Source organism: Bowmanella yangjiangensis (assembly GCF_018531185.1).
Lineage (GTDB): Bacteria > Pseudomonadota > Gammaproteobacteria > Enterobacterales > Alteromonadaceae > Bowmanella > Bowmanella yangjiangensis.
Genome location: NZ_JAHDJU010000002.1, coordinates 57672 through 288357 on the forward strand (window position 1 = coordinate 57672; position 230686 = coordinate 288357).

The window sequence follows — 230686 nt, forward strand, 5'->3', positions numbered from 1 at the left end:
ATGCAGGCCCTGCAATTACAGCAGCAAAAAATTGAAGTTCAGCAACAGGAGCAACGTGTTGCCCTGTTACAGCGTCAATTACAAGACTTGCAGATTACCGCCGGTATTGAAGGCACGCTGCAAAGCCTGGATGTAGAGCTAGGGCAGAACGTTCCGCAAGGTGCGTCTTTGGGGAAAGTCGGCAGTGACAGCAAGCTGTTGGCCAGATTACGTGTACCACAACACCAGGCCGACCAGATTCAGATAGGTGCAGAAGTGCTGGTACAAACCCGCAAAGGTGAAGTTCGTGGCTCAGTTAACCGGGTTGAGTCCATCGTTACCAACGGTACGGTATTGGCAGAGGTGGGGCTAGAGGGGGAGTTGCCTGCCGATGCCCGCCCTGCCATGTCGGTAACCGGCCAGATTTTTCTGCAATCCTTGGATCAGGCACTTTATGTCGCTCAGGTACCAGGACTTAGACCTAGAAGTCAGATGCAACGCTTTGTTATGACAGACGGTGGAATGGCTGAACAGCGCACTATTGAACTGGGCGATATAAGCCAAGGAAACCTGCAAGTACTGTCCGGCCTGAAGGCCAATGAACAAATTATTGCCCAGATGCCAGAACAATGGGCCAACCATCAAAAAATCCAAATCGAACAAAAAGGATAACCAGATGAAAACTATCGTCTCAATGCGTGATATTCATAAATCATACTTAGGCCAACAAATTGAAACGCATGCTTTGCGTGGCATCAGTCTGGAAGTTAAACAGGGAGAGTTTGTCGCTATCACTGGTCCATCGGGCTGCGGTAAATCCACCTTACTCACCATTATGGGCTTGCTGGACAGTGCCACAGAAGGGAGTTACGAGATTGCCGGTATTGATACACGAGGTTTAAAGGTCGATCAGCGTACGACAGTGCGCAACCAACATATTGGCTATGTTTTCCAGTCTTTTAACCTGATTGACAGCCTGACTGTGTTTGAAAATGTGGCGTTACCTTTGGAGCACCGAGGAGAGCGAAAAGACGTTGTCAAAGCGACAGTAATTGAGGCGCTTGAGAAGGTTGGTATGGGCCACAGAATGCAATACCAGCCCAACCAAATATCTGGTGGTCAACAGCAGCGGGTAGCTATCGCCAGGGCGCTGGTGGGTAAGCCGGATTTGATTCTGGTAGATGAACCAACGGGCAACCTTGATACCAAAAATGGTGATGCCGTTATGCAGCTTTTACTCGAGCTGAACAAACAAGGGGCGACTATTGTGATGGTGACTCATGATAGTCGCTATAGCGGCTTAGCTCATCGTCAAATCCAGCTTCTGGATGGCAAGGTGGTGGCTGAGCAGCAAGTGAAATCCCAGACGGATAAGGAGGTTGCATGAGCCTTTACCTTAGCGCTGCAAAGCAGGGTGTGATTCGGCTATTCACGCTGCCCAGGTTAAGCTTGCCATTGATTGTTACCTTAGGGTTAACATTGGCGGCAGTACTTACCGTTGTGGCTATTGCCAACACACTGCTACTTAAACCCTTACCGGATATAAAAGACGAGAAGAATATCTACAGTGTAGATGTGACCTTACACATTTCTGACGGCATCCGGGTACCATTTTTAAGTGAGCTAAATCGTGTAGCTCATATGCAACAATACTACAGTCAGGAGTTGGGCTGGGGGCATATTCAGGTTGGCGACAGCAATGTTGAGATCAATACCCGTCAGTACAATGCCACAAGATTGGTGTCTGCATCTGGCACGCCTGAAATGCTCGGGCTTGACTTAGTACTGGGGCAATCAACTTCTTCTGAAGAAGCAAAGCATGGTGTATGGATATCTGAATCCCTTTGGCATGTTGCCTTTGGGCAGCGCAGCAATGCCCTGAACAGCACCATAGAATTTGCCGGGGAAACCAGGCCCGTGCTTGGCGTGCTGGCTGATTTAAAGAGCGTGGATTTAGGCAACGATGCCAATGATGGCTACTATCAGGTTTGGTTGTTTAATGATCCCTTAGAAGCGCTGACTCAACCCGAAGGACTGAGTTTAGGTGCTCGTGGCCTGACTTTTGTGAAAGGGACGGCAGAGCTTTTGCCCACAGAGGAAAGCCTGAATGATTGGTACAAAGATTATGTTGAAGCCTCTGTTACTGATGAAAGACCAAAAGCATTTTTGTTAGGTAAGCCTTTAACTACGCAAATACAACCAGTCCGTGATGCATTTATGGGCGAAAGCAGAATGCTGGTCATTGCCTTGCTAATTGCAATGATAAGCCTGCTGGTTATGGCCTGTCTGAATTTGTTCAATATGTTTATTGCACATTACCAGGGGCGTAATAAGGAATTCTCCATTCAGCTTTGTATGGGATCTCCTGTACAGAGACTAAGACGAATGATCTTCGTCGAAAATTTGCCGATGTTTACTTTTGCTACCTTGCTTGGGCTGCTAGCGGCGCACTGGTTAATTCGGTTGTTACCTGTATTGGCCGGAGACAATCTGCCTTTACTTGAGCACATCAATATCGACATCAGCAGTATCCTTATCGGCGGATTGATCGTTGTCATCATTAATGCCTTGTTCTCCTATATCGCGCTGATGCATGTTGATAAGCATGCGCTGACGGAAAGTTTGAATAGCAGTGGGAAAGGTACTCCATCACAGCAGAACCAAAGCCTGGGGCGAGTCCTGATGGTCTTCCAGCTAGTACTTGCATGCTTGCTGTTAACCGTGTCGTTGATCAGTGCTAAGCAGAGCTTTGACAAGGTGTATAGAGATCTTGGCTTTGATTTGCCCAATGCCTTCGAGATTGCGATGGATTATAAAGATGAGCAGTGGCAGCAAAGTTTGGACACATACGAAGAGTATGTTGGTAGTGAGCTTTATCTATTAAGGGAATCTCTGGCTGAGCGCTTGGATGCTTTGGGCGGGAAGGTGATCAACGTGGCGAATTTGCCGTTGAGAGTTAATGTAGAGATCAGTGCTTTTGAGGATCCTGATACACAAGAAACCCGCACTATGATAGTAGCCCCCTGGGCTGAGGGTTTCTTTCCAGAATTTAGCATTGAACTGCTGGCCGGTAGAGACTTACTGCCCGAAGACAAAGATACCAATAATGTTGTTGTTGATAGGCGTTTTGCCGAAGAACGTCTTGGTTCAAAAGATTGGCAGGACATTGTTGGCAAGCCGTTAAGAATGGGGAGAGACGCTGAGAATGTCGTGAATGTGGTCGGTGTGGTAGAAAATGTCGAACCGGCCATTGGGGCACCAATAGATTTGAGTTTACCAACGCTTTACCGGTTTAGAGCGCGCACGGGCTCAAGACTGTCAATGGTTGTGATTATGCCGGATGGGAAAACCCTCTCTGAGCAGGAAGTCAGCGAGGTTATTGGCGACTTAGATGCGCGTTTAGGTAATGTTAGTGTTACTTCCATTGAGCAACGATGGGAGAGTATGACACAGACTACTCGCCTGAACATGTACGTAGTGCTGACGGTTGCTGCCCTTACTTTAATCCTGGCGGTAATTGGAGTATCCGGACTTAGCCAGATGACCGCTGCACAGAAACGCTATGAAATGGCAGTGCGTATGGCCACCGGTGCCAAACAGTTGTCCCTGTTGAAGCTATTGTTAAAAGATGCCGGTCTGATGCTAGTTCTGGGTCTGGTGCTTGGTTTTGTTGTTTCGGTATTCGGCTACCAGTACATGGCCAGCTTAGTCGAGCAACTTCCCGACTTCACCTGGACAGTGAGTATGATGGTTGCACTGGTATTGGCCTTGGCCATGCTGATCTCGGTTGCGGTGCCTAGTTGGCGCACTATTCAATCAGATCCTATGCGTGTGCTTCGGGAACTCTAAGCACCTCACTGAGGCCGCCTAGCTAAAAAGCTCAGGGGCCCGAATTTACCTTCCCTGGGGTATTCTTTAGAATGCCCCATTCACTTATCTGCCTTTTGTTGCAATGCGAGCAAACAGCATAATCAGGAACAATCAATATGCGTAGGGACCAAGGCCTTGTCTTAGTAGCTGATGATGATGAGGATATCCGCCTGGCGCTAGAATTGCTGCTTTGCAGCGAAGGTTACCGTGTTGTGGAGGCTGCAGATGGGCGAGAAATTGCCGTGCAGGTTAGCCGGCACAGACCGGATATTGTGTTGCTTGATATGAATTTTCATCGCGACACTACCAGTGGTGAAGAAGGTCTGGAATACCTGCAGTCGCTTGTTCAACAAGGGCTGAAAGTCATTTTAATGACCGCCTGGGGTAGTGTTGATCTGGCCGTTAGGGGCATGAAAAGCGGTGCCGTGGATTTTATTGAGAAGCCCTGGGACAAGTCTCGTTTGCTGCAGATTATGCAGCAGCAGTTACAGGGGGAGCGCATCGCTGATGCGGTGGTGTCGTCACCTGTCAAAACAACAAACCAAGGTTGGATAGCCGTTTCTCCTTCTATGCAGGAACTGGAGCTTATGCTGGAGCAATTAGCGCCAACCGATGCCAATATCCTGATTTTGGGGGAAAATGGTACGGGTAAATCGCAACTGGCTAAACGTATTTACCAAATGTCTTATCGAAGTGAAGCGCCATTTGTCACCATGAATATGGGGGCTGTGCCGGCTACCCTGTTTGAAAGTGAGTTGTTTGGTCATGCCAAAGGTGCCTTTACTGACGCTAGAGAGGCGCGTACCGGGCGTTTTGAACTGGCGAATGGTGGTACGCTGTTTATGGACGAGGTCGGTACCCTGCCGCTTGATGTTCAGCCTAAGTTACTGCGGGTTTTAGAGACAGGAGAATATGAGATTCTTGGTACCAGCCAGACCCGCTCTACCAATGTCAGAGTCATCAGTGCCACTAACGCTGATTTGAACACCAGTGTTGCAGAGGGCAGGTTCCGACAGGATCTGTTGTTCAGACTCAACACCTTCGTGATAGAACTGCCGCCACTGCGTGACAGACAGGAAGATATCCCGCCCTTGGCAGAGCATTTCTTGCAGGCCTTCTCGGCCAAATATAACAAAGGCCAGGTTCAGCTATCCAATGACGCTATGCAACGTTTGGTGGAACATAGCTGGCCAGGCAACATTCGCGAGCTGAGTCATGTGATTGAGCGTTCAGTGTTGATTTGCCGCGATGGCATTATTCAGTCGTCGCAGCTTATGCTGGCGGGTTCTTCAACCAAGCAGCAGGTTGGCTTGCGTCCGCTGGAAGAAGTGGAAGCCGAGCTGGTGGAAGCCGCCCTGCTCCATTACAAAGGCCATATCAGCAAAGCCGCCCAGGCATTGGGGATTTCCCGTATGGCCTTATACAGACGTATGGAGAAATTTGCATTAGACAAACAGGATTTTGGTCCGGATGAAGACTAGAGAGTCCCGTCTTATGTGGCTATTTTGTGCCATGCAGTTCTTGGTGCTGGCACTGCTGGTTACATTAACCTGGCAAATGGACTGGAGTGTGCTGGCCATACTCACTCTGCTATTTGCCCTGCTTTATCCATTGGCTTGGGTCACCTTTAAATTTTGGCAGCAAGTTAACCTGCCCCTGATGCAACTCAGCAATTACGTACAACGTCTGCAAAACGGCGAAGAAGCGGAAAATCCAAAACAGCACCGACACTATGGTTTAGTTGACCAGCTAAGGGCAGATGTTGAAAAACTGGCTGCCAACTCGTTGAAAGCAGATCATCAACAACAAAGCCTGGCGCTGTTAATTGAGATGATGTTCGGTAACTGGAGTCAGCCCGTTTGTGTTTTCAGTGGCCAGGGATGTTTGCTATACGCAAATCCCGCCAGTAACAGTTTGCCTGGAATCGCCCGCTTGGTAGGCAGCAACTATAGGGACTTGGGATTTGAAATGACCTCGAGAGGGTTGCAACACCAGTTATTACACAAAGGCTGGCAAACGCAGTCCATACGATACCAGTGGTTAGGCGAGCAGTATTGGTTGTTTACTGCTTTTGATATCAGCCAATCACTCCAGCAGGCAGAACTGGCTATTCAAACCAATATGGTCAGGGTGCTTAGTCATGAACTGCGCAACTCCCTGACGCCTATGTCTTCCATGGCCGATACCCTGCTTTGCAGTCAGGATTGGCATGAGGAGCAGGTACGTAAAGTCTTGAGCCGTATTCAACAACGTGCGGATACCTTACTGGATTTTGTGCATCGGTTTGCCGCAGTCTCACAAATGCCGTTGCCCAACCCAGTGTGGTTCTCGTTGGCGGAGGTGTTAGAGCAATGCCGAAGTCTTCTTCAGGAGGGGGATAAGCTCGAAATTTCAGGTGATGATCGCTGTTACGGCGATCCTCAGTTGATAGCCCAGGTACTTATCAATTTAGTTAAAAATGCACTGGAAGCTTCAAATACAGGTGATAGACGTGTGTCGGTTCGGCTGTTCAGCCAGAATAAGCTGCAACACTTGCTGGTGGAAGATAATGGCCAGGGTTTTGCTAACTTAGAAAATGCCTTAACACCTTTATATACCACTAAGGCGGCGGGTTCAGGAATTGGATTGGCGCTGGTGAATGTGATTATCAGCAAACATGGTGGGCGTTTGAGTTTAGCCAATAGCGAATCTGGTGGTGCGCGGGTCGAGTTAGTCTGGCCTTTGCCCTGAAAGCTTTTGCTGGCGATTATCCAACAATGTTAGCAGCGGCGTAGGATCAAATTCTTCTACTAGCTGTAAGCCATAACTCACCGCTTCCAATGTGGAAAGGCTATCTGAGCGCTTGGCGCTGCGCTGGTATCTGCTGCTAGGAGCAGAGTCAAAATGCCAAGCAGGAAGGTGATTAAGCCAGGGATTACAATGCAATATTTTACTGGCTTTGCGCCATGTACCATCTATGACCACCAATGTATCTATTGGTTGATTCGTCAATTCAGTATGCTGTTCCAAAGCCCGGCTTTGTGCTGAAGGATATAGCAAACCTACTTGCCTATCCTTTTGCTGGCACCGCGTGCGAGCTTCTAAAAAATGCTCCGGTTGCTCTCCCACATAGACTCGAATATGACTCAAAACCAGTTCCAGTAATCTGACCGTGCCTTTTGCTGCCTTTACTTCCGAGGGATGCTGCAAAACCAGGATCTCGGTGCGATTTTTCAGCCTCTTCACGTGTTTGCAAAGACAAACTGAGAGCGGAAATAAACAATCTGGGCAATAGGGGCGAGAAGCCATAGATCAAAAGCGTCGGTCATTTAGAACAATAGTTTATCTTATGTATGGTTACAAGTGGGCTTTTAGACAAAACCGACTATGCTATATTCTTTGTTCAGGACGATGAACACAGCAGGGTATGCGGAGATAGGCTGTAACGCATTGCACAAGAAGTCTTCTACAGGCGGGTGTAGCACATGCTTAAAGTAAGGGAAGTGAGTTTAAGGCCGTTACTGGTCGCTGTATTGTTTATGACGTTAATGGGCTGCAAGGCCACGGATAAGTTTTTTTCTGATAAGTCTGAGCAACCTCAGAGCAATCAACCTCAGGTAGTTGTAAAGGCTCAGCCGGGTCTTTCACCAAGAGAGCGTTTCAGCAAGGCATTGGAACATCTCGAACAAGGGGAGTCAGCACAGGCGCGGGCAGAGCTAGACGCTTACTTGCTCAATATTCCAAATAGCGCAAGTGCCAAGGAATTACTCAGGCAGATTGACTCACCAGCTCAGCGTTATTTTCCACCTGAATATTTTGAGGTTATCTTGTCCTCCGGTGAGAGTTTATCGACCCTCGCGGGTAAATATTTGAATTCGCCATTGAAGTTCTACGCGCTTGCCAAGTACAACCAGATTAGCAGCCCAAGCAAAGTCAATATTGGTCAAACCATAAAAATTCCTCTGACACCAGAAGCCAAATTTGCGCGTAGCCAACTCAGTAAACCTGCGCCTAAACCGGAGATCCTGGCGACCGAAACAGAGGTTGTAGTGAAGACACCAGATGTGGAAGAAGACTTCATAGAAGACAAGGTTGACGAGCCGATTGTGATGCCTGAGACCCGGCCGGAGCATGTTGAACAGGTTGCTCCCCCCAGCGCTGCCTCGCTGATGCAGACTATGCTCAGCTACACGCAGCAGCAAGACTATGCTTCTGCGGTTGAGCAGTATCATTCACTCAAGTCTCTTGGCCGCTTAACTGACGAAGCCAGAGACATTGCTTTGATTGCATTGGAAGGGTATGGAAAACAGCTGGTCGAAAGTGACAAGCTGTTGGCGTCGAACAACTATGCCGAAGCTGCCAGCCTTAATCTGCAAAGTGGCAATAAGATGCAGGCATTTAGGGATTTTAAACAAGCTTCTGAACTGCACCCGGAAAATAGCCAGGCCATGGAAGAAATGCTGATTTTGCAGAAAGAAATTGCCGACCAATATCATCGGGAGGCGTCCTCAGCGTTTCGGCGTCAAGAACTGGACAAGGCAATCAGTAAGTGGGAACAGGTATTGGAGGTCGATCCAAACCACAACAGTGCCAAGCTCTATCTGGCACAAGCTCTGGAGTTAAAAGAAAGGTTAGAGAAGATCAAAAATTAGCATTACTTAGGATTGCGGATCTCTTCTAAGTTCTGCTTCATTTTACTGGCCCGGGATAACTGTATGCGGGCCTTTATATTGTCAGGGTCAAACCAAAGGCTAGTTTGTAAGTCATCTATGGCTTGTTCCAGGTTAGATGTGAATACTCGCATACCTAGCGCATAATACTGTTGGGAAAGCTGTTTTTTCATCGTGATCAATCGCCCGGATGCATCTGACTGGCTCAGATCTGATGCTTGTAGAAGCAACTCACCGGCATGTTCCCAGCGTTGGTCGCGCAAGCTTTGTTCGGCGGAATCCAGTAGTCGATTGAATTGAGCCAAGTTTGTGGACGATGAGGTTTGTGATGGTTTGGGTGAAGGTGCAACTTGCGGTGTATTCCGAGGAACTGATATAGCTGGCTTTCGCTGCCAATTAGCCATACTGGCACTTTTGTCACTGGCGGCCTGATCAGCCGTTGTCCATTCCAACTTCTTTAGTGCTGCTATTGCTTCCTGATTACCGGGCTGCAGAGCCAGTGTTTTCAGGTGCAAAACCCGTAGTTGTTCGGGGGGGCTTGGTTTCTTAACCTGTTCTCGTATGCTATCTAATCTGGCTCTGATGGCAGACTCCAATCTGGCTATGGCTTGCCGGGCGTCTTGATCCTCTGGACTGGCAGCACTAACAATTTGCCATTGCAGCAAGGCGTCAGCCAGGTGCTTCTTTTTCTCTAGTTCTATGGCCTGCTGCTTGCGGTTTTCCATCGGAAATGTCCGGTCAGGTCGTGTTGCACAGCTGCAAAGAGATACCATCAATGCGCAGGCTAATAATTGCTGCAAAGGTTTCTTCATAAGCCGTTACTGCAGGTTGATCTGGCGGAACACGTCGAGCTTACTACTGAAACTTTTCAGACTGTCTTGTCCGTATATCATTGTACGTCTCAGCAGGTAGGGCGAAGAATAGCTGGGATTACTGCCCTTTCGAACCGTCAATGCCATTTGGTAGTCCCTCTCTTCCAGTATTTTTATCAATTCGGGGCTGCTGTTCCCGTAGGGATAGGCGAAATATTCTATTGGGTGCTGGGTTTTCTTACGCAATATTTGCGCAGGTTTATCGACTTCTTCCTCGAGCCTGTCGAGATAGTCCTTCTCACTTTCTGAATCAGCAGCTCTAGCTAGGTTCGCATGGCTTTTTGAATGAGATTGAATGGCCACCAAAGGATCGTTGTTCAATTCTTCTATCTGCTGCCAGCTAAGGGCGCGCCCAATACCGACAAAGTCTGTGTATACAAATAAAGTAGACGGGTAACCATATTGCTTGAGAATGGGGTAAGCGACTTGGTAAAAACTTGCGTATCCATCATCCACCGTAATGACCACCGACTTTTCTGGGAGCGGCTTCTTACCTTGCAGGAAAGGCCCTACGTCACTTAATGGAATTACCTGGTAACCGTTATCTTTTAGGTAGGCCATTTGCTGCGCAAAGTTGTTGCGTGTCACCATCATGCTGTTCAGGCTTCGTTTTTTGTTGGTGAATTGGTGATAGCAAAGAATAGGGATCACCTGCATGCCGTTAGCATAAACCGCAGCCGGATTCAGATTGCCTTTAGGGACGGCTATCACCTCCCCTGGCTTAACCTTTATACCCGGATTGTATCTGACCAAGGTTGATGCTAGCGCCGGGTCACCTAAATAGTCCTGAGCAATCAGGGCAAAGTTGTCATCTGAACCTGCCTCCACCAGCCAGAAGTCAGCATTTTGTGCCACCAGCGTTCTGTTGCTGATGGAGCAGCTAGTCAAAGCCAAACTAAAAACCAGACCGAGCAGCGTTGTTATCTTCATGAGTTCTTTAGCATGCGGGTTGTGATGACGGTTTTATCGCTTTCTGTTTCCGGTTCAGAAGATTGAGTGGATGAAACGACAAGGGTTTCATCCAAATTGCCTGGCTCCAGGTTTTTCTTGCGTGCCGAAGGCTTTCTGGCGGTTTTTCTTGCTTTAGGCTGTGATGCTTCAACACTTTTTGTCGATTCCACCGATTCCACCGATTCCACCGATTCCACCGATTCCACCGATTCCACCGATTCCACCGATTCCACCGATTCCACCGATTCCACCGATTCCACCGATTCCACCGATTCCACCGATTCCACCGATTCCACGGGGGTAGCCGCTTCTTCAGTTATTGGCTTATCTTGCGGTAACTGGATTGGGTCAGAAGTACGCTCCTCCGTCAGGCTGGCAGCCTGGAGTGAGGCGTTCATTTTGTTGAAGTTCTCAAATAGCTCACCAATTTCATCGTTTCGGGTCAGTGAAATTCGATGATCAAAGTCGCCTTTGCCAACGCTTTGTAAGGCTTCGTTCAATACTCTGAAGGGGCGGGCAACCAAGGCGCCGAAGATAAATAACATCAGCACGACGGATGAAATGGTCACAAGAGCTAATGCAAACATTAATCCGCCAGTAATGCTCTTTACTTCTTCCAGGCTGCGTTGTGATAAGCCGAGTACAATCTGGCCGACTTCTGTGTCCTGAAATAGCACGGGTGTTGATATGTTAAAGACGTTTTCACCGTTATCCAGAGCTTCACTGGCCACGCGAACACCACTTCGCTCAGCGATGAATTCCGCCTGCTCATTGTCTACGTATTGCTGCCCCACCAGGCTGGTATCGCTGGCACCTCTGATCACACCGAACCTGTCCATGACAATCAGGTAGGTAAAGGTTTCCCGGTTGCTGGCGTCATTGATAAAGGTTTCCAGGGTGATCCAGTCTTCACTGAGCAAAGGCACGACGGTTTCGATAGCGATAAATTTCGCAAAAGACGAACCGGAATCTATGGCTTGATTGGTGAGTGCCTTGGATTGAATGTTAAAGACAATATTGATGCTAATAAGCAATACCAAGCCGACTATGGCCCCCATGGAAAGCGCCCAGCGAACCTTCAGGGGTAAATATTTATGCTTCTTTTGCTCTTTTTCCTGCTCATGCAGTGCCGCTAATTCTTTCTTCAGGGCATCTGCCAGCATGGCACCGTTTTGATAGCGTTTGGACGGGGATTTATTCAGCAGCTTATTTACGATTTGCTGCACGCCGGCGGGAATGTCCGGGCAATGTTTCTTTAGTGGAGCGGGTTGCATCTGGGTGATTTGGGTCATTAATGTACCGATGTTGGATGCATCAAAGGCTTTAACGCCACTGAGCATCTCGTACAGAATGACACCCACAGAGAATAGATCGGAGCGGCCATCTACATCCTGAGCCAATGCCTGCTCGGGCGACATATAGCGAGGTGTGCCAAGTACCGAGCCGACCTGGGTTTTCATGGCTTCTTCATTTTCACCCATTCTGGCGATACCAAAATCAGCGACTTTGATAGATACGCCGTCCGGCATGACAACGATATTGTCGGGTTTAATATCCCTATGTACCACACCAATCTGGTGTGCATAGTTCAAGGCGTTTGCTAGTTGAATACCTATTTTTAGCGTATCCGCCAGCGGCATTTTGCCTTTCTCTTTTAGTACTTCTCCCAGATCCTTACCGCTCAGCAGCTCCATCATAATGTAGGGAGAGTCATCAACCTTGCCAACGTCATACACAGTAACGATATTCGGGTGAGAGAGCGCCCCGGCAGCCTTTGCCTCGCGCATAAAGCGGGCCAGGTACTCCTTATCAACACAGAAATCCTGCTTTAGTACCTTGAATGCCACGGAGCGGTTTATCTCCGGGTCGAAAGCACGGTACACCATAGCCATGGCTCCTTCACCAATGGCTTCCTTGATTTCGTAACGATCAATGGTTCTACCTAAGATATCTGTCACCGCCAACATTCCTTTTGCTTACTGCCATGAGTCTAAAATGTTTAGTCGTGATATCCGGTAAATTCAACTCAATCTGGTTTATCTGCGTGTTTTCCTTGGTGAAATCAGAGGCAAAGAGCGGACTTGTGTACTTAAATATATGCAAACCAATAAAAACATGTCCGGTTGTCAGGGAAGGTGGCTTCGCGGATTTTCGACAAGTTGGATCTAATGAATAGAAATGCCTGGACTTCTGTTGCGAAAACCCATGTTGGTAATGTAAGAAAAATCAACGAAGACAGCTATCTGAATGCCCCTGAGGTTGGCCTCTGGTGTGTGGCTGATGGCATGGGAGGTCATCAGAAAGGCGATACGGCCAGCACTATGATTATTGATTACCTGCAATCTCTCTTGTCTGTGCAGGGATATCCAATCAGCACAGGGCAAGTTGAAGAGAGACTGACATTGGTTAATCACAATCTGATAAACCTGGCGCAAAGCCTGCCTCAATCCAATGTCATTGGCAGCACAGTGGCTGTGATGTTGTTTGCTGATAATTTGGTACATTGTTTGTGGGCAGGAGACAGTAGAATTTATCGATTACGCAAGGGGCAGCTCAGCCAATTAACCCGGGATCACAGTCAGGTGGAAGAAATGGTGCAGGCAGGGCTGCTGACCAGCGAAGAAGCCGCTGTGCATCCTGCGGCGAACATTATTACCCGTGCCATAGGTGCCAGCCCGGAACTCGAATTGGATTTGCAGAGCTTTGAACGTTTTCCCGGTGATCGCTATTTGCTCTGTACCGATGGACTAAATAAGGTGATGACAGACCCTGAAATAGCCGAGCAAATGCGACAAGGGGAACTGGCTAGCCTGGCAGATCAGATGATGCAAACCGCGTTGCAACGACATGCCAGGGATAATATTACTTTGGTGATGGTGGACGTTACTGAGGGCATGCCAGAGCTGGAGCAAACTGGCCGCTTGAAAGACACGCTGCCTTTGGATGATACCTTACCCTTGCATCGTTAGGGCAGTTTTATCAGCCATAGCATTGCGGCGGCGAGCAGAAATGCGACGGCCAGCTTAAAGCGGTTTTTGGCTTTAATGCGGTGTTGTGCGGTGCGATACCCCAATGCGGAAAGTGACAGTAATAACACCGCCAGCAGGATGAAAAACCAGGGTAGATAGCTTGCAAGCATTAGGCTATCGCCTTTAATTTGGTGAGTTGCTGGGCACCGGGGGCGCAAACATTAAAGTACGGTTCTCCCATCAGGGCTAACTCTATGGCCGCAGCGTGGCGCTGTTTTTGGTAGCCATTTTTCAGTACCTCATAGCATTGTGCTTTGCTGATAGGTTTGCCGCACAGGTATCGCTGCCCAGGTGTAAATTTATCGGCATTGGTTTGCCACCAACCATTTATCTTTGCTGCATCAGGCCAGGGTAAATAGAGATCGGCATCCAGTTCCACATTGTCGTCTGTGGGATCTTCGTTTGGGCCGCTTTCAAACCCATCCGGCCAGTCTTTGTCCATATCCAGATAAGCCAAATCCAGGCCGGTAATCAGCGCAAAGGCTTCCCCGGCAACACGGGCCAACTCAAGTTCGTCCATATAGGTGAGGAGCATGGGCAGCCAAAACGGATCGCCGCTGTAACCCATTCCCTGCAGGGCCAGCCGCATTGTCTCGGGATTTTCAGACAAAGTTCCAAGTAGATTTCGTTGTTCGGGTACACTCAGCTTTCGTACCGAAATGGTAAGTGCGTTAAGCGAAAGGGAATGTTGTTGGAGTACATAACTTACTAATCTGGCCACCGATTGCCAATTGCCTAACAGTGCTGCTGACCAGTTTGCCCAAAAGCCCAGGTCAGCATCAGTGTGGTCGATATAAGTGTCTAAATCCGCTAATAATTCCTGTAGACCGAGCTCACCGACCATACGTAGTTTGTTGACGCTTATGCAGGCTGGTTCCAGCACATTAAGAGCAGGTCGAATCCGAAACAAGGCGTGAAGCCGATAGCCAAGCTGCTGGTACGCTTCCGCATTGGCTTTGAGCAAAATCTTAGCGAAATCTATGCTAGCGGGATGCCAGGCTATACCTGATAGCAGTGCTCGGTAGTTTTCATTGGCTTCAGTGCAATAGGACAGCAAGGTGTCAAGCAATTCACCGTCGGCTTGCTCCATCATGTACCAGGCTGAAACAAATACTTCCCCGGGCTCTGCAAACTCGAGGTTTTTTAAAATGGGGGCGCGCGCTAACTCTGCTGCCACTGACAATCCATCAAGGTGACTATTCAGTCTGTCATCCAGCTCCACCAGATCGGTGAGTGTGTAATGCGGCTCCTTTACCGCTGTGTCTCGCTGCAGCCATAGAAATGCGGCATCTTCGGCGTGCCTGTCAATTATCTGAGGTATAACGGAAGTGGTAGCTTTGGACATAACGAGACTCTTACGCTTGTTTGACGAGATGCGAATTCAAACCTTAACTGATTGGCTTATAAGTGCCGGGTCCAAGTCTTACCGTCAAATGACAAAAGATTCTCACTGCCGATAGACCACAGCACCCCCTCTTTTGAACTCAATCGATAGAATGTGCCGTTTTGTACATCATCAAATATCACTTCCTCCAGTTTAGCGCCATCCAAGGTGTACAAGCCTGTCATGGTCGTCAGGTAAAGTTTCCCAGCAAACCAATGTACGTCCCACAGATCGTCAGTAAAGTCATCCTCAAGCTCTATCAATTGCCATTGATCTTTTCTGCCGCAAATTAAGGTGCCGTGTTGACCGACAATATAAACATTTTGGTCTTCGGCACAGCAACAAGAGGTAAGAATCAGGCTGGTTAAACCAGAATTGTCTAACCAATCGACGCCGTTGAAATACCAAATTTCACCATTCCAACCGGCACAGTACACTTCGTTTTCATCAAAGCCATCAATGCACTCAAATCCGGTCACTTCACCCTTTTGCGGTGTTGGTGCATGCAATGCAAGCCAATTATCAAGGTCAATCCGTTTGAATACCTTTCTGTGCATACCGCATGCGTACGCGTAGCCGTCGATGTTATTTGCCCGTCGAATCATGACTTTTTCTTTGGCGATAGTGCCGTTGTGGGGCGTTGGCTTCATATAGGTAAATGTTTGACCGTCTTCGCCAACCACCACTAACCTTCTTTTCTCGTCAGGGCGGTCTGCAACTGTAATGGCTGTTGCGTCCCAAGGAAGGTTAGCTGAGCTGGCCCATCGTCCTTGGTCAAGCGCTAATATGCCGGTGTGAGCAACGTCTTGTTCCAGCAAATTACGATCTTTGCTGAGTATATCGATCAGGTCACTATATCTTGCTGAACCGGCCAATAGCACTCGGGTTTTAATTGCTTGGTTATTGTTACTCATTATTTATTAATCCCTGGTTGATTCAGTAAACACATCCATTGAGTCCAGTTGAGAGTCAGTTGCTTCGCTTCCTGTTGGGCTGTGGCGAATCTTCTTACGTTTATCGCCCATGCCTGAATGTCCATTTGAGAGTTGTTTTTCCAAACACTCTGAAGAACAGTGTGGCGCTGCGTAACGTGCACTCTCGGCACAAAACTTAAGTTCTTTGTTAAAGCCTACCAACTCGTTTGTTTCAACACTGGACATGGACTTATGGAAAGTGTGGCGGATTCCGTGACTACCACTTGTACCGCCGCCCTCCAGGCACATCACCGGTGCTCTACCTTGGTTATAGTCTTGCCATCCAGGCATGGGAGAGCCACCATATTTGTCGGAGAAAAACGATGACTTGGGAATAATGTGGTCACCGGTTTGGCTAGGGCAGCATTTGGATTCATTGGCCCGAGGAGAATAAGGAACAAGCCTGCAGCGCCTGGCCTGAATGCACTTGGCCGCTTTATTTTTCGCATTCGCTTTCTTGGCTTTTTGATTACCAAAATCTGTTTTTGACTGATACCCCATCCCTATAGCGGCGGCATCAGAATTGGGAATTTGTTCATTGAGGCCAGCGTCTTTGCAGGCATCCTTTTTCCCTTTGGGCTTGTACTTTTCGCAGGCTTGCTCTTCCTTTTTCTTGTCCTCTTTGCACTCTTTAGCGCTATCAAACGCCCCTGTATCCAAATAAGGGCAAGGCACTGCCGCATTTGCATTGGGAGAAGAATGATTGCTGGTGGTGGTATCCAAGTGCCGGACCACATTCTTACCTTCGACCTTTACATCCATTGACCAACTTGTGAAGTATACTTTTCCAGTTAATTTGCTGTTTATAATGCCCTTTTTGGCAGTTTTGGCAGCTTCGTCACCCATGCATTTTTTGAAATCTGATGAATCGCGCTTCATGACTTCTTTGCCACTAATCGTGACCTTCTTGCTGCCTTTTTCTGTATCTGCAGCCTTACTAAATAGGGGGTAAGGAATAGGGACGCCTGGAGGTGTCGGTGGCACTTTGTCCGGTGGCGTAAAGCAAACATCTGGGAACGCTGCAATGACCTTGCCCGAACCTGATTTACAGGCAATTTCACGGCCATTGGCAAATACGTTGTTGCTCATTGTTCACTCCAGGCGCCAAAGCGCAAAATAGCAACGGAACGTTGTCCATCATCGTTTGAAGCGTGATGAACAATATTACTTCCAGCGGCAAACCCTTTTTCAAAGGCTACTTTCAGGTACGCAAGGCATACGGGCACGATGGCCGCGCCGACTTCACCGATACAGTCAGCCGGATGCCAGATGGGGAAACCTTGTTTATGCACTCGTAACAAACGGCTAAGTGCAAGGGCTGCTTCTTTGAACCAATATTGTTCACCAGCGACATCTACGATACGAAAATCCATGTCGTTCATAGAGCTACCCGCTTCTTCAAAAGCCATGTTCAATGCCTGAGTGAGGCCATCAGCCCTAACGGGCAATCCGGCACTAATGGTTGCTTGTTCAACAGCAAAGCCTAATCCCATGCATAGCAGTTGGTTTTGTTGTGAACATTGAGGTGGGCTCAGTAAAATGGCAGCTGCAGCCTCGCCAGGAATAAAGCCGTCAGAGTGGTGGCTGGTCAAGAGCCTGTCCTGGGTTTCAAAATACCGGATGCTATGGGCGTTCAGCAGACTATCAACGCCGCAGACCAAGACATGGTTTAACTTATTCTGATAGAGAATGTCTCTGGCAAGTTTCAGCGCATAGATGCCTCCGGCTCTCCCCTGTTTAATGACTGCGGAATCCCTATGCAGCGGCATGCCTAAAAACTCTTGGACGAGAAAAAACACTTTATTGCCGAGATTTTCCGGAATGCCTGGGCGCTCTGGTTCAGACAGGCAGATAATGACGGGAATCTCCTCTAAGTGCACTTGTGCTTGAGCTGCGCATTCTTCGAGGGCTTTGCATAGCATCATCGCCAACTTTCTCGCGCCCTGAAGCTGTTCTTCCAAAGGTACTGCACAACCTTGTATCCATTCTCCCTGCTCATCCATAAATCGGGTTTCCTGGAAGTTATCAATGGCGGCTCTAATGGCAGCACAACTGCTGTAGGTATCCAGGCCAACCCCTGTTACCATGCCGGTGGCGGTTATTGCCAGAGGTCTATCACTCATATTCAGCCTCCAGTCCATGGATTTTATTTAGGCCGGGGTAATAAGTTTTACCCAAAGTTTTGGCTCGCCACCATGCCTTAGACATCTTTCCAACCAGCACTTGGGGAATTTCGAACATATTGCGCTTAAGGGGTTCACTGACTCGCCATACCAGGCTAAAACGACCCATATCTGGTTCAATCAGCAGGGTATCTATGACGGCATGAGTGTGATGAGTCTCCTCCCGTTTTTTGAAAAACACCACGGGAAGGTCAATAGTGGGTAGCTGAAAACGTGTCAGGCCGGTGGGCGTGAGATTGTGCAGCTCTACCCACTCTCCTCCTTGCAGATAACTGCATTGTTGATCTATTGGTGCGGCCTGAAAGTATTGCTCATCAAAATCGTCAGGCAGGAAAGGAAAAACTTTATCTATCCATTGCTGGTCGTAGGTGCCGGCGAATCTGGCTCTTTGGGGCCAGCCTCTTCCTACCACACCATAGGCCATGGGGCGATATTGCCCATCGGGTTTTTTAATTGGGTTACCAGGTTCTTCGGTATTGGGTAGTGGCGTGTGATGTATCAGTTTGTCTTGAATAAATCGATGAAAGCCCCGGCCAACCGGGTTTTCCATATAAGCGTCACGCTTAGTTTCATCCTGAGTAAAGTTATCCAACCCACCGAAGGCGCGGCCGTAGTGAATAGGCATAACGGTAAAGGGCTCGGCAAAGGTTTTGCCAATACTCCCGGCATCTGCATACCAGAGACGATTGCCTACTGCGCGTACGGTTTTATCTATACCTGCCACCTTTATGCGAGTATCTAGCTCTTTAACCGGTTGTCCGTGCGGAGCATAGGCTGAGCCATTTAACAGCACATCGCAACGCGGTTTGTAAGGAGCGAAGTCCGATTCATACAGGCAGGACGAAAAGCCTGGTTCGTCATAATAAACATCAGCTTCAACCAGCGGTATCTGCTGTTCTTGTAGCACGGGGGGGCTACCATCTAGCGGCAGGCCAAAGGTGCCTTTAACCACCACCACCAAGCTTTCCCGCCCGGATTTATCCATTCCCTGGGTGTACGCTGCCTGCATGGCTGTTGCGTTAATCAGTTCCATGATTTCCCTGCTTAGTTAAGCTGAATTGCGCCACCTTTAATCCGGTTGGCGCCGCTTGAGCGACTGAGAATGTAAGCCCCTCGGATCAATACCTTGCCAGCCTTGGTCAGGGTAATGCTGGCCTTGCCACATTTCAGTTCAATCTGCTGCTCCGCGCGCAGACAGAGGGTATCGCCGTCCATTTTTACATTCAGGGTCTGACTGGCTGTTTTTTCCTTGCGAGTGGGCAGTGGGGAGACGATTCGGCCAATGATCAGCGGTTTATTCGCATCACCGTTTTCAAATAAGAGGGCCAGATGGCAGCCGATATCGTTCGTTTCCAGTTGCACTGTACTTTTGGCCTCCAAGCCTTGTTGACTTGGATTACCGGCAAATACTACCAGCGGATGGCCTTGTGCACTGAAGCCTACGAGTGCGCCCACGGTAACATCCGTGGCCCGTTTGTTTTTTACCTTGCTTGTCTGTTCCAACATCGTCGACTCCTACATCTCATTGTTTCATCCTGGCCCTGAGACTGCTTGCGGCCGCTTAGTTTTGCAGAATTTTCTTACCCTTCAGCACCATGTCTTTGCTGGCTTTAACATCGATGGCACCGCTGCCTTTTATGCTGATGTCTTTACCGGAAATGCTGATGGTGCCGTCTTTTTTCATGGAGATACTGGCCTTACCGCATTTGATGGTGATGGCATCACCTACATCGATAACCAGGTTCTTGCCTACGTTGAGGCTGTCATTGTCACCCACATCGACAGAGCGGTTGTTGCCGACACTCACCAGTTGGTTCAGTCCTATATCAAGGTTTTGCGCCGCGCCAATTTCCACCGCCTGCGCGCCACCGATGACAATTTCCTGCGCAGCACCTATGGCAATGGCCTCGTTAATGGCCACGGTATGGGTTCTGGACTGGCCAATGCTGACGGATTCGTTGGCTGCCACATCCCGGTTGCGGTTGGCGCCAATGCTGATGGTTTCATTGCTGGCGACGGTTTCGGTACGGTTGTTGCCAATACTGATGGTTTCATCGTTGCCGACACTCTCGGTGCGGTTATTTCCTACCGAGATAGTCTCATCATTGCCAATGGTGTCTTTGCGGTCGTTACCTATATCAATGGTTTCATCTACGCCCACCGTCTCGGTCTTATTGTTTTTGACCAAGATGTTTTCGTCTTTTTCCGCCTGGATATACAGCTCTTCGCTGCCCTTTTTGTCTTCCATGCGGATTTCGTTGAAGTTGCTGGCACTGCCACCGGGGGAACTGCGGGTTTTAATGCCCGATTGAGTTTTGTTCGCTGGCAGGCTGTAAGGCGGCATGTTATCGGCGTTGTATACGCTACCCACCACCAGAGGTCGGTCTGGGTCACCTTCAAGAAAATCGACTATCACTTCGTGGCCGATGCGGGGAATAATTTGTGCTCCCCAGGCTTTACCGGACCAAGTCTGCGCCACCCGAATCCAACAGGAGCTGTTCTCGTTTGAGGTACCGTATCTGTCCCAGAAAAACTGCACTTTGATACGCCCATATTTATCTGGGTAGATCTCTTCGCCGGGGGGGCCTACTACTACCGCGGTTTGCGGTCCTTGCACTAAGGGTTTTGGTGCGTTGCGGGCTGGTCGGAACGGGGTCTTGCTGTCAACTACCACAAAGTTGCACTGAAAAGGCTGCTCGCCACCACCACCTGAACCGTAGTGATTGGCATTAAGTTCATAGTCACAACTAAGCACCAGGTACTCCTGGTTGCGATCGGCCCTTGGGTGCTCGCTTAGGGTAAATAATCCACCGCAGGTCATATTCCGGGCGTCGGTCTCGCCACTATGTTGTTCAAATTTGACCTGTTGCTCCTCAATGCGGGTGAGGGTGTAGTTATCACCATCGGCCGACTCGGTATATTCGCCGGGGTAATCAAAATACTCAGCATCAGCCAGGGCATGTGAGCGGGGTATGGCGCGGCTGGTGGACAGGTCACTTTTGGGCTTTTTGAAATCGTAATCGGTGCTGGCATAGCGACCGGTTTGCACTTCACAACTGCTGCTCCAATTGGCAATGCTGCTGTCTTCTTTGCGCTGAAACAGTCCAACTAAATGATAAGCAATAGCCGACTGACCAGGGAGAGGCTTATGGGCGTTGGCAGCATCGGCCAGTATCAGCTTGTGCTTGTCTTTTTCATGGCTGAAGTAGAAGTAGATACCTTCGTTTTCCATCAGGCGCATCACAAACAACATATCCGATTCGCGATACTGTACGCAGTATTCCCAGGTACGGTAGCTACGTGAAAGCTTCAACTCATAGTCGGTAAAGCCGTTGTCGGCGAATACCTGCTTGAGAATATCCGGTACTGTCATCTCCTGAAAAATACGGCAATCGGCAGTGCGGTTTAAAAACCATAGCCAAGGGTGTATTTCGGCACTGTATTGGGCATAGCCTTCGGTGGCTCTGCCTTGTTGGGAAAAGCGGGTAATAAAACCATTGAAATAGCGGTACTGCTGGTTCTCCAACTCCAACTGAATGGTGGCCTTCTGGCCAACCAGATCGGTGGCTTTAATGTCCTCTTTTTTTGCATAGAGGGTAACCTCATACCTGAAGAGTTGACCTAAGGCTTCATGGCCACTCATAGATACCAGCAACAGTTCATCACCCAAGGGGGTGGTTATGGATACCTGTCTTTTCCCTGCCACAAGGTTTCTCCTGTTCGCGGCTCGCTAGAACCTGTCAAACCCGCTCAAATTCATTAAGTGTAGTTAGGGCCTGAACAACTTTCCTGTTTGTCTTGTTTACAATGCCAGCGGCCCTCTTGTGCCGCCCAGGCGCGTATTGGGGCCTGGAATACGGTAGGCGTTTTGCCTTGGCCTTAGCCCATTTGGCGTTGGGTGACCATCCGGTGCCTGCCATAGAGTTCTGGGCAAGGCTATCTGCATTTGTTGCTGACTGGCTTCCAGTGCTTGCCTGGCCATTCTGGATACAAAAGAAGAGAGCAAACCCAGCACCCAGCGGATAAATGCCACTGTAAGGCTTTGTTCTGGGAATGGCTGCCATCCCACTACGGAGAGGATTTTATTCAGCAAGCGTTGTACCCAAACAGAGATCTCTTTTAAGGCCATGGCGCCCTGATATAACAGCCAGGCAACGGCATCCAGTGTGGTGGCATAGGAAGGCAGTTGCCGGCCTATCCCCAGTTTGTGCGTGCGCTTTAAAATATACTGCAGGGCAAAGGCGATCATGGTGAGTACCGGGGCCGAGTACATAGCTACTCCTAATGCACCTGCCAGTACGCCTGAGCTTATTCCTCCCTCTAGAAATTTCACAGTATCTAAATCGGAAATACTGCCCTTTAAATTTCCCCACTCCATACCCCTAACAGTGGATATGTAGTTATTCATAAAATGAGCCATTACCGATATGCGCCCGGTAATCCAATTCAGATGATAACCATCGGAAAAGTCTGATGAGTACACATGTAAAAAGGGAAGCATAGGTACCATACTGACCAGATCGGCATCGTGGTAAACCCGGTAAATATTTTGCTTGCCAATCAGCTTATCCACTTCCTGGTTAAAAGAAGTGAAGCCCACTCTGGGGGCACCAAAGGTATAAAGCTTAATCTGGCATGTTTTGGTGCTGTCCCGCTTGGCGATATGATAAGCGGTAAGGGTGGCCAGGGCGCCGCCCAGGCTATGGCCAACCAGATGAATCTTACTGGGTGAATGCCAATCCAGATAGCGGTCAATATGATGTTCAAAGGAGCGGAACGTTTGCACAAAGCCGCGATGGGTCATATGACCGTTAAAGTTTGTTGGTAGGGTTTTTAGGTCAGTTTTAGTGTCAGCCCATGAGTTAGTCCCTTTTATTGTTATCAATGACTCTCCTTTTCTATTTTCACCTTGACCGTTGTTTATTCCTTCTGCAATGAAACCAAAAGTAGAGTCGGTGCTGGAAAAATAGCCTGTACTTGCGCGAAAAAAGTCTACCAATGAAAAACCATTGGACTCGTACTTACTAATAACCCCCGCTTTAATACCTTGAGGTAGTTCCTTTAATGCGGAGTGAAGTGTAATGCTTTTTTTACTCTTCATAGCTCTGCTAGAAAAGTATGCATGTTCCGATAATTCTGCGGAATTAAAAGGGGTGAGTGTATTCATTATTTTTTACCATTTTTTAATATGCAAATTCCATGATATTCCCCTCTTTTAGACTTCAGCATGTGTTTAGTAAATTCAGAGGATAAATCACAATGCATCTCTATTGGCGAAGCTCCAGTTTCTCCGCCAGACTCATAATTTCCTTTGAAAAAACTCCATGCTGTATATTCTCTTCCTTCGTGCTCTATAGTTATGTTCTGTACTATGGTTGGTTGACTTATGATATTTATAGATGCAGACAAAGAGGATATATTCACCTCGCTAAATGAAAAATTTCCTTCATCATTTGACTCCGTAACTATGGTGTTTTCTTTTTCTATATTTCCCCAGTCGTAATAACGTTTTACTTTTGCGCCTGATACGGGGTTTCCATCTAATGTTATTTTTCCCTTTACAGCCGAGAAAATGCACTTTGAAAATAAACCCATGGAGTTGGCTCCTGTAGATAAAACTGACAATAAGATAACGAGAGAAATAAGTGATTTTCCGTTCATCCGGCAATGTTTCCATTTATGCTTTCCTGGTTTCGCGTGGTGAAACCGTCCAGACTATAGTAGACCAGATGAATCTTACTGGGTGAATGCCAATCCAGATAGCGGTCAATATGATGTTCAAAGGAGCGAAAGGTCTGCACAAAGCCGCGATGGGTCATATGACCGTTAAAGTTTGTTGGTAGGGTTTTTAGGTCAGTTGCAATATCTGCTCGTGAGCTGGTTCCTTTTATTGCAATTAATGATTCTCCGCTTCTATTTTCCTGTCCTGTTACATTAGTTCCATTTGCGATGAATCCAAATGTAGATGTTTGAAGAGCGGCAAAACCAGATGATGCATGGAATGAGTCTACAGGGATAAAAGAATGGATAAGAAAACTATCTAACAATTCAACCCTTTTGTCTTTTTCAATTCTGTTCATTGCACTTTTAAAGGACAAATTTATATTTCCTTTAGCTATGCCTATGAATTTTGAAAAATCGTATACATCTCTTGCCAATTCGCTTGAGCTGCTAGGGTTTAGTGCTTTCATTTAACCTGCTCCTCTTGAAGCTTGCATATACCATAGTACTTATCAGATACCCCTTCTAGAGGATGGCGTTTAAATTCCATTGCTAGGTCGCATACTAGTTTTATAGGAGATTTTCCCGTTTCATCACCTCTACCATAGCTATGCTTATTAAATGCCCATGCAGTATAGCGCTCACCTTTATATTCAATGATTATTTCTTGTCTAATCACTGGTTCCATTGGAAGAATAGAAGATAAAAATTGTTTGCTAGACCATTCGGGGAATGAAAATTTCCCATATGAATCTGTTAATAGCTTTTTGCTTTTTCTTTCATCTTTATTTGACCAATCATAACTACTTATTACCTCCGCCCCTTCTACGGGTTCGCCATTTAGTAATACAACACCTTCAACTTCAGTAAACATACATTTTGAAAATAAACCCATGGCACAAACTCCTATAGAGAAAGCTGACAATAAGATAACGAGCGAAATGAGCGATTTTCTGTTCATTTAACAATATCTCTCATCCTCTTGGATTTTGCATATTCCTATATAGTCCTTATGATTTTCTTGTATTTCATGCTCCTCTTCTTCCCAAGATAAATCGCATTCTAGCTTTATTGGTGAAAAACCGGTTTCTCCAGATTCAATGTAATCTCCTTTGTAGTGTCTCCATCCTAAATACTCTTTGTCCTTGTAATTAAATACTAAGTATTGAATTAAAACAGGTTCGTGAGGGAAAATAGAGAAGGTGAATGAATTGCTGAAAGATGCATCAAATCTGAATCTTCCATCTGAATCTGTAACAGATTGATACTCTTTTGTCTCTTTTGTGTTTCCCCATCTATAGCTTTTTACCACCTTGACCCCTTCCATCGGTGTCCCATTAAATAATACAACTCCCTCAACCTCGGAGAACATACATTTTGAAAATAGACCCATATCTAGTGCTCCCTGGTAAAGTAAAAATGTCGCTATAGAAAAAATATATTACCTGTTTTATTCATTAGTCCAAGTGGCATATTCCATAATGCCCATTTTTATGTTTTTCACTAAATCTCGATTCAAGATTACATGTTATTTTGATAGGAGACACTCCCACTTCATCACCATTACCATAAGAGTTTTTAATGTTCCTCCAAGCTGTATATTCATTTCCATTATGTATGATTATTATTTTCTGTGAGATTACCGGTTGCATGGGGAAAAACAAAGAAAGTAGGCATTGACTTTTCCATTCAGGGAAATGAAATTTTCCATTTTCATCGGTTTTTACTGTCTTGCTCTTCTTTTCATTTTTAGCCGACCAATCATAACTACTTATTACCTCTGCTCCTTGCACTGGCTGTCCGTTAAGCAGTACTACTCCTTCCACTTGAGTAAACATTGATTTTGAAAATAACCCCATATCAATACCATCCATTGCAAATAATAAGATCAGAAAGCATCTACCCATGACTAGCCATCATCCTACTAACTTAAGGACAGCCTATATCTCATATTTAAAATCTCCATCTTCCACTTTCAAATGGACTTTCTGTGCCGCCTTACCTGCCAGCATATTATTTAGAAAGACCTCTGAGATGGTGGGTAAAATACTGTTGGTCAGTATGGCGTCTACCATACGGCCGCCGCTTTCGAGCTCGGTACAACGCTTGCCAATCAAGGCAATGACCTCATCGTCGTAGGTAAAGGGAATGTCGTAATTTTGCCGGATACGTTTCTCTATTCGGCCCAGCTGTAGACGGATAATGGCGGCGATCATGTCATCGTTCAGTGGGTAATAGGGAATCACCACCAGCCTGCCGAGTAAGGCCGGGGGAAACACTTTAAGTAATGGCTCCCGCAGCGCACTGGCTATGCCATCTGGCTCAGGCATCAGTTCCGGGTCAGCACACAGGCTGCTGATTAGCTCAGTACCGGCATTGGTGGTAAGTAATATCAGGGTGTTCTTAAAATCGATAACTCTGCCCTCACCATCTTCCATCCAGCCTTTATCAAATACCTGAAAGAAGATCTCATGTACATCGGGATGGGCTTTTTCGACTTCGTCGAGCAATACCACGCTGTAGGGTTTACGTCTGACAGCTTCGGTTAGCACACCACCCTCACCATAGCCCACATAACCCGGAGGGGCGCCTTTGAGGCTGGATACCGTATGGGCTTCCTGGTACTCGCTCATATTGATGGTGATAACATTATGCTCGCCGCCGTATAGCGCCTCCGCCAGTGCTAAAGCGGTTTCGGTTTTACCTACGCCCGAGGTACCCGCCAGCATAAATACGCCGATAGGCTTGTTCGGGTTATCCAGTCTGGCTCTAGAGGTTTGGATACGTTTGGCGATCATCTCCAGTGCATGACGCTGACCAATAATGCGTTGCTCCAAAGTATCGGCGAGCTTCAGAATCGTGGTGATTTCATCTTTGACCATCCGACCGACCGGAATGCCGGTCCAGTCCTGTACCACTGCCGCTACAGCTTGTTCGTCGACGGTGGGGAGAATTAAGGGCGATTCGCCCTGCATCTGGGAGAGTTCCTGCTGTAAGGCTTTAAGCTCATTCAGTAGAGTAGCTACGTCTTCCGGCTGTTCTGGCGCATTAATTTCACTATCTACTTCGCCTCGGGCTGCACGGATCCTGGCTCTGAGCGACAGGATTTGATCCACAAGTTGCTTTTCGTCCTGCCATTTTTGCTCCAGTTCACTTAATAAGCCTTGTTCACTCTGTAGCGCGTCGTTGAGCTTGTCGCAGCGAAGCTGATGTTCGCTGCCCATGGCTGACTCGCGTTCCAGGATCGCCAGTTCCACCTGTAGCGCATCAATGCGACGGCGGGTGTCTTCCACCTGGGCTGGCACGGCAGTTTGGCTGATAGCTACCCTGGCACAGGCGGTATCCAGCAAGCTTACTGACTTATCGGGTAGTTGCCTGGCCGGAATATAGCGATGTGACAGCTTGACCGCCGCCTCGATGGCTTCATCCAATAATTGTACTTTGTGATGTTGTTCGAGTTTGCTGGCCACGCCGCGCATCATCAGAATAGCTTTGTCTTCGTCTGGCTCGGGAACTTGAACTACCTGGAAACGGCGGGTTAAGGCGGGATCTTTTTCAATATGCTTTTTGTATTCGGCCCAGGTGGTGGCTGCAATAGTGCGCAAGGTGCCGCGTGCCAGGGCCGGTTTAAGCAGGTTGGCAGCATCTCCGGTACCCGCTGCACCGCCTGCGCCCACTAAGGTGTGGGCCTCGTCGATAAATAAAATAATCGGCTTTTCCGATGACTGTACTTCTTCGATAACTTGCTTCAGGCGTTCTTCAAATTCCCCTTTCATACTGGCACCTGCCTGTAAAAGGCCCACATCCAGTACTCTGAGTTCCACATCTTTTAGCGGCGGAGGTACATCACCTGCCGCAATCCGCTGGGCAAAGCCCTCCACCACGGCGGTTTTACCTACTCCGGCTTCGCCTGTCAGGATGGGATTGTTTTGCCGACGACGCATCAGAATATCCACAATCTGACGGATCTCTTCATCGCGGCCAACAATGGGATCCATGTCTCCGCTTGCCGCCTGGGCGGTTAGATTAACGGTAAAACGTTGCAGGGCCTCATTCTTGCCCATTTGAGCTGGTGCCATAGCGCCGCTGGCTTCACCTGGGGCTGCAGCCGAGAAGCCATCAGTAGCGGTTTGGCCGGTTTCGGGGGAGCCTTGCACTATACCGGCGAAACGGTTGGTCAGATTTTCTGCATCGATCTTGGCAAACTCGCCGCTGATGGCTTTTAGGTTATTCATCAGTGAACGGGTTTTTACCGCCCCCACCATCAGGTAGCCGGTGCGAATTTGGGCCTCGTTAAACATCAGGCTTCCGTAAACCCAGGCTCGTTCCACCGCTTCTTCCAGATGCGCAGACAAATCGGTTATGGAGGTGGAGCCGCGGGGTAAGGCATCCAGCGCCTCGGTGATATCGCGGGCGAGGGTGGCTGGATTGAGTTCAAAGTACTTAATAATACGATGCAGATCAGAGTCTGGTAGTTGCAGAATTTGTTGAATCCAGTGCACCAGCTCCACATAGGGATTGCCGCGCATTTTGCAAAATACGGTTGCGCCTTCAATGGCCTTATAAGAAAGCTTGTTTAGTTTGCCAAACAGGGTGGCGCGGCTTATCTCGGACATGATTGTTCTCCCATTATTTATCTACGCTTGCCCTGCCAGAACAAGGTCTTGTAGGTCTTCTTTGGGCATATTGGCAAGTACCCAAGTTGTCCAGCCCAGTGAGCCAGACTGTCCCAACCTGACTCCCTGTGCTTCCTCTTGCGCCAGAATAAGCCTGATATCCCAGTCCAGTTCATCGTTCAAATAATGTCTAACCAGGTCTTTCAGCCTGCATAAATTCTTGCCGCCAGGTAGAAACGTCTGGTATTTCGACAATGACATGGGCCCCAGGATTAATCTGAATTTGCCCTGGCATTGCCATACCCTGCTGCCCAAATTACTGGTAATGCCTAACTGGCCTGACTCGGCATTGCGGCCCAAGCAAAGCTGTTCGCTGGTGTCTATGCTGAGCCATTGACCGACAAAGGATTCGAGGGTTACTGCAAGGCCGAAATAATGGTTGATCATGGCGCACAAGCCTTCGGCGTTCTTATTACGCTGGGCCATTCTGGCTGCCATATGCAGTTTGGCGAAGTCAGGTAAGCTGTCTCTGGCACGACATTCTGGAATGCCAATACCCATCAAGCTCCCAACCCGCATCACAAACCTGTCGGTTTGGGGTCTGTCCAGATTGACTGTGGGTTGGGCGTCGGCCCAGCTACGATAGAAAAACGATAAAAACCGGTGATGAAAAATATCGCAGAAGCGAGCCATGCTGTGGTCGGCGTGATTGCGCAAGCGATCCCGGACATATTCCGTCAGATGCAGTGGCAGTGGTCCATTGGGTCCGTACAAACCAAAAAACAACACATCTAGCTTAGGTTTGTGCCGCCCTGAGCTGATAAATTCCGATAGCGTGGAGGGGGCGAACAGCATAGAGGGTGTTTGGCCTAAGCGGATGGGATCGTCTTTGGGCCGGGCGGTTTTACCAAGCTGCAGATCGCCATCCGCCAGCCTTTCTATTTTGCGCAGGGCGGAATAGAACCCGAACTTAAAGGGTTCTTGTTGTAATTGTCGGTAGAGCGTCAGATAACCTGACGTTGTCCCGCTCTTATGGGCCATCTGGCAATCTCTCCACGTTCCTGAGTTGTGACCAGGGTTTGGGTAAAGGAATTAATCGATACATAAAGTGCAAAAAAACGTTCTAAAACCGCCCCAAGCAGGAAGCAGCTGGCCCCTGAGAAGGCGCTTTCGTCAAAGGTCAGGGTGATCTCCAGGCCATTGATAAAGGCAATAGGCCCGCCGCCTGGTTTACGCCTGGTGACTTGCCGGGTCTGAATCGAACGTAAGCCGTCTATTTGTTTGCTGATTACCGGATCTTGCTGGTCACCATAGAGTTTCAGAATGCTGCGCAGTGCCGCCGCGCCTTGCTTGTTATCCTGGTCGGTTAGCGACAGATAATTCAGTGATAACTGATTGATCAGTCGCCAGGCCGACTCACCCTGCTCATGGGCCAGAGAGGGTCTAGGTTTAGTGGGGCCTTTTATGCAGCGAATGCTGGCTACAGGGGCACTGACATCCAGGGTAAAGTCGGTGCTGCCCTTACCTACCGGCATATGAATGGGGAGGTCACGGTTAGTGCACAATGTGTGGACTTCCAACTGTTTAAATCCGCCGTGTTCCGGGGCTTCTCTGCCATTTACTAAGGAAACAAAAGTCTCGCTGCCTATATAATTAGAGCGTGGTCCATGTCTGCGTTGGTGGGTGGATAAACGCCGTCTTTCCTGGCGGAAAGTATAAAAGGCGGAATGCTCGGGAAAATCGGTCAGGTCATAACAGGCATAAAACGGCAGAAATTCCTTTTGGTCGTCTGCCTGATCGCCATACCCTTTCACCTTGTTGATCTGAAACACTTCGAAATCCAGGGGGCGGGTGCGATCTACTACCAGGTGATACTCTTCGTCTCGGGTACTTAGGTGAATACGGTCGGAACGTTTAGGAAAGAGATTAATTACGGGTGTGCAAAATAAGGCAAAGTCCTCCGCTGATAGGCGCTGTTCTAATTCCGGATCTGGGCGGTCAAACAGCACAATCAATTGTAAGGTTTTGCTTTGATAACCTTTGAGTTTCTTACCTAGCGTCGTGAAATCGGCAAATAGCAAATGGTCGGCAAAGGCAAAATACTCACGCAGCAATCGATAGCCGGAAAAGCTACGAGGATCATCAGGAAACATACCCTGCGGATTATCGAGGCTGCCTTGCTGCAAATGCTGTGGCGTGAAGTTCTCCAACCAGTTCTCATCAGGGGACGGTGAGCACGCCAAAATTGTGCACGTATTGGCGAACAGTTGTTCATACAGCCGCGCTGCCAGGTGCGAATGGCCTGCCAGATAAAGTTTTATGTGGTTGAGGAAGCCTTCTGGCAAAGGCTGCTCATCTGTACTTTGAAAGGTTAATTTAAGTCCGGCCTTGGGCTTGTGGCCAGGGGTTGGCATGTCTTTTATCAGCGCCATATTGGTAAAGTAACTGGCCTCACTAATGGCTACCGGCCATAACGTTACATCATGACAACTGCGGTATTCGCAGGCGCTTTGATCTCCTTCTCTACGGTTACCCTTGAGTGCGGTATCCCGGGGTATTTTGCAGCCTTTTTCGAGACTGGCCTGGGGCTCCGGGGTAATTTGTACGACAGCCATGGACGGGGTTGGTGCCAGATACTGTGGGTAGAGAATATTCATCAAGTTTTGTGTAAATCTGGGATACTCTGCATCAATACGCATATGTATACGGGCAGCAAGAAAGGCAAAACCTTCATACAACCTTTCTACATAGGGGTCTGAGGTTTCTACCCCTTCAATTCCTAAGCGCCCAGCAATGCGCGGGAATTCAGCGGCGTATTCTGCTCCCATTTCCCGAATGAATTGCAATTCCCGCTCGTAATGTCTTAGAAAAAGAGGATCCATATCAGCCTGCTTTTTGCTTATGTAACGTGATGGCGCCGGTGTCTAAATCCAGCTCAGATTGGACGCTGAGATGCTCTGGAACAGGTTGGCCCCAGATATCGCACTCAATTTCAAAACGTAGGGCATTTCTGGACATCTGCCCGGTCTTTTTTACTCGAACATTTAGCGTGGATGGCAGAATTCTCGGCTCGTAGCACAAGATGATTCGATGCAACTGCTTTTGTAAGTTAGACGCATCTAATTGCGAGACAATGCTGCCGGTTAATTCTGGTACGCCGTAATTCACCACAGACTTAGCAACCAGAGGATAGGCCGACAAATCTTCTACGCTCTCAAGATTGACGGTATTAAGTAGCCAGGATAAGTCACGAATAACAACCTCGCGCAGCTTTCGGGTGCTGATATAGAACTTCTCGATGTTGTCGGATGCTTTGTGCGACTCCCCTTGGGGTGTTTGCTGCATTAAGACGTCATCGGTTAGCCTATCCAGTAAAGAAGGTTGTAATTTATGTTGTTGAAAAAGCTCAGCCATCATCCTTGTCCTGCTTTTTCGCCACTACGCGTTATTGAGTATTATCTGGCGAATGGACAACAGAGGATATTCGTCAGTATCCGTTGCCAGCAGGCGTAGCCCTTCACCCTGATATTCATTACCACAGGCTTGCCACTGGGTCTTCCGAGCCATTTGGATTTGGCTATCTTCACTCTTCTCCGACCCTGCATAACGGCTTGGCAGCAGTGCCACATCTTGCCCGCCATTTGTCCAGGTCAGATGCACTGGTAACCAGACCAAATCTCGCAAATCTTCCGGTGCTTGCAGGTCGATACGTTGAATGCGGCTAAAGGGGATCCAGTAATAGGTGCCTTGAACTATGGCTTCTAAAAAAGGCCCGATACGGCTGTCGGCATCGGCTATCCAGGCAAAACTCTGTCCGTCTACCTGACCCGAGGAAGCCGGAGCTAGCTCGAATGCCTCGCTTCTGAGCGCTTCGGCTTGCGCATATTGTTGCTGCGCGGAGGCATTCAGTGCCTGAATGCAAAGCGCCATCCAAGGTTCGGGTTGGCCAAATAACAAAGGAGAGCGCCGACCGGTGAACACGTCACTACGCATCACTTCGGCAAACAGTGCCGGCTTATAGGTGTGGTATATGGCCAGATTGGCGTCGTCCAGATTCTTAAGCACGTCAAGTTGTGACAGGGCGCGATTCCATTCGCCCATCAATGCCAAAAGCTGGAACAAAAATACGCGTAGCTCAAGGTTGGCGGGTTGCTGTTTAATGGCGGCTTGCAATTCGCTGAGTGCCGCAGGCAGATCGCCTTGCTTGAGGCATTGTTCGGCATTAGACATCGGGAAAAATCCATTGTTGTAGGAGTAAACCGGGCCCGTTGAGATAACCTAAGCCCGGTATCCACGCTTGTTAGGCGGCTACGTTTTCTTCGATGTTCCAGCCGAACTCTGGACCCGCAACACCAGAACCGTCTTTGGACTGCTCCTTGTATTCCACCTTCACTTTGGCAAAGTTCAGACTGACATTTTCAGTTAATCTGTCTTCACCACCACTTCCACCTGTGCTTACTGAGGTGACAAGCACATCCGTCATGGTGATCTTGATGTACTCAAGGGGATTTTCACCTGCCTTTCTGACCACTAAAGTTGCGGTGGGAATATGCTTACCGTTGGCACAGTAGAGCATGAGGTTGTTAGATGATTTGTCAAACCAATGAGTAAATGACAAGTCCTGCACACTGACTTTACCGGCGCCACCGCCACCGCCAATATGCATACTACCTGACTGTGACATTCCCCAACTCCAGGCAAGTACGTCTATTTCCTTACTATGGGCCTTGTCCTTTGATTCACCTTCGATACCTTCAATTTTAATGAACATATCAACTGCCATGACGACTCTCCTCTAGTTTCATTTCCATGGTGAGCAGGATTGCTCTGGTTTCTTACGTCACAATAATCCGATATCAAGCACTCTTTGCAGACGGCAGGCGTGATACCAACCTAAGCGAGACCGTTAACCCTTCCAACTGGTAGTGCGGTCTCAAGAAAAATTTAGAAGTGTAGTAGCCAGGGTTTCCTTCCACCTCTTCCACTACCACTTCTGCAGCAGCCAGCGGCTTTCTGGCCTTGGTTTCCTCGGTGGAGTTGGCGGGGTCGCCATCCACATAATTCATAATCCAGTTCTGCAGCCATTTCTGCATGCTTTCACGTTCTTTAAAGGAACCGATCTTATCTCTGACGATACATTTGAGGTAATGAGCAAACCGGCAGCTGGCGAACAGATAAGGCAATCGCGAAGCGAGGTTCGCATTGGCGGTAGCGTCCGGATCGTCATACTCAAATGGCTTCTGCAGAGATTGCGCGCCGATAAAAGCGGCGAAGTCAGAGTTTTTCTTGTGTATCAGCGGCATAAAGCCATTTTTGGCCAACTCTGCTTCACGACGGTCGCTGATGGCTATTTCGGTTGGACACTTCATATCCACGCCACCATCGTCTGTTGGGAAGGTGTGGGTGGGAAGCGCTTCAACTGCGCCACCTGACTCAATGCCTCGGATACGAGAACACCAGCCATACATTTTGAATGAGCGGTTGATATTGACCGCCATCGCATAAGCTGAATTTGCCCAAGTGTATTTATAGTGGTCGGCCCCTTCGGTATCTTCCTCAAAATCAAACTCCTCCACAGGATCGGTTTTGGCACCATAAGGAAGGCGGGCCAGGAAACGGGGCATGGTTAGGCCTAAATACCGCGCGTCTTCTGACTCTCGCAGTGAACGCCAGGCGGCATATTCCGGGGTTTGAAAGATCTTGGTTAAATCCCTTGGGTTACTTAACTCTTGCCAGGAATCCATTTGCATCAGATAGGGATCAGCAGCAGTGATGAAAGGGGCATGGCACGCCGCTGACACCTGGGCCATTTCTCCGAGTAGTTCTACATCTTGTGGACTGTGGCTAAAATAATAATCACCCACCAGACAACCGTATGGTTCGCCGCCAAATTGCCCATATTCTTCTTCGTAGACTTTCTTGAAGATAGGGCTTTGGTCCCAAGCCGTGCCTTTGAATTTTTTCAGGGTTTTGCCCAACTCATTCTTGGTAATATTCATTACCCGAATCTTGAGCATTTCATCGGTTTCGGTGTTGTTCACCAGATAATGCAAACCCCGCCAGGTGCCTTCCAACTTCTGAAAATCCTCGTGATGAAGGATAAGATTGACCTGGTCTGACAGTTTTTGATCTATCTCGGCAATCAATGCCTGAATGGTACCAATGACGTCAGAGGATATAACGGCGGTATCTTTCAGAAGTTGTTCTGCAAGTGTCTGAACAGCCGTTTCTACCGCTTCTTTGGAGCGATCAGACTTTGGTTTGAATTCTTTTTGCAATAACGACTGAAAATCACTGGCTTCAATTTTTTCGGCTACTTCTTGCTGCGCTTCAGTTTTTACTTCGGTCATGATGACAAGTACTCCATTTTTCCGTTGCTACTTCATTCGCCGGCCGGCTTTTTCTCGGCTAGCAAAGACTGCAGCAGCGCCGAATCATTCATGATTTTGCCAATAAGCTCTTCGGCTCCCGTTTTTCCATCCATATAAGTGATGAGGTTCGACAACTGGGTACGAGCTTCGAGTAATTGCTTGAGCCCATCTACTTTGCGGGCAACCGCGGCAGGCGAGAAATCATCCATACTGTCGAAACTGATATCGATACTGAGATTGCCTTCGCCTGTCAGGGTGTTCGGAACCTGAAATGCTACCCGTGGTTTTATCGCCTTCAGGCGGTCGTCGAAGTTATCAACATCTATTTCCAATGCCTTACGATCAGCGACTGGTGGCAACGCCTCACTGGGTTTTCCGGACAGATCGGCCATCACCCCCATTACAAAGGGCAATTGAATTTTCTTTTCCGCGCCATACAGCTCTACGTCGTACTCAATTTGCACTCTGGGTGCACGATTTCTGGCGATAAATTTCTGGCTGCTTGCCTTGGCCATTTTTTGTACTCCTTACGGTTGATGTTTAAACATAGTCAGGAATCTTCATCTAGGCCAGATTTGTCCAATCCCCCGACATTCCTGGCTTGCTGTAACCCTTCCGGGGCCATATCCCGCAGTATTTCCAGAAAATCCAGGGTGGCTAAACGCTTGGCTCTTTGCAGTAACAAAGGAACTGGACTGGATGGCTCGTGTTTGCGGAAATACTCAATAATGCGATCCATCTGCCGGGTAGCATCTTCCCGGCTGTTAATTTCACCATTCATGCTTGGTGCCTGTTGCTCGGGAACTTGTGCTGACTCTTCCGTACTCTGCTCAGTGTCTTGTCCCCGGCGTGCTAAATATTCGTTGACCACAGCGAGAGCCTCGGTCAGTGGGGTTTTCAAGGCGCAGAGATCGGGAGCCTGGCTAGCACCCAAAGTGTCGTTCAAAAAGTTATCTATGCCTGTGAGGGCTTGCTGGCAGCCATTGAGGTCATCCGCTGTTTGGCGCAGATCCTCAATTGGGCAATCCATAAAGGTGGCCGAAATGGCCGCGAGGTCCGGCCCGTCTGCTGAGTCATCACTGATCTGGCCCTTGGCGATCTGGACCTGACGTAATCCTATGGCCCCAAATATTCTTGAACTGGCCAAAGGGGTGCGCAGCAGGCTGGACAAGGTGGCTTCTCTATCGCAAAGGGTTTGCAGGGTATTGATGCGCAGTGCCGGGTCGTTATCGTCTTCAGGATCTAATTGCGGGTGTAGGGTTGGCCAAAATTCCAACAATAAGCCTTGGGTTAACTGCAGGCCTTGCCTTAAGCCCCCCACTCCGTCTAAGTTGAGTAGTGCCCGGCAAAGAAATATCGCCAAGCGCAAGTCGCGACTTCTCTCCAGTAAAGTTAGGGCATTGCTTTTAACACTCCGCCAGTCCGGAGGTTCGGCATCGACTTTGGCGTCACCAAAACTCTGTTCTGGTTTACCCTTGGCCAAGCGTTCCAGCTCGGTAAATGGTTGCTCATATTCCAAATTGTCCCCGGCAGGGGTTTCATCTGAAATAGGGGTCAGAAACTGGCTAATGTTTACGTCTGTCATACGAGCTACTGGTTAAAATTCCATCTTAACTGTTGGACAGACTTCAAGGCATAGGCCACAATCCCAACAATCTAACAGTGATAAAATCTGTTAAATAACAATGACCAAATGACTCCATCCAATCTGATCAGCAGAAGAAATATTGGTTCAGCAAATGCGTTTCAGCAAGAAATTGGCTGAAATTTGTTAAAAAAACGTTTTTATCCGGCGAATAGGTGGGACGTTATATTTGCTTAATGCGCTGTCACTGATGGGAGCCGGGCGTGAAAGCCAAGGGAAAATGCAGGCTTTCTAAAAATTCAACTAATGGGTTAGAGTAACTAACCAAGGACACAAGCTGATGGGAGGTAATATGGGACAACCTTCAATAGTTGAGGTTGACTACCATGTGTTGGTGGGCAAGCTGAAACAGGCTGCAGATACGGGCTGTTTAATTGAGCGCACCGATAAGGACAAATGGAAGGCGTATGTTGAGGAAAACCAGATCCGTGAAACCTCATTAATTGCCTTTGGAAAGGTTAAATTTAGCCGTGGTGCACCTGTTCCCGTGGCCATTGTGATGGCCGGAGAATGGGCTGGATGCTATGTGTATTCCGACAAGGATGAGGCTGCACTTAAATACGTACCCGCCACTTAGCTATTCACCACCGACCCGTAATAAAGGCGCTGAACGCTTCTGGCGGGGGCAGCCCCTGATAAAGCAAAAACACGGGCTCGATGTCTTCAGAGCCCAGGCTCCACCAAATACTGAAACCCGGGTACTGATTTTCCAACACGGATTGCATCTGTGTGACTATGCTCCCTCTTACCAACTCCGCTCCGCTATGGGTGTCTAATGTCCATCCTTGCAGACTATTACCAATTGGAGAAGCTGGCTTGGCAAGCGCCGGCGCCGGAATGGCTTCCAGTTGCTGCTCAAACGCCAGCATGTCAAAGTCACTGGACAAGGCATATAGGGCGGCATCTTCCATGCGCTCAAACCAATTGTCGGCTTGGCTGGCAAAATCGACGATGTTTGTTTCAATGGCTAGGGCCTGGGCGAGGGTTAATGGGAAATGTCTGCCGACGCTATCCACGCTAGGCATCATTACACCGGTAATTGGGTGCGTGCTGAGTAAGCCGGGAGATAGCGCAAAGCGCCAGATTGGACTGACCAGATAATGACGGAGCCAACTATCCTCCAGCACGGCCTGACTATACTCAATGGCAGCTTGTAGCCATTGATCCCAGGACGTGACCATGTCATTGGGCAGGTTACGCCTGATAAAGTCTCCTTTACCCGGCAGCTTGCCATAAAAGCCCGGTCTTTCTATCAGCATCTTGATTCCTTACAGGCTGTCCAGACAACCCAGGCTGCGCATCACTTGTTTGTTAAATGGGTTGATCACACTACCAGCCTTAATTTCATAACTGGCTTGCAGACCATCACTTTGAAAGCTAACCCTGAACCTGTCTCTGGTGGATGTTGCCTGGGTTTCACCCTTATCAATAAGTCTGAACCATGCCCATGGTCCATCGGTGGCGATACCCGTGCTGTTACCACTTAGGGTTCTGATGGAAAATCTGGAGCGTTCTAGCCCCCCCGTGGGTGGCCACACCATTTGGGTTAATCGGGTTGGACCATGCTGATAGACCAGCCGCTGATCGCCCATTTCTATCAGGCTTTGGCTCGCTGAGGCATCCAATTGCAAAGGCGTGATCTGAAAACTGAAGTAGGGTTGATTAGCTCCCCCCATAAAGAACGTTTGGCGAATATCTGCGGCCCGTTCGAAATAACGCACCACTTGGTCAGGAACCTCAAGTTTAGCGCCGGCATTCTCTATTAATGCCCAGGGTTTCACACTGGTGTCGATGAATCCGGCCAGATAGCGGTTAAAGAATTCATCCAGCAGTCCTGAAGGGCCAAAATAACGGCTGAAGTCACTGACATTGATATCATCGGGGCTGTTGGGGGCGATGGGGTAGCGACTGTCTATGGCCTGGCGACAAAATCCTGCTACTGAGGCCTGCCATACCTGATTAAAACGCTGTCTGGCATCACGAACAAACACCATATTACTTTCTCTGACCAGACTATTCAGCCATTGCTTGAGTGGTTCTGGCTGGCGGCTTGCCTCCAACTGAATTCGCCGGATAACCCCCTGCAGGGCCGAGCTGGCATCATTGGTGCTAATTCCCATAGCGGCAGAGTTGATGGTTGCCTCAACTGTGCTCAGCGCAATAAACAGTTCATTGAGGTTTGATAGCGTTGCCTTAATCGGGGCCTGTACCTCGTCCCGTTCCTTTAAAATTTCGTGTAGGCGGGCGAACTGACGGTCTACCAGGGCGGCCGGATCTTTATTGGCGTTGAGTGCTTCGGCTTCGGATGCTTTGGAGAGTAATGACGAGACCCGATTGGTAATGCTATTCAGTCGATCTGTTTTACCTGCCGCATCAATCAAGTCAGCCGATGACGACACCAGTGTAGTCTGCTTTCCAACGTGCGCCAGCAAGCTCCGAATAGGCGACATCTCGGCGGATAAATCCTTTACTTTCTGCGCTCCGTCAGCAAAAGAGTTGAAACGTGCAATATCAATATCCTGCAGGTATAGGTTCCAGGTGCGGACATATTCGGAGAAGTACAATTTGCTCACATCCTGAAACAAGGCATCCACTTGTTCGTCAGATAAATCCTCGCGTTGCTCATCTCGGACCACCCAGGTTTCTTTTGCGGCCAACGCGGTCAACATAGGCCCTTGTTCAAGCAGAACGTCCTTGTAGCCAGTCAGGGTAAAGAAACCCGGCAGACCTTTGTTCATTGGGGCATCACTGCGAAAACGGAAGTAGTGAGCCGCATCGGCACCGATATTGTCTACCATTCTCCAAAGGGGAATGGAGCGTGCCTGGGCGCTGCGTTTTAGTTGCCCATATACTCGTTCAGAAAGGCTTTGCCTGGTCAGAGTTTTACGTACCTGTTCAACCAGCAATCCCTGTAATCTGACCTGCGGAAGGTCAGCTTCAACCAATGCCTGTAAGTGCCCTATGAGCTGATCTCGGGGTTCGCTATTGTTTACCCCTGGAAACTGATTGGCCCAGTCTGTGGTGACCCAGGATTCAACCTCTTGCTGGTCATAGCGGCCTGGATTGCCCATCATCAGGTACACTTTCAGGGCTGCATAGAGTAAATCGCTTTGTTCGATGCGGTTGTTTTCCTCCAACTGTTGTTCCAGACGAGCCATCACCCTGGGCAGCAATACTGCGTTCAGCGCTCGCCGATAAGCATCGACAGCGATAGGACCAATTTTGTCCCCCTGATACAGGCCAAGCCCCATAGATAAAGGTGGGCTGCTATCTTTGTCTGCATATCCCCCGGGAATACTTCTAAGTAGGTTTAGATAAGGCAGGATTGCGTTGATGTCGCCACGACTATCAACCAGATCACCGGCCACAGCCTGATACTGGTTCACCTGCTCTTCCACCTGCTGAATGTAATCCAGATTGTTCTGATAGCTCCAGTACCAGCCGAGCATCATCAGCAAAGTTAGGACAACGGCACCGGCATAACCTATACGCTCTATTGTGCCCCGGTTTCTTGCCCAAAATCCGGTGTTGATTACCAGACCTGCTTCTTTGAAGATCACATCCTTCATCAGCCGGGTGAGGAAATAACTACGCCCTGGTCCACTGTATGCGGGGGTTGCCTGTCGGGTCAGCCCAAAGGCTCTGGAAACGGCACCGATCAATCTGTCGATTGGGCTGCCTTCCTGAGTGCCGCTGGAAAAATACACCCCCCTGAGCATGGGTTTGTCGTCGTAAACATTGGGGGCAAAAATCTCACCGATAAAATCTCGCAGGGATTGTTTAAGCGAGGCCATTTGCTCGGGAAAACCGTGTAATGCAGCGCGTCGTTGTACATCGTGTTCGGCGTCCAGTCTGGATAGCAGCCCATCAGCCAACCTGCCGATCAACTGGTCATAACCTTGTTCAAAAGTATGAATAAATTGTGCAGGATTTTCTGAAACACTCAGGGGAAAGGTCATGCCCCATACCTGCTCTCGTTCTACCTTTCCGAGGTCGTCAAAATATGCGGTGAATCCATCCAGTAAATCAGTTTTGGTAAAGATGACATATACAGGTACTTGTACTTTCAGGCTGTCGCTTAGCTCCTTAAGCCTGCGTCTGACGGCTCTGGCGTGCAGTCGTCGGGTGTCAGGGGTCTGTGAGATAAGATCAATCAAACTGAAAGCGACGATTACGCCATCCAGCGGCCGCCGCCGACGGTGTTTCTTTAACAACCCGAGAAAGCCTTGCCAGGCCGTCTTGTCAACCGATTCATCGCTGTCTTGTGTGGTGTAGCGCCCCGCCGTGTCGAGCAGAACCGCCTCATTAGTAAACCACCAATCGCAATTCCTGGTGCCGCCAATGCCTTTAACAGGATCTGAACCGAATCCTTCCTGCAATGGAAAACGCAAGCCGGAGTTTTTGAGCGCGGTAGTTTTACCTGCACCAGGCGGACCAATAATGACATACCAAGGAAGCTGATAGAGATATTTGTGTCCAGAGCTGCCCCCCAAACGAGACTTTTTCAAGGTTTGCATTGCCTGTTGAAAACGCTCTTGCAGCAAGGCCACTTCGCTATTACTCAGATTATTTTGCTGGCTGCCTGCAGATAAGCCCTGAATGACTTGCTGATTGGCTTTTTTATGGCGGATAACCTTGAGTAGTTGGATGACCACCCATATGGCAACGACCAACAGGATACATAGGGTGCGAGTGGTATCGTCCGCCAATGGCATCCAACTGCCAAAGGCCAGGATCTGCCCGACGTACCAAATCAGTAAACATAAAATCAGTAAACCCAAAATGGACAGTACCCATTTGTTGGTTAACCAGGAAAACAGTTTTTTCAGCATTCCCATTGTCGTTCCCTACGTCATTCAATAGGTGCGTATCAGTATTTCCACACGACGGTTTTGTTCCCGTCCTTGTGGGGTGGCATTGTCTGCGACTGGCTCGGTATCTGCTTTACCTTGCGCGACCAAACGCTCTTTTTGCATACCGTTGTTGACCAGAGCGGTAACTACGGCTCTGGCTCGTTCATCAGACAAATGCCAGTTTGAAGGGTACCTAAGTGTGCGGATTTGCTGGCTATCTGAATGGCCGGAGACCAAAATCGGGCCGGGTAAGTCTCTCAAAGCATTGGCTATCTGTTTGAAAGTGGGCTGGTAAGTGGAGGATACGTCGGCGTTACCAGAGGCAAAAAGCCCTTTATTGTGCACAGTTATCTTTATGCCGCCCGATTCTCTGGATAAGCTGATTTGACGAGCCGCTATTTCGCCAGCCAGACTAGACTGTAAAGTTCGTAATAAGGTGTCTGGGTCGAGGGCGTTATCTAATGGTTCCACCAGCACCGGCGCAGTATCGTCAGCCTGGGCGAGTTGCGGAATTTCCCTGCCTAGTTGGCCGATTCGGGAGAAGGTTTCATCTGAGGCCTCATTGATTGAAAAATAGAAGCCGATATAGGTCAGCATTAAGATTCCCGATAAGATTGCCGCCACTACCCACCAGGGAAACATTTTCGCTATCACTGGGCGCCCATCCTGCACCCCTTGCCATTGCTCTGATAGCTCTGGTGCGGGTAATGGCATGACCTGTCTGAGTGTTTGATAAAGGCCGGTACGGATTTGCTGTAAGGCGGCCTGACCATTCTGCTGAACGGCAAACTTGCCTTGAAAGCCAAGACTCAGGCAGTGATACATGAGCTCAAGAATGGCTTGGTTTGCCCCTGGGTTTTCTGATCTGTTTGCCAGAATTTGAAAAAATCGTTCCCCTCCCCGCGTGTCGTTATGTAAAGAGCTCAACAGGCTATTCTGACTCCAATGACTGGCATGTCCCCATGGCGTATTGAGTACAATTTCATCAATAAAGGCGCACAGAATGTAACGGGCTTCTAAGGCTGTATCTGGGGCTACACCTTGGCTTATGCAGGTGCGTTCATAACTACGCATCAGACCCGTGATGTGGTTCTGTAAACCCAGCGTGTCGCTATGTTGTAAGGTGCTGCGGAGCTGCCTGGCCAGCGAAAAGATCATGGTGGCCGCATTTAGCAATACATGGTTACCTGATGTTCCTAACATAGTCACATCGGGTGAATCCTGATCGGATATTTGTCTGGGCTGTGGCGATATCGGCGGCACAGAGGTTGCTGCGGGCTGTTGTTGAGGAGGCTCCTCTGCGACATTGCGACGTCGGCCTGGCGACGGCATTATCAGGGTGCGGTCAAGATCATCATTAACCATAATTATTGCCTAATTGCCCAGAAACTGATGTCCAGGCCTGGGTATTGCCCCGCCACGTGCAGGGCTAGATTGCCGGTTGATTCAATGTCTTGCCAAGCGCTACTGGTTTTGTCTAACTGAAAATACGTGGTACCGGCTTGATAAGGAATCTGCCGGGGGGCCGCTGGAAGTGGGCTGATATTGACCCCCGGCAGTGATTTATTGATAAGCTGGGCGATTTTCTCCACTGAGCCGACTTTCATTTGTCCAGGTAAGCCCTGGCGCAGCCGGTCATCTGGTACATCGGCCTGAATAGCGAAGATAAACATGGCTTTACGCAGCATATCCTGATTGCCAATTGCACCTGTGCGAATGCCATACTGATTCGGCTGACTCAGTTCAATCTGCGTAGCGGCCGTTTCCAACACAGTGCTCATGGCTAGACGCAAGCTGGTCATGATAGGCAGAAAAGTGTCTTTCAAAGCGTCCTGCCGATATGGTGGATAGTTTTCCGGACGTCGGTTTCGATTGGTAAAAGTGGACAGTTCTCCGGCGGTTTGCAAGAGCTGTTGGTAAAGCTGCAAAGGGTGGAGGCAGGGCTGGTGCAATAAATGATGAATTAAAGGCTCAATGCGGTTGATGGCTTGCAGGAGCAGAAAATCAGCAATCTCTGTGCTGCTGCGGCCTGCGCCTGATACTCGGGTTGCCAGATTTTCCGCTCGCTGGTGGAGCATGGATTCAAGTTCAACAATAAAGCCGTGTAAGTTAGTTTGATTGTTGGCATCCAATGCCGGTGGAATAAAATCTTCATCGAGATGAATGTTTCTGTCTGCGCCTACCTCCAGGACTTTTGCTACCGCCAGTGTTTGAAAGGCATCCTGTTGCTGGTTGGAGAGTGACAAGTTAAAGCGCGGTTTCGCCACTTCTATTTCTGCATCCTGCCCTGAAGCATCCGCGGCATCTCTGATCATCTGCACATATGAATGAAAACGAACATGGTCAGCATCGTTTTCGTTGCTGAATTCCTGACCCGATTGGGTCGTAACAGGTAGGCTCAAGTAAACGGTCAGATCGCGACTACCCTCGGGCAGATCCAGCACTGGCATATTGCCTTCGAGGTCAAAATACAGGCCATCCGGTAATACCCCCCGGCATTTTTTGAAAGACAGCTTTCCTACCTTCAGAAGCTCTCTGTCTAATGTCAGCGCTGTGAACCCCCAGTAAAAGGCATGCATTCCCTGGGCGATATTGTGCAGCTGTTCGAGTAAAAACCTGTCCTGTTGTTGAAAGTGTTGCGGTCTTAAGAACATGCCCTCAGACCAGGAAATTCTATTATTTGATGTCATTCCTTCACCACATCCTCTGAGCCGACAATTACTCGATGTTTAACTGCAGCGCGTTACTGCCAAGCACAACCCGTATTTCGGAATTAGAATCTGGCGGCAATTCCACCACACGCTTCCAAGTTGCGTTATCAATATCCCTATAGGCTGCAATTAAGCCAAGATAGCGGGTATTTTCATCAAATATGATGTCTTTCTGGTATTCCTGCCCAGGCTTCAACTCAAGGTCGTCATGGCGAATATAGTCATTGCCGAGTTCACCTGCGGCTTTGTCGTACAATGAGAAAAAATCGGCACTGTTAAAGGCGCCGGGGGATTTGAGTTCATAGAGCCGGATCAAAATAGGTGAAGGGCGGCCATTGATATCTGGATTTACGTCGGTGGCAGCGACTACGGTTAGTTCGGCTTTGGTTACCACCGAAAATACATCCTGTACCATAGTGCTTGATCCACAGCCCAGCAAAGAGACGGTTAATCCGAGTGGCACAATCCAGCGATAAATTAGCGCAGAACGCTTGTTTCCGACTCCTGACATCCTTCCCTCCTGGTTCGTTGTTGGAGTTCGCTATTTGTTTGTTTTTTAAACGTAATGCCTTTACTTATAGTTTAATTTCCATGAATGTGCGGGGATATTTTCAGCCACTTTGTTTTTGATTTTTGATCTGTTGTTCATAGGCCTTTGCAAAGTCACGACCGAAAAGATTTTGCACATCTTGTTCACCATCCCTACACAGCGTTTTATAGAGCATGATGTAATTATCCCAATAGGCTGATTTTCGCTGCCCCAGTATTTTGGACATGCCTGTGGAGGTCTGATTAGCCTGTTCTATTCTGTCTGGGTTAAAGGTATTCAACAGTGACTGCAACGCTTGCTGCATACCTGCCAGCATGGCTACTTGGTGGGCTTTCAGGTCGTCGAAAGCTTCCTCAAAAGCTTGTTGCGCATTCATATAGCCGCCTCCTCGTTTGAACAGCAAAGACTGCATAGCCTCTTCTACATTCAGCGAGAACTTCAGCGGATTATTGTCGGTTGGCTTTATCATGGTTTGCGCCAACCTAAACTCACCTTTGATATCGCCCCTGGCCGCCAAAACACCTATCATTCCTGTTGTCATGCAACGAAATAGGCTGCCCAATTCGCGCATCAATTGCTCGGGAGAAGCAGAAGCTGCGTGCTCAGCGGTGAGACCTGCGCCCTCAAGAAACGCACTAAACAGAGCACTTTGGTTTCCGCTGACCTGGGATTGCGTTGTTTGCTGAATTTCCGGTGGCAGGGATACGCTTTCTGGAGCCTGAGCCTGAGCCTGAGCCTGAGCCTGAGCCTGGGAGGACGATTGTTGCTGCGAGCTCCAATCTTCTGGGATGCTGATACCAATGCTGGGCGCGTCGTAATGGGTTTGGGTTATGGCTGGCGCGTCAATGCCGTCATCCATCGGCTTCACGGGAGCAACTGGGTCTGGGCTGAGTAAGGTATGCCAATCTGTTTGTTCATCCGCCACTGGTGGTTGCACCAACTGCGGTATTTCGTCCGGATATTCCGCCCCGGCGTTGACTGAGGGACTCTCTTCGATACAGACCCTTATGTCGTAATCGCTAATTCGGAATCTGTCTCCGTCATTCAGAATGACGCTGTTTCCCTTGCCTATGGCCTGAGAAGCCTGATTAAGGTACACACCATTGGTGCTTAGATCCTGCAGCAAGAAGCCTTGCGGTTGTGATTCAATACGGCAATGCGATTTTGACAAAATCCGGTCTGGATCAGCCAGGCACCAATGGTTACTTTTATCTCTGCCAATACTGAGCGTACTGCCTTGCAGCTCGATACTAGAAGGTTGAGCCGCACTCTCTTTCTGGTAACTGATGATTTCCAGTCTTAACGCCAAGATCATTCTCCACTACTTAGTTCCATGAGTGTGTTGTTAAGCATCATGCTTGGTTGATACGTTTTACTGCCATCTATTGGAGAATTTTAATAACACTTGGCAGTACAACGTTCGGCGGGCATGATAATTAGCCTGTTTTCCGTCAGGTTGATTTTTCACCAATAAACAATAGGTGAAGGATTAGCCTTTAACAAATAAAAACAGATAGATAGCGTTGAAGTATTGAGCATGACAACAGACAGTGAAGCCACCTTGAACAGTGGGGTGAACGAGCATTACCGGCGTATTTGGCATACGGTGAAATTGATCCCCGCCGGGCGAGTTGCCAGTTATGGGCAAATCGCCGATCTTGCTGGTTTGCCCGGCCGGGCACGCATGGTGGGCAAAGCCCTGCAGGCTGCTCCCAAAGCGATGCAACTGCCCTGGCATCGGGTGTTACGTTCAAATGGTCAGATTGCTTTTCCTGCAGGTTCCGATACGGCTGAAGACCAAAAAGGGCGATTGCAAGAAGAAGAGGTTGTTGTATTGAAAAACCGGGTCAGACTGGTGGAGTATCAATGGCGACCGGATCTGGCGGAGCTTTTATTCGGCTTGGCATTTTAAGGAGATAATAATAATGAAGGGTCTAGTGAAGTTGGTTGGTGCAGCGTTATTCCTAATGGCTATGGCAGCCAGTGCCAGCACAGAAAGTGAAGCTGATAGTATTAAGACCTTGCTAAACCGTTTTCTGGAAGGTGCAGCGGTCAATGATATAAAAATGCATGACAGGTTTTGGGCTGACGACCTTGTGTATACCAGTTCTAGCGGCAAACGCTTTGGTAAGGCAGCGTTGATGGCCTCGCTTGAGTCTGCTCCTACCGATAGTGAAGAGAAGACAACCTACAGCGCTGAAGACTTGAATATCAGGCTGTTTGAGGATGTTGCTGTTATTACTTTTAAGTTGGTCGGTGAGACGGATAATGAGCGCCATTATTATCTGAATAGCGGTATGCTAGTGAAAAATGACAATGAATGGCGGGTAGTTAACTGGCAGGCGACGCATATGCAACAAGAGTGATGGCCTGCCAGGACGAGAAGACTAAGTGCAATGGCGGTGGCAGTTATCTCGGCGCGTTGTTGAGCGCCAGATGACGACTGTTAATAGCAGTAGCATCGCAAGCATGCTTGCTGAGCCGCCATGAACCTCCTCAACAATCACAACATTTTGTTCGTATTCCCGGCTTTCCAGCGGCAGATACAATAAATCTTCGTCATCATAACTGTCGTAGACAGCCACTAGCTCGTCAGTGTCGCCATCGTACAGCTCAATTAGTATCTCGTAGTCATCAGCACGGAAGCCTTCCAATAAGGTGGTTGTCACGTCAAGAAAATCATCACTGCTCTCCCCATGTACTGAGAACACCGAGGTCGTATGGTACTCACGAAACTTGTCCGCGTTACCCAGATAAAGGCGAGCATAAACGGGAGCTTGGGTATATAGACTGTCTACATCAAATGACAGTGTGAATTCACTGTAATATCCATCTGCATCAGGGTCGCTGAGCAAGGAGATCCAGGCATCATAGATCCAGAAATTACCAGTGTCGTTATGCTGAGGGCGCAGGGAAAGAATTCTGGCTGGCGCATCTTTGTCGCTCTTCAGGCTGGATTTAGCGCTGCTGGGACGTACTTCATTCAGTTGCGATTCTTTGGATGTTGCCTTCCATTCAGTATCAGCAAGACCTGGCAGGCTAAACAACAATAGGGCTAAAAAAGGGACGGCTTTCATTTTGAATTCTCCATCAGTGGTGTACGTACTGTGGTTGAATTCGAGTGAATTGAGGCTGAATTTGCCTTAATGAAAGCTGAAGCAGTGCTGCTCTGCTTAAAAAGTGACCGCTCGCTTTTTGTTCTGGTCACTAATGGCGCATGTTCCTATCTGACTAATGCCTATTATGCTAGTTTTTGAATAATGGCACCAAGCCAGCCTGGAGACCGAAAGGTTGGAATGCGGCATTAAAAACATGGAAAGTCGGGCTACCTAAATCCTGTTCAAGATCAGACAAGGTTCGGCGGCTGATGCCAATCATCTTGGCATAGTCTGTTTGACTCATTTCCATAATATCTTTTCGCAGAATTTTAAGGATCTGTCCTGCACTTAATTCTTGTCTCTGGTATGCCGAAAGCAATTCCAGAATGATCTCTTGCTGACTTGGTTGTGCAATTATTTTCTCTTTCATTTGCGTGGATTATTGCTTTGAGATTGTCGTTTTTTGGTCAAGGTTGCATACGTAGCATAAGATTCTCAACAAAACTAATATGCAAAATATTTCTCATTTTTTGCTTTGTAAGCAGGATGATTTCGCAACATAACTCGCTTAAAAACGACAAGGCAAGGTACAAAAAACGAAATCATCCAATGCATGAGTTGAGAATAAATTTGCGCAAAAAATTATTCTATATTTTGGATCTGCTCGCGCATCTGCTCTATCAAGACTTTAAGTTCAACGGCTGCTTGTGTTATTTCAGCATTGATAGACTTGGATGCTAAGGTATTGGATTCACGGTTAAATTCCTGCATCATAAAGTCAAGACGTCTTCCGCATGCTCCACCTTTGTGCAATATTTTGCGCGTCTCGCTGATGTGTGAATTTAATCTATCGAGCTCTTCGGCAACGTCCAAACGCTGAGCTAACAGAATCATTTCTTGCTCCAGACGAGCAGAATCCAACTCTATTTTTGCTTCTTCAAACTTGTTGCTGATACGTTCGCGTTGCCACTCCAGTACGGCAGGCATTGCAGAGCGAATTGTGCTTACTTCAGATTCAATGGCGGTCAAGCGCTGCTCAATTAATACACGCAAATTGTCACCTTCCGCTGCACGTGAACGAAGCAACTCTTCCAGACTTTTATCAAAGGCGCCGAGCAGCTCTCCTTGTATGGCATCCATGTCCGTTTCTTCGGCGCTAATGACCCCTGGCCAGCGCAGCACATCAAACGGATTGACCCCGGTAGATTGGCCATGAGATTGCACCCAGTCGGCGGCTTCCATTAATTGCCTGGCTAGACTTTCATTCAGCGTGACTTTTCCGGCAGCGGCATCATTGGCCATAAAACGCAGTGAGCATTCAACTTTGCCACGTTGTAAGGCCTTACGGAATCGTTCTCTTAACAAAGGTTCTAAACTGCGGAACTGTTCAGGCAGACGAAAATAGCTTTCCAGGTAACGTTGGTTTACCGAGCGTATTTCCCATACGGCATTACCCCATTGGGCTTTGTGCTCAATCCGGGCGAAAGCCGTCATACTGTAGATCATATGTTTGTCCTGAACGTTTAGTTAGCGCCAGTATAACCCAACTGGATCTGATGCAGAACCGGTGTTGTGGGGGCTTCACCAGATATTCCAATCAGTGCTGGGCAAGATACAGATGAGCTTGGGCGTACATTTTATGCAGATGTCGTTTTTTCATTGGGCTATAATGCCGCCCAATACAGCGCGTCAGAGGAAATCAACATGCGTCCAAGCGGCAGAACCGCCAATCAGATCCGTCCCGTCACTATCACCAGACAGTTCACCTGCCACGCCGAAGGCTCTGTACTGATTGAGTTTGGTAATACCAAGGTTATCTGTACCGCGTCTGTGGAAGAAGGTGTACCCCGCTTTATGAAAGGTCAGGGCAAGGGTTGGATTACGGCTGAGTACAGCATGTTACCCCGCTCTACCCATACCCGTAGCGACCGAGAAGCTGCACGTGGTAAACAAGGTGGCCGTACCCTCGAGATTCAGCGACTGATTGCGCGCGCTTTGCGGGCCGCAGTTGATTTGAGTCTGCTTGGTGAAAACACCATTTTGTTAGATTGTGATGTTATCCAGGCGGACGGCGGTACCAGAACGGCATCTATTACTGGTGCTTGCGTGGCGCTGGCTGATGCGCTGACTTGGATGCGTGCTAAAGGATTGATCAAAGCGAATCCAATGAAGTACATGATTGCGGCTGTTTCAGTTGGTGTATTTAAAGGTACACCGGTTGCCGATTTGGAGTACATCGAAGACTCTGCAGCGGAAACCGATATGAACGTAGTCATGACCGAAACCGGTAAGTTGATTGAGGTACAGGGTACCGCAGAAGAAGCACCGTTCAGCTTTGAAGAAATGCAGGAAATGATGGAGCTAGCCAAACACGGTTTACGTGAAATCTTCGACATCCAGCGCGCAGCACTGAACTGAGGTTAAGTATGCAAGAGTACCAAAAGGCCTTTATCGAGTTTGCCTTGGCCAGGCAAGTGCTAAAGTTTGGCCAGTTTAAGTTAAAGTCCGGGCGCACCAGTCCGTATTTCTTTAACGCCGGATTGTTTAATACCGGTCGTGACCTCGCTAAGTTAGGCCAGTTTTATGCTGCGGCTCTGGTAGATTCGAATGTTGCCTATGACCTGCTGTTTGGCCCCGCTTATAAAGGCATTCCTATTGCTACCACCACTGCGGTTGCGCTAGCCGATAAATACGACATAGATAAACCTTATTGCTTTAATCGTAAGGAAGCTAAAGATCACGGTGAGGGTGGAAACCTTGTGGGTAGTGCTCTGCAAGGAAAGGTCATGCTGGTCGATGATGTTATTACTGCTGGTACGGCGATTCGAGAATCAATGCAAATTATTCAGGCCAATGGCGCAACACTTGCCGGTGTGTTAATTGCGCTGGATCGTCAGGAAAAAGGTCAGGGCGATTTATCCGCTATTCAAGAAGTTGAGCGAGACTTCGCGACTAAAGTGATCTCTATTATCAGTCTGACTGATCTTATTAGCTACTTAGAAGACAAACCGGATATGGCTGAGAACCTGCAGCAGATCCAAGAGTACCGTCAGGCTTATGGCATTTGAATTTGAAAAAGCCGACGAGCAGCTAGATACATTGGGTCTGCGTTGCCCAGAACCGGTAATGATGGTGCGCTTGGCTATCCGTAAAATGCAGGACGGTCAAACTATCCTGGTGACGGCCGATGATCCTGCAACTACCCGGGATATACCGAGTTTCTGTCGTTTTATGGAACATCAGCTTCTGAAAGCCGATACTACACAGGCCCCTTTCCGCTATTTAATCAGGAAAGGTTCGGCGTAGTAACTGCGATGCTCTCTACTGACTGAATGTAACCCATCTTACCCTAGAAATATTGGTTAGTTGGCACTCACATTGTGCAGGGCGCACTCAAGAATGAGGCGCCTTAGCAACGCTGCAGACTGACTATCACTGCAGCGCAAATCCTCGATATGTAGCTGATGGTGGCTGATTAGCTTCGCCAGTGTATCCATACGAATTTTCAAACTTAAAAAGTCTTTTTGATGACTCACCATAGATTGCCTCCTTAACGAATCAGGTATGTCAGGTGTCTGGCTCTATTGTATTGATAGTCAATGAACAACCGGGCTTAACTTAAACATCCATTGGTCAGCAGGTTGCCGTCTCTCAAGGGAAAAGAAATCAGTTAGCTTCTTGTGCAGTAAATTGATACATCCCGATAAGCGCGCAGAGCTAAAAACATCATCACGTTGCTGCACCGCAACTAGCAAGGTAATGGATTGATTCACTACCTCACGGCCTTGATGGAAGCGCGACATTCTGTAGTAGTTATCGGCTAACAGAAGGGCTGACGAGGTCAACTCCGTGGCGGCCAGTTGTAAGTCTATTTCAGCACAGTCCAATAGCAGTGTGGCCGCTTCAAACGCACTACCAAGGTGAGGTAATGCTCTGCCCCACGCCCCTGCTTGCCTTAGTACAGATGCGCTGTGAATGCATTGTTGAAGATGTGCTATGGCAGCCTGAGGGTGAGCCGCCAGCCAGGCGCGATGGTAGTTACAAAGAAAGTGTGAAGACATGAGCTATTCCATGATCAATCAGAAGACCATTCATAAAATAGTTCAAATGAGAATTATTATCAACTCGGTTTGTTTAGCGGCAGGATTTCCTGCCGCCATTTAGTTATTGCATGGCGCGAAGCATCCAAGCGGTTTTCTCATGAATGCGCATGCGATCCGAAACTAGCGCTGCGGTGGATTCATCATTGGCTTCCTGAGCCAATTTCAGGGCTTCTCGGCAAGTTTTTACGACCTGCTCATGGCTCTTGTTTAGTATCTGCACCATATCTGCAGCAGCAGGAACATCTTCTACTTCCTTGATAGAGCTGAGTGCAGCAAAGGCCTTATAAGTACCTGGCGCAATCACGCCCAAAGTACGAATACGTTCGGCAATGTCATCAACGGCAACAGCCAGCTCGGTGTAATGCTCTTCAAACATTAAATGTAACTCACGAAACTGTGGCCCGGTGACGTTCCAGTGAAAGTTATGCGTTTGGAGGTAGAGAGTGTAGGTGTCAGCCAACAAACGTTTAAGTCCAGTGGCGATATCCAGCCTGTCCTGAGTCGCGATCCCTATATCAATATTACTCATCTTAATTCTCCGAGTTACTTTAAGTACTCATATAGGATTGGGGTAAAGTGTTTTTAGATCAAGTACAAGAACTCTATCGATTCAATCGATTTTCCACGGTTTACTCTAGGGGCGTCTTAATTTCGCCATAAAAACTGATTCTGCCGGGACTTGCATCTGAGGTAATGTTTCCTTGACGAAGTTTATGGCCAACTCTGAAGGGAATGTAGTGGTAAAACGTACTATCTTGTCCTGTTCAACGAAAAAGAAGTAGGCTGCATAGAATGGCTCGGTGTCTGCACTCAAAATGCTGGCATCCAAGTAGAAACCTTGATACTGCCGCCCTTGTTGTGTCCACTTTATCGCGGTGTTTGCGGTCATGCTTAACGGCGGTAATTTGTGCTGTTTTGCAAAATCAACCAGGTTGCTACGCAACTTATCTGTTTCTTCGGCAATAGCCGTTGGCATATCAGTAATGTTACTTGAAGGAATGGGGTAAATGCTTACTTCTATTCTATCGTTCTTAAATTCAGGGTTATGGTAGGTAAGAACCGAACCTTGAAATGGGTCGTTGTAGATCAATCTATGGCTAAGATGGAAACTTGCCACTTGGGATGGCACCTGTAAATCAGATGCATAGTCATCAGCTTTCAGGGTTTTGGCCAGATAGCCCGAACTAAACACGTCATCGCGCAGAACATCAAGCTGCAGGTCTTTGCTAAATTCGGCGATAAAAGATGACTGACGTTCTCTCGGCACTCGATATTGATATGTAGTTAGGGGTATGCCCTGCCAGGCTAATAAGACATCAACAATGATCTGCTTGTCATCTTGAACGCCAGCAAGAAGAAACTCATAGTCCGCACCGGGGTTTTGGGTGACGAGTGGGAATAGCCCGGTGTTTTCTAGTTGCCGAGCAATCAGATTCAAGTCTACCGCCATTAGCTGGCACTCGTTGTCTTGCTGCAAGCACCAATTGGCCAACTGGTTTTCTGACTGCTGGTAAAATATGCCAACGGCTGGGAGGTTTACTTCTGTCGTGGCGGGCAATATGGGTTCTTGAGTAGCTACGCTACACCCGCATAGCCAAACTAATAGCCACGCTATTATGTTTGAACGCAAAGACATAACAAACCCATCAAAATAAGCCAAAGCAGATTGTACGGGGCGACCGATCAATTGCCTATGAATATTTTGCTGTGGAGGCAAGACATCCCTGTCTTGCTGGCTATTCATGCTTAACTATCTCACCGTCCTTCATGACAAAGTTAATTTTGGAGAGCAGTGAAATATCTTGCAGGGGATCTCCTTTTACTGCTATTAGGTCTGCCAACTTGCCCTTTTCCACTGTACCCAGTTGGTCAGAAATACCCAGTAACTCTGCACCATGAAAGGTAGCTGAGCGAATGGCTTCGATTGCAGGCATACCTGCCTCCACCATCAATGCAAACTCCCTTCCATTATCTCCATGTGCTGATACTCCTGAATCCGTACCAAATGCAATGTTGACGCCGGCCTTGTATGCCTTTGCAAATGTGTTCTGGATCAGCGGTCCTATAGCTGCGGCTTTAGGTCTGACAAGGGCGGGAAAGAAGCCATCAATCTTGGCTTTTTCAGCTACCCACTCGCCAGCCATCACCGTAGGTACATAATAGGTGCCATGTTTCTTCATAAGCTTCATGATCTCGGCATCCATGTAGGTGCCATGCTCAATGGAATCTACACCAGCCAGAATGGCTCGTTTCATACCTTCTTTACCATGGGCATGTACGGCGACTTTCATGCCGTAGTCTTTAGCTGTAGCGACTATGGCATTCAGCTCATCTTGCATAAATTGTGGATTCTGGCCGCTCTTGGCCACACTCAAAACACCGCCGGTGGCGGTAATTTTGATAAGATCTGCACCATCTTTGTAACGCTGTCGGACGGCTTTTCTTGCATCTGCTTCACCATTCACTACCCCGTCGGCAGGGCCTGGGTCACCCATCAGCTGCTTTCTTCTGCCATTGGTTGGGTCGGCATGGCCGCCTGTGGTCGCGATAGATTTTGCAGAAGTGTAGATGCGCGGGCCCTGAATGCTGCCGCTATTGATTGCATTGCGTAGCGCAACGGTTTCATTGAAACCATCACCTAGGTTACGCACTGTTGTGAAACCAGCCTGCAGTGTTTTTTGGGCAAAGCTTACCCCCTTAAGCGCATAGTCCGCCTCATTTAAGGTGAAGCGTTCCATGTATACCCCCGGGCCCTGCTGCGAGCTTAAATGCGTATGCATATCCATCAAGCCTGGCATCAAGGTTCCGTCGCGCATATCAATAAGTTGGTCAGCATCACCCGGCTGCAGGTAACCGCTTTGTACGTCAACGATTTTATTTCCATCGACCACAACTGTCATATTCTTCAAGACCTTAGTGTCTGCTGCCGATATCAGTTGGCCAGTGTGTATAAATGTGGCTGCTAAGGATTGCCCAGACATGCAGGTTAGGCTGAGCAGGCAGAGATATTTGATTTTCATTATTGTTCCCTTTCGTGCACTTGTTATTGGGACACCTTAGAGCAGTTTATAACGGACGGCAAAGGGTTTGCGATTGTTATAAAGTTGTGGGTTTTGAGTGGTTGACTTAGTAAAAGTGTTAATGGCTCAGCCATTCGGCAATAGACAGCAAGTATATCCATATATACAGAAATGCGATCAAATATCGAAAATGCCAGCTTAGCGACATTTAGCGTATGTTATTTCATCATTTTTACACTAACTAGCTGGTTTATCTATTATTTTTGCTATAATGGGCGGTTCGAACGTTGTTGTTCATACTTTCACTTTCTGTCGGGCAAAAGGATATTTAAATGCGTCGTGAGCAAACACTCATAAATGAAGAGGTCTTGTACCAAGCTGATGAGGAGTTGGTATCGACGACCGACTTACGAGGTGTCATCACTTACGCCAATAGTGCCTTTTGCCGAGTTGCTGGCTACTCGCTGGATGAGCTGCTGGGGAAGAATCACAATTTAGTTAGACACCCGGATATGCCAAAGGAAGCCTTTGCCGATTTATGGGAAAGCCTGAAAAAGGGGCAAGCCTGGCGTGGAATGGTAAAGAATCGCTGTAAAGATGGGCGCTATTACTGGGTTGATGCGTACGTTACACCTATTTTTGAGGGCGCTGATAAGGTTGGTTATCAGTCCGTACGAGTTAAACCTGACCGGAATTTAGTGGCTAAGGCCGAGAAAGCTTATGCCTTGATCCGGACCGGAAAGTTTAGTGGTTGGGAGATGGGGAATGCGCAAAAGCATCTGCTGACCGCTGGCCTGACAACCTTGGCCACCGCGTTGAGCTTTTGGAGTGGTGGCTGGGTTGCCGGTCTTACGGTTATTGGGTTGTTACTAACACTAGCTTGGCTGTATCGCGATGAGCTTATTAGTGTGCCTAAAACAGCCAATCAACTTAAATCACAGTATGACAGTGTCTGTCGGTTTATCTACAGTGGAAAAGGCACACAGAGTTACATGGATTTCCATTTGGGACTAATGCAAGCTCGTTTGCGCACTGTGCTTGGGCGTATGCAGGATTCAGCCAGAGGGTTATCTGGGGTTGCCAGTGAAACCGCGAGTGCAGCACATACAACAGCCAGTGGTTTGGAGCAGCAAAAGTTTGAAGTTCAGCAGATTGCGGCGGCCATTACCGAAATGGCCGCAACCAGCCAGGAGATTGCTCGCAACACTGTGGATACATCGGAAAAAGTTCGCGAGGCTAGTCAGCATTGTGGTGACGCGCGGGAAAGTGTTCAGCAAAGTAAGGATAAAGTGAGTGGCCTTGCTTCTGTGGTCGAACAGGCAGCGGCATCGGCTAATCAATTGGTTGTTGAGGCTGACAAAGTTGCCAACGTGATGGGCGAGATCGAAGCCATCGCGGATCAAACTAATCTGCTTGCCTTGAATGCGGCTATTGAGGCGGCCCGCGCTGGCGAGAGTGGTCGAGGCTTTTCGGTTGTGGCTGATGAGGTTAGGGCTCTGTCCACAAGGACACAATCATCGACAGCGAATATCCACACGAGTTTGAAAACTATGCGTCACACACTGCAGCAGTGGGTTGTTAGTATGGAAAAGAGCCGAGAGCAGGCTATGGAGTGTGTCGATGATGCAAGCAATTCTGCTAAAGCCATCGCAGAGATCTATCAGATGATGTCCGTAATTGCTGACTATTCTACTCAGATTGCCACTGCGTCAGAGCAGCAAGGTAAAGTATGTGAAGAGATCAGTCGCAACATAGGAAAAATTACCGAAGTGGCTGATGATAATGCCCAAGTAGCATTGTCTATGGAACAGAGCTCATCGACTTTGCGCAGTAATATCGATGGGATAGCTGCCATGGTGAGAACCTTCAGCCATCGTTGATTAATAGAGGGGGCTGCTGACTACAGCAGCCCAAGACTGAATTGATAGTTCCCGCTACTTAATAGCAAATGTCTGGTGTTGTTGATTTCGCCAGGCATCCCCAGCTCGGCTAACTGGTAAAATACGTTCTGGTGCAATCTTGCATAGAGATTTCGGCGTACTAATAAGTAGGGCAGCAGATCCCCGCTAACCTTATCAGTTAAAAGCTGCACAGGATGTTCATCACTCACCAGATACTGCTCATTAATATTGGTACTAAACAGCAGATAGTCATCTTGTTGTTGCCAGCCGGTGACCAAAAATGGCGCATCGGCAACCTGAATACCCACCTTCTCAACTGGCGTGACCAGATAATACTTTTCACCTTCGCGCACAAGTACTCTGGCGAAAAGCGTTACCAGCGATTGCCGTCCAATGGGGGAACCCTGATAGTGCCAACTACCGTCATGATGAATCTCAAGGTCTAGTTCCCCGCAATAATCGGGGTGCCAGTCCTCTACAGGCGGTAGTGCTGAATCCTGTTCTACCAGGCGCGCTTGTATGTCTTGCAGTTTCATTGGCTTACTGGGTTAAGGCGTCGCGAATCTCTCTGAGTTTAGCTTTAATCAGACGCATATTTTCTGGCCCGGTTCTCAGTAATTGCTTCTGAGGTGCGGAAAGCGACTCCAAACGCTCGTCTGTGTACTTATACATCACGCTGTCGGTGCTGACTTCAACCGGAATAGGGACTTCTGGTGTATCCAGCAAATGGTTTATCGCATCATCCAGCACTTCGTCAAAATCACTGCTTCCGTCGCCCACTTCTGCAAAAATTTCAGTGATGGTGGGCTTGTACACTTCATACAACGCAATAAGTTGGTTGGTATCCATGCTTTCCAACGCTTCGACATAAGGGGTATAACGCTTATAACTGGCGGTATCTATCCATTCTTTCCCGGCCTGACGGTAGACACGAAATTCTTGTTGGGGAGGTTGCAGAACTCTGTGGCTGGCAGCCAGTTCACTGTTGGATAAATTGGTGCTGAAGACAACAAAACGTCTCAGTAAATCATCATCAACAATAAATCTTGCCAGTGCTTCATAGCCGCCGGTATTCAGAATTGCGGTTTTCACTGCACCATCGCTTATGTCGACGGGTTCAGCGGGTAAAGGTTCAGGTACCGGCTCCTGCTCTGGCAATTGGGCGGGGCTTTGTGGTTCCTCTATTTCCGGTTCGGGCTGAGGTTCAGGTATTGGCTCTGGCTCTTCAACCTGAAGTGGAGCTGGCAAGGGTTGAGGTTGCGTTTCAGGCGCAGGCTCCTCTGAAGGCCAGAAGAACACGGCCAGCAAAATGATCAACAAAACGCCGCCGATCAAGGCATGGGGAAGCAAGGATTTCTTCTCTGTTGATTCTGTCTCAGCCATCTAAGGTCCACCTTCTTTGCTGCATTGCTAGGTATAAGGTACTCAATTGGTCGCGGGATTGCATCCACATACTCCTCAGGAAATATGGATTTCACCCCATATTTATATCGACTGAGCAAACGCCCATTGGTTTCATTTAATTGAACGGCTATCGAGCATTGTGAACCCGAAGAGTAAAGTTTGCATGAATTTAAAACGTTAAGGTCGGAGGCTTTGGCCTGCTGGACAGCATAAACAAGCGGGGATAGACTGGTCTGACAAGATGTTTTTAACCAAGTTTTAACATACTGCCGTGTGCGGAGCGCTAAATGAGTTATGTATTGCTGGCTATTCCGTTCTTTTTTTTACTTATTGCCATTGAGCTTGTCGCTGAACGGGTACGCCACACAGATTATTATCGCGTTAATGATGCCATAAATAGCCTCAGTGCCGGTGTTTTGAGCCGGGTGATCGGGGTTGTTTACAAGCTGATCCCTTTTACGATTTATGCGCTTGTGTTTGAGCATATAGCTTGGCTGACCTTGCCCGATAGTCTTTGGGTTGGTGTGCTAGCCTTTGTTCTTTACGACTTTTTCTATTACTGGAATCATCGGCTTGGCCATGAAATGAATGTGCTGTGGGCCGCACACGTGGTACATCATTCCAGTGAGGAATATAACCTGACTACGGCACTACGTCAGAGCAGTAGCAGTCTGTTCAGTTGGGTATTCTATTTACCTATGGCTGTACTGGGTATAACCCCGGAAATGTTCATTGCTGTTGGCTCCCTGAATCTTATCTATCAATTTTGGGTGCACACCAGACATGTGCCCAAATTGGGCTGGCTGGAATGGATATTAGTTACCCCATCAAATCACAGAGTGCATCACGCGCAGAATCAGCGATACATTGATCGAAACTATGGTGGCGTTTTCATTGTTTGGGATCGCTTATTCGGTTCATTCCAAGAAGAGTTAGAGGATGACCCTCCGCTATTTGGCATACGTAAAGCGCTGCGTAGCTGGAATCCACTTTGGGCCAATGTTCATGTATACAGCCAGTTGGCGCATGATTGCTGGCATGCTGCACGTTGGCAGGATAAGGTGCAGATCTGGTTCAAACGAACTGGCTGGCGGCCGGCCGATGTAGAGGCTAAGTACCCTATCCCCAAGGCAGATTTAAGTCGATTTGAGAAGTATGATCCGCCTATTGGTACTGCCACAAAGCTGTATAGTCTGCTGCAGCACGGATTAACTATTCTTATTGCGCTTATGCTTATGCTGCGCGGTAATGAAATAACTTTGTGGCAACAATGGGGAATCATGCTGTTTGTGTTGTTTTCGACTTTCAGTGTTGGTGCCTTGATGGAGCAGAGACGGTTCGCGCTTTGGTTGGAATTGGTAAAAAACCTATCGGTTTTGGCCACTCTCGCTGTGTTCTCGATACCTCACTGGTTGAGCATCACTTTAGTTACGGGCTCTGTGATTAGTCTTGTCATGTTGATCGCCGTAAAGTCGGCAGCGCCTCAGCCCGCTATTGAGAAAGCTTGAATTTGTCACGGCGTAAAGTTGCCGCTTTACGCTCTCTCTTAGCTTATAACCAAGCGAACTTGTTTATCCTAATGACATCAGTATCCTAGTATAAGGATTTCAATGTTGGAGGATAAATGACTGAATTTAACTGGCAACGGGCTGTCATCAAAGTTGGTAGCGCACTGATATCACCTGACGGGCATCAGTGCAGTGCTAAGTACTTGTTGGCCATCGCCAGATTTATTACCGAAAGCCGCGAGCAGGGCAAACAAGTTGTTATTGTGTCATCAGGCAGCGTGGCTGCAGGACGCAGTGCCATTGCCCACAATGCCCACCCTTCCATTGCTGAAAAGCAGGCTATGGCAGCCATTGGGCAAACGCAAATGATGGCAAACTGGTCACGTTTTTTTGATTTTCCCTGTGCCCAAGTGTTACTCACTTACGATGACTTTCATGATCGGGCCAGGTATCTCAATATCAAAAATACCTTGCGTGAATTGCTGAACAACAATGTGTTACCCATAGTTAATGAAAACGATACTGTTGCGGTGGATGTACTGAAAGTTGGCGACAATGATAATTTGGCTGCCTACACCGCTATGGTTGCCGAAGCCGATACCTTGATTATCTGCTCGGATATCGACGGGCTTTACGACGCCGACCCCAGACTTAATCCTAATGCACGGTTGATTCCCCATGTAGAGCAGATCGATGGCACTATCTATGGGCTTGCTGGTGGTCCAGGAAGCAAAGTCGGTACAGGGGGCATGCGAACCAAGATTGAGGCGGCTGATAAATGCTCTGAGAGTGGAATTCAGACACTTATCGTTAATGGCGGTAAGGGAGAAGTGTTTGATGCCTTATTGGATGGTCGTATTCCCGGAACCAGGTTTGTGCCAACCAAAACGCCAGATTCTGCCAAAGCACAATGGCTCAAGCACACGCTGATTGCGACCGGTCGGATAGATGTCGACCACGGTGCCAGAGAGGCGCTAATTAAATCCGGGGCATCTTTACTGCCTGTTGGTATCGCCAAAGTTGAAGGTGATTTTATGCCGGGTGAGGCGGTAGAAATTTGTCATCAGGGCCGCCCTTTTGCCAAAGGCGTCACGCTATACAGCGCTGCAGACCTAAACGCGATTAAAGGCATGCATAGTGATGATTTTGAGAGTGTTATCGGTTATTCGTCAGGTGAAGCTGTAGTGCACCGCGACGATTTGGCACTGCTTTAAATCCCGGAATTGCAATAGAATCGAACCGCTCGGCTGTCCCGCTGGGCCGGTTAAACAGGAGACATCATGAGTTTTTCCATTCGAGACATGGCGCAGAAAGCCAGAATGGCGTCACGTCAGCTGGCCAAGTTATCGGCGCAGCAAAAGAATGCCGTATTACATAGTATTGCCGATAATCTGGTCAGTATGTCTGAACAAATATTGACGGCTAACCAACAAGATTTAGCTTCAGGTAAAGAGGCTGGTTTGACAGATGCCATGTTGGACAGGTTGGCTTTAAATGAAAAGTCATTGGCAAACATTGCTGAGGCCGTTCGACAAATCGCAGCGCAAGATGATCCTATCGGTAGCATTCGCGATATCCGTCGCATGCCAAGTGGTATTGATGTAGGCAAAATGCGTATCCCACTGGGTGTGATAGCCATGATCTACGAGTCTCGTCCAAATGTGACTATAGACGCCGCTGCGCTTTGTTTTAAAGCTGGTAATGCCGTGGTACTGCGTGGTGGTAAAGAAGCGCTGCATTCTAATTTAGCGTTGGCCGAATGTATTCATCAGGCATTGAGTACACATGGTGTAGATGCGAATGCCGTGGTAGTGATCCCAGATCCCGATCGGGCCATTATGAATGAGCTGCTGACACTGAATCAGTTTATTGACCTTGTGATCCCACGTGGTGGAGAGGGCCTGATTCGATTTGTATCGGAAAACAGCCGCATACCTGTGATCCAGCATTTTAAAGGGGTTTGTCACCTCTATGTGGATAAGGATGCCGACGAAGTTAAGGCCTTAGGATTGCTGACCAATGGTAAAACCCAGCGCACTGGTGTGTGTAATGCACTGGAAACTTTGCTGGTACATAAAGATATTGCGCCAAGCTTTCTGCCTATGGCCGCGGCCATGTTCAATGAGCGCAAGGTGCGTGTGCATGCCTGTGAAAAGAGCATGGGCTATTTCCATGAGGCTGAGCCAGCTACGGATGATGACTGGGATACAGAATACCTGGCACTGGAAATCGCAGTGCGAGTAGTGGAAGACTATGCCCAAGCTATTGAGCATCTGGAAGCGCATAGCTCTGGTCATACCGAAGTGATCGCCACCCAGGATTACTCCACTGCACAGCGATTTATTCGCGATGTAAACTCTGCGGTGGTGATGGCCAACGCCTCGTCGCGTTTCTCCGATGGTGGTGAGTTGGGGCTGGGCGCCGAGATTGGTATTTCAACCAGCAAGCTGCATGCCTATGGCCCTATGGGGGTAGAGTCCCTGACCACCGAAAAATTTGTGGTATTGGGTGACGGACACATTCGCCAGTAATAGCAGGAGGGCTAAGCCCTCCAGTTCTTATCTTTTGAGCTTATATAGCTCTTGATTCAGCTCATAGGCAGGTTCAGTGACAATGCGCTCCAGTATTTGTATACGCTCCTGCAACTGCTGAATTTTTTCGTCTTTTTCCTTGTCTGCGCAACGCTGCTGTTTTGTTCCTTTGGCTGCAAAGGGGGAAGATGCCTCACCGCTTAGCCAAGCCATTAAATTCCAGCCATTACGATGATCCAGCCAGTAACCGAACAGGCTGGCCGCCAGTAAACCAACAAAAAGCAAAATAAACAGAATTGTTGTCATGATCAGGTTCCTTTTGATGAATCCAAGGTCGTCTGATTGCTAGTCATCTCATTGATGATTTTTATAACAAACTATTTCTGCACTTTTCTATTCTGTTTCATTGCGTAATACTGGCGCCCTTCCATTTTTACGCCACCGGAACAGACTCTGGACTTCGAAAAACTCATTCAACTTTACGGTCCGTTGTTAAGCCGGGTAGCGTCTAGTTACGAAGCCAACAGTGAGCTACGCAAAGAATTGCTGCAAGAGATCTACCTGGCGGTTTGGCAGGCGATGGTTGGCTTTCGAGGGCAGAGCAGCGAGAAAACCTATGTGCTCAGAATTGCCCACAACCGCAGTGTTAGTCATGTAGCCAGCCAAATGCGACATAAAGGCCGGGAAGATATCTGTGTGCAAAGTCTGCCTGATGAGCGAACTGCCCCAGAGGACAAAATGGTTCGTCAGAATCAACAACAAGCATTGTTGATTGCTGTGCGTAAGCTGCCCTTGCAAAGCCGGCAAGTGGTGACATTGTTTATGGAAGGCTTGAGCTACCAGGACATAGCAGAGGTCTGTGGTATTAGCGCCGCGAACGCGGGAATGATCTTAAATAGAGCCCGTCAGACTCTGAGTAAGGAGTTGAATCATGAGTGATAATCGCGATCCTTTGCTACAGAACTGGCAAAGTCAGCAGGTTGACTTGCCCGATTTGGCCGAGCTAAAGGCCAAATGGCGAAAAGAGCGATTCAAACAATGGATTTATGTTGTGCTGGACTGGCTGTCGGTTGTCTTTGTGGCAGTAGTTATCCTGTATTTTTTGCCCAAGAAAGAGCTCGTGCAGATTTGGATGGTTGCCATCTTTGTTTTCACTTTTGCAGCGGCAGCCTGGAATACCTGGTTAAGGCGCTTGTCGCTGTTTCGAAGTCGGGACAATCTGCATGAACACCTGCAAACGTTGCGGCAACAGAATCTGAATAACATTCGGTTGGCCAGATTTACTCAATGGGGGCTGGTGATCATGCTGATCAGTGTCGCAGTGTTGCTATTGGCAACCTGGTATCAAGAGCAACCGCCTTGGGAAGCCTTCCAGATGCGTTTGTTGCGCGTTTTTGCTTGGGTGGGTGGTGTTTGTGCGCTTGGGTGGTGGTGGACCATAAGGATACTAAAGAAAGCGCAGCAACAGCTTGAGTGGTTGGACAGTATCGAACAGAGTTCACTTTGATTTAGGGCTGTTGGGCGTAAATAAAAGGAGTCACAGACGTATGGCCAGGTTAACCGACATTTATATCTACCCGATAAAATCTACTCAGGGTATCGCTCTTTCCCATACCTGGGTTGAAGGGCCTGGTCTGAGCTTCGATCGTCGCTTTATGTTAGCGGACAGTAAGGGGCGCATGTTAACCGGGCGTGCCTTGCCAAAGTTAGTGCAAGTTTCTGCTCTGCTGCGTCGAGATGGACTGATGGTTTGCCACCCCGACATGCCTGCACTTTATATCCGCTATGCTGACTGCGCTATGGTGCCCGTGTCCACGCATGTATGGAAAGACCAGTTCGATGGTTTTGCCACTACAGAAGCGGCTAATCGTTGGTTTAGCATCCTGCTGGGGCGTGAATGCCAGTTACTCTACTGTGGAGAACACACCCCTAGATTCAGCGAGAAAGCCGGTGTAGATGTGAGTTTTGCCGATGGTTTTCCGCTGTTATTGATCTCTCAGGCGTCGTTGCAGGAACTTAACCGTCGCTCGCCTATTGTCCATCAGATGGCACAGTTTAGGCCTAATTTGGTGGTTGAGGATACCTTGCCTTTTGCTGAAGACGGTTGGCAAAAAATCCGTATTGGCGAGGTAGAGTTTAAGGTCGACTCACCTTGTAGTCGCTGCGTGTTTATCACCAGAGATCCCCGTACCGGCGAGTTTCTGGCAGATCAAGAACCGTTAAAGACTCTTGGTACCTTTCGCAAAGATGAGTCAGGAAAAATTAACTTCGGTATGAATCTGATTGCATTGAATGAAGGGCGTTTGGACTTGTCTATGCCGGTTGAGGTGCTGGCCGAGCGCTAGTACGCAGATACGCTTAGGCTATTAAGATGGCGAGCAATACGTTTGGGCGACAGGCGGAATGCTCGTCAAGATTGGTTGACACCCCGTTAACTTCTCACAAACCCAGACGTATTTGCTGAGCGCCTTACTCTCAGCTAAGACTACCTGTGCACTCCTGCTCATCATGCTACCGGTATTTAGTTTCAGCCTTGCAAGGGACGAATGGGCACCCTCTATTTGTCAAACAACAAGGCAACTTATTATGAAAACTCTCAACGTCATTGCTGGCATTGGCCTGTTGGCTTTGTCTGCCCAGGCATCGGCCCAAGTCGAAGTCTATAAAGATTACGATATCAGCGAGCAGGTTACGCTGGTGACCACCGTAAAAGTAGACGCCAATATGCTCGACTACTACCTCGAAGGTTTACGGGACACCTGGGTAGCGGCAAACATTGTGGCTAAATCTCTTGGTCACCTTGAAGATTTCCATATCTATAGCAGTGAGTTACCGCAAAGCGGTGATTTTAACCTGATGCTAGTGGTTAGCTTTAAATCTGGAATGGATCTGGAACCATCGAAGAAGCGTTACGAGGAGTTTATGAAAAAATGGGGAGAAGAACGCAATAAAAACAGCCGTAAAATTGCGAAAACCTATCCAGAGGTTCGCCAGATCACAGGTGACTATAGGCTCAGGGAAATCAAGTTGAAGTAATAAGTGAAACAGTGATTGAAATTTATTAAACGTCACCTAGCAAGCGCTGGGTGATGTTTTTAGTTGGCCGTTTGTTGAAGTGTGAATGCAAGATCTCAATGGCAGATTGAGTGGCCTGACTTCTTTCTCATTGCTACGAATGCCTGATTCAATGCGCTTTGCGGCCAAATCCATGGCTAAGCAGAGTTAAGCTCCAGATTAAGGAATAGAGAAATTAGTATTCTTTGGATAACTGCCAGCTCATGGAATAAAAAAGCCCGGCCAAATTGACCGGGCAAAGGGCTTGGTTAGCACCTAACGACAGAAACTGGAGAATTTAGTTTGCTGCTACAATGGCCTTCATATCAGTCATGTAGCCGCGTAGCTCTTCACCTACCAATTCAACATGGTGGTCTCTGATAGCCTGGTTAACGGCAACCAGTGTTTTGTTGTCCACACTGTTAGATTGGTTGGATAAACCTTTACCTAGTAATTCAGCGCTTAAGCTGGGCATCAGCTTGTCAGCCAGCAACGGAATGGCGGCGTTGGCAAACAGGTAGTTACCGTATTCTGCGGTATCTGAGATAACCACATTCATTTCATACAAGCGCTTACGGGCAATGGTATTGGCAATCAACGGCGTTTCATGCAGAGACTCGTAGTAAGCTGACTCAGGCAGCATGCCGGACTCCACCATCACCTCAAATGCCAACTCAACGCCAGATTTGATCATGGCGACCAGGAAAATACCTTTGTCGAAGAATTCCTGCTCGTCGATCTTGCCTTGATAAACAGGCGCTTGCTCAAAACCGCTACGGCCAGTTTCTTCGCGCCATTTCAGCAGGTTGGCATCGCCGTTGGCCCAATCCTGCATCATAGTGCGTGAGAACTCACCGCTGAGGATGTCGTCCTGGTGCTTTTCAAACAGCGGACGCAGCAGGTCTTTCAGTTGTTCGGATAACTCGAAAGCCTCAATCTTGGCAGGGTTGGACAGCCTGTCCATCATGTTAGTCACACCGCCAATCTTCAGTGCTTCGGTGATGGCTTCTAAACCAAATTGGATAAGTGCAGCGGCATAGGCCGGGTCTTCCCCATCGGCAACCATCTTTTCATAGCCCAGGATGGCAGCACTTTGTTGCATACCACACAGGATGGTTTGTTCACCCATCAGGTCAGATTTTACTTCGGCAACAAAAGACGAATGTAATACACCGGCACGATCACCGCCTGTGGCGGACGCCAGGGCTTTTGCAATGTCTAAGCCCAAACCTTGCGGGTCATTCTCAGGGTGCACGGCGATAAGGGTAGGTACACCGAAACCACGCTTGTATTCCTCACGTACTTCAGTACCCGGGCACTTAGGGGCGCACATGACAACAGTGATATCGCTACGAATCTGCTGACCTTCTTCAACAATGTTGAAGCCATGCGAGTAAGACAGTGCAGCGCCTTGCTTCATCAGCGGCATAACCGCTTCGATAACGCTGGCATGCTGCTTGTCTGGAGTCAGGTTATAAACCAGATCTGCACCAGGAATCAGCTGTTGGTAAGTGCCAACCTCAAAACCATTGGAGGTTGCACGCTGATAAGAATCACGTTTTTCATCAATAGCCGACTGGCGCAGGGCATAAGCCACATCCAGACCGGAGTCACGCATATTCAGGCCTTGGTTCAGGCCTTGGGCACCACAGCCCACGATGACAATCTTTTTACCTTTAAGGAAATCGCAGCCATTGGCGAATTCCTGGCGATCCATAAAACGGCATTGACCCAGTTGATCCAACTGCTGTCTTAAATTCAGGGAATTAAAATAATTTGCCATAACTTTCTCCGTGGTCTCCCTATCGGGCGACCAATAAACTTCTTCTTACAAGACAGTGACGTACTTGTGTTGAATAGAGAATAGGTCATAGCCAATGTTGAATAAAATGATATATTTGCAAGAGTGTGTTTCATATTTTGCAATAAACATGGATATTCGTAGCCTGCAACAGTTCCAACACTTAGCCACTAGTCTGCATTTTGGTAAAACAGCGGAAGCCTTGTATGTCAGTCCATCTACGTTAAGCCGGGCCATACAGCGCTTGGAGGAGGAGTGTGGTGCGCCGTTATTTGTCCGAGACAATCGTAAGGTCAAACTTACCGCCGCAGGCAGCCGCCTGCTGGATTTTAGCCAGCAGACATTGACCGCTTGGCAGCAAGTTAAAAGCGAAATACAACAACACCGGCAGGAAATTGCGGGTGAACTGAGTTTGTTTTGCTCGGTGACTGCCAGCTACAGCCATTTGCCGGCATTGCTGGAGCGATTCAGGCATTTGTACCCTCAGGTAGAAATTAAACTGACCACGGGTGATCCTGGCGTCTCTACCGACAAAGTACTGACAGACAAAGCGGATATGGCCATTGCCGTCGATGCACCAGATTTCCCCCCGGAGCTGGCTTTTCATCATCTGGATACTCTGCCCTTGGTGATGATTTGCCCCGCGTCTATGCGCCTTACCCAGGTTGAACAAGTCGACTGGCGCACGGTATCCATGGTGCTACCTGATTCCGGCCCGTCTAAGCGTATTGTGCATCATTGGCTCACAGAACACGGCATTCGCCCCAATGTGTATGCCACCGTAGGCGGGCATGAGGCGATAGTGAGCATGGTGGCGCTGGGATGCGGTATCGGTATAGTGCCCCGTCCTGTTGTTGAGCAGTCTATTCTTGCGGATAAAATCGGCATTATTCCTCTTGGTGATATAGAGCCCTTCAAACTGGGGTTGTGTTGCCTCAAAGAAAGGGCTAGTGAGCCGCTGATTAAGGCATTGCTGGAACAAATTTAAGGCACAATCAGAATTGACTGTTATTATCTGGCCTCTTTTTGGTCAGCGGTAAATTGCAGTGCTTTGGATCCCTTTTACATTACTGGCTGCCTTTATGCAGGCCTGGCGTAACGCATTTCAAAAGCAGCTCAGTCATGACGTGGCTGCCAGCGGCGTAACCTTAGCGCGCTTTCTGTATGCCAGCCCACTGGCCGCCCTCTATCTTTTGGGTCTTTACTGGTGGAGACCGGTGGCACTGCCCGAGCCGAATGTCGCTTTTGCCTGGTACATTCTGGGCGCAGCATTGATGCAAATCCTGGCAACGGCACTGATGGTGCGTTTGTTCCAATTACGCAATTATGCCATCGGCGTTGGGCTGGCCAAAAGCGAAGCTATTCTTGCGGCGGCCCTGGGTGTGGCGTTTTTTGCGGTGTCCCTGGATTGGCTTGGCTGGCTGGGCGTGCTGCTGGGCGCACTGGCCGTGTTCCTGCTAAGCGGTCTGCGTGCATCGCAGGGATGGTCCTGGCAAACCTTAGGGTTAGGGCTGGGGAGTGGCCTTGCTTTTGCGTTAACGTCACTTTGGGTTAGAGAGGCCAGTTTAGCCCTCGGGCTGCCTTTTCCCCATGGTGCTGCCTGGGTGCTGCTGCTGGTGATCTTGCTGCAATCGGTACTAATGGTCGGCTGGTTGCTGGTTAAAGATGCGGCCACCTTGAAAGCCTTATGGCATAGGCCCAGATTGACCCTGCTGATTAGTTTTTGCAGTTGCCTTGGCTCAATTGGCTGGTTCACCGCCATGAGTTTAGAGTCAGTTGCCCTGGTTAAAACCCTGGGGCAAGTTGAAGTGCTGTTTAGTCTGATGATCTCTGCCTGGTTATTTCGAGAGAAGCTCGCAAACGCCGATAAACTTGGGCTGCTGCTAATTGTGGTCGCAGCAGTGTGCGTGGTATGGAGCTGAGTGCCGACTGTGCACTAGCGGCTGGGCAGAGCCTGGCTTGCTGCGCAGACTAGTGACATTTCATTTCCAGCCCATCCATCTCTGGATATCGTCGATGAAGGTTCCATACAACATCGACATACCGTCCATCCCTGGACATAAAAAAACCGGCTTAAGCCGGTTTTTTTAAAGCACAGATACTTAGCGCTCTCTGACTACTCGCATACCGATATAGTTAGCGCGGAAACTTGGGTCCAGCTCCATACGGGTTGATACCCTGGCAAGGCGAGGTGCGAAGTTCCAGGCACCGCCGCGCACTACCGCGCCATTGTTAGATGTGTTGGATACCGTCCATTCCCATACGTTACCTACGGTATCAAACAGGCCATAACTATTGCGATCAAAGGAGGCCACAGGTGCTGCACTGATGTTTGACCACTGGCTGCCACACCAACCGCAGTTGGCATTGCCGGTGCCGACACTATCACCCCACCAGTAGTCATTTTCTTTACCACCGCGGGCGGCGTATTCCCACTCGGTTTCGGTTGGTAGACGGTATCTGTTACCGCTGGCTTCGCTTAACCAGTTTACGTAAGCGGTAGCATCGCGCTGGCTGATACATACAACTGGATGGTTATCGGTATTGGCATAACCTGGGGTGCGCCAGTTCAATTGATCCTGCCAAACCGGTGAACCTTGCTCATAGAAGGCGCAGCCTCGCTCTTTCTCTGCATCGGTTACATAACTGGTTTCTTCCACAAAGCGGCGGAAATCGGCTACCGTGACTTCGAATTCACCAATACCAAAAGAGTTGTTGAGGGTTTTAGTTTCAACCGGACGCTCGTTTTCCAATCCTGTGCCATTGATATCACCCATGCGGAAGGTACCGGCAGGCACCACAACCAACTGCGGGCCAGGAATATCGCCGTTCAGAATGTCCTGAACTTTTTCACCTTTGTTGAAGGCAAATTGGGCACGCTTCATTTCCACCTTAATGGTGGTGCTTTCTTTCAATTGCAGATTCTGGCGGAAAGTCTCATAGCCGCGTTTGACCACTTCCAAATCATGTGGTCCGGCGGGCAGCATAATCTGTAAGCGGGTAGAACCGTAGCTAACGCCATCAATAAAGACTTCATCATCATAGACGTTGGAACGCACGGTCAGCTCATACATCACTGATTCATCAACCGGTGCACTACCGTCAGATACCGCAGGGACAGTAACGACTTTGGCGACTTCAGGTTGCGTCCGCTCGGCAACACAATAGCGCTTGTCTAGCCCAAGCAATTGGCAGCCTTCTGTGCGCTTGAGGTTACCCTTTAACTCCACATTCATCTGTACGGCGTAGTTACCTGCGCCACTGAAGCCGTCTTGGGTCACATCACTGCGCAGCAACAGTACATAAGCTTCTGAGTAAGGGCGATGTTGTTTTGCTGCAGCAGCTTCGGTCAGACCGTCATATAACTGATCCAGGAATCGCTTAGAGGCTTTTTGCTTAGCCAGAAACTTGCCGCGCTCTGAACATTTACCGATTGTCTCGTCACGGTCACAAGTTATCTCATGATTAACTGTCACTTGATCCTGGCGGTTGAATTCACGGAACAAACGGTCAACACGAGCGTTGTTAAGCTTTTCCTTGAGGCTTTCTATTTTGTTCAGCAGGCTGTGTTTGGACAGGCGCAACTGTTCGACATCCAGCAACTTACTTTGCCAGTCCTTGTACTGCGCAGTAATGGCGTCTTTGTTCTCTTTATGTGCGCGAACTGCCGACAAATAGGCTTCCCTGGCTTCGTTGATATCGATGCTGGGATCTTCAATCGTGCGCTCATATTGAACGTTCATTTCATTCAATTTGACTTGACGATTATGTTCCAATTCTTTGCCTTTGGTGCGCATGGACGCCAGATCGCGCTCAAACTGCGCGGCTTTGGCAATCTCACCTTCCAGCGTCCGATGGTAGCTGTCGTATTCGCTTTGGTTGGCTTGAATTTGCTGTTGGATTTCCTCAACGGAGGCGTTTTCCGCTGCGAGCAGGCTGGCTGGATAAACCAGTGCTATCGCTAGAGCAAGGTGTGCTATTCGCTTCATTATTCCATTCCAAACGGGTCGCCAGCTGGCAAACTACTGTTGTTTTTATGGTTATCAAACGGCGTTGTGCTAATGCTAAATCGCTTGTCTTTTGCACATGCGAAAATGCCGCAACAAGGCCCTATGCTATTGACTTGTCAAGTAAAGCGCAAGTGCCATCCGCGCTAATTCACTGTCAGTGCAGACCAAGGTCGGCTCTGACACTTATTGTGTGAGCAATTGTGCCATAAGTCGGTCAAAGGCACGAAATTGCAAAGCTTCAGCCAGATGCTGTCGTTCTATGCGAGGTTCGGCCTGTAAATCAGCAATAGTGCGGGCTACGCGTAACAGTCTGTGGTAACTGCGTACTGACAAGCCCAGTCGTTCGCAGGCATTCTCAAGAAAGTGTTGTTCAGCATTGTTCAACGCGCAATCAATGGTCATGTCCTTACTGCTCAGCTCTGCATTGGTTTTACCTCGCCTGTTTAACTGTCGGGTTCGTGCATTGATTACCCGTTGGCGGATAACCCTACTGCTTTCTCCTCGTTCCTGGTGAGGAGTGCTCAAGCTACCTTTGGGGAGGCGTGGCACGTCGACCTGTAAATCGATGCGGTCCAAGAAGGGGCCAGACAGGCGATTAAGGTAACGCAGGATCTGATCCGGTGTGCTGCGTTTATCTTCGATACTGCCAGTTGGGCTTGGATTCATGGCCGCTACCAACTGAAATTTAGCTGGAAAGGTGGCTTGCTGGGCGGCTCTTGATATACACACATACCCTGACTCCAACGGTTCTCTCAATACATCCAGTACCTTGCGGTCAAATTCCGGTAACTCGTCTAGAAACAGTACACCGTTGTGTGCAAGTGAGATTTCCCCTGGACGGGGGATACTGCCACCTCCAGCCAGGGCAATGGCGGATGCCGTGTGGTGAGGATGGCGAAATGGTCGCTGACGCCAATGCTCAGGTTCTACAGGCTTTCCAGTAATGGAATGAATAGTAGCGGTCTCCAAAGCCTCGTCATCAGTCATGGGCGGAAGTATGTTAACCAGCCGGTTGGCTAACATCGTTTTACCTGTACCTGGTGGGCCGGTAAACAGCAGGTTGTGTGCACCAGCGGCGGCTATCTCCAGCGCTCGCTTGGCCATGGTCTGGCCAATCACATCCTGCATATCTAACTGTATGTCGTCGCCCTGTTGTGGAACCGCAGCGGTATAAGGTAGCAAGCTTTGTTGGCCGCATAAATGATGGAAAACTTGAAGCAATGCCGGTGCAGAAAATAGCGTTATGCCATTAATTAAACTCGCTTCTGCAGCGTTTTGCTGAGGAATAATCAATGCTTGTCTGGCTTTGTGGCTGGCATAGGCGAAAGGTAAAGCGCCACTGATGGGGGCAAGTTCACCAGATAACGCCAGCTCCCCAGCCAGCTCATGATTTTCTAAAGCTTGAAGGGGGATCTGTCCGCAGGCTGCGATGATGCCAATGGCAATGGGCAGGTCAAAACGCCCTCCCTCTTTAGGTAGATCGGCGGGGGCCAGATTAACGGTGATACGTCTGGCTGGGAATTCAAAGCCCGAGTTGATTAATGCACTGCGCACCCGGTCGCGGGACTCTCTGACAGAGGCCTCGGGCAAGCCAACGATATTGAAGGCTGGCAGCCCATTGGCCAGATGTACTTCAACCCTGATCGGGGGAGCTTCTATGCCGACGCTGGCACGCGTGTGAACTATGGCTAGTGACATGTGATCTTCCCTGGCTTCACCTGTCAAAGCCTAGTCCAGCGGCCAGGGAACGCCAGTATGTTCAGTGACTGCCTTGAAAAACCGGTAATTGCCAATGCCAGCGAATTGCGCCAAGTCTGAGCAATAATGTGCCTGCCATGCCCAGAATCATCGCTGGTAAGTCAGGCACACCCAGTGACATAGCCGAAACATATAGCAAGCCACCGACAATACAGGTGGTGGCATACAGTTCGCCTTTTAGTACCAAGGGAATTTCTCGGCATATCACATCCCTGATTAACCCGCCGAATACACCGGTCATAGTACCCATAACAATGGCGATAAAGGGGCCAGTGCCTTGGTCGAGTGCTTTTTGCAGGCCCATGATGTTGAAAAAAGCGATGCCAATTGCATCAGCAATCAGTAAGGTTTGATAGGGAAATTTATGAGTGATGCGCAGCCACAATATTGTGATGATAGCGGCAACCAGGATGGCATAAAGGAAATCCGGCTGCTGTACCCAGAACACCGGCAGATCCAAAATCATATCGCGCAGTGTGCCACCGCCAATAGCAGTAACCGAAGCCAGGACGATGACGCCGAAACCGTCCATATGTTTACGATAGGCCATCAGGGTGCCGGATATGGCAAACACTGCCACGCCCAGTAAATCAATCCAATGTAACCAATGGCTCATGCCCTATGTTCCCCTGTTCGAATTGCTCAATACTCTAATGTGCAAAATGCAAAAATGACAAGAAGGAGAAAGAGTTGTTTTACAAAAATGGATTTTGAGAAAAATTATTGCTTGATCTGGCTTTAAGCACCGTGTTATTTCTAATAGCAGTGACGTAACTTGATATTGATTGGGCAAACAGCCTTTTTATGAACCTTTTCGCAAACCTTCTTCTTACTGTCGTAGTGGTCGTGGTGATTATTATCTCCGCGGGGGAAGCGTTTGGTCTGAAATAAGTCCAGTTACACGAAAACCCCCCGCGCGAAAGCCCGGGGGGTTTTTTGTTTTATGGGCGCTAAAAAAGAGTGAGAGCGAAGATGAAAGGCGCACAAGCCATCCTGGAGTTCCTGGTACAGCAAGGTGTAGACAAGGTTTTTGGTTATCCCGGCGGTGCTATCATGCCACTGTATGATGCCCTGCTTGATTCGCCTGTCCAACACTATCTGTGTCGCCACGAACAAGGCGCTGCATTCGCCGCTATAGGTTATGCCCGGTCGACTAATCAGGTTGGGGTGTGTATCGCCACATCAGGCCCGGGAGCCACGAATTTATTGACCAGTCTGGCTGATGCCAAATTGGACTCAGTGCCGCTGGTCATGATTACCGGTCAGGTGGCGCGAGCGGCCATGGGGTCCGATGCGTTTCAGGAAGTGGATGTATTAGGCTTATCACTCAGTATCTGCAAACACAGTATGCAAGTACTGGAGCCACAAGATCTGGTGCCCTGCCTGCAAAAGGCCTTTCAGATCGCTCGTGAAGGAAGACCTGGCCCGGTGTTGGTGGATATACCCAAAGATATTCTGACCGGTTTAGTTCCCGCCAGCCGGGAAGCTTGTCAGGACTATAGTATCCCTGAGCATTCCGACCAGGATTTGCAGGCGGCTAATCAATTGATATCCAGCAGCGAGCGCCCGGTATTGTACATAGGCGGCGGTGTCGGCATGGCAAATGCGGTAGCCGAGCTGCGCGATCTGATTCAGCGCACCGGCCTGCCACAGGTTTGCACCCTTAAAGGTTTGGGCAGTGCAGAGTCTGAACATCCCTTGTACCTCGGCATGTTGGGGATGCACGGGTTGGCTGCCGCCAATTTGAGTGTACAACAATGTGATCTGCTCATAGCCATTGGTGCCAGACTGGATGACAGGGTCACCGGCAAGCTGGATGAATTCGCCCCGCATGCAAAGTTAATCCATATTGATATCGATCCTGCAGAGATTCACAAGCGTCGTCGTGCCGATGTCAGCCTGCTTGGCGACCTGAAGAGGATTCTGCCGATCTTGCGTAAGGAGCAGGTGAAGCAACCCTGGCAGCAGTGGGTAAGCGATTTAAAAGCCAGTAAGGCGTTTCCTTATGCTGAAGATAACAGTCCTGGGCAGATTGATGCCCCGCAATTGCTCAGACAACTGAGCGATATGTCTGCCGATGATGCCATAGTGAGTTGCGATGTAGGCCAGCACCAGATGTGGGTGGCTCAGCATATGCGTTTTTCTCAGCCAACCTGTCATTTGAGCAGCGGCGGGCTGGGAACTATGGGTTTTGGTCTGCCGGCCGCCATAGGTGCGCAGGTGGCCAACCCCGGCACCCAGGTCATTGCAGTCTGTGGTGACGGTTCTTTTATGATGAATGTGCAAGAGCTGGGTACTCTGCGTCGCTATCAGATGCCGGTCAAAATAATGATTCTTGATAATCAGCGTCTAGGCATGGTGAAACAATGGCAGGAACTCTTTCATGAAGAGCGCTACAGCGAAACCGACCTGTCTGATAATCCGGAATTCAGCCGCCTGGCGGCCGCCTTTGATATTGCGAGTGATGTAATTCATTGCCGCAGTCAGGTCGCGGACGCCCTGGCCAGAATGCTGGCCCATCAGGGACCTTATCTGTTGCATGTGCAATTAGATCACAAAGATAACGTATGGCCTATCGTGCCACCCAATACCGCCAACCATCAAATGTGGGAGCAACCAAAATGAACTATCAATTGGATATGTTGTTATCAGATCAACCTGCGGTATTGGAACGTGTGCTGCAAACCACTCGTTACCGCGGCTTTAAGGTCGACAGTATGCAGATGCAGCCAGCATCGAAGCAGATGCGAGTGTCGATGCAGGTGTCCGGCCAACAGCCCATTAGTCTGCTGACCAGCCAATTGCATAAGTTGTATGATCTGGCTTCACTTGAATGTCAGGCCCAGTTGGCGCATACCGGCGAGCTGCAATCGGCATAGATTCAATATCTAGTGCGTTTTTTCGCAGCAGTAGGCGGGCTGAAGTTAGCCCGCGACATAGTTTTCAGAGATTTAGATAATGGGGCGCCTTGCCCCAGTAATTCAGACAATAAGGGTTTTCTACCATGCCAAAATTACGTTCAGCAACCACCACCCAGGGCCGCAATATGGCCGGTGCCCGCGCCTTGTGGCGTGCCACAGGCATGACGGAGGCGGATTTTGGCAAACCTATTATTGCAGTTGCCAACTCCTTTACCCAGTTCGTGCCAGGCCATGTGCATTTGAAGGATATGGGGCAACTGGTTGCCCGCAGCATTGAAGAGGCCGGCGCGGTGGCCAAAGAATTTAATACCATTGCGGTGGATGATGGTATTGCCATGGGCCATGGCGGCATGCTCTACAGTCTGCCCTCCCGTGAACTGATTGCCGACTCGGTAGAGTATATGGTTAATGCTCACTGCGCCGATGCGCTGGTGTGTATTTCCAACTGCGACAAAATTACCCCAGGAATGTTGATGGCCGCACTGCGCTTGAATATTCCAGTAGTATTTGTATCAGGCGGTCCCATGGAAGCCGGTAAGACTAAGCTATCTGACAAGATCATTCACTTGGATCTGGTGGATGCCATGGTAGCAGCGGCTAATCCTAACGTGTCTGATGCTGACAGCGAAGCCATTGAACGTTCCGCTTGCCCGACCTGCGGTTCCTGCTCAGGTATGTTTACTGCCAATTCCATGAACTGTTTAACCGAGGCACTGGGATTGTCGCTGCCGGGTAATGGTTCACTGTTGGCGACCCATGCTGATCGTGAAGGTTTGTTTAAACAAGCCGGTAAAGTGGTGGTGGAATTGTGCAAACGTTATTACCAGGACGACGATGCCAGTGCACTGCCTCGCGCCATTGCTGGCCGTGCCGCGTTTGAGAATGCTATGGCACTGGATATTGCCATGGGCGGCTCTACCAATACTATTTTGCATTTGCTGGCCGCCGCGCAAGAAGCTGAACTGGACTTTACCATGACGGATATCGACCGTTTATCCCGTAAGGTTCCGCATTTATGTAAAGTGGCACCGGCCACCCAGCAATACCATATGGAAGACGTGCACCGTGCCGGCGGCGTGCTGGGCATTTTGGCCGAGCTGAACCGTGGTGGCTTGCTGAACCCTGATAGCCCACACGTGCTTGGCGGCAGTATTGGCGACGTGATAGGTCAGTGGGATGTGACACAAGCGAATAATGATGCTGCGCACACCTTCTTTAAAGCGGGTCCTGCTGGTATTCGCACCACCAAAGCGTTTAGCCAGGACTGCCGTTATCCGAGCCTGGATACTGACAGACAACAAGGTTGTATCCGCGATATGCAGCATGCCTTCAGTCAGGAAGGTGGATTGGCGGTGCTGTTTGGCAATCTGGCCGAAGACGGATGTATTGTCAAAACCGCTGGCGTGGATGAAGACAATCTGCGTTTCACCGGACCGGCACGTATCTATGAAAGCCAGGATGCAGCGGTCAGCGGCATTTTGAGTGATGAAGTGAAGGCTGGTGAAGTAGTAATCATCCGCTATGAAGGACCAAAAGGCGGCCCGGGTATGCAGGAAATGCTCTACCCCACTTCTTATCTGAAATCTAAAGGCCTGGGTAAAGCCTGCGCCCTGATCACCGATGGGCGTTTTTCTGGCGGTACATCTGGGTTGTCTATTGGCCATGTTTCCCCGGAAGCGGCCGCTGGTGGTGTCATCGGTTTAGTGCAGCCGGGCGATATCATCGCTATTGATATTCCCAACCGCAGTATTCAATTACAGGTAAGTGATGCCGAGTTGTCTGAGCGCAGAGCGAAAATGGAGCAGGCCGACAAACCTTGGCAGCCGCTTGACCGTCAGCGTGAAGTGTCTCTGGCGCTAAAAACCTATGCCATGCTGGCCACCAGTGCCGACAAAGGGGCAGTGCGTGATCGTGCTCTGCTGGAGGGCAAGGGATGACAGTCTCGGAAGGCGAGTATCTGAAAAAAATCCTGCTTTCGCCCGTGTATGATGTGGCGGTAAAAAGTGATTTAGTACATCTGGATAAGTTGTCTTTGGCATTGGGCAACGATATCTGGCTGAAGCGCGAAGATCAGCAGCCGGTAAAATCTTTTAAGCTGCGCGGCGCTTATAATCGCATTTGTCAGCTGACAGAGCCGCAGAAACAGGCGGGCGTGATTGCGGCATCGGCAGGTAATCACGCGCAGGGCGTGGCTTATTCGGCGCGTATTAAGCAGATTCGTGCCATCATTGTGATGCCGGAAACTACCCCGGATATTAAAGTCGAGGCAGTACGTACTTTTGGTGGTGAATATGCCGAAGTGGTACTGCATGGCACCAGCTTTGATGCTGCTAAGGCCGAAGCCAGCCGGTTGACAGAGTTACATGGTTATACCTTTATTCCACCTTTCGATGATGCCGATGTTATCGCCGGACAAGGCACTATTGGTCGCGAGCTGTTAGAGCAAAACCCGCATCTGGATACGCTGTTTATTGCCGTAGGTGGAGGTGGTTTGGCGGCCGGTATCGCCGTTTACCTCAAACAGCTCAAACCCGAGCTGAAGATCATTGCCGTGGAGTCCGACGAGTCTGCGTGCCTCAAAGCTGCATTGGAAGCCGGGCATCCCACTGAACTTGCCAGCGTTGGTATTTTTGCCGATGGGGTGGCGGTTAAGTTGATTGGCAGCGAAACCTTCAGGTTATGTCAGAAATATATCGATGAAGTAATTACCGTCAGCAGTGATGAAATCTGTGCGGCCATCAAAGATATCTTTGATGACACCCGCGTGATTGCCGAGCCCGCTGGTGCTCTATCGGTTGCCGGTATTCGCAAATATGTGCAGCAGCATGGTTTGCAAGGGCAGCAGTTGGGGGGCATTTTGTGTGGCGCCAATATTAACTTCCATACCTTGCGTTATGTTTCCGAACGCTGCGAACTGGGTGAACAGAAAGAAGCGGTATTTGCCGTGAAGATCCCTGAGCGGGCCGGTTCCTTCAGGCATTTTTGCCGACTGCTGGGCGGGCGGGCCATCACTGAATTTAACTACCGCTTTGCCAGCGACAAAGAAGCCCACATTTTTGTTGGACTGAAGTTAAGGGAAGGCCGGGCTGAATTTGAGCGTATCAGCTCATTGCTGCACAAAGAAGGCTACCAGTTGTTCGATTTGTCGGATAATGAACTGGCCAAGTTGCACGTACGCTATATGGTGGGCGGACGGCCGCCGAGCTTACTCAATGAGCATGTGTTCTCCTTTGAGTTTCCCGAGCATCCTGGCGCGCTGATGAAGTTTCTGGATACCCTGGGCGAGCGTTGGAACATCACCTTGTTCCACTACCGTAACCACGGTGCAGCAGAAGGGTTGGTGCTGGTGGGTTTTGATATTCCCGAAGGCTCAAGGGCTGAGTTTGATCAGCACGTGGCGCAGTTGGGCTATAGCTTCCAGGAGCAAACGGACAACCCGGCCTACCGGTTCTTCTTATCGGACTTAAACGGCGTGTTCTAAGCACGCCGTTTCCATTGGCTTGAGCGACAGGTTTAGTTGTCTTCCCCTTCCATCGCCAATCCAGCCAGCAGACCAAGCAATAGCATCAATAATGGAATGCCAATTAAGTTAATGGTGATTGGCAACTCACTACTCCATTGAATCCAGAGCATGACTCCCCAGGCCAAAAGTAATGTTGGCAATACCAGCCAGGACTTGTGTTTCATATTGCAGATCATCCCTAGTTTCCTCCGCTTAACAGACAATGTGTTGCTCGACGACATTGATTTGATGTTGTCAGTGTAGTGGCTTGCCAATAGCGCTGTTAGTGGCAATAATGATAAAAAAGGTGCCAAAAGTGACATTTGGGGGTGGTGGTGAAAAAGATAGCCGTGCTGGCAACCGATAACGCTGTGGGTTCACATTTAATGGGCGTCAGAGACTTCTTTGATTATGCCAATACGCTGTGGCGCTACCTCAACCCAAATGGCAATACGCTGTTATTCGATACCCAATTTTTCTCGACCGGTGGTGGGCAGATTCAATGTTCCAACGGTTTTATACTGCCGGCGACGCCCATTCAGGAGCTGGAAAAGGCCGATGTCGTGATTGCCGGAACGGCTTATACCTACGACAAACAAGGCTTAACGGCGTATTTGCAGCAAGCCGAGCCGATGTTTGAGCTACTAAGTCAGGCATCGGCACAAGGGAGCCTGATAGCCAGCCATTGCAGCGGTACTTTCGCCATGGCGGAGGCCGGTATTCTGGATGGACGTCAGGCTACCACCTGCTGGTGGTTGAAGGAGGTTTTCTCTGGTCGTTATCCTGATGTGCAGTTGCGTATGGATGAGTTAGTGGTGAGTGATGAGCATTTGCTGACTGGTGGAGCTACGACATCTTTCACTAATGTCTGCTTGGTGTTGCTGGAACGCCTTTGTGGCTATCAGTTTGCAACCAATTTATCTAAGGTTTTGCTCCTTGACCGGCATCGTCTATCTCAGCAAACCTTTATTGACCCGCACTTTGTCATTGGCCACAAGGACAGTTTGGTTGAACGGGTTCAGCAATGGATGCAACAGCATTATGCCGAGTCTGTTGGTTTGGATGATATTTGCGCACAGTTTGCCGTAACTAAGCGCACGCTGATTCGCCGGTTCAAGGCGGCCTGCGGTGAAACTCCGCTGTCTTATCTGCAGCAGATTAGAGTGGAAAAAGCCAAACAATTACTGGAAGGCACTGACCTACCGGTGGAGCGTATCATTGAAAAAGTTGGCTATGGTGATCCGGCATCATTTCGTAAGCTATTTAGCAACCTGACTCAGCTTACTCCCAAAGCGTATCGACAACGCTTCAGCTACCAGCCGACTATTATTGCCTAGCCAGCTTGGGGCAGGTCAAAGGCAGGTAAGCCTGCCCCATAGAATTAAGCCTGATCGCGCAGCTGCTTTTCTAGCTCTGCAAGGCGCTCTTCCATAGCGGTCAGTTTTTCGCGAGTGCGCACTAACACCTGAGTCTGCACATCAAATTCTTCACGGCTGACAAAGTCCAGTTTGCTTAATTGAGATTGCAGTACCTGCTTTACCTTTGCCTCGGCACCTTCAGCCATGGATTTTACGCCGGGGGGAATGGCATCTGAGATTTGCTTGGCAATCTCTTCGATTTTCTTGGGATCTAACATGGGCGGGTCCTGACAGTTTTGGTTAGTGGAATTAGAACCCAGCAGACTGCCGGGTTCAAGTTTCTAAACGCTCAGTTTAGGCAAGTTCTTCTGCCATTTCCCAGGGCGCGGACACCAACCCGTCCTCCCCTGGCACCGGGAAAGACACGATCTGAATTTCGTCTTCCTCCAGGCCTGGAAGCCACTTGTGTTGCCAGTCACTTAAGGTGATTTTGTGTGGCTGGCAGTGAGACCAATCGCCATTAATCCAGTCTTTAGCAAATTCAGCATCGGGCCAGATGGGAATACAATCCTCTTCATCTGTGGTCAGGATCATCGCGCCATCATCATCAACCAGCGTCCAGATTTCCTGAGTTTCCTGCAGGCGCTTGAGCAGGTATTTATGACGTTGTTCAGGGGTCTGAGCCAGGATGTCATATTTACTGTCGGGATTGGCTTGTGCAGACATGGTTTACTCCTTAGTCGATGAAGCTGACAATGCAGATGCCAGGATTTGCGCATGTTCGTGCAAGTCGTGGCCAAGATCGGTCAGGTAACCGCCGTCAACCTGATCGATAATGCCTTTCTCAAACAGTCGCTTGGCTGCATCCACAATGGCCGGGTCGGCATCGTGATGGATCTTCAGACCTTGTCTGAGGCTATCGAGAGGAAATTTCAGAAGCAGGTTGATTTCTTCTAGCATAGGGTGGGTAAAAGGCATGGCAATCTCCCAAATGGCCGGTGCAAAGTGAGCGTCGTACTTCAGCTTTTGCTGATCTTATTGCCTGACGCTACCTTTCATATTGGGCGTCGGACCGACAAGGCGCAAGTGTTTTTCAATGTCGAGAGCTGTGTGGCTTGTCTTTATGCAGTTTATTTAATCAATCTCGTTTTTTCATTGGTCCGCCGGATAGGATTATCGGTATTGCATCGCCAGAACCTGTGGATTGGGGGTAATAAGCTTGGGGGTAAAGATGAGCATTGCACTTACTTGAAAGATAACTGGTCATAGCAGGATTCTCTGGCGTATCTCAGGTATAATGGCGGGCAATTCAAATTTAATTCAAGCACATGAAATACAAAGACTTACGTGATTTTATCGAACAGCTTGAAAAAGCCGGTGAACTCAAGCGTATCAGCATGGAGATAGATCCGGTGCTGGAGATGACCGAGATAGCAGACCGCACCTTGCGTGCCGGTGGGCCAGCTATTCTGTTTGAGAATCCGAAAGGCTTTAGCATGCCGGTGCTGGCCAATTTATTTGGTACGCCCAAGCGCGTGGCGATGGGAATGGGGCAGGATTCGGTAGAAAGCCTGCGGGAAGTGGGTAAGTTACTGGCTTACCTAAAAGAGCCCGATCCACCAAAAGGTTTTAAGGAGCTCTGGGATAAACTGCCGGTGTTTAAGCAGGTGTTGAATATGCCTGCCAAGGAATTGAGCAAAGCGCCCTGTCAGGACGTGGTGCTAACTGGCGATCAGGTAGATTTAACCCAAATCCCCATTCAAACCTGCTGGCCGGAAGATGCGGCACCCTTGATAACCTGGGGTTTAACCGTAACCCGTGGGCCCCATAAAAAACGCCAGAATCTAGGCATTTATCGCCAACAACTGCTTGGCCCGAATAAAGTGATTATGCGTTGGTTATCGCATCGCGGCGGCGCCTTGGATTTTCGAGAGTGGTGCCAGGAGCATCCCGGCGAAAACTTTCCTGTTGCCGTTGCCTTGGGTGCAGATCCTGCAACCATACTGGGAGCCGTAACTCCTGTACCTGATACTTTGTCTGAGTATGCCTTTGCGGGTTTGCTGCGTGGCGACAAAACCGAAGTCGTGAAATGTATCAGTAATGATCTACAGGTGCCTGCCAGTGCTGAAATTGTATTAGAAGGCTATATTGCGCCCAACGAAACGGCCCCTGAGGGACCCTATGGTGACCATACGGGATATTACAATGAAGTCGATGACTTCCCTGTCTTTACCGTGACGCACATCACACACCGTAAGAACCCTATCTATCATTCCACCTATACCGGCCGTCCGCCCGATGAACCGGCCATTCTAGGTGTGGCGCTGAATGAAGTGTTTGTGCCAATTCTGCAGAAACAGTTTCCAGAGATTGTTGATTTCTATTTGCCGCCAGAGGGGTGCTCTTACCGCATGGCGGTGGTGACCATGAAGAAGCAATACCCCGGTCATGCCAAGCGTGTGATGCTGGGGGTGTGGTCGTTTTTACGCCAGTTTATGTATACCAAATTCGTGATTGTCTGTGATGACGATGTCAACGCCAGGGATTGGAATGACGTCATTTGGGCTATTACTACCAGGATGGATCCTGCCCGCGACACGACAATAATTGAGAATACACCCATCGACTATCTGGACTTTGCCTCACCGGTATCGGGTTTAGGGTCAAAGATGGGGATGGATGCCACAAACAAGTGGCCCGGAGAAACCGACAGAGAATGGGGACGTCCCATAGTGATGGATCCAGCCATCAAGCAGAGAATTGACAGTATCTGGGATGAGCTGGGACTTAACAATACACCACAAGATAAATGAGAAATGTCTGAATTTGAGTGCAAAATAAAGCAGTTGGAATCCCTCACTCCATTTGTGTGGCGAATCCTCCTTGAGCCAGAGCGACCGGTATCATTTAAAGCGGGTCAATATATTCGGGTTGTTATGGGTGAGACGGACAAGCGTCCGTTTTCCATCGCCAATGGTGCGCATGATTCGCAGTTTATTGAATTGCATGTGGGTGCCTCCGCGCATAATCCCTGGGCGATGCAGGTGATAGAGAAAATGCAGCAAGGTGGCAAGGTGCTGTTGGATGGCCCGCACGGTAAAGCGCAATTGCGTGACTCCGAGCCCAAGCCGACTATTCTCATGGCGGGTGGAACAGGTTTTTCTTACACCTGGAGCATTTTACAAACACTGCTGGCTACGCCCTTACGTGAACCGGTATTTTTGTACTGGGGTACGAAAACATTGGAAGACATGTACGCGCTGGATGTGTTGCAGAAGCTCGCTACCCAACACCCCAAGCTGAAAGTGATTCCCGTGCTGGAAAATCCTTCCGATGATTGGCAAGGGCGCACAGGTCTGGTACATCAGGCTGTGCTAGAAGATTTTATCAGTCTGGAGCCTTATCAGGTCTATGTGGCGGGACGCTTTGAAATGGCCGGTGTCGCCAGGGAAGCTTTCCATCAGCAAGGGCTGTTGCTAGATAACTTGTTTGGCGATGCTTACGAGTTTATTTGAAGCCAATAAGTAAAAAGCCAGGTCATTACCTGGCTTTTTTAATGCTTTAAGGCTGCTTCGCCAGCCATACAATGAGTTCAATAACCTGATCAGGTGTCATATCCCGAGTGAACATGGCGCGATACTTTCCGTTAATCAGAAAGGCTGGTACACCTTTGGTCAAATGGCGGTTGTTTTGTTCCAGCGTTTTGTTGTTTCTGGCCAACAAGCTGTTGACTGCAAAACTCTCAGCCATTTCGTCAAAGCGCTCGGCGCTAACGCCCTGACTGACATAAATCCCTTTTAGATCATCCAGTGACGTTACGGGTTGGCGCTGCTTATGGATATGGGCAAAAATCGCACCGTTGAGTTTCTCTTCTTGTTTCAAGGCTCGGCCGATCATCATAGCGCGGCTGGCAGCATTTTGAGTTTCTTCATCGGCAAAGCGCATAAAGTTCACATGCACTTTTTCAAATTTAACGCCTTCGCTTTCCAGCTTGGCCTTCATTTGTTGCACAACAGGTTCAACGGCGTTACAGGCAGGACACCAAAATGAAAAATATTCCTGCACAACCGGCTTGCTGGTACCTTTGTCGCTAATTACGTCGTAATGCGTACCTTCTTTCCAATCGGCAGCCTGCAATGGCAGCGATAACATAATGGCGATTAAACCGAGGAACTTTTTCATGCCGTTTTCTCCTTGTGTAATGACGGCGAATCTACCACAGGTTGAGCCTGCTGGAAGTTGAGGATCATATTGAATTGTAACCAAAAACAAAAAGGGACCGGCTGGTCCCTCCGATGTGTTATTTCTGTTTGGACAACCACACAATCAGGTCGACCATATCGTCAGGCCCCATGTTGCGGGTGAATTTAGCTTTAAACTTGCCGTTGACGATAAAAGTCGGCACGCCACCCAGATGCTTACGGTAATGCTCTAGGGCCTTATTGTTTTTTGACACCAGGCTGTTTACGCCAAAACTGGATGCCATTTTTTCAAACTCAGCGCTATCTACTCCATTGATAATAAAGATGTTTTCCAGGTCTTTCAGTGAAGTGACTTGTGAACGCTGTACATGAATATAATTAAAAATGGCTTTGTTGAGCGCATCTTCACGTTTCAGGGCGCGGCCAATCATCATGGCTTTCGTGGCTTCGTCTTGAATGTCTTTTGTGGTGAAGGCCATGAAATTAGCATGCACTTTTTCAAAGCTGACGTTTTTATCCAGCTTGCTCTTGATTTGGGCGACCAGCGGCTCGAAAGCATGGCAATGAGGGCACCAGAATGAGAAGAATTCTAATACTTCTGCTTTGTCGGTGGCTTTGTCGCTAATAACCTCGTAATGCTCCCCTTCTTTGTAAACTTCCTGGGCACAGGCTTGAAGAGGCAGCAAGATGGCCAGCATGAGCAGGCTGAACAGCTTTTTCATTGGTACAATCTCTTGTTGGAATAGGAAACGGCAAAAAGGTTACCACAGCTTTAGGCAAATGCCGACAGCCTGCTTATGGCGGTAGATGCTTAGTCAGGTATCGTTCATTTTTACCAGGTATAAAAAAGGGGCGTTGCCGCCCCTGCTAGTTAGAATTGATAACCGGCACTGATGTAAGCCGTGCGCCCCTGGCGCTGGTAACCTATTACCTCTTCATAGTCGTGGTCAAAGAGGTTTTCAGCGCGTAAAGCAAACGTCCAATGTTGGTCCGGTTTAAAGTTTACGGCTGCATTCACTAAGGTTACAGCATTGAGCTTTAGTTGAGCATAAGGATAAGTGCCAAAGAAAGTATCTTCTCTTGTTCCTTGATACTGTAGCTGTATATACGCATTAGCTTTTTGCTCAAAAAAGTCCTGACTTAGTGTTAAATTGGCCTGATGACGAGGACGGCGAACTTCTGTTTGTTCTTCAACCCGAGGAGGATCGGTTTTTTTAACTTTCTCCTTCGCATCAAGGTAACTGTAGTTAAGGTCTACCTTAAGCTCGCCAATTGTTCCTTTAAGTTGCCATTCGGCTCCTCTGCGTTTGCTATTCTCAGACATGTTTATAGCTGTATAGCGTCCATTCGCTAAGTCAAAAAACGAACCGTTAATTTCGTTTTCTAGGTCCGTGAAGTACAAGTTAAGGCCGGTGGACCAATTGGCGTTTATCTGATATTGGCCTCCGAGCTCTGTACTAATGCTCTTCTCTGGTTCAAGTGCAGGGTTACCAAGAAAGTCTGCTGGGAAGTAACCAAAGCGTTCAACCAACGTGGGATTCTTTACAGCTTTACCATGACTGATATAGATCTTATGCCCGCCATCTAACAAATAACTCCCACCTAAGCGGAAGGTTAGTGCATCATCGAACTCATCATTACTATCATAGCGGCTGTTGGCAGTAAGGCTCAGACCTTCTAGAACTTCATGAACTACATCCAACACCACGGACTGGGTGTGGTTTTCCTGTGTCTGGTTGGGGTCGCCCCAAACACTCGCTAAACCAATTTGCGTAAATTCTTCATCTACATGTTCTAACGCCATTGCAATACGACCAGCCTGGCTGTAGTTCAGAGCACTTTGCCAATACCAGCGTTGCTTATTGCTATCGGCCTCACTCGTCAGATTGCTAACTGTTTCGCTGCGGCTGAACTGATATCCGGCTTCATGTTGCCAGCGAGTATCTACCGCTGTGTAATACCAACCCAATTTGCCGCTGGCAAAACGACCATGTGTATAGAGTTCAGCATCAGCTCCACCCGCGTCATACTCGTTGTAGGAATCTACATAGCGTAAATTCGCTGTCACTCTTGCCTGCTCTGACAGTTTGTAACCTAGCTGGGTATTAAATTCGTTGTTGCGGTATCCATCGCGCTCATTGCCTTGAGCAGAGATGTTTTGACCGTCGGTAGAGAAGTGGCTGACAGACAGAGCGTAGTTAAAGGCGTCTGCTGCACCACTTACATTTGCTGCGAGTTTGGCGCTGCTGTCCTCACCTACTTCAATTCGCGCACCGCCACGAGTCTGCTCTGTGCCCTGGCGCGTCGTAATGTTTAGTACGCCTGCTACCGCGCCGCTACCCCATAACGCACTCTGAGGGCCGCGTAAGAGCTCAATTCGTTCAACGTTATCCAGATTGACGTGGGCAAAGTCCACCGCTCCGTCGCTAAGGTTATTAATCTCAACGCCATCAACCAATACCAATATGTGGTTAGATTCACTGCCTCGCAGTCTTACACGGGTTTCCGTGCCCTTTGCGCCGGATTGGGAGATGCTGATACCTGCTTGACTGCGGAGTATATCTGCTAGATTGAGAGCCCCAGAATTTTCAATTTCTGCACGGTCAATAACGGAAACTGACGCGCTTACACGTGACAGTTCAATGGGCTGACGAGCGCCAATTACGCTGATGGTTTCAATCTCTTCCTGAGCTAAAGCTGCAGAAGTGCCGAACAGGCTGGCGAACACCGCCAACCCTAGAGTAGTGTGTTTGAATTGCATAGGTATGTGCCTAGGTTGGCGCTCCACCCGAGCGCGTGAATCCTGGTGACCATAAGGTCGTGTTTGTCTTGAGGCCGGTCTCCGGGCTGGCAAGTGCCAAAGTGGCAGCAGAATCGCCTTCCCATAGTAAAATCCTACAGTGGCATGATGATTCTGATACTTGCGTACCGTTGCGGGGGCAGCGTCACATGACTTCCCGTTTCACCTTTTGTTATTACAGAAGGCACCTCAATCGAGCGGGATTATAAAGTAAAGCTATAAAAAAACCAGTTGGATTCAACTGGTCTTACGGGCGGAAAAGAAGCAACCTTCCTCAGGGAAGCAGCGACAAAGGGGCCTCTTGTAAGGCCGAGTATTGTTCCTTCAGTGCTAATACCTGCTGCTCCCAGTATTTGTCGGTGGCAAACCAGGGGAAAGCCTGAGGGAAGGCCGGGTCCTCCCAGCGACGACTTAACCAGGCCATATAGTGCACCATACGCATGGCGCGCAACGGCTCAATCAACACCAGTTGCTTATGGTCGAAATCGCTGAACTCTTCATAGGCACCCACCAGTGTATCCAGTTGCAGCAGTTGCTGAGCACGATCCCCTGATAGCATCATCCACAGATCCTGAATGGCTGGACCCATTCTACAATCGTCCAGATCCACAAAAGTAGGTCCATCACGCCACAGAATATTGCCTGGGTGGCAATCGCCGTGAAGGCGAATTTGAGTGCTCGGTCGATACAGGTTGGCTGCCTTTTCTATCACCATATCCATAATAGTGAACAACGGGGTTTTCAGTGACTCCGGCACCAGGTTGCTATGTTGTAGTTCTTTGCGGGGTTCAAACAGGAAGGTCTGTGTGTCGATACCGGGGCGTGAAGTGAAGGGGCGCGCTTTCGAAACCCCATGCAAGCGGCCAATGAAGCGCCCCATCCATTCCAGTTGATCGAGATTATCTACTTCAAACTGCCGTCCGCCCACAGAAGGAAACAAGGCAAAGCTGTAACCCTCATATTGGTGCAGAGTCTGGCCGTTTAATTTAAGCGGCGCGGCGACAGGGATTTCCTGTTCCAGCAATTCTTCCGCAAAGTCATGCTCTTCCTGAACTTGCGAAGTTGTCCAACGGTTGGGGCGGTAAAATTTAACGACATAGCGTTTGCGCTGTTCATCCATGAACTGGTAGACCCGGTTCTCGTAGCTGTTCAGGGCCAGCAGGCCTGAATCCACCCGGATGCCAGTGCTTTCAATGGCATCCAGGATCAGATCCGGGGTCAGACTATGGAAGCTGAAATCGGACATTAGGTTCCTATCGGTACAAGAATTTGGTCGGTGCGACCACACTCACTTCTTCATTGTCCAGAGATTGTACCTTAATGCGAATTTCAACAATGCTACTTTCGAGCTTGTATGGGTCGATAGCGACACTGATAGGCTCGACATAAACCTCACCACCATGCACCAGAAACTCCCGGTTACCTGTCAGTCGATGCCCTTCCAAGCCCTCTACCGACAAAATATAGCGAGCATCATGCTGGGATTTGTTCAGGATTTTCAGAGTATATACGTTTTCCACCAGCCCATCATTGGTCTCACGGTAAAGCTGGTTACGGTCACGAATAATATCTACGTCCAAAGGTATCCGGGTAAATAAATCAAGTGCCAGGAAGCCTATCATGACCATTAATACCACGGCGTATCCCACCAATTTGGGACGCACAATATGGGTATGTCCACCTTTCATCTTATGTTCGGTGGTATAACTGATAAGCCCCTTGGGATAACCCATTTTATCCATGACGCCGTTACAGGCGTCAACACAGGCGCCACAGTTAATACATTCGTATTGCAGGCCGTTACGAATGTCTATGCCTGTTGGGCAAACCTGAACACATAGGCTGCAATCGATACAGTCACCTACGCCATCAGCAGCCAAGGCTTCTCGACTAACTTTACGACCCCGCGGTCCACGCTTTTCACCGCGCCCTTCATCATAGGTCACGGTAAAAGTGTCTTTGTCGAACATTACTGACTGGAAGCGGGCATAAGGGCAGATATGGGTACACATGATTTCGCGCATCCAACCAGCGTTACCATAAGTACAGAAAGCGAAAAGCCATACCCACAAACCGATCCAGAAGCTGTTTTGCAGTGTGAAAAAGTCAATGAACAAGCTGTCTATTGGGGTGAAATAACCTACGAAAGTTAGTGAGGTCAGTACGGCGATAATCAGCCAGCACAGATGTTTAAGGCCTTTGCGCCAAAATTTATCAAAGTCCATGGGCCGGGCATCCAACTTCATGCGTTGGTGCCGGCTGCCTTCAATCTTTTCTTCAAACCACACATACATATAAGTCCAAGTGGTTTGAGGGCATAGAAAACCACACCAAACCCGCCCGGCAAAGGTGGTGACAAAAAACAGCGCAAAGGCTCCGATAATAAAAATCCAGGCAAGTATGGTGAGATCTTGTGGCCAGAGTGTCAGGGCGAAAATGGTGAAGCGCTGTTCGCCGATATCCAACAGGATGGCCTGATGTCCGTCATATTGAATCCAAGGCAAAAGCGCAAAAATGGCCAGAAAGAAAAAGCCAAAATAGCGTCGGAAGGTTTCCAGAGGGCCTTGTACGGCTCGCACATAAATGCGTTTGCGCGAAGCATCCACACTTTCCTGCTCTGTTGGCCGATGAATCTGTACGGGAGTTACATCTTTTACTGGGATTCGTTCACTCATGGGTCCTGGTCTCTGGTAATGCACATTGAGGAATCTAGCTGTTCCCTTATTTTATTTACAATAGCGCGACCTGAATGCCTGTAAAGCATATTAGCTCAGCGCTACTCAGCTATTTTTGTTTGTTTTTGAAGTTTCAAAAATTTCTGAAAATTATAAATTTAATTTAGCTTGCTGCAAGGTCGTCTACCTCAGAATAAACCAGATTTCTCCTGACATTTGTTAAAATAACGTTAAATGACAAGGGGTTGGATGGTTACTCCGATGAACCTACCGAATTTTTGACAAATTTTATCGCTTGATTCGTTAAGTTAAATTTAAGCATAGTAATGAATACTTATTGCTAGTTATCCCGGCAGATAAGCAAGTCATATGGGACTTTGCCGGTCTATAAGGTATGATTTTCACCGTACTTGACTATTGATGTAGCACAATGAAACGCACCTTTATTATCATTTTGGAAATTGCCTTACTGGTGGTTGTATTGCGCTCGTCTTTTGTGCAGTACTGGCTAGGGGATATTCAACAAAGTTTGTCGAACTGGATGACAGAAATAGCACAGACTGCAGAACGGCAGGAATTAGCTGCATTGCGTGATCGGGTACGGCCAAATATTGCGGCAATGAATGATTATCAAAAAGACTACATTATGGAAATGCTCTCCAGCCGCGCCAAGATGGAGCATTTCCAACTTTACTATTGCGTTAACAAAGACAAAAATCCCTTTGTATACGGTGCTACCTTGCTCTACTTATGCTCTGAGATCGGGAGGACTAGCTTTGACTAGCCCTTGGATTGAATCGCGGTAAGGAAAAAACGACAGGTTTGTTCCATCAACTTTCTTGCTTCTTGTTCATTTAACAACGGCTTCCAGCATATAGCTTGATCCCAGAAAGCCATTTCTTTAATCGCTCCATAGAACATGGCTGCCGCCAAGCCAGGTTCCAATTGTCCGAGCGCGCCTGCTTTGCTGGCCTGAATAAACCAGTTGTGCATGTCTTGTTCACAATCACTGAACTTCTGATTTAAGCGGATCGCTTCTTTTTCTGAGCGCATCGACTCAATAATGACAATTTTACTCAAACGCAGGTAGTGTTCGTCGCATACCAGCGATAGCACTTTCTGACTGAGTTCTTGAAGTTGCTCGGCGATAGGGCGCTGCGGATCAAAGGTCATTTTCTGCAGAGGCTCGACACGTTCCAGCAACAGACTGACTACGGCATCCAGCAGGTCTTCCTTGCATGGATAGTGTTTATACAACGTACGTTTGGACACACAGGCACGGCTGGCAATAGCCTCCATAGTGGTTGCCATCATGCCCTTCTCACAGAACTCCCGGATAGCAGCACATAAAATATCATTGTGCTTCTCATCACTTCGACCCAAACTTAACTCCTCGGTCAGCAGTTGCCGATACATTTTGAAACGAATAAAGCCGTAGCTAAAGTATACGAGATCGTGTACTTTATCCAAGTTATTATCTCAGTTGTTATTATCACATAGCCTTAAGCAAATTAAGGTTATTCGCTTCAGCCTCTCTACTATCGGTGCTCCTATGGGTAAATACAAAAGGAATTTTTCTCTGCACGCTAAACTGGCGGTAGTCTCTTTGGCTACTTTGCTTGTTGCTTGCGGCCAGCAACCACCAGCCGCAGATGGGATGGGTGGGATGCATCCCGCATCTGTTGAAGTGCTTACGATGAAAGCGCAGACCGTACCTTTTGCTATTGAGTTACCCGCCACGTTATCTGGTTCCAAAGAGGTGGAAATTCGCGCCAGGGTTGCCGGCATTCTGGAGTCACGCAACTTTGAAGAAGGTGACAAAGTAGAACAGGGACAATCATTGTTTACACTTGACCTGAAACCTTTCGAAGTCGAAGTAGCCCGTACTCAGGCGGATTTGCTGGCAGCAAAGGCCCGATTGGAAAGTGCTCGTCGTGACGTAAAACGTCTGACACCGCTACGTAAGCAAAACAGTGTCTCGCAACAGGATTTGGACAACGCTATTTCGGCTGAAGAGATTGCCATGGCTGATGTCAAAGCCGCAGAAGCCAGACTACAGGATGCCCGCTTAAATCTGGAGTACGCCAAAGTGGAGTCGCCGGTGACAGGTATCGCTGGTCGTGAGCAGGTCTCGGAAGGCACTTATGTGCCAGGCCCTGATGTACTACTGACACAAATTACCCAACTTGATCCTATTCGAATTCGTTTCGGCTTGTCCGAACGTGAACAGCTTGGTATGCGCAAGGACGTAGAAAGTGGCAAGTTAACTCTGCCAAAAGAGGGTCATTGGCAGACAAGAATCAAACTGCAAGACGGCTCGTTTTATGAGCATATAGGTGAAGTGAATTTCCGTGATGTGCGCATCAATACCATGACCGGAACGTCTGAGTTACAGGCCATTGTACCTAACCCTGACTTTAAATTGCGGCCCGGACAGTTTGTCCGTGTGGTGTTGGAAGGTGCCAGCCGCGACAACACCTTTGTGGTACCGCAGCGAGCCGTGCTAGACAGCGGCACAGGTAAATATGTGTACCTGTTTGCCAAAGGCGAACAAGGCAATATCGCCCAGCCAGCTCCGGTTGAAGTGGGAGAGTGGGTACGCTTGGAGACGCCTCAGGGCATAGAGAATGGCTGGGTCATTCATAAAGGGTTGAAAAGCGGTGACCAGGTGATCGTTGAGGGTATGGCACATATCTTCTTCCCGGGTATGCCGGTGGTGTTGGCGGGACAGCCATCATCTTCTGCTCAGTAACAGGGAGTTAGCATGTTTTCTCGTTACTTTATCGACAGGCCAATTTTCGCCTTCGTTATTTCTATTTTTGTGGTCTTGGCCGGATTGGCAGCCATGCGCAGTTTGCCGATCGCCCAATACCCGGAAATTTCACCGCCTGTAGTGCAGGTGATGGCAGTTTATCCTGGTGCCTCGGCAGAAGTGCTTGAGCAGACCGTGGCGACCCCTATCGAGAACGCCATTACGGGTGTGGAAGGCATGATGTATATGTCCTCAACGTCCACTAGCTCAGGTGTCACTACTATTATGGTGACCTTTGAGATTGGCACCGACCCGGATCAAGCCGCGGTCAACGTAAACAACCGTATCAAGCAGGTAGAAGCCAGGTTGCCGGAAGAAACCCGCCGTCAGGGTGTAGTGGTAGAGAAAGGCTCGTCCAGTTTCCTGCAGGTACATGCGTTTTACTCACCGGATAGCAGCCGCGATTCTCTGTGGACTTCCAACTATGTGACCCTGAATGTGCTTGACCAAATTAAGCGTATTCCGGGTACCACCAATGTGCAGATATTTGGTGCAAAAGACTACGCCATGCGTATTTGGTTGCGTCCGGATGTAATGAGCCAGTTAGGGGTGACGGTTGAGGAAATCGCTGGGGCTATTCGCGAGCAGAACTCGCAATATGCAGCGGGTCGCATTGGCTCTACGCCAACATCCAGTTCCCCACAAGAATTGGTATACAGTGTCACAGCACAGGGGCGTTTAAGTTCGTCAGAAGAGTTTGAACAGATTTTGATTCGCTCAAACCCTGATGGCAGTGCCTTGCGTCTTAAAGATGTGGCGCGGGTTGAACTGGGTTCGAAAGATTATGATTTTGCCGGTCGTATTAACGGTAAAGACGCGGTGCTGGTGGGGATCTTCCTGCAACCCGGCGCCAATGCCTTGGATGTTGCTAAAGAAGTTAACGAAACTGTTGCTGCACTGAAAAGTCGTTTCCCGGCTGGGTTAGAGCATGCTGTTCCTTACGACACGACCCGTTTTGTCGAAGTGTCGATTCGGGAGGTGCTAAAGACCTTAGTGGAAGCCATGATTCTGGTGTTCCTGGTCGTATTCCTGTTCCTGCAAAACTGGCGGGCAACCTTGATTCCTACGCTGGCGGTGCCGGTGTCGTTATTAGGCACCTTTGCCGGTTTGTATATGCTGGGTTACTCCATCAATACCCTGACCCTGTTCGGTATGGTGTTGTCTATTGGTATAGTGGTGGACGATGCCATCGTGGTATTGGAGAACGTTGAACGTATCATGCACGAAGAGCATCTCAATGCCAGGGATGCGGCTATTAAGGCCATGCATGAAGTAAGCGGGCCGGTGGTGGCCATCGTTTTGGTGCTTTGCAGCGTATTTGTCCCTATTGCTTTCCTTGGCGGTTTGACCGGTGAGTTGTTCCGTCAGTTTGCCATTACTATCTCTATCTCAGTGTCTTTATCTGGTGTGGTGGCACTGACCATGACGCCCGCGCTGTGCGTGTTGATCCTGCGTGCCGAACATAAAAAGACCGCAGGATTCTTCCAGTGGTTTAATAACTGGTTCCATCGGGTAACTAACAATTACGTAGGCGCGGTGAGCTTCTTCCTGCGTCGTGGCTTGCTTGGTCTGACGCTGGTGGTGGGCATGATAGCGATCACCGGCGGCATGTGGAAAGCCACACCAGGCTCACTGATCCCCGATGAAGATCAAGGCTTTTATATCTCAGCTATTTTCCTGCCGGATGGGGCTTCGTTGGAGCGTACTGAAGAGGTAGTTGCTGAGGTGCTTGCCGCTATTCAGTCAAACCCCGCCAACAGTAACGTGGTGGCTTTTACCGGTTTTGACTTTATTGGTGGTGGTTACAAAAACAGTGCGGCGACAATTTTCGTCACCCAGAAGCATTGGGATGAGCGGGACATCACTACCCCGGAATTGGTAAATGAGCTGTTTATGAAAACTGCACATATCAAGGAAGCCTTGGTGTTGGCCTTCAACCCGCCGCCTATCTTTGGTTTGAGTAATACCGGTGGTTTTGAGTTTTATCTGCAAAACCGTGGGGATGGTGGTACAGAGAAACTGGTACAGGCCATGCAAGCCATGCAAGGTGCTGCCCAGCAAAGCCCAATTTTGGCGGGTGTGCAAACTCTATGGCGGCCGAACACGCCACAGCTAAAGATTGATGTGGACCGTGAGCAGGCCCACGCTATGGGTGTGCCTATTGATGGTGCCTTTAATGCCCTAGCGGGTACCCTGGGCACCTATTACGTCAATGACTTTAATAAGTTTGGCCGGGCCTGGCAGGTATTGATGTCTGCTGATGCTGATTTTCGTATGTCACCCGATGACATTGGGCGCATCTATGTACGCAGCAGCAAAGGAGAAATGGTACCCATCTCTGCCTTTGCGAATATCGAGTACAGCACCGGTCCTGACAGTTTAGACCGCTACAACAACCTGCCAGCGGTGAAGCTCATGGGTAACCCTGCTCCTGGTTACAGTTCTGGCCAGGCTATTGCAGAGATTGAGCGTATTGCCGCCCAGGTATTGCCACCGGACATCAGCTACGATTGGACGGGTTCTGCCTTCCAGGAGAAGCGCAGTTCAGGTACCACAGGATTGGCGCTGGGGATGGCGGCTATCATGGTATTCCTGATATTAGCTGCGCTTTATGAGCGTTGGTCACTGCCTTTGTCGGTGATGCTGGCCCTGCCCTTTGGTACCTTTGGTGCGCTGGTAGCGGTATGGGTGGCAGGTTTGACCAATGACGTGTATTTCCAGATTGGTTTGGTCACTTTGCTAGGTTTGGCGGGTAAAAACGCCATATTGATCGTCGAATATGCCTTGATGAAAAATCAGCAGGGCTGGAGTGCTGCGACGGCTGCACTGGAGGCGGCTCGTTTGCGATTCAGACCTATCATCATGACCTCGTTGGCCTTTATTCTCGGCGTAGTGCCGTTGGCATTCAGTTCAGGCGCTGGTGCCGGTGCCCGGCACAGTGTAGGGACCGGGGTAATGGGCGGTATGCTGGCGGCAACCTTCCTGGCGGTGTTCTTCCTGCCACTGTTCTTCTTCTGGTTAACCGAGCGCAAGCTGACCGAAAAACGTAGTCGTCAGGCGTTGTCAGATGAAATCGCCGAACGCCATAAGGCTGAACATGTTGATACAGATGAAGGGTTGGCATAAGCCGACCCTTTGGAGATGCCGTTATGCCTTACGTGAACCTACAGATTACAAAGGGCGCTACCCGCGAGCAAAAAGCCGAGTTGGTTAAGGACTTCACCGAGTCCTTAACCCGGGTGCTAGGTAAAAAGCCGGAACATACCCATATAGTTATTCAGGAAATTGAAGAACAGGATTGGGGCTATGCCGGCCTGCTTACCGATGACTGGAAGCGTCAACAAGCAAAGGACTGATTCAGGTCAAGGATTAGCCCGGCATTTGCCTTTTCGGCCAGTGGCTATGGTATTATTCAGGGCACAAAACAAGAATAATACAGAGACCAGTCGTATGGTAAGGCGAACCAAGGCCGATGCCGAAGCAACCCGTTGCACAATCCTCGATGCAGCGGAGCAGCTATTCTATGAACAGGGTGTATCACGTACCACGCTGGAGAAAATCGCTCGGGCTGCCGGCGTAACCCGCGGTGCTATCTACTGGCATTTTACCGACAAAGCAGATTTGTTTAATGCCATGCTGGAACGTATCCGGCTGCCCTTCAGGCAAATGCTTTCCGAACTGGACCATTCTACTGAGACCGATCCTTTTCTGCGTATTCGCGATGTGATGATTCGCTCTCTGGAAATTGTCGGGCAGAGTGAGCAGCATCGTCGGGTACTCACCATAGTCTTCCATCGCTGTGAATACATCGACGAGCTTAATCCGGCCGTGCGTCAGCAAGAACATCTGAACAACGAAGTGCATGACACTATGCAGCGAGCGTTTAGTCGAGCAGCCCAGGCAGGTTTGTTAAACCCAGCCATAACGCCGGCCTTGGCAGCCAGTGCTTTAAACGCTTATCTGGGGGGGCTAATAGCCAAGTATTTGTTGCACCCGGAGCAGTGTGACTTGGCAAACCATGCCGCAGAACTGATTGACGGATTATTGCTAGGATTAAAAAAGCCGGACTAAGTCCGGCTTTTTAACTAGGTTCGCTGTTTAACGAAGAGTTTCTGCACTACCAGATAGAATACTGGTACCAGGAAGATGGCCAGGAAGGTGGCTGACAGCATGCCTCCCAGTACCCCAATACCTATCGCATTGCGGCTGGCAGAACCCGCGCCACTGCTGATCGCAAGGGGCAGTACACCCAGCGAGAAGGCCAGCGAAGTCATGATGATGGGGCGCAGACGCAAGCGCACTGCTTCCAGCACTGCCTTCATCAACGCCATCCCCTGACCTTGCAGCTCCCGAGCAAACTCCACAATTAAGATAGCGTTTTTGGAAGCCAGTCCCATAGTGGTCAATAGCCCCACCTGGAAGTACACGTCATTTTGCAGGCCCATCAGAAATGCGGCACTCAACGCCCCGATAATGCCCAGTGGCACCACAAGAATGACCGAGAAAGGAATAGCCCAACTTTCATACAGTGCAGCCAGACACAGGAATACCACTAACACGGACAACGCATACAGGGCGGGCGCCTGAGATCCTGACAGTTTTTCCTGATAAGAGGTGGCGGTCCACTCAAAGTCTATGCCTTTTGGCAGTTCACCAATGAGTTGTTCCATCTTGGCCATGGCGTCACCCGAGCTAAAACCAGGCGCTGCTTGTCCCTGAATCTCCATGGCGGATACCCCGTTGTAACGCTCAAGGCGTTGTGGTCCATAAACCCAGCGGCTGGTGGCAAAGGAAGAGAAGGACACCATCTCACCCTGATTGTTACGCACGTACCAATGCTGAAGGTCTTCCGGTGTCATCCTGAACTGAGCATCAGCCTGCACATAGACCTTCTTTACCCGCCCACGGTCGACAAAGTCATTTACGTAGGTAGAACCCCAGCCTATGGACAAGGTCTGGTTTACTTCTGACAAGGAGATGCCTAGCGCCTGTGCTTTCAGTTGGTCGACATCAATCTGTAATTGTGGCGCATCTTCCATACCGTTTGGTCGTACGGCAACCAAATCAGGCTGTTGAGCGGCCATACCCAGCAGTTGGTTTCTGGCTTGTAATAAGGCTTCGTGGCCCAGAGCGCCGCGATCCTGCAAGAACAAGTTAAAGCCACTGGCACTGCCCAGTTCAACAATCGGAGGTAGGTTAAAGGCAAAGATCTGTGCTTCTTTGATTGTCGAGAAATACCCCATCGCCCGGCCGATAGTGGCTTGCACGCTTTGGCTGCTGTCACGCTCATCCCAATCGTTTAAACGCACGAAAGCCAAACCGACATTCTGACCACGACCGGCAAAGCTGAAGCCGGAGACGGTAAATACCGAGCGCACAGAGTCTTCCTGATAGTAGTAATCCGAGACTTTCTTCAGTACGTCCTCTGTACGTTCCTGGCTTGCCCCGGTGGGCAGTTGCACCATAGTCAGGAAAACGCCCTGGTCTTCCTCTGGCAGGAAAGACGACGGCAGACGCATAAACATCACACCCATAATTACTACGATGGCAGCGTATACCAGCATGGAGCGGGTCGGACGATTTAGCATTCCTCCTACCATACGTTGGTAACTTTGGTTGGAGCGATCAAAGCCGCGGTTAAAAGCACCGAAGAAGCCGCCTTTGGCATGATGGTCGCCTTTAATTGGCTTTAACATGGTGGCGCAGAGTGCTGGTGTGAAAATCAGCGCCACCAACACCGATAGCGCCATGGCCGATACGATAGTGATGGAGAACTGCTGATAAATAACCCCGGTCGCGCCGCCCATAAAGGCCATAGGTACAAAGACCGCAGAAAGAACCAGACCGATACCGATCAGGGCGCCGGTGATCTGTCCCATGGACTTACGTGTGGCTTCAATAGGTGACAAGCCTTCTTCACTCATGACCCGCTCGACGTTTTCCACTACGACTATGGCGTCATCTACCAGCAGGCCAATGGCCAACACCATGCCAAACATGGTCAGGGTGTTAATTGAGAATCCCAGTGCCGTCATAATGGCGAAGGTTCCGAGCAATACCACGGGTACTGCCAGGGTCGGGATCAAGGTAGCGCGCAGGTTCTGCAGGAACAAATACATCACCACGAAAACCAGGATGATGGCTTCAAAGAGCGTCTGTACTACTGAGCTGATGGAGATCTCTACGAACGGCGTGGTGTCATAGGGGATCTCGATTTTAAGCCCATTGGGGAAATAGGGCTTAAGCTGATCCAGGGTGGCTCTGACTGCTTCGGCGGTATCCAAAGCATTGGCACCGGTCGCCATTTCGATGGCGATACCCGTCGCTTCCATGCCGTTGTAGCGACCTATTACTGAATAGTTCTCACCGCCCAGTTCAATTTTTGCCACATCCCGCAGTTTCACCTGCGAGCCGTCAGCATTGACGCGCAGTAGAATATTTCCGAATTCCTCAGGGCTACTCAGACGGCTTTGGGCCAGGATAGCCGCATTAAACTGTTGGCCTGGTAGTGAAGGAGCGCCACCCAACTGGCCTGCCGTCACCTGATTGTTCTGCACGCGAATCGCCGCAGTGACATCGGTGGGCGTGAGCTTGTATTGATTGAGCTTATTGGCATCCAGCCAGACGCGCATAGCGTATTGGCTGCCGAAGACGGTGACGTTTCCTACCCCAGGGGTCCGGCTGACCGGGTCTTTAACGTTGGATACCACGAAATCGGCGATATCATCGCGCTTCATGCTGCCGTCTTCGGAGATAAAGCCGATGACCATCAGGAAGCTACCATTGGATTTAGCAACGGATACACCTTGTTGCTGCACTTCCTGAGGAAGTAATGGAATCGCCCGTTGTAGTTTGTTCTGCACCTGAACCTGCGCAATATCCGGATCGGTGCCGGTTTCGAAGGTCAGAGTAACAGTAACGTTGCCCACAGAATCGCTTTGCGCGGACATATACATCAGGTTATCCAGGCCATTCATTGATTGCTCAATAACCTGGGTTACCGCGTCTTCGGCGGTTTTAGCCGATGCGCCAGGATAACTGGCGTTGATAGTTACCGCTGGCGGTGCGATCTTGGGGTATTGTTCCACCGGCAACTGCTTAATGGAGAGAATTCCCATCAGCATGATGACGATGGCAATAACCCAGGCAAAGATCGGCCTATTGATAAAGAAATTTGCCATTAATTACTCTCCTGCGCTAGCCGTTTCGCCCTGCGTTGCTGCATGCTCAAGCACTTTTACCGGAGTGCCGGGGCGAACTTTCTGCAAGCCCGAAACAATAATTTTATCGCCCGCCTGGATACCGGATTCGGCTAACCAATATTGGCCGATGGCCCGGCTCACTTCGATAATGCGGGCTTCAACCTGGTTTTGCCCATTGACCAGCATGACCGAGGCTTGCGCTTTGGGCGTGCGGATGAGTGCTTTTTGTGGGATCAACAAGCCCTGTGGCTCTACACCCAACTGAACCTCAGCACGAACGAACATTCCTGGCAGCAGCTCACCATGCTCGTTAGGGAATACGGCACGAATAGTGACCATGCCTGTACTGGGGTCTACGTTTACTTCAGAGAACTGCAATTTGCCCTGATGCTGATAAACACTGCCGTCATCAAGTTTGAGCGTGACAGCGGTTTCCGGTACTGCCGTTAATGCACCTTGCTGCAACTGGCGCTTGAGTTTAAGCATCTCTGTGCTGGATTGGGTTAAATCCACATAAATAGGGTTTAACTGGCGGATAGTGGCCAACCCCTGTGCTTGGTTGGCCGTTAATAATGCACCTTCGGTTACCGAGGAGCGGCCAATCTGCCCACTGATAGGGGCCTTAATCTGGGTGTAGTCGAGATTAATTTGTGCACTCAGCAAACTCGCCTCTGCACTGGCTAGTTCGGCCTTTGCCTGCAATTCAGCCGCCAGAGCATCATCATAGTCCTGTGTGCTCACTGCTTTAGTGGCAAGCAGCTCTTTAATTCGTTTGGCTTTTAATTGCGCATTACGTAGCACGGCTTTGGCCTTGGCTAACGTGGCTTCGGCACTGCTGAGTGTGGCCTGATAGGGCGCGGGGTCTATCTGATATAGCACCTGCCCCGCTTCAACCATTTGGCCTTCTTCAAACAGACGTTTCTGCAGTATGCCGCTGACCTGTGGACGGATCTCTGCCTGACGGAAATCCACGGTACGTCCAGGTAGTTCTGTGGAAAGGTCTATTGCCTGAGGTGCCAGGGTAACGACTTCCACTTCCGGCACGCCAGGTGCCATACCTGGAGCCTGGGGCTTCTCGCAACCCACCATCGCGACCGCCGCAATGCCAGTCAGCACCCACCTTAGTTTGCTCTGCATATTCGATACCTCTAATTTAGTTAACTGACACTTTTGGCAGCATAGGTGCGCGAATATACATACAAGAATGTATGTAAGCAATGGCACCTACCTTGCTATTTATGCAATCAGACGAGTTTTTGAACTTCCAGTGTACCAACTGTGCGAGCAATGCATTTGCTAAGGTTTTGATATTTAAGTGAATTCCTCTAATAAGAAGATGGCGCTTTTGATTATTGGCAAAGATGTAAGCAAAGATGAATATGTGGCTGATAAGGTGAGTTTGCTCTTGACCTCAGCTTAGGTTGAGGTTTTAGCCTGTTGGGGTATCAACTAAAGGAGTATCCCAATGACTGAACTTGGACTTTCGCGCTACTTACAACGTATCGGCTATCAGGGAGCCCTGACAGCGGACTTACCAACCTTGTCAGGCCTGGTCGCCAGGCATACGCAAAGTATCCCATTTGAAAATCTCAACGCCTTTATGTCGCTGCCAGTCGAGCTATCTGCGGACAGCGTGATGGACAAATTGGTCGTCGAAGGCCGTGGCGGTTATTGTTATGAGCAGAATGCGCTGTTTCGTGATGTTCTTATGTCACTTGGTTTCGAAGTCACGAGTCTGGCCGCCAGGGTTCGGTGGGGAGTGCCACCGGAGGTACAGACCCCGGCCTCGCATATGCTGCTAATTTTGACCTTGTCCGACGTGAAGTACCTGGTGGATGTGGGCTTTGGGGTAACTACGCCTTCCGCACCTTTGCGTTTGGATAGTCGCGACGTGCAGGTTACCGCGCATGGTAATTACAAAATCACCGAAGAGCAGGGGTACTACGAGTTGGCCTTTGAGCAAAGCAGTGGCTGGCAAACCCTCTATCAATTCAACCTGGAGCCTAAGCAGGATGCGGATTACAAGGTATTTAACTGGTATGTGTCCACCCACCCTGACTCGGTGTTTGTGCGCAATCTGGTGGCGGCCAGGATCGCTGGCCAATATCGTTACACCCTGCGCAATCGCGAGTTTAAACGCTATCAGGGAGGTGAGTTGTTAGACGCTACAACCCTGACCACGCCTGAACAGGTTATTGCCTGCCTGCGTAAGCACTTTAACATTAATGCACCAGTGGCCTTGTATGGTGTATTAGCAGCGATGTTTGATGATAGTTTGGCAAAGGCAGGATAACAGCCAATGCAGTGGATGGCTTTAGGGCATGAGTAGCCAATTTTATTGAATAAGCGCAGGGGATCATTCTTGGCTAAGGTGGCAGGAACCATTTTAGTGAGAGAGTGCCCATGAAGTATGCGCTAATACTGCTGGCATTGGTCAGCAATCTGGCTATTGCTGACCAATGCCAGTCTGACAAGCTGAGTATCCATAAGAACTTTGCCATGGGGCGCTACAACCAGTGTCAGCAATTGGCTCCAGATAGCTACCGTTTAACCCTCAAGCCAGAAAATCTGCCGATTAACCCCAGCCCCTGGTATGCCCTGAAGCTGGAAAGCCGCCAGGTACAGCAAATTGAACTGGAGTTGCTGGTAGAGCACGGCAAACCCCGTTATCTGCCTAAGGTCAGTCTGGACAAACAGCATTGGCAACCTGTGGATTATCAGATTGATGGCCAAAGTATGCATATCAAACTGGCTCTCCCTGAGGGCACCTTGTGGTTGGCGGGTCAGGAAATTCTGGATAACGATGATTACCAGCAGTGGCAAAAACAGTGGCAGGCAAAAGGGTTGGCGCTGATACAGTTGGGCCAGTCTGTACAAGGTAAGCCCATAGAGGGGCTGATTTCTCATGCCGACAGCCGCGACTGGCTGGTCTTTATAGGCCGTCAACACCCGCCGGAAATTACCGGTGCCATGGCCATGAACCATTTTGTTGATGAGGTGTTGGGGGCATCCACCGAGGCTGCTCAATTGCGCAAGAGATTTAATCTGCTTTTGGTGCCAAATATGAATCCGGACGGCGTTTATGCCGGAAACTGGCGGCATAATGTCGGTGGGGTGGACTTAAACCGTGATTGGTTCAGCCGTGAACAGCCGGAAATCCAGGCCGTACACCAATATCTGCAAAAGATTGTCGCTAGCGGCGGCAAGATTCGCTTCGCGATGGATTTTCATTCCACCCATCATGATGTGTTCTACACCATGCCAACGGATTATGGCCTGACGCCGCCAGATTTGGTGGATAACTGGCTGGCTAAGTTAGCCGAGGTAATTAAACCTTATCCTGTCAATATCAAGCCCGGTCATAACAAAGACAGAGGGGTGTTTAAGCAGTATATTGCCGATACCTACGGTGTGCATGCGGTCACTTATGAAGTGGGTGACAATACCGACCGTCAGGATATTGCCGATGTGGCCCGCGCCGCTGCCAGGCAGTTGATGGAAGTGCTGCAGACCTTGCCCTGACGCATTCAGGGCGTTTGTCATAGTGGGTCTGCTGTTAGTAACAGAATAAGGACCTAGTTTGCTATACGCCCAGAATGTGCCGGAGCGCGCATTACAGATATATGCCAAAGATTATCCGCATGGTCATAGTGAACCACCTCACCAGCATGCCTGTGCGCAACTGATCCAGGCCGTTCAAGGGGCTATCCGGGTCAGCACGCCACAGGGGTTATGGGTTATCCCGCCTGGGCGTGGTGTCTGGGTACCGGCCTATACTCAGCACAGCCTGAAAATGCATGGGTTGGTCAAACTCCGTACCTTGTTTGTCGACCCCTTAGCCCGCGCCGATCTGGCGGATGATTGCCGGGTGATTTCCATCAGCCCATTATTACGCGAACTGATCTTAAGTGGATTACAGGTGGCGGCGGATTACCCGTCGGGTGGCCGGGAAGAGCGACTGATGGAGCTGATCCTGGATGAACTTAGAGGTCTGCCTGTGGTTCCACTTCACCTGCCCATGCCGAAAAGTGAGTGTTTGCTTACTGTTTGTGATGAAGTACATCGAAGCTTGGCGGCAGCCTGGGATCTCGCTAGTGCTGCCAGTCTGGCCGGTGTCAGCACGCGCACCTTGTCCCGGCAGTTTCAGCGGGAAACGGGCTTAAGTTTTATCGAATGGCTGAGGCGTAAGCGCCTGCTGGAGAGCCTGGAAGCCCTTGCCATGGGCCACAACGTGGTGGATGTGGCACTGGCGGTGGGGTATGACAGCCCCAGCGCCTACAGCAGTATGTTCCGGCGCTGTCTGGGGGTATCACCCAGTGAGTACCTCGGCTTGTAGACTCTGCTGCTCAGGGGCGAGGCAAGACCCGGCGACATTTAACAAGGCTTGCAGGGCAGCGCGGCTGGTATCCTTATCAATACCGACGCCAAAGATCTTGCCTTTGCTGGTCAGACATTCCAGATACGCCACGGCACGGCTGTTGCTCTGATGTCCTAGCGTGTGCTCATGGTAATCACAGATTTCCAACTGCAGCTTAAAGGCTTTATTCAGCGCTTGGGCCATGGCGCTAAGCAAGCCGTTTGCCTGGCCTTCCAACAGCAGGGTTTGATTTTCCGAACCAACCTTGGCTTTTACCCCCTGGCCATTAGGGATGGAAAAACTCTCATAGCTTATTAAGGTAAGCCTGGGCGAAGTGGTCAGTCCGTAGCAGCTTCTGAATAGGTTCCACAGTGCTGACTGCGGCATTTCCGCGCCACTTTGCTCGGTATGGCGTTGTACCTGCTGACTGAAGTGGACTTGTAAATTGCGTGGCAACTGCAGGCCATGGTTTTGTTGCAGTAACCAGGCTGCGCCGCTTTTGCCGGACTGGCTGTTGACTCTGATCACGGCTTCGTAACTGGCGCCCACATCGGCCGGATCCAGCGGCAGATAGGGAATTTGCCAAAGGGGCTGCCCGGCATTTCGGGCAAAGCCTTTTTTAATGGCGTCCTGATGTGAGCCCGAGAAGGCGGTAAAAACCAGCTCACCGGCGTAAGGATGACGAGGATGTACTGGCAACTTAATACATTCTTCCACCAGCTCTACCACCTCCTGCATATTGGAAAAGTCCAGACCGGGGTGAATACCCTGGGTGTAGAAGTTCATGGCCAGAGTCACCAGGTCGACATTACCGGTTCGCTCGCCGTTACCAAATAAGCAGCCTTCAACGCGCTGCGCCCCGGCCAGTACGGCCAGCTCGGCAGCGGCGACGCCGGTGCCTCTGTCATTGTGTGGATGGACGCTGATGGTGGTATAGGGGCAGGTCGGAAAATGGCGGATAAACCATTCAATCTGATCGGCGTAAACATTGGGGCTGTTCACCTCCACTGTCGCCGGTAGATTGAGAATAAGCGGACGTTTGGCGCAGGGCTGCCAGCAGTCATATACCGCCCGGCAAATCTGCAAGGCAAATTCCATCTCGGTAAAGCAGAAGGTTTCCGGTGAATATTCCAATACCCAATCTGTGCCGGGGCTGGCCTGACACAAGGCTTTGATTTGTCTGGCGCCGCCAACGGCCAGCGCTATGGTGGCATCCTGATCCTGGCCAAAAACCCAGTCGCGAAACAAAGGGGCGGTGGCATTGTATAAATGCACTACGGCCTGCTTTGCGCCCTGCAGCGAGGCCAGGGTGCGTTCAATCAAATCCGGTCTGGACTGGGTAATCACCTGGATCCACACATCGTCGGGAATCAACTGCTGCTCAATCAGGCTTCTGACAAAGTCAAAATCGGTTTGCGAAGCGGCGGGAAAGGCCACCTCAATTTCCTTAAAGCCCATGGTTACGAGCTTTTTGAACATTTTACGTTTAGTGTCTGTGTCCATGGGATTAATCAAGGCCTGGTTACCGTCACGCAAGTCGGTGGAGCACCAGCGGGGCGCCTGCTCGAACTGCCTGGAAGGCCACTGGCGGTTATCCAAAACAATAGGTGGATAAGGGCGATACTTTTCAGATGGGTCGCTGAGCATGGTGTTTCTGCATGGATAAAGGATGCCGCTATTGTGGCAAGCCGTTGAAGCGACTTCGCAACAGCAATGGACAGCTATCGTCGCGAAATGGACAAGCTGCATGTTGGGCTATGCCCAAAGAGAAACCTAAACAAATAGCCCAGATAAAGTAGAATGCCGGTAATTGATATTCTGAGGACGGCTTAAGTGGCTTTACATTGGTTTCCCGGGCATATGCATAAGGCCCTGAAAGAGATAAAGGAGTCTTTGCGTCAGGTTGATATCCTGATTGAGGTATTGGATGCGCGTATTCCCTACTCCAGTGAAAACCCTGAAATAGCCAGGATCCGCGGTGATAAACCCTGCCTTAAGATTCTCAATAAGTATGACCTGGCCGACCCCGAGGTTACCGCACAGTGGCAGGCGCATCTGGAAAGTGAGCGTGGCGTCACTACCATCACCACCTCCAGTGACAAGCCCGGCGAAACTAAACAAATTATGCAGCTGATACGCACTATCTGTGCGCAAAAAGACGCCTCGGTAAAAGACATCCACGCCATGATCACCGGCATTCCCAATGTAGGGAAATCCACTCTGATCAATATTCTGGCCGAGCGTACTATTGCCAAAACCGGCAACGAGCCAGCGGTTACTAAGGCGCAGCAGCGGATTAATCTGGGCAGCGGCATCGTATTGTTTGATACCCCAGGGGTGCTGTGGCCCAAGCCCGAAAACCCCAATTCCATTTATCGCTTAGCCGCCTCAGGCGCGGTAAAAAATACCGCGATGGAATATGATGATGTGGGTTTTTATGCGGCAGACTATCTGATCAAAGCTTATCCACAGCTGATGAAAGAGCGCTTTAAGCTTGAAGAACTGCCGGATACCGAGCTGGAATTTCTGGAAGCGGCCGCTAAAAAGCGCGGCGCCATTATGAGCGGTGGCCGGGTTAATTTACATAAGATCTGCGAAGTGCTGCTGAATGAACTGCAATCCGGCAAGCTGGGCCGCATCAGCCTGGAGACCCCAGAGATGCTGGTGCAGGAAAAGGTCGAGATGGAGCAGGCTGCCGCTAAAAAAGCCGCGGATAAGGCTAAGCGTAAGCAACGTTTTAAGGAAGGCTCGTTAACCCCTGAAAAGCAGGATCGTAAAGAAAAGCGCACCGAGAAACGCGAAGAGCAAAGCAAGCGGATGAAAAAAGCCCGCCGCTAAAACCAACGCCGCCGGTTAATGCGGCGGCGTCTACATTTGCGTTATTCTACCAGACTCGCCAAAGCCAATGCTTCAGCCACCCGAATGCCGTCAATACCGGCCGACCAGATACCGCCGGCATAGCCAGCCCCTTCACCGGCAGGATACAGGCCCTGCACGTTGATACTCTGGTAATCTTTACCGCGCTTGATACACACGGGCGACGAGGTGCGGGTTTCTACCCCGGTCAGCATGCCGTCGGCCTTGGCAAAGCCTCTGATTTGGCGGTCAAAGGCCGGAATCGCTTCGCGAATGGCTTCTGTAACAAAATCAGGCACCACTTTGCTTAAATCGGTAAGGGTGATACCCGGCGTGTAAGACGGCTTCACTTCCCCCAACTCGCTGCTGGGCTTACCAGCCAGGAAATCACCGATAAGCTGGGCCGGTGCATGGTAATTCTCGCCGCCGGCTTTAAAGGCTAACTCTTCCAGCTTGCGTTGCAGCGCTATCCCGGCCAGTGGGTGGCCTGGGTAATCTTTTTCTGGCTCGATGCCCACCACAATGGCGCTGTTGGCGTTACGCTCATGGCGGGAATACTGGCTCATACCGTTGGTGACCACTCGGCCCGGCTCTGACGCGGCGGCCACCACAGTACCTCCCGGACACATACAGAAGCTGTACACGCTGCGGCCATTTTTGCAGTGATGCACTAGCTTGTAGTCTGCGGCGCCGAGGATAGGATTACCGGCATTGTCACCAAAGCGGCACTGGTCAATCATGCTCTGCTCGTGCTCAATCCGAAAGCCGACAGAAAAAGGCTTGGCTTCAATGTAAACGCCTTGCTCGTAGAGTGCCTCAAAGGTATCCCGGGCACTGTGACCTACAGCCAGCACCACTTTGGAGGCGCTAAGAAATTCACCGGTCGATAAATGCAGGCCCTTGAGTTTATGGCTGTCATTGTGCGTTTCCAGTTCCAGCCTTTCTACCCTGGTACTAAAGCGAATCTCACCGCCCAAGTCGATAATCTGCTGGCGCATTTTTTCCACCATATTCACCAGTTTAAAGGTGCCGATATGGGGTTTACTAACATACATAATTTCTTCCGGTGCTCCGGCGGCAACAAACTCGTGTAGCACCTTACGACCGTAATGTTTGGGGTCTTTTACCTGGCTGTAGAGTTTACCGTCGGAGAAGGTGCCAGCGCCGCCTTCCCCGAATTGCACGTTGGACTCGGGATTAAGCGGCTGTTTGCGCCAGAACCCGAAGGTGTCTTTGGTGCGCTCCCTTACGGCTTTGCCGCGTTCCAGCACTATGGGTTTAAAGCCCATCTGCGCCAGGATCAGAGCGGCAAACAGCCCACATGGGCCAAGGCCGACCACCACCGGGCGCTCAGCCAGATCCTCAGGCGCCTTGGCCACAAACCTATATTCCATATCCGGGGTAATACGCACAGCCGGATCCTGGTCAAACTGGCTTAACAGCGCATCCTGCCCGGTGACGTCAACGTCCAGGGTGTAGATCAGCTGAATATCTTTCTTGTTGCGTGCGTCATAGCCCCGCCGGAAAACCGTAAAGCTCTGTAACTGCTCCTTACTGATGGCCAGCTTGCGCAAAATCGCCAATTCCAGCGCCTGCTCATCGTGATTAAGGGGAAGTTTGATATCGGTTAAACGTAACATATTAAGGTACTCGTCTACTTGCCGGGCGGTGCCTGGATCAGGGCCAAGCATTTTAAAACAGTTGCTATGCTTTAGGTAGGTAAACAGCCCGGTAAACGGGCTTTTGCTACAAACAAACTTGTGTTTTGGGAAGGCTACTTTACACTTGCCGCCAACACATAACCCCGGAGATAGCTGCCCGCCATGGCCTTTGTAGTGACCGACAATTGCATAAAATGCAAATACACAGATTGTGTAGCCGTTTGCCCGGTAGACGCTTTTTTTGAAGGTCCGAATTTTTTGGTCATCGATCCAGCTATCTGTATTGATTGCGCCTTATGTGTGCCGGAATGTCCTGCAGAGGCGATTTTTCAGGATACCGAGCTGCCAGTGGAACAATCACATTACTTAGAGATTAATGCGCAGCTTTGTCAGGAATGGCCAAATATCAACGAGTTGAAAGCGCCACCGGCCGACGCCGATGAATGGAATGGCGTGGCCGACAAACTGCATCTGCTTGAACGTTAAGGGCCTTTTCAGCCCTTAAAGCCTTTACCGACCAGATACACTTCTCTGGAGCGCGGACGGGATGCCGCTGGTTTACGTACTATTACCTTGTCAAAGGAACTGCGTACGTCTTTTACGTATTCTTCATAGCCCACGCCCTGAAATACCTTAGCGCAGAAACTGCCGCCCGGCTTCAATACATTACGGGCCATATCCAGCGCCAGTTCCACCAGATACATGGAGGCATACTGGTCGGTGGTATTCACCCCGCTCATATTGGGGGCCATATCGGAAACCACGGTATCCACCTGAGCGCCATCGAGGGAATTGAGGATCTGCTCGTAAACCGCTTCGTCGGTAAAATCACCCTGGATAAAGGTGACGCCGACAATGCCGTCCATGGGCAAAATATCTGAGGCGATAACCCGCCCGCTGTCGCCTACGATTGGTGCGACAATCTGTGACCAGCCGCCAGGGGCGGAGCCCAGATCCATTACTACACTGCCAGGCCGGAACAGCTTGTCTTTTTCGTTTATCTCCAACAGCTTATAGCTGGCACGCGAACGGTAACCGTCGATCTGGGCTTTTTTCACATAGGGATCGTTGACGTGTTCGTCCATCCACTTTTTACTGGTTTTTGATCGGGCCATGAGCTGAGTCTGCTGTCGTTAAAACGGCGCATATTGTAAGCTTGCGCCCCTGAATTGCAAAATCCGCGAGTGTTAATGCAGAAACTCGGCTAGCCACAACAAACCCTAAGTACAAAAAGGTATTAAGTTCAGCTTCTCAAACTGAAGGCTTGGTGGTGATAGTGGGAGTATAAGCGTCTGCTGACCACTAAGGACACGAAAAGCACAAAGGGGTTGATAGCCTCAATGTTCATTGGTGCGCTTGCAACTTTGAGCACGTTGGGGCGTAAACTCAAAGGGCGTAGGCTTTCTCCTTGAACTCTGTGACATACCGAATAAAAGGCCTGACAGGCAGATAAATATGAAACTAGACGACGCAAAAAAGCTGCATCAGAAGAAGTACCGAACCCAGTTTGGCCATTATCTGGTTGAAGGCGAGCATTTGATTCTGGAGCTGCAAAAGGCCCTTAAAGCCAGAGCTGAGAAACGCCGGGTCACACTTTATATCACTGAAGCACAGCAGGAATGGGCCAGCCAACTGGATGTTGATTTTCAGCAAGTGGTGCTTAATGACAAACAAATGGCTCAGCTTAGCGATACTAAAACGCCGCAGGGTATGATTGCCTGTGTGCCACTGCCTGATTTGATCGACCAAGCCACCTCACTGCATCAAGGCGAGCGTTGCATTTATCTGCATGAAGTACAGGACCCCGGCAATCTGGGCACCATCATTCGCACTCTGGCCTGGTTCGGTCGGTTTCGTTTATTGCTTAGTCCCAACAGCGTCGACCCCTTTAACTCCAAAGTGGTGCGCGCCAGTATGGGCGCTATTTTCCATCTGCCCATTGAACTGGATGTGGAACTGACGGACCTGTCGCAACGCTTCAGTCGGTTTGCCTACCTGGATTTAGATGGCAGCAAGGTGAATAGCCCGGAATTTGCCGAGTACCATTGCTACCTTTTTGGCAACGAAGCCCGGGGTGTACCATCAGAAGCGCTGAAGGCCTTTAACGCTGATGCCTTTACTATTGCTGGATGCGGCAGTATCGATTCGCTGAATTTAGCCAGCTCGGTAGGGATCTGTGCCTATCAGTTGTCGCTGGTGAAGGGGTAAGCGACTTTAATAGGGGGCAGCAAGTGTCAGACTCTACTGCAAAAGCGGTAAGGTCAGAATAAACCGGGCTCCATTGTTAGTCCCCTGGCATTCACATCGGATGCTGCCAGCCAGGGCGTTCTCTAGCAAGCTGCGGGCAATGCTCAGACCCATACCTGCATGATTAGATTGACCTTCGGCCGAAAAGAGCGGCGAGAAGATCGCATCTACCGAGGCTTTAGGAATGCCTACCCCCGAATCGCAATAGTCCAGAAACAGTATATCGGTGCCATCGGTTTTCTTAGCCTGGGCTGCGCTAACCTGAATGGTGCCGCCGGGTTGCCCGACAAAACCATGTTTGAGTGAGTTGCTAATCAAGATCGTTATCACTTGGGTAAGCAAACCGGGATAGGTCTTGAGGATGAATTCCGGTGGGCAGTCTATGCTGTATTTCACGTTAGCGGCACCCAATTCGTGCTTCATACTGGTGAAGATACTGTGCAGATAGTCGCTCAGGTTCACCTTTTCGAGTACGCCTCTGCCTTGCTCTGCTATGACCTGCTTATAGGAGCCAATCAGATTGGCTGCTTTTTGCAGGTTACGATTCAGCAGCTCAATCCCTTCCTGCAGTTTGTCCTGAACTTCAGAATTGCCAGCTTCCTGCAGGCTGGATTTAAGCAGATGCTCAATAACCGAAGCGGTAGTGATGGCAATGCCCAGAGGCGTGTTAATTTCATGGGCAATGCAGGAGATGAGTTCGGTACTGAGCTTGCTTTTTTCCAGCTCAATAACCTGGTCCTGAGTACGATGTAATACAGACAACGAATTCTGCAGTGCCAGATTTTGCATGATCAGCGCTAGGTCCTTCTCCAGCGCCAGGCACAGTTCATTTAAAAGGTCCTTGTATCTTCGGGTAAATTCCCTTGGCCTGGAGTCCAGCACACAAAGGGTGCCGAAAAATTGACCATCCGGCCATTTAAGCGGGTAACCCAGGTAACTGATCATATTCAGTTCAACATCGGGGTTGTCTTGCCATACCTTGTCACTAAGGCTGTCTATCACTTCTAACACCCGGTCGGTGCCAACCACGGTTTCGCAATATAGCCCTGAGCCTAAGGGGGCCTTTTCGTGCACATGATATGGATTACCTTGTGCCTGGCTTTTGGCAAATACTTCGATTTCTTTCTCGTGCAAACGCATCACTAAGGCTGAAGGTACATCGAAAATTTGAGTGACCAAATCCAGTACCCGTTGCCACTTTTCTAATACTTGTGTGCGGACGGCCTTGTCTTCAAATTCCATGATGGGCACAGTGACGGGACGCTGGGTTTGCCGGGTCCTTACAGTCGATACTGCTGATTTCATTCTATGCATCCTACAAAGCTACATATTCGCTGGCTCAAACTCGCACCGGATGTCTAGTCGAACGACTGTCGGTCTGCGGGAGCAAGCACATTTGCATTGCATCTACATAACTCTATGCACTGTATTGCACAAACGCAAAAGGTTGAGTCAATAGATCTAACTTTTGCTTGGATACCTCAGTATATTGCCGCTATTTATATCCCCAAAGGGTCCTTTTTGTTGGCTTAGCGCCTGATTTTATCAATAGGGCTGCCATCCAGAGCAACAAGGTATAAAACAGCGTTCCACCGTTCCTGCTGTCCGGTTGAGTCGTCGCTCTCACTGTTACATTGGCCTGTTGGGGGGGGCTGGATAGCAAGCCATCGGATGCTGCCACGGAGAAAGACAAATTCAGCTCTGTTCCGGCATTGGGTGCCGTGAAACGCAGTGTTTGTCCTTCTGGCGATAACGACACAGTCGGGCCCTGAGTTTGGGTCCAGGACCAGGTCAGTGGATCTCCATCCACGTCGCTGCCCGATGCGGTAATGGTAACCTGTGCGCCTGATGCTACAACCTGTCTGGCAATGTTGTTGATTACCGGCTCGTCGTTGATTGCGGTGATGTTAAGAGTGACCTGATTGCTGGCAGATAACTCGCCACTGTGGTCGTAAATCTGATACTCAAAGGTATCGTTGCCATTAGCATCACTTTCGGGTTGGTAGGTTATCAGACCGTCAGCCACTGACACGTTGCCTTTTTGCGGCGACGTGATGACAGTCAAAGTGGCTCGATCAAGTGCCGGCCGAGGCAGGGATATCAGACGACGGGCGTTGGTTATCTGTTTAGCTGCGCTAAGGTCTGCACTGATAACAACATCACGAGGCCTATTGTCATTTGCCAGTACATCTATGTTCACCTGGCTATCTTCATCGAGTGTAATCTGGTCTGCCGCCGCGCTTATTCCTGCCGCCTCAAGCTCCAACGCATAGTGAATATCTGCGATTCCGGCCGGTTGGGTGTGCAGAGCCAGGGTAAAGTTGGTGGCTTGGATGGGCGTGGGCAATGATGAGGTCCCTGGCGCCGTGGAATAGGTAACTCCAAGGGTCGCGTCATTGTTTTCAGCGCCAATGGTGGCATTGATCACGTCGATAACATGCAGATAGTTAAACAAAATCTGGTCACTGTTCTCTTTTATGATGACCTGGAAGCTGTAAGGCGCATAGTCTTCTTCCTCATAGCCGAATAAGGCGACTTCGTTCCATTCAACTACAAGGTAACGTTGCCCTTGCCACTCAAGGGTGTCGATATATAGCTCGCCTGCTCCGCTATCCTCAGGATTGTTTGGATTTTTCAAGTCATACTCTGCCCACAAGGGGGCGATAATGTTGTTGAGGTTGTCTTCACTGGGAAATTTCGCGCCTGGATTCGCATCAAAAGGTCCCAATGCCACCTTGCCTGCCACAACAAAACCGTTGCTAGAAACCGTGACTCCCTGGTACGTCTGGCCATGATAATTAAAGGTAAAGTCTGCTTGTTTAACAAAGGCGAAGCAGTCATCCTGACATGCAACAGGCTCTACACCGCTGGCCTTCAGGCTGGGCCCATTCCAGGCATTGGTTGGTTGTAAGGACATGCTTCCAGCCGTGAGTTTGCCCTGCCACAGCAACTTGCCTTGGTCGGTAAGCTGCAACTGAGTGGTTTCACCGTTAGCTATCTCGGCGTACACAGTGTCGACGAGAATAGTCGCAAACGCCGGCGCGCTGATGCTAACAGATGGATCTGTTACAAAATCAATGTTTTTTATCCTTGTGGTGGCCTGAAGTTGTCCATTTGGGTTGAGTGACAGGTTTGAACTCAGTGCTCTTGTATCACTATTGTCATTGGCAAATACGGCGATAGGAAGGCGTTGGGTATTGCCGTTACTTAAGGTCAGAATTACGTTGCCAAACACCCAGGTGCCATTGTCCACCGCTGATGTATCAATGGTGAAGGTCAGATCGGCTGAAGCTTGTGGGGTATTGGCTTTTGATAGCGCAACACGTTGCTGTGCCAAGGTATACATGGCCTGCGCATTTTCCAGTTGAATACTGATCTCAACGGTCTGCGCTTGGTCACTGACATTGGTTAGGGTATTGGTGAACTGACAGGTCGCGACACACGCGCCATGCGCATGTGACGCGGATGAAAACGTGAGTGCAGCGTTCAATGCTGCCGGGATGTTCAGCAAGCCTGCACCTTGCTCAAAGGGCGTGCCTGCTTTCAACTCCTTTTTAATCGAGGGCGTTGCGGTTGAGGTCAGGGCCGTTTTAATTTGAATCGCAGTCCAATTCGGATGTGCCTGTCGCATCAATGCGGCGGCCCCCGTGACTTGCGGTGACGACATACTGGTGCCGCTGATCAGCGCAAACACAGGTTCCTGATTATCTGATGTTGGTGAAGGTGGCAGGTCTGGAGGAAAAATTACGTCGGGTCGTGGAGCCGCTGCGGACAGAATATCCGTACCCGGCGCCGTGATATCGGGTTTCAGCACGTTAGGATTGAGATTGGGGCCCACTGAACTGCCGGGGTTTAACTGATTGCGCATTGCTTGGTTGACCAGCGCCTCTCTGGTACCTGAGATATGTATGCTGTTATGTCCGCTCAGGGCTTTGTCCATCAGTAAACGCCCGTCTGCACGGGTAAGTCCTAATACTGGCAGTGGGAACTCACCAGAAAATTGATTGTACGGGCGAAGGGTTTCAAAATCTGACTGGTTGTCCTGATAAACGAGAATTGCCCGGCCGCCGGCCTGCGCAATATTCAACGCGAGGGTATCAAGCGGGCAACTGTGGGTATAGTCAATGAGTATGGCCATGCCGGATAAGGCATTCTGACTCAGTGCAGAGCAGCCATCGGCGTTAAAATCTCTTATAGCTCTCAGGGGCAGTTGCATATCTTCAAATGCCAGCAGATTGTCGCCTGAGGAGGTGGCAAAGGCGGTCTCACCCAGTCTGACGCTATGCCCGAATACGCGGCCATGGGTGCTGTTGGCTACCGTAATGCCCGATTCAATACAGCCAGGGCAATTAATCGCGTTATTGCCCCAGGCCCCGTTATTGCCAGCAGAATTCACCACCACAATGCCCATTTGCTCTGCTTGTTTAAACACCGGAGCAAATACCGACAACTCAGGATCTTCTTCCTGAATGGAACCCCAAGAGTTATTAATCACGTCAGCGCCATCTTTAACGGCATGTTCCAGTGCTGCCAATAGCATGGCATCTGAACCTCGGACTACGCCCCCATTGTCAAACAGCGCTTTGTAGACCATCAAATACGCGCCGGGCGCCACACCGGAAAGTGTCATATCGACACCTTCAAAATTGACATTAACCGGGTTGCCGGCAGCGATACCGGCTACATGACTACCATGTCGGTTGTTATCCAGCGGTGTTACGTCGAATTCAGATCCAGTTTGTAGTATCTCGTCGTCATCAGGCGGGAATACCCTGGCGATAATCAGTTTGTTGTTGCAGAAGCTGGGGTCGCCCCCGGCCATGCGACAATAGTCAGGATTTTGTGTCAGCCAACTGTGGTTGGATAGTTCCGGTGCCTCAAAACCTTCGTCAGCAAACATAGGGTTATCAGGTTGAATACCTGAGTCGATAATGGCTATTTTAACGCCCTTGCCAGCGTGTTGCTGTCCCCCTAGCTGAGCCCAGGCCTCAATGCTGTTCGTGAGCTGATGGCTACTGTCAAGGTGGGCATAGCGCATCCTGACAGGGTAAACGCGTTTTACCCCAGGTAGCCTAGACAAGCTTGCCAGCTCATTTTCATTAATAGAAACTTCCAGACCGTTAATTAAGGTGTCAAAACGGCGTTTAATCTTCGCGGACGGAATGTGCCCTTTAATTTGTTGGGTAAATACTTTGTGCTGCTGATTGATCATCTGTCGCGTTTGGACCGCGATTGCTGTGTCTGTCGGTATATTTGTTTGCGTCTTCGCAGACGGCATGTCAAAGGCCACAATATAGCGACCAGGGATCTGTACTGACTGCGCATGCGCGGCATTCACCACCGTCATCATCACAAACAATAGCGTCAAAAATTGCACTGGCCGGCATAGCGTACCCTTGGACATATTCCTCTCCATCTGAGGTCCGTGGTAAGTCGTTAGCCAAATGTTAATAACAAGTGCAGTGCAATAATTGTACAGTTAGTGAATAAGTGCTACAGGGTGTAATCAGCGCCAACTTAGTCATGCATCCTGCATGGTTAAGCTAGCTGCTGGTCAGTTCTATTTGTTTTAGGTCAGGATTAGTTGTGGCCCGAGCGTTTCTGATTTATCGAGCTCAGCAGTGCGCTCAGATTTGGGTTCTTAGGGTACTGCCTCAGGCCTTGCTTTAGCACTTGTATGGCTTTATCTGTTTGACCTGCTGAATCTAAGGCTACTGAGTAAACATAGATGTAGTGTGCTGGGGCATCTTGGCTTGTGGCTGCGCTTTCAAGATAAGCCAGGGCCTGATCCATTTGTTTATCGCGAACGAAGGACAGACCCAATGCATATTCGATTATTGAAGCATCCTGCACTTGTCCTAAGGCAGACTGGAGCACAGTGCGTCCTTTGTTTTCATCACCACCGCGTCGATAAACCTCGGAGAGATTTATGTAGGCTGGGGTGTAGTAAGCGGCTTTTGAAATTGCCTTGTGGTAGTAGTCCGCTGCTTTGACGGTTAAGTTCTGCTCAGCAAAGTAGTTGGCTAGATTGGTTAGTGATTCAGGTCTGTCTGCGTTAAAGGTATTGGAATCCAAGAATGCTTTTATACCAAGCTGATATTTTTCATTTACATCAGCAGGCAGATGGCTAAGGGATATGCCCGCCAGCGACTTTGCTGCTAAACCTTGAGTGACCGGGCTGCTTTCGTACAGCAATGGCACCATAAAAATCGGTCTGTGTTGCGCAGGGATTTGCTCTCCTACTGAAGCCAGTGCATAACCAAGCCATGGCTCATCACTTTGTGCAACTTGTTGAAGTAGCATGGCGGATTGTTGTGACGCCATATTATTTGGGAGCAGACTAACGGCAGTTGCTCGTGCAATGGCTGGCTGATCTTGAGCAAAAATCAATTTTGCGAGTTGCGACTCTGCCTGTTGAGCCCCTGACAATCCGGCAGCGAGGGCTTGGGCAAAATGCGGCTTGCCTGGCTTGCCAAAGTGCTTCTCCAGGATTTCTGCAGCCCATTCGCTGGATTCATCGCTATGACATTGATTGCAAGTGTTGGGAACTCCAAGAGTTGACGACAAGTCGGGACGAGGAATGCGGAAACTGTGATCGTTTCTGGCATCCACCACCATGAAATTCTTAACCGGCATGTGACAGTTGATGCATTGTGCACCCTCAGAGCCTTGTTTATGTAAGTGGTGAGTTTGAGTATCAAACTTGGTCGGTAAGTGGCATTGCGCGCAAATCTGATTGCCAGATGCACGTAACTTCAGGCTATGAGGATCGTGGCAGTCGCTGCAGGTAACACCAGCTTGATACATTTTGCTTTGAGCAAAAGAACCATAAACATACACCTCACCATTGACCTGGCCATCAACATGATAAAGCGGAGGGGTTAGCAAACTGGGTTGGAAATGCTCCAGTAATGGGTCTCCGGGTAATGTTCCGGGGTGGCTGGTGGTTCGCCGGGAATGGCATGCGGCACAAGTTTCCACTTCTTTTCTGGATATCTCAGTGGGAAATCGCTGGGCAGCCGTGCTGTCCGGATTGATAAAGCGCCATACAGCTTGCTGATCAAACTGAAAACTGAAGCCTTTACCGCTGCTGTTAACATACTTTTCCGGATTTTCAGCCCAGCGCAGATGCTCTGAAGCCGGTCCATGGCAGGCCTCGCAGTTTACATTAATATCAGTCCAGGAGGTGTGATAACTGTCTGTATCCAGATCGTAGTTTTTGTTCAGATTAGTTGAATGGCAATCAGCACACATGTAGTTCCAGTTCTGATTGAGCCCGGTCCAATGCAACTCATCGTCATGACGAATGTTTTCATCAGGGTAAAGGTGGAACCAACGCTGCCCCCCTTGCTCCTTCTCCCGGCTATCCCAAACTAGGTTAAGTGCCTGAAGGCGTCCTCCTGGAAAGGCAATTAGATATTGCTGAAGTGGGTAAACGCCAAAGGTATAAGCGATGGGATATTCTTGGAGTTCACCATCTGGGCCGTCGGTTTCAACGTAGAAGGTGTCTCCTCTCTTGTAAAAGCGCGATTGCACGCCAAAGTACTCAAACTTAGTGTTATTAAAGTTTCCTAATACAGTAAGTGCTGATGCTGGCTGCATGGCTTTGTCATGATGGGAATTCTGCCAGGCTTGGTATTCTGTGCTATGGCATTGCTTACAACTTGCCCCCCCAACGTAGCTGACTTTCTCTTGTGAAAGTGCGCTCTTTGTTGGCATTGAAGGAGGTGTCGCCACGTCAGCGGCATACGACTGGCCTGTTACGCTGGCAAGCAATATGAATAAAGAAATGACTATGGAGTGATTTAGGGAGTTATTCTTAATGTTATACACAAATTACCGCCACAACAGATGCATAGTGAAGAGGCCTAAGTTGTTAAAACTTAGGCCTGCTTTTTTGGACTTACTGACCTACAGCTTGTGAATTGATCAGTTTGCTAACGCTATCTACTTGCACTGACATGCTTTTCTGACTGGGTGGAAAAGCTTTAAAGGTTTCTACAAATCCAGCAATCTGTTTTCCAGCTGGCCCCAATAACCAGCTCCGGTTTTCTGCCCATTCGTCATACCCTCTGGCATTTACGAAACGCTCAAAAGGGTCAAGCTTCAGGTTAATGATATAGGGGGTGGTCATAGACTGTTGAGTGGCGCGGAACCATTCATCTTGCTCGATAAAGAGTAATTTCCAGTCACCATAGCGCATACCGTGAAAAGTGGTCTCGGTGAAGTAGTAAAAATCTTTGCGCTTGGTTTTACCGTTGTTCAGAAGCAGGTCACTTTGGTCATAGCCGTCCAGGTGTACCTTATATTTCTTCCCGCCAATACGCTTACCTTTGAGTAAGTCTTGCTTGAGGTTATCTTCACCCAGCCAGGACATTAACGTGGGCATCCAATCTTCCATGGTCATGAATTCGCCGGTGCTTTTTCCTGCCGGGATATGTCCTTTCCATTTCACCAACATGGGAACTTTAAACCCACCTTCCCAGCCACCTACACCTTTTTCCCCATGAAATGGCTGATTACCGCCATCTGGCCATGAGTTAGATGCGGCGCCATTGTCAGTAGAAAACATGACTATGGTGTTGTCAGCCACGCCTAGGTCATCTAAAAGACCAAGGAGTTCGCCAATGTCGTCGTCCAATTCTTTCATTCCATCAGCATAAATGCCGTACCCCGTTGAACCTTGATACTCGTCCGTCAGATGCGTCTTGTAGTGCATGCGAGTTGTATTGTGCCAGACGAAAAAGGGCTTTTGGGCCTTTACGGCGTCAGTAATAAAGCGTTTCGACTGTTGTAGTACTTCGGAATCCAGGGTTTTCTGGCGTTCAGCTCCAAATGCACCGAGATCCTCAATTTTTTGCTTGCCATCAGGTTGGGCAAATGAGTGGATGACCCCCCGCATTTTCAACCCCAGTTTCTCCTGAGTTTGTTCATTTTTGGGGTAATCGTATTGCTCTGGGTACTCTCCTGCATTCAGGTGATACAGAATGCCATAAAACTCATCAAAGCCATGGTTGGTTGGCAAGTGCTCGTCTAGATCGCCTAAATGGTTCTTGCCGAATTGTCCGGTGACATAGCCTTTACTTTTTAACATGGTCGCAAGTGTAGGATCGGAAGCCTGGATACCCTCTTTTGCCCCAGGCAAACCAACAGTACTTAGCCCCGTTCGCATCGGGTATTGCCCTAGTAAGAATGCGGCTCTGCCAGCCGTGCAGGATGCCTGAGCATAATGGTCCATAAAAATCATGCCTTCATCCGCAATTCGATCAATATTGGGGGTGGAGCCCCCCATCATGCCACGGTGGTAGGCACTGATATTCCACATGCCCACATCATCTCCCCAAATCACTAAAATATTCGGTTTTTCAGTGCTTACTTCTGCGTACGACGCTACCGTAAAAAGTAAAAGCGATGATGCTATCAGCCTTGAAAGCTGTTTCATTATCACATTGTATTTCATGGCTATCTCCATAATGTCGCTAAGTCAGTAATTATCTGCCTTCTCTCTTGTTATTAATTGACAACAAGTTCCTTAATATCTTTATTTGCGCACACGCCTAGGCGCATGCATTGATAAATTCCATCACTTAGGAAAAAGTAGAATCAGGTTGAGTCTGAATCCAAAGTCTTCTGGTGCACTATCTGTATTTTCAACCCAATAACGAACGCCGAAACCATATTGAATCGTCTGCTCTCCCCATTGAGTTACTTTGTTCCAAGCTAGGTTGATAGGCGCAGACCATTGGTTACCTTCCCAATCGTAAGTGGCTTCAAAGTTTGCAGATAATGTCTGGCCTTGGCCCAGCCCATAACTCACAAAAGGTTGGATAAAACTGGCATTTAGGTCGCCTCTGCGGTCACTACCAGCTACGTCTGTAAGATGGTTAATCAGTGCGCCATAGGTCCATTTCCCATTCTGTATAAGCGCAACGCCTGTTATACCTGCCCCCCATTTTTCTGTACCGGTAAAATCGCTGGTGGCGGTGGGGACAAGAAAAACCGGCCCGATCCCCCAGGTCATTCCCCCTGATGTAGGAGCTTTAGGAGAAAAAAATAAACTTTGAACGACGTCTCCGATGCCGGTTTGGCTCCAGCTATTTTGATCGAGATAGTAGTTATCCTGATGAGTTACAGGGATGATGGTGCGGCTAATAAGATTCCAGTCTTCATTTAAAGAAATGGGGATGACAGGCTGTATATTCAGGGTATAACGAAAACCATTGCCGTTTTTCCCACCGCCATAATCCAAGTTGTTTTGAAATGGCACACTGATAAGACTCGATACCGGGTTGGCGAGTTTTTTGGCTAATTCATCGTTATCAGCTAATGCGGAAAAAGGTGTCGTCAACGCGATAAATAGGAATAGTTGCTTCATTCAATCCCATCCTTGAGGAATAAGTGCATAATTTAAGATAGCTCATTTTCCCCGACTGACAAGGAACTCACTTTTTTCTATTTTTCCATTGAATTAAAAAGCCTTTTTTGTTTAATTTCTTAGTTCTCTCTTCCATCATTTTCCCCACTGGGAGTGGCCTTTTTTACTAAAAAAAAGGGGCCCGAAGGCCCTGTGGGAGAGTAATAAAGTTCCATACTGCTGCATCTTAAGAACCATTTTTCAATGCGCTATGAAACAGTTTCACCAATAATAAAGTATCATACTGAAAGCGGAACTCACTCAGATTCAGAGTAATCATAAAGTAATAATGTCTCATACTATGACCACAATAGGACTGCTGCTTTTTTGCGGACAAGTACTATGAGCAATAACTAAAAAACTAGAATACTGTATGATGGTATTTAGCCATGCAGGTAGGGAATCAATAAGGCGCTGTAGCAATTTAATATACGTATAGTAACTTAGCATATTAAAGATACCTAGCTACTTAAAATATAAGAATGCTAGGTTCTCCCAGACTACATTCTGAATATAAAGTATTCCTCCGCAGCTTCGGAATACTCCTGTACATTATATTCAGCTGGTTGAGGGTAGATGACTTGTGCGCGGCTAAACTCCAACATAGCTAAACCCAGGGCTAGAGTAGAGATTTTGTTTGATAAGGGGACTATCACCACATTTTGGTTATGAAATTTCTCTGATTTTAATAACTCAAGAATATAGTTCTTTAATTTCTCTAAATCAGTTATATCAATTTCTTCAGAGAAAACATTTGAGCCGTAATGTGTTTTTAAATTTTCTACTAGCTGCTTACTACGTGAATAATAATCGCGGCTGTAGGATGATCTGCTGTCTCCACTAAGCACAGTTAGATAAGTAGGTTCATACTCTTCAATAGCTTCGATAGATCTCTCTACTTCAAAACCGCTAAATAGAATTAAATGTGTTTCGCTACCAAGGTCAAAGTCTCCAGCGTATCCAAGAACCGACCTTGTATTTAACACTCCCTTTGAAAGCCAGTTTCTATTCATTGATTTAGACGGAGTATAAACAAAAGTGCAATGCGTTAAAAAATTATAATGATCAAGCACCTTTAGTATTATAAGTAGCATTTCTCTGGTAAAAGTTGAGATATCAAAAACTATCTTAGTTCCGGAGGCTATTAAAACCTTTAAGTGGGGCACTAAAATTTCATTGCAAGTTAGCAATACATCAATTGGTTCAGAGTATACACAACGTGCTGAGGTAATATTGAATTTACCGGAAAGTAATAACCCATCTGCACTATATTTAGGACTATTAAATAATACGACTTGCTTCCATTTTTTGCTTCCAATATCTTCTAATACAACGTTCCATCTATCTTCGAAACTTGTACTACAAATCAACACTGACTCACTTACGTTGATCTTACTTTCCAGCTGACCTCGCTTTACTATTTCCTGTATCATATTAGATCACCTATATATCAAGGCTAGCTTGGAAGAGACTACTACTATCATTTCCTTTTAAACGACTTCTAACAAAACGATTGGGACTCACAAGAGCAATCTCCAGTATTTCAGAAGTTATAGACATACTGTATGCGTACCCGCTAGGATCAAGCTGAAAATAAGGCGCCAGCCTATGAGAGAGTGTATACTTTGGTTTCCTACCAATACCCTCCTTAGAGCCATGGGACGAATACTGTAGGTAACCTAGATCTACAGCCAACGAAAGAATTTTTTTAGTTTCGTTTCTTAAAGCCTCAGGATTAGCTAGTACAAATGAAAGAAGCTTTCTTTCTGACGCCTGTTCATCCAACAATCTCTCTCTGAAAAGCATTCCTAAACTTACCAGTAAGTTATGCACCTTCGAGTACACAGAGTGTTCTACGTCTACCTCGTTCTTATCTTCTATTTTTGGTAATTCATCATCAATAAAAGAGTAGGACCACTCTTTTAACACCTTATCCTGTATAGAAGGAGGTATTTTTGCAATTTTTCCTTCTTTAGTAAAAGCATCTTTACTTTGAGTGTTACCTGATGAAATCAACTCGCCAAACATCTTTGCTGCTGGGTCTATAAACCAGCGTATAATACCAGAAGACAAATCCACCATGCTTTTAAATCCGGCATAGCTATAAGTAGAACTAGACTTTCTCTTCCCTGCAAGCATCGACATGTAAATTGGAGTTGCATATCTGATTACATCATCAGAGGCCCTTGTCCCGCGCCCCTTTCCTGCCTCGTGTTTAGACTTTAAGTCACACTTTATTTCTTCAATTTTTTCTCTTTGTGCCAAATCTTCAGGAAAGAACTCTTCTACAGGAACGTGTATTCCAACAAGTTCAAGTCTCTTTTCAATTATATCTTTTACGCGCTTTGCATACCTGTTCTCTTTTCGCGTATAAAGTTCACTTATATTTACTTCACTATAATCGTGTGGTGACTCAATTAACTTGCCGTCTATTGTTCGATAAGTTGCATAACGATTCTGAGTCGCAACTTTTAAACATACCGAATCTATAGTTCGACAAGATACCCAAGTATTTAAAATACGCTGCATCCTCACATCTAACAAGTCTGCATCATCTATCATCAAATAAAAAGGTCCACCGCACCCCCACGTTTGTTCCTTAAGTTTTTCTAACAGTGGAACAAGAAAATCTAAATACGAGAGCAAGCCTCCGTCGTAATCTAATGTTTCCGGCTTCGAAAACATTAATCTCTTAACAAAGGACTTAATTTTGTTGAACTCAGTATGAAAGTGGGAAGTGAGACTTCCTAATGTACATAGCTCGTCGATATTTATCTCTTTAGAACCACATCCTATCAGTAAGCTATTCAGATAATCTAAAACGCCTTTGTCCAAGTCACTTATTTCAATATTCTTGCTTAACGATCTAAATAAGCAGTATGTAATATGGCTAATCATTAAATGTTCAGCCAAATATTGATACATAGTTCCGTCTAAAAGATCCCACTCTGTAATATCAGACCAAGCTTTTTTGATGGGTATATGTAACGCAAAAAATTCCAAATCTTGAATTCTTGCGGCCTTACAGGCAGCTATTTGTACATCAGGTTCCATGTATCGGAGCATCATGCTCTTTCCTGTCCCACGTGGCCCTTGAATAAATGTATGACTTTGATCATCAACTTTTTTAAAGTCACTAAACACGTCTACAAATAACTTCGCAACTTCTTGAGCTGACAAAGCCTCAGGTGTTCTAACTTCAAAAGGATTTGTAAAATTAACCACCATTAGAAGCACCCTCTATCTGACATATTCTTTTGTTAAGATTCTCTCCAACCCAGCTTGGATGCTTCTTTCTCAAATCTAGTTTTGCTGATGGGTATCCTTCTTCGCTATCAATAGTCAACTCATCTATTTCTTCATGTTCTTCATCGTATACTGTTATTCTCGCCCGTATCCCATCTACTGCAATTAGGCCACTAAAAAACTTAGAGCAATACATCAACTCTTGGTACATTTTTTCAACTCGATCAAATATTTCGTCAATCAAGTAACAATCAGAATCAAGTTTGCCAAATTTCGTCTTAACATCCTTTTCGTATAAAGAATAATGAACGTTAACTCTTCTTGATCTTAGATCGACAGTGCAACTTGAGATAGATGTTGCATATAAATGGAAGACTTGACTGGTTTTAGGTAGGTCAGTTACGTTCGTTAGAAACGATGAAGTTCTAGTTTGGTTTTCGCATATTTCATCTGCAAATCTTACTATAGCTGCGACCAATCTTGGCCTATAGGAAATGGAAACGAAATTACTTTCTCTATGCTTGATACGTGCATTAATAGTATCTTTATCACCCCCATTTACTTTTCCTCCGTGACTTGCAGCTATGTCAGCAATTATCTTTCGCTCAACCGGAGTTTCTATCGCGACCATACCCATTTCGTTGAGTATAGTCATTGGTTTTTTCTCGTGCCCATGACGGCTAAATACATTCCCCGCGTCATGTAGCAAAATAGCAGACAGCAATAAGAACACTTCATATGAAGTTAATTCGCATTTCGCGTTATCACTTGAAATACCTAGTAACATTCCAGCGTATTTTATTACTTCTTCAAAATGTTCTGGACCATGGTCAGTGAAGAAACTGCCATCCTCAGCACTTGTAGCTGAGCCGATGAACCTATAACAATTCCTATCAAGCCAATCTTTCATAGCCTTGTATTTAGATACATAGTCAGCTTTGCTTGGCATCTCGTCTGCGTTGTATGTTTCTTCAAAAGCTTTTTCTAGCAGAGTGTTAAATCGCGTCATTGCGTTCCCAAATGATAAGAAACAATTGATTCGAAAATCGCCTTGGCGAGTAATGGAGGAACAGCATTTCCAACTTGCTGCTGTTGAAAACCTATGCTTCCTTCAAACACAAATGAATCAGGGAAAGATTGCAGTCTGGCTGCCTCCCTGACAGACAAGCCTCGGTCTTGGTGGGGATGGATTAGCATATTTTTCCTGTAATTCCCTATAACAACTGACGGGCTATTTTCGCACAACCGGCGATATATCCCCGTATGACAGCGACTCCTGTCTTTGTAATTGGCCATTAACTCAACTGGAATACTTTCCCAGTTCCCACCTTGAGGTATGTGCTTATACCGCTCTATTATAAATGGTGCATTTCTAGTCACAAGGTTATTATTGCACCCATCTAATCCCCCCCTCATCATTTGGGAGTACTGTGATGGTTTCCTTATTTTCTTATAATGCTTGAAGCACTCGGAACTGCCATTTTCTAGTGCTGGCAAGTCCTCTAAAGCATCTCTTACTGTCACTGTAGAATTCGTACAGCCTTCTGGGAATTTAAACCTTTGCCCATGCAAATTGCCGACGATGAAAAATCGATCTCGCTTTTGTGGCACTCCGAAATTGATGGCATTTAGCACCTCGGACTCACATGAGTATCCAAGTTCAGACAGTGACGTTATCATTTGCTCCGCAAAAATTCCGCCTTCGGTTTCCAATATTCCTTTAACATTTTCAAAAACGACCCAATCAGGCATGTACATTTCGACTACACGCAGAAATTCCTTAAACAGCCAGTTATTTTGGTTATCAGAACTTCTTGTACGTTGGTTAGAAGTAGAAAACCCTTGGCATGGAGGTCCACCGAACACCACCACAGGTTCATTTCGTTGATTCACTAACTCAATTTTTTGGAAGTTGCGAATATCATCATCGAACATACCTACCGAAGGTACATGATTGCGTGCATACGTAGCCGCTGCGTGCTTATCGGCTTCGACAACCACTTGGACATCAACACCGGCTAAACGGGCTCCCAGGGACATTCCTCCCGCACCTGCAAATAAATCTATTCCTATCATTACTAATTAAGAGATAAAGTTAACTACGCGCAGCGTAGCTTCCAATGTATCCAAGTGTCAAATTAAAACGCTGTGCAACGAGTGCTTTGTAAACAACCTATGAAAGGCGAACTTGCATTCGTTCCGCCCACTTCTCTATATCTCCTGCAGTCAAAGCCCCCTCTCGGTACGATTGTTGATGCGGTACCCAGAGATGGTTGTCTGCGCCAACCAACTTGTCCAAATGCTCCTTCGACCAGGATAGGGATGCCTTCAGCAGCTGTTTCTCGATCTCATGAAGGTGAGGTTCAATGTCTCCGACGGCTTTGGCGAGGATAACTCTCGTAGATAGCGCTTTTTTCGCGTCTGATGTATCCACTTCCAACAAGTAGTACCCAATGCCTTGCGCTGTAACATGAGCTACTGACAGGCACCTTGGGTTGCTATCAGTTTTCAGGATATGCATCCTGCACTTACCAATCGCTGGCAATTTTCTGAGTGGGTATATGATGACCTTACAGCCATGGTTCTCTTCGAGCAACTTTAGCATCTCAAAGTAGCTGGCGAACTTGTTCAGATATAGGTGTGTGTCATCTGTTTGGTCGTCAAGATTATCCCATTCGGCGCTGGGTAAGTTCCCTTCTGGGCCTTGTTCCTCGGTACTGACATCACGGGAGGCTTCGCCCGGCTCGTTGTCGTCCTTTTGGTCCCGGCCCGCAGCCTTTCTTTTCTTGCTGACTTTTGATGTTTCCACCGCCGTTTTAAACTCAAATACGGTAGTATTCTCGCTGAGCAAGACCGGTTTATTCTCTCGGCTGCCTTCTTCAGCATCATCAACGTTGTGGCCGGAAGGCCTTTCAGCATCACTACCCGATCCGCTGCCTCGACCAGGAATCTGAGTGAAGAATCTGGGGCTGAAAAAATCAACATGCTCGGGAATATTGACGGGGATGTTTCTTATGCTGGTGATTTCGTAAATAAGCATAGTCTGACTGTTGGTGTCGAAGTTGCCCCTTACATCCAACATGGCATCTTTCAGTTCAGGGGGATCGAACCGGAAATTCCAGCGACGATATTGCCCCTGATCGTATCCGTCGTTCAACTGATAACGCCCAATGCTGTTGTAAGAACGCCGAGCCTCTTTATCCAATAACAACCAGGCAAGAAGCCGCCGGAAACTGTAATCGTTAAACAGCTCCCAATTGCCTGAGAAGGTTTCCAGCACAGTGATAACTGCACTGTTGTTCTCTTCGTCGTACTCCAGAGTGTATTCGTTGCTCAGCAAGTCATGCACTACGGATGATCGGGCCAGATAGCCGTAGTGGAAAAAGAGCGCCCGGGCCAGCTCAAACTGAGGCAGGTATATAGTGGTGCCATCGGATAACTGAAACACAAAACAATGCTGCCCGGCTTCCTTGGGCAAAGGCCTGTCACGGGCAGGGCAATTACCGATAACATTAACCTGCCAGTTGCGGGTTGTCGCAATGGTTAATGCCTTCTCAAGTCCTCTGGGGTAATAGTCTTTGGTGGGGTTGATAATTCTTTTGCGGATCAGGATAGGCGCATTGGACAGGATACTGGCATCTTTCCCTCTTTCCTTACTGGGATAAATGCTCAGGTTAACACCCCACTGGGTACCATCTTTTTTGCAAAACAGCTCACCGATACCATTAATCCAGGTATCGTCTTTGAATCCTTTTAATCGGGTACTACCAGTCAAATCCCGAGTATCTCCTTTAGAAACCGGCGAGCTGGTTCGGTGAGGCGTTCTTCACTCAGTCCGGACCATCTCAGCACCTGCCAGCGTTTAAAAGGCCCACCGCTTTGCACTGTACTTATAGCGGTCCGGGACATTCTTCTAATCTGATATTCAAATATATTTTCACAGTAACGATCAAAAAACAAACTGCACAATGGCAGTAGTTTCAGGTGTTTCTCTATCCCCGCTCTTTGCTTCAGTTGGTTCAGATACCAGTTCTTTGAGCGACGGGGATCATCCAGTCTGCATTCGTTTCCGTTGCACAATGCTATCAAGCTTTTGACCGTATTTACGTCTCGCTTATGCCAGTCGATTTTGCCTTCATATTTCGGTTTCGGAGCCTTATGGCTAAGGTTTACTTCCATTAACCAGTTTCTATCATGACGATACAACCAGGCGTACACGTCTCCGTATCCGCTAAGGCGAGCCATTTTGGTTCCGTATTTTCCTACGGCGTCCAGCCAGCTTCTGCGGTAGCTCTCCAATTGAGTTTGATCCATTTCCTGCAGCGCGGTGGTTGAGGTCCTGGCTTTCGGCTGGAGTCGTGCAACAAAAGTAACCACATCGGCCAGCTTCCACCCTGCTTCCAGAAAGGAATGCAGGACAATTAAATGCTCAAGATAGCTGAATGCTTTTCGGTGCTTGCGAAACATATTTCGCAGCCAGCTTGACTCGCCGCCGTCTGGCATGAGTTTTTGCCGGGTCAGCCAGTCTGCTCCCCAAAACGCAATGACTTTCTGCTGTACCTGTTCATGGTGTATCTGGCTTCTGCGATTTAGATTGTGGTCTGCTGCGAGCTTTTTATACCAACACCCCCACTGCACAAGTTCAGGAACCACTATCTGCTTTAGCTTTAGAAGCTCATTTATACTTCGTGCAATTAAAACGCTTTGCCAGGAGCCAGACTGTTGTTCTGGCTGTATGCATGTATCTGCATTGACTGGGGTAAACTGGTGGCGGTGAATATCGTGGCGAGGAATGTTTGAGTCAATAAGTCGTCCATGAACCGGGCAATTATCGACGCCAGCCACTTGCCAGTCTCGCCGCCAGTAACATTCTCCAAACTCGTGCAGTTGCTGTTCAATACATCCAGGGCAATATCGAAGATATTCCGGCTGCTTAACGCGCGAGGCCGTTGCGCCAGTTATCAGATGAACGGAGCTTTTGCCGTCTGTAGTCAGCTCCCGGATCAGGGACTTTCGCCGGGCTTCTCCGATAAAGGGGGCATACAGAGGAAATAGCGTGTTGTTGTAGAGCAAATCACTCGCTGTTATGCCTATTTTTTCCGGGTAAAGCGCTACGATACGATTCAGATGCCCGGGCAAATCGGATGTCGCGATGATCCTAGTATCACCGTACACTTCCTGCAACAGCTCTTTGGGTGAGACTATGCCGCTGTGAACCCCATGCCTTGCTATGGTGCTGTAGAGCAGCTCATTGCGGTAAGGCAGGGGAAAACCCAGCATCTCAGCTCAGCCAGGTAGAAACATCGAACAGCTCTTTGCCATATTGCAGCTCGTGATAAAAACGGCCTTTTTCTGCCTGTGAGAATTTGAACCGCAAATCGTCTGAGGGTAGCGTATGCCAGCCGGTTGATTTGACGTTTGTTGCCTTAGGTTTGCGGCTTTTGGGCGGAGTGGAATACCAATCCAGGATGATTCGGCTCAGCTCGGGCAACGAAAGCTCAGGGTACTGTTGGAAAGCATTTTCGATAAGCGGCTCAAGTAATCCGGATTCGCAGCCCATCCCTTGCAGCATGGTATACAGACGTAATGCTTTTTCATTACTTCCAAAGGCCGGGATGCGCTCTTTTTCGGCCTGCCGCTCATCAATCACCTGTCTTAACTCAAGCAGGCGTTTGTCCATGTCGGGCAACTGTAAATCCGAATATTTAACGATAAGTTCCGGGTCGCCTCTGCGCAGAGCATCAAGCATGGGGTGCACCGGCTTCAGCTCTTGCTGATAAACGGTACGCAACAGTTTAACAGTAATTCGTTCAAGCCCAGTGGATATAGCTCGCATCTGTGCAAGTACAAACAGCTTTACGACGATATCCAGCACACCTTGTGACAAGTCAAACCAGCAGTCGCGGATTTCATCGCTCAGAATTTCATCTCGGTTAGTAAGCCATTGGTATTGCCAGAGCTTGTCGGTAAAGGCCTGCCATTCTGTTTTTTTTGGCTCACCCGTTTTGGGGTTAATTCTGACTGGCCCCGGTTTCATCGGCTCCCAAAACAATGAGCCAAAACCGGCGCTGCGCCGACCGGCCTGTAATTCCATTTCGAATATGGGTCTGGCTTTTGGGGTTCCCACCATTACTACAGGCACACCGATAACATTTACCAACGCCACAAAAAATTCCAGCATGGCTTCTTTACTGATGGAGCGCTTCAGTGTCAGGCGTTGAATTTCGTCGATAACCAGTACGCCGACCGCCCGTTGTGTTGCCACCTGGCCCATTAAAGAGAGTAGCACTTCGGTACTGTGACGCTTACGGGCATACTTTTCCTCGTACCCCGTGTGCAGAGTGCGATCTACCTCACGAAAGAAGTTCAGGCACAAGCTTTTAAGGGAGCCGTCGGAGGGGCATTCGATCCTCAGGTAGGGTAGCTGAATGGCGTTGTAATCCTGGTGATAGATGACCTGCGGATAGGTTGCCAATATGCGGTTAATGGTCGAACTTTTACCACTGCCGGAACAACCAATCAGTGACAGGCTTTTGGCTGTGGAGTTGGTTTGTGAAAACCTGAAATCACTTGTGACACCTGACATGATCCGTTGGTAGCCTTCCTGCATCTTCTTGTTCAGCGAACCGTCAGCGATATTGCGGCCCACATAACCACCCCGGATCATGACGGAAATTTTCTCTTCCAGTTGTTTGTGGATGGAAAGAGGCTGAAAGAAATCATCAAGCAATGCACTGATCTGGTGAGCACGAAGATGCCCCTTGCTGAAACAATCCTGTGGATTAAACTCCACTTTACCGGTGAGTTTTACCTTGAGGGCCTGCAGATCCATTATTGGCGGTAAGGCCTCGATCAATGGATTGCCACGATAACGTTCAAGACCAGGGTCGGCATATACGGCCTCAACGTAGTTTTCTGGTAAAGGCATCAGTCGTCGTCTCCAAACAGCTCATCCACATAATCCGGATAGTCTAAATCTGGCTCGGGGTCGGACAGGTGAATCACATTGCCTGGGCGGCGATGACTGTCAGCATCCGGACGGCGTGCCTTTTCTGCTCTTTCTCTGGTTTTTTCCTGGCGTTTGTTCTCATTGATAGCTCTGAGCCGCTGTGCATTGGGTATGCCGGAAGTATCAGGGGCCACTTTGGTCGCATGACTGATTTTGTCGATTACAAATTCTTCGTGTTGCCGTTTTTTGGCTCTGGATTGCACGTTTGCCTTGCCGATTGTTTTCTTTTGCTCTTCTCTGGCCTGCCAGACCTCCCAGAACGACGCTCCTCTAAATTCCCGGGAGCGGTCAGCCAGGTTACAGATCCAATAATTGTTGCTGCCTTTCTCGGGGAACAGGTAAATTTGGTCGGCAACCAATGGGTCGTAGGCGGCTTCCAGCGTTGCTGGCCGCTTCACTGTTCGACCTCGATGCGTCCAGCCCAGTTGCAGAAATTCAGGCGAAGTGTAGTAAAGGCCAAACAAGCAGGCCCCCAATTCGGAAATACTCGCCGTTTTTCTGGGTAACAGGGCTACCCGCAATGCGTCCGGCTCGGCGTGATGCAAACGGCCAGTTCTGTGCTGCAGTCCCCAATTCCACAAATGGACTGGAGTTGTCGGCAGGTCAGTAGGCATGTCAGAGTCTCTGTCGTACTTCTCGAGAACGGCGTACTGGTTGTGATAGAGCACCGAGGACAGGATAATTTGCGCAAATTCTTTGACTGAAAGTTTAGCATCCAGCCGATAATCCTTGCCGCCGCGCTTTTTAACCCGATTTCCTGTGACGTAACCTGGCACAAAGGATCCAAATGAGGCCTGAACCGTCTTAAAGTTGCGCTCTATAATGCCCTTAGCGTCACCCCTGTATGGAGGGGTATTTTCTATCCGAACAGCAAAATTACTTTCCAGATTTTCTATTTGGTGCCCCAGCAATTCGCCACGATCTGCAAGGATTGCATCCGGTAGCCCAACACTGGGCCATTGTTCAGGCTCTATGTCGAATCCGAGCTCCTTGCAGTAACTGGTTTTATCCGTCACAGCCATATACAAGGCCTGCATCGCGGCAACATAGGAGGCACTCTCGAAGCCGATATAGAAACCGGCAACCATCCGACTGAACACGTCGATCACCATATAGACCACCGGACGACCAACGATATTGCCCCGCTCACTGTCGGAAACGACATACACGTCGGCAATTGTGGCATCTATCTCGTACCGGCTGCCCGGCCCAAGTACCTGAGTATTTGCTGTGCTGTGCAGAGGCCGGATATCTTTGTTGTATTCATTGGCTGAAATGCGCTTTTTGAGTTTTTCCGTCTGTAGATACTCACGCTTATAGAAATGCATCATCTGCCAGTTACTGGGCAATTCCTCTTCTGGTGTATCCGGGAAATAGTTGAGATACAGGGTATTGAAGCGCCGGTGGGCATATGGAAAAGAGTGCCCTTTGTCCTTTAACAGGTAACGGTCTATGGCAATGCGAAACAGGCGCTCAACAAACTCATCTACCTTAGCGCCAACACCCGGAGTGTATTTGCGTGGGCGGCCCAGTTTCTTGTCTTTGGCGATTCGTCGTTTACCTTTACCTCCAGAATTTTTGTAGTCGGGGAGCAGAGCGTTTGGAGTCTGGCCTCGTTGCCAATAACGTCTGGCAAGCCGATAGAGGGTTTGTTTGGTAGAGCCATTCTCGGCAAGAATGCTTTTGATGGCTGCACCGCGGCTTTTTGGTTCATAAAAGTCGGGCAGGTCGATCAATGGTTTTATCAGTTCATAATTGCTGTCCCGCTTGATTCTGGCCGTGGTGCCCTCTTTAGGTGATTCGAAAGCCAGTTCCTTATGGGGGTCATCAATGCGATCGAGGTTTTCCTGTTCGATGGCCTCTGACAAGTCACTTACTGACGCTATCTCGGGAAAGGCTGAACTATTGTCAATATCGATCCAAACCAGATACTCGCCAAGTGGTTGCAATACCCGGTAACGCTGCTCACCGAATTTAAGCACTTCATTGATTCGAAACAAGATACACCTCTCGGATAAAGCCAACATCTCCGGCCTGTAGATCCCTGGCTTTGAGTTTGGTTGTGGGTATAAAAATGTCAAAAGTGAAGTAGCGCTTTGCTAACAGTTGTCTGACCTCATAGAGTGATTCACCCAGTGGCATATCGTAGGCAGCGTCCAGTTCCTTGCAGATGGCAATAATTGTCTTAGTCGGGCTTTTTTCAAGATGATGTGAATAGAATTCGATCCGCTGTAATGCCAGCTCCATATCTGCCACTTCCCGCTGAGGCTGATAGAGCCAATTTATGTTTCTGGTCACTACCGCGGGCACATCGTTCTCTGTAATCAGGTACCAAGGAAGATTCTTTTCCTGCCAGTATCGTCGCTCTAGCTCCAGCTTCTCAACTGTTCTGGGATCTTGCAGGGCAGAAGCGTATTTTGCCTGCAATACGAATCTGGGTTCATTATCATTGGCTGAATCCACCAGAAAATCTGATGACATATATTGATCAACCCCAGCGACATTAGGGTGTTTAATGCCTGCTGCTTCCGCTAACTGGCGCGTGGTATCGCGCTCCAGTGGGAATTGCTCACGTATTTGGGTGATTTCGTTATGCCATTCCAGCATCAGGAACACGGAAAGCTCAAGATCTGACAGCAAATGGTGGGTACGTTTGGACTTGTGGCCAAATACACGGTGTACCCTTCCAAGAGATGGCAAATCTCTGACCGTCAGCCAGGGCTTATAGTCTGAATGCTGGCCTTTACCGCGCCCCTCTTTCATCCATTTGGCAAACCTGGCTTCGGTAAAGCCTTTCTTTTGTACCGCCATTAAAAAACCGCTAGCCTGTGTTTATAACGCGAGAATAGGCTCGGCTGTTTAGGTATGCAACTTTATTACTTGCTTGCAAATGTTCCTTTCAAAACCGGAATATCTTGGGTACTTTGGTTGCTCCCTCAGAAGCGCGGGCTTCAATCCCATTGCGCTGCTCAACCCTCCACGCTGTTTATCAATGCATACTTTGTCAATACATATCGATCGAGAAGCGATTCAGTTCTGAGTAGATTTCGGCTGAATGAGTTAAACTCTGTTGTACAGACTGAGTTGCTGTAAGGAACAGTTGTAGATGATCTGTAAGTTTTCGCTGATATTTGAATCTGGAAAACGTCAGTTGTCCTTAGATGATGTTGATAACGCTCTATTTGATGCTGGGCTTGATGACGTGCTGGTTTCTCACCGTGGATCAGGTAAATTTGCGTTTGAATGCTCCCGTGAAGCCGAAAACCCAACTAGTATCCAATGGTCTGTCGTTGATGCTGTTAAGCGTGCTATTCCGACCGCTGTTTTATTGGGCTGCCAGCCAGATCACATCAGCAATGATATCTTCAGGACCCAAGGCGCTGAAAACGTAGTTGACGCCAATACGGAGGTCCCAGACCTTACGAAGGCGTATGTTGAAAAGATCAAGGATTCTGACGCCACCCAAGCCGCACAGCAACTCTTATCGGCATCTAATGAAGATCTGTCGAATGCATTTTCTCCAAATAGTACCAAGTAGGGTTGTAACATTGCTCAGCTATAGGCGCTGGACTAGAACACCTTGTCTGCTGCTGTGCCTAGCTGATGCATCAGCCAAACTGCAAGCTTAGCTTTCAAGCAGAACGCTTACTCTGGACCACGGTATTGAGTAATACTTACAATGACTCTCGAATTTGACCACATCTTTGAAGCCATCACGCAAGATTCTGCTCAAGCCTTTTTGCTTCAAACACGCTCAGACCTGATGATTATTATCCGCGACATCATTGCATCTAATAGCTTGGATCTGAGAACAGCAGCTAGAGCGATGTGTATAAATCAGGCCGTACTGGTAGATTTAATTAACGGTCGCATCGAAAAGTTCACTATCGACAAGTTAATAGGTTGTTTATTCCACCTTGGGTTCACATTTAAACCGATCTACAAAGATGGCGAGTTAATCATTTCGGTGCATAAATTAGGTGAGACCGTCCCCCTTTAGCCGATCCATGCTGGACGTATAACTAAGAGTTTGAGGATTAGTTCGGCGCTACTTGAGTAAAAGACTGTTTTTAACTAGTTATCGGCGTTTCAGTTGACCGAAGAGTACCGCGTTACTGAAAGTCAGCTTCTGGAACTGCCACAGACGCTGGCTTTAGTCAGCCTGACGGATAGGGACTGGCACAACGCATATTATCAAATTAGATTGAGAGCAATTCATTTAAGTATTTCTTATCAATTAAGGTTGCGTAACCGGCAGCTAATGAGCGCCTACCGAAGGTGAATTCGTTAGGCATATATTTCCCAAACCACCTCACAGGCCAAGTAATTCGATACTAAAATCCGGACCGTAACGCCAGAGAGATCATCAATTGCAAGGTAGCTGTAACGCTCTTCCTGAACTCCAATCCAGTCATTGACTAATACCTTTCTCTTTTCTAAGAAGCCAGACTCAGATTTAAATGTTACTTCAGCAGGAATCATACGTTGCATATTACGTGAGCCAATCTCGCCATACAGCTGTTGCACATGCGCAGCCATGAAATCCTGTTGCTGTTCTATGGTTAGCATTTCCAATGGTCCACACCAAAAATAATCCGGCTCGTCTCGACATGGCTGGCTCAGTTCAAAAGCTGAATGACCACGAGCTAGTTTCAGCATGACTTTTCTAACTCGCTCCTCTTCCGGATTAAAAATGATCCTCTCATTAGCGAAATACTTTTGAGATTCGATTCGGGTGCGCAGTGCCTCAGACCTTTCCATAGCCCTCGCAACTGAGGGTCTTTTGATTTTTTCCGGCTCAGTCGAACCGACTATTACTGACTCTACTAAGCAAACCAAATACTGTTCATCTTTTGAGAATCCTTGGTTACAAGCTTTACAAGCTGCGACAGTCGGTAAGTTTTCTGGATAAGGTGACTCTAAAAGTATTCGTGAAGGAACATGGTCCCTCGTATCAGCTCGAGCTCCACAATAGATGCAACCATTGATTAATCTTTCATCCGCATAGCATTCTAGTTGGTTCACTAATCCACCTATCTGTCAGATGTTGCGGGTTCTCGGAACCTCACATGGACTTGTTTTATACTTGAAGATTCTAAAAAATATTAAACTTAATTACTCAGTGGGAAACTATGTTTAGTTTTGGTACGTAGTACCTCTATGGTACCCAAAACCTATATCTAGATATATCATTAACTTAGCCAATCCTTTGAGTATGAATCTTTATTAATCTCCCACTTGTTGCCTTGAAAGAGAGGAAGTACGCCATTTCTTAGTTAACGTTGTGCTGAAATGTTAATGTTTTTTTGCACTTAAACGCTGCGGGTGCTAATTTCATTCTCAATTGACTAATATATGAACACCAAGGATGGCGATATGAGTAAACGTTGCGTTTTGTTTGCGACCTGGCTTTTGTTCGCCTCTTCAGCTATGTCGTACGAGATTGGTAAAAAAGCGATTACCATCAACGAATCGCCTGACTTTTCAGTAGACCAACTAAATGCGCTTGGGCTGGAATGGGAGAAAAATCACGAACTGCTTACTGCGCTAGCCATTCAATGCTTATCAGATTACAACCTCGGTGATCCCTCACTTCGTCAAAAACCGGACCACTGTGATTTTCAATTATTACATACCAAACCTTTCGATATTTTCACTAAAAACGGTTCAGAGCCCCCCAATAAACTGTCTTCACTTCTACCTCTCGTTACCAGTGTTCGGTGGCCGGACGATCCAACCAGACAAATTTATCAATCTTCTTCAACAGCGGCAAAGTTTGCCATTACGGTAAAACGTATCTGTTCCAAAAGGATGGAGAAAGATCGGGAGGAGGGGGAAGGGATAATATTAGCTGCTGACGGTGTGTTGTGTGCAAGTCATTATGGTAGCTTGCAATTCCTTCATGCAATGGAGCAGCAAAACGGCCAGAAATACAGAGTTACTAAGCAAAAGATGATTGACTGGGCTAAGTTTGCATTTGACTTCTCAAAGAAAAACATTGATCAGAACTTAAAGTATTGTGATTTCTGGGAAAGCGATGTCGCAAAAAACACATATCCTTCACTAATTGACGCAGTGCAAGTGCAATCGCTAAGAAACAGAGGTTGGTGCGACAAACGGGACGTTTCTTGGCAGTACAAACTTACACATCCGCGAACGTGGACGGTATGGACTCACTTAGGTTCATTTTTGTCTGACTGGTCTTCGCCCAGAGATCATTGGGACGCGTGGTATTTGAGTACGTTGTTTTCGTTTCATTGCGATGGAAAAGTTTATTCAAGTATTTGTGACATAGTAAGCGACCCAGAAGAAGTTAGTAATGCAGCTCTTGGTTCAATTATCCATATGATTCAAGACTCGTATTCGGCTAGTCATACCAACCGCGGTGTTAACGTTGCAGAGCCTCGAGTCCTGTGTAATGCCGTAGACGGATTCTACAGTTACTCAAGTCAAGACACTGATCAACATGGCCTGTCTGATAAATGGCCTTCGTTTTCCTGTTCTAAAGAGAGCGAGACATTGGATCCGGTTACTGCTGTGGCCCAGCTTCTGTGGTTGTATCAAAACGATGGAACTACGGCCGATGTTGAGGCGTTGATAGAAAATGTTTTAGGTACATCAAGTCTGAAACAGGACTCTGGCCCCGGCTCGGTATTCGGTTCAACTCAAGCCCAATAGACATTGTCGGAGATGAAGGAAGCATCAAATGAATAACAATAGAAGACTTGTCATTAAAGGGGGCGTGTTGCTTGGTGCATCAAGTGTCATACAGGGGTGCGCAGTATTCGATTTTCTATCCAGAAGTAGGACGCGCGTTGAACCTATAACTTGTAACGAAACCATGAATCCTGTTGTTGATGCACACGCTCATTTTTTTAATGGTACTGACTTACTTGCTGGGCAATACCTAACTGGCCCTGTAGCTGGCGATTTAGTTAACTATTACAACATTAGTTTAATTCGCGTATTCATGAAGTTAGCGGGAAGGGCTGTACAGAGACTGGCGACATCGTTATCGCTTACTGCGTCAAAAGAGTTAACGTATCTGGAATCTAATAAAGACAAACTCGCAGGCTTACGAGAACGGCGTATATTTTCGTATTATGAGCATGGCTACCAAGAAGCCTCAGAAGCGTTTTATGAAGTGTTGACCGAGGAAGAAAGAGCAGAGCTTCAACAGGCTATTCTAGAGTACGAAGCAAACAGAAACGCAATTTTGAAAGAAACGTTAACCCCTATTGAGCTTAATAGCCTTGAGCGCGTAAAGCTTGACCGCGCCTTTTTATTTAATGCCATTGCGGGTGAGTCTGCTGAATCTAAAGGTACCAAGTCGACTAAACTAGCAGTTGATAAACTGAATTTTTTAAGCATTGACGTACTGGCGGCGTTCGTGCTGCGAATGCTCTCTAAGCGCTCTTCAAATTTAGCTGAATACCAGAGTGTTTTTTCCGCCGCTGACGCAGGACCTTCGATAGTGAATGTAACCGATGTCACGGTAGATTTTGACTACTGGTTAAGTGGTTGCGAGGAGGAATATAGTTCTACTATAGCGTCTCAAGTAATACTGCATGAAGCATTACATCGCATTACAGAGGGCTACACCATACCGCTATTGGGCGTCAACCCGATGAAGCTGATAGTTAGGGGCAAGACGTACTTAGACTTCATTGAAGATACTTTGAAGAAAGGCTTCTATAGAGGTGTCAAAATTTATCCTACCCATGGGTTTTCCCCTAACGGCGAATTATATCCAAACTTCGAGAAGTATATTCGCTTGTGCGACGTCAATGCATATCCGAACGAGAAATCAGTGCAAGAAGCCCTAGTAGAAATTTACACACTTTGTAAACAATACAACGCGGTCGTGATGGCGCATAGTGACAAAAGTAAAGGCTTCCCAAAGAATGCGGCAGCGTTTGGAGGGCCGAGTTATTGGAAGAAGGTGTTTGATATTAACGGGCTTCACGACCTTAAAGTGAATTTTGGGCATTTAGGCGAATTTAAATCGTCGAAGGATGCTAATTGGACAAGTGAATTTCTTGAATTGATGCGGGTAGGCAATAGGTATGGTGATCTTGGATTTTGGTTTACTCAAGACAGTAAGGCATTGACCAAACGTTTGTTCCGAGAGCTAAAAATGATAGGCGATGAAACGCTTTATGAACGTATATTGTACGGCTCTGATTGGTTTATGCTAACAAGTCAGCCAAGCTGGAAACCTTACTTAGACAGGGCTAATCACTACTTTAACGAGATGATCAATGAAAATATGTTTGGTAGTGATGATATAGGGCAACAAGCAAAAAACCAGTTTTTTTATCTGAATGCCCAAAGGCTTTTTGATGGTTCAGTTGCGACATGTTAGCCTGTCGGTGAACACTACGTGCTACGTGCTACGTGCTACGTGCTACGTGCTACGTGCTACGTGCTACGTGCTAACTAATTGTATTTGACCATTTCTTCAAAATACATCATGGATGTTAAATCTGGGGAGAAGGTCAACCTGTTTCTAGTATTGGCTAAACATCATACTTATGCGGATAAATGGCAGGAGCAAATCCTGCCAGAATGAATCTTTATTTCTAAGTATGATACTTTAATACATAGTATTAAACTTTATTACTCTCCCACAGGCCCCAATACTCTTGGTTGGAAACTTATTCCACCGTGACCGATTTGGCCAAGTTACGCGGCTGATCTACATCTGTGCCCTTGATAATGGCCACATAGTAGCTCAGCAGCTGTAGCGGTATGGTGTACACAATAGGTGCGATCACGCTATCCACATGGGGCAGGTTGATTACCCGCATGGTGGCATCGCTCTCAAAGCGCGCATCTTTATCTGCAAATACATACATGATGCCGCCGCGGGCACGTACTTCTTCCACATTAGATTTGAGCTTTTCCAGCAGTTCGTTATTGGGTGCCACTACTATGACCGGCATTTCATCATCGATTAGGGCCAGCGGGCCATGCTTTAACTCACCTGACGCATAGGCTTCTGCGTGGATATAGGAAATCTCTTTTAATTTAAGGGCACCTTCCATCGCAATGGGGTATTGATCGCCACGACCCAGGAACAGGCTGTGATTTTTGTCGGCAAACTCTTCTGCCAGTTTTTCGATATTGCCGGTCAATGCCAGGGTTTCTTCCAACTTGGCAGGCAAGCTATGCAGAGCGCTGACGATCTTGTGCTGATCGTTCTCAGCCATGCCGTTAAACTGGCCCAGTGCCAGAGTCAGCATCAGCAGACCGGTTAATTGTGTGGTAAAAGCCTTGGTGGAAGCTACACCAATTTCCGCGCCGGCCAGTGTCATAAAAGCCAGATCAGATTCACGTACGAGTGATGAGCCAGGCACGTTACAGATGGTCAGACTGGCCATATAACCGAGTTCTTTACCAAGACGCAGTGCAGCCAGGGTATCCGCTGTTTCACCTGATTGGGAAATGGTCACCAGCAGGCTATTGGGATGCACAAAAGAATTGCGATAGCGGAATTCAGAGGCAATCTCGACGTTACAGGATACGTTGGCGTACTGCTCCAGCCAGTAACGGGCCGTCATACCCGAGTGATAGCTGGTGCCGCAGGCAATAATTTGTACGTGTTTAACTTTTGCCAATAGATCCGGAGCCAAGGCACCAAAGATTCGTGGGTCAACGCCGCTTTGGGTCAGACGATCCTGAAGTGTGTTGCGCACCACGGTGGGCTGCTCATGGATTTCCTTAAGCATATAGTGACGGTAGCCACCTTTGTCACCGGCGTCATGTTCAATTTCTGAGTCATGCACGGGGCGCAGCACTTCTTTGCCGTCTTTATCAAAAATATGCACTTCGGTACGGCTGATACGAGCCACATCCCCTTCTTCCAGGAAGATAAAGCGGCGGGTTACCGGCAGCAGCGCAAGCTGGTCAGAGGCAATAAAGTTTTCATCAATACCCAGACCTATGACCAAGGGGCTACCTGAACGGGCCACCACCATGCTATCTGGGTTTTGCTGGTCGATAACCACAGTACCGTAGGCGCCGTGAAATTTCTTCACTGCGCGCTGTACTGCTGTCAGCAGGTTGTCGGTGCTTTTAAGTTCCAGTTCTACCTGATGCGCAATGGTTTCGGTGTCGGTATCAGAACTGAAGTGGAAACCTTCGGCACGTAATTGTTCACGTAAGCTTTGATAGTTCTCGATAATTCCGTTGTGTACAACGGCAACGCGAGCGGTTGAAAAGTGTGGGTGCGCATTGGCTTCGGTAACACCTCCGTGGGTGGCCCAGCGGGTATGGGCAATACCTGTGCTGCCCTTAATGGGATTGTCTAATAGTGCATCTGCCAATTCCTGAACCTTGCCAGTACGGCGCACACGCTGTAACTGTCCCTGGGCGTCCAGTACTGCGACACCTGCCGAGTCATAGCCGCGGTATTCCAGTCGCTTTAAGCCTTCCAGCAGTATGCTGACAACGTTGCGCTCGGCAATGGCTCCTACTATTCCACACATAGTCTTTCTCCGTTTATTCGCTGGCGGCGCAAATCACCGTTACGCCTTTATGTTCTATCTGTCGTTTGGCCTCTGCCGGTATCTGATCATCGGTTACCAAAACAGAGATCAGCGACCAGGGCAGTTCAAGATTAGGGATTTTACGTTGTAACTTTTCTGACTCCGCCAGTACGATGACCTGCTGAGCCACTTCCGCCATTACCTTAGATAACTGCGTCAATTCATTGAAAGTAGTGGTACCTTTTTCCAAATCCAGTCCGGCGGCGCCCAAAAATGCCTGATCAAAGTTATAGGCTCTGAGCATCTGTTCAGCCATTTGACCCTGAAAGGAATGGGATTGGGTATCCCAAGTACCGCCGGTCATCAATACTGTGGGTTCGTTCTCCAGCTCCAGTAGGCTAGTGGCTACATGCAGCGCGTTGGTCATCACCACCAGGCCACGCTTATTGTTCAGCTCTGGAATCAATGCAGAAGTGGTACTGCCGCTATCGATAATGATGCGGTTATGATCACGAATGAGCTGGCTGGCTGCTTTGGCTATGGATATCTTTCGAACCGAAAGTTCTTCTTCCAATTCGTGAGTATTTTGAGGCAACAACATGGCTCCGCCATATTTGCGTACCAGCAGACCATTCCGCTCAAGCTCAGTAAGATCTTTACGGATAGTCACTTCAGAGGTGCTAAATGCTTTTGTCAGTGCATCTACTGTTACTTCCCCCTGTGACATCAGGCGGTCTACAATGGCGCGGCGACGTAGCTGAGTGTTTCGTTTATACATCAAATCGAAATTAAAAGTTTCACAACGAAACTTATGATAGGTGATTATTTGTTCTATGCAAGTAAAAAATGTTGTGACGAAGGGTTTTCCCATCGGTGTGCTGTAAAACCGGCTGCGATTTGGCGAACAGCCTTAGGTGACGGGCAATAAAAAGCCCGGCTTTACGCCGGGCTTAAAAGTGGTAGGTTCTAATTCGGGCTTATTTTTTAACCGGTCGTTTCCAGCCACTGATATTACGTTGTTTGGCGCGCGCAACGGCCAACTGTTCGTCTGGTACTTCTTGGGTGATGATGGAGCCCGCCCCTACGGTGGCGTTAACACCGATCACTGCAGGAGCAACCAGTGCACTGTTGGAACCGATAAAGGCACCGTCTTTAATGACGGTCTTGAATTTATTCACGCCGTCATAGTTACAGGTAATAGTGCCAGCGCCAATGTTGACACCTTCGCCCACCTCGCTGTCACCCAGGTAAGTCAAATGGTTGGCTTTTGAGCCTTTACCTAAGGTGGATTTTTTCATCTCAACAAAGTTGCCGACTTTGGCTTTCTCATGCAGCACCGCACCAGGGCGTAATCTGGCATAGGGGCCTACCTGACAATTTACCCCAACCTTGGCCTGCTCCACGATACTGTTGGCCTCGATTACTGAGTTGTCACCAATTTCACAATCGATCAGTATGCAGTTCGCGCCTATCTGTACGTTATTGCCAATCTGCACCTTGCCCTGCACGATAACATTGACGTCAATGCTGACATCCTGCCCGCAGCTTAGCTCGCCACGCAGGTCAAAACGCGCAGGATCCAGCAGACTCACCCCGTCCATCATCAAGCGCTCAGCCTGCTCTGCCTGATAGGCTCGTTCTATCGCTGCCAGTTGCTTGCGATTATTGATACCTTCGACTTCGGTGGCGGTTTGCGGATGCGCCGCCCGAATTTGTTTACCTTCTGCGGCAGCCATGGCTATCACGTCAGTTAAATAAAACTCGCCCTGGGCGTTGTCATTGTTCAGGTTTGCCAGCCAGCGTTTCAAGTCGGCACCTTTCATGATCATCATGCCGGTATTAATTTCGCGGATTTGGCGCTGTTCATCGCTGGCATCTTTATGCTCAACAATAGCGACCACCTGATCGCCGTTACGGATAATCCGTCCCATGCCAGTGGGGTCATCCAGTTCTACAGTCAGTAACGCCAGATCACAATCCTGCTTTACATCAAGTAACTGGCGCAAGGTTTGTGTTTTGATCAAAGGCGCGTCACCAACCAGAATCAAGACATCTTCCTGATCTTGCAGGGCTGGAACCGCTTGTTGAACGGCATGTCCGGTGCCTAATTGTTCGGCTTGCAAACACCAGGTGAGCTGGTTATGGGCAAGCGCTTGCTGGAGCTGTTCACCGCCATGGCCGTATACCAGATGAATGTTCTGGGCGCCCAGGCCATTTACCGTATCGATAATATGCTGAACCATGGGTTTGCCCGCGATAGGGTGCAATACCTTGGGTAACGAGGATTTCATGCGGGTTCCCTTGCCCGCTGCGAGAATAACCACAGAAAATGCCATGTTGTTTCCTTTTAGATCCTGTTTGGCAGCTATTCTAACCAAGGTAGAGATTTGTGCCAGTCGCGACGCTCATAAAGCTGAACCATAAGCGGAAAATGGACTTTAATGGAAGGATTGCAATGAAGCTTATTTCTTGGCTGGTTTGACTCATCTTACTTACCGCACATTGGATGAAGCCAAATTCCCCACTGGTTACCAGGTGGTCAGTCAGGTTGAAGATAAGGTCTAGGCATTACCGAGTGAGAACCCCTACCAGTCCCCCAGCCTTTGTTGGCTTTGCTCATGCTGTAGCAGCCAGGCTTTGCGCTCCAGCCCTCCGGCGTAACCTGTTAGATTACCGTTGCTGCCAATTATTCTATGGCAAGGCACAACAATAGACAGTGGATTTTTGCCATTTGCCGCACCTACTGCCCTGACTGCGGCAGGATTGCCAATCTTTCTGGCGATATCCAGATAACTGCCGGTTTGGCCAAAAGGGATACTAACTAGCGCATGCCAAACCTGTTGCTGGAACGCTGTACCTCCTGCGGCCAACGGCAGATCGAAGTCCTGCCTGTGCCCATTAAAATATTCAGCCAATTGCTCAGCAGCCTTTTTCAATATGGGTGTGTCTGTTTCAGCTTGGGTTTGTGTATCCACAAAGGTGATTGCCTGAATGCCCTCAGGATTGGCGCACAATTCAATCAACCCAATGGGGCTTGGCATATACAAATAGTGGTTGTTCACGCCTGGCTCCAGAGTTGAAAAGTCAGATAACTGCGCCACGGGGTAACACAATCAGCATCCACCGGCTGCTGTTGCAGTTGCTTTTTGATCACCAGATCCGTATCCAGCCAGACATCCGGGTTAGAGTACCCCCTGAGCTTCATATAGTTAACCGTCCAAGGGCCAATACCTTTGAGTGCCAGCAGATCATCGGGCTCTGTTGGCTCACCAAAGGCAGCCCAGTACTCGGCAAAGCGGCGCAAAGTATCGCGTCTGCTGGCCGGCATTTTTAAAAATGACAAGTCGGCATGAGCAATGACCTCAGGGCCTGGAAAGTACCTGCCTTTTTCGCCCTGTTCACCTAGTTGGGTTACCAACAGGCTAACCTGGCCGATGGCGGCCTTTACCGATACCTGTTGACCAAGTATGGCGCGGCAGCCTGCTTCAAAGGGAGACCAAACGCCGGGTAAGCGTAAACCTTGCACTTGCTGCTCCGCAGATATGCCAGCCTGGCGCAAGCGTTCGCCAATCAAGCCAGAATCGGCATCCACATCCAAAACACGGCGTATATGGGCTATTACGCCGGTAAACTGACTGAGATCATCCAGCTCCAGGCTGACATTAAAGCAGTGCTTGTCTGCCTGATATTCGGCGCAAAAGTAACCCTTGGCGCCTGCGTAGCTAAACACCCGGGCATAGCTGTTGTCTGTTACCCACTCCATATTGGTAATGGCTCTAAGTGCCAAAAAATTGCGTAACATCGGCCAGTGGTAAGGAGGGCGAAAACTGAGTTGCACTTGCATTTGTTGTCCTGGTACAGCGTGGTTACGGATTTCACCTGGGCTTAACTGCAGATGCTGGCGAAAATTATCCTGCAATCGACGAGCAGACTGAAAGCCACAGGCTAAAGCGACCTGCTCTACATTAAGATTGGTTTGATGCAGCAGTTGTTTGGCTTGCAGTAGTTGCTTAAATAACTGATAGCGCTTGGGTGCCATACCTACACGCTCCTGGAACAATTTGCGTAGATAGCGATCTGTCATCCCTAACTTGTCGGCTATCTGTCCGAGGCTTAACTCAGGGTGTTCACTGAGTAAGCGCAGGGCTCTTTCTACACTGGTATCTACGCCTTTCCAGGCCCAGGACTGGGGTGAGCTATCTGGTCGGCAGCGCAGACAGGGCCGGTAACCCGCTTGCATAGCCTGTTCGGCGAGTGGGTAATACTCAACATTTTGTTCTTTTGGGGCCACGGCCGGACAAATGGGCCGGCAAAAAATGCCGGTGGTCTTAACTGCAACAAAAAAACGTCCATCAAAGCGTCTGTCGCGAGACAGTCTGGCTTGTTGATATTGCAGTGGGTTCATGGTCGGTATCCTGATTGGCTTGGCGCAATTGTAACGAGTCTGTGAGAAAAGATGCGATGAAAACGGAACTCAAGCCAAAATTGTTATTCAGATGATAGAATGGCCGACAGAATCATCGGATAGTTGTAACAACCAGGTTAGCCTGGTTTGCGATCGAGACAGAATAAGCAGAATGAAGCATCTTTTGTGGCTGGTGTTATTGTGCACGACCAGCCTGACCATTAACGCTCAGGACAATTAGCTGGGTGCCTTCGCGGATGAAGTGAAAACCGCTGCGCGGCATAAAGCCATTCCTGGGTATGCCTTTCTGGTGGTTTCAACCGGACAGCCGGACCAGATCTTTGTTCAGGGTAAAACCGAGAAGAATGGTAAGCAGAAAGTTGATCAAGACACCGTTTTCAGACTGGCCTCAGTTTCTAAAACCTTTACCTCAGTATTAGCAGCCAAGTTGGTGGAACAAGGCAAGCTAAGCTGGGATCAACCCGTATCCAGACTGGCGCCGGATTATCCATTTAAGCCCGAATTGGCCAATAAAATGACCTTAGGGCATATTCTCAGCCAGTCCAGCGGCTATATGCCGAACGCTTACGACAACCTCATTGAAGCGGATTATCCGGTTAAACGGGTGCTAAATGAATTAGCCGGGCTTAAACCCATCTGTGCACCGGGTAATTGCTACACCTACCAGAATGCCTTGTTCGCTGTGGTTGAAGAAGGGCTGAACAACAGTCTGCAACAAAATTATGCTCAGCTTCTACAAGACAATCTGTTGATGCCCCTTGGTATGTCCCGCTCAGGTGTTGGGCGCCAGGCACTGATGCGCGATGACAACTGGGCCAAACCCCATGTACTGCTGGCTAAAAATCGCTGGCATAAGGTTAATGTCAGCGAAGACTATTACCGTTTTGCGCCTGCCGCGGGGGTAAATGCCAGCATTCGCGATATGGGCCAATGGGCAAAACTGATGCTGGGCCAATACCCACATTTGTTATCCAGTCATGCCATAGATCAACTGGTGACACCCAAAGTACGCACCAGTAAGGAATTGCATCGCCGACATTGGCGAGAGCATTTAAAAGAAGCCCATTATGGTTTGGGGTGGCGAGTTTACGAGTTTGATGGTGAGCTGTTGGTGCATCATGGTGGCTGGGTAAAAGGTTACCGGGCCGATATCGGTTTTTCACCCAAATATAAAACCGCCATGGTGTTTTTAATGAATGCCGAGTCCAATTTGATGAATGAAATCACCGTGAATTTCTGGGCAGATTTCTTTGAGCAGATGAAAATCAGGGCGCAGGCCGCGCCCTGAGAGGACGTTACTTACTGGTTTTCAGGTAAGTGTAGCCATGCAGACAGTCTTCATAGAAGTCTGTCCATTTCACCCCTTCGCGGGGCTTAATGTTGCCGGCGGCGACATGTTTGTCGATGATGCGTTTTACATCCTGGGCCATGGCCGAAGGATTGTATTGCATAATCGACAGCACATTGCTGACCGATGAACCGGTCACGACTTCTTCGATGTAGAAGTCTTCCGGATCGTCATCATCACTGAAGATATGTACTTCATTCAAGCGGCCAAACAGGTTGTGCATATCACCCATAACGTCCTGGTAAGCTCCGGTCAGGAACAAACCAATAAAGTAATCTTCACCCGGCTTAAGCGGATGGATAGGCAATACATCGGCAACGCCGTTTTCACCGACAAACTGGTCAATTTTACCATCGCTGTCACAGGTAATATCCACCAGTGAACAGTTGACCGTGGGTTTCTCATTCATGCGGGTCAACGGCACAACCGGAAGCACCTGGTCAATGGCCCAGGTATCGGCAGCTGACTGGAATACCGAGAAGTTACACAGATACTGGGACGATAAATCGTACTTCAGCTCTTGCAGCTCTTCCGGTACAAACTCCACTTCCTTGATCTTTCTGTGCAGATAGGTCATCAACTGCCAGTAGAAGGTCTCGATCTTGGCCAGTTCAGACAGCGAAATCACCCGCAGCTTGAAGGCATCAATGGCTTGCTCTTTCCATTGCGAGGCATCGTTGAAGATTTCCTGCAGATTGTCGCCATCTTCTTCCAGTGAGTTCACCAGATCGCGCATATTGCGCACAAATACGTGCTCATCTTCCTCTTCTGAGGTATCAAACTGCACGGTACTGTTTTTTATCTCGCCTACAATCTGGGCCACTACGCAGCTATGGTGCGCGGTAATAGCGCGGCCACTTTCGCTGACCAGGTTAGGGTGTGGTACCCCTTCCAAATCGCAGACTTCTTTCATGCCGTACACTACGTCGGCAACATATTCTTGCATGCTGTAGTTACGCGAAGAGTCGCTGGTAGACTGTGTACCGTCATAATCGATACCCAGGCCACCACCCACGTCAACAAACTCCAGGTCTACACCCATTTTGCGTAGCTCTGCATAAATCCGGCCGCCTTCTGCCACGGCATCTTTTACCGAGCGGATATCCACTAATTGGGAGCCGATATGGAAATGCAGTAGCTTAAGCGTATGCGCCAAACCCTGCTGCTCAAGATAACGGGCAGCATTAATAATTTCAGCTATGGTCAGGCCGAACTTGGCGCGATCACCGCCCGAGCTTTCCCACTTACCGCGACCTTTCACTGTCATTTTGGAGCGCAGACCGATAATAGGATCGATCTCCAGTTCTTTGGCAATGCGTACCAAAGACAGCAGCTCTGAGTATTTTTCAACCACGACAATGATCTTACGACCCAATTTCCGTCCGAGCAGCGCCAGGCGCATAAATTCTTCGTCTTTGTAACCATTCAGAATGGTCAGGGCCGCTTCATTGGTGTTGAAGGCCAGTACGGTCAACAGCTCGGCTTTAGAGCCTGCTTCCAGGCCATAGTCAAATGGTGCGCCGGCATCGACGATCTCTTCAACCACTTCACGCATCTGGTTAACTTTAACCGGATACACGCCCATGTACTTGCCTTGGTATTCGGCTTCTTCAATCTGGCTGCGGAAGGTTTGGTTTAACTCCGCAACCTGAGAGCGAAGAATGTCGTGGAAGCGCACCACGACAGGGAATTGAATTCCCTCTTGCTTCATTTCTTCAATAACGCTTTTGAAATCTATGCGAACCTGGGGGTTACCCGGAACCGGCGTAATATGCAGGTTGCCGTTTTCGCCAATTTCAAAATACCCGCCGCCCCAACGCTTTACGCGATAGAGACGCTCTGCATCGTCAATAGTCCAATCTGCCAAGGTATTGTCTCCCTTTGGTCGATAAGAAAAACAGGGTGAAACCTTTCAAGGCTCCATGCGAGTGCGCCTGATTAATTAAGGCGCAAGGTGTCAGATGCTGAACTGATTCCGTACCACTTATGCGTATTTCTGGCGCTTGCAGCCCTGGGCTTGCCCGCAGCGGAAGAAAATCTCTGTAGTCTAACGGCGCTTATTATAAATGGGCTTTATGACAGAACCCCAGAATTTTTATGCACAGACAGAGAAAATTGCAGCAGAAATCAGGATACCGACAGCTTGCCGTGAATCTGTTACGGTAGCCTTTGCTTTTTTTACCGGCAATGCCATCATAGCAGGCCCTATGAATAGTTATGAGACTGTCTGTGAAGAAGCTGAAATATGTGGTGGGATTTCTGGTGCTGTTGCTGACCGCTTGCGGAAAAAACGGCGCGCTGTATCTGCCCGACCAGGCTCAGGATAACAAAGATCCCGAGGCCCAAAGCAGCTCCCAATCAAGCAGCAAACCACAAGAGCAAAAATAGATGGATTTCTTTTCCTATCAGAACCAGCGTCTGCATGCTGAGAATGTTGCCGTTGCTGATATTGTCGCCCAGTACGGTACACCTTGTTACGTTTACTCCCGCGCCACCATTGAACGCCATTGGCATGCCTTTGATGCAGCGGTAGGTAATCATCCGCACCTTATCTGCTATGCGGTAAAGGCGAATTCCAACATTGGCATACTGAATTTATTGGCTCGGTTAGGCTCGGGCTTTGACATCGTTTCTGGTGGTGAATTGACACGTGTACTGGAAGCCGGGGGGGACCCAGGTAAAGTGGTGTTTTCCGGGGTGAGTAAAACCGAGCAGGAAATTGCTTACGCCCTGAATCAAGGCATTAAGTGCTTTAATATTGAGTCACCTTCCGAGCTGTCACGTATTAATAAGGTAGCCGGAGAGTTGGGTAAAAAGGCACCTATTTCACTGCGGGTTAATCCTGATGTGGATGCGAAAACTCATCCCTATATCTCTACAGGCTTAAAAGCCAATAAGTTTGGTATTGAGCGTGAGCAAGCGGTGGCGGTGTATCGTGAAGCGGCGGCCATGGACAATATTAAAATTGTCGGGATGGATTGCCATATAGGTTCTCAGTTGACCGAAATCGCCCCCTTTGTGGATGCGCTGGACCGGCTTTTGGAACTGGTGGATGAACTGTCGTCCATCGGTATTGAAATTGAACACCTGGATGTAGGTGGTGGTTTAGGTGTGACCTACAAGGATGAAACACCGCCGAATCCGGACGCTTATGTTCAGGCTATTGTGAGTCGTATGCAAGACAGGCCCAACTTACCGCTTATCTTTGAACCTGGCCGCGCCATCATGGCCAATGCCGGTATCCTGGTGAGTAAGGTAGAGTTCCTTAAAACGGGTGCACAGAAGAACTTTGCCCTGGTTGATGCCGCCATGAATGACCTGCTCAGACCTGCGCTATATTCCGCCTGGATGGACATCGTCGAGGTGGACAGATCACAAGATCGCACTAAAGCCCTGTATGATGTTGTTGGCCCGGTCTGTGAGACCGGCGATTTTCTTGGCAAGGACAGAGAGTTAGGGCTTGTTGAAGGTGACCTGATTGCCGTGCGTAGCGCCGGTGCGTATGGATTCGCCATGGCGTCCAACTACAACAGTCGCTGCCGTCCGGCAGAGGTTTTGGTGGATGGTGAGCAAATGCACCTAATCCGAGAGCGAGAAAAGCTCGCAGACCTCTATAAAGGCGAGTATAAACTTCCGTAATACAAGGCAATTGGACAAAGCTGTGGTGCCGATGCAGATTCACTTTTCAAAAATGCATGGTCTGGGTAATGACTTTATGGTCATCGATAACGTGACCCAGAACGTGTATTTTACCAAGGACAGGATTCAACAACTGGCGGATCGAAATTTCGGTATCGGCTTTGACCAACTGTTGATGGTTGAGCCGCCTTATGACCCGGATCAGGATTTCCATTATCGCATTTTTAATGCGGATGGTTCCGAAGTGTCGCAGTGCGGTAACGGCGCACGTTGCTTCGCGCGTTTTGTGAAGTTAAAGGGCCTGACCAATCGCAATAAAATTGTGGTGGGCACTCGTGCCGGTCGTATGGTGCTTTACCTGGAAAAAGACGGCCAGGTGACGGTGAATATGGGCAAACCGCAATTTGAGCCTGCCCAAGTTCCTTTGAAAGCCAATAAAGAAGAAGCCACCTACATTATTCGTGCCGAAGATCACACGGTGTTCTGCGGGGCCGTTTCCATGGGTAATCCTCATTGTGTGATGGAAGTGCCTGATATTGACACGGCACCAGTTGAAACCTTAGGCCCTTTGCTGGTACAACATGAAAGATTTCCTGAAGGAGCCAATATTGGCTTCATGCAAATTCTTTCACCCAATCACATTAAATTACGCGTATACGAACGCGGTAGCGGCGAAACCTTGGCCTGCGGAAGTGGTGCATGTGCGGCTGTGGTGATCGGTCAGTTGTGGGGGAAATTGGAAAGCGAAGTGCGGGTAGATTTACCCGGCGGTACCTTGAATATCCGTTGGCAAGGACGGGACAAGGTAGTCAAAATGACCGGGCCGGCCGACCATGTGTTTGATGGAACCATCAGTTTATGAGTGATATGTCGAGACAGGAAAAACGTGCGGATGCGTTGCTAAGCGACAACGAGAATCTGACCTCCGAACAGGTCAGAGATTATTTGTTAGCAAACCCCGACTTCTTCCTGTTTTATCCGACAGTGCTGGATACCTTGCGCATCCCTCATCAGCAAAAGGGCGCCGTTTCTCTGATTGAGCGTCAATCAGAGCAGCTGCGCTTGAAGGTTCGCCAACTGCAACATCAAATTAATGAACTGATGTCTGTCGCTAAGCAAAATGAGCGGATCTACCGGATTTATGCTGACCTGAATCTGCGTTTGTTTAGCTGTAAGAGCCTGTTTGAGGTACGTTCCACCCTGGAACAAGTGTTGTTGCATCAGCTTGAACTGCATGCCTTGTCTTTGAAACTTTTTGGTTTTGACGACGACCTACCGGAAACCAGCAAGCGTCTGTTGCTGGATAAGCGTTTTAATCACGGCATTTACTATCTGGGACGGCTAAGTCAGCAGGAGCAGACGCTGTTGTTCGGCGAAAAGCGCATTGAATCGGTCGCCATGATGCTGATTGGTGAACGTGGCGAGATGGGCCTGCTAGCTATTGGCAGTAATGAAGGACACCACTTTCACCCCGGCATGGATACCTTGTTGATCACGCAGTTGCAGAAGTTTTTAACCCTGGTTGTTCCGCAGCTGGCGGAGTATTAACCCATGCTCAAGCCAGCCCTTGAACAGCGGCTGGATACTTTTCTGGCCCATTTGCGCTATGAGCGAAATCTGTCCCCAAAAACCCTGGAAAATTACAGTCGCCAGCTGCAGCAGGTGGCAGAAATCCTGCCTATTGATGACTGGTCACAGCTGCAAACCGAGCATATCCGCAACGTATTAAACAAAGCCCGTGTACAGCGTCTGAGCGCCAGTTCTATTGCCTTGCGTTTGTCGGCCTTGCGCACCTTCTGTCAGTATCTCGTGCATATGCGGGTGCTGACACTTAATCCTGCCAGTGGCGTTCAGGCGCCAAAACGTGGCAAGCCGTTGCCTAAGCAGCTGCATGTGGACGAAATGGCCAGTTTTCTCGACTTTGAACCAGGTGATGACCTTCTGGCGATTCGTGATAAAGCCATGTTAGAGCTGACCTATGGCTGCGGGTTGCGTCTGGCCGAACTCACAGGTTTGAATCTGTTGGACGTCCGTGAACGCGAGCTGCGGGTGTTGGGTAAGGGCAGTAAGCAACGCCAGTTGCCAATTGGAAGGCAAGCCAAACAAAGTCTGGATGCTTGGCTGAAAGTTCGTGGCCAGTTGGCACCGCCTGATGAAACGGCGCTGTTTGTCAGCATGCAACGTCAGCGTATTACGTCACGGCAAATTGCCAAACGAATGCGGTTATGGGCGCAGCGCCAGGGTATGGCACAGCCTGTTCACCCGCATAAACTGCGTCACTCCTTTGCGACCCATCTGCTTGAGTCCAGCGGCGACCTGCGCGGTGTACAGGAGCTATTGGGTCATGCCAATTTGTCTACTACCCAGGTTTATACGCATCTCGACTTTCAGCATCTGGCTCAGGTATATGACGGAGCCCATCCAAGAGCAAAGAAGAACAAATGATCTTTTACCGTTCCTTTCAGCGTCCACTGGCATTGACCTTTGATCTGGATGACACCCTCTACGACAACAGACCTATATTGCAAAAAGCTGAACAAGGCATGCTGGACTTTTTGCATCTGCATTATGCAGCTACGCGGGCAACTGATCTGGCCTTTTGGCGAACTATTAAATGGCAGGCTCTGGCAGAGCAGCCCGAGTTGCATAACGATATGGGAGAACTGAGGCGGGTGGAGCTGCGTCGCGGGCTGATGCAATGTGGCTATACTGGTAGCGAACTTGAACAGGTCATAGTCGCCACCTTTGACGATTTTTATAACAAGCGTAGCCAGTTTAAAGTAGATAAGAATATATGTTCTTTACTCGCCGCCTTAGCGACCAAATTACCCTTGGTGGCGATTACCAACGGCAATGTGGATTTAAATAAGATAGGCATCGCCAACTATTTCCAATTCAGCTTGCACGCCAGCCTCACACAACCTATGAAACCCCAGGGTGCAATGTTTGAACTGGCGGCAAGACGGCTTGGTTTAGTGCCCCAAGATATCCTGCATATAGGTGATAACCTATACAATGATGTGCTTGGCGCGTTGCAAGCCGGATACCAATCTGCCTGGTATGCGGCTAACCGCACCATGCGGCTTACACAAGAACCTGCCTTGTTATTGCCGCATGTGCAGTTGCAGGACCTGAACGAGTTACTGCAGTTGATCTAAGCCACTTCTTCGCTTTGTTCAAAACCGCTGTAATAGGCGACAAACAATACCCTTTCCAATGCCACTTTGAGCGCCTGATTAATCGGCAGATCCCGCTTGCCCAGTTCGTAGTCCAGGCTTCTGACCCTGTCCTTGCCTGCGGCAATACTGGGGGCTGGTTCGCTAAGCATAGTGATAAGCGCTTGTTGATAAGGATGTTCCTTGTCTTCCTTAATGGTTTTGCACACGGACAAGCGCATCCCGGCTTGCTTATTTCTCACTGCGGCAGCACCAAACATGCGGCAAATGGCCGGGCGATGCTGATATACCCCACACTGCCCCTGTGTTGCATCCAGTGAGTGGCGAACATAATGGAAGCAGTTAAAGCCGGAATAGGCCGCAAGTTCGTCCAGCATTTGCTCCGCTTTGCCCTGGTCGTATATTTCCAGGGCCAACGGCAACATTTCCAGGGCCGTGGCATCAATCTCCGGATTATTGCAGCAAGCGCCGCAGCCTGGCCGACAGGTCAGCCCTGAGTTTCGTTGATAAGTGCCAAAGGTATGATCGAGTTCGCCATACACAGCCTCAACAAGACGCGATAGATCCCGCAGTCTTTGCATATAGACTCCGCAAAAAAATGACAGTAACAATCAAAAAAGGTGGGCAGTTTGACCTGGCAGACAACACACTGAAGGTGTCGCCGTAAAACGCCAACGGCAGATTCTATGCGGGCGGCTGATAGGTCGACAAGAGGGGCTGAAAAAAATATTTTTCAGCCCCGGTATGCCGGTAGTGTTCAGGCTAAATCTAACTTAGTACCGAAAGGTAGTTTGGTTAACGGGCCTTTTAAAAATTTACGCAGGGCATTAGCCACCGCAGGTGCCGCAGGAGGCAGGCCTGGTTCGCCGACCCCTGTAGGGGCTTGGTCGGAAGCTAGGATATGAACTTCTATGTCTGGCATATGCTGGATGCGCATGGGCAGATAGTCATAGAAGTTATTCTGTTCCACCGCCCCCTCTTTAACCGTGATGGCCTCGCCCATGGCTGCGCCCAGACCGTAGCCTATGCCACCTTCCATCTGTGCTTTAATCACATCCGGGGTAATGGCTATACCACAATCCACAGCGCAGACTATTTTATTGACCTTGTAGGTGCCATCCTGATGCATAGTCACCAAGGCCACCTGAGCGACAAAACTATTGAAGGACTCGTGTACCGCCAGGCCCATGGCCTGATTGTCTGGCAAGGCTTTCCCCCATCCAGCCTTTTCGGCTGCCAGTTTTAACACACCAGCATGACGAGGGTGCTTGGCCAGTAGGGCTAAACGCAGGGCCAGCGGATCTTGTCCTCCCAGTCTTGCCACTTCGTCCATAAAGACCTCGGTCACGTAGGCATTATGGCTGTGGCCTACCGAGCGCCACCACAAAGTGGGAATGCCACTTTTATGTTCATGGGCGTCTACTTTCAGATTGGCAATGGCATAAGGTAAGGTCGAACCGCCTTCCACTATGGTCGGGTCAATGGGGCCCTGCACCACAGCCTCAAAAGGAGTGCCCCGCATTATTGACTGACTGACCACCCGCTGATGCCAGGCGGTGGGCTTGCCATCGTCGTCCAGTGCGGCGTGAAACTGATGCAAGGCCATGGGGCGATAATAACCGGCTTGCATATCGTCTTCCCGGCTCCATTGCAGACTGACTGGCGCACTGCCATTGATGGCTTTGGCAATCATGCAGGCTTCGGCTACATAGTCGGCATTGGGACTGGCACGGCGGCCAAAACTGCCGCCCGCCAGCTGGGTATGAATTTGCAACTGCTCAGGAGGCAGCCCGACAATTTGAGCAGCCACCATTTTATCTACGGTCGGCATTTGTGAGCCAGTCCAGATCTGGCACTGGTTGTCACCAAGCTCCACCACACAATTCAGAGGTTCCATGGTGGCGTGTGCCAAAAAAGGTAATTCAAAGGTCAGGGATAGTTTGTTATTGCTGTTGGCTAACGCTTTGTCTGCATCACCGTCCTCGCGCACTACATGGCCGGGTTTAGCCAACAGCGCTCGGTATTCATCCCATAAGGTTGAGGAGCTGCGTGTTTCCGCTTGGCTTTCGTCCCACTGGGCCTGTAAGGCATTGCGACCCTGCAGGGCACTCCAGTGGCTGGTAGCCAGCACCGCAACGCCCCGTTCAATACGGATTACGGCTTTTACACCCGGGACTTTTTTGGCGGCACTGTCATCCACCGTTTTCAGCACCGCGCCAAATTTAGGGGCATGCAATACTACGGCATGCAGCATGCCTGGCCGTCGCACATCAATAGTGTATATGGCCTTTCCTGTGGTTTTCTCCGGGCTGTCGATGCGCGGAATATGCTGACCAATAATACGGAACTGATCCGGGGTTTTCAGCACGGGCTCGGCAGGAATGGGCTGGGTACCAGCCAGCTCGGCGAGTTCACCATAACTGAGCTGCTTACCTGAGGCATTAATGACTTTGCCAGCTTGGGTGCGCAGTGACGCGGCGTCCTCGCCCCACACTTTGGCAGCAGCATCAACCAACATGGCGCGTGCTGCAGCACCGGCCTGACGAAGCTGCATCCAGGAGTTGGCAACCGACGTGGATCCGCCTGTGCCCTGGAATTTGCCAAAGAACAGGTTGTTGTAGCGCTCTGCATCGGCCGGCGCGAATTCCCAGCGCATTTGCTGCCAATCCGCATCCAATTCTTCCGCTACAATGGCGGTGAGACCGGTCGTTACACCTTGGCCTTTATCCAGGTGTTTAATGACCACTGTGACCAGATTGTCTTTGCTGATGCGGACAAAATTGCCCAGGCTTTCATGCTTGTCCTGGCCAGCAGCATTGGCAAAAGCAATCGGTCCTATGGCAAAACCTACGCCCGCCAAACTGGTGACCTTAAGAAACTGACGGCGGTCCATCGATGTTGAGTTGAGAGACTTCATCACTATACCTCCTTGGCCAGATCGTCTGCGGCCTGGTGAATGGCCTGGCGAATACGGTGGTAGGTGGCACAGCGGCATAGGTTGCCCTGCATGGCTTGATCAATATCCTGATCAGATGGGCTGGGATTGTTTTGCAGTAGGGCCGTGGCCGACATGATCTGCCCAGACTGACAGTAGCCACATTGCACCACATCAAGGCGTTGCCAGGCATGCTGAATGGCTTTACCAGCAACGCTGTCCAAACCTTCTATTGTGGTGATGCTGGCATTTTGCACGGCCGCCATAGGTGTGCTGCAAGCGCGCACCGGCTGACCATTAACATGCATGGTACAAGCCCCGCATTGGGCCACACCACAGCCGAATTTGCTGCCGGTTAAATTCAGCTCATCTCTTACATACCAGAGAAGTGGTTGATTGGGGTCACCCTGATACTGCCTTTGGGTTCCATTTAAGGTAAAGCTGATCATGTAAAAAGCTCCGCAACGTTATGAAGCGTAAAGCGTATCCGAGGATGTTCAAAAAAAGAACATTAATTGTGTTTATTTTGTTACTAAATACCAAGCAAGATGAATGTATAAAAATACAGTATGGCTGGTATACTGGCGCCATCTCAGATTTGCGCGTTAAAACGATGGATGTATCAGCCTTACTCGACTCCCTGAACGACAAACAACGTCAAGCGGTAGCCGCGCCGCCTAGTGACATGCTGGTGTTGGCCGGTGCAGGCAGCGGTAAAACCCGGGTACTGGTGCATCGTATGGCCTGGTTGATGGATGTAGAGGGGATTTCGCCCTTTGGCATTCTGGCCGTGACCTTTACCAATAAAGCCGCCAGAGAAATGCGTTCGCGGGTAGAAAGCCTGATGCGTTCCTCTTTGCAGGGCATGTGGATTGGCACTTTCCATGGCTTGGCGCACAGATTATTGCGCACTCATTATCAGGAAGCCGGTTTACCTGAAAACTTTCAGATCCTGGATTCTGATGATCAGCATCGTTTGATCCGCCGGGTGTTGAAAAGCATGAATCTGGATGAGAAGCATTGGTCGCCTAAATCCATTCAGTGGTATATCAACGGCAATAAAGACGAAGGTTTGCGTCCTCAGCACATTGAAACTCATGGCGACCCGTCGCAAACCAAGATGCGTGAGATTTATCAGGTTTATCAAGACACTTGTGACCGGGCCGGTTTAATTGATTTCGCCGAACTGCTGCTGCGTGCGCATGAGCTGTGGGTGAATCATCCGCGTATTTTGCAACATTATCAGCAGCGTTTTCGCGCCATTCTGGTGGACGAGTTTCAGGATACCAACAACATCCAATACGCCTGGTTGCGCCTGCTGGCTTGCCCTACCAACAACATGATGATTGTGGGTGATGATGACCAGTCTATCTACGGCTGGCGCGGCGCCAACGTGGATAACATCCAGCATTTTCTGCGCGACTTTGACGGTGCCACCACCATTCGACTTGAGCAGAACTACCGTTCTACCGGCAAGATCCTCAAAGCTGCCAACACAGTGATAGAAAACAATAGCGGACGTCTGGGTAAAGAACTCTGGACCGAAGGCAGCGAAGGGGAGCCCATTTCACTGTATGCCGGTTTTAATGAATTGGATGAAGCCCGTTTTATTGTGTCGCAAATTCGTAGCTGGCAGGAGAAAGGCGGCGCCTTAAGTGACTGCGCGGTACTTTATCGCAACAACGCCCAGTCGCGTGTGCTGGAAGAAGGCATGCTGCATGAAGGCCTGGCTTATCGCATTTATGGCGGTTTGCGCTTCTTCGAGCGCCAGGAAATCAAAGATGCGCTGGGCTATTTGCGTATGGCCAACCAGCCGCTGGATGATGCAGCGTTTGAGCGGGTGGTGAATACCCCAGCCCGCGGTATAGGTGAGCGAACTTTGGAACAGGTACGTGAAGTGGCCAGGGCCACCGAGCAGTCCATGTGGCAAGCGGCCTTACTGATGCTGCGGGAAAAACGTTTGTCCGGCCGTGCCGCCAATGCTTTGCAGGGCTTTGTGGATCTGGTGCTTAAGCTACAGGAAGAGTTGCCCGGTCTGGCCCTGGAACAGCAGGCCGACGTAGCCATTAAAGCCTCGGGTCTGTACGCCATGTACCAGGCCGAAAAAGGCGAAAAGGCCCAGGCTCGAATTGAGAACCTGGAAGAATTGGTGACGGCTTGTAAGCAGTTTGTCGCCCCGGATGAAGCCGAAAGTATGACGCCGTTGTCGGCCTTTTTGGCCCATGCCTCGTTGGAAGCCGGGGAAACCCAAGCCGACAGCCATCAGGATGCGGTGCAGATGATGACCATGCACAGTGCCAAAGGCCTGGAATTTCCACTGGTGGTGATTGCCGGGGTGGAAGAAGGCATGTTCCCCAGCCAGATGAGCAACGAAGAACCGGGGCGTTTAGAGGAAGAGCGTCGGCTTTGCTATGTGGGAATGACCCGCGCCATGCAGAAGCTGTATATCACTTACGCGGAAAGCCGCCGCCTCTACGGTCAGGACAAATACCATACCCCATCGCGTTTTATTCGCGAGATCCCATCTGACTGCATCGAAGAGATTCGCCTGCGTGCCACCCAGGTATCCCGGCCGGTGCAAAACCGCTTTACCCCGGCCACCTCACATATGGCCTTTGAAAGCACAGGTTTTCAATTGGGGCAGCGGGTGTTGCATCCTAAATTTGGCGAAGGCACGGTGCTGAATTACGAAGGTTCGGGCGAACATGCCAGGGTGCAAGTGAATTTCAGCGATGTGGGCAGCAAATGGCTGGTATTAGCTTACGCCAGACTCACGCCGGCTTAAGCCGGCGTGTTGGAAAAGCCTTATTCCTGGCTCACCAGTTTTTGCTTCATGGCTTTGCGGTTGTTGCGAAAATGCCGGTAAGAATCAAAGCTGAATAATGCCAGGCCGGCCCAGACCAGCGCAAAGGTCATCAGCCTTTCCTGATGCAGTGGCTCGTTGTACAAAAACACCGCCAGCACAAACATAATGCTTGGCCCAATGTACTGAAAAAAGCCCAAAGTGGAGTACATGATACGTCTGGCTGCGGCGGTAAAACACAGCAGCGGCGCGGTGGTGACGATACCTGCACAGATCAGTATGCTGTTCATATCCCAGCTATTGGCGAACATATTACTGGCCGGGCTGGCCAGCCAAATCCAATAAGCGATAGCAAAGGGCATCATCAGCAGGGTTTCCAGCATCAGGCCGGGCAGCGAGTCTACCGCTACCTGCTTACGTAGCAACCCATAAATACCAAAGCTGCCCGCCAGTGCCAGGGCAATCCAGGGTACCTGGCCGAAAGACACCACCAGAATCACCACGCCGGATAATGCCAGGGCTACCGCATACTTTTGCAGTTTGCGCAGTCGCTCACCAAGAAAAATCCGCCCCAATGCCACATTTAGCAAGGGGTTAATGTAATACCCCAGGCTGGCATCCAGCAGATGGTCATTATTGATAGCCCAGATAAACAGCAGCCAGTTACCGCCCAGCAACAGGCCCGAGATAAGCAAAACTTTCATCACCTTGGGGTTACCTATTGCTTGACGTACTTTGGGTAATTGCCCCAACGCCAAGACCAACACCAGCAGGATCAGCATCGACCAGACAATGCGGTGCAACAGAATATCGGGAGCCGGTACGTCAAGCAGCAGCTTGAAGTACATAGGGGCTATGCCCCACATGGTGTAAGCCGCAATAGCTAGCAGCACACCGGTTTGCGCAGAACGGTCGGTCATCGGATATCTTGGCTGGGAGGGTGACAGGCTATTTTCCGTGATTCCGCCATCAGTGGCAAATCCCCTGCGTCTTACGGGTGCATATTTCAGTTCAACCTCGCTTCTAGCTACACGGAAGGTTATGAATTACTTAATTTTTTATTAAGCGGTCAGGCGACTACTACTTTTTGCCGGGCAAAATTGAAACACTGGCGGCCTTGAAAATTGGCAGTGTCTGGAGGTGCAGTAATTCAGATAAAGACATTGCCATTTTGTGCCAAACGGGGAATTAGCCCACAGATAGAAGAGTTGCCGAGATGAAGTTTGTCAAAATATGTTTGCTTGGGCCTTTGTTCCTGATGCTGGTCAGTTGTCAGTCAACATTCGAAGGTTCGGTGAAGGAAGTCAGCAAGGTTATGTCTGCAGTAAAAAGCAGTACGGTCAGAACCGTCACGGACATCGCCGCCAGTGATTCTCCTGGTAAAGCCTTGCAGGATAATCTGGGGCAACGGGCTGAGCGTTACAAAGATGATCCGGAAGCCATCTTACGTGACATGGATCAGGTGAAAGCTGACTTCAAGCAGTTACTGGCACTGTTCCGCAGCAACGTCGGCCAGCAATGGGGCAAGGCCGAGTTGCGTGTGGCTACCCAGAAGCAATACGTCAAGTACACCCAAAACTATCTTAGTCGCGCCATAGTGGATTTTGACAAGGGTGAAATCCTGGTGGAAACGCTGGATCAAACGGAAGCGGATAAGAGTTTGTTAAATGCCATTGTTACTACGCTACTTACCCCAGATGACCCTCGCGCTGTGGACTTATTTAGCGATAAAACCGTAACGCTATCGAGTGCACACTCGCCCTACCTGGCAGGATTGGTTTTAGATGCTCAGGGGAAGACGGTTGATAATGCTGATTCTGCGGAACAGTTTGCCAATTATTTACTGCACAACAAGCGTCAGCAGAGAGAGCTTAGGCTGGATGACGGCGCTGTCAGGCAAGCCACTTATGTGCAGTTTTCGTTGATCAATAATTTCAGTCACGAGCAGGCTAGAAAATACAGCCCGCTGGTGGCGCGTTATGCTGAGAAGTACCAAATCAGCGCCAATCTGATTTATGCCATGATCCGGGCTGAAAGCAATTTCAATCCTTTTGCAGTTAGTGCGGTACCGGCTTATGGGTTGATGCAGTTAGTGCCTTCAAGCGGCGGTAGAGATGCCTATAAACTGGTGCATGGCCAAGACAGCCAGCCGAGCAAGGACTTCCTGTTTAACGCAGGCAATAACATTGAACTCGGGGCGGCTTACTTACATATCCTCACCTACCAACATCTGGCGCAGGTGCAAAACCAGGTATCGCGCGAGTATTGTGTCATTTCTGCCTATAACACCGGGGCAGGAAACGTATTCAAAGCCTTTGGTGGAAAGCGCCAAGCCGCTTTGCAGCAAATTAATAGTCAGACGCCCACCCAGGTTTATGAGACGTTGCGGCGCGAGCTCCCATACGAAGAAACACGTCATTACTTAGGAAAGGTGGTTGATTACCGTAAGCAGTTTATTGCACCCGGCAAGTAGGCTCAGTGAAACTGCGCCTTGCCATATTTTCGCCACTATTGTTCAGCGGATTGCCCCTATTGCCCGCCATTTTTGCCATAAGCCTTTGCTGAAATCTGAGTACTCAGTTAATGGCAAACAGGATGGAGAAGGCAAATGGGGGTTTTACTGCGCAGCATAATGGTGCTGGTGGCCTGCTTGGGAGCGTCAACGGCATGGGCACAAACAGCCAGGCTGGAGCTTTTCAATCAACAAGGGGTGTCTGTGGCGCCAGGGTTGATGTTGAACACTGAGGTCAGCATGCAGGCGGTGGGCTTGATCAATCAGGTCAAGGTGGTGCAGCACTTTCGTAACGACAACCCGTTCGCGGTGAATGGCCGTTATGTATTTCCGTTACCGGATGAAAGCGCGGTTTATGCTATGACACTCAAGCTGGGAGAGCGGCGTATTCGCGGTGTTATCGACAAAAAAGCCGAGGCTGAGCGCACCTACCAGGAGGCCAGAGCCGAAGGTAAAAAGGCCGCGCTGGTGCGCCAGCAACGGGCCAATATGTTCGTCACCGATGTCGCCAATATTGAACCTGGTCAGTTGGTATCCGTGGAGCTGAGTTATCAGGAAACCCTGAACTATGCCGATGGGGTGTTTTCCATTCGTTTTCCCACCACCATCACGCCCCGCTATCACCCCATGGTGATGCAAATCGGTGAGCAAGAAAATGATACCGCCGAGCGCCAACCGGCTGGTTGGCTGGCACCGCTGTATAGCCTAAGGATCGCACAGCAACCCGCACAAGAGAGCCGTCTTAATCTGACTCTGGATTTACAGATTGGTCTGGAACTGGCCGAGGTCAGGGGCGGCGAACATGAGTTCAGGCTGGATAACCCTGCCCTGGGTCACTATCAACTGGCCTTGCAGGATACCAAGCTGAATCAGGATATTGTGCTGAGCTTTCGTCCCAGGCTAGGCGCTCAGGCCCAGGCCGCGTTGATCACGCAGCAAACCAGCCAAGGGGAACACTATGGTCTGGTCATGCTGGTACCACCGGCTGACAGCTTTACCGCCACCGCCAGTTTGCCGCGCGAGACGGTGTTTGTCATTGATACCTCCGGCTCTATGCATGGCAAGTCGATGGACCAGGCTAAACAGGCGCTGCTGTACGGCCTGACCCTGTTGGATAAGCAGGATAGCTTTAACATTATCGGTTTTGACAACCAACTTGAATTTCTTAGCTTACAGAGCCTGGCGGTGAATCCCGCTAATCTGGCCTTGGCCCGTGGTTTTGTGCACAGCCTGGAGGCCGATGGCGGTACCGAAATCGCTCAGGCGTTGGATGCGGTGCTGGATGGTCGACAGCATGTGGGCAGTGTGCGCCAAGTGGTGTTCTTAACCGACGGTAGTGTCAGCAATGAAGCGGATTTATTTGCCAAGATTCAGGCGCAATTGGGTGACAGCCGCTTATTTACGGTGGGCATAGGTAGCGCCCCCAATGGTCTGTTTATGACACGCGCCGCAGACGTTGGGCGAGGTGCTTATACTTTTATTGGCAGCAGCCATGAAGTGCAGGACAAGATGCAGCACCTGTTCAAAGCACTGCAGCATCCGGCCATTACTAACCTGTCACTCAGCAGTGCCGGGCAGGCCCTGGCGTTTTGGCCAAATCCTTTGCCCGACCTGTATTTTGGCCAGCCTCTGATGGTTGCTACTAAGCTGCCTGCTGAGAATGCTTCAGTCAGTGTACAAGGCCAAACACCGCTGGGGCCACTGCTGGTTAATTTGGCATCCACTGAACATAACCAGGGCGACAGTATTGCCAGATTGTGGGCGCGCCAGCAGATCAAATCCCTGTTGCTTTACCACCCTCAGGAACAGGTTAAACAACAAGTGCAGGAACTGGCGTTGGCTTTTCAGCTGCTTAGCCCCTTTACGGCCTTTGTGGCGGTGGATGATACCCCTGGCGTCACGCCTGCCGAGCAAAATGCACAAGTAGCCAATGCATTACCAGACAGTGGTCCGTTGAGCCTGCCGCAAACCGGCAGTGCCAGCCACTTGTATATGTTGCTTGGACTGATATTGCTGGTATGTGGGCTTGGAGGTTTGCGATGGATCCGCTAAGCAGTGGCCGCGCGCTGTTTTGCTATGCCTTGTTGGCATTGGGCCTGGCACTGATGGCCTCAGGTGGCTATGTGCAGGCCAAGGCGCGGCTGGCTAATCATTTAATCGAAGACGCCTGGCAACAGGCGCTGGCCGAACCACAGAGTCAAGTGCGGCCCTGGTTCTATGCAGATACTTATGTGGTGGCGCAGCTGGATTTTCCCATCCATCAGCAAAAGCTAACGGTGCTGGCTGGGGCTTCCGGGCGCAATCTGGCCTTTGGTCCTGGCCATTTGCTGGCGTCTGGTGCGCTGAATAACAGCCATGAGCAAAGTGTCTTGATTGCTGGGCATAACGACACACACTTTTCCTTCCTGCAGCATGTACAAGTGGGGGAGCGTTTTGCCATGCAAACCCAGGATGGCCGCTGGCAACACTTCCAGATAGCCAATATACAAGTGATCGATGAGAAAGATATCGGCTTTCTGGCTAGACCAGGGTTGTATCTGTCTACCTGTTACCCCTTTAACTCTCTGGCGGCGGATACACCGTGGCGCTGGCTGGTGGAAGCGCAACCGGTGCTGGCGCTATACGTTGCACAGTTGTCAGGGCCATCACGGATCTTTTAGCTTATTTGCTAAGCTGTTATTTTTTCGAACTTTTATGTAAAAGTTGTCTTGAATCCACTCATTGGGTGGGTGATCATGGCCATTAGTTGTTAAATCCGCGATAGGTCTTAAAAAGAACTTGGTTGCATCCGGCAGTTGGAGTAAACGATGGCCTTTATCAAGTTTTCAACCCAAGATTATCCGCCAGCCGAGCGCCTGGAGGTCTCGCAGGATATCTACGCTGCTATCGCCAATATTGAAGCCACCATTCCCCGTGGCCAATTACCACATATTGAAACCCGAATTCGTTTGCTGCCGGGCATCTCAATTGCCTTGGTTGAATGTTCACCGTTGGTGGTACGCAGACAATCCAGGCAACTGCAGGATGGCAATGATGACTTTTCGCTTTTGCTAAACCCCGCTGGTAAGAATACTTGGACGACTACCATGGAAGGTTTGGGCGAAGTGCAGTGCGCCCCCGGTTCAGGTTGCTTTGGCTTTAATGACAGGCCTGGCGAAATCAAATTCGACGGTGCCAGAACTTATATGCTGAATATCAGCTTTTCCCGCGCTTTGCTCGGGCCGCTGGTAGCTGAATTAGAACGCACCAGTCGCTCGCCGCTACTGTCGCAGGAACCTTTTAACCACTTGGTGCAATGCGCGGTGGCCTTGACTCAGGGTGACGAACATTCCGATAACAGCATAATGGAAGATGCCAACCGCCTGCTGGATTTGGCGACCCTTGCGGTGGGTACCAACAGAGACAGGGAAATGTTGGCCCGTCAGCGCGGTTTGCGCGAAGCGCGTATGAAGGCTGTGAAAGCAGATTTAATGGCCCATGCCTGGCGAGGTGATCTGTCGCTAAGTTGGGTGGCCAAACGGCATGGTATTTCTCCGGGTTATGTACGCGCTATGTTTGAACGGGAAGGCGGTAGCTTTACCGACTACCTGCTGGGGCTGAGACTACAGCGGGTGTTTGACCGGCTACGTAACCCTGTTCACCTGAACCGCTCGGTGGCGGATATTGCCTACGATGCCGGCTTTAACAATTTATCCTGGTTTTACCGCGCCTTTAAACGGCATTTTGCGCTTACGCCAACCCAAGTGCGTGAGCTGGCGGTAGTGGAATGCACTTCTTGAAGACCCAGTTGCCGCTGATTTTGTGTTTGTGGTGTGGCGCTCAGTGGAGGCCGTCAATCATCTAGCCTGATAACGTTCCGCCCGAGAAAAGGTGTATAGCACAATCGGGTGAGAAATATGTCCAAGCGGCTTGTAGTTTTAAATCGTCGGGCAATGCTGTTGTTAGCTTGTATGGCAGTACAAGGTCAGGCTGTTGCCAACCAGGCCAATAGCGCTGGCAGTGCCCTGCGTGATCTACAACCTCCACGTTTACAAGCCCCGCCCGAACCGCCTCAGGCTTTGTCGAGTATTACACTGGCCAATACGCCGGTGCAGGACGGCGGCCAGCTGAGCGTTACTCTCAAGGCCTTTAAATTTACCGGCAATTCGGCATTCAGTCAGGAACAGCTATCTGCACAGTTGCAGGATCTGCTCGGCCAGCCTCTTACCCTGACGCAGCTATATGCGGCGGCTGAACGCATCAGTTTGTTTTACCGCGAACAAGGCTGGCTGTTGGCCAGGGCCTTGTTGCCAGCGCAGGAGATCAGCGACGAAACCCTGCTGATCCAGGTATTGGAAGGGCGTTTTGACAAAGTGCGCTTACATAATGACAGCAGCGCGGATGAGCAGGTTATCCGCCGTGCCATGCGCGGCCTGGAAGAGGGGGACGGCATCCGCGTTGGGCCGTTAGAGAACGCGCTAATGAATATCGATGCCCTGCCCGGTACCCAGGTGGGTTCAAGGTTGTCGGCCGGTGATGAGCTGGGTACCAGCTATCTGGATTTGTTTGTGCAAGAAGCCCCCTGGCTGCAAGGCAATATGTCCCTGGACAACTATGGCAATACCTACAACGGCGCACACCGACTAAATCTCGGCCTGTTGATGGCTAACCCGTTCGGCGGTGCCGATGCCATACAATTTCAGGCGCTGGTCAGCGATGAAGGTCAGCTATTTGTCAGCAGTGGCTATGAACTGCCGGTAGGGCCCTGGAATACCCGTGTCGGCGCCCAGTTTTCCTGGTTGCAGTACCGTCTTGGCAAAGCCTTCAAAGCCTTGGACAGTCAAGGCCGGGCCACCAGTGCCAGCGCCTTTGTCAGCCACAGTTGGTGGCAGCAACGCAGTTGGGGTCTGAGCAGCAGGTTGGAATGGCGCTACCGCGAGCTGACCGATGAGCAGATGGGTCTGGTTAGCGAAAAGCGTCTGAACAGCCTGGTTTTCGACATACTCAGTGGCTATTGGCGCGACAGCTGGTGGGGTGACAGTGCCAACAGTTACCGGTTGAGTCTCAGCCATGGTCAACTGACGTTATTAAGCCCCTATGCCCAGGCCGCCGATCTGCTAAACACCGCCGGTAGCTACAACAAAGTTGCGTTGGTGCTGCTGCGCCAACAAGCCCTTAGCCGGCGTTTAAGTCTGCAACTGAATCTACGCGGCCAACTTGCCGACAAGAATCTCGATGCCAGTGAAAAGCTCAGCCTGGGCGGTGCCTACGGCGTACGCGCCTTTCCCCAGGGCGAGGCAGCTGGTGATGAGGGCTGGCTGGCCAGCGCAGAGCTGCGTTACCGCCTTAATCCTGATTGGCAACTGGCGGCCTTTGTGGATGCCGGTGGCATCCGCTACAACAAAGACCCTGTTCCTGGGCTGGGTAATCAGCGCAGCCTCAAAGCCGCGGGTGTGGGGGCTTATTGGCAACCCAGCGCAGACTGGCAGGTATCCATAAACCTGGCCCGGGCGCTGGGTGATGAAATGCCGGTTAGTGATGACGATCCCCAGGATATGTATGTCTGGGGCTTAGTTCAGCGGCGTTTTTAATTGCCTGGCCGTGTGTTTAGCTTGCATAGATAACAGAGGTACCTGATGAACAACCATCCCAGATTCTTGCTTTCCCGTTCGGCGATGGCAGTGGCCGCCGCGCTAACGGTAACCTGCGTGCAGGCCTCTGACTTACCCAGCGGCGGGCAAGTGGTGGCCGGTGATGGCGCCCTGCACTACCAGGGCAATACCCTGACCATACATCAGCAAAGCGACAAGTTGATTACCCACTGGCAGCAGTTTTCCATTGGCCAGGACCACAGCGTGAACTTTATTCAGCCGGGAAGCCAGGCGGTGGCCTTAAATCGGGTGATTGGCCACGACCCATCGCATATTTACGGCCAGCTCACGGCCAACGGCCAGGTCTTTTTGGTTAACCCCAACGGCATACTGTTTGGCGAGGGCGCGTCGGTGAATGTAGGCGCTTTGGTAGCCTCCACCTTAAGCCTTAGCGATGCTGATTTTCTTGGCGGCCAATATCGCTTTGGGGCTGAGGGAGAGCGCCCGGCGGCGCTCATCAATCGCGGCAGTCTTCAGGCCGACAACGGCACGGTAGCGCTATTGGGCGGCTATGTCAGCAATGAAGGGCTGATTCAGGCCAATCAGGGCAATGTGGCATTGGCGGCCGGTGAGCAGATTACCCTGGACTTTGCTGGTGATGGCTTGCTGAGCGTCAGTGTCGATGAAAGCACAGTGGATGCCCTGGTTGAAAACCACCAGTTAATCCGTGCCCACGGCGGGCAGGTACTGATGACCGCCCATGCCAGCCAGGCACTGCTGCAAACCGTGGTGAATAACACCGGCGTGATAGAAGCCCACAGCCTGGAAAACCACAGTGGCAAGATAGTGCTGAAAGGCGGGTTTAACGGTGGTACGGTCAAGGTGGCCGGTACCCTTGATGCCTCTGCACCGGCGCAAGGAGATGGTGGCTTTATTGATACCTCCGGTGCCTATGTGCAAATTGCCGAGGGCACACGGGTGACGACCGTGGCGGCCAATGGCAGCACCGGTGAATGGCTGATTGACCCTACCGATTTTTATATTACTCCAGGCGGCGCCACCCAGACCGACAGCGGCATTGGTGCCGATACCCTGATGAGCAACCTGGGCAGCACCAATGTAACGCTGCAAACCGTCGCAACGGGTGCTGAGGCCGGGGATATATATGTCAATGCGGCGCTCAATTGGACGGCAGCGACGGACCTGGAGCTGCGGGCGCATAACAATATTCATATTAATCAGGCCATCAGTGCCAGCAATGGCGGGCTGCGCCTGGATGCGCAGAATCAAATCAGCGCCGCAGGTGCCATTAATGTGGGCAACTTCGCCTTGTTAAACGGTGCCTTTAGCCAAGTGGCGGCCAGCTTACCGGGCTTTGAAGCGGATGTTTTTTACCTAAATACCAGTAGTGCCAGCTTTTTACGTGCCTTAGGTGGTGACGGTAGTCAGGCAACGCCGTATTTACTGACGGATATTTTTGGTGTGCAGGGGATGGCCTCTCAATCACTGCTTGGTCAGCACTTTGCCCTGGCTAACGCTATTGATGCCAGCAGTACGGTGAACTGGGCTGGCGGCGCGGGTTTTATGCCCATTGGTAGTTGGACGACCAAGTTTACCGGTAGCCTGGATGGCATGGGTTATGCGATTGATGGCCTGACCATCAACCGTGGCAGCACTAACTACGTTGGCTTATTTGGGGCGATATCTGGTAGTGCAATCAGCAATCTGCATATGACCAATAGCTTTGTTAAAGGGAAGGTGAATGTTGGCTCTTTGGTCGGGCAAGCTGTCAATAATGCCAGGATTACCAATAGCTCAGTGCAGGGGGATGTGGTTGTTACCAGTGGTTATGGTGGCGGGCTGGCAGGCATCTTTGCCGGCCAGATTAGCCATAGTTCGATGGCCGGTACCCTGGACTCATATAATGTGACCGGTGGTCTGGTTGGCACTATGACGGGCCAGATTAACCACAGCTTCTCCACTGCTAGCGTTAGTGGCGACTATTCTGATGTAGGCGGGCTGGTAGGCGGCATAACGGGAAATATTGTCAGCAGTTATGCCACAGGTGATGTTATGACTAGCGGAGCGAACAACGTGGGGGGACTGGCAGGTAGCATAACGGGAGATATCAGCAATAGCCACGCCTCGGGTAATGTTAGAGGGGCGAGCGATACTGGCGGCCTGGCGGGGAAAAGTCGCGGCGCCATTACCTTAAGCTATGCCACGGGACATGTTGAGGGGGGTTCACGTACAGGTGGCTTGGTGGGAGCGGCGCATAGTGGGTTGATTAGCCAAAGCTACGCGACCGGTAACGTGAATAATCCAGGGTTGGATGATGGCGGCGGTTTGGTTGGTTATAGTAATGTCAATATCAGCCAGAGTTTTGCTTCGGGTAATGTGAGCGGTGGTAACCGCGCCGGGGGGCTGGCTGGCAGCAGCGCAGGCAACATTTCACAAAGCTATGCCACGGGCAACGTGCATGGCGGCAATGATGTCGGGGGGTTAGTGGGATCCAGTTGGGCCAGTATCACGCAAAGCTATGCCAGTGGACAGGTTAGTAGTTTTGGCACAGATTTAGGTGGTTTGGTTGGGCAGCATGCTTCTGTTATTACCGACAGCTACTGGAATAGCGAAACCAGCGGTCAGTCTGTTGGTGTGGGCAATGGCAGCACTGCGGGCACCACCGGGCTGACCACCGAACAGATGTTTAATGCCAGTAACCTCGCGGGTTTTGATTTTAGCGGTATCTGGGGTAACGCCGATAACCAGAGCACCCCCTACCTGCTCGGCCTTCAGGGCAACCAGGTATTTAATAAAAATGACCTGCCAATCGGCACGATCAGCGCCACTAACCGCCCCACCTTGTATGCGGTGATCCAAACCCTGGATCAACTGCAAGCCATTCAAAACGACCTGTCGGGCTATTACCTGCTGGGTAATGCCATAGATGCCAGTGCCACCGCCGGCTGGCATAGCGGCGCGGGTTTTATGCCCATTGGTAGCTCTGCCAACCGCTTTACCGGTAGCCTGGATGGCATGGGTTATGCGATTGATGGCCTGACCATCAACCGTGGCAGCACTAATAACGTTGGCCTGTTCAGCTATAACAGCAATGGCAGCACCATCCGTAATATTGGCCTGACTAATGTGGATATTGCGGGAGCCTCACTTGTTGGCGGGATTGCGGGGCGGACCTATGGAAATATCAGTACTGTCTATGTAACGGGCAAAGTTACGGCCGGTAACATGGGCGGTGGCATTGTCGGCTTGCTTGGTGGCGAGTTGGTGCAAAGCTATGCCAATATTGATGTCACCTCTTCTATAGGTGGAGGGCTGGTTGGGATAATTGAAGGGGATATTCACCATAGCTATGCATCGGGCACTGTCTCGGGGGGGATGTCCGGAGGGCTTGTAGGCCAATTAAATGGTGGAAGTATCAGCCATAGCTATACAACGGTCATTGTAAATGGCAATCAGACTAATCTGATAGGCTTCTATGACTTTGGCTTCGTATCTAATAGCTTCTATGCATCTACAGATAGCGCCGGTAACCCGCTTACGTCGACAGGAATTGATGGTACGCCTAAAACCTGGGCAGAACTTACCCAGCTCAGCACCTTTGCTGATTGGGGTGCCAATATCGATGCTGAGGGCGGCAGCGGCAGTATCTGGCGTATTTATGAAGGGCATAGCACGCCGCTATTACGTAATTTTCTAACCCCGCTAACCCTGACGGCGGGCAATACCACAGTGACTTATAACGGCCAGTATCAGACCGGCGCTGGGGGCTGGACTGCCAGCGGCCCCTACGATGCCAACCTGGTGTTGGGTGAAGTGGCTGGTGGTGGTACTAATGCAGGCACCTATCAATTGGGCTTGCAGGGTATGTACTCCACTCAGCAAGGTTATGATCTGATCACTCATAACGGTACGCTGACCATCAACAAAGCCCAGGCCACGGTCACCGCCAATAGCGGCAGCGTTACCTATAACGGCCAGATACAAAGTATTGATGGCTTTAGCGTGAGCGGCCTGGTGGGCGGTGAAGATGCCTCGGTGCTTGGCACTATCAGCAGCAGCGGCGGCAGCGGGCTGAATGCCGGCACTTATACTCATAGCCTAAGCGGCGGCAGCAGTACCAACTACGACCTGACCTTTATTGACGGCAGCTTAACCATCAATAAAACCCAGGCTACGGTGACCGCCAATAGCGGCAGCGTTACCTATAACGGCCAACTGCAAAGTATTGATGGTTTTAGCGTGAGCGGCCTGGTGGCCGGTGAGGATGCCTCGGTGCTCGGCACTATCAGCAGCAGCGGCGGCAGCGGGCTAAATGCCGGCACTTATACTCATAGCCTAAGTGGCGGCAGCAGTGCCAACTACGACCTGACCTTTATCGACGGCAGCTTAACCATCAATAAAGCCCAGGCTACGGTCACCGCCAATAGCGGCAGCGTTACCTATAACGGCCAGATGCAAAGTATTGATGGTTTTAGCGTGAGCGGCCTGGTGGCCGGTGAGGATGCCTCGGTGCTGGATATCGGCAGCAGCGGCGGCAGTGGTCGCAATGCTGGAACCTATACCCATAGTTTAAGCGGCAGTGCGGATAACTATGACCTGGCCTTTATCGACGGGCTGTTATCCATAGAGCAGGCCAGTCTGCTCCTGTCCGCGACGTCGGATACCAAAATCTACGACGGCAACACCGACTCACAAGGCGTGGTGGAGGTTTCCGGCTTAATGCAAGGAGACAGCATTAGCGGGTTGTCGCAGTTATTTGCCGGTGATTCGGCGGGTGAACAAAGGCTGGCGGTACAGGATGGCTATCACATTGAGGATGGCAACGGCGGCGCCAACTATCGACTCACTCTGGCCGATGCCGCGGGGACAATTGAGCAGCGGGAGATTCAGGGCTGGGTGACCGCCGATGACAAGCTGTATGACGGCACGGTATTGGCGAACACTTATGGCGGGCTGGACGGCGTGCTGGCGGGTGATGATTTGACACTTAGGGTGAGCGGTAATTTCACAGATACCATGGTAGGTAAGGATAAAGTGGTGTTGGTGAATGGCCAACTGGTAGGGGCGGACGCGGCCAATTACAGGTTGGTGTTGCCAGGCCAGGTAACAGCCAATATTGATGGCATTGCTATCACCGCTGACTATCTGGGCGCGCTGGTTAGTCAGCCACCTAAGCCCAGGCAAGTGACATTGCCTCCCGCCGACGTGCTAACCCTGCATGTGACGGACCAGCCGTTGCGTTTAGCGGCAGAGGCTTCGTCTGAGGATGACATGGCATTAGCAACGGCATCCCCAAATGATTGATGACTAAGCATCATGCGAGGCGCTGGCAGACTATACTGCCAGCCTCGTCTAACAAATCCGAAGCCGTTGCACATTCGTGGCATACTGGGGCTGTGCGGTATCGTTGTTTGATTCAAACAGACTTCCTATCCAGAACATTAGAACGCTGCTGGATAACAGTGTGCCGCATACAATCAGGCGGTAAGTGCGATATTTTAAACGCATGACAATCTCCGGTGGACGAAGGCTGCCCGGCTCAGTTGAGCCAGGCGGAGAGGGGCTTTAGGCTACCTGGTGAGTCTGGTCATCGCTATTGGCCGCACTACCCTGGTCGCGCAGGCTGTGCACGGCCCCAGCAGTGAGTGCCTGACCGCCAATGGCCCAGTCTCCTTCGTTGGTTTCACGGATGCGAACCCAGGTTACCCCGCGCAGCGCTTCGCCTTCGATGGCGACCATGGCATCGGTGATGTCTTTGATGATGCGTTGCTTCTGTGTCTGGTTGAATACGTTTTTGATTACGTGTACGTCAATTAAAGGCATGGTGTTATCTCCAAAAAATGTCATTAAATTAAAATGCCTGAACAGACCGCGTTCGACATGGTGCAAAGGTTAGCCTTGCCGACAACGCACTGCTTGAAGGTTGCCTGAAGATTCCTTGAAGGTTGTTTGAAAACTGTACACATTTTTGCCAGCTATCCTTATAGTCCAATCAACTCAAGGCAAATCGCCGGTAGTCGCAAACCAAGAAAGAGGAGCGTTCAGGTTGATCTATCGATTCGGACTTTGTGAGCTGGACACTGAACGTGTGGAATTGCGCCATGACGGCCAATTGCAGGCGGTTGAACCGCAAGTCTTCCGACTGCTGGTTTATTTGCTTGAACAGCGCGATAAAGTGCTGGGCAAAGACGACATCATGGCCCATATCTGGCGTGACCGGGTGGTCACCGAATCATCACTTAGCAGTTGTATCAAGGCGGTGCGTCAGGCCATTGGTGACAAGGGGGAAACCCAAACCTTGATTCGCACAGTGCGAGGGGTTGGCTTTCGTTTTATCGGCGAGGTGCAGCAGGGTGGTGTGGTGGATACGCCCATACAGCCATCGGTGCTGCCAGTACAAAACAGTCCGGTTAAATTACTCGGACGGGAGCGGCAGCTAAGTGAAATTCACACGCTATTGGCCCGCTGCCAGCAGTCAGGCCCCGGGCACTTGCTGGTTCGTGGTGCGGCCGGTATAGGTAAATCCCGTTTTATGGATGCCATCAGCGCTCATGCCCGGCAACAAGCGTGGTGCGTGGCGTGGGGACGCTGCCGAGAAGACGCAGGGTTACCCGCCTTTTGGCCATGGCGGCAGTTATTGCGCGAACTGTATAACCGCTTTAATACCCAGGTCAGTTTTGCTGATGTGCTGGCTTGTGCGCCAGAATTACTGGGACTACCAGGGAATGGCAGCGATGCGGCCGGGCTATCATTGCAATCTTCCCGATTCAGACTGTTTAGTGCCATTAGCCAGGTGTTAACCGCCTGCGCTACGCACCAGCCTTTGTTATTGATGTTCGACGATTTACATCGGGCGGACTCCCCTTCCCTTGAGCTGCTGGAATTTCTCGCTGACCAGATTAGCCATGCACCCATCTGTTTGGCGGGGGCCTATCGTGATACGGATCTCACCGACACACACCGCTTCTTGCAGACTATAGATGAATTTTCCAGACAGCCCCATGCATTGTCTTTGCGACTGGATGTACTGGAGCCTGAGGCATGCCGGGCCATTATCAGTGACAACCTGAAGCAGCCGCTGGAAGGGCTGGTTGAGGCCCTAATCCGTCGCAGCGAAGGGCACCCGCTGTACTTGTCGGAATTGCTCGCCCATATTCGCCAGGGCGGTGCACAGCAGGAGCTGCCAAACAACCTGAAAGCCATGATCAGCAGGCGCATTGTTGCTATGCCAACGGAGACCCGGGAGTTGCTAAGAAGAGCAGCTGTGATTGGGCGTGACTTCAGTTTGCCACTGCTGGTGGCTTTTACCGGACAAACACCCACTGACATTCTTGCCATGATTGAACCGGCTTTGGCTGGAGGTCAGCTACAAAGCCTGGACAGCCCAGGGCACTACCAGTTTACCCATGTGCTGATTCGCGAAACCTTTTACGACAGTTTGCCGGGTACGGTTCGCTTGCATCTGCATTACAACTTGGCCGACGCCTTAGAAGCCCTAGGCGGCGAGTTGGAGCGTATCGCCTACCACTACCACCTGGCCGCCCCCCTGGGCGGTGCAGAGAAGGCCACAGCCTATTCGTTGCAAGCCGCACGGGAAGCGGATCGTTTAATGGCGTATGAAGTGTCTATTCGTCTGTATAAACAAGGGTTACAAACCGCCACCCAACCACAACTACCAGACATTACCCTGGGATTGGGCCTGGCTCAGCTCCGAGCTGGGGAAAGTTTGCAGGCGGTATCAACCTTTGCCGACTGCGTGGCGTCTGCCATTCGTTTTGCCCAAGAACAGGTGATGGTCAATGCCGCTATTGGCCTGGAAGAGGCTTTGTGGCGTCCTGGCTTACCTGGCGACAAGGCGGTCGCGGTATTGTACCGGGTGCTAAGTGAATTGCCCGACGACCAGCGTGAACTGCGTTTGAGGATTAAGTGCGCCTTGGTCAGAGCCTTGATGATGTGTGGTCAGGGAGAGGAATCTGTAAGGCTGCATCAAAAACTGCGCACGGCCATAAACCGCGACGATAGTCTGGAGCTGCAGACCCGCATTTTGCTTTGCGGGCTGATTGCTTCACAACTGCACAGCAACAGTGCGAATGAGGTGGCGTATTGGGTCGAGCAAGGTCAGCAAGCTTATGAGATGGCACGTCAGACAGGTCAGGTTGGGCTAACCATGGATGTGCAGTCCTGGTTGAGCCACTATTTGTTACGCGCCGGTCAGATACCTGAGCTTGAGAACTTACTTAAAGCACAATCATCACTTTTGCTGCGTAATCGGCAGCCGTTCTTCCAATACTTTCAAACGTTGTTTCAGGCGGGGTTAGCCTGCTGTCGCGGTCAGTTTTCCAAAAGCCATCAGTTGGCAGAGCAGGCTGTGGGCTTAGCGCGCTGGCTACCGGGTCAGGACGTGGAAGGTGTCTACGGGGTCCAGGTATTTACCCTCAAACGTGAGTTAGGACAACTAAGACAGCTGGCGCCATTGGTTGAGCATTTTGTGCGTATGACCCAAGACAACAATCGCTGGCAGCCAGGACTCGCCCTGATTTACTGTGAACTGGGGCAGACAGATAAAGCCAGGCCATTACTCGACCATATCATGGCGGGCTTTAGTCAGGTGATCCCTAAGGATGGCATGTGGGCAACCAGCCTGGTTTACCTTAGTGAGGTGTGCTTTGTCCTGCAGGCTAAACAACACGCCAGCACACTTTATTCCTATCTGTCTCCACTTGCCGGTACCAATATAGCGGTGGGCATCAATATCGGCTGTCTTGGTGCCGCGGATTATTACCTCGGGTTGTTAAGTGCGGCTATGGGGGAAGAAACAAAGGCCATCGCGCATTTGCAAAACGCGCAGGTATTAAACGGCAAGCAAGGATTCTTAACCTGGGCAATACACGGTCAACTGGCTCTGGCGACGTTGTTACTTAAATCCGCCGACCCGACTATGCAACGAAAGGTATTGGGTAGCGTCAAAGAGGTCTATGACCAGGCTGTGGTTGCGGGTATGGAGCGGGCTAAGGCGATGGCCTTGTCGTTACTGGAGCAACACCCGCAGAAAGTGACGCAGACAATGTCCGAGGAGGCGCTTAGTAAACGCGAGATCGACGTGCTCAGGCAGGTGGCTGCCGGTAAAAACAATCGTGAAATCAGCCAAAGTCTGTTTATCAGCGAACACACGGTCGCGGCCCATATGCGCAATATTCTGGATAAAAGTCGTACCACCAATCGAACCGAAGCGGTGGCTTGGGCCAATCAAAAAGGCTTGCTTGAAGATTAGTGGGATAAATCTGCATGAAAAATAGTCAGACCTGACGATTCGAGGTGAGGTGTTGCTGTCTAGACTGGCTACTGTTCTACACTTTCGAGGAAAGGCTAACATGCAGAGCGTACCATCTATGTCTACTCACCAAACCCAAGACTGGTGTGACAAAGCCCAGCAGCTCGCTGAGACTTTTGCCCTCACGGCGATGGAAAATGATCAGCAAGACAAGTTTGTGGCAGAAAATTATGCGGCATTAAAACGGGATGGCTTTATGTCGGCCATGATCCCGGCCAGTCTGGGCGGCGGCCAGGCCAGCTACACCGAGATGTGTACTGTATTGCGTACTTTGGCCAAAGGATGTAGCTCGACGGCGCTGGCCTTGTCGATGCATTCACATTTAGTCGCAACCAACCTTTGGAAACTGAAGCAAGGTCATGCAGTACAAGGACTATTGCAGCGGATTTCGGCAGAGCAACTGGTGTTGGTTAGCACTGGGGCGTCCGATTGGTTGCATTCTTCCGGCCGGGCCGAAAAAGTCGCGGGGGGATTTCGGGTTAATGCCCTAAAAGTGTTTGCCAGTGGTTGCCCGGTTGGGGATGTTCTGGTCACCAGCGCCTGTTTTGATGATCCAGAAAAAGGTCCCTCGGTTATTCATTTTCCTGTGCCTTTTAGCGATCCGGGTATTGTCATCATGGATACCTGGCAGACGATGGGGATGCGCAGTACGGCCTCTAACGATATTCAGTTGAACGACGTATTTGTACCTGTTGAAAAGGTGGTCATGCAGCGCCCACAGGGACTATGGCATCCGTTTTATAACGTGGTTTGCGCGATGGCGGCGCCACTGATTATGTCGGTTTATCTGGGCATAGCAGAAGCGGCAGCCACACTGGTGGTTGACAGAGTTAAATACAAAAAACACGACCCACACCTGCCCTATTTACTGGGCGAAATGCAAACTTCACTGACTGCTTGTCAACTGGCGGTGACGGATATGATTCGACTGGTCAATGAATTTGATTTCTTACCCAGCGATAACCTGGCCAGCGACATCTTGCAGCGCAAAACTATTGCTGCAGAGGCTGCGCTACGTTGCGTGGAAAAAGCCATGGAAACCTTGGGAGGCAGCAGCTTTTTCCGCAGTATCGGATTGGAAAAATTGCTCAGGGATATGCACGGGGCACAGTTCCATCCCTTGCCGGAGAAGCGTCAACAGCATTTTACCGGCAGCGTGATGCTAGGTTTGGTGCCTAAGGGCTGAGGATCAGATAAACATTTCCGGGCGCAGGGTTTCACCTACTTCAATAATGGCATCGGCGGGGATGTTGGCCCGTCGCGCTGCGACCCTGATGCATTCAGCATTGGGCGCTTCATACATACAGTAGGTCTTTTTCTTATCCGCGCTTAAAAAGGAATACAACCACTTAACGTCGGACTCATTATTGATCCGGTTTATTTCCTGAAAGGCTTCTTTGTTCAGCTCCAACTCGTCAGCAAAGGCGCGTTCAACTAAAAACATCGGCATGATCGGTTACTCTGGGTAAATAGTCGTGATGTGCATTTGGCAGTATGGCGGCTATTGTGGTTTATGCCAATGTTCTGCTAATCCGATGTGAAGTGCCAAAACCGGCAAGGCCTGTTGCACTCAATGCCTGGACTGAAATTACGTAGAATCTGGTATGAAAATGGCGCTCTCGATAGGGATCGAACCTATAACTTGGCCTCCGGAGGGCCACGTGATATCCATTTCACCACGAGAGCAAGACGGGATGTCTGGAGGCCGCGTACTATGCCCTAATAGTGGCTTGAAATCAATCCTGCTGAGCTGTTTGCCTGACTCCCAAAGGATGGGGGGCTTTTGCCGAGCAGGTTGCCAAATAAATGACCGCAAAGACCCCACTAATAGTGGATAAATGGTTGTCGGGCACCGATTAACCGTTATAATCTGTGCCCAAAGTCGTGACAAACGAATTCTAAAGATCAGATTGGTGCGGGAGTAGGTTGTGAAATATAAAGCTTTGCTGGTATTGAGTGTGGGTCTGCTGGGCGTATTTGCCGGCCAGGCTGATGACATGTCTCGTGATGCTATCAAGGATCGCATCAAGCCTCTTGGACAAATTCACGTAGCGGGTGCGCAGGCACAAACCGCAGCGGCTTCCGGTCCTCGTTCTGGTGCGGACGTATTTAAAACATCCTGTTTTGCGTGCCATGGTACGGGCGTTATGGGTGCACCCAAGTCTGGCGATGCTGCTGCCTGGGGCGATCGAATTGCCAACGGTATGGATACGATGTTAAAGCATGCCATTGAAGGCTTTAACGCCATGCCTCCTCGTGGTACCTGTGGAAATTGTTCCGACGATGAGATCAAGGCAGCTATTGAACATATGATCGAAGGCCTGTAAAACGGCGTATCGACGGCTTCTGTGCCGCAAGTTAAGACCACCTTTTTGGTGGTCTTTTTGTTTGAATTGCGCTATTTTTGGCCGGTTAGCGGCTAATTAACTATAAAATCTACAAGCAATTCGCATAACAAAGGCAACATGGCACCTGAAAAACTCGCTGAATTGATGAGCATTGAAGAGCTACGCGCTCTGGTGCCCGAACTTCAGCAATTGACTGAAAAATATAAACAGGCAGAAGCTTTGCAAAAGGCCCTGTTTGATATTTCTGAGCTTGCCAATTCAGTCAGCGAACTCTCTCGTCTTTATCCTGCTATCCACAATATTGTCAGCGGCCTGATGAATGCGTCGAACTTTTTTGTCGCGCTTCACCATTCTTCGTCAGATCTGGTTGAATTTATATATGTGGTCGATGAGTTTGATGAATCCCTAGAGCGGGAAGTACCCTTTTCAGAAATAAAGCATGGCTTTACCGGTTACATACTGACAACTGGCAACCCTTTATATCTCACCAAGGAAAACCTGCAGGAGCAAATTAAGGCAACTGGTGCGAAGGGTATTGGCACTATGCCGGTAGATTGGATTGGGGTACCACTGCGCCGCGGCTCGCAAACTATCGGTGCTATGGTGGTGCAAAGCTATGACGATTCTATTCGTTACGAGGAGCGAGACAGAGAATTACTGGCCTTTGTCTCGCAGCATATAGTCAATGCTCTGGATCGGGTTAAAAATCGTGAGCTGACGGAGAAAACCATTCGTGAGCGCACCCGCCAGTTGCGCCACATGAACGAAGAGTTGCAGGATGAAATTCAGGAACGGCAGAAGATTGAATCCCTGCAACAGGCTTTGTTTGAGATTTCCGAGCTGTCCGCCAATGTGGAAGGCGACATGCAGGACTTTTATTCGAACTTGCATGACATTCTGGCCAGGTTGCTGAGTGCGCCGAACTGCTACATTGCTATTTGGGATCGCGCCAAAAGTATTCTGAATTTTCCCTATTTCAGTGATGAGTTGGATCAGACTATTGCTCCCCGCCCGTTAGGGAGAGGCCTCACTGAATTTGTTCTGGCTACCGGTCAGGCTGAGCTGATTAATGCCGAGCGGTCCATTCTGTTGTCTGAGCAAGGGCAGTTGGATAAAGATATCAGTGAGCGGATGCAGGAAAGAGAAACCAGCTGGCTTGGCTCTCCACTGGTGGTGGATGGTGAGATTTCCGGTGTTATTGCCGTACAGACCTATGAAAAGAGTAAGGGTTACACACTCAAGGATCTCGAGCTGCTGAGATTTGTTTCTCACCATATTGCGGTGGCCATGGAGCGTAAACGCGTGGCCGATGCCATGCAGGCCATCAATCAGCAATTGGCTGAGAAGGTCAAGGAACGAACCGACGAGCTATATAAAACCAATCAGCATTTGAAGAAGCAGATTGAAGAGCGTAAAGAAATAGAGCTGAAGCTGATCCACGATGCGCACCACGATGCGTTAACCGATCTACCCAACCGGGTTATGTTTACCAACCGCCTGGAGCTGGCAGTTGCCAATAAGAAACGTCATCCAGAACATAACTTTGCTGTGTTATTTATCGATTTGGACAGATTTAAACTTATCAACGACACCATCGGTCATCATGCCGGGGATATGTTCTTGATTGAAGTGTCCAAACGCCTCAGTCAGTGCATCCGTGGCCATGATTTGCTGGCGCGCTTGGGGGGAGATGAATTTGTCATCCTGCTCGACAGTCTGGAGCATGAAGAGGACGCGGAAGAGGTCGCTTCGCGCATTATTGAATTGTTAGCTAAGCCATTCATTTTAGATGACAAGGAAATGTATTCCGGCGCCAGTATCGGCATTGCCTTTATCCAGAACTGGTACAAGAAAGCCGAAGAAGTGATTCGTGATGCAGATGCAGCCATGTATCAGGCAAAAGCGTTGGGCCGCGGTCGTTTTATGAGTTTTGACAGCAGTATGCGAGAACGCCTGCTGGAAGAGTTAGAACTGGAAAGTGAATTCCGCCATATGCTCAAAGAAGGCTTGTTCGAATGCTACTGTCAGCCAGCTGTGAACCTGGATACTCAGGAATGGGTATATCTTGAGTGCTATGTCCGTTGGCAGCACCCCACTTTGGGCAAAGTTAAGCGTGAACAGTTTTGGCAGGTAGCAGAACATAGCGGCCTGACCATAGAAATGGATAATTTTATGTTAGAGCGGGCCTGTAGTTGCTTGAAGCAAATGCAAAAGGAAGCCGGTCACTCAGCCCATATTGCCCTGAACTTGAGCATTAACCATTTACTGCAAAGTAAACTGGTCAATCAAATGCTGGAACAGGTCGAGGCGGCAGGTATTTCACCCAGCCAGCTCGTTTTAGAATTCGACGAGAATGATTTAAACAAACGTTCCTCGCATATTTTGCCGGCATTGAAAAAGCTTAAAAAAGCTGGCGTCACTCTGGTGCTGGATAACTTCGGCAGTGGTTTGGCGTCACTGGCCTACTTGTATTCCTATCCTTTTGATTACGTCAAAATTGACCACAGATTTGTGAAGTCACTGCCTCGCTCGGAAAAGAATCTTAAAATGATTCAATCTGTTATCAGTATTGCCGAGCATCTGGGTTTTAAATTAATTGCAGAAGGAATTGAGAACCAAGCGCAATATGACGCACTAAGAGAAATAGGCTGCCAATATGGTCAGGGCAGCTTTGTGGTCAATTCACTGCGTATGGATCAGTTAACCAGCCTGCCCTCCCGGGAAATCAGCGCTTAAGCATATTGCGTAGATTGGCGATGCCAATTTCCCCCTTTTTCTGTCTGACTTCGGCACTGTCTTTCTCTTTTTTGTGCTCCCAAATCAGGTCGTCCTGTGGCAACTCGTACAAAAATCGGCTGGGCTCAGGATTGATTACTTCACCATATTGTCGACGTTCTTTGGCCAGGGTGAAAAACAGCTCCCGCTGGGCGCGGGTAATACCCACATAGGCCAGACGGCGCTCTTCCTCGATATTGTCTTCATCAATGCTGCTTTGATGGGGCAACAACCCCTCTTCCATACCAACCATAAACACATAAGGAAATTCCAGGCCCTTGGATGCATGCAGGGTCATCAATTGCACCTGATCGGCGTTTTCACTGTCTTCGCCTCGTTCCATCATGTCTCTGAGAATTAACCGGTTAACCACTTCCTGCAGCGTCATGGGAGGATCGAGTTCATTCCCTTCCAGCATATTGGTCACCCAGCCAAACAGAGTACTGATATTGCTCATGGCCCATTCTGCTGCTTTGGGGCTGGCGCTGGACTCGTACAGGTACTCTTCGTAGTGCATGCTCTTAATCATGTCGCGGATTGCTTGTCCGGCATCGCTTCTTGATGCTTGATCCGACAGCTCAACCAACCACCGGCTAAAATTTTGTACGGCAATCAGCGCCTTGCCGGAGAGCACGTTGTGTAGCTGGGCATGGCATGTGGCACTAAATAACGATTCGTGCAGTTCATTGGCAAAGTTGCCCAGCTTCTCTAAGGTGGCGCGACCAATGCCTCGTGGCGGCACGTTTATTACACGTAACAAGGCGTTGTCGTCATCCTGATTCACCAACAAGCGCAGATACGCCATGATGTCTTTGATTTCCGCCTTGGCAAAGAAGGAGGTACCACCACTGATCTTATAAGGGATGCGGTTGGTGGTTAGGGTCTTCTCAAATAATCGGGATTGATGATTACCACGATACAAGATTGCATAGTCTTTAAACTCTGTGCCGTTCATAAACTTATGCGCCATCAACTCTGCAACAACCCGCTCGGCTTCGTGCTCTTCGTTCTTGGCTTGTAATATTTTCAGAGGCTCGCCATAGCCCAACTCAGAAAATAGCTTCTTCTCGAATACGTGAGGGTTGTTTTGAATCAGAATGTTGGCGTTATGCAGTATACGGCCAGATGAACGATAGTTTTGCTCAAGTTTGATCACCCGCAATTTGGGGAAGTCCGTTTGCAGCAATACCAGGTTTTGCGGTTTGGCGCCTCGCCACGAGTAGATAGATTGATCATCATCCCCAACCACAGTAAAGCGGGCTCGCTCGCCCACCAGCAGTTTTACCAGTTCGTACTGACTGGTGTTGGTGTCCTGATACTCGTCCACCAACAGATAGCGAATTTTGTTCTGCCACTTCTGTCGTACGCTTTCATTCTGCTTAAGTAATAAGGTCGGCATCAGAATCAGATCGTCGAAATCCAGCGCGTTGTATGCCTTTAGGTGTTGCTGATAACGCAGATAATACTGGGCAAATTCCTTTTCACCAGGTGAAGTGGCGGCACGTTGCAACTGTTCAGGTAACAGCAAGTCGTTCTTCCAGTTGGAGATGCAGCTTTGTAATAAGACTAATTGTTCCTTATCACCATCCCATTCGTCCTGGGTCAGATCTTTGAGCAAGGCCAAGCTGTCCTTGTCATCAAAAAGCGAGAAGCCGGCTTTCAGACCAAGCGCCTTGACCTCGGATTTGATAATGTTCAGGCCCAGAGTATGGAAGGTAGAAACTTTTAGCCCTCGGGCTTCCTGTTTACCGAGTGTCTGTGCAACCCGCTCCTTCATTTCACGGGCCGCTTTATTGGTAAAAGTAACGGCGGCAATGCCTCTGGCTGGCACATCACATTCACGCACCAGATAGGCAATCTTGTTAGTGATTACCCGGGTTTTGCCACTGCCTGCACCGGCTAATACCAAGCAGGGGCCAGAGATATACCTGACTGCCTGATCCTGGGCTTCATTCAGTTTCATGCTCAGGCATTTCCTATATCAAAGCTGAGGACATCACGGATTTGAGATTTATTCAGTGCCAACATAAATACACGATCCAACCCCACAGCCACTCCGGCACAGGGAGGTAAACCTGCTTCCAGCGCACCCAACAAATAGGGATCTATGGGCTTTTCGGCTTTGCCCTGCTGACGGCGTTTTAGATTATCTTGTTCAAATCTAGCTAACTGCTCTTCTGCATTATCCAGTTCGTGAAAACCGTTAGCCAATTCCAGATTACGAAAATACAGCTCGAAGCGCTGTGCAACACGCCGGTCATCGGGATTAAGTTTCGCCAGCGACGCCTGGCTGGCCGGAAAATCATACACAAAACAGGGACGGACTTGCCCGATATGGGGCTCAACTCCATCGCAAAACAGCAGTTGCAGTAATACATCCCGGTCGCTTTCATTGGCAGCCAGGTCGCCATGTCCAAGCTTATTTGCCGCTTCGCGAAGTTCTTCCAAGTTGCTGCTCAAAGGGTCCAGTTGCAGATGTTCAAGGCAGGCCTGCTGATAGCTGATTCTATCGGCCGGTTGCGTATGACAAAGACTCTGTATTAGTTCATCCAGCTCCTGCATCAGGGCAAAATGATCAAAACCGGGTCTATACCATTCCAGCATAGTAAATTCGGGGTTATGCCGACGCCCAGCTTCCTCGTTGCGGTAAGCTTTGCATATTTGGTAGATGGCACCGCTGCCGGCGGCGAGTAGCCGCTTCATGGCATATTCTGGTGAGGTTTGCAGGTATAAGGTGCGCCCCGCGGCTGCGCCTGGGCCAACAAACACGGTGCTAAAGCCCTGTAGATGTTCATCTGTTACTGTGGCGCTGGATAAATTGGGCGTTTCGACTTCCCATACATCTCGCTTGGCGAAAAAATCGCGGATTGTACGCATCATTGATGCGCGCTTTTGCAAGACTTCAATGTCGGCGGTAGGTTGCCAGTGAACGGAATGGGACGTCATGGGTATATGCTCGTGATGAATAAAAAAGCCCACGCAATGTGGGCTTTAGGATAGTACTTTTTGCTTACTTCTGAGCCCGGGAAACGTACTCACCGCTACGGGTATCGACTTTGATTACTTCGCCGGTTTGTATAAATAAAGGAACACGTACTACTGCCCCTGTGCTGCACGTAGCTGGCTTACCGCCGGTGCCGGCTGTATCGCCTTTTAGACCTGGGTCGGTTTCAGTAATTTGCAGTTCAACAAAGTTAGGAGGAGTAACAGTAATAGGTGAACCATTCCACAAGGTGATAGTGCAAGGATCGTTTTCCACCAACCACTTCAGGTTGTCACCAACGGCCGCTTTGTCTGCGGCGATTTGTTCGAAGGTGTCGTTGTTCATGAAATGCCAGAACTCACCATCTGTGTACAGGTAAGCCAGGCTGATATCCATAACGTCAGCACCTTCAACGGTGTCGCCGGATTTAAACGTCTTTTCTAGCACTTTGCCAGAAATCAGCTTACGGATTTTAACCCGGTTAAAGGCTTGGCCTTTTCCTGGTTTTACATACTCGTTCTCGAGGACGTTACAAGGCTCACCGTCGAGCATGATTTTTAGTCCAGCTTTGAATTCGTTTGTGCTGTAAAATGCCATCTTTTCCTCGTTACGTTTTGTGAGCACTTTCTTGGCGCAGATGATACCTAAAATTCTCACCGCTGTAGAGACTTCCTGGCAAAAAGAATTGGCTCAAGCCTATCGTGATCCCAGCAAATTGCTTGAAGTGCTGGACCTGCCAACCGAGCCTTTCCAGGCAGGTTTTGCTGCCAGAAAACTATTTCCCTTGATGGTGCCCAGACCTTTTGTGCGACGGATGCGCAAAGGGGATGTGAATGACCCACTGTTACGTCAGGTCATGACTCTGGAACAAGAACTTACTGCTGTTAGCGGTTACAGTGAGGATCCTCTCGACGAGCAGCAAAGTGCCGTACCAGGTTTACTGCACAAATACCAAAGCCGGGTGTTGATGATCATTCGTGGTGGCTGTGCCGTTAACTGCCGTTATTGTTTCAGACGGCACTTCCCCTATGCGGACAACTCACCTTCCAAAGCCGGTTGGCAGCAAGCGCTGGAGTATATTCGCGCAGATCAGCAGATTGACGAGGTGATTTATTCTGGCGGCGATCCATTAATGGCTAAGGACGACTTTCTCGCTTGGTTAAGTAGTGAAATCGCCGCGATTCCGCATGTGCGCAGATTGCGAATTCATACCCGACTGCCAGTAGTTATTCCGAGTCGGATTACTCGCGAGCTATTGGATTGGTTCACGGGCACGCGTCTGCAGCCAGTGATGGTGTTACATATTAATCACGCCAACGAGATGGATGACGAGCTAGAGCGGGCTGTAAAGCCGCTGCGCGATGCCGGGGTGACACTGTTAAACCAAGCGGTGTTGCTAAAAGGTGTGAACGATAGTGTGCAGGCTCAAGTAGAGCTAAGCGAAAGCGTTTTTGCGGCGGGTATTATGCCCTATTATCTGCATGTGTTGGATAAGGTGCAGGGAGCGGCACATTTTGATTTGGCTGAGTCTCAAGCGCGAGACATTATGGCGGGTGTGATAAAGCGCCTGCCGGGCTATCTGGTGCCCAAACTCGTTCGAGAGATTGGTAACCAACCCGGCAAGACGCCCATTGACTTACATCTTCAACCCTAGCGCAGGCGAGCCTGGCCGAAATCGGGCTGCCAATCAGGCGTAGGTATCGATAGACGATCCCAACGACGGATTTGCCGAAGAAGCTTTGGGTACGTCAGATGCTGAATCCAGCAACTGAAGTGCGGCCTTGCCCTCTTGTTCTTGCTGACTTTTAGCAAGTTTTGCAGAGCGAAGTTCTGCCGACACGTCGGACATTCCAGAGGTTGAAGCACCTTGTAGTTCCATACCTGTTCCTCTTACAGCTTGAGAGTGAATTTAAAAGTAGGCAGAATTGCCCACCTTCGACACCTTATCGGCCAGCGTTAGGGTATCTTTAACCAAAACAGCGATTTTTTTCATGCAATCCATCTTAGACAAACTGAAAGACAACATGCAGATCTTGTATCGGCGGGCTTTGGACGCAGATCAGACATTGGCAAAGTTGCATCAGCAAGGGCAAGGTAAGTTTCAACAGATCTTTGCTGATGATGCTGGTTTCAAAGTGCAAAGCAAAAGATTCGGCCCCTATGTGGAAGAATTGGCAAAAGACATTGTGGCGCTGGAAGCTGCAGCCGGTAGCACCTCGTTTGAATCTGAGCTGGCTGTGGTGGTAAGAAAAATGGAGCAGCTTTTTAACACGCTGTCTGGCTTGAAGGAAAGCCTGAAAGGTTAACGATCAAAGCAATTTCCCCTGATGCCTTGCTAGGTTGTTTTTTGACCTGCTTGGTGCATACTTAGCGTTGAGAGGGTACTTAACCTTGAGGTAGCTAGAGGGGGAGGTTGTGATGGAAGTTGTGGCAACCAACACATCGTTAAATTCGACATTTCGCCAACAGCCGGTAAAAGCCGAGACTGGCGAAGCATCTGTTGCGTTCGGAATAGGTGCAAAGCCCCAGGTGGAGTTGTCTGCGCAGGCAAAGATTTTGCAGCAGACCGAACAAAACCTGCAAACTCAGCAAGCCAGTCGTCAAGTTCGCGAGCCCGAGAAGAAAGATCCGGAACAGCAATCCAGCAACGAGTATGTGAGAGTGTCTAGTAGCGTTGGCCCAGCTGCGCAAAGCAATAATCTCAGCACGGATAAAGCGACTGAGCTATATCGCTCCATTGAGAAAATGCTCTAAGTAAAAAGCCAGGGATGACCCTGGCTTTTTGCTACTTATCGTCTTTTTTCGGTAAAAATTCTGCAAAGGTTTCGTTAAACCAATCCCTCAGCATATTCTTTTCGTAGCGCAGCGATTCGCTGTTAAATAAAGGGTTTACCCTGTCCTGAAAACTCATGTCTTTCAGGTCAACTTCTTCGCCTTTCAGTTGCTGGCCATTGGCATCCAGCAGTTTGTAATCAAATTTCATGCGAGGAATGTCGATACGCTTGATAAGACGCACATCTGAGGGGCTATTTAAACCAACAAAGCTGCCCGGCCATACCTGCCCGGCCAAGTCTACGTTAGTGACATTCATCTGCAGTTTATGCCCATCCGGCAATTTTTCCGCCAGCTTTTCCATGTACTTTTGTATATCAGCAAAGGTGCGTTCCCTGAATTTAACCCTGGATTCGTTAGCGGGGTGAACATCTGTATAGCGTTCAGGCTCCTGCCAAGTAATCTCAACGTCAGCCTTAGCCCAGGATACGCCACTTACACCAAGCAACACGGCTGCCATCATTAAGGAACGGGTAACATTTTTCATACTCTGACCTCTGCATAAACATAGGGGTTATATGAGACAGTCTACATGCTTCAACTGAATTTTGGCTGAACCAAAAAAAGATAAGTGCATTATAGCTAAAGGATTTATAAAACTTCGCTGGAACCAATATAGATACTGTCTGAGTAGTGATGGTAACGCTGTGGCAGTAATTCCACGAGTGGATAGGTATGCGGTAGTGAGATCTTTGTGGGCAGTCGGATAGAGGGATTTTGGCAAACGCTGTCTAGTGAATAATATTTTTGTCGTTCATTCTGAACATCGCCATTCCTATTCATCCATGAATCCATGGCATACTGTTAATCCTGAACATAAAAAAGGCCGGGAGTACCGGCCAACCACAACACAGGTTTGATTGCTTAACCTGCTCTTGCACTATGTCGGTAACCGCGGGCTTCCTTTCCACAAACCGACACGTCATGCTAACGTCAGCGTAGAACTGAATCAGATCGAAATTGGCAGTATTTGTGAGAAATTGTAATTGCTGAGTGAGTCCGGATTAAGGCTTTGCTAATCTATCCAGTCAGTATTTTAGGGGCAGTAGTAGCATGTTGCGTTTTTTGATAAGTATCTTATTGGCGGGCCTGGTGCTCGGCCAAAACGCTATTGCCTGCGAACAAGACTGCGTTGACACAAACCAGTGGCAGATTGGTGTGGCCATTGGTGCTGGGGTGAGAACTAATCCCTTGGTGGATGGTGATAACATTCCCCTTGTCATCCTGCCCGATATCGCCTGGTATGGTGAACACTTCTATCTCGATAATGATGAATTAGGCTATCAGTTAAAAAATGATGCTGATTGGGCCTTGGAAGGCTTCGTAAATATTAATAAAGAAGCCGCAAATTTTACATTTTGGCATCCTGCCAATTTGCTCACCAACCTGTCGATGAGTTCTGGCTTTATTGGCCCCGCCGCAGAAGTTAAGCGCACTGTTTCAAAAGATGAAGTCGCAACTCGGCATTGGTCTGTTAATGGTGGCGTTCGTATGCATTGGCGCCATGACAATGGCGAACTAGCAGCCAGTGTGGCAACAGATGTGAGCGGCGTACACAACGGCCAACAAGTGGAACTCAATTATAGTTTCTCAACTAACCTAGGGAGTTGGCGCTGGAGTATCACGCCGGGACTTATCTGGAAAAGCGCTAAGTTGGTTGATTACTATTATGGGCTGGATGGTCGTGATGGTGTGGATACCTTCCTTTATTATGAAGGTCGATCAGGTTGGTATCCTTCCCTTGCTTTACAGCTAGCTAGGCCTCTTGCAGAAAACTGGCTGTTGCTCGGAAGCATGAGTTGGACCAAACTGCACAAGGGGATGACGGGCAGCCCGTTATTGGAAGACCGCAACATTCGAGGACTTTTTGTCGGTGTGGCATACCAATTTTAAGTGGAAACAAGCTTGAAGCTCCTGGTGATGTTTGCCTCCGTGCTGCTGAGTCTTTTGGTGTTGCCCTTTGCTTCTGCAGCAGACGATCTAGGTTGGCGAATCAAGCCGAATGTCTGCATTGTTGAGGAAATAGGTGACGCTTGCCACCTGCAATTAAGTATTGAGATTCTTGGGGACTTGCCTCCTGATGCATGTTTATTTTTTAGCAACCAACAATTGCAATGCTGGCAAGTTCCAACCAAGCATGTACAACTGTCTCTCAGTTACAGCGAAACTGCCACACTGAGCATGAGACACGATGATCAAGATATTTTGACCGAGACGCTGGAAGTGAAAGCACAAAATGCTTTTCGCCAGCGGGTGCGTAAACCCTGGAGTCTGTTCTAATGGCAAAGGTTTTTCTGGTAGAAGATGATGAAAGGCTCAGTCAACTGACGGCCGACTTTTTGCGCAACCAGCAATTGGACGTAGTTCAGTTTGCAGATGGTTCCGGCTTGTTGCAGGAAGTGCGCAAACAGCAGCCTGATATCATCTTGCTGGATGTCATGCTACCTGGCGAAGATGGTTTTATGCTGTGTCGCACTCTGCGGAATTCATTTAGTGGTCCCATCCTGTTTTTAACGGCCAGGGACACAAACTACGACCAGGTATTGGGCTTGGAGTTGGGCGCCGATGACTATGTCATCAAACCTGTTGAACCTCGAGTCCTGTTAGCCAGAATACATGCCCTGCTGCGCCGGGTGAAGCCTGTTGTCAGTCAGCAGCAGTCCAGCAAACTGAAGTTCGGTAGTCTGAGCATCGACAGCGCGTCTCGTCAGGTGTTGTTAGCTGGTGAACAGATACCGCTGACCAGTCATGAATTTGATCTGCTGTGGATGTTGGCCGACAACGCATCTCAGTTGGTTGACCGGGAAAAAATCTATCGTGACTTAATTGGCCGCGAATATGATGGCTTGGACCGTTCAGCAGACGTGCGTATATCCAGGCTGCGCAAGAAGCTACAAGATAATCAGCAAAACCCGCAACGAATTAAGACCATCTGGGGCAAAGGATTCTTTTTCGTCGCCGATGCCTGGGATTGATATGTGCCAAGTCCGCTTCGCGGTGCCGGGTTGAGTAAATGGGCAGACTCTTTGTCAGCCTCTACCTGTTTATTGTGCTTTCGCTGGTTGGATTAGCCGCGATTCTGGATAAAGCATTTCTCGAAACCGATGACCAGTTGGATCCCTGGGTAGCTGCAACGGCTGCTTATATCGCCGAGCACCAGCATGAACCTGCACAACTTAAAAGCCACCTCCAATCATTTGGTTTGACCGCTGAGCCGTTGGATATGGACAGTATCGCCTGGCCAACTGATATGGCCGAGCAACTCAGGCAAGGCTTGCCCATTGTGTTGTACGATGAGCAGGCAGGTCAGCAACTTTATGTGTTAAATAACCGGGGCGAGTTGCTGCAGGTCTATCACCCGGATAGCCACACCAAACTGAATGTCTGGTTGTATAGTGGCTTGTTCTTTGGCCTGCTTGGGATTTTATTGTCCCTTTGGATATGGCCTTTGTGGCGGGACCTATCACGTCTAAAAGATGCCTCCAACTCATTACGTCAGGATGGGTCATTACCCGAGCTTTCGGTAGGTTCGGCCTCAGCCTTATCCAGTATTGTGCAGTCATTTAACCAACTTAGTGACCAAATTAAGCAGCTTCTACAGAACCAGCGTGAGCTGACCGGCGCGGTAGCCCATGAATTTCGTACTCCTTTGTCGCGGCTGAAGTTTGCCCTGGCGGTTGAACCTCCGCCGGGAACTGCTCCCTGGCAAGCCATGAGCCGGGATGTGGAAGAGCTGGAACGTTTGGTGCAGGAAATGCTCGATTACGCCAGCATGGAGAGCATGGCCCCAGAAATGGACTATTCGTTACTGCCCTTGGCAGAGCTTATCGAAGGCGTAGCCCGGCGCATGCAAATCAATTGCCCGCCGAATATTGAACTGGCACTGGAGTTAAAAGAATGCGAGCTTTTAGCGGATGGTCACTTTGTCCAAAGAGCCCTACAAAATATCCTGCAAAATGCCATGCGCTACGCAAAAAGCAAGATCCAGGTCAGCATTGAAGAAAGCGAATATCAGGTATGTATTCTCATTGATGATGATGGCTTTGGGGTCAGCGCAGCGGATCGGCAGCGAATTTTTGAGCCCTTCTTCAGGCCCGACAGTAGCCGTGACCGGAAGCGAGGTGGCGCTGGATTAGGATTGGCTATTGTACGTCGTATTCAGCAGTGGCATGCAGGGAGTTGCTATGTTGAGGACTCTCCTCTAGGCGGCGCGCGTTTTATACTCTGTTATCCCAAACCCAATAAAAAAGGCCCGTAACAGGCCTTTTTTCTGCGTTGCTGCATTACTTGCCTTGCTCTCTGGCGATGGCGCGCCAAGCAATATCTTTGCGGCAGAACATGCCATTCCAACTGATTTCCTCAACCAGCTTGTAGGCGTTTTGTTGTGCTTCGCTGACCGTTTCTCCTAGTGCTGTTGCACAAAGCACCCGACCACCGTTAGTAACAACTTGGCCATCCTGTATCTTGGTGCCGGCATGGAATACCTTAGCGCTGGCGCTTTCGCCTTTGCCAAGACCGCTGATCACGTCGCCTTTAGGATAATCGTTGGGATAGCCTTTGGCTGCAAGCACCACACCTACCGCAGCGCGGTTGTCGAAAGCAATTTCAGTGCTATCCAATTTGCTATCCAATGCGGCTTCACACAGGCCAACCAGATCAGATTGCAAACGCAGCATAATGGGCTGAGTCTCTGGATCGCCAAAACGACAGTTATATTCAATCACCTTGGGGGTCCCTTCAGCGGTGATCATTAATCCAGCATACAGGAAGCCAACATAGGGATTACCCTCGGAAGCCATGCCTTGCACTGTGGGGTAAATCACTTGATCCAGGATGCGCTGGTGAATTTCTGCTGTCACGACCGGCGCTGGGGAGTAGGCACCCATACCGCCCGTGTTAGGTCCCTGGTCACCATCGCCAACCCGTTTATGGTCTTGGCTGGTGGCAAAGGACAGTACATTCTTACCGTCAACCATAACAATAAAGCTGGCTTCTTCGCCGTCGAGAAACTCTTCAATGACGACACGGCTTCCGGCGTCACCAAAGGCGTTACCGGCCAACATATCGCGAATGGCGTCTTCGGCTTCCTGTTCTGTCATGGCGACAATTACGCCTTTTCCGGCTGCCAGACCGTCGGCTTTCACCACAATAGGTGCACCCTGCTGTTTGACATACTCAATGGCCGGGGCAATTTCGGTAAAGGTTTGGTAGGCCGCAGTCGGAATATTGTGACGAGCCAGAAAATCCTTGGTGAAGGCTTTGGAGCCTTCCAGTTGTGCTGCAGCCTGGCTCGGACCAAAGATGCGCAGGCCAGCAGCCTGGAACTTGTCCACTACACCCAACACCAGCGGCGCTTCCGGGCCAACAATGGTCAAGTCGATTTTTTCCTGCTGAGCAAAAGCCAGCAAACCGCCAATGTTTTCTGCACCTATGGCCACATTCTGTATACCCGCTTCGAGCTCGGTACCGGCATTACCTGGTGCGATAAACACCTGGCTTACCTGTTCAGATTGGGCTGCCTTCCAGGCCAACGCATGTTCACGGCCACCGCCGCCGATAATCAATACTTTCATTCTGTTCTCCCTTGCAGGACAGGTTTGTTAGCTGCAAGCTAAGCTATCCGGTCCTGCATTGTGCCTGAAAATCTATTAGTGGCGGAAGTGACGCATGCCAGTAAATACCATGGTCATACCATGCTCGTCGGCTGCGGCAATCACTTCTTCGTCGCGCATGGAACCACCGGGTTGAATCACCGCTTTAATGCCAGCAGCTGCGGCCGCGTCGATACCATCACGGAACGGGAAGAAGGCGTCGGATGCCATGACGGAACCCGCTACTTCGAGGTTCTCATCGGCGGCTTTGATACCGGCGATTTTGGCAGAATACACACGGCTCATCTGGCCTGCACCCACACCAATAGTCATGCTGTCTTTGGTGTAGACGATGGCATTAGACTTAACGTACTTGGCCACTTTCCAGGCAAACAGCAGGTCTTTCAATTCCTGCTCGCTGGGCTGACGCTTGGAAACGACTTTAAGGTCTTCCAGATCCACCATGCCGAAGTCGCGGTCTTGTACCAACAAGCCACCATTAACCCGTTTTAGGTCAAACTCTTCCGTTAACTGGCCATGCCAGTCACCACACTCAAGCAAACGTACATTCTGTTTGGCGCTGACAATTTCAGCCGCCTCAGCCGATACGCTTGGGGCGATGATCACTTCCACAAACTGACGATCAATAATGGCCTGAGCGGTTTTACCGTCCAGCTCCTGGTTAAAGGCAATGATGCCGCCAAAGGCGGAGGTAGGATCGGTTTGATAAGCGCGGTTATAAGCTTCCAGGATATCGTTACCCAGTGCCACACCACAAGGATTGGCATGTTTAACGATAACGCAGGCCGGCTCGTCGAATTCTTTCACACATTCCAATGCCGCATCGGTATCGGCGATGTTGTTGTACGACAGTTCTTTACCTTGTAACTGGCGAGCGGTGGCAACAGAGGCTTCCTGCACATCAGCTTCTACATAGAACGCAGCAGACTGATGGCTGTTTTCGCCATAGCGCAGATCCTGTTGCTTGATAAATTGCAGGTTCAGCGTGCGTGGGAAGGGCGAGCCTTCGCTGGACGCTTCACCGTGAGAAGGCACCATAGCGCCGAAATAATTGGCAATCATGCCGTCGTACTGGGCAGTATGTTCAAAGGCCGCAATGGCCAGATCGAAACGGGTAGCCTGGGTCAGGCTGCCGCTGTTCTGCTGCATTTCTTCCAACACACGGGCATAGTCATGGGCATTAACAATGATGGCCACGTCGTTGTGGTTTTTCGCGGCGGCACGCACCATAGTCGGCCCGCCGATATCGATATTTTCGATAGCATCTTCCAGTGTGCAATCATCATTGGCCACTGTATTGGCAAAGGGGTAGAGGTTAACCACCACCATATCAATAGGCTTGATATCATGTTGTTCCATTACGCCTTCATCCAGACCGCGACGTCCAAGGATACCGCCGTGTACTTTTGGATGCAGTGTCTTAACCCGACCATCCATAATTTCAGGGTGCCCAGTGTAGTCTGACACTTCGGTGACTGTCAGACCTGCATTTGCCAGCAGTTTAGCGGTGCCACCGGTTGATAGCAGTTCGATATCCATGGCCGCCAGGGCCTGGGCGAATTCAACGATACCGGTTTTGTCTGACACGCTTAACAGGGCGCGACGGATGGGTTTTGCATTTTCCATCAAGAAGTCCTCTTGGGATGAAGAATAGAAGAACATGAAATTGGCCTGGCACAGTGTAGATGCAGGCCGAATTAATGAAAAGAGCACCATCAGGTGCTCTTTTCAGTGGTGGCCAGCAGGCCTTAGTTCATACCGTACTGCTTCAGTTTCTTGCGCAGTGTACCACGGTTGATACCCATCATGATGGCAGCGCGGGTTTGGTTGCCACGGGTGAAGGTCATGATTTCTTCCAGTAGCGGCGCTTCAACTTCGGCCAGAACCAGTTCATACAGGTTCTCGATGTTAGTGTTGTCCAGCTGTTTCAAGTATTTGTTGACGGCTTGCTTGACGGAGTCGCGCAGTGGCTTCTGAGCCTGAGTTTGAGAAGGAGTCGTTACCGTAGTGGTAAAAGGAGAAGTTACGTTTTGATCGAACATAATACTATCTTTGCTCTTAGGTTAATGATACTCGGCGACAGAAACGGAGGTAGACTCCGATTCCATCAACTGTTCAAAATACTGATTTAATGCTTCAAGTTGCGCTTGCGCATCTTCAATGCCATTAAAGTTACCGCGAAACCGACGATCCAGGTCATGTTCCGCCAAATACCAACCCACATGCTTGCGGGCGATACGAGCGCCTGAAAACTCACCATAAAATTGGTGTACGTTGCTGACATGTTCGAGCATCACCTGCCTAACTTCAGCTAACGGAGGTGGCGTTAACAGCTCACCTGTTTTCAGATAATGCGCAATTTCTCTGAAGATCCAGGGACGCCCCTGAGCTCCTCGACCAATCATCACGGCGTCGGCACCGGTCATTGTCAGCACTTGGCTGGCTTTTTCCGGGCTGGTGATATCCCCGTTCGCTACTACCGGAATATGCACTGCCTGTTTGATGGCCCTGATGGTGTCGTACTCTGCTTCTCCTCTATACATACAGGCTCTGGTCCTGCCATGTACGGCGAGAGATTGAATACCTTCACCTGCGGCGATTTTGGCGATCTCCACGCCATTACGGTTGTCCGTGTCCCATCCTGTGCGGATTTTCAACGTCACGGGGACGTCTACTGCTTTGACAACCGCGCTCACAATATCTCGAACCAGGTCCGGATACTGCAGCAGGGCTGAGCCCGCCATTTTTTTATTCACCTTTTTGGCCGGACATCCCATATTGATATCAATGATCTGGGCGCCGGTTTCGACATTATGGATAGCAGTCGCAGCCATTAACTCTGGATCTGACCCTGCAATCTGCACAGATCTGACACCAGATTCACCGTCATGATTCATGCGGTGTTTGGACTTGTCTGATTTCCATACGTCGGGGTTGGACAACAACATTTCTGACACCACCAAACCTGCACCCATGCGTTTGCATAATTGCCTGAAGGGACGGTCAGTTACACCAGCCATAGGTGCCAGAATCAGATTATTCTCTAGTTTGTAAGGACCAATCTGCATAACACCGCTGTGCAAAAAATATCCACCCTGTCCAAAAGGGCGCTAAGTTTACGGTTTTTTTGCCATGATGAAAAGGCTAGAAATTAAACAAAATGTCAGTTTTTTTGCCATTTGTGACTTGACAGGCAAAAACCTGTTATGCCGCTTGTATCAAGCGGGACGGGCGCTGGCGAGCACCCCTCCTGACTGGTTGGACAATATTCGCTTTGCACTATCTTGGTGCAAGTTATTGGTGACGGGTTCCGCTGACTCTGGCCCAATCTCCCTCAACGGCCACCTCATCCATATGAAAATCCCTGCTGTAAAGCTGACGGATATCTTCTGCCTGCTCTTTGAGGATCCCTGACAAAGCCAGTTTGCCACCTGGACGGCAATAAGCCGTAATCACCTCTCGCAAATCTCGCAGCGGACCGGCGAGTATATTTGCGACTACCACATCCGCTTTGAGTTCCGGCTGATTTGACGGCAAATACAGTTCTATCTGTTCACCCACCTGATTACGGTTGGCGTTATCCTGGCTGGCTTGAATGGCCTGGGGGTCAATATCTATGCCGACTACTCGTTTGGCTCCCAACTTTAATGCGGCAATACCCAGAATGCCTGAGCCGCAACCGAAATCCACCACCAGGCTTTCATCCAATGGCAGGCTATCGAGCCAGCGTAAACATAATGCCGTGGTGGGGTGAGTGCCGGTGCCGAAGGCCAAGCCGGGATCCAGCATGACGTTTACGGCCGTCTCATCCGGCACGTCCCGCCAGCTAGGACAAATCCACAGGCGGGTGCCAAATTGCATAGGGTGGAAATTGTCCATCCATTCCCGTTCCCAGTCTTTATCTTCCAGTGGATCGAGCTTAATCAGCGTATTCGCCGGCAATTGGCTTTTTAATTCCAGCAGTAATGGTGTGAGTTCATCCTCTGCATCAAACAATCCGACTACCTGGGTATCTGGCCACAACTGTACTTCGCCAGGCTTAGGCTCATACCATGGAGTGTCTTTGGCATCGACAAAAGTTACCGCCTGGGCGCCCCAATCAGACAAAAGTTCGCCAAGCGGCTCTGCTGCTCGGGCGTCAGTATTAATACGAAGTTGGATCCAGGCCATGGTGCTCTCGTCATTCGGTGACGCTGGAGTCGGCGTCAATTATAAGTGCGTTGAAGTATAAAGGGAGGAAGCTGGATCACCAAAGGATCCTGTCTTACCCTGTTGAAGTGGAATAAACACAAAAGAGGGAGGATAGGCATGCGTAGGACATTGATTCTGGGATGCTTGTTATTAAGCTTTATGGCACAGGGTGAATCCCTGGTGATGGCGGTTGGCTGGACTAAACCCCCTTATGTGATTGCCGATCAGGATAAGGGATTTGAGCTGGATTTAGTTCGCGCGGTAGTCGGTAAGCTGGGCCACAAAGTTAACCCTGTTTATGTACCTTTTGGCCGTTCGGCCAGTATGCTCACACATGGACAGGTTGATTTGGTATTGAATATGACGGAGCGTTTGCCGGTCGCCAAAGATAAACTCAGTCAGGTGTATGTCACTTACCGCAATGTGGCCGTTAGTCTTAAAGTGAGTCGCGTTAACTTACAGCGCATAGGTGATATGCGGGACTATAGCGTGGTTGCCTTTCAAAATGCTGGCATCGTGCTTGGGCAGGATTTTGCGGATAAAGTTGCTAGTAGCAAGCTATATACGGAATTGCCCGATCAAAGTAAGCAGGTAAAAATGTTAATGGAAGGGCGAGTTGATATCATTGTGCTCGATATCAATATATTTAGACATATAGCCCGTAAGCTCAGCGATGATGCTATGGAATTGGTTGATATTCATTGGTTATTTCCACCTACGGATTACCGTGTGGGGTTTAAAGACAAAGCACTGCTAAGTGAATTTGACCAGGCTTTAGACGAGTTTCGCAGATCCGAAAAGTACTCTTACTTGATTGAGGTTTACGATATCTGGCAACCGCAATATGTTACGCCTTAAGCGATGCTCTAATAGCCAGGTTTCTTGGCGTAACCTCGCGCGCGCAAAAGGTGCTGATGGATGTTTCGTAGCCGTTTTCCTGCAGATATAAACAACGGTCCAAAACCAGCCAAAGCTCAAGATGACGGCGAAACATATGCTGTATCAACTCCATTCTATCAACTTGCCTTAGTCGGTTTTCTGCCATCTGAGTAAGCTCAGGCAACTGTTGATGTCCATCAAACGCGAGTCCCTTCTGCCGTGCCGCCCATCGGCAAAAAGCCAGAGGGGGTTGGCGAAACAGTGAGTCGGGCGCCGAAGGAATACTCAGATATTGATTCTGACCCAGGTGTCGGCGTTGCCAAATATCAAAAATTTGCCGATAGCGCCTTTCCACCTGACGTTTGTCACGCTCTCTTTGATGAGCGGTAACGGTTTCTTGTACTGCCAAACGTAGATCCTGACGCGATAGCCTCAGCTCGCTTTTTTGAGCTAACTGGCTTAGCGGGTGATATTCAGATTGAGGAATGAGCTGGTAACAGCAAGGACATAAGCGTATTTCCTGTACCTTGTTTTCTACCGCTTGCTCAAGCATGGTCATATGCAATTGTCCACAGGCATGCAGGGCCACCACCTGCTGGGCTCGCTGCAGATAGTGACCGCTACTTTGCTTGAGTACATCCAGACAGTGAAATTGCTGTCTTAGCTCCAACTTCTCTGCAATGACTTGCCCTTGTTGGCAAAGTTCGCTTTGCCATTCTAATGACAGGACTTCACAGCCATCCTGCCAGGCTAGCAATCTGCCAAGGTGTCCTTTGCCTGCACACCATTCTACAATGGGTTGAGACTTGGCGGTGATAAGACCCGAAAAAGCACTTATTTGCTGCCATTTACGCCCTTTAATGCCAGCCTTCAGCCAAAATGGTGCATTGGACACATGCTGCTGATGGGGAACGGGTACTAAATCATCAGCTAAACGCAGCCCCGGTATATATGCAGAAAAAGTGTTAATTAGCTGATCGGGTTGCGCTTGCCACAACAGGATGGATTGTTCAGGCTGTTCATCCAGCCAGTCTGCCAGAGACGGATAGCTTGTACGCCACGGGTAATCATCTTGCACAAAGGGCGTAAATTGCCATAGTTGGCGGAAATGCCCAAGGTAATTGTCTAGCTGTTGAAATTGCGTGGTCAGCATGTTGAAGCATTAGCTAAAAAAGCAATTTTATCCGTTGTCGGGTGAGGGGCCAATAAAAAAGGCGCCAAGGCGCCTTTGTAGAGACACCGGCGATGTTTGAAACATCAACCGGTATTGAGACTGTTTTATCAGCCTTTCTGCATTCCGAGCTTCTTCTCCAGATAGTGGATATTGGTACCACCATTTCTGAAATTCTCGTCGGACATGATCTTTTGCTGCAGTGGCACGTTAGTTTTGATGCCATCGATAACCAGCTCATTCAGGGCGTGGCGCATACGCGCAATGGCAACATCGCGGTTCTCACCATAAGTGATCAACTTACCGATCATGGAATCGTAGTTAGGTGGCACGCTGTAACCTGCATAGATATGGGAGTCCCAACGAACGCCCAGACCACCTGGTGGGTGGAACATATCAATCTTGCCAGGTGACGGAATGAAGCGCTCGGGATCTTCTGCATTGATACGACATTCAATGGCATGACCGCGGATCTGAATTTGCGATTGCTCAATAGCCAAAGGTTGGCCAGCAGCAATGCGCAATTGCTCTTTGATCAAATCAACGCCGGTGATCATTTCAGAAACCGGATGCTCTACCTGAATACGGGTGTTCATTTCAATAAAGTAGAACTCACCGTTTTCATATAAGAACTCGAAGGTTCCAGCACCACGGTAGCCGATCTCGATACAAGCACGGCGACAGCGGTCACCAATCTTTTCACGCATTTCAGCGGTGATGCCTGGTGCCGGTGCCTCTTCCACCACTTTCTGGTGACGACGCTGCATGGAGCAATCACGCTCACCCAGGTGAATGGCGTTGCCTTGACCGTCGGCCAATACCTGAATTTCCACGTGACGGGGATTCTCCAGGAATTTCTCCATGTATACCATGTCGTTACCGAAGGCTGCACCGGCTTCGCTCTTGGTCATGGCGATGGCTGATTGCAGTTCGGCTTCGCTGCGCACAACGCGCATACCACGACCACCACCACCACCGGCAGCTTTAACGATAATCGGGTAGCCAATACGTTTGGCAATGGCTTTGTTCTTGGCTTCGTCATCCCCTACCGGGCCGTCTGAACCGGGTACGCAAGGTACGCCAGCTTTCTTCATGGCAGAAATGGCCGATACTTTGTCGCCCATCAAGCGGATGGTGTCGGCTTTAGGGCCGATGAAAACAAATCCGCTCTTTTCCACTTGTTCGGCAAAGTCAGCGTTTTCGGACAGAAAACCATAGCCGGGGTGAATAGCGATGGAGTTTGTCACTTCTGCTGCGGCGATAATGGCCGGGATATTCAGGTAGCTTTGCGCGGCAGCCGGGCTACCGATACAGATCGATTCGTCGGCCAGCAAAACATGTTTAAGATTACGGTCGGCAGTGGAATGCACCGCCACGGTTTTAATACCGAGCTCTTTGCAGGCACGCAGCACGCGCAATGCAATTTCGCCTCGGTTGGCTATCAGTACTTTATCCAGCATTAGCTTGCGCCCGCTTATTCGATGACGAACAGAGGTTGATCAAATTCAACCGGCTCCTGGTTATCTACCAGGATTTGCTTGATTACACCGGCTTTGTCCGCTTCGATTTGATTCATCATTTTCATGGCTTCAACGATACACAGGGTATCACCCACTTTGACCTGGCTGCCTACTTCTACGAAGTTTTTGGCACCGGGAGAGGAAGCGCGGTAGAAAGTGCCCACCATAGGTGAACGCAGGATGTGACCGGCAGGCTCTGCTGCGGCAGCTGGAGCGGCGGCGACTGGTGCGGCAGCCGGGGCTGGCTGCGGGGCGGCCATATGGATCGGGGCACTGTAATGCACTGGCGCAGCCATGGCGGAGCTGCCGCGATGGATACGCACAGATTCTTCGCCTTCGGTAATTTCCAGCTCGGCAATGCCAGACTCTTCAACCAGCTCAATCAGTTTCTTTATTTTTCGAATATCCATCGTTAGATCTCTCTCGTTTTGTAGGCGTTTATACAGAATGTTCCTGGCAGTGCTTAATACCTGCCTGTAAAGCAAATTCGTATCCTTGGGCACCCAGTCCGCAAATCACACCTTTTGCCACATCAGACAAGTAAGAGTGACGTCGGAAGGCTTCCCGTGCATGTACGTTGGACAGATGCACTTCAATAAAAGGAATCTTCACACCCAGTAGGGCATCACGTAAGGCCACACTGGTATGGGTAAATGCACCTGGATTAATAATGATGAAGTCCACGGTTGCCATGGCCTGATGAATTGTATCGATCAGCTCATGTTCGGCATTGGATTGCACATGCTGCAATCGCACACCTGCTGCATCAGCCTGTTCTGTCAATGCTTTCACTATATCTTCCAGGCTCTGAGAACCGTAGATATGTGGTTCGCGCTTACCTAACAGGTTTAAATTTGGACCGTTAATCAATAAAAAGTTCACGATTGTGCGCCCATTTGTGGCTAAAACTCTATGTTTAACTATTTTTCACAAAAATTCGAGTGTAGCGAGCTGCTTCTGGTTGCTTTTTGCTCAGCTTTCATCTTTGCAGACCACATTATAGTGATGAGCAGCTAAATCTCAGCAAAATACTGGTCTTATCAGCGAAGTTTGCCAACTTTTTGCAGGCTAGGAAATCTGTGTGGGCTGATTGGCATCGTGCTCAGGGTGCGACTACCCCCATTTTTGTATATAAACCGAGCGAAGTTGATTTGTTACAAAGTGTTAAGCTGATAAACTCAAAGCGTCATCTTACTTGTTGGTTGCTGAAACTTGAGCCGTAATTCAATTATCAACCTTGCCATTTTTTTATCCTGCCTGTTTGCTCTGCCTGGCGTCGGTGACACGCTGCCGCTTGTGGAAAGGCCCAAGTTGCAAAGGTTGTCGGTTGAAGAAGGATTGTCTCAGACAACGGTTAATGATCTCCTCATCGACCATAAAGGCTTTGTTTGGCTGGCTACCGAAAACGGTTTGAATCGTTTTGATGGATATCGTGTTCGGCGTGTCAGCCCGACGGTTGGGACATTGGATGAAAGCCCGGTTTATCGGTTGATGCAAGATAAGCAAAATCACCTGTGGGTTGGTACGGCAGAGGAAGGCCTATTCAGACTTAAACCAGAGACTGGTGATTTTGAGCATATCTTGAGTCGAAACTTCCCTTATGGCAGAGAGCTGGCTCAATCTGTTGAGTATCTGTCTGACGCCAACCATGCTGACCAGATATGGATCGCGTTCTCTACAGAAGTGGTCAGGGCTGACGCGGGAACAGGCCAACAGCAATTGATTTTCTCACTTAGTGAGCAGCAGCAGGCATCGCAACACCTAAACCGGGTATTGTTGCAGCATCAACACTTTCTTTTTATCGGCACCAGTGACGGTTTGTATCGTGCTGACCTTAATACCAGCGAAATATTCCGTTTTGAGCTTGACCCAGACAAGCTCAGCGTTGAACGGAATAACGTAAAGCAGTTGTACTTTGATAAAGATGAGCGTTTATGGGTTGGTACAGTGGAAGGCCTGTTCGCTCTGGATGGCGCTTTGTCGGCAGGTAGTCCTTATAAGGTGCAAATGATAATTCCCAAGCTGAATATATGGCAGATTAAACCTCATGAAGCTGGGATGTTGCTGGGCACAGATAAAGGCCTGTATTCCTATGATCCCGCTCAACAGGAATTGAAAAGTTGGTTCAAATTGTCTGATGGGCGCTTTGATGTGTCTGATGACAGTATCCGCGAACTGGAAAAAGATCAGTATGGCAATTTATGGCTAGGGACCAATAGTGACGGCGCATTTCGTTGGTCAGTGTCGTCATTGGCATTTCGGAGTCTGCATCGAAGCAGTCGTTACGGCCAGCAGCTTAATCATGACTTGGTATGGACGCTGGCAGAAGATAAAGACAACAGCTTTTGGATTGGTACAGAACATGGCTTAAGCCGTTATGTGGATAGCAGTGGTGAAATAGAGTCTATTTGGCCGGACACAGAAGAACACTCCTGGGAAAACAGTATTCTCGGCATCTATCCCGCCGCCCATGGACGCTTGTGGTTGGCACTACCTAGTGGGTTGAAAATTTTTGACCCAACTACCCGCAGTGCTTCAGCACCCGATTTATCCAATCCCATGCTGATGAAAGATCTGTGGGGAACCTACATGGATGATCGGGGAGATATTTGGTTTACCAATGGCGAAGGTTTTTACCGTTACAGCCCTGATACCGCCAAATTGACGCGTTTAGATGAAGTCTCTGCGCAGCTTGACGCGGCCTGGTCATCGGGTTTTATCGGTACTATGCCAGGGCAACCTGATGTGCTCCTAATCAGTATGGCGGGTGCCTTGTGGGGCATGAACAGAGAAACCGGGCAATTGTCCTCCATTCATGATTTTAAGCAGCCTGATACCGCGCGCTTTCTCACGCCCAATAGTGTTGCACTGGACCGTCACGGAATTCTATGGATTGCCTATTCAGGCTTGGGTTTGATTGGCATTGAGGCAGATGGCTACGGCGTACGCTACCGTTACAACTCGGACAATAAGCTTGGCTCAGATGCAATTTATGGATTGCAGTTGGATAGTCAGGGGAATTTGTGGATGAGCTCCCATGCTGGCCTGATGATGCTGAACACCGATACTCAACATATTCAAAGTTATACCCATCAAAGTGGTTTGGCGACTATGGAGTTTAATGCTGGTGCTGCACTTAAACTTAAGGATGGCAGATTAGTCTACGGGTCTGTTAAAGGCATTACGATTTTTTCCCCCGAACAATTGCAACCAGCTTCCCCGGAAAAATTAAATGTAATGATCAGTGAGTTGTCATTACTCAATCGCAAATTGACGGCTGGTGGCCAGGTATTTAATGACCATGCTATTACCTTAGAGCCTGACGATCTGGGTCTGCAGGTTGGGGTAACCACCCTTGATTACTCCAATTTGGCGCAAACTCAGTACAAATTTAGTCTGTCTGGTGACACCAATATTGATTATCCGCCTATCAAGGAGGCGGAATTCTTTGTCCCGCAATTTAAACCCGGTCGATATGTGTTGAGCGTACAGGCCATGGACCCTATTTCCGGGCAACCTAGCAAGGCGACGCAACTGCGTATTGAGGTTAAGAGCCCGCTCTGGGCAAGCAGCTACGCCTACATGTTTTATGCCCTTGTATTGTTGGTCGGTTCTGGCACTTGGTTTAGGTTCCGCAGCCGTCAGGCTGCACAACTGTATAAAGCCCATGAAGAAGTACTGGAAAGTGAAAAGCGTCTGCAGTTGGCTTTAAAGGGCAGCGATAGTGGTGTCTGGGATTGGCAGGCGGATTCTGATCAGATGTATCAGCCCAGATTGTCAGACGAGTTAGGCTACCATGAGGCCGCAGCGGCGATTACTCCTCAGCACTACCTTGAATTGATTCATGTGCAGGACCGTCGGCAGTATGAAAAAGAATGGATGCGCTTTGTTCAAGGGGAACTTGACGGATTTGATTTGGCATACCGGTTGCGCACCCAGGTGGGCGAATGGCAATGGTACCGTGACATGGGCAGGGTGGTGCAAAGAGAAGACGGGCGTATCACCCGTGTTAGCGGCACTTTTACGAATATCACAGAAAGCCGGGCGAGTGCAGAGAAAGTGCGTCTGTTTGGCGAGGCATTCCGCCATACGCGGGACTGGGTACTTATTCTGGATGATCAACAATGGCCAATAGCTGCCAACCAGGCTATTTGTGAAGCGCTGGGAATTGACCCTGACAAGGCGTTATCAAGGCAGATTGAGTCCAGTTTCAGTACACAGCAATTACTGTTCTTCCGACGTATCTTGTCGCAGATGAAAGTTAATGGGCGCTGGCGGGGAGAGCAGGATGTACTCGGCGCTGACAAAAAAATGCATCATTTGATGGTCAGCATTTACGCGGTTCCGACCAACAACAGCAATGAGATCGGTCATTTTATTATGAATATGACAGATATCAGCGAACAGAAGGCCGCTCAGCAGCAACTGGAGCGCCTGGCGAATTATGACAGCCTGACTGGCTTACCTAATCGTACCTTATTGCTGGACCGTATTCGTCAGGCGATAGCGCATGGAATTCGTCGCTCCAGTCAGGTCGCGGTGTTCTTTATCGACCTGGACAAGTTTAAACAGGTGAACGATTCGTTGGGGCATGAAGCTGGTGACAAGCTGTTACTGGAAGTGACACGACGTCTTACGCAGTGCCTGCGAGTGGATGATACGGTTGGCCGTTTGGGTGGTGACGAATTTTTAGTGATCATAGAAGACTTCAGTGAGTCCGACGATCTCCGTTTGTTGGCCAATAAGCTGATTGAGCGAGTCGAGCAACCCATACAAATAGGCAATAACCAGGTCAGTGTCTCGGCCAGTATTGGTATTTCTCTCTATCCAGATGACAGCACCACACCGTCAGAATTGATGAAGGCGGCAGATATCGCTATGTATCATGCCAAAGCCATGGGGCGGAATCGCTGCCAGTTCTATTCTGCACAAATGAATCAACAGGCTCAGCAACGTTTGCTTTTGGAAAACCAGCTCAAAGCGGCCTTTAAAGCGGAAGAATTCATTAACTATTATCAGCCGCTTGTGAATATTCAAACAGGTAAGACTGTTGGTCTGGAATTGTTGCTGCGTTGGCAAACCCCCAAGGGCGTCAGATTTCCTGCGGAGTTTATTCCGGTCTGTGAAGAGCTTGGTCTTATTGAAGCCATGACCTGGCAGGCCTTGGAGCGGGGCTTGGCTGATTTGTCAAGGTGGTATCAGTCAGGTAAGCAGCCATACCTGACGGTCAATCTGTCGGCAAAACATCTCGAACAAGGGGTGAGTGTCGACGACTTGGTGTGCTTGCTGGCTAAGTACTCTTTACCAGTACATGCTTTGAAACTAGAGATAACTGAAAGTGCATTGATGGAAGATTATGCCAAGGTACAAGACTGCATGGACAAGTTGCATGAAGCAGGTATTCGTTTTGCCTTGGATGATTTTGGCACCGGTTACTCGTCGCTCAAATATTTGAAAGCTTTTCCTATTGAAAAGATAAAAATCGATAAAAGCTTTGTTCAGGATATTGGGTTGGACGGAAATGATGAGGCGATTATCAAAACCACGCTGCTGATGGCGGAAAGTTTGCAGATGAAGTGTATCGCCGAAGGTATAGAAACAATGCAACAACTAAGCTTCTTCCGTGAGCATGGTTGTGAACTATTGCAGGGCTACTTATTCTCCCGGCCTGTAGGCGCGGATGATATACCAGCCTTGTTGAGTAAGGATTGGCGCGAAGCACTAGCTGCTGACCATTGAAAACAGGCCAGGAGATCCTGGCCTGTTTCAGTGTTCAAATGAAGTGCCCCTTACGGCTGAGCTTCCCACACGTCGGCAGTATCCGGTTGTTCTCCCAGGGTCCACCACTTGGCCCGATAGATCACACCTTGATAACTGGCCAAATCATCTTTGACATACACAGTATTGGCATCCCAGTTTGGTACGCTACCGCTATCATTTTGTACAGTAACCTCAAAGCTGGCATTGGTGCTAAGTTGACCATCAGAGACTGATACGCTGACCGTTACTGTGGTGTTTTGGCTCACCTGTCCCGCGCTTAGGGTAATGTTCGCCCCTGATCCTGTGTAACTGAGGGGTGCAGGTACCTGCCAGGTGAACATGAGCGGATCCTGCTGGTCGTCATAGGCATGCACATTTACCGCTGCGCTTTGCCCCTCAACTAACTGTAAGTTGCCAGGGGTATGCACCACCGGGGCAGTATTGCCCTGCGGGGGTTGAATGCTCAGGTTAAAACTGTGGGAAGACTGGGCGGCAAAAACCTGATTACTGAGTAAGTTTTGGTTATCAAACTGGATCGTGCCGTTTTGGCCCTGAACCCCTACCTTTATGTCTAAGCCATAGTCAGTATTCAGCTTAGTGGCTAAATCTGCCTGCCAGCTTTGGCTGTTCTGGCTGGTGATGGGTAGTAATTCACTGATCAGTTCCTGACCATTGCCGTCAAATAGTCGCGCCCAAACCGTATCGCCAGGGCTGGCATCCTGGCCCTGACGCACAAAGTAGCTGACCGCATACCATTGAGTCGGTGGATTGGTGTCTCTGACTATTGTGATGTCGCTGCAGTTGTAGAAACCTTCTCCTGCCACATCCTCGCGTTGCCACCTGGTATAAAGAATGGCATCTCCACTGCGATTGGCTGGGATGGAAATTGTCATATCGTAGTATCGCTTGCCATCCGGTGCGAGGATGACTGCGACATTACCCAGATCCTGGATATGATCCAGGTCGGCCCAACTTAACGCCTGCGTGCTGCCGTCAAATCCTGGCTTGCTGAGGTAAAATTTCCAGAAACTGGGATTGTGTGGCGTGCTGGCATAAAAGCGTACATTCAGCTCATTATTGCCATTGGGTACCACCTGAGAACGCTGCCAATAAGGGGAAGGAACATTGATACCCTGTTTTTGCGCATCGCCGGCACTGCATAGACTGCCATTAGGTACTGCAGCTTCTACTGCGGTTTGGTTATAGTAGTCTGCCACGTTCACTGAAAATTCAATGGCTTGCACAAATTGGTAGGAGCCACTTTGCAGGTAAGCAGCACGGCATGCTGCGTTGGGTATGTTCGAACCATCCTGTGGCCACCAATAACCGCCTTGCTCTTCACAAAATACTTGCCTGGCTTTTGGCACCTGCATATACCCATGGGCAGATGCAAGCTGGCTGATGCCCATTCCCCCCAATATTACCGTCAGTGGCAGTAAGGTTTTAAAAACAGACCTCATTTATCTCTCCTGGTGTTATGCGGAAGAATCCGCTGTTTTTATTCACCGCGTTGCATTGAGCAAACGGCAACAACCAGGACAGACGCTGCATTTAATGTCGCCTTACCTGGCTTCTAGCAGCTTTAATTAAAGCATTAGTATAATAAATGGACTAATTCTATGGTTATAATTTATTTCTTGCGGTTATATAGAGGGCTTGGCAGGCTGGCGATAAGCCAGCCTGTTGGGGGGATTAAAGTGGTAGTTTACCCAGATGGGCTGCAAAGGCGTCTGCTTTCATAAAACCAGTCACTCTGCCTTTGGCAATCTCTTGTCCCTGCGGATCAAAGAACAGAATGGTAGGTAATCCCAGCACGTAAAATGTCTCCTGGAATTCCAGGCTTTGCGGTGTGTTATCGGTCAGATCTATCTGCATCAATACGGTATTACTAAGGGCTTTTTGCACGGCAGGATCGGGGAAGGTGTACTTTTCAAATTCCTTACAAGCCACACACCAATCGGCATACAAATCAATCATTACGGATTTCCCCTGAGCATTCGCCTCAGCCAACTTAGTGTGAAAATCCTGCAAGTCTTTGACTCTGACAAAGTCGATGTCATGGCCAGAGACGACATTGCTCTGCACGGACGTGGCGGACGTTTTCAGGCCTAAACTTTGGTAGCCGTAGAGTGCGGAAGCAAACAGACCAAGGAAAATCAGTAAACTGCGCACGCCCTTGAGGAAACTGGCAGGGGTATTTTGGTTCATCACCTGCCAATAACTGAACGTCGCTAGCCCCAGACCGGCCCAGGCCAGATTCGTCCAGAGGTTTTCCGTCATTCGTTCAACAAACAGCAGGGCCACTGCCAACATCATAAAACCAAAGGTCACCTTAACCACGTTCATCCAGTTACCGGCTTTAGGTAGCAGTTTTCCTCCGGTAATACCGAATAAAATAAGCGGAATACCCATACCTATACTCAGGGCGTACAGGGCACTGAAACCAAGCACCAGATCGCCGCTTTGAGCGACAAACAAGAGAATGCCAGTTAAGGGGGCGGTGGTGCAGGGCGAGGCAACTAATCCAGAAATTGCGCCCATTAAGAATACGCCGAAATAGCTGCCCCCTTTTTGCTGATTGCTCAGGCTGTTGAGTTTTTCCTGCCAGCTAGAAGGTAGCTGTAATTCCCACAGGCCAAACATGACCAATGCCAGCAACACAAACACCGCAATTAGGGTGATAAGAATTGCCGGGTGTTGCAACGCTGCTTGAAACTGCACCCCTGCAGAGGCCACAATCAAGCCGAGAATCGAATAGGTAATGGCCATACCTTGTACATAGACAAAGCTAAGGCTGAAGGCCTTGGACGTACTGACTTGTTTGCCCTGACCCAAAATGATGCCGGACAGAATAGGGTACATAGGGAAAACACAGGGAGTTAATGCCAGCCCAGCACCCAGCAATACAAAAAGTGCCAAGGTAATGGCCAGACTCTGATCACTGGACAGCAGGTCCGCCAGCTCAAACTGCTCTGAGCGATTGCTGTCTTCAGCCGCGGTTGGCTCGCCGTTACTTCCTTTTACTGCTTCCAAATACACCACTTTAACTGTGGCTGGATAACACAATCCTGCATCCGCACAGCCTTGGAAGCTCACTTTGACCACTGCGTCTTTGTCGGCATTCAGGATGGGGTAACGAATATCCACCTGATGATGAAAGACCTCAGACAAGCCGAAATATTCGTCTTCTTTTTGATCCGAAGGGGGAAATTGCGGCTCACCCAAGGTGGCGTCTTTGACGACCGTCTTGAACTGCTTTTTATAGAGGTAATAGCCCTCTGCAATTTCCCAGCTCAACACCAGTACATTGTCTTCCTGACGAAAATCGAATTTGAATGCTTCATCAACAGGCAAAAAGGTGGGTTGGTCAGCAAACAAATCTGCCAGCGGGTCCTGCGCCTGAGAGATGGGGGACAGCACTAATAACAGTACTAACCAGGCACTACGCAAAAAGGTCTTAATCATGTCGTACTACTTTTAATCCAATCTAGATAGGTTGGGCTGCCATCGGCTATATCCAGTACCAGCCATTCGGGTTCATCATAGGGATGCAGTTCACTTACCAGCGTATACAGAGCGTCCAGTCGCGTCTTGTAGGTTTTCGACACCAACTGCACTTCGCTGTCGGTCATTACTTCACCCTGCCAACGATACACAGATTCCAGGCCAGGGATAATATTGACGCACGCCGCTAAACGCTGCTCTACGGCCTGGCGAGCAATAGTTCTGGCACTGTCCTGGTCGGGACAGGTGCATAGCACCAGGCAAAATTCAGACATACAGACCCCGTAACAGGTAAAAGACTTTCATTATTGAGGTTTGTAACACGGTTTTACCTTTTTGCCAGCCTGTTGGGTATTGAGCAACAAAATCTGTGTTGGGTAAATGCCAGTGAGCGTTGATACGGCGTTGCTGGTCTGAACTTGTATTTGCTATCTTGCGCCCAAACTATACTACTAATTTTATGCCTTAAAGGATGCCTTGTGGGAAAACTGCTGTTTTTACTCTTTGTGTTGATCCCTATAGTGGAAATCGCCCTGTTGATTGAAGTAGGAGAACGCATTGGAGGTTGGTCAACCATCGGGCTGGTTATCTTAACCGCGGCGGTAGGTGCGACGCTGGTGCGTCAACAAGGCGTGGCAACACTGATGCAAGCGCGTCAAAAGATGGCCACCGGACAGTCGCCTGGTCAGGAAATGCTTGAAGGCTTAATGTTGGCAGTAGCAGGTGTTTTACTGCTGACACCAGGATTTGTCACCGACGGCTTAGGTTTGCTGTTGGTGATGCCCGTTAGCCGGCCCTTAATTGCCCGTTGGCTGTTAAAGCGTCTGGTTGTGGCAGGTGCATCAGTGCATTCCGCAGGTTTTTATTCGCATCAATCTGGCCAGGGCGATGTATTCGAAGGCGAGTTTGAAGTTCGCCGGGAAGATCGGGACCAGGACCCTAAATTACCTCGCTAAGCAGGTAAACACTGCATATCTACCGACCAGTAGCATGGACTTCATTGCCCCGTATGCCCTAACTTAGGCATATGTTGTATTGAGGAGTTCTAACTGTGCGTCAATTCTTCATCGTCGTGCTGAGCTGTTTTGCTATGGCAGCTCAGGCAAACGAACAGGCTGCGGTGGCAATGCCGGATAGCTATAGTGCTGATGCTGCTGCGGCGGTTTTACAAAGTGGTGGTAACGCCGTAGATGCGGCCGTTACGGCAGGTTTTGTGTTAGCCGTAACCTTGCCCGAAGCTGGCAATATAGGTGGCGGTGGCTTTATGCTGATTCAGCATAAGGGTAAAGCCGATTTCGTTGATTACCGTGAAAAAGCGCCGCTGCATGCGCACAAAGATATGTATCTGGATGAACAAGGCAATGTTATCACTGAAAAGCCTTTGTATGGCATTTTGGCGTCTGGCGTGCCCGGCTCAGTCATGGGGATGTGGGAAGCCCACCAGAAGTATGGCAGCAAACCCTGGCAAGAGCTGCTGGAGCCGGCTATTCGTCTGGCCGAGCAAGGTTTCCTGCCCCATGAAAAGTTAGTACGCAGTACGCAGGGTTACATCAAGCGGGTCAAGCAAAACCGCCATGGTCGCAATTTCGACCAATATTTTGATGGTATGCAAGCGGACAAGCCGTTTAAGCAACCTGAACTGGCGGCCACCCTGAAGCGCATTGCTGCACAGGGGCCGAAAGATTTTTATCAGGGTCAGACCGCCAAGTTGCTGGTGGAATTTATGCGTCAGCGCGGTGGCTTAATCAATATGGAAGATATGGCCAAATATCGTGCGGTGTGGCGTCAGCCTATCAGTGCGGATTGGCAAGGTTATCAGGTATTGTCAGCGCCGCCACCAAGCTCTGGTGGACTGGTATTAGTTCAGATGCTGAAGATGCAAGCCGAGTTGGCCAATCAGTTCAATGGTCTTGAACATAATTCAGCCCAGTATATTCATTTACTTGCTGAGCTGGCCAAGTTGGGCTTTGCCGACCGTGCCGAATATATGGGCGACCCGGACTTCTATCAGGTTCCTGTTACCCCCTTGTTGGCAGACGCTTATATTGAGCAACGGGCCAAGCAAGTTAACCCAACGGCCATATCTAATACCGATGAGGTGAAACCCGGCTTAAAAGAAAGTGAGGACACCACGCATTACTCCGTAGTGGATAAATGGGGCAACGCTGTGTCCACTACGACCACCATTAACCTAAGTTTTGGCAGTGGTGTGGTGGTCGATGGTGCTGGCTTTATTCTGAATAATGAAATGGATGATTTTAGTGCTAAGCCCGGTGTGCCAAATTTCTTCGGTGCGGTAGGTAAGGAAGCCAATGAAATTGCGCCGCAGAAACGCATGCTGTCATCTATGACGCCCACCATTTTGCTTAAGGGAGACAAGGTTGAAATGGTCACAGGGTCTCCCGGCGGCACGACTATTATCAGTTCGGTATTCCAGTCCATTCTGAATCGGGTTCTGTTTGATATGAATGCCCAGGAGGTGGTGGATGCACCGCGTATTCATCATCAGTTATTACCGAAAGACGTGATCCGTCATCACTCAGGTTTAAGTGAGGGTGTTAAAAAGCGTTTGGAAGACATGGGTTATAGCTTGAATAACCAGCGTTTTGGCGACTTGCAGGTAATTAGCCGTAACCCATTGGGTGGTTTAGAGGCCGCGTCAGAAACCAGTGGCCGGGGTAAGTCTTTAGTATTTTGAGACTAGGCGGGGTAACCCGCCTTTTTTTGCTTTTAAGCTTGCCATTCCTGGGCCAGAACGGCCATCAACAAGTCATCACACCACTGTTGTTTAAACCAAAGTGACTGTTTAAGCAGGCCTTCGCGACGAAATCCCAGACGTTCGAACAGCGCTATGGACTTGTGATTGAGCGGGTCAATGGAAACATGGATGCGGTGCAGTCTGTACTGTTCAAATAAGTGGCCTATTACTTCCTTAAGGGCCTCGGTGGCAAAGCCTTGTCCCTGGTGTTTGGGCGCCAGAGCAACCCCTAGCTCTGCTTGCTGTTTGTTATCGTCCAATTTGAATGCAAGGTCACCTAAAACCTCGTTTGTTTGGCGAGCGATAAAAACCCATTGCTGCCAGAGTGTTGTCAGGCTGTCTGGATGGCTCTGCAATTGGCGGGCATAGTCCGCGATTTCCTGCACATTGGCGGGTTCCCATCCCTGAAAACGGGCGACGTCAGGTAGCCGTCGATAAGCATAGATGGTTTCGGCGTCTTCCGGCTGCATTTGGCGTAGAAACAGTCTGGCGCTTTGTAAGGTTGCTGACATAGAAAACCGCATGATTGTTAGAAGGTGATGCCTTTACTGTGCGTTAACACAAAAAAAATCACAATTTTTTGTGTTTTGCTCTTGAGATCGATTCTGTGGCCCCCAAATAGGCTGGCAGACAGTTTTAAGTGGATCGGAAACATCCGGTTCGCTGCAATTTCCCCGAGAAATCGGGACCTAACATCCTTGATTGGAAATTTTCAGGAGATTTGAGCATGAAAATCCGTCCTTTACACGATCGCGTTATCGTCAAACGCCAAGAGCAAGAAAGCAAGTCTGCTGGAGGCATCGTTCTGACTGGTTCTGCTGCCGAAAAGTCAACCCGTGGTGAAGTTGTTGCTGTGGGTAACGGCCGCATCCTGGATAACGGTGATGTTAAAGCGTTGGACGTTAAAGTTGGCGACATCGTGATTTTCAACGACGGTTACGGCGTGAAGACCCAAAAGGTCGACGGCGAGGAAGTGCTGATCATGAGTGAGAGCGACATCCTGGCTGTAGTTGAAGCCTAATCGACTATTTGAATTAACTGAATTTAGAGGAATATACACATGGCAGCTAAAGAAGTTCGTTTTGGTGATGACGCCCGCGCAAGAATGCTGAAAGGCGTAAATATCCTGGCCAATGCCGTTAAAGTTACCCTGGGTCCCAAAGGCCGTAATGTAGTACTGGAAAAGTCTTTCGGTGCACCTACCATCACTAAAGATGGTGTTTCTGTCGCCAAAGAAATCGAGCTGGAAGACAAGTTCGAGAACATGGGCGCGCAAATGGTTAAGGAAGTTGCTTCCAAAGCCAATGACGAAGCGGGTGACGGTACTACTACTGCTACCGTACTGGCCCAGGCTATCGTAACTGAAGGTCTGAAATCCGTTGCCGCCGGCATGAACCCTATGGATCTGAAGCGCGGTATCGACAAAGCTGTTGCCGTTGCCGTTCAGGAGCTGAAAGCCCTGTCTGTACCTTGTGCCGACAGCAAAGCTATTGCCCAGGTAGGTACTATCTCTGCTAACTCTGACGAAGAAATCGGTAAGATCATTGCCGATGCCATGGACAAAGTGGGTAAAGAAGGTGTTATCACCGTAGAAGAAGGTCAGGCGCTGCAAAACGAGCTGGACGTGGTTGAAGGTATGCAATTCGACCGTGGTTACCTGTCTCCTTACTTCATCAACAAGGCCGAAACCGGTACCGTTGAACTGGACAGCCCCTTCATTCTGCTGGTCGACAAGAAAGTATCCAACATCCGTGAATTGCTGCCAGTTCTGGAAGGTGTGGCCAAGTCTTCCAAGCCACTGTTGATCATTGCTGAAGACGTTGAAGGCGAAGCTCTGGCAACGCTGGTTGTGAACAACATGCGCGGTATCGTGAAAGTGGCGGCGGTTAAAGCCCCTGGTTTCGGTGACCGTCGTAAAGCCATGCTGCAAGACATCGCCGTACTGACTGGTGGTACTGTAATCTCTGAAGAGATTGGTCTGGATCTGGAAAAAGCCAGCCTGGAAGACCTGGGTACTGCTAAGCGTGTAGTTATCAACAAAGATAACACCACTATCGTTGATGGTGCCGGTGAGCAAGCAGCTATCGAAGCTCGCTGTGGTCAAATCCGTGCACAGGTTGAAGAGTCTACGTCTGACTACGACAAAGAGAAGCTGCAAGAGCGTCTGGCCAAACTGGCTGGCGGTGTTGCGGTAATCAAAGTCGGTGCTGCCACCGAAGTGGAAATGAAAGAGAAGAAAGCCCGCGTTGAAGACGCGCTGCACGCTACTCGTGCTGCCGTTGAAGAAGGCGTGGTACCTGGTGGTGGTGTTGCTCTGGTACGTGCCGCTGCGAAAGTAGGTGAGCTGACTGGTGACAACGAAGACCAGACTCATGGTATCAAACTGGCCTTGCGTGCCATGGAAGCACCTCTGCGTCAGATTTCTACCAACGCCGGTGCCGAAGCGTCTGTTGTCGTGAACAAAGTGAAAGGTGGTGAAGGTAACTTCGGTTACAACGCCGGTAATGACACTTACGGTGACATGCTGGAGATGGGTATCCTGGATCCAACCAAGGTAACCCGCAGTGCGCTGCAGTTCGCCGCTTCTGTTGCCAGCCTGATGATCACTACCGAAGCCATGGTAGCTGAAATGCCTAAAGACGATGCACCTGCTATGCCTGATATGGGCGGCATGGGTGGCATGGGCGGCATGATGTAATCACGTCGCTTAAAGCATTCATCGCTTTAATCATTAAAAGCCCGGCTTATATGCCGGGTTTTTTTATGGTTTGAAAGAACTTTTAAATTCCAGTAAATCATCTTGTTTCCCTCTCAGCCTTTAATTTACGCAATCACTAATTTATTTTTTATTAATAACATTATGATTAAAAAGAAGATTTTAAAAAATTGGTGTTGAATAATTTAAGGGTAAAGATTTGTCACATTGATAATAATCCATTCTTTTTAAATGTTGAGGTAATATATGTGTCCCTCACCGGGTTTAATTAATTTCCTGACAAAATGCATCCTGGTTTTGGAATAAATCACGTATATGAGAACTGCTAGTGTAATTTTTCTATTGCTGTGTTTTTCATTGCACAGTTACGCCCGTCCGGATCCCAGTAAGGGATTTGAAAGTCGCTTGTCTGGTGTAGAAAAATTAGTATATGCCTTGCCTGAAAAAGCCAATGCCGAATTGGCTCAGATGGAAGAGGAGCAGCTTGTTGTCAATCAGCCTGAAGGCTTATTGGTTCGTTATTATCTGACTAAAGCCACGATCAATTTCTTACTGCAAGATTACCCCCAAAGCCAGGCCGCCGCAGAACAAGGTTTAGCTATTGCTGCAAAAGACAGCTCCGAGGCATTACAGCTCAATTTAAAGGTTATTCAGGCGCTGTTGTACACCGGCCAATCAGAACATGCTGCCCGGCAGCTGGACGATATTCTGCAATTAGCGCAAGCCAGTGGTGATTTACTGGTAGAAGCTGAGGCACTGTTGACCAAGGGAATTCACCTGAATAATCAGGGGGCGTTAAAGAGCTCTTACGCAGCCATTATGTCGTCCCTTGAAGCGGCAGAAGCTTCTGGTCACGAGGAAGTTACAGGCAGGGCTGCCTTTGCCCTGGGGCAGTTGTTGTTGAAGCTGAATGGCTTTGAGCGTTCTCAGGTCATGTTGCAAGAGGCGCAGCACTTCTTTGAGTCGCGCAAAATGTCATTTAGCCAGATGCTGGCGCAACTTGATATCGCTGAGTTACATGAAAAGCAGCAACAGCGCGAAGAGGCTATAGATGCCTATCAGTCTGCTTTGACCCTAGCCAGGGTGTTAGGCGATGGACGCTATCGTTTTCGGATTAATTTGTTATTGGCCGGTTTATATCATGAGCTTCGGCAACAGCATCTAATGCAGCAGCATATGCAACTGGCAGAAGAGCTTCAGCACAGAGAGAAGCTGCCTTTTTACATTGCCAAATTTCAGTTGTTAAAAGCCCAGAGTTTATTAGACCGAAATGCCTTGTCAGAGTTGGTTAGTTATCTGGATGAGACGTTACCCGATATCCTCAGTGCTGCCACAAATTATCGAGCTCAGGTTGAATTATTGAAATTGGCTGCGGAAGTTTATGCGGCGCAAGGAGATTATCAAAAGGCATTTGAAAACTTCAGTACCTACCATCGCCAATATGTGAATTTGAATAGCCAGGAACACTTACAAGACATGGCCAGGCAACAAGTGCTGTTTGACTTGGAAAGACTGGAATATGAAAACCATAACCTGAACTGGAAAAATGTCTTGCAGCGTATGGAAATTGAAGAAGCGCAAGCAACGGTATCCGGTATGGCGCAGGCGATGGTGTGGCTGTCCCTTGGTGTGATTAGTTTGTTGCTAATGTCACTATGGATTTATCGCTCTCGGGTCAAATGGGGCCGCTTAGCGAGAATCGACACACTGACAGGGTTGTACAACAGACGTTACCTAACCGAGTGGTATCACCGACATTTCAGTAAGGAAGGACGGTTGTTGGTATCCAGACAACTGGCTGGTAATTTGGCCAGGATTGCTGACTTTTGGAAGTCTGAACGGGCCCATCGGGCTGGAAGCCATAACCCAATTGGATGGGATGGCCAGCAAACCGGGAAATTTGTCGGAGATGCGTTAGCACAAGCAGGTCAAGCATCGTTCACGCTGATTCTGGCGGATATTGACTACTTCAAGAATATCAATGACACCTACGGTCATGAGACCGGCGACAAAGTACTGACTTTAGTGGCCGATGTGTTCCGCGCTAATGTGCGCAGTAGTGATGTAGTGGCCAGAGTGGGCGGAGAAGAATTTATGGTGATGTTGCCAAGTACCGACTACGAGTCAGGTTTACGTATTGCCGAGAATCTTCGCGCTAAAGTAGCTGAAACCCCGTTAATGCTGGACGATGGTACTCAGGTGCAAATTACCTCCAGTTTTGGGGTGCTGACATCAAACCCATCCGAGAAAGATTTCACAAGCTTGTGCAGCAAAGCAGACGAGTTGTTATATGCGGCTAAGGCGCAAGGACGTAACTGTGTGGTGAGCCTTCAGGCTACTTAATGCTGTCGTTGACCGGCTGGGATGTAACGGATTCGATACCATACTTGAGAAGCACCTGATGTAAAAGGCCTTGCTTGTGCAATTGTTCCAAGGCGGTGCTGAATTCTTCGATGCGGGCGTTAAACGGAGATGCCTTGGACAAAGCCATATAACTTTGCACTGGCAGATGCTCCTGATAGTCCACTTTACGGATTTGATCCGCCCCATCCACCGAAGTGAGCATAAATTCGAAGGTGGAGTCGACACTAATAACAAGATCTATCCGCCCTTTCAGTAACAACTGCACTTGCATTTCTTCGGTTGCAATGGGCACTTTTCGCAGTGCGTTGTCCTCATTAAATCTGGGAAAGTAAACGGCCCCGCGGGTCAACCCAATGCTGTAGGGGCGTAGCTGTTCATACTCCGCTATCTGAATATTCCTGTCAGCCAGCTTGTAGAAAGAATAGGAGGATTGTAGCTGGTAATATGGCGGTTCGATGAAGTTAAGAAAGCTCTGTCGTTCGGGGGTTTTAATCAGACCCATAATTAAGTCCAACTGACTTTGCTCCATCATCAGCAAACAACGGCTTAATGGACAGTTTACGGTGCGTATATCCATATCCAGCTCGTAGGCCAGCAGGTGCAGAATCTCCAGATCCATGCCAGAGGCCCCACCATCTGCGTGAACCACACTGTAAGGTGGAGAGTGGTGATAAGCCACCAGTATAGCGGGGCGCGCATATGCCCAGCAGCTAAACAAGACCAGAAGGTAAAGAGGTTTCATCGGCTACATACAGTAAGGCGGCCTTGTGGCCACCTTACTCCTAACGCTCAACGTATCTATCAGCTATAGCCGACAGTTACCACTTTGTCACTGCTTCTGAAACAGCTCTAATTCGTCGATCTCGATAAAGGTGGCGTCACCGTAGTTGTTATGCACTTTTAATCTGAAGTAACGAGCCGATACCGCCGATTCCAGACTGCCTGTTTGGTCGGCTATCCTGGATAAACGGAAGGACTCGTGATCGGCAAAACTGTCACCGTCATTGGATACCTGCAACGTGATGTCTCTTGGGCCACGGCCCAGATCGGTGGATTTCTGGTTAAGCACAACCCTAAGTCCGGCAATCTTAACCTTCTGACCGAAGTCGACCTGCAACCAATTGGGTGTGTCTGCATCTCGTTTTATTAACCACAGACCCCGGTTGATACGCTCGCCAGCGTCGTCGTTAATCTGTTCATTAAAGGTGTAGCCGTCAAAGGCTGCCGCGGCAACATCGGAACTGTAGTGACCACTGGCCTTAAAGCTGGTCTCGGTTAACCCGTTGGAGCCAATTAAGGCGACGTTACCCAAAGCCCCGGTTTCTACCAGCTTGTCTCCTTCATCGCCAATGCCGCCGAAACCGTCTCCCTGCATAGCGGCGACATACTGCAATTCGCATAGTTCGCCATTTGCGGGGGTATAGCCCAGACGCACAGTCTGGTTAGTGTTTCTGGCTAGCATCAGAAAATCCAACCAGTTATTGGCGTAGGTGTCACCAAGCTCAAAGCCTATGGGCCAGTCACCTTCCCGACAGGAAATTGGCTCATCTTCTTCGCCTTGCTTAACGCCCAGCAGCACGCTGCCGCTTTTCGCGATGCGAAGGTTACTGACTTTACCGACAAACTCTTTGTCGCTGTGCTCCTGGGCATAGACCAGCGAGGGTAGTAGCGCTAATGCGGTGACCAGTGCTTTCATGATGGTTCCTTATGTGGTTCTCACTCCTGATTGTTTGAAGAGCAAGTTTCATACCTAAAAGGAACGACAGATTTTTGGCACCGCCGGAAGGCTAATCTATGGCCAGGCTAACCTGCAATCTGGCCTGACGGCGTTGATGCAACACAGTGATAATTTTGACCGCAATAGCCGCCAACACTGCACCCAGCATTAATAATGAGAAGGGCAACGCCGTGCCTGTGTGGAACATTGCCAGTAAGGGACCGGTTAAGGCACCGCTGCCAAAGCGTAAGGTACCAATGACTGCGGTTGCTGTGCCGGTATGATGCGGAAAGGCAATCAGAATTAGGGCATCCGAGTTTACGGCGGTCAGGCTTAGTCCTGCCATAAGTGGCACAATACAAGCTACGGTGGCATAAAGACCGAGTCCGAGCCAGTTCACCGTCACCAGCATAACGGCCGATACGCCGGCCAGGCAAAGTGCGGCTGCCAGCATTCGCTTGGCGCCAATACGTCCGACAAAGCGGCTGTTAATGAAGTTACAGGCAATCAGGGCAATGACATTCGCGGCGAACAGAATGCCGAACATTTCCTTTGATACCCCAAATACCTCCATATACACCACGGGAACCGCGGTCAGATAAGTAAAGAACGCAAAGGACGCAAACATCGAGGTGGCGATATAAGGTTGCGCCTGGCGGTTACTCAGTACTTCCAGATAACTGGCAAAGAACAGCTTGCTCCAGGAGCCATCTCGTTGGCGAGTAGGAATTTCGGGTAACCACTTCACCGACGGCAACAACAATATAAAGGCATACAGCGCTAACACCGCAAAAATAGCCCGCCAGTCAAACCAGTGCATAATCAGACTGCCAATACTGGGTGCCAGCAATGGCGCAATCATCATGATCATGGACACATATGACATGCCCTTGGCCGTGTTTTCGCCGTATATATGACGCACGATACCTGGCACTACCACGGCTGCAGCCCCTCCCGCCAAGGCCTGGACTGTACGTAACAGCCAGAACATTTCCAAACTGCTGGTGAAACATAAGCCTATGCTGGCGGCGACAAAGCCAAGCAGACCCCATATTGCCAGCGGGCGGCGACCGATAATGTCGGCAATGGGCCCACATATCAGCATAGAAAAGGCAAAACCGGCCAAATAAGTACTCAGGGAGACCTGTACCAGGGAAATATCACTGTCAAAAGTTTGAGCGATGGCGCCAAAGGCTGGCAAATACATGTCGATGGCCAGTGGGGTGACGGCTGTGATGGATGCCAGCAACAGGATGACCCAGTTGATGGTTGTTGATGATGATCTCTGCATGAATTCCTCCGTAGCTGCATTTTAGTGCAGACAGAGTCATGCCTCCAATGCATAATCTGTATAGGTGATATGCAAATTATTGATGATTGCCAAGATGATCGACCTGAACCTGTTGCCAGCGCTGAATGCTCTGTTACGTGAAAAGCATGTTAGCCGGGCGGCACAAAAATGTAATTTAAGCCAATCTGCGATGAGTCGGATCCTGGCTAAACTGCGCAGTCAGTTTAACGATGACTTATTAGTGCGAGCGGGTAATGACTATCTGCTAACCCCTAAGGCCATGGAGATAGAGTTGCAGCTCAATGAGTTGCTCCCCGCGATTAAACAGTTAGGCCGCTCACAGGGTTTTTCGGCGGCCAGTGCCACACAAACGATTCGAATCTCCAGCACTGATATGGATGTGCTGCTGCTGGCCGACAACATTCGCGAGATGCAGATGCAGGCCCCTAACCTGGTGTTGTCTTTTCGATCGCAAAGTCCTGACTCTTGCGAGCGGCTAATTTCGGCGGAACTGGATTTTGCCATTACGCCCTTGGATAACAGTCGTAGTGGTCTGCATCGCCAGGTGTTGAGAACCGATACTTTTGTTGCCGTTGTGGAAGAAAACAGCAGGTTAAACTCACAGAATTTTGATCTTGTGACCTATCTATCACATAAACATGGGGTGTTTAATGTGGCAGAGAACTTGATTGGCAGGGTTGACTCGGCGCTGGCAAATATTCGTCAGGCCAGAAATGTAACCCTGAGGCTACCGACCTTTAGTCAAATACCCCCCTTACTCAAAGGCTCGCCCTTGATTTTTACCTTGCCGGAGAGTTTTGCCCAGTATCTGGCCACCCGTTACCCCATTAAGATTTTACCCTTGCCCTTCAATATCGAACCTATGAAGGTGTATTTGTATTGGCATCACAGATTACATCACAGCGCTTTGCATCAGTGGGTTCGAGGGGCGTTGTTGGAACGGGCTAGGTCGTCAGAATTTAGTTGAATGAAAAACGGCGGCACCAGGGCCGCCGTTTGCTGGGGATATTACTGATCAAAGCGATCAAGGTTCATGACTTTATGCCAGGCCTTGACGAAGTCGCTAACAAATCGCTGTTTGCCGTCTTCAGAAGCATAGACCTCCGCAACGGCACGCAGCTCGGAGTGAGAGCCGAAAATCAAATCCACGGGCGTGGCAGTCCATTGCAGTTTACCTGTCTTACGATCATGACCTTCATATAAGCCTGGCTGGCTTGATTTGCTCCACTTAGTGGACATATCCAGCAGATTAACAAAGAAGTCGTTGCTCAATACGCCAGGTTGCGTGGTGAATACACCATGCTTACTGCCTTCACTATTGCTTTCCAGAACACGCAGACCACCGAGCAACACTGTCATTTCAGGTACGCTCAGATTGAGCATATTGGCTTTGTCCACCAGACTCTCGACCGGCGACAAATGATTTGAGTTGTCAAAGTAGTTTCTGAAACCATCGGCTAACGGCTCAAGTACGGCAAAGGAGTCCACGTCGGTTTGGGCCTGGCTGGCATCCATTCGACCAGGACGGAAAGGTACTGTGAGTTCAACCCCGGCTTTACCCGCCGCTTGTTCGATGGCGGCATTGCCACCCAGCACAATCACATCCGCCAGGGAAACCTGCTTACCACCTTGCAATGAGCGGTTAAAGGCGGTTTGTACTTTCTCCAGGGTATTCAATACCTTGTCCAGTTCTTTAGGATTGTTAACCGGCCAGTCTTTTTGCGGAGCCAGACGCAGACGCGCACCGTTTGCACCGCCGCGCATATCTGTACCACGGAAGCTGGCCGCAGATGCCCATGCTGTTCTGATCAGCTCAGCATTGCTCAGGCCTGAGGACAGAATCTTGCCTTTCAGACTGGCTATCTCGGTACTGTCAATCAAAGGGTGGTTCAAGGCCGGAATCGGGTCTTGCCAGATTAAGGTTTCGGTTGGGACATCCGCACCCAAATAACGGGCTTTGGGGCCCATATCACGGTGTGTCAGCTTGAACCAGGCTTTGGCAAATGCCAGCTCGTACTGTTTAGGATCGTTTTTGAAGCGCAAGGAGATTTCCCGGTAAACCGGATCTTCTTTTAGTGCCAGGTCAGTGGTGAACATAATAGGGGCATGGCGTTTGCCCTTAATGTGCGCATCGGGCACCAGATTGGCTGCCTGACCATTGGCCGGGATCCATTGAATATGACCGGCCGGGCTTTTGCTCTGTACCCAGTCATAGGCAAACAAGTTGTCCAGGTATTGGCTGGTCCAGGCAATAGGGTTTACCGACCAGGCGCCTTCAAGACCACTGGTAATAGTGTCTTCAGAGTGGCCTTTGCCGCAGTTGTTTTTCCAGCCAAGACCTTGCTGTTCAAGGCCAGCTCCGGCGGGATCCGCCTCCAGACATTTCTCCGGTTTGTGGGCACCGTGGGCCTTACCAAAGGTATGACCTCCGGCAATCAGGGCTACCGTTTCTTCGTCATTCATGGCCATACGGGCAAAGGCTTCTCGAATGTCTTTCGCTGCCAGCAAAGGATCAGGTACACCATTGGGGCCTTCCGGATTTACGTAGATCAGACCCATCTGCACCGCACCATAAGGGCGGGCCAGTTCACCTTTCTTGTTGTAGCGCTTGTCGTTGCCCAGCCATTTGGCTTCGGCGCCCCAGTTAACAATTTCGGCTTCGAAGTCATCGGTACGACCACCGGCAAAACCAAAGGTCTTAAAGCCCATGGACTCCAGCGCGACGTTACCGGTTAGCACCATCAGGTCTGCCCAGGAAATCTTGCTGCCGTATTTTTGTTTAATAGGCCACAGCAGACGACGGGCTTTGTCCAGACTGACGTTATCCGGCCAGCTGTTGAGTGGTTCAAAGCGTTGCTGACCACCGTTGGCGCCACCGCGGCCATCATAGATCCGGTAAACACCGGCACTGTGCCAGGCCATACGAATAAAGAACGGGCCATAATGCCCATAGTCTGCTGGCCACCAGTCCTGTGACTCGGTCAGAATGGCCTGAATGTCCTGTTTAACGGCATTCAGATCCAGGCTGTTGAACTGTTTTGCATAGTCAAATTGTGCCCCATAGGGATTAGATTCTGCGCCATTTTGGCGAAGTGGTGCTAAGTCCAGTCTTTCCGGCCACCAGTTATGGTTGGTGGTCATCTCTTTCGCCAGGGCATCGGCTGGATGAAAGGAAATGGACAAGGCAATCGCCAGGGCAGATAGACTGGGGAGGCTAACTTTAATCATTATATGTACCTGTTCGAGTGTTCAGCTCGTTATGCCGGGCCTGCTTTCAGATGGTTGTGAAAGCGCCCTTAACATATCGACGGTTTAATAAAATAGGCGTAGCTATGCCTTGGCATAACGCGCCGCTCGCACAGGGTAGTAAGGTAGGGAAAACCAATAATCACATATAGCGATATAAATTGATGGTGTTAATCTGTTTTGTTGAAGAAAGCCCTTGTCTGCATCGCCAAGGGCATAAGCGGAATACGTTGCAGGTTAGCTTCCTGCCTGAAAACTTTGCTTGTACAAAGCCAAAGCCTGGTGACTATCTTGCTGTGCTTCCTTGATTTCAGCCAGTGCCAGCAAGTCATCTTGATTAGTACGCAGGCTCAGGGCTTTGGTCAGCGCTTTCTCTGCCAGAGCCAGGTCTTTGGCATGTTTCGCCAGATGGCCTAAGGCTGAAAGCAAATCCGCATTTTGCTCATCCTGCTTCAGCCATTCTTCCAGTTTGCGCATGGCGGCCATTGGATTGCCGCTACGCAGCTTTTTGAACAGTGGCAGCAGCAATGGGTGAGGCCCCTGTTTCTGCCCTTCCACCAACACCTGCTCCGCGTCCTGGTGCATACCCTGCTCCATTAACTGCTCGGCATAAGCAGCCTGGTGTGCCGGATCCTGTCGTTTGGCCCTTGGCAGCCCCTGCCAGTTTTGTTTAAGCTGGTTTGCCCCTTCTTTACTGGCAATTTCCGCGAACACACCCTGCGCTGCCTGGCGCATCCAGAAATCGTATTTTTCCAGTCCCAGGGTCTTTTTCCAGCCTTTCAGGCGGTCTTGCAGTTCATGCCAACGACCGGCATGGGCCAGGGCTTTGGCCCACAGCAGCGCGACTCTGGGATGTTGCTGGTGTTTTTCTGACAAGGATTCCAGCAGGCCTAAAGCAACCTGAGGCTGTTGTTGCTGTATCTCCAATTTGACCAGATGCAAGGTAGCTGCCAATTCGGCCGCAGGATAAAGACGCGCCTGTTCCCACAAACTACGAGCCTTATCCCATTGCTTACGCTTTGCCGCGGCCTGGGCAGAGGCGAGTAAATCCAGGCCGTTAAAGGCTGCACTGTCTACCTTGCTAAGTTGCTTTTCCGCTTCCTGGTAATTGGCTTCTTCCAATGCTACCAAACCGCGGGTAAAGGCCTTCTGGCGCTTTCTCTCGCCCCAGCCACCCAGCCAGCGGCGCGAGCCGGTTAGCAAGGTTAGCAGGCGTTTAACCAGCCACTCCAGTAACAAAAAGCCGATGATGGCGGCTAGTATCATTAAGCCCAGTGAGATTACCGTCATCTCGATGGTCCAGTTATCCAGGGCGATAAGCACATAACCTTTCTGACCGACCAGCAAAGGGCCGGCTATCAGACCAATCAGTAAAAGGCTGACCAGCAGCGCCATGCGAATCATGATTGGCTGTCCTTAAATGCACCTGCCACCCGTTCGGCCAGTATTTGTTCCAATGGCGTCGCCGCTTGCAAACGACCTGGCAAACGAACTTCAATATCGGTTTGCAGCAAGCGCTCCAGATTGTTTGCAAAGGCACTAACCTGGCTGTCTTGCATGGCGTAATAGAAGGTCAGTAGCGACTGGGCCTGCTCAATAGCTTGACGATAGTTGGCGGCGTCATTGTTGAACACGGCTTGCTGGGCCAGCATTAAATAGTGACGCAGTTGCTCTTTGACCAACCACTGCTGTTTGTCACTCAATAACGGCTTAGTCTCGGCGTTGCGTCGACGCACGGTAATAAAATCATCCACCAGCGCCCGCCAACTGCGTTTAAGGTTAGCTTGCCAGTCACTGACATCATTGCTTAGGGTCTGATTAGCTTGTTCTTCATCGCTGCTTTCAGGTAACACCACCATATCCATAGGCAAACTGTCGAGACCTGCCATTAAGGCGCCCAGTTCGAGACTAACCTTGGTCGGGGTCTGGGTGTCCAACTGTCGTACACTTTGCATATCATTGGCCAGCAATTGTCTGATGGGCAACAAACTGGGATCAGCCAAATCGGCCAGACGCTGATCAGCATCAGCCAACAGCAGTAAGGCGGTATTTACATCTTGTTCCAGCCACAGTTTGCGACCAGCCATACGCACCAGATAGTCGGCCTCGGCCAATAACCAGTCGCTGGGACGTCTACCGTTCATATCACGCAGGGCCTGAAGATTGCTCTGCACTTGCTGCTCAACTAATTGCAATTTTTCCTGGTTGGCTTGCAAGCTTTGTTGGCGCTGCTGCGCCGATGCTTGCAGCGCACTGTCTAAACGGTTTACCAGTACCTGTTCCTGACCCGCCATTCGTTGCTGGGTATCCTGCCACTGAGACTGTTGCTGCAAAGCGACCTGTTGTTGCTGTTGCCACCACCAGTATCCAGCACCGGCCAAGCCCACCACTAACAGCAAGTTGACCAGCGTGACCAGCCACAATAAGCCATTGCCGCGCGCTTTTGGCGGCTGCGGTTGGGTTGGCGTTACTGCCTCTGTTTGGCTTGGCGCTTCAATGTGTTTTTCTGGGGCGTCGGCCATTTCATGTTGCTCCATAAACTGTCTGGCGGCTTTAATCAGCGCCGCATCCGAGGCATTGTGGCTGAGAATGACTTGTTGGATACCTTTACTCTTGGCCTTGTCCAATAACCTGGCACTAATCAAAATCCAGGGGGTATGGCGTAGCCAATCGTTATCCAGTTTAGCGAATGCCGCATCGAGCAACTCGCCACTGGTAGCCATAATGCATTTTATTTGGTCGGTTTGCCAAGCTTCGGTTGCCTGTGGATTATCTGCTATACGACGTTGATAGAGGCTGACAGGTTTTACCTCAGCGCCCCGCTCGGTCAGGGTTTGGGCAATGAGTTCACGCCCCCCTTCGCCTTTTATCAGCAGCACCTGCATGCTGTTAACCAACATCAGCTCGGCCAGTGCCAGCAAGCCCTCTGAGTCTTCCCGTTCAGGGAACTGCACCTGTACACCGGCATCCTGCAGTTTTGCGGCTGTGGCCTGACCCACGGCGAAATAACTGAGGTGCTCAGGCCAGGATTGTCCTTGCATGCCTTGTAAAGCCAGCTCAGCCGCTGAGGTACTGACAAAGATCACTTTGCTTTGCGCTGGCAGACCGTTCAGCAGCCCGGCTATGCTTTCAATCGCTTGCTGGTCGGCAACAATGTCCAGCAAAGGGTAGCCCACAGTAGGCAGCCCGGCGTCATTTAATCTCTGAGTACTGGCCTGGCATTTTCCCGCTGGCCGTAGCAGCAAAAACTTCATGGTCAGCTCTGGTAAAGGGCTTGCAGAATTTCACGGGCACCACGCGCCAGCAGATCCTCGGCCAGGGTTTTACCCAATCTGTCTGCATCCTCACGACTGCCGCGGATCTCCCCCTGAATCAGAGTGGAGCCATCCACCGCACCGACCAGACCGCGTAACCACAACTGGTCGCCGTCCAGTTCCGCAAAGCTGCCAATCGGCACCTGACAGCCGCCTTGCAAGGTGGCATTCATGGCGCGCTCTGCCAGTACCCGGGTAGCGGTATCGGCGTGATTTAAGGGCGCCAGCAGGTCACGTAATTGCATGTCGTCATTACGACATTCAATGCCAACCGCACCTTGGCCGACCGCCGGCAGTGACTGACCTGCATCAATATGATGACGGATCCTGTCCTGCATATTCAGTCTGATTAAACCGGCACAGGCCAGAATAATGGCGTCATACTCACCGGCATCCAGTTTGGCCAGACGGGTATTCACATTGCCGCGCAAGTCACGGATTTGAATATCCGGGCGGCGGGCCTTTAACTGGCATTGGCGGCGCAGGCTTGAGGTGCCTACTACGGCACCCTCCGGCAACTCATCAATGTGTGTGAAGTTATTGGAGACAAAGGCATCGAAGGGATTTTCCCGTTCACAGATAGCATGCAGCCCGAAACCCTCGGGAAATTCCACCGGCACGTCCTTCATGGAATGCACGGCAATATCGGCTCTGCCTTCCTGCATAGCCACTTCCAGTTCTTTGATAAACAAGCCTTTGCCGCCAATCTTGGCCAGTGGCGTATCTAGGATACGGTCACCCTGGGTGGTCATAGGTAATAGTTCAACCTGCAAACCTGGGTGGGCCTGCTGCAATGCGGCTTGTACAAACTCTGCCTGCCACATGGCCAGGGCACTTTTACGGGTTGCGATGCGAATAACTCTGGATGTCATGACTTGCCTTAACTACCTGGACGCCGCGCGCCATCAATTCAATGGCCAGATGATAGCATTGGCGTCGCAGCTTTGGCACTGATGCGGATCAATGCTGTCCAGTTTGCAGCAGAACTAATAATCCGGCTGCGCCAGAGTAAACACAAAGTCTTTGCTGACGAGTAAGGTTTCACCTTGCCATACCTGGATCTGCCAATTGCCATTCCAGGCCGGTAGCAAACGCTTACTGGACCAGGTTCGCCATTGATTACTGCCAATATTCAAGGTTACCTCAGCCATCAGTTCCCCCTCATGTAACCACTTATGGGTGAGCTGTTGACCGGCCATATCTGTGACCAGGTTGTAAAAATACACCTGGGTAACCTCGGTGCTTCTGCCAAATACCTCATTGCCGAGATCATCACGAGGTTGCCGGGCATCAACGCCACTGGTTAGCTGACTTTGTTCGATATCTGCGCTGGCACTAAAACTTAAACTCAGCGCCAGCATAAGGATAAGAATGTTGCGCATAACAGGTTCCCATCACTGAAGGTGTGGCAATCAGTGTAGGTCAGCCCCTTTCAGCTCTCCAGTCAGGCGCTAAAGCGTTTACTCAGCCACTGGGAGATTTCCTGGATCTCTTCCAGGCAAACATTGTGCTGCATAGGATAATCTCGCCATTTAACCGTGTAATTCAGGCTTTCCAATAAGCTGAATGCGGCCTTGCCCAAAGCGCAGGGCACCACTTCGTCGTACAGGCCATGGGCCACCAGA

Annotated in this window: 196 protein-coding genes, 1 tRNA gene and 1 riboswitch (2 of these 198 only partly in view); of the genes, 78 read left to right on the forward strand and 119 right to left on the reverse strand. The window is 49.5% G+C overall.

Translation table 11 applies throughout. From position 1 onward, the window contains the following. The 5 genes from KJY73_RS22010 to KJY73_RS09825 all read left to right on the forward strand — a co-directional run. A protein-coding gene (locus KJY73_RS22010) for an efflux RND transporter periplasmic adaptor subunit (protein WP_214343431.1) crosses the window boundary here: on the forward strand, positions 1–651 show its 3' portion. 594 nt of this gene lie to the left of the window's left edge; the window shows 651 of its 1245 coding nt (coding positions 595–1245); the start codon falls outside the window, past its left edge; it ends in the stop codon at positions 649–651. Between the two features lie 4 nt (positions 652–655). Then, complete coding sequence (locus KJY73_RS09810; RefSeq protein WP_214343433.1) at positions 656–1366, forward strand: ABC transporter ATP-binding protein; 711 nt, start codon at positions 656–658, stop codon at positions 1364–1366. Beyond that, positions 1363–3828: an FtsX-like permease family protein gene (locus KJY73_RS09815; protein ID WP_214343435.1), complete on the forward strand. Its 2466-nt coding sequence runs from the start codon at positions 1363–1365 to the stop codon at positions 3826–3828. The genes KJY73_RS09810 and KJY73_RS09815 overlap by 4 nt, the downstream gene beginning before the upstream one ends. A gap of 137 nt (positions 3829–3965) precedes the next feature. Next, positions 3966–5330, forward strand: coding sequence for a sigma-54-dependent transcriptional regulator (locus KJY73_RS09820; RefSeq protein WP_214343437.1), 1365 nt, complete (start codon positions 3966–3968; stop codon positions 5328–5330). A gap of 13 nt (positions 5331–5343) precedes the next feature. Continuing rightward, complete coding sequence (locus KJY73_RS09825) at positions 5344–6579, forward strand: sensor histidine kinase (RefSeq protein WP_214343438.1); 1236 nt, start codon at positions 5344–5346, stop codon at positions 6577–6579. Here the strand turns inward: KJY73_RS09825 and KJY73_RS09830 are convergent. Further along, a complete protein-coding gene (locus tag KJY73_RS09830; protein ID WP_214343440.1) occupies positions 6559–7137 on the reverse strand; it encodes a tRNA-uridine aminocarboxypropyltransferase in 579 nt (192 codons plus the stop codon). The genes KJY73_RS09825 and KJY73_RS09830 overlap by 21 nt on opposite strands. 176 nt (positions 7138–7313) lie before the next feature. Between KJY73_RS09830 and KJY73_RS09835 the strand changes: the two genes are divergently transcribed. Next, positions 7314–8480: a LysM peptidoglycan-binding domain-containing protein gene (locus KJY73_RS09835; RefSeq protein ID WP_214343442.1), complete on the forward strand. Its 1167-nt coding sequence runs from the start codon at positions 7314–7316 to the stop codon at positions 8478–8480. A gap of 2 nt (positions 8481–8482) precedes the next feature. On the opposite strand, the gene KJY73_RS09840 is transcribed toward KJY73_RS09835, so the two are convergent. The 3 genes from KJY73_RS09840 to KJY73_RS09850 all read right to left on the reverse strand — a co-directional run bounded on the left by KJY73_RS09840 (position 8483) and on the right by KJY73_RS09850 (position 12279). Next, on the reverse strand, positions 8483–9223 hold the full coding sequence (locus KJY73_RS09840; protein WP_214343444.1) for a hypothetical protein: 741 nt from the start codon (positions 9221–9223) through the stop codon (positions 8483–8485). 93 nt (positions 9224–9316) lie between these two features. Then, complete coding sequence (locus KJY73_RS09845) at positions 9317–10300, reverse strand: polysaccharide deacetylase family protein (RefSeq protein ID WP_214343446.1); 984 nt, start codon at positions 10298–10300, stop codon at positions 9317–9319. Beyond that, positions 10297–12279 carry a protein kinase domain-containing protein gene (locus tag KJY73_RS09850; RefSeq protein ID WP_214343448.1) on the reverse strand — a complete coding sequence of 661 codons (1983 nt, stop codon included), beginning with the start codon at positions 12277–12279 and terminating at the stop codon, positions 10297–10299. Before KJY73_RS09850 ends, KJY73_RS09845 begins: the two co-directional genes overlap by 4 nt. A 210-nt stretch (positions 12280–12489) precedes the next feature. Between KJY73_RS09850 and KJY73_RS09855 the strand changes: the two genes are divergently transcribed. Beyond that, a complete protein-coding gene (locus KJY73_RS09855) occupies positions 12490–13290 on the forward strand; it encodes a PP2C family protein-serine/threonine phosphatase (protein WP_214343450.1) in 801 nt (266 codons plus the stop codon). Here the strand turns inward: KJY73_RS09855 and KJY73_RS09860 are convergent. From KJY73_RS09860 to KJY73_RS22050, 24 genes are all read right to left on the reverse strand, one after another. Continuing rightward, a complete protein-coding gene (locus KJY73_RS09860; RefSeq protein WP_214343452.1) occupies positions 13287–13460 on the reverse strand; it encodes a hypothetical protein in 174 nt (57 codons plus the stop codon). The genes KJY73_RS09855 and KJY73_RS09860 overlap by 4 nt on opposite strands. Next, a complete protein-coding gene (locus tag KJY73_RS09865) occupies positions 13460–14695 on the reverse strand; it encodes a TIGR02270 family protein (protein WP_214343455.1) in 1236 nt (411 codons plus the stop codon). Before KJY73_RS09865 ends, KJY73_RS09860 begins: the two co-directional genes overlap by 1 nt. A 56-nt stretch (positions 14696–14751) precedes the next feature. Continuing rightward, positions 14752–15648: a hypothetical protein gene (locus KJY73_RS09870; RefSeq protein ID WP_214343457.1), complete on the reverse strand. Its 897-nt coding sequence runs from the start codon at positions 15646–15648 to the stop codon at positions 14752–14754. A gap of 6 nt (positions 15649–15654) precedes the next feature. Continuing rightward, positions 15655–16797, reverse strand: a complete 1143-nt coding sequence (locus KJY73_RS09875) for a PAAR-like domain-containing protein (RefSeq protein WP_214343459.1) — start codon at positions 16795–16797, stop codon at positions 15655–15657. Then, a complete protein-coding gene (locus KJY73_RS09880) occupies positions 16794–17831 on the reverse strand; it encodes a beta-ketoacyl synthase N-terminal-like domain-containing protein (RefSeq protein WP_214343461.1) in 1038 nt (345 codons plus the stop codon). The genes KJY73_RS09875 and KJY73_RS09880 overlap by 4 nt, the downstream gene beginning before the upstream one ends. Continuing rightward, entirely contained in the window at positions 17824–18924 is a 1101-nt protein-coding gene (locus KJY73_RS09885; protein ID WP_214343463.1) for a DUF2169 family type VI secretion system accessory protein, read from the reverse strand. Before KJY73_RS09885 ends, KJY73_RS09880 begins: the two co-directional genes overlap by 8 nt. An 11-nt stretch (positions 18925–18935) precedes the next feature. Further along, entirely contained in the window at positions 18936–19397 is a 462-nt protein-coding gene (locus KJY73_RS09890) for a DUF6484 domain-containing protein (protein WP_214343465.1), read from the reverse strand. 55 nt (positions 19398–19452) lie between these two features. Then, positions 19453–21597 carry a type VI secretion system Vgr family protein gene (locus KJY73_RS09895; protein WP_332874184.1) on the reverse strand — a complete coding sequence of 715 codons (2145 nt, stop codon included), beginning with the start codon at positions 21595–21597 and terminating at the stop codon, positions 19453–19455. Between the two features lie 96 nt (positions 21598–21693). Next, the gene (locus KJY73_RS09900) at positions 21694–22992 is read right to left on the reverse strand and encodes a lipase family protein (protein ID WP_214343466.1); all 1299 of its coding nucleotides are present in this window, start codon (positions 22990–22992) and stop codon (positions 21694–21696) included. Between the two features lie 65 nt (positions 22993–23057). Beyond that, a complete protein-coding gene (locus KJY73_RS09905; protein ID WP_214343469.1) occupies positions 23058–23486 on the reverse strand; it encodes a DUF6795 domain-containing protein in 429 nt (142 codons plus the stop codon). Positions 23487–23548: 62 nt separating this feature from the next. Further along, positions 23549–24082, reverse strand: a complete 534-nt coding sequence (locus KJY73_RS09910) for an alpha/beta hydrolase family protein (RefSeq protein ID WP_214343471.1) — start codon at positions 24080–24082, stop codon at positions 23549–23551. Continuing rightward, positions 24079–24507 (reverse strand): DUF4198 domain-containing protein, encoded by a 429-nt coding sequence (locus tag KJY73_RS09915; RefSeq protein WP_214343473.1) that lies wholly within the window; start codon positions 24505–24507, stop codon positions 24079–24081. The genes KJY73_RS09910 and KJY73_RS09915 overlap by 4 nt, the downstream gene beginning before the upstream one ends. Positions 24508–24573: 66 nt before the next feature. Beyond that, positions 24574–25005 carry a DUF4198 domain-containing protein gene (locus KJY73_RS09920; RefSeq protein WP_214343475.1) on the reverse strand — a complete coding sequence of 144 codons (432 nt, stop codon included), beginning with the start codon at positions 25003–25005 and terminating at the stop codon, positions 24574–24576. Positions 25006–25069: 64 nt separating this feature from the next. After that, positions 25070–25519: a DUF4198 domain-containing protein gene (locus KJY73_RS09925; RefSeq protein WP_214343477.1), complete on the reverse strand. Its 450-nt coding sequence runs from the start codon at positions 25517–25519 to the stop codon at positions 25070–25072. A 33-nt stretch (positions 25520–25552) separates the two neighbouring features. Beyond that, positions 25553–28228: a type VI secretion system ATPase TssH gene (tssH, locus tag KJY73_RS09930; RefSeq protein ID WP_214343485.1), complete on the reverse strand. Its 2676-nt coding sequence runs from the start codon at positions 28226–28228 to the stop codon at positions 25553–25555. Positions 28229–28249: 21 nt separating this feature from the next. Next, the gene (gene tssG / locus KJY73_RS09935) at positions 28250–29269 is read right to left on the reverse strand and encodes a type VI secretion system baseplate subunit TssG (protein WP_214343489.1); all 1020 of its coding nucleotides are present in this window, start codon (positions 29267–29269) and stop codon (positions 28250–28252) included. Further along, entirely contained in the window at positions 29233–31110 is a 1878-nt protein-coding gene (gene tssF / locus KJY73_RS09940) for a type VI secretion system baseplate subunit TssF (protein WP_214343490.1), read from the reverse strand. The genes tssG and tssF overlap by 37 nt, the downstream gene beginning before the upstream one ends. A 1-nt stretch (position 31111) precedes the next feature. Continuing rightward, positions 31112–31642 carry a type VI secretion system baseplate subunit TssE gene (gene tssE, locus KJY73_RS09945; RefSeq protein WP_214343491.1) on the reverse strand — a complete coding sequence of 177 codons (531 nt, stop codon included), beginning with the start codon at positions 31640–31642 and terminating at the stop codon, positions 31112–31114. Between the two features lie 24 nt (positions 31643–31666). Continuing rightward, positions 31667–32458 carry a type VI secretion system accessory protein TagJ gene (locus tag KJY73_RS09950; RefSeq protein WP_214343492.1) on the reverse strand — a complete coding sequence of 264 codons (792 nt, stop codon included), beginning with the start codon at positions 32456–32458 and terminating at the stop codon, positions 31667–31669. Between the two features lie 70 nt (positions 32459–32528). After that, complete coding sequence (locus KJY73_RS09955; RefSeq protein ID WP_206595622.1) at positions 32529–33011, reverse strand: Hcp family type VI secretion system effector; 483 nt, start codon at positions 33009–33011, stop codon at positions 32529–32531. A 73-nt stretch (positions 33012–33084) separates the two neighbouring features. After that, positions 33085–34578, reverse strand: a complete 1494-nt coding sequence (gene tssC, locus KJY73_RS09960) for a type VI secretion system contractile sheath large subunit (RefSeq protein WP_214343493.1) — start codon at positions 34576–34578, stop codon at positions 33085–33087. A 32-nt stretch (positions 34579–34610) separates the two neighbouring features. After that, entirely contained in the window at positions 34611–35114 is a 504-nt protein-coding gene (gene tssB / locus KJY73_RS09965; protein WP_206595624.1) for a type VI secretion system contractile sheath small subunit, read from the reverse strand. Between the two features lie 35 nt (positions 35115–35149). After that, entirely contained in the window at positions 35150–36184 is a 1035-nt protein-coding gene (gene tssA / locus KJY73_RS09970) for a type VI secretion system protein TssA (RefSeq protein WP_214343495.1), read from the reverse strand. A 12-nt stretch (positions 36185–36196) separates the two neighbouring features. Continuing rightward, positions 36197–36271 carry a 4Fe-4S binding protein gene (locus tag KJY73_RS22050; RefSeq protein ID WP_206595674.1) on the reverse strand — a complete coding sequence of 25 codons (75 nt, stop codon included), beginning with the start codon at positions 36269–36271 and terminating at the stop codon, positions 36197–36199. Positions 36272–36536: 265 nt separating this feature from the next. On the opposite strand from KJY73_RS22050, the gene KJY73_RS09980 reads away from it, so the two are divergent. After that, a complete protein-coding gene (locus KJY73_RS09980; protein WP_206595626.1) occupies positions 36537–36821 on the forward strand; it encodes a hypothetical protein in 285 nt (94 codons plus the stop codon). A 4-nt stretch (positions 36822–36825) separates the two neighbouring features. Here KJY73_RS09980 and tagF read toward each other — a convergent pair whose 3' ends face one another. The 6 genes from tagF to tagH form a co-directional block, all read right to left on the reverse strand. Further along, positions 36826–37503 carry a type VI secretion system-associated protein TagF gene (tagF, locus tag KJY73_RS09985; RefSeq protein WP_214343497.1) on the reverse strand — a complete coding sequence of 226 codons (678 nt, stop codon included), beginning with the start codon at positions 37501–37503 and terminating at the stop codon, positions 36826–36828. Positions 37504–37512: 9 nt separating this feature from the next. Further along, positions 37513–41076, reverse strand: coding sequence for a type VI secretion system membrane subunit TssM (gene tssM / locus KJY73_RS09990; RefSeq protein ID WP_214343499.1), 3564 nt, complete (start codon positions 41074–41076; stop codon positions 37513–37515). 24 nt (positions 41077–41100) lie between these two features. Next, positions 41101–42462 (reverse strand): type VI secretion system protein TssL, long form, encoded by a 1362-nt coding sequence (gene tssL, locus KJY73_RS09995; RefSeq protein ID WP_214343501.1) that lies wholly within the window; start codon positions 42460–42462, stop codon positions 41101–41103. A gap of 2 nt (positions 42463–42464) precedes the next feature. Then, positions 42465–43787, reverse strand: a complete 1323-nt coding sequence (gene tssK, locus KJY73_RS10000) for a type VI secretion system baseplate subunit TssK (RefSeq protein ID WP_214343503.1) — start codon at positions 43785–43787, stop codon at positions 42465–42467. Positions 43788–43815: 28 nt separating this feature from the next. Beyond that, entirely contained in the window at positions 43816–44319 is a 504-nt protein-coding gene (gene tssJ / locus KJY73_RS10005) for a type VI secretion system lipoprotein TssJ (RefSeq protein WP_214343505.1), read from the reverse strand. 100 nt (positions 44320–44419) lie between these two features. Next, complete coding sequence (gene tagH, locus KJY73_RS10010; RefSeq protein WP_214343507.1) at positions 44420–45667, reverse strand: type VI secretion system-associated FHA domain protein TagH; 1248 nt, start codon at positions 45665–45667, stop codon at positions 44420–44422. Positions 45668–45895: 228 nt separating this feature from the next. Between tagH and KJY73_RS10015 the strand changes: the two genes are divergently transcribed. Continuing rightward, a complete protein-coding gene (locus tag KJY73_RS10015) occupies positions 45896–46270 on the forward strand; it encodes an MGMT family protein (protein ID WP_214343509.1) in 375 nt (124 codons plus the stop codon). A gap of 13 nt (positions 46271–46283) precedes the next feature. Further along, positions 46284–46724, forward strand: coding sequence for a nuclear transport factor 2 family protein (locus KJY73_RS10020; protein WP_214343511.1), 441 nt, complete (start codon positions 46284–46286; stop codon positions 46722–46724). 21 nt (positions 46725–46745) lie between these two features. Here KJY73_RS10020 and KJY73_RS10025 read toward each other — a convergent pair whose 3' ends face one another. The 3 genes from KJY73_RS10025 to KJY73_RS10035 all read right to left on the reverse strand — a co-directional run bounded on the left by KJY73_RS10025 (position 46746) and on the right by KJY73_RS10035 (position 48962). Then, the gene (locus KJY73_RS10025) at positions 46746–47435 is read right to left on the reverse strand and encodes a choice-of-anchor H family protein (protein ID WP_214343513.1); all 690 of its coding nucleotides are present in this window, start codon (positions 47433–47435) and stop codon (positions 46746–46748) included. Positions 47436–47604: 169 nt separating this feature from the next. Continuing rightward, positions 47605–47886 carry a helix-turn-helix transcriptional regulator gene (locus KJY73_RS10030; protein WP_214343515.1) on the reverse strand — a complete coding sequence of 94 codons (282 nt, stop codon included), beginning with the start codon at positions 47884–47886 and terminating at the stop codon, positions 47605–47607. Positions 47887–48098: 212 nt separating this feature from the next. Beyond that, positions 48099–48962 carry a YicC/YloC family endoribonuclease gene (locus KJY73_RS10035; protein ID WP_214343517.1) on the reverse strand — a complete coding sequence of 288 codons (864 nt, stop codon included), beginning with the start codon at positions 48960–48962 and terminating at the stop codon, positions 48099–48101. 198 nt (positions 48963–49160) lie between these two features. On the opposite strand from KJY73_RS10035, the gene rph reads away from it, so the two are divergent. From rph to tusA, 3 genes are read left to right on the forward strand one after another with little or no spacing between them, the layout of a single operon-like run. Further along, the gene (rph, locus tag KJY73_RS10040; protein ID WP_206595638.1) at positions 49161–49874 is read left to right on the forward strand and encodes a ribonuclease PH; all 714 of its coding nucleotides are present in this window, start codon (positions 49161–49163) and stop codon (positions 49872–49874) included. 8 nt (positions 49875–49882) lie between these two features. Beyond that, positions 49883–50524 carry an orotate phosphoribosyltransferase gene (pyrE, locus tag KJY73_RS10045; protein ID WP_214343519.1) on the forward strand — a complete coding sequence of 214 codons (642 nt, stop codon included), beginning with the start codon at positions 49883–49885 and terminating at the stop codon, positions 50522–50524. Then, a complete protein-coding gene (gene tusA, locus KJY73_RS10050) occupies positions 50514–50762 on the forward strand; it encodes a sulfurtransferase TusA (protein ID WP_214343527.1) in 249 nt (82 codons plus the stop codon). The genes pyrE and tusA overlap by 11 nt, the downstream gene beginning before the upstream one ends. A gap of 56 nt (positions 50763–50818) precedes the next feature. Here the strand turns inward: tusA and KJY73_RS10055 are convergent, their stop codons facing one another. The 5 genes from KJY73_RS10055 to KJY73_RS10075 form a co-directional block, all read right to left on the reverse strand. Beyond that, entirely contained in the window at positions 50819–50995 is a 177-nt protein-coding gene (locus KJY73_RS10055) for a hypothetical protein (protein WP_214343529.1), read from the reverse strand. Positions 50996–51052: 57 nt separating this feature from the next. Further along, complete coding sequence (locus KJY73_RS10060; RefSeq protein ID WP_214343531.1) at positions 51053–51517, reverse strand: hypothetical protein; 465 nt, start codon at positions 51515–51517, stop codon at positions 51053–51055. 103 nt (positions 51518–51620) lie between these two features. Then, the gene (locus KJY73_RS10065) at positions 51621–52088 is read right to left on the reverse strand and encodes a Dps family protein (RefSeq protein ID WP_214343533.1); all 468 of its coding nucleotides are present in this window, start codon (positions 52086–52088) and stop codon (positions 51621–51623) included. Positions 52089–52193: 105 nt separating this feature from the next. Continuing rightward, complete coding sequence (locus KJY73_RS10070) at positions 52194–53303, reverse strand: hypothetical protein (RefSeq protein WP_214343535.1); 1110 nt, start codon at positions 53301–53303, stop codon at positions 52194–52196. Further along, positions 53296–54579 carry a metal-dependent hydrolase family protein gene (locus tag KJY73_RS10075; RefSeq protein WP_214343537.1) on the reverse strand — a complete coding sequence of 428 codons (1284 nt, stop codon included), beginning with the start codon at positions 54577–54579 and terminating at the stop codon, positions 53296–53298. Before KJY73_RS10075 ends, KJY73_RS10070 begins: the two co-directional genes overlap by 8 nt. A 332-nt stretch (positions 54580–54911) precedes the next feature. Here KJY73_RS10075 and KJY73_RS10080 point away from each other — a divergent pair, with 332 nt between their 5' ends. Continuing rightward, a complete protein-coding gene (locus tag KJY73_RS10080) occupies positions 54912–56459 on the forward strand; it encodes a methyl-accepting chemotaxis protein (RefSeq protein ID WP_214343538.1) in 1548 nt (515 codons plus the stop codon). 20 nt (positions 56460–56479) lie between these two features. Here KJY73_RS10080 and KJY73_RS10085 read toward each other — a convergent pair whose 3' ends face one another. Then, entirely contained in the window at positions 56480–57016 is a 537-nt protein-coding gene (locus KJY73_RS10085; protein WP_214343540.1) for a DUF1285 domain-containing protein, read from the reverse strand. 4 nt (positions 57017–57020) lie between these two features. Further along, positions 57021–57863 carry a DUF3014 domain-containing protein gene (locus KJY73_RS10090; RefSeq protein ID WP_214343542.1) on the reverse strand — a complete coding sequence of 281 codons (843 nt, stop codon included), beginning with the start codon at positions 57861–57863 and terminating at the stop codon, positions 57021–57023. A 308-nt stretch (positions 57864–58171) separates the two neighbouring features. On the opposite strand from KJY73_RS10090, the gene KJY73_RS10095 reads away from it, so the two are divergent. From KJY73_RS10095 to KJY73_RS10105, 3 genes are all read left to right on the forward strand, one after another. Beyond that, a complete protein-coding gene (locus KJY73_RS10095; protein ID WP_214343544.1) occupies positions 58172–59392 on the forward strand; it encodes a sterol desaturase family protein in 1221 nt (406 codons plus the stop codon). A gap of 116 nt (positions 59393–59508) precedes the next feature. Beyond that, a complete protein-coding gene (gene proB, locus KJY73_RS10100) occupies positions 59509–60606 on the forward strand; it encodes a glutamate 5-kinase (protein WP_206595650.1) in 1098 nt (365 codons plus the stop codon). Positions 60607–60672: 66 nt separating this feature from the next. Further along, positions 60673–61923 carry a glutamate-5-semialdehyde dehydrogenase gene (locus KJY73_RS10105; RefSeq protein WP_214343546.1) on the forward strand — a complete coding sequence of 417 codons (1251 nt, stop codon included), beginning with the start codon at positions 60673–60675 and terminating at the stop codon, positions 61921–61923. A 27-nt stretch (positions 61924–61950) separates the two neighbouring features. On the opposite strand, the gene KJY73_RS10110 is transcribed toward KJY73_RS10105, so the two are convergent. Beyond that, positions 61951–62229, reverse strand: a complete 279-nt coding sequence (locus KJY73_RS10110; RefSeq protein ID WP_214343548.1) for a hypothetical protein — start codon at positions 62227–62229, stop codon at positions 61951–61953. A gap of 165 nt (positions 62230–62394) precedes the next feature. Here KJY73_RS10110 and KJY73_RS10115 point away from each other — a divergent pair, with 165 nt between their 5' ends. The 4 genes from KJY73_RS10115 to KJY73_RS10130 all read left to right on the forward strand — a co-directional run bounded on the left by KJY73_RS10115 (position 62395) and on the right by KJY73_RS10130 (position 64959). After that, entirely contained in the window at positions 62395–62862 is a 468-nt protein-coding gene (locus KJY73_RS10115; RefSeq protein ID WP_332874213.1) for an RNA polymerase sigma factor, read from the forward strand. After that, a complete protein-coding gene (locus tag KJY73_RS10120) occupies positions 62855–63430 on the forward strand; it encodes a hypothetical protein (protein ID WP_214343550.1) in 576 nt (191 codons plus the stop codon). Before KJY73_RS10115 ends, KJY73_RS10120 begins: the two co-directional genes overlap by 8 nt. 40 nt (positions 63431–63470) lie before the next feature. After that, on the forward strand, positions 63471–64268 hold the full coding sequence (locus KJY73_RS10125; protein ID WP_214343552.1) for an MOSC domain-containing protein: 798 nt from the start codon (positions 63471–63473) through the stop codon (positions 64266–64268). 241 nt (positions 64269–64509) lie between these two features. Further along, the gene (locus KJY73_RS10130) at positions 64510–64959 is read left to right on the forward strand and encodes a hypothetical protein (protein ID WP_214343554.1); all 450 of its coding nucleotides are present in this window, start codon (positions 64510–64512) and stop codon (positions 64957–64959) included. Positions 64960–65275: 316 nt separating this feature from the next. On the opposite strand, the gene ilvC is transcribed toward KJY73_RS10130, so the two are convergent. Then, positions 65276–66760, reverse strand: a complete 1485-nt coding sequence (gene ilvC, locus KJY73_RS10135; protein WP_206595656.1) for a ketol-acid reductoisomerase — start codon at positions 66758–66760, stop codon at positions 65276–65278. A 148-nt stretch (positions 66761–66908) separates the two neighbouring features. Here ilvC and ilvY point away from each other — a divergent pair, with 148 nt between their 5' ends. Both ilvY and KJY73_RS10145 read left to right on the forward strand, forming a co-directional pair. Next, positions 66909–67766, forward strand: a complete 858-nt coding sequence (gene ilvY, locus KJY73_RS10140) for an HTH-type transcriptional activator IlvY (RefSeq protein WP_214343556.1) — start codon at positions 66909–66911, stop codon at positions 67764–67766. Positions 67767–67860: 94 nt separating this feature from the next. Beyond that, positions 67861–68700, forward strand: a complete 840-nt coding sequence (locus tag KJY73_RS10145; RefSeq protein WP_214344594.1) for an EamA family transporter — start codon at positions 67861–67863, stop codon at positions 68698–68700. A 180-nt stretch (positions 68701–68880) separates the two neighbouring features. Here the strand turns inward: KJY73_RS10145 and KJY73_RS10150 are convergent, their stop codons facing one another. The 3 genes from KJY73_RS10150 to KJY73_RS10160 form a co-directional block, all read right to left on the reverse strand. Beyond that, positions 68881–70767, reverse strand: a complete 1887-nt coding sequence (locus tag KJY73_RS10150; protein ID WP_214343566.1) for an SUMF1/EgtB/PvdO family nonheme iron enzyme — start codon at positions 70765–70767, stop codon at positions 68881–68883. Between the two features lie 204 nt (positions 70768–70971). After that, positions 70972–72486 carry a YifB family Mg chelatase-like AAA ATPase gene (locus KJY73_RS10155; RefSeq protein WP_214343568.1) on the reverse strand — a complete coding sequence of 505 codons (1515 nt, stop codon included), beginning with the start codon at positions 72484–72486 and terminating at the stop codon, positions 70972–70974. Positions 72487–72547: 61 nt separating this feature from the next. Then, complete coding sequence (locus KJY73_RS10160; protein WP_214343570.1) at positions 72548–73162, reverse strand: trimeric intracellular cation channel family protein; 615 nt, start codon at positions 73160–73162, stop codon at positions 72548–72550. A 356-nt stretch (positions 73163–73518) separates the two neighbouring features. Between KJY73_RS10160 and ilvG the strand changes: the two genes are divergently transcribed. From ilvG to ilvA, 4 genes are all read left to right on the forward strand, one after another. Then, positions 73519–75171: an acetolactate synthase 2 catalytic subunit gene (gene ilvG / locus KJY73_RS10165; RefSeq protein ID WP_214343572.1), complete on the forward strand. Its 1653-nt coding sequence runs from the start codon at positions 73519–73521 to the stop codon at positions 75169–75171. After that, the gene (ilvM, locus tag KJY73_RS10170; RefSeq protein WP_214343574.1) at positions 75168–75425 is read left to right on the forward strand and encodes an acetolactate synthase 2 small subunit; all 258 of its coding nucleotides are present in this window, start codon (positions 75168–75170) and stop codon (positions 75423–75425) included. The genes ilvG and ilvM overlap by 4 nt, the downstream gene beginning before the upstream one ends. A 125-nt stretch (positions 75426–75550) precedes the next feature. Beyond that, on the forward strand, positions 75551–77404 hold the full coding sequence (gene ilvD, locus KJY73_RS10175; RefSeq protein ID WP_214343576.1) for a dihydroxy-acid dehydratase: 1854 nt from the start codon (positions 75551–75553) through the stop codon (positions 77402–77404). Beyond that, the gene (gene ilvA, locus KJY73_RS10180) at positions 77401–78948 is read left to right on the forward strand and encodes a threonine ammonia-lyase, biosynthetic (protein ID WP_214343578.1); all 1548 of its coding nucleotides are present in this window, start codon (positions 77401–77403) and stop codon (positions 78946–78948) included. The genes ilvD and ilvA overlap by 4 nt, the downstream gene beginning before the upstream one ends. Positions 78949–78980: 32 nt before the next feature. On the opposite strand, the gene KJY73_RS10185 is transcribed toward ilvA, so the two are convergent. Then, entirely contained in the window at positions 78981–79154 is a 174-nt protein-coding gene (locus KJY73_RS10185) for a hypothetical protein (RefSeq protein ID WP_214343580.1), read from the reverse strand. Positions 79155–79304: 150 nt separating this feature from the next. On the opposite strand from KJY73_RS10185, the gene KJY73_RS10190 reads away from it, so the two are divergent. Then, positions 79305–80306 carry a GlxA family transcriptional regulator gene (locus KJY73_RS10190; RefSeq protein WP_214343582.1) on the forward strand — a complete coding sequence of 334 codons (1002 nt, stop codon included), beginning with the start codon at positions 79305–79307 and terminating at the stop codon, positions 80304–80306. A gap of 44 nt (positions 80307–80350) precedes the next feature. On the opposite strand, the gene ubiK is transcribed toward KJY73_RS10190, so the two are convergent. From ubiK to KJY73_RS10205, 3 genes are all read right to left on the reverse strand, one after another. After that, on the reverse strand, positions 80351–80605 hold the full coding sequence (ubiK, locus tag KJY73_RS10195) for a ubiquinone biosynthesis accessory factor UbiK (protein WP_214343584.1): 255 nt from the start codon (positions 80603–80605) through the stop codon (positions 80351–80353). A gap of 76 nt (positions 80606–80681) precedes the next feature. Beyond that, the gene (locus KJY73_RS10200) at positions 80682–81053 is read right to left on the reverse strand and encodes a DUF2750 domain-containing protein (protein WP_214343586.1); all 372 of its coding nucleotides are present in this window, start codon (positions 81051–81053) and stop codon (positions 80682–80684) included. Positions 81054–81056: 3 nt separating this feature from the next. Next, positions 81057–81305, reverse strand: coding sequence for a TIGR02647 family protein (locus tag KJY73_RS10205; RefSeq protein ID WP_214343587.1), 249 nt, complete (start codon positions 81303–81305; stop codon positions 81057–81059). A gap of 350 nt (positions 81306–81655) precedes the next feature. Between KJY73_RS10205 and ubiD the strand changes: the two genes are divergently transcribed. After that, entirely contained in the window at positions 81656–83140 is a 1485-nt protein-coding gene (gene ubiD, locus KJY73_RS10210) for a 4-hydroxy-3-polyprenylbenzoate decarboxylase (RefSeq protein ID WP_214343588.1), read from the forward strand. Between the two features lie 3 nt (positions 83141–83143). Further along, a complete protein-coding gene (fre, locus tag KJY73_RS10215) occupies positions 83144–83842 on the forward strand; it encodes an NAD(P)H-flavin reductase (protein ID WP_214343589.1) in 699 nt (232 codons plus the stop codon). A gap of 46 nt (positions 83843–83888) precedes the next feature. Here fre and KJY73_RS10220 read toward each other — a convergent pair whose 3' ends face one another. The 5 genes from KJY73_RS10220 to ccoG form a co-directional block, all read right to left on the reverse strand. After that, on the reverse strand, positions 83889–84509 hold the full coding sequence (locus KJY73_RS10220; protein WP_214343590.1) for a thiol:disulfide interchange protein DsbA/DsbL: 621 nt from the start codon (positions 84507–84509) through the stop codon (positions 83889–83891). Between the two features lie 118 nt (positions 84510–84627). Next, positions 84628–85251 carry a thiol:disulfide interchange protein DsbA/DsbL gene (locus KJY73_RS10225; RefSeq protein ID WP_214343591.1) on the reverse strand — a complete coding sequence of 208 codons (624 nt, stop codon included), beginning with the start codon at positions 85249–85251 and terminating at the stop codon, positions 84628–84630. A 149-nt stretch (positions 85252–85400) separates the two neighbouring features. After that, positions 85401–87290: a TonB-dependent receptor plug domain-containing protein gene (locus tag KJY73_RS10230; RefSeq protein WP_214343592.1), complete on the reverse strand. Its 1890-nt coding sequence runs from the start codon at positions 87288–87290 to the stop codon at positions 85401–85403. 55 nt (positions 87291–87345) lie between these two features. Then, positions 87346–87536, reverse strand: a riboswitch (cobalamin riboswitch). Positions 87537–87603: 67 nt separating this feature from the next. Then, positions 87604–88575, reverse strand: a complete 972-nt coding sequence (locus KJY73_RS10235) for a serine/threonine protein kinase (RefSeq protein WP_214343593.1) — start codon at positions 88573–88575, stop codon at positions 87604–87606. A gap of 7 nt (positions 88576–88582) precedes the next feature. After that, on the reverse strand, positions 88583–90004 hold the full coding sequence (ccoG, locus tag KJY73_RS10240) for a cytochrome c oxidase accessory protein CcoG (protein WP_214343595.1): 1422 nt from the start codon (positions 90002–90004) through the stop codon (positions 88583–88585). Between the two features lie 430 nt (positions 90005–90434). Here ccoG and KJY73_RS10245 point away from each other — a divergent pair, with 430 nt between their 5' ends. Beyond that, positions 90435–90788: a hypothetical protein gene (locus KJY73_RS10245; RefSeq protein ID WP_214343597.1), complete on the forward strand. Its 354-nt coding sequence runs from the start codon at positions 90435–90437 to the stop codon at positions 90786–90788. On the opposite strand, the gene KJY73_RS10250 is transcribed toward KJY73_RS10245, so the two are convergent. Continuing rightward, positions 90785–91474, reverse strand: a complete 690-nt coding sequence (locus KJY73_RS10250; protein ID WP_232848566.1) for a TetR/AcrR family transcriptional regulator — start codon at positions 91472–91474, stop codon at positions 90785–90787. The genes KJY73_RS10245 and KJY73_RS10250 overlap by 4 nt on opposite strands. 82 nt (positions 91475–91556) lie before the next feature. Between KJY73_RS10250 and KJY73_RS10255 the strand changes: the two genes are divergently transcribed. The 4 genes from KJY73_RS10255 to KJY73_RS10270 all read left to right on the forward strand — a co-directional run bounded on the left by KJY73_RS10255 (position 91557) and on the right by KJY73_RS10270 (position 96887). Beyond that, positions 91557–92756 carry an efflux RND transporter periplasmic adaptor subunit gene (locus KJY73_RS10255; protein WP_214343599.1) on the forward strand — a complete coding sequence of 400 codons (1200 nt, stop codon included), beginning with the start codon at positions 91557–91559 and terminating at the stop codon, positions 92754–92756. 12 nt (positions 92757–92768) lie between these two features. Beyond that, the gene (locus KJY73_RS10260; RefSeq protein WP_214343601.1) at positions 92769–95942 is read left to right on the forward strand and encodes an efflux RND transporter permease subunit; all 3174 of its coding nucleotides are present in this window, start codon (positions 92769–92771) and stop codon (positions 95940–95942) included. A 23-nt stretch (positions 95943–95965) separates the two neighbouring features. Then, positions 95966–96172, forward strand: a complete 207-nt coding sequence (locus tag KJY73_RS10265; RefSeq protein WP_214343602.1) for a tautomerase family protein — start codon at positions 95966–95968, stop codon at positions 96170–96172. Positions 96173–96266: 94 nt separating this feature from the next. Then, positions 96267–96887: a TetR family transcriptional regulator gene (locus KJY73_RS10270; RefSeq protein WP_214343603.1), complete on the forward strand. Its 621-nt coding sequence runs from the start codon at positions 96267–96269 to the stop codon at positions 96885–96887. 14 nt (positions 96888–96901) lie between these two features. Here KJY73_RS10270 and KJY73_RS10275 read toward each other — a convergent pair whose 3' ends face one another. Both KJY73_RS10275 and KJY73_RS10280 read right to left on the reverse strand, forming a co-directional pair. Further along, complete coding sequence (locus KJY73_RS10275; RefSeq protein ID WP_214343604.1) at positions 96902–99997, reverse strand: efflux RND transporter permease subunit; 3096 nt, start codon at positions 99995–99997, stop codon at positions 96902–96904. 3 nt (positions 99998–100000) lie between these two features. After that, positions 100001–101155 carry an efflux RND transporter periplasmic adaptor subunit gene (locus KJY73_RS10280; protein ID WP_214343605.1) on the reverse strand — a complete coding sequence of 385 codons (1155 nt, stop codon included), beginning with the start codon at positions 101153–101155 and terminating at the stop codon, positions 100001–100003. Between the two features lie 328 nt (positions 101156–101483). Here KJY73_RS10280 and KJY73_RS10285 point away from each other — a divergent pair, with 328 nt between their 5' ends. The 3 genes from KJY73_RS10285 (at position 101484) to KJY73_RS10295 (ending at position 104354) form a co-directional block, all read left to right on the forward strand. Then, positions 101484–102311: an arylamine N-acetyltransferase family protein gene (locus KJY73_RS10285; protein WP_214343606.1), complete on the forward strand. Its 828-nt coding sequence runs from the start codon at positions 101484–101486 to the stop codon at positions 102309–102311. A gap of 110 nt (positions 102312–102421) precedes the next feature. After that, on the forward strand, positions 102422–103540 hold the full coding sequence (locus tag KJY73_RS10290) for a M14 family metallopeptidase (protein WP_214343608.1): 1119 nt from the start codon (positions 102422–102424) through the stop codon (positions 103538–103540). 58 nt (positions 103541–103598) lie between these two features. Then, positions 103599–104354 (forward strand): AraC family transcriptional regulator, encoded by a 756-nt coding sequence (locus KJY73_RS10295; RefSeq protein ID WP_214343610.1) that lies wholly within the window; start codon positions 103599–103601, stop codon positions 104352–104354. Here the strand turns inward: KJY73_RS10295 and leuA are convergent. After that, positions 104328–106022: a 2-isopropylmalate synthase gene (gene leuA, locus KJY73_RS10300; RefSeq protein WP_214343612.1), complete on the reverse strand. Its 1695-nt coding sequence runs from the start codon at positions 106020–106022 to the stop codon at positions 104328–104330. The genes KJY73_RS10295 and leuA overlap by 27 nt on opposite strands. A 186-nt stretch (positions 106023–106208) precedes the next feature. Here leuA and ylqF point away from each other — a divergent pair, with 186 nt between their 5' ends. Beyond that, a complete protein-coding gene (gene ylqF / locus KJY73_RS10305) occupies positions 106209–107213 on the forward strand; it encodes a ribosome biogenesis GTPase YlqF (RefSeq protein ID WP_214343614.1) in 1005 nt (334 codons plus the stop codon). A gap of 41 nt (positions 107214–107254) precedes the next feature. Here the strand turns inward: ylqF and KJY73_RS10310 are convergent, their stop codons facing one another. Then, entirely contained in the window at positions 107255–108871 is a 1617-nt protein-coding gene (locus KJY73_RS10310; RefSeq protein WP_214344596.1) for an NAD(P)/FAD-dependent oxidoreductase, read from the reverse strand. 183 nt (positions 108872–109054) lie between these two features. Here KJY73_RS10310 and fdxA point away from each other — a divergent pair, with 183 nt between their 5' ends. Next, positions 109055–109378, forward strand: a complete 324-nt coding sequence (fdxA, locus tag KJY73_RS10315; protein WP_206595468.1) for a ferredoxin FdxA — start codon at positions 109055–109057, stop codon at positions 109376–109378. 8 nt (positions 109379–109386) lie between these two features. Here the strand turns inward: fdxA and rlmE are convergent, their stop codons facing one another. Next, positions 109387–110007 (reverse strand): 23S rRNA (uridine(2552)-2'-O)-methyltransferase RlmE, encoded by a 621-nt coding sequence (gene rlmE / locus KJY73_RS10320; protein ID WP_214343616.1) that lies wholly within the window; start codon positions 110005–110007, stop codon positions 109387–109389. A 340-nt stretch (positions 110008–110347) separates the two neighbouring features. On the opposite strand from rlmE, the gene KJY73_RS10325 reads away from it, so the two are divergent. Beyond that, the gene (locus tag KJY73_RS10325) at positions 110348–111100 is read left to right on the forward strand and encodes a TrmH family RNA methyltransferase (RefSeq protein WP_214343618.1); all 753 of its coding nucleotides are present in this window, start codon (positions 110348–110350) and stop codon (positions 111098–111100) included. 33 nt (positions 111101–111133) lie between these two features. Here KJY73_RS10325 and KJY73_RS10330 read toward each other — a convergent pair whose 3' ends face one another. The 14 genes from KJY73_RS10330 to KJY73_RS10395 all read right to left on the reverse strand — a co-directional run bounded on the left by KJY73_RS10330 (position 111134) and on the right by KJY73_RS10395 (position 134619). Next, positions 111134–112444 carry a GAF domain-containing sensor histidine kinase gene (locus KJY73_RS10330; protein ID WP_214343620.1) on the reverse strand — a complete coding sequence of 437 codons (1311 nt, stop codon included), beginning with the start codon at positions 112442–112444 and terminating at the stop codon, positions 111134–111136. A gap of 190 nt (positions 112445–112634) precedes the next feature. Further along, complete coding sequence (locus KJY73_RS10335; protein WP_214343622.1) at positions 112635–116543, reverse strand: S8 family serine peptidase; 3909 nt, start codon at positions 116541–116543, stop codon at positions 112635–112637. Between the two features lie 176 nt (positions 116544–116719). Further along, the gene (locus KJY73_RS10340; protein WP_214343624.1) at positions 116720–118858 is read right to left on the reverse strand and encodes a multiheme c-type cytochrome; all 2139 of its coding nucleotides are present in this window, start codon (positions 118856–118858) and stop codon (positions 116720–116722) included. Between the two features lie 184 nt (positions 118859–119042). After that, on the reverse strand, positions 119043–120599 hold the full coding sequence (locus KJY73_RS10345; RefSeq protein ID WP_232848567.1) for an arylsulfatase: 1557 nt from the start codon (positions 120597–120599) through the stop codon (positions 119043–119045). A 123-nt stretch (positions 120600–120722) separates the two neighbouring features. Beyond that, positions 120723–121514, reverse strand: a complete 792-nt coding sequence (locus tag KJY73_RS10350; RefSeq protein WP_232848568.1) for a transporter — start codon at positions 121512–121514, stop codon at positions 120723–120725. Between the two features lie 539 nt (positions 121515–122053). Beyond that, entirely contained in the window at positions 122054–122986 is a 933-nt protein-coding gene (locus KJY73_RS10355) for an HFX_2341 family transcriptional regulator domain-containing protein (RefSeq protein ID WP_214343628.1), read from the reverse strand. 10 nt (positions 122987–122996) lie between these two features. Further along, positions 122997–124781 carry an ORC-CDC6 family AAA ATPase gene (locus tag KJY73_RS10360; RefSeq protein ID WP_214343630.1) on the reverse strand — a complete coding sequence of 595 codons (1785 nt, stop codon included), beginning with the start codon at positions 124779–124781 and terminating at the stop codon, positions 122997–122999. Beyond that, complete coding sequence (locus KJY73_RS10365; RefSeq protein WP_214343632.1) at positions 124771–125808, reverse strand: HD domain-containing protein; 1038 nt, start codon at positions 125806–125808, stop codon at positions 124771–124773. The genes KJY73_RS10360 and KJY73_RS10365 overlap by 11 nt, the downstream gene beginning before the upstream one ends. Next, positions 125805–126875: a DNA cytosine methyltransferase gene (locus KJY73_RS10370; RefSeq protein ID WP_269813754.1), complete on the reverse strand. Its 1071-nt coding sequence runs from the start codon at positions 126873–126875 to the stop codon at positions 125805–125807. The genes KJY73_RS10365 and KJY73_RS10370 overlap by 4 nt, the downstream gene beginning before the upstream one ends. Positions 126876–126972: 97 nt before the next feature. Continuing rightward, positions 126973–128574, reverse strand: a complete 1602-nt coding sequence (locus KJY73_RS10375) for a Tn7-like element transposition protein TnsE (protein ID WP_214343636.1) — start codon at positions 128572–128574, stop codon at positions 126973–126975. Continuing rightward, a complete protein-coding gene (locus KJY73_RS10380; RefSeq protein WP_214343638.1) occupies positions 128571–130079 on the reverse strand; it encodes a TnsD family Tn7-like transposition protein in 1509 nt (502 codons plus the stop codon). The genes KJY73_RS10375 and KJY73_RS10380 overlap by 4 nt, the downstream gene beginning before the upstream one ends. A 1-nt stretch (position 130080) precedes the next feature. Further along, complete coding sequence (locus tag KJY73_RS10385) at positions 130081–131727, reverse strand: AAA family ATPase (protein WP_214343640.1); 1647 nt, start codon at positions 131725–131727, stop codon at positions 130081–130083. Further along, positions 131727–133808 carry a DDE-type integrase/transposase/recombinase gene (locus KJY73_RS10390; RefSeq protein ID WP_214343642.1) on the reverse strand — a complete coding sequence of 694 codons (2082 nt, stop codon included), beginning with the start codon at positions 133806–133808 and terminating at the stop codon, positions 131727–131729. Before KJY73_RS10390 ends, KJY73_RS10385 begins: the two co-directional genes overlap by 1 nt. Next, on the reverse strand, positions 133792–134619 hold the full coding sequence (locus KJY73_RS10395) for a TnsA endonuclease C-terminal domain-containing protein (protein ID WP_214343644.1): 828 nt from the start codon (positions 134617–134619) through the stop codon (positions 133792–133794). Before KJY73_RS10395 ends, KJY73_RS10390 begins: the two co-directional genes overlap by 17 nt. Before the next feature lie 295 nt (positions 134620–134914). Between KJY73_RS10395 and KJY73_RS10400 the strand changes: the two genes are divergently transcribed. Next, the gene (locus KJY73_RS10400; protein ID WP_214343646.1) at positions 134915–135346 is read left to right on the forward strand and encodes a hypothetical protein; all 432 of its coding nucleotides are present in this window, start codon (positions 134915–134917) and stop codon (positions 135344–135346) included. 141 nt (positions 135347–135487) lie between these two features. Further along, positions 135488–135808, forward strand: coding sequence for a helix-turn-helix domain-containing protein (locus tag KJY73_RS10405; RefSeq protein ID WP_214343647.1), 321 nt, complete (start codon positions 135488–135490; stop codon positions 135806–135808). 287 nt (positions 135809–136095) lie between these two features. On the opposite strand, the gene KJY73_RS10410 is transcribed toward KJY73_RS10405, so the two are convergent. After that, complete coding sequence (locus KJY73_RS10410; RefSeq protein WP_214343648.1) at positions 136096–136833, reverse strand: hypothetical protein; 738 nt, start codon at positions 136831–136833, stop codon at positions 136096–136098. 351 nt (positions 136834–137184) lie between these two features. On the opposite strand from KJY73_RS10410, the gene KJY73_RS10415 reads away from it, so the two are divergent. Next, complete coding sequence (locus KJY73_RS10415) at positions 137185–138486, forward strand: hypothetical protein (protein ID WP_214343649.1); 1302 nt, start codon at positions 137185–137187, stop codon at positions 138484–138486. A 28-nt stretch (positions 138487–138514) separates the two neighbouring features. Continuing rightward, entirely contained in the window at positions 138515–140173 is a 1659-nt protein-coding gene (locus KJY73_RS10420; RefSeq protein ID WP_214343650.1) for an amidohydrolase family protein, read from the forward strand. Positions 140174–140465: 292 nt separating this feature from the next. Here the strand turns inward: KJY73_RS10420 and glmS are convergent, their stop codons facing one another. From glmS to KJY73_RS10445, 5 genes are all read right to left on the reverse strand, one after another. Then, positions 140466–142298, reverse strand: a complete 1833-nt coding sequence (gene glmS / locus KJY73_RS10425) for a glutamine--fructose-6-phosphate transaminase (isomerizing) (RefSeq protein ID WP_214343651.1) — start codon at positions 142296–142298, stop codon at positions 140466–140468. A 13-nt stretch (positions 142299–142311) separates the two neighbouring features. After that, positions 142312–143076, reverse strand: a complete 765-nt coding sequence (locus KJY73_RS10430) for a DeoR/GlpR family DNA-binding transcription regulator (RefSeq protein WP_214343652.1) — start codon at positions 143074–143076, stop codon at positions 142312–142314. A 199-nt stretch (positions 143077–143275) separates the two neighbouring features. After that, positions 143276–144634: a bifunctional UDP-N-acetylglucosamine diphosphorylase/glucosamine-1-phosphate N-acetyltransferase GlmU gene (gene glmU, locus KJY73_RS10435; protein WP_214343653.1), complete on the reverse strand. Its 1359-nt coding sequence runs from the start codon at positions 144632–144634 to the stop codon at positions 143276–143278. A gap of 249 nt (positions 144635–144883) precedes the next feature. Then, positions 144884–145339 (reverse strand): methylated-DNA--[protein]-cysteine S-methyltransferase, encoded by a 456-nt coding sequence (locus KJY73_RS10440; RefSeq protein WP_214344598.1) that lies wholly within the window; start codon positions 145337–145339, stop codon positions 144884–144886. Positions 145340–145356: 17 nt separating this feature from the next. Further along, the gene (locus tag KJY73_RS10445; protein WP_214343655.1) at positions 145357–146703 is read right to left on the reverse strand and encodes a DNA-3-methyladenine glycosylase 2 family protein; all 1347 of its coding nucleotides are present in this window, start codon (positions 146701–146703) and stop codon (positions 145357–145359) included. A gap of 262 nt (positions 146704–146965) precedes the next feature. Between KJY73_RS10445 and KJY73_RS10450 the strand changes: the two genes are divergently transcribed. After that, a complete protein-coding gene (locus tag KJY73_RS10450; protein ID WP_332874187.1) occupies positions 146966–148012 on the forward strand; it encodes a serine hydrolase domain-containing protein in 1047 nt (348 codons plus the stop codon). Between the two features lie 7 nt (positions 148013–148019). Here KJY73_RS10450 and speA read toward each other — a convergent pair whose 3' ends face one another. Further along, complete coding sequence (gene speA, locus KJY73_RS10455; RefSeq protein ID WP_214343657.1) at positions 148020–149939, reverse strand: biosynthetic arginine decarboxylase; 1920 nt, start codon at positions 149937–149939, stop codon at positions 148020–148022. 362 nt (positions 149940–150301) lie between these two features. Between speA and lptM the strand changes: the two genes are divergently transcribed. From lptM to KJY73_RS10485, 6 genes are read left to right on the forward strand one after another with little or no spacing between them, the layout of a single operon-like run. Beyond that, a complete protein-coding gene (gene lptM / locus KJY73_RS10460) occupies positions 150302–150460 on the forward strand; it encodes an LPS translocon maturation chaperone LptM (RefSeq protein WP_214343659.1) in 159 nt (52 codons plus the stop codon). After that, positions 150461–151711, forward strand: coding sequence for a diaminopimelate decarboxylase (lysA, locus tag KJY73_RS10465; RefSeq protein WP_214343661.1), 1251 nt, complete (start codon positions 150461–150463; stop codon positions 151709–151711). A 31-nt stretch (positions 151712–151742) separates the two neighbouring features. Further along, positions 151743–152573 carry a diaminopimelate epimerase gene (gene dapF / locus KJY73_RS10470; RefSeq protein WP_214343663.1) on the forward strand — a complete coding sequence of 277 codons (831 nt, stop codon included), beginning with the start codon at positions 151743–151745 and terminating at the stop codon, positions 152571–152573. Continuing rightward, positions 152570–153259 carry a DUF484 family protein gene (locus KJY73_RS10475; RefSeq protein WP_214343666.1) on the forward strand — a complete coding sequence of 230 codons (690 nt, stop codon included), beginning with the start codon at positions 152570–152572 and terminating at the stop codon, positions 153257–153259. The genes dapF and KJY73_RS10475 overlap by 4 nt, the downstream gene beginning before the upstream one ends. Before the next feature lie 3 nt (positions 153260–153262). Continuing rightward, a complete protein-coding gene (xerC, locus tag KJY73_RS10480) occupies positions 153263–154156 on the forward strand; it encodes a tyrosine recombinase XerC (protein ID WP_214343668.1) in 894 nt (297 codons plus the stop codon). Then, a complete protein-coding gene (locus tag KJY73_RS10485; RefSeq protein ID WP_214343670.1) occupies positions 154153–154869 on the forward strand; it encodes an HAD-IA family hydrolase in 717 nt (238 codons plus the stop codon). Before xerC ends, KJY73_RS10485 begins: the two co-directional genes overlap by 4 nt. Here KJY73_RS10485 and KJY73_RS10490 read toward each other — a convergent pair. The 3 genes from KJY73_RS10490 to KJY73_RS10500 all read right to left on the reverse strand — a co-directional run bounded on the left by KJY73_RS10490 (position 154866) and on the right by KJY73_RS10500 (position 158271). Then, positions 154866–155468, reverse strand: a complete 603-nt coding sequence (locus tag KJY73_RS10490) for a YkgJ family cysteine cluster protein (protein WP_206595453.1) — start codon at positions 155466–155468, stop codon at positions 154866–154868. The two genes, KJY73_RS10485 and KJY73_RS10490, sit on opposite strands and share 4 nt — an antisense overlap. A gap of 176 nt (positions 155469–155644) precedes the next feature. Beyond that, positions 155645–157804 carry a xanthine dehydrogenase family protein molybdopterin-binding subunit gene (locus KJY73_RS10495; RefSeq protein WP_214343672.1) on the reverse strand — a complete coding sequence of 720 codons (2160 nt, stop codon included), beginning with the start codon at positions 157802–157804 and terminating at the stop codon, positions 155645–155647. Positions 157805–157806: 2 nt separating this feature from the next. After that, a complete protein-coding gene (locus tag KJY73_RS10500) occupies positions 157807–158271 on the reverse strand; it encodes a (2Fe-2S)-binding protein (protein WP_214343674.1) in 465 nt (154 codons plus the stop codon). Positions 158272–158435: 164 nt separating this feature from the next. Here KJY73_RS10500 and uvrD point away from each other — a divergent pair, with 164 nt between their 5' ends. Further along, the gene (gene uvrD, locus KJY73_RS10505; RefSeq protein ID WP_214344600.1) at positions 158436–160607 is read left to right on the forward strand and encodes a DNA helicase II; all 2172 of its coding nucleotides are present in this window, start codon (positions 158436–158438) and stop codon (positions 160605–160607) included. A gap of 20 nt (positions 160608–160627) precedes the next feature. On the opposite strand, the gene rarD is transcribed toward uvrD, so the two are convergent. Continuing rightward, on the reverse strand, positions 160628–161545 hold the full coding sequence (gene rarD, locus KJY73_RS10510) for an EamA family transporter RarD (RefSeq protein WP_214343676.1): 918 nt from the start codon (positions 161543–161545) through the stop codon (positions 160628–160630). A 296-nt stretch (positions 161546–161841) separates the two neighbouring features. Between rarD and KJY73_RS10515 the strand changes: the two genes are divergently transcribed. The 6 genes from KJY73_RS10515 to KJY73_RS10540 all read left to right on the forward strand — a co-directional run bounded on the left by KJY73_RS10515 (position 161842) and on the right by KJY73_RS10540 (position 174032). Next, positions 161842–163098, forward strand: coding sequence for a murein transglycosylase domain-containing protein (locus tag KJY73_RS10515; protein ID WP_214343679.1), 1257 nt, complete (start codon positions 161842–161844; stop codon positions 163096–163098). A gap of 135 nt (positions 163099–163233) precedes the next feature. Continuing rightward, positions 163234–165189, forward strand: a complete 1956-nt coding sequence (locus tag KJY73_RS10520) for a marine proteobacterial sortase target protein (protein ID WP_214343681.1) — start codon at positions 163234–163236, stop codon at positions 165187–165189. Then, positions 165177–165797 (forward strand): class GN sortase, encoded by a 621-nt coding sequence (locus KJY73_RS10525; RefSeq protein ID WP_214343683.1) that lies wholly within the window; start codon positions 165177–165179, stop codon positions 165795–165797. Before KJY73_RS10520 ends, KJY73_RS10525 begins: the two co-directional genes overlap by 13 nt. 147 nt (positions 165798–165944) lie before the next feature. Then, the gene (locus tag KJY73_RS10530; RefSeq protein WP_214343685.1) at positions 165945–166916 is read left to right on the forward strand and encodes a helix-turn-helix transcriptional regulator; all 972 of its coding nucleotides are present in this window, start codon (positions 165945–165947) and stop codon (positions 166914–166916) included. Between the two features lie 117 nt (positions 166917–167033). Continuing rightward, positions 167034–168707 carry a ShlB/FhaC/HecB family hemolysin secretion/activation protein gene (locus KJY73_RS10535; RefSeq protein ID WP_214343687.1) on the forward strand — a complete coding sequence of 558 codons (1674 nt, stop codon included), beginning with the start codon at positions 167034–167036 and terminating at the stop codon, positions 168705–168707. A gap of 45 nt (positions 168708–168752) precedes the next feature. Beyond that, complete coding sequence (locus tag KJY73_RS10540) at positions 168753–174032, forward strand: two-partner secretion domain-containing protein (RefSeq protein WP_214343688.1); 5280 nt, start codon at positions 168753–168755, stop codon at positions 174030–174032. 261 nt (positions 174033–174293) lie between these two features. Here the strand turns inward: KJY73_RS10540 and KJY73_RS10545 are convergent, their stop codons facing one another. Continuing rightward, entirely contained in the window at positions 174294–174551 is a 258-nt protein-coding gene (locus KJY73_RS10545; protein ID WP_214343690.1) for a tautomerase family protein, read from the reverse strand. A 223-nt stretch (positions 174552–174774) separates the two neighbouring features. On the opposite strand from KJY73_RS10545, the gene KJY73_RS10550 reads away from it, so the two are divergent. Both KJY73_RS10550 and KJY73_RS10555 read left to right on the forward strand, forming a co-directional pair. Next, on the forward strand, positions 174775–177999 hold the full coding sequence (locus KJY73_RS10550) for a helix-turn-helix transcriptional regulator (protein WP_214343692.1): 3225 nt from the start codon (positions 174775–174777) through the stop codon (positions 177997–177999). 100 nt (positions 178000–178099) lie between these two features. Then, positions 178100–179245: an acyl-CoA dehydrogenase family protein gene (locus KJY73_RS10555; protein ID WP_214343694.1), complete on the forward strand. Its 1146-nt coding sequence runs from the start codon at positions 178100–178102 to the stop codon at positions 179243–179245. Positions 179246–179248: 3 nt separating this feature from the next. Here KJY73_RS10555 and KJY73_RS10560 read toward each other — a convergent pair whose 3' ends face one another. Continuing rightward, positions 179249–179509 carry a DUF4242 domain-containing protein gene (locus KJY73_RS10560; RefSeq protein WP_214343696.1) on the reverse strand — a complete coding sequence of 87 codons (261 nt, stop codon included), beginning with the start codon at positions 179507–179509 and terminating at the stop codon, positions 179249–179251. Positions 179510–179670: 161 nt separating this feature from the next. Further along, positions 179671–179745: transfer RNA gene (locus KJY73_RS10565), tRNA-Arg, on the reverse strand. A gap of 242 nt (positions 179746–179987) precedes the next feature. Between KJY73_RS10565 and KJY73_RS10570 the strand changes: the two genes are divergently transcribed. Further along, on the forward strand, positions 179988–180386 hold the full coding sequence (locus tag KJY73_RS10570; RefSeq protein WP_332874188.1) for a c-type cytochrome: 399 nt from the start codon (positions 179988–179990) through the stop codon (positions 180384–180386). 138 nt (positions 180387–180524) lie between these two features. Continuing rightward, entirely contained in the window at positions 180525–183143 is a 2619-nt protein-coding gene (locus tag KJY73_RS10575; protein ID WP_214343698.1) for a sensor domain-containing phosphodiesterase, read from the forward strand. On the opposite strand, the gene rep is transcribed toward KJY73_RS10575, so the two are convergent. From rep to efp, 3 genes are all read right to left on the reverse strand, one after another. Next, positions 183133–185145: a DNA helicase Rep gene (gene rep, locus KJY73_RS10580; RefSeq protein ID WP_214343700.1), complete on the reverse strand. Its 2013-nt coding sequence runs from the start codon at positions 185143–185145 to the stop codon at positions 183133–183135. The two genes, KJY73_RS10575 and rep, sit on opposite strands and share 11 nt — an antisense overlap. A 2-nt stretch (positions 185146–185147) precedes the next feature. After that, on the reverse strand, positions 185148–186128 hold the full coding sequence (gene epmA / locus KJY73_RS10585) for an elongation factor P--(R)-beta-lysine ligase (protein WP_214343701.1): 981 nt from the start codon (positions 186126–186128) through the stop codon (positions 185148–185150). Between the two features lie 64 nt (positions 186129–186192). Further along, positions 186193–186762 carry an elongation factor P gene (gene efp / locus KJY73_RS10590; protein ID WP_206595438.1) on the reverse strand — a complete coding sequence of 190 codons (570 nt, stop codon included), beginning with the start codon at positions 186760–186762 and terminating at the stop codon, positions 186193–186195. A 31-nt stretch (positions 186763–186793) separates the two neighbouring features. On the opposite strand from efp, the gene epmB reads away from it, so the two are divergent. After that, entirely contained in the window at positions 186794–187819 is a 1026-nt protein-coding gene (epmB, locus tag KJY73_RS10595; RefSeq protein ID WP_214343703.1) for an EF-P beta-lysylation protein EpmB, read from the forward strand. Positions 187820–187852: 33 nt separating this feature from the next. Here epmB and KJY73_RS10600 read toward each other — a convergent pair whose 3' ends face one another. Continuing rightward, the gene (locus KJY73_RS10600; RefSeq protein ID WP_206595436.1) at positions 187853–188044 is read right to left on the reverse strand and encodes a hypothetical protein; all 192 of its coding nucleotides are present in this window, start codon (positions 188042–188044) and stop codon (positions 187853–187855) included. A gap of 112 nt (positions 188045–188156) precedes the next feature. Here KJY73_RS10600 and KJY73_RS10605 point away from each other — a divergent pair, with 112 nt between their 5' ends. Together KJY73_RS10605 and KJY73_RS10610 are read left to right on the forward strand one after the other, a co-directional pair. Further along, positions 188157–188471 carry a hypothetical protein gene (locus tag KJY73_RS10605; RefSeq protein ID WP_214343705.1) on the forward strand — a complete coding sequence of 105 codons (315 nt, stop codon included), beginning with the start codon at positions 188157–188159 and terminating at the stop codon, positions 188469–188471. A gap of 112 nt (positions 188472–188583) precedes the next feature. After that, positions 188584–188919 (forward strand): hypothetical protein, encoded by a 336-nt coding sequence (locus tag KJY73_RS10610; protein WP_214343708.1) that lies wholly within the window; start codon positions 188584–188586, stop codon positions 188917–188919. Positions 188920–188950: 31 nt separating this feature from the next. Here KJY73_RS10610 and KJY73_RS10615 read toward each other — a convergent pair whose 3' ends face one another. Next, on the reverse strand, positions 188951–189484 hold the full coding sequence (locus KJY73_RS10615; RefSeq protein WP_214343710.1) for a DUF3016 domain-containing protein: 534 nt from the start codon (positions 189482–189484) through the stop codon (positions 188951–188953). A gap of 566 nt (positions 189485–190050) precedes the next feature. On the opposite strand from KJY73_RS10615, the gene KJY73_RS10620 reads away from it, so the two are divergent. From KJY73_RS10620 to KJY73_RS10635, 4 genes are read left to right on the forward strand one after another with little or no spacing between them, the layout of a single operon-like run. Next, positions 190051–190890: a MipA/OmpV family protein gene (locus tag KJY73_RS10620; protein WP_214343712.1), complete on the forward strand. Its 840-nt coding sequence runs from the start codon at positions 190051–190053 to the stop codon at positions 190888–190890. Between the two features lie 12 nt (positions 190891–190902). Next, positions 190903–191277 (forward strand): DUF3019 domain-containing protein, encoded by a 375-nt coding sequence (locus KJY73_RS10625; protein ID WP_214343714.1) that lies wholly within the window; start codon positions 190903–190905, stop codon positions 191275–191277. Next, positions 191277–191972 (forward strand): response regulator, encoded by a 696-nt coding sequence (locus KJY73_RS10630; RefSeq protein ID WP_214343716.1) that lies wholly within the window; start codon positions 191277–191279, stop codon positions 191970–191972. The genes KJY73_RS10625 and KJY73_RS10630 overlap by 1 nt, the downstream gene beginning before the upstream one ends. A 38-nt stretch (positions 191973–192010) precedes the next feature. After that, positions 192011–193255, forward strand: coding sequence for an ATP-binding protein (locus tag KJY73_RS10635; protein WP_214343718.1), 1245 nt, complete (start codon positions 192011–192013; stop codon positions 193253–193255). Between the two features lie 25 nt (positions 193256–193280). On the opposite strand, the gene purD is transcribed toward KJY73_RS10635, so the two are convergent. The 5 genes from purD to prmA form a co-directional block, all read right to left on the reverse strand. Beyond that, complete coding sequence (gene purD / locus KJY73_RS10640; protein ID WP_214343720.1) at positions 193281–194570, reverse strand: phosphoribosylamine--glycine ligase; 1290 nt, start codon at positions 194568–194570, stop codon at positions 193281–193283. Positions 194571–194645: 75 nt separating this feature from the next. Further along, a complete protein-coding gene (gene purH / locus KJY73_RS10645; protein WP_214343722.1) occupies positions 194646–196235 on the reverse strand; it encodes a bifunctional phosphoribosylaminoimidazolecarboxamide formyltransferase/IMP cyclohydrolase in 1590 nt (529 codons plus the stop codon). Positions 196236–196357: 122 nt separating this feature from the next. Beyond that, entirely contained in the window at positions 196358–196651 is a 294-nt protein-coding gene (gene fis, locus KJY73_RS10650) for a DNA-binding transcriptional regulator Fis (protein ID WP_102794436.1), read from the reverse strand. 21 nt (positions 196652–196672) lie between these two features. Beyond that, on the reverse strand, positions 196673–197677 hold the full coding sequence (gene dusB / locus KJY73_RS10655) for a tRNA dihydrouridine synthase DusB (protein WP_214344602.1): 1005 nt from the start codon (positions 197675–197677) through the stop codon (positions 196673–196675). Between the two features lie 226 nt (positions 197678–197903). Beyond that, a complete protein-coding gene (gene prmA, locus KJY73_RS10660; protein ID WP_214343724.1) occupies positions 197904–198779 on the reverse strand; it encodes a 50S ribosomal protein L11 methyltransferase in 876 nt (291 codons plus the stop codon). Positions 198780–198917: 138 nt separating this feature from the next. On the opposite strand from prmA, the gene KJY73_RS10665 reads away from it, so the two are divergent. Beyond that, positions 198918–199658, forward strand: coding sequence for a substrate-binding periplasmic protein (locus tag KJY73_RS10665; protein ID WP_214343725.1), 741 nt, complete (start codon positions 198918–198920; stop codon positions 199656–199658). On the opposite strand, the gene KJY73_RS10670 is transcribed toward KJY73_RS10665, so the two are convergent. The 4 genes from KJY73_RS10670 to aroQ all read right to left on the reverse strand — a co-directional run bounded on the left by KJY73_RS10670 (position 199648) and on the right by aroQ (position 203252). After that, positions 199648–200832: a methyltransferase gene (locus tag KJY73_RS10670; protein ID WP_214343727.1), complete on the reverse strand. Its 1185-nt coding sequence runs from the start codon at positions 200830–200832 to the stop codon at positions 199648–199650. The genes KJY73_RS10665 and KJY73_RS10670 overlap by 11 nt on opposite strands. A 128-nt stretch (positions 200833–200960) precedes the next feature. After that, the gene (gene accC / locus KJY73_RS10675; protein WP_214343729.1) at positions 200961–202310 is read right to left on the reverse strand and encodes an acetyl-CoA carboxylase biotin carboxylase subunit; all 1350 of its coding nucleotides are present in this window, start codon (positions 202308–202310) and stop codon (positions 200961–200963) included. A 14-nt stretch (positions 202311–202324) separates the two neighbouring features. Continuing rightward, a complete protein-coding gene (gene accB, locus KJY73_RS10680; protein ID WP_214343731.1) occupies positions 202325–202780 on the reverse strand; it encodes an acetyl-CoA carboxylase biotin carboxyl carrier protein in 456 nt (151 codons plus the stop codon). Positions 202781–202808: 28 nt separating this feature from the next. Further along, positions 202809–203252 (reverse strand): type II 3-dehydroquinate dehydratase, encoded by a 444-nt coding sequence (gene aroQ / locus KJY73_RS10685; RefSeq protein ID WP_214343733.1) that lies wholly within the window; start codon positions 203250–203252, stop codon positions 202809–202811. A gap of 330 nt (positions 203253–203582) precedes the next feature. Between aroQ and KJY73_RS10690 the strand changes: the two genes are divergently transcribed. Beyond that, a complete protein-coding gene (locus tag KJY73_RS10690) occupies positions 203583–208109 on the forward strand; it encodes an EAL domain-containing protein (RefSeq protein ID WP_214343735.1) in 4527 nt (1508 codons plus the stop codon). Positions 208110–208159: 50 nt separating this feature from the next. Here the strand turns inward: KJY73_RS10690 and KJY73_RS10695 are convergent, their stop codons facing one another. The 3 genes from KJY73_RS10695 to cutA all read right to left on the reverse strand — a co-directional run bounded on the left by KJY73_RS10695 (position 208160) and on the right by cutA (position 211909). Further along, positions 208160–209590 (reverse strand): lytic polysaccharide monooxygenase, encoded by a 1431-nt coding sequence (locus KJY73_RS10695; protein ID WP_214343737.1) that lies wholly within the window; start codon positions 209588–209590, stop codon positions 208160–208162. 232 nt (positions 209591–209822) lie between these two features. Continuing rightward, on the reverse strand, positions 209823–211595 hold the full coding sequence (locus KJY73_RS10700) for a protein-disulfide reductase DsbD (protein ID WP_214343739.1): 1773 nt from the start codon (positions 211593–211595) through the stop codon (positions 209823–209825). After that, a complete protein-coding gene (cutA, locus tag KJY73_RS10705; protein WP_206595417.1) occupies positions 211592–211909 on the reverse strand; it encodes a divalent-cation tolerance protein CutA in 318 nt (105 codons plus the stop codon). Before cutA ends, KJY73_RS10700 begins: the two co-directional genes overlap by 4 nt. 204 nt (positions 211910–212113) lie before the next feature. Between cutA and KJY73_RS10710 the strand changes: the two genes are divergently transcribed. Next, positions 212114–212590 carry an FxsA family protein gene (locus tag KJY73_RS10710; RefSeq protein ID WP_214343741.1) on the forward strand — a complete coding sequence of 159 codons (477 nt, stop codon included), beginning with the start codon at positions 212114–212116 and terminating at the stop codon, positions 212588–212590. A 134-nt stretch (positions 212591–212724) separates the two neighbouring features. Next, positions 212725–214332 (forward strand): gamma-glutamyltransferase, encoded by a 1608-nt coding sequence (gene ggt / locus KJY73_RS10715; protein WP_214344603.1) that lies wholly within the window; start codon positions 212725–212727, stop codon positions 214330–214332. 32 nt (positions 214333–214364) lie between these two features. Here the strand turns inward: ggt and KJY73_RS10720 are convergent, their stop codons facing one another. Beyond that, complete coding sequence (locus tag KJY73_RS10720) at positions 214365–214904, reverse strand: GNAT family N-acetyltransferase (protein ID WP_214343743.1); 540 nt, start codon at positions 214902–214904, stop codon at positions 214365–214367. 215 nt (positions 214905–215119) lie between these two features. On the opposite strand from KJY73_RS10720, the gene KJY73_RS10725 reads away from it, so the two are divergent. From KJY73_RS10725 to KJY73_RS10735, 3 genes are all read left to right on the forward strand, one after another. After that, on the forward strand, positions 215120–215413 hold the full coding sequence (locus tag KJY73_RS10725) for a co-chaperone GroES (RefSeq protein WP_188691129.1): 294 nt from the start codon (positions 215120–215122) through the stop codon (positions 215411–215413). A 39-nt stretch (positions 215414–215452) separates the two neighbouring features. Further along, positions 215453–217090, forward strand: a complete 1638-nt coding sequence (gene groL, locus KJY73_RS10730; RefSeq protein WP_214343745.1) for a chaperonin GroEL — start codon at positions 215453–215455, stop codon at positions 217088–217090. A gap of 333 nt (positions 217091–217423) precedes the next feature. Continuing rightward, entirely contained in the window at positions 217424–219451 is a 2028-nt protein-coding gene (locus tag KJY73_RS10735) for a GGDEF domain-containing protein (RefSeq protein WP_214343747.1), read from the forward strand. On the opposite strand, the gene KJY73_RS10740 is transcribed toward KJY73_RS10735, so the two are convergent. The 3 genes from KJY73_RS10740 to KJY73_RS10750 all read right to left on the reverse strand — a co-directional run bounded on the left by KJY73_RS10740 (position 219444) and on the right by KJY73_RS10750 (position 222480). Next, positions 219444–220214, reverse strand: a complete 771-nt coding sequence (locus KJY73_RS10740) for a substrate-binding periplasmic protein (protein WP_214343749.1) — start codon at positions 220212–220214, stop codon at positions 219444–219446. The two genes, KJY73_RS10735 and KJY73_RS10740, sit on opposite strands and share 8 nt — an antisense overlap. 87 nt (positions 220215–220301) lie before the next feature. Beyond that, entirely contained in the window at positions 220302–221168 is an 867-nt protein-coding gene (locus tag KJY73_RS10745; RefSeq protein WP_214343751.1) for a discoidin domain-containing protein, read from the reverse strand. 91 nt (positions 221169–221259) lie between these two features. Further along, positions 221260–222480 (reverse strand): multidrug effflux MFS transporter, encoded by a 1221-nt coding sequence (locus KJY73_RS10750; protein ID WP_214343753.1) that lies wholly within the window; start codon positions 222478–222480, stop codon positions 221260–221262. 82 nt (positions 222481–222562) lie between these two features. On the opposite strand from KJY73_RS10750, the gene KJY73_RS10755 reads away from it, so the two are divergent. After that, positions 222563–223468, forward strand: coding sequence for a LysR family transcriptional regulator (locus KJY73_RS10755; RefSeq protein ID WP_214343755.1), 906 nt, complete (start codon positions 222563–222565; stop codon positions 223466–223468). A gap of 41 nt (positions 223469–223509) precedes the next feature. Here the strand turns inward: KJY73_RS10755 and katG are convergent, their stop codons facing one another. The 6 genes from katG to KJY73_RS10785 all read right to left on the reverse strand — a co-directional run. Next, on the reverse strand, positions 223510–225729 hold the full coding sequence (gene katG, locus KJY73_RS10760; protein WP_214343756.1) for a catalase/peroxidase HPI: 2220 nt from the start codon (positions 225727–225729) through the stop codon (positions 223510–223512). A gap of 255 nt (positions 225730–225984) precedes the next feature. Beyond that, positions 225985–227151: a heme biosynthesis HemY N-terminal domain-containing protein gene (locus KJY73_RS10765; protein ID WP_214343758.1), complete on the reverse strand. Its 1167-nt coding sequence runs from the start codon at positions 227149–227151 to the stop codon at positions 225985–225987. Then, a complete protein-coding gene (locus KJY73_RS10770; RefSeq protein ID WP_214343760.1) occupies positions 227148–229001 on the reverse strand; it encodes a uroporphyrinogen-III C-methyltransferase in 1854 nt (617 codons plus the stop codon). Before KJY73_RS10770 ends, KJY73_RS10765 begins: the two co-directional genes overlap by 4 nt. Positions 229002–229003: 2 nt before the next feature. Beyond that, positions 229004–229933, reverse strand: coding sequence for a hydroxymethylbilane synthase (gene hemC, locus KJY73_RS10775; RefSeq protein ID WP_214343761.1), 930 nt, complete (start codon positions 229931–229933; stop codon positions 229004–229006). A 114-nt stretch (positions 229934–230047) separates the two neighbouring features. Continuing rightward, positions 230048–230443 carry a DUF2914 domain-containing protein gene (locus tag KJY73_RS10780; RefSeq protein ID WP_214343762.1) on the reverse strand — a complete coding sequence of 132 codons (396 nt, stop codon included), beginning with the start codon at positions 230441–230443 and terminating at the stop codon, positions 230048–230050. 62 nt (positions 230444–230505) lie between these two features. Further along, positions 230506–230686 carry the end of an alpha/beta hydrolase gene (locus KJY73_RS10785; RefSeq protein WP_214343763.1) on the reverse strand. The gene runs 491 nt beyond the window's last position, so the window shows 181 of its 672 coding nt (coding positions 492–672); its start codon lies beyond the right edge, outside the window — the gene reads right to left on this strand; its stop codon occupies positions 230506–230508.

Coding starts and splice junctions, on each gene's coding strand:
- KJY73_RS09810 (WP_214343433.1), top strand. CDS start 656: ATGAAAACTATCGTCTCAATGCGTGATATTCATAAATCATACTTAGGC.
- KJY73_RS09815 (WP_214343435.1), top strand. CDS start 1,363: ATGAGCCTTTACCTTAGCGCTGCAAAGCAGGGTGTGATTCGGCTATTC.
- KJY73_RS09820 (WP_214343437.1), top strand. CDS start 3,966: ATGCGTAGGGACCAAGGCCTTGTCTTAGTAGCTGATGATGATGAGGAT.
- KJY73_RS09825 (WP_214343438.1), top strand. CDS start 5,344: ATGTGGCTATTTTGTGCCATGCAGTTCTTGGTGCTGGCACTGCTGGTT.
- KJY73_RS09830 (WP_214343440.1), bottom strand. CDS start 7,137: ATGGCTTCTCGCCCCTATTGCCCAGATTGTTTATTTCCGCTCTCAGTT.
- KJY73_RS09835 (WP_214343442.1), top strand. CDS start 7,314: ATGCTTAAAGTAAGGGAAGTGAGTTTAAGGCCGTTACTGGTCGCTGTA.
- KJY73_RS09840 (WP_214343444.1), bottom strand. CDS start 9,223: ATGGAAAACCGCAAGCAGCAGGCCATAGAACTAGAGAAAAAGAAGCAC.
- KJY73_RS09845 (WP_214343446.1), bottom strand. CDS start 10,300: ATGAAGATAACAACGCTGCTCGGTCTGGTTTTTAGTTTGGCTTTGACT.
- KJY73_RS09855 (WP_214343450.1), top strand. CDS start 12,490: ATGAATAGAAATGCCTGGACTTCTGTTGCGAAAACCCATGTTGGTAAT.
- KJY73_RS09860 (WP_214343452.1), bottom strand. CDS start 13,460: ATGCTTGCAAGCTATCTACCCTGGTTTTTCATCCTGCTGGCGGTGTTA.
- KJY73_RS09865 (WP_214343455.1), bottom strand. CDS start 14,695: ATGTCCAAAGCTACCACTTCCGTTATACCTCAGATAATTGACAGGCAC.
- KJY73_RS09870 (WP_214343457.1), bottom strand. CDS start 15,648: ATGAGTAACAATAACCAAGCAATTAAAACCCGAGTGCTATTGGCCGGT.
- KJY73_RS09875 (WP_214343459.1), bottom strand. CDS start 16,797: ATGAGCAACAACGTATTTGCCAATGGCCGTGAAATTGCCTGTAAATCA.
- KJY73_RS09880 (WP_214343461.1), bottom strand. CDS start 17,831: ATGAGTGATAGACCTCTGGCAATAACCGCCACCGGCATGGTAACAGGG.
- KJY73_RS09885 (WP_214343463.1), bottom strand. CDS start 18,924: ATGGAACTGATTAACGCAACAGCCATGCAGGCAGCGTACACCCAGGGA.
- KJY73_RS09890 (WP_214343465.1), bottom strand. CDS start 19,397: ATGTTGGAACAGACAAGCAAGGTAAAAAACAAACGGGCCACGGATGTT.
- KJY73_RS09900 (WP_214343466.1), bottom strand. CDS start 22,992: ATGAAGAGTAAAAAAAGCATTACACTTCACTCCGCATTAAAGGAACTA.
- KJY73_RS09905 (WP_214343469.1), bottom strand. CDS start 23,486: ATGGGTTTATTTTCAAAGTGCATTTTCTCGGCTGTAAAGGGAAAAATA.
- KJY73_RS09910 (WP_214343471.1), bottom strand. CDS start 24,082: ATGAAAGCACTAAACCCTAGCAGCTCAAGCGAATTGGCAAGAGATGTA.
- KJY73_RS09915 (WP_214343473.1), bottom strand. CDS start 24,507: ATGGGTTTATTTTCAAAATGTATGTTTACTGAAGTTGAAGGTGTTGTA.
- KJY73_RS09920 (WP_214343475.1), bottom strand. CDS start 25,005: ATGGGTCTATTTTCAAAATGTATGTTCTCCGAGGTTGAGGGAGTTGTA.
- KJY73_RS09925 (WP_214343477.1), bottom strand. CDS start 25,519: ATGGGTAGATGCTTTCTGATCTTATTATTTGCAATGGATGGTATTGAT.
- tssH (WP_214343485.1), bottom strand. CDS start 28,228: ATGTCCGAGATAAGCCGCGCCACCCTGTTTGGCAAACTAAACAAGCTT.
- tssG (WP_214343489.1), bottom strand. CDS start 29,269: ATGGCCCATAAGAGCGGGACAACGTCAGGTTATCTGACGCTCTACCGA.
- tssF (WP_214343490.1), bottom strand. CDS start 31,110: ATGGATCCTCTTTTTCTAAGACATTACGAGCGGGAATTGCAATTCATT.
- tssE (WP_214343491.1), bottom strand. CDS start 31,642: ATGGCTGAGCTTTTTCAACAACATAAATTACAACCTTCTTTACTGGAT.
- KJY73_RS09950 (WP_214343492.1), bottom strand. CDS start 32,458: ATGTCTAATGCCGAACAATGCCTCAAGCAAGGCGATCTGCCTGCGGCA.
- KJY73_RS09955 (WP_206595622.1), bottom strand. CDS start 33,011: ATGGCAGTTGATATGTTCATTAAAATTGAAGGTATCGAAGGTGAATCA.
- tssC (WP_214343493.1), bottom strand. CDS start 34,578: ATGACCGAAGTAAAAACTGAAGCGCAGCAAGAAGTAGCCGAAAAAATT.
- tssB (WP_206595624.1), bottom strand. CDS start 35,114: ATGGCCAAGGCAAGCAGCCAGAAATTTATCGCCAGAAATCGTGCACCC.
- tssA (WP_214343495.1), bottom strand. CDS start 36,184: ATGACAGACGTAAACATTAGCCAGTTTCTGACCCCTATTTCAGATGAA.
- KJY73_RS09980 (WP_206595626.1), top strand. CDS start 36,537: ATGGGACAACCTTCAATAGTTGAGGTTGACTACCATGTGTTGGTGGGC.
- tagF (WP_214343497.1), bottom strand. CDS start 37,503: ATGCTGATAGAAAGACCGGGCTTTTATGGCAAGCTGCCGGGTAAAGGA.
- tssM (WP_214343499.1), bottom strand. CDS start 41,076: ATGCTGAAAAAACTGTTTTCCTGGTTAACCAACAAATGGGTACTGTCC.
- tssL (WP_214343501.1), bottom strand. CDS start 42,462: ATGGTTAATGATGATCTTGACCGCACCCTGATAATGCCGTCGCCAGGC.
- tssK (WP_214343503.1), bottom strand. CDS start 43,787: ATGACATCAAATAATAGAATTTCCTGGTCTGAGGGCATGTTCTTAAGA.
- tssJ (WP_214343505.1), bottom strand. CDS start 44,319: ATGTCAGGAGTCGGAAACAAGCGTTCTGCGCTAATTTATCGCTGGATT.
- KJY73_RS10015 (WP_214343509.1), top strand. CDS start 45,896: ATGACAACAGACAGTGAAGCCACCTTGAACAGTGGGGTGAACGAGCAT.
- KJY73_RS10020 (WP_214343511.1), top strand. CDS start 46,284: ATGAAGGGTCTAGTGAAGTTGGTTGGTGCAGCGTTATTCCTAATGGCT.
- KJY73_RS10025 (WP_214343513.1), bottom strand. CDS start 47,435: ATGAAAGCCGTCCCTTTTTTAGCCCTATTGTTGTTTAGCCTGCCAGGT.
- KJY73_RS10030 (WP_214343515.1), bottom strand. CDS start 47,886: ATGAAAGAGAAAATAATTGCACAACCAAGTCAGCAAGAGATCATTCTG.
- KJY73_RS10035 (WP_214343517.1), bottom strand. CDS start 48,962: ATGATCTACAGTATGACGGCTTTCGCCCGGATTGAGCACAAAGCCCAA.
- rph (WP_206595638.1), top strand. CDS start 49,161: ATGCGTCCAAGCGGCAGAACCGCCAATCAGATCCGTCCCGTCACTATC.
- pyrE (WP_214343519.1), top strand. CDS start 49,883: ATGCAAGAGTACCAAAAGGCCTTTATCGAGTTTGCCTTGGCCAGGCAA.
- tusA (WP_214343527.1), top strand. CDS start 50,514: ATGGCATTTGAATTTGAAAAAGCCGACGAGCAGCTAGATACATTGGGT.
- KJY73_RS10055 (WP_214343529.1), bottom strand. CDS start 50,995: ATGGTGAGTCATCAAAAAGACTTTTTAAGTTTGAAAATTCGTATGGAT.
- KJY73_RS10060 (WP_214343531.1), bottom strand. CDS start 51,517: ATGTCTTCACACTTTCTTTGTAACTACCATCGCGCCTGGCTGGCGGCT.
- KJY73_RS10065 (WP_214343533.1), bottom strand. CDS start 52,088: ATGAGTAATATTGATATAGGGATCGCGACTCAGGACAGGCTGGATATC.
- KJY73_RS10070 (WP_214343535.1), bottom strand. CDS start 53,303: ATGAATAGCCAGCAAGACAGGGATGTCTTGCCTCCACAGCAAAATATT.
- KJY73_RS10075 (WP_214343537.1), bottom strand. CDS start 54,579: ATGAAAATCAAATATCTCTGCCTGCTCAGCCTAACCTGCATGTCTGGG.
- KJY73_RS10080 (WP_214343538.1), top strand. CDS start 54,912: ATGCGTCGTGAGCAAACACTCATAAATGAAGAGGTCTTGTACCAAGCT.
- KJY73_RS10085 (WP_214343540.1), bottom strand. CDS start 57,016: ATGAAACTGCAAGACATACAAGCGCGCCTGGTAGAACAGGATTCAGCA.
- KJY73_RS10090 (WP_214343542.1), bottom strand. CDS start 57,863: ATGGCTGAGACAGAATCAACAGAGAAGAAATCCTTGCTTCCCCATGCC.
- KJY73_RS10095 (WP_214343544.1), top strand. CDS start 58,172: ATGAGTTATGTATTGCTGGCTATTCCGTTCTTTTTTTTACTTATTGCC.
- proB (WP_206595650.1), top strand. CDS start 59,509: ATGACTGAATTTAACTGGCAACGGGCTGTCATCAAAGTTGGTAGCGCA.
- KJY73_RS10105 (WP_214343546.1), top strand. CDS start 60,673: ATGAGTTTTTCCATTCGAGACATGGCGCAGAAAGCCAGAATGGCGTCA.
- KJY73_RS10110 (WP_214343548.1), bottom strand. CDS start 62,229: ATGACAACAATTCTGTTTATTTTGCTTTTTGTTGGTTTACTGGCGGCC.
- KJY73_RS10120 (WP_214343550.1), top strand. CDS start 62,855: ATGAGTGATAATCGCGATCCTTTGCTACAGAACTGGCAAAGTCAGCAG.
- KJY73_RS10125 (WP_214343552.1), top strand. CDS start 63,471: ATGGCCAGGTTAACCGACATTTATATCTACCCGATAAAATCTACTCAG.
- KJY73_RS10130 (WP_214343554.1), top strand. CDS start 64,510: ATGAAAACTCTCAACGTCATTGCTGGCATTGGCCTGTTGGCTTTGTCT.
- ilvC (WP_206595656.1), bottom strand. CDS start 66,760: ATGGCAAATTATTTTAATTCCCTGAATTTAAGACAGCAGTTGGATCAA.
- ilvY (WP_214343556.1), top strand. CDS start 66,909: ATGGATATTCGTAGCCTGCAACAGTTCCAACACTTAGCCACTAGTCTG.
- KJY73_RS10145 (WP_214344594.1), top strand. CDS start 67,861: ATGCAGGCCTGGCGTAACGCATTTCAAAAGCAGCTCAGTCATGACGTG.
- KJY73_RS10150 (WP_214343566.1), bottom strand. CDS start 70,767: ATGAAGCGAATAGCACACCTTGCTCTAGCGATAGCACTGGTTTATCCA.
- KJY73_RS10155 (WP_214343568.1), bottom strand. CDS start 72,486: ATGTCACTAGCCATAGTTCACACGCGTGCCAGCGTCGGCATAGAAGCT.
- KJY73_RS10160 (WP_214343570.1), bottom strand. CDS start 73,162: ATGAGCCATTGGTTACATTGGATTGATTTACTGGGCGTGGCAGTGTTT.
- ilvG (WP_214343572.1), top strand. CDS start 73,519: ATGAAAGGCGCACAAGCCATCCTGGAGTTCCTGGTACAGCAAGGTGTA.
- ilvM (WP_214343574.1), top strand. CDS start 75,168: ATGAACTATCAATTGGATATGTTGTTATCAGATCAACCTGCGGTATTG.
- ilvD (WP_214343576.1), top strand. CDS start 75,551: ATGCCAAAATTACGTTCAGCAACCACCACCCAGGGCCGCAATATGGCC.
- ilvA (WP_214343578.1), top strand. CDS start 77,401: ATGACAGTCTCGGAAGGCGAGTATCTGAAAAAAATCCTGCTTTCGCCC.
- KJY73_RS10185 (WP_214343580.1), bottom strand. CDS start 79,154: ATGAAACACAAGTCCTGGCTGGTATTGCCAACATTACTTTTGGCCTGG.
- ubiK (WP_214343584.1), bottom strand. CDS start 80,605: ATGTTAGATCCCAAGAAAATCGAAGAGATTGCCAAGCAAATCTCAGAT.
- KJY73_RS10200 (WP_214343586.1), bottom strand. CDS start 81,053: ATGTCTGCACAAGCCAATCCCGACAGTAAATATGACATCCTGGCTCAG.
- KJY73_RS10205 (WP_214343587.1), bottom strand. CDS start 81,305: ATGCCTTTTACCCACCCTATGCTAGAAGAAATCAACCTGCTTCTGAAA.
- ubiD (WP_214343588.1), top strand. CDS start 81,656: ATGAAATACAAAGACTTACGTGATTTTATCGAACAGCTTGAAAAAGCC.
- fre (WP_214343589.1), top strand. CDS start 83,144: ATGTCTGAATTTGAGTGCAAAATAAAGCAGTTGGAATCCCTCACTCCA.
- KJY73_RS10220 (WP_214343590.1), bottom strand. CDS start 84,509: ATGAAAAAGTTCCTCGGTTTAATCGCCATTATGTTATCGCTGCCATTG.
- KJY73_RS10225 (WP_214343591.1), bottom strand. CDS start 85,251: ATGAAAAAGCTGTTCAGCCTGCTCATGCTGGCCATCTTGCTGCCTCTT.
- KJY73_RS10230 (WP_214343592.1), bottom strand. CDS start 87,290: ATGCAATTCAAACACACTACTCTAGGGTTGGCGGTGTTCGCCAGCCTG.
- KJY73_RS10235 (WP_214343593.1), bottom strand. CDS start 88,575: ATGTCCGATTTCAGCTTCCATAGTCTGACCCCGGATCTGATCCTGGAT.
- ccoG (WP_214343595.1), bottom strand. CDS start 90,004: ATGAGTGAACGAATCCCAGTAAAAGATGTAACTCCCGTACAGATTCAT.
- KJY73_RS10245 (WP_214343597.1), top strand. CDS start 90,435: ATGAAACGCACCTTTATTATCATTTTGGAAATTGCCTTACTGGTGGTT.
- KJY73_RS10255 (WP_214343599.1), top strand. CDS start 91,557: ATGGGTAAATACAAAAGGAATTTTTCTCTGCACGCTAAACTGGCGGTA.
- KJY73_RS10260 (WP_214343601.1), top strand. CDS start 92,769: ATGTTTTCTCGTTACTTTATCGACAGGCCAATTTTCGCCTTCGTTATT.
- KJY73_RS10265 (WP_214343602.1), top strand. CDS start 95,966: ATGCCTTACGTGAACCTACAGATTACAAAGGGCGCTACCCGCGAGCAA.
- KJY73_RS10270 (WP_214343603.1), top strand. CDS start 96,267: ATGGTAAGGCGAACCAAGGCCGATGCCGAAGCAACCCGTTGCACAATC.
- KJY73_RS10275 (WP_214343604.1), bottom strand. CDS start 99,997: ATGGCAAATTTCTTTATCAATAGGCCGATCTTTGCCTGGGTTATTGCC.
- KJY73_RS10280 (WP_214343605.1), bottom strand. CDS start 101,155: ATGCAGAGCAAACTAAGGTGGGTGCTGACTGGCATTGCGGCGGTCGCG.
- KJY73_RS10285 (WP_214343606.1), top strand. CDS start 101,484: ATGACTGAACTTGGACTTTCGCGCTACTTACAACGTATCGGCTATCAG.
- KJY73_RS10290 (WP_214343608.1), top strand. CDS start 102,422: ATGAAGTATGCGCTAATACTGCTGGCATTGGTCAGCAATCTGGCTATT.
- leuA (WP_214343612.1), bottom strand. CDS start 106,022: ATGCTCAGCGACCCATCTGAAAAGTATCGCCCTTATCCACCTATTGTT.
- KJY73_RS10310 (WP_214344596.1), bottom strand. CDS start 108,871: ATGTTACGTTTAACCGATATCAAACTTCCCCTTAATCACGATGAGCAG.
- fdxA (WP_206595468.1), top strand. CDS start 109,055: ATGGCCTTTGTAGTGACCGACAATTGCATAAAATGCAAATACACAGAT.
- rlmE (WP_214343616.1), bottom strand. CDS start 110,007: ATGGCCCGATCAAAAACCAGTAAAAAGTGGATGGACGAACACGTCAAC.
- KJY73_RS10325 (WP_214343618.1), top strand. CDS start 110,348: ATGAAACTAGACGACGCAAAAAAGCTGCATCAGAAGAAGTACCGAACC.
- KJY73_RS10330 (WP_214343620.1), bottom strand. CDS start 112,444: ATGAAATCAGCAGTATCGACTGTAAGGACCCGGCAAACCCAGCGTCCC.
- KJY73_RS10335 (WP_214343622.1), bottom strand. CDS start 116,543: ATGTCCAAGGGTACGCTATGCCGGCCAGTGCAATTTTTGACGCTATTG.
- KJY73_RS10340 (WP_214343624.1), bottom strand. CDS start 118,858: ATGCCAACAAAGAGCGCACTTTCACAAGAGAAAGTCAGCTACGTTGGG.
- KJY73_RS10345 (WP_232848567.1), bottom strand. CDS start 120,599: ATGAAATACAATGTGATAATGAAACAGCTTTCAAGGCTGATAGCATCA.
- KJY73_RS10350 (WP_232848568.1), bottom strand. CDS start 121,514: ATGAAGCAACTATTCCTATTTATCGCGTTGACGACACCTTTTTCCGCA.
- KJY73_RS10355 (WP_214343628.1), bottom strand. CDS start 122,986: ATGATACAGGAAATAGTAAAGCGAGGTCAGCTGGAAAGTAAGATCAAC.
- KJY73_RS10360 (WP_214343630.1), bottom strand. CDS start 124,781: ATGGTGGTTAATTTTACAAATCCTTTTGAAGTTAGAACACCTGAGGCT.
- KJY73_RS10365 (WP_214343632.1), bottom strand. CDS start 125,808: ATGACGCGATTTAACACTCTGCTAGAAAAAGCTTTTGAAGAAACATAC.
- KJY73_RS10370 (WP_269813754.1), bottom strand. CDS start 126,875: ATGATAGGAATAGATTTATTTGCAGGTGCGGGAGGAATGTCCCTGGGA.
- KJY73_RS10380 (WP_214343638.1), bottom strand. CDS start 130,079: ATGCTGGGTTTTCCCCTGCCTTACCGCAATGAGCTGCTCTACAGCACC.
- KJY73_RS10385 (WP_214343640.1), bottom strand. CDS start 131,727: ATGCCTTTACCAGAAAACTACGTTGAGGCCGTATATGCCGACCCTGGT.
- KJY73_RS10395 (WP_214343644.1), bottom strand. CDS start 134,619: ATGGCGGTACAAAAGAAAGGCTTTACCGAAGCCAGGTTTGCCAAATGG.
- KJY73_RS10400 (WP_214343646.1), top strand. CDS start 134,915: ATGATCTGTAAGTTTTCGCTGATATTTGAATCTGGAAAACGTCAGTTG.
- KJY73_RS10405 (WP_214343647.1), top strand. CDS start 135,488: ATGACTCTCGAATTTGACCACATCTTTGAAGCCATCACGCAAGATTCT.
- KJY73_RS10415 (WP_214343649.1), top strand. CDS start 137,185: ATGAGTAAACGTTGCGTTTTGTTTGCGACCTGGCTTTTGTTCGCCTCT.
- KJY73_RS10420 (WP_214343650.1), top strand. CDS start 138,515: ATGAATAACAATAGAAGACTTGTCATTAAAGGGGGCGTGTTGCTTGGT.
- glmS (WP_214343651.1), bottom strand. CDS start 142,298: ATGTGTGGAATAGTAGGAGCCATTGCCGAGCGCAACGTTGTCAGCATA.
- KJY73_RS10430 (WP_214343652.1), bottom strand. CDS start 143,076: ATGTATAAACGAAACACTCAGCTACGTCGCCGCGCCATTGTAGACCGC.
- glmU (WP_214343653.1), bottom strand. CDS start 144,634: ATGGCATTTTCTGTGGTTATTCTCGCAGCGGGCAAGGGAACCCGCATG.
- KJY73_RS10440 (WP_214344598.1), bottom strand. CDS start 145,339: ATGCCAAGCCCCATTGGGTTGATTGAATTGTGCGCCAATCCTGAGGGC.
- KJY73_RS10445 (WP_214343655.1), bottom strand. CDS start 146,703: ATGAACCCACTGCAATATCAACAAGCCAGACTGTCTCGCGACAGACGC.
- lysA (WP_214343661.1), top strand. CDS start 150,461: ATGGATTTCTTTTCCTATCAGAACCAGCGTCTGCATGCTGAGAATGTT.
- dapF (WP_214343663.1), top strand. CDS start 151,743: ATGCAGATTCACTTTTCAAAAATGCATGGTCTGGGTAATGACTTTATG.
- KJY73_RS10475 (WP_214343666.1), top strand. CDS start 152,570: ATGAGTGATATGTCGAGACAGGAAAAACGTGCGGATGCGTTGCTAAGC.
- xerC (WP_214343668.1), top strand. CDS start 153,263: ATGCTCAAGCCAGCCCTTGAACAGCGGCTGGATACTTTTCTGGCCCAT.
- KJY73_RS10485 (WP_214343670.1), top strand. CDS start 154,153: ATGATCTTTTACCGTTCCTTTCAGCGTCCACTGGCATTGACCTTTGAT.
- KJY73_RS10490 (WP_206595453.1), bottom strand. CDS start 155,468: ATGCAAAGACTGCGGGATCTATCGCGTCTTGTTGAGGCTGTGTATGGC.
- KJY73_RS10495 (WP_214343672.1), bottom strand. CDS start 157,804: ATGAAGTCTCTCAACTCAACATCGATGGACCGCCGTCAGTTTCTTAAG.
- KJY73_RS10500 (WP_214343674.1), bottom strand. CDS start 158,271: ATGATCAGCTTTACCTTAAATGGAACCCAAAGGCAGTATCAGGGTGAC.
- uvrD (WP_214344600.1), top strand. CDS start 158,436: ATGGATGTATCAGCCTTACTCGACTCCCTGAACGACAAACAACGTCAA.
- rarD (WP_214343676.1), bottom strand. CDS start 161,545: ATGACCGACCGTTCTGCGCAAACCGGTGTGCTGCTAGCTATTGCGGCT.
- KJY73_RS10515 (WP_214343679.1), top strand. CDS start 161,842: ATGAAGTTTGTCAAAATATGTTTGCTTGGGCCTTTGTTCCTGATGCTG.
- KJY73_RS10520 (WP_214343681.1), top strand. CDS start 163,234: ATGGGGGTTTTACTGCGCAGCATAATGGTGCTGGTGGCCTGCTTGGGA.
- KJY73_RS10525 (WP_214343683.1), top strand. CDS start 165,177: ATGGATCCGCTAAGCAGTGGCCGCGCGCTGTTTTGCTATGCCTTGTTG.
- KJY73_RS10530 (WP_214343685.1), top strand. CDS start 165,945: ATGGCCTTTATCAAGTTTTCAACCCAAGATTATCCGCCAGCCGAGCGC.
- KJY73_RS10535 (WP_214343687.1), top strand. CDS start 167,034: ATGTCCAAGCGGCTTGTAGTTTTAAATCGTCGGGCAATGCTGTTGTTA.
- KJY73_RS10540 (WP_214343688.1), top strand. CDS start 168,753: ATGAACAACCATCCCAGATTCTTGCTTTCCCGTTCGGCGATGGCAGTG.
- KJY73_RS10545 (WP_214343690.1), bottom strand. CDS start 174,551: ATGCCTTTAATTGACGTACACGTAATCAAAAACGTATTCAACCAGACA.
- KJY73_RS10555 (WP_214343694.1), top strand. CDS start 178,100: ATGCAGAGCGTACCATCTATGTCTACTCACCAAACCCAAGACTGGTGT.
- KJY73_RS10560 (WP_214343696.1), bottom strand. CDS start 179,509: ATGCCGATGTTTTTAGTTGAACGCGCCTTTGCTGACGAGTTGGAGCTG.
- KJY73_RS10575 (WP_214343698.1), top strand. CDS start 180,525: ATGGCACCTGAAAAACTCGCTGAATTGATGAGCATTGAAGAGCTACGC.
- rep (WP_214343700.1), bottom strand. CDS start 185,145: ATGAAACTGAATGAAGCCCAGGATCAGGCAGTCAGGTATATCTCTGGC.
- epmA (WP_214343701.1), bottom strand. CDS start 186,128: ATGACGTCCCATTCCGTTCACTGGCAACCTACCGCCGACATTGAAGTC.
- efp (WP_206595438.1), bottom strand. CDS start 186,762: ATGGCATTTTACAGCACAAACGAATTCAAAGCTGGACTAAAAATCATG.
- KJY73_RS10600 (WP_206595436.1), bottom strand. CDS start 188,044: ATGGAACTACAAGGTGCTTCAACCTCTGGAATGTCCGACGTGTCGGCA.
- KJY73_RS10605 (WP_214343705.1), top strand. CDS start 188,157: ATGCAATCCATCTTAGACAAACTGAAAGACAACATGCAGATCTTGTAT.
- KJY73_RS10610 (WP_214343708.1), top strand. CDS start 188,584: ATGGAAGTTGTGGCAACCAACACATCGTTAAATTCGACATTTCGCCAA.
- KJY73_RS10615 (WP_214343710.1), bottom strand. CDS start 189,484: ATGAAAAATGTTACCCGTTCCTTAATGATGGCAGCCGTGTTGCTTGGT.
- KJY73_RS10620 (WP_214343712.1), top strand. CDS start 190,051: ATGTTGCGTTTTTTGATAAGTATCTTATTGGCGGGCCTGGTGCTCGGC.
- KJY73_RS10630 (WP_214343716.1), top strand. CDS start 191,277: ATGGCAAAGGTTTTTCTGGTAGAAGATGATGAAAGGCTCAGTCAACTG.
- KJY73_RS10635 (WP_214343718.1), top strand. CDS start 192,011: ATGGGCAGACTCTTTGTCAGCCTCTACCTGTTTATTGTGCTTTCGCTG.
- purD (WP_214343720.1), bottom strand. CDS start 194,570: ATGAAAGTATTGATTATCGGCGGCGGTGGCCGTGAACATGCGTTGGCC.
- purH (WP_214343722.1), bottom strand. CDS start 196,235: ATGGAAAATGCAAAACCCATCCGTCGCGCCCTGTTAAGCGTGTCAGAC.
- fis (WP_102794436.1), bottom strand. CDS start 196,651: ATGTTCGATCAAAACGTAACTTCTCCTTTTACCACTACGGTAACGACT.
- dusB (WP_214344602.1), bottom strand. CDS start 197,677: ATGCAGATTGGTCCTTACAAACTAGAGAATAATCTGATTCTGGCACCT.
- prmA (WP_214343724.1), bottom strand. CDS start 198,779: ATGGCCTGGATCCAACTTCGTATTAATACTGACGCCCGAGCAGCAGAG.
- KJY73_RS10665 (WP_214343725.1), top strand. CDS start 198,918: ATGCGTAGGACATTGATTCTGGGATGCTTGTTATTAAGCTTTATGGCA.
- KJY73_RS10670 (WP_214343727.1), bottom strand. CDS start 200,832: ATGCTGACCACGCAATTTCAACAGCTAGACAATTACCTTGGGCATTTC.
- accC (WP_214343729.1), bottom strand. CDS start 202,310: ATGCTGGATAAAGTACTGATAGCCAACCGAGGCGAAATTGCATTGCGC.
- accB (WP_214343731.1), bottom strand. CDS start 202,780: ATGGATATTCGAAAAATAAAGAAACTGATTGAGCTGGTTGAAGAGTCT.
- KJY73_RS10695 (WP_214343737.1), bottom strand. CDS start 209,590: ATGAGGTCTGTTTTTAAAACCTTACTGCCACTGACGGTAATATTGGGG.
- KJY73_RS10700 (WP_214343739.1), bottom strand. CDS start 211,595: ATGATTAAGACCTTTTTGCGTAGTGCCTGGTTAGTACTGTTATTAGTG.
- cutA (WP_206595417.1), bottom strand. CDS start 211,909: ATGTCTGAATTTTGCCTGGTGCTATGCACCTGTCCCGACCAGGACAGT.
- ggt (WP_214344603.1), top strand. CDS start 212,725: ATGGCAGCTCAGGCAAACGAACAGGCTGCGGTGGCAATGCCGGATAGC.
- KJY73_RS10720 (WP_214343743.1), bottom strand. CDS start 214,904: ATGTCAGCAACCTTACAAAGCGCCAGACTGTTTCTACGCCAAATGCAG.
- KJY73_RS10725 (WP_188691129.1), top strand. CDS start 215,120: ATGAAAATCCGTCCTTTACACGATCGCGTTATCGTCAAACGCCAAGAG.
- groL (WP_214343745.1), top strand. CDS start 215,453: ATGGCAGCTAAAGAAGTTCGTTTTGGTGATGACGCCCGCGCAAGAATG.
- KJY73_RS10735 (WP_214343747.1), top strand. CDS start 217,424: ATGAGAACTGCTAGTGTAATTTTTCTATTGCTGTGTTTTTCATTGCAC.
- KJY73_RS10740 (WP_214343749.1), bottom strand. CDS start 220,214: ATGAAACCTCTTTACCTTCTGGTCTTGTTTAGCTGCTGGGCATATGCG.
- KJY73_RS10745 (WP_214343751.1), bottom strand. CDS start 221,168: ATGAAAGCACTGGTCACCGCATTAGCGCTACTACCCTCGCTGGTCTAT.
- KJY73_RS10750 (WP_214343753.1), bottom strand. CDS start 222,480: ATGCAGAGATCATCATCAACAACCATCAACTGGGTCATCCTGTTGCTG.
- KJY73_RS10755 (WP_214343755.1), top strand. CDS start 222,563: ATGATTGCCAAGATGATCGACCTGAACCTGTTGCCAGCGCTGAATGCT.
- katG (WP_214343756.1), bottom strand. CDS start 225,729: ATGATTAAAGTTAGCCTCCCCAGTCTATCTGCCCTGGCGATTGCCTTG.
- KJY73_RS10765 (WP_214343758.1), bottom strand. CDS start 227,151: ATGATTCGCATGGCGCTGCTGGTCAGCCTTTTACTGATTGGTCTGATA.
- KJY73_RS10770 (WP_214343760.1), bottom strand. CDS start 229,001: ATGAAGTTTTTGCTGCTACGGCCAGCGGGAAAATGCCAGGCCAGTACT.
- hemC (WP_214343761.1), bottom strand. CDS start 229,933: ATGACATCCAGAGTTATTCGCATCGCAACCCGTAAAAGTGCCCTGGCC.
- KJY73_RS10780 (WP_214343762.1), bottom strand. CDS start 230,443: ATGCGCAACATTCTTATCCTTATGCTGGCGCTGAGTTTAAGTTTTAGT.